Below are 230,686 nucleotides of genomic sequence, written 5' to 3' on the forward strand. Positions count from 1 at the left end.
CCTCTACGCGATTTGCCGTTGCCATCCATATCCTGACCAACATCACGCTGTGTCGTGGCCAGACGGTGCGTTCCGAAGATATCGCGCGCAGCGTCAACACCAACCCGACGGTGGTGCGGCGGATCCTCGGCGCGCTGGCGGAGGCCGGGCTGACCTATTCGCAGATGGGGCAAGGCGGCGGGGCGCTGCTGGCGCGGCCGGCAGAAGCGATCTCGCTGCTGGACGTGTATCGCGCGGTGGAGGATCAACCCTATTTCATGCTGCACCGCGCCCGGCCTAACGATGCGTGTTATATCGGCCACGCGATTACTCCGGTGCTGGAGCAAGAGTTTGCGCGCGTTGGTCACGCGCTGGAGGCCAGCCTGGCGCAAACCAGCATCGCCGAAATGGCCGGGCAGGTCGAGCGGCAAGCCGGCTATCCTTTTGTCCCTTGTTCAGCGCAATATCAAGCGGATACGCAATAAAAACCCACGCCAATTCCGTCTTCCCGCAGAGCATTTTTTGCATTGCGTTAATGTAATTGTGTAAGTTACATTAGCTCGCATCAAGTGTGATGTGGCTCACGTTTTAGACTGCCTCCCCACGATAATCGATCGATTGGCCGGAAACCTTTTCTTCCGGCGCAGATTCGCTGTGCTTATAAACCAGGAGAGAACGATGTTAGAAATGCTTGAAAGCTTGGCCACCGTGGTGGTCCTGGTGCCGGTAATGGTGGCCGTCTTGCTCGGCGCGATTTACGGCTTGGGTGAAGTGTTTAACGTCTTTTCCGCTATCGGCCGCAAAAATAACGGCTGAATTTGAACGTCAGGGGACGCAACGCCCCCTGACGCAGGACTACAATACCGTCGCCAGGAAGTTGCGCGTCCTCTCATGTCCCGGCGCATCCAGAACCTGCTGCACGCTGCCCGTTTCAACCACCTTTCCCTGATCCATAAAGACAATCTGGTCGGCCACTTCGCGGGCGAAGCCGATTTCGTGCGTGACCACCACCATGGTCATGCCCGAATGCGCCAAGTCTTTCATCACCTGCAGCACTTCGCCAACCAATTCAGGATCGAGGGCGGAGGTCGGTTCATCAAACAGTAACACCTGCGGGTTCATCGCCAGCGCGCGGGCGATGGCGACGCGCTGTTGCTGGCCGCCGGACAGTTCTCGCGGCCAGGCGTTGATGCGATGTTCCAGCCCGACGCGGGCCAGCAGCTGCTTCGCCCGTTCCTGCACCTCGGCTTTTTTTTCCTTTTTCACCCGCAGCGGCGCGTCGCTGACGTTTTGCAACACGGTGCGGTGCGCAAACAAGTTGAACTGCTGAAATACCATGCCGATGCTTTTACGCTGTTCGGCCACCTCGGCTTCTTTCAGCTCGTACAGATGCCGACCTTTTTGACGATAGCCGATCAGCTGTTCGCCAACGCGAATGGTGCCGCCGTCCAGCTTTTCCAGGTGGTTGATGCAGCGCAACAGGGTGGATTTGCCGGAGCCGGAAGGGCCGAGGATCACCGTCACCGAGCCTGCCGGGATGGTCAGGCTGATGTTTTTCAACACGTCGGTGCCGGAAAAGGATTTCCGCACCCGGTTGATGTGGATGGATGCGCTCATTGTTCACCTCCCTGAGGGGCTTTGCGGTTGAGGAAGAACCCGCCGCGGCGCGTTGCCTGCGTGCCGCGGCCAAAATAGCGCTCCACGTAGTATTGGCCAATCGACAGAATCGAAGTCATGGCCAGATACCACAGGGTGGCGACCAGCAGCAGCGGGATGACCTCGTAGGTGCGTTGGTAAATGATCTGCGCCGAATACAGCACGTCCTGCAGGGCAATCACCGACACCACCGCGGTGGTTTTCAACTGCCCGATCACCTCATTGCCCGCCGGCGGCAGGATGGTGCGCATCGCCTGCGGCAATACCACGCGCCACAGGATTTGCCCACGACGGTATCCCAGCGCTTTGGCGGCTTCCAGCTGGCCGCTGCCGACGCTTTGGATGCCTGCGCGCACGATCTCCGCCGCATAGGCCGACTGATGCATCACCAGCGCGATCACCGCCGCGCTGAAGGTGCTGATAAGGGTATTGGTCGGCGCGCTGGCGACTTCTCCAAGAAACGGGATCCACAGGCTGATGCGCGGATAAAGCGCGGCGATGTTGTACCAAAGGAACAGCTGCACCAGCATCGGCACCGCACGGAAGAACCAGGTGTAGAACCAGCTTACCGCAACCAATACCGGATTGGCCGACAGGCGCATCAGCGCCAGCAGCACGCCACCGGCGAAGCCGAACACCACCGAAATCACCGTCAGCTTAAGCGTCATGAGCACGCCGTTGAGGATGGAAGCCTCGGTCAGGTTTTCCGCCACCACCGCCCATTCAAAGCGCGGGTTGTGCAGCATGGAATTGATGATAACGCCGACGATCAACAGCACAACCAGGGCGCTGAGCCAGCGCCCGTAATGCCGATGGCCGACGATGCTCAGTTCCGCGTCGTCGACAGGGTGTTGCCCACTCATTTGGCGATCTCTTCATTGATGCCGGCGGTTTTCACTGCACCAAAACCGATATCCCAGCCGTCGAGGATTTTCTGGTAACTACCGTCGGCGATCAGAGAATTCAGCGCCGCCTGCACCGGTTTCACCAGTTCGGAGCCTTTCGGCAGGGCGATGGCCACCGTGGTGCCGTCAATGTTGATATCACCGGCCAGCGTCAGCGGTTTAACGTGGGTGGCCTGGTAGCGCAACCCTTCATACGGGCCGAAAAACATCGGTACGCGGCCGCTGATCACCGCTTGCACTCCGGCCGGGCGGTCCGGGAAGATCGGCATGGTGATGGCCGGCTTGCCGGCGGCGACGCATTGATCGCTGGCCTGCTGCAGGCGGGTGATCTGCGAGGTGCCTGCGCCGGCGCCGACGGTCTGGCCGCACAGCTGCGCCAGCTCGGTGTAAGGGCCTAGCGCGGCATCTTTGCGGGCGATCAAGGCCAGCTTGGAAGCGTTGTAATAGCCGACGAAGTCCACCTGTTGGAAGCGCTTTTTGTTGGCGTCAATGTTGGCCAGCGCGACGTCATAACGGCCGGACTTCAGGCCGGGGATGATGTTGTCGAAGCCGCCGGTGTCCTTCCAGTGGATCGCCACGCCCAGGCGATCGGCAATCGCGCTCATCACGTCGATTTCACGCCCGGCCAGCGTTTTATTGTCCGCCTGGTAAAAGGTGGTCGGCGGGGTGTTCGGGTTGGTGCCGGCAACGATATAGCCGGCCTTTTTGATCGCTTCAGGCAGGCTGTCGTGCAGCGCGGGATCGGCGGCAGCTTTCACCGCAGCCTTGAAGGGAACATCGCCTTCAGCGGCATGACCGGCTGCCAACGGCGCCAGCGTGGAGGAAGCCAACAGCAGGGACAGTACGGTGCGTTTGAATGTGGTTTTCATCATGATTTCCCTGCGGAATTAAGCCGATTTTACGTTAGCGAAGTTGATTGCCGGTTCCGGCAGACCCAGGTTTTCACGCAGGGTTGCATGCTGATACTCTTCACGGAACAGGCCACGGCGACGCAGCTCCGGGATCACCAGCTCGACGAACAGTTCCAGCTGGTTGGGCAATACCGCCGGCATGATGTTGAAGCCGTCTGCGCCTTGCTGTTCCAGCCACAGCTGGAAGTCGTCGGCGATCTCTTCGGCGGTGCCTACCACCACGCGGTGGCCGCGTGAACCGGCCGCGACGGCCGCCAGCTCACGCAGCGTCAGGTTTTCCCGCGCGGCCAGATCGGTCAGCAGTTTCACGCGGCTTTGGCCGCCTTCGGTGGCGCCCACGTTCGGCACCGGGCCGTCCAGCGGATAATCGCTCAAATCGAAACCAAAGCGCGCCGACAGCTGCTCAATGCCGTTATCGATATCCACCAGTTGATTCAGCTGATACCAGGTTTCCTGCGCTTCTTCTTTGGTACGCCCGACAATCGGCATCACACCTGGCAGGATCAGCAGGTGGTTCGGGTTGCGGCCGGCGTCGGCCACGTATTTTTTCTGACTGCGGTAGAAAGCTTGTCCTTCTTCCAGGCTGGCGGCGGCGGTGAACACCACTTCGGCGGTTTCCGCCGCCAGCTGCTGGCCGGCCGGGGAAGAGCCGGCCTCAATGATCACCGGCCGTCCTTGCGGCGAGCGGGAAATGTTCAGCGGGCCCTGCACCGAGAAATGCTTGCCCTTATGGTTGGCGGCGTGGATTTTCTCGTCGATGGCGTACACGCCATTTTGCTTGTCGCGCACGATGGCGTCTTTTTCCCAGCCGTCCCACAGTTTGTAGCTGGCCTCGAGGAATTCCCGCGCCACTTCATAGCGTTCGGCGTGCGACGGCAGATCTTCACGGCTGAAGTTGCGCGCCGCATCGCTGGAGAAAGAGGTCACCACGTTCCAGGCGGCGCGGCCGTGGCTGATATGGTCGATGGAGGCCATGGCGCGTGCCAGGTGGAAGGGTTGATCGAACGTGGTGGAGGCGGTCGCCGCCAGCCCGATATGGCGGGTGTTGACCGCCAGCGCCGCGAGCAGCGTCAGCGGCTCCAGGCGTGACATCGTCGAGGGCAGGCGGTGCACGCTGGTTGCCAACGCGTCGCCGACGAAGAACATATCGAAGGTGCCTTCTTCGGCTTTTTTTGCGATCCAGGTGAACCAGTCGATATCGGTCGGTGAACCGCTGGCGCCTTCTGCGCGCCATCCCCCGATGTGGTGCCCCAGCGCCTGAACGAACAGGCCGAGACGGAGTTGGCGCGATGGTGTTGAAGGTGAAGTACTCATAATTATTCCTGTTTTATTATTAATTTAACAATGCAATCAGTCGCGGCAGCGCGCCAGGGGACATAAGGGCGCAGTCGCGGATAACGCTCTCGCCTTCGAGGCCCGGAAGCAGCTGCAGAATGGCGCGCAGCTTGGCGTCGAGGTCTGTCGGCCGGGCGGCGGTTTGCTTTCTTGTGACTATGTCACTTATTTGCCTCCCGTCCTGCAGCGTCAGGGTCAGGCGATGGAAGCGCATCTCCGGATCGAGCGCGTCCGGCGGGGCTGCGGGATCGGCATGACGCTCAACTTTTGCCGCCAGGGCGGCGATAGCCGCATCGACAGGCTGCTCGCCGTAATGCGTCAGCGGGACCTCGCCGTGGTATAGCGCATCGGCGATGACGTATTCGAGGCTAAAGCGCGCTTCCACACCGGTGGCCGGTTGGCGAATAAAGGGCGCAGTATCTGCGCCGGGCGGAAAACTGACCTCAACCTGTGCGATCTCCGCAAGGGCGTCGCCTTGTGCCAGCAGCCGCGCGCGCAGGGCGAGCGCCGCCTCGGCCGCGCTGTGAGTGCCACCGCAAGTCGGGTACCGCTTGAACTCCAGCCCCGGCTGCAGGATGCGCCAGGGCGTGCCCCAGCCGGCGGTCAGGCATTCCGGTTTTTGCCGGCCGCCGCCGTGGGAAGTCAGCAGGCTGTCCAGCACGCCCTCCGGTTGGCCGATGAAACCGGCCTGAGCCAGCAGGGCGGCGTTGACCGCGTTGCGTGCCGCCAACCCGGCATGCAGCGGTTTGGCCGCCGAACCGAACTGGCTGCGCAGGCCCGCTGCCTGCGTGGCCGCCAGGCCCAGAGCAATCTGCGTCTGCCGCTGGTCAAGCTGCAGATAACGCGCCACGGCGGCGCAGGCGGCGACCGCGCCCAGGGTGGCGGTGCTGTGAAAACCCAGCGCGTAATGTTGCGTGCCAGCGGCCAATCCCAGCCGGCCAGCGGCCTCTACGCCGATGACATAGGCGGTTAACAGCTCAGTGACATTGTCACTCTCACCGTTCAGCGCCAGCAGGGCTGAGAGCACTACGGTGCTCGGATGGCCACGCAGCGCAGGATGGTAATCATCGAAGTCCAACGCGTGGCTGACATAGCCATAGCGCAGTGCGCGGTTCTCGCTGCCGTTCGGCGGAAACGTCTTACCGATCGCTGCCAGACCGGCATCGCTCAACGCCCCGCGGGCAATCGGCAGCGCGCAGGCGAAGTAATCTTTCACGCCGCGGCGAGCGGCTGACAGGGCGTTTTCATCCGGCTGGCTGTTCAATATCAGATGGGCGAATTGGGCGGTTATCGGTAATGACAAGGCGTTAACACCTGAATTTATATACGGTTATGCACGAGTGCGGGGTGAAAGGTATTGTGTGGCGATTTTCGTTGTCCCGAAAGAACGAACGGCGCTTCCATATCTCTGAATGGAATATAACGACGGCACTGCGCCGCCGTCAGAGCTGCTGGCAGGCGCGGCAGGCTGCGCCTTAGCTATTTTTGTGCAAAGCAAAGCTGAATTTGCTCTAGCACGATAGAGGACTCAGGCCGAGAAAAGGCGAACGCTCATGATGTCGATAAATGCCCTGAGACGCGGTGTAAGATGTTTGCTTGAAGGCCAGAGAATTTTGAGACTGCCACTGTGTCGGCAGTGGTCGCCAAGCACCGGTTGGAGCCGCCGACGCTCCAGCGCCTCTCGCACCGCGAAATCGGGCAAGCAGGCGATGCCCAGGCCCTGTTCCGCCAGGTAAATCAGCGTGTCGACGGTGTTGCATACCGTGCGCTTGCCCAGGCCTTCGTCGAGCAGTTTATCTCCGCCCGCCACCGGCCAGGTCTCGACTTTGCCGGTGGTGGGGAATCTGTATAACAGGCAGGCGTGATCGCGCAGTTCTGCCGGTTGGCGGGGTATTCCCGCTCGGCGCAGATACTCTGGCGCCGCCACCAGCTGTAGGTGAAACGTGCCCAGTTGGCGGCTCATTAAGCGAGAATCCTCGGTATCGCCCACGCGGATCACCGCATCGAACCCTTCTTCGATCACCGCGACTCGACGGTCGGAAAAATCGGTTTCCAGCTCAATCTCCGGGTAACGCCGGACAAATTCCGCCAGCACCGGATTCAGCAGGCCGCCCACCAGCGGCAAACTGACACGCAGCTTGCCGCGCGGCGCGCTGTGCGTATCGCTGATTTCCCGTTCCGCCGCCGCCAATTCCCCGAGAATGCGCTGGCAGCGGTGCAGAAACAGCCGGCCTTCTGCGGTCAGCGTCATGCTGCGCGTGCTGCGGTGGAACAGACGCGCGCCCAGCCGATTTTCCAGGCGGGCGACGCTTTTCCCCACTGCGGAAGCGGAAATGCCGAGCACGCGCCCGGCCTCTACGAAACTCAGCGTCTCCGCGACCTGCACAAAGACGTTCACCCCAGACAGATTATCCATTGCTTGCCCCATTGCGGACTTGAGTGTCCGCTATGAAAGGAAATCTAGCCTGTTTTTTCGTTAATCGCCACGCTCTATGCTCGGTGGCGACAGCATGGGCTGACTACCTGGGGTAATAAAGATGAATGAATACGGATCCTCTGCCAACGCGATTGACGGCGCGATTGAGCAAGCCTTGCGCGAAAAACGATTGGTTGGCGCGGTCGTTTTGGTGGCGCAGGGCGGTGAGATCGTTTATCGCCGCGCGGCGGGCATGGCAGATCGCGAAGCGGGCAAGCCGATGGCGCTCAATACGCTGTTTCGTCTGGCTTCGGTATCCAAACCGATCGTGTCCACGGCGGCGCTGGCATTGATGGCGCAAGGCGCCATGCGGTTAGACGATCCGATCACCCGTTGGCTGCCGAATTTTCGCCCGCGGCTGGCGGATGGCACCGCTCCGTTGATGACGCTACGGCATCTCATGACCCACACCGCCGGACTAAGCTACCGCTTTTTCCAGCCGGAAGGGGGATTCTATGCCCAGCTGGGCGTCTCCGACGGCATGGATGAAGCGTCTGTCAGCCTGCAGGAGAACGTGCGGCGTATTGCCTGCGCCCCTTTGCTGGCTGCGCCCGGCGCGGCGTGGCGCTATTCCATCGCCACCGATGTCCTGGGCGCGGCGATCGAACAGGCGAGCGGCCTGCCGCTGGCGCAGGCAGTAAAAAAATGGGTGACCGGGCCGCTGGCGATGACGGATACCGATTTCCTTGCGGTGGACGCCGCGCGCCTGGCGGCCGCTTACGCCGACCATCCCGGCGAGCCGCGCCGTTTGCGCCAACCGGATCGTTTACCGTTCATCGATGGCAGCGCCGGTTTTCATCTGTCGCCGGCGCGAGCGTTGGATCCGTTGGCTTACGCCTCAGGCGGCGCCGGCATGGTCGGCTCGGCGGAGGATTTCCTGCGCCTGCTGGAAGCGTTGCGCCAGGGGGGCGGGCAGGTGCTGCCGGCCGAATGGGTGACGGCGCTGACCACCAACCAAATCGGCGATTTGCCGATGCCGTTTTGGCCGGGGCGTGGTTTCGGCCTCGGCATTACCGTACTGAAAGACCCCATCGCCGCGCAAACGCCGGAGTCCGTTGGCAGCTGGCGAATGGGCGGCACCTATGGCCACTCGTGGTTCGTCGATCCCGCCCGGCAACTGAGCGTGGTGGCGTTTACCAACACGGCGCTGGAGGGCATGTCCGGCGCCTTTGTCGGCGAGATTTGTCAGGCGGTCTATGCCGCGACGGGAGCGATGCAATGCGCCTGATGCCACCGATTTTCTTCATCGCGCTGGGGCTGTTCGGCGTCTACTGCATCGAGTTCGGCGTGGTGGGCATTTTGCCGCAGATCATCGCACGGTATGGCATCTCCACGGCGCAGGCCGGCTGGCTGGTTGGGATTTTCGCCCTGACCATCGCGCTGCTCGGGCCGCTGTTGGTGCTGCTGGCGTCGCGTTTCAATCGCAAACGCATGTTGTTGATCGCGTTGGCCGTGTTTGCGGCGGCCAGCGCGCTGGCCGCTCAGGCGGACAGCTTTGCCATGCTGATGCTGCTGCGCATTGTGCCGGCGTTGTTTCATCCGATCTATTTTTCACTGGCCATGGTGGCGGCCGCGGCGCTTTATCCGCCGCATCTGGCCACCAAAGCAACCGCTTATGCGTTTATCGGCACCAGCATGGGCATGGTGTTGGGGATACCATTGACGCAATGGATCGCCGGGCAGTTCAGCTATGAGGCGTCGTTCCGATTTTGCGCGCTGGTAAACCTTCTGGCGGCGTTGGGATTGCTGTGGCGCTTGCCTGATGCGGCCGTGCAGCGCCTCAGCTATGGCAAACAGCTGGCAATCCTGCGCAGCGGCACGCTGTGGTTGAATATCATTACCTGCGTGCTGATCTTTGCCGCGATGTTCGCCGTCTACGCTTATGCGGCCGAGTATCTCAGCCGTGAAGCCGGCATTGGCGCCGCCGCCATCGGCTTTCTTCTGGTGGTGTTCGGTGTGGGCGGCGTCGCGGGCAACCTGTTGGCCGGCAAGGGGTTGAGCCGCCATCGTGCAGTGACGGTGCTGCTGCACCCGCTAGCCTTGATAGTGGCTTATGCGCTGCTGTATCGCTACGGCAGCGCGAATATCGGTTCGATGACGGTGCTTTGTCTGTATTGGGGAGCGGTGCACACCAGCGGTTTGATCGTGACGCAGGTCTGGTTGACATCCGAAGCGCCGCAGGCGCCAGCGTTCGCCACCGGGCTGTATATCGCCTTTATCAATCTGGGGGTGGCGGTGGGGGCGCTGACGGGCGGCTGGTTTATCGCCGCGTGGGGGCTACAGGGCAGCCTGCTGTGTGGGGCCATGTTTGCCGCACTGGCGGCGATCGCGATTGCCGCCAGGCTGCGGTTGCAACGGCAGGCTACCGCTGCGTTGCGTCAATCATCGCCATCACCTGCCGGAACATCGCGCTTTCCGCATCGGCCAGTTCGTTGACCAGCGTAAAGTGATTGCAGTGGCGATCGGCCAGCAATTGAACGTCGAGGCCGCGCGCCAGGCAGGCGTCATAATAGGCCTGCGTCTGGTTTTTGAACCCTTGCGTTTCGCGTTGGCCGACGTCGAGCAGGATCTGCGGCGCATGGTCTTTCTCCGGCAGCAGAAACAGCGGGCTGAGGGTTTGCGCCTGTTCGGGCGTCAGATGCAGCCAGTCGTTGATGTAGATATCGCACAGCGGGCGCAAATCGTAGAGGCCGCTCAGCGCCAGCGCGCCTTTGATCGCGTCGGGCGGCAGGCGATAGCGTTGTTGCCAGCCGTCGGCGATCAGCATGCCGCACAGGTGGCCGCCGGCCGAACTGCCGCTGACGAAAATGCGCGCCGGATCGATGCCGAAAGGCGCCCCGTGATGATAAAGCCAGGCGACGGCGCTGCGCACCTCGTGCACGATCTCCGCCAGCGTCGCTTCTGGCGCCAGCGTGTATTCCAGCGTGGCGACGGCCACGCCGCGCTGGGCAAACGCGGCGGCCATCGAACAGGCTTCCTCTTTGCGCTGTGAATGCCAGTAGCCGCCATGAATAAAGATCAGCAGCGGGGCGGGCTGCGTGCAGGCCGGGAACAGATCGAGGCGCTCGGCGGCGCTCATGCCGTAACGCAGATCGTAAATGCCGGGCGTCTGTGCCTTGGCGCGCTGGGCCAGCGCGGCGTATTCCGCCATGCAGGCGTCAAAATCCTCCACCGACGCGCGGGCGTTGTATTGCACCGCTCTGGCGGCGGTATCGTCGAACATCAGGTCGATTTTCATAACTTCTCCTTGTTGGTGACGCTCGATTATCCACCTAATGCTTTTTTAATGTTTGATGCGGAATGCGCCGCCGACGGGCGTTCTTTTTTGCTTCTTTTTGCGGTATATTGCTGTTTTATGCGTTCTACTGCGGAAATGACCCCATGCACAAAGCGGCACGACAGCGCCATTTACTGGATTTGCTCAGCGAACGCGGGCAGGCGGCGGTGGCGGAATTGGCCACCGCCATCGGTGTTTCGGTCGATACCGTGCGCCGCGACTTGGCCGATCTCGAGCGGCAAGGGTTGGCGCAGAAACATCACGGCGGCGCGATAGCGCTCGAACCCTCCGGCATGCCGCGCCAGGCGCGCGCTGCGCTGTTGCCGCAGGTCAAGCAGCGGCTTGGCCGCGCGGTGGCCGCGCAGATCCCGCCCGGCAGCACCCTGATGCTGGATGCGGGCAGTACGCTGTTGGCGGTGGCGCAGGCGTTGCGCGGCCCGGCGACGGTGATCACCGCTTCGCTGGATATCGCGCAGTGCCTGAGCGACAGGCCGGAGATCAACCTGATCTTGCTCGGCGGCCAGTGGGATGCGCGCCAGCGGCTGTTCGCCGGCAGCGCCACGCTGGCGTTGCTGGCGCGCTACCGTGCGGATATCGCCTTGCTGGGCGCCTGCGCGGTGCATCCTCAGCTGGGACTGAGCGCCGGCGAAGAGGCCGATGCAGAGGTCAAACGCGCCATGCTGGCTAACAGCGGCGAGCGCTGGCTGGTGGCCGACCATATGAAACTGGACCGCTGCGAACCGCATCTCATTGCGGATCTGGCGCAGATCCAACGCCTGTTTACCGATCGCCCGTGGGACAACCTGGACGAACAATCATTGATTGAACTTTGTGTCGTCGCCGACGACCGCTAGAGGAGAACACTGATGAACGATACCGCTCGACCGTTGCAGGTGGCGCTGATTGGCTATGGCTTTGTCGGCAAGGCGTTTCACGCGCCGCTGATTAACGCGGTGCCGGGGTTGGAACTGAGCGTGGTGGCTTCGCGCGATGCCGCCAAGGTACATGCCGATCTGCCGCACGCGCAGGTGCTCGCCGATCCGCTGGAGGCCATCCGCCGGCCGGAGGTGGATTTGGTGGTGATCGCATCGCCGAACGACACCCATGCGCCGCTGGCGCTGGCCGCACTGGAGGCGGGCAAGCACGTGGTGGTGGATAAGCCGTTTACGCTGGATTTGGCGCAGGCGCGCGCGCTGATTGCCGCGGCGGAGAAGCACGGCCGCCTGCTGTCGGTGTTCCAGAACCGTCGCTGGGACAGCGATTTCCTGGGGGTGAAACAGGTGATCGAGCAGGGGCTGATCGGTAAGGTGACGCACTTTGAGTCCCATATCGACCGCTATCGCCCTGAAGTACGGGTGCGCTGGCGTGAACAAAACCTCCCAGGCAGCGGGCTGTGGTTCGATCTGGGGCCGCACATGGTCGATCAGGCGCTGCAGCTGTTCGGTTTGCCGCACAGCGTGCAGGCCAACATCGCTACGTTGCGCCCCAACGCGCAGATTAACGACTGGGCCCACGTGGTGCTGAACTATCCGACGCACCGCGTGATCCTGCACGGCAGCATGCTGGTGGCGGGCGGCGTCTCACGCTTTACCGTGCACGGCGAGAAAGGCAGCGTGGTCAAAGCGCGCGCCGACGGGCAGGAGAGCCAGCTGCTGGCCGGCGTGACGCCGGGTTCGGCGGAGTGGGGCAAAGACGACGACGCGATGAGCCTGTTTATCGGCACGGAGCCGATGCGCACGCTGCCGACGCCGGATGGCGATCAGCGCCAGTATTACTTCCAGGTGCGCGATGCGTTGCGCGGCGCAGGCGCCAACCCGGTTACCGCAGCGCAGGCGTTGGCGGTGATGGCGGTGCTGGAAGCGGCCACCCTGGCGGCGGAAACCGGTGTGACTCAGCCGTTGCCGCTCTCCGAGGCGGAAATCGCCGCCTGGTAACGGCTCGCGTCAGATAAGGCGTCAGGCGCATGGATACAGTGCATGCCATGCGTCTTCCGCCATGCTAACCCCTGACATAGGCTTACCCGCAGTCTATGTCAGGAGTGTTCATCATGTTATCCCACCCTTCGCCGCAAGGCGTCCGCGGCATACTGGCCGCTCTTTCTCTGAGCATGCTGCTGTCATCGCTTGGCATCAGCATTGCCAACGTCGGGCTGCCGGCGCTCGCCACTGCGTTCCATGCCTCGTTCCAGGCGGTGCAGTGGGTGTTGCTCTGCTATTTGCTGGCCGTCACCACTTGCATTATCGGCATCGGCCGTTTGGGGGATAGCCTCAATCGTCGCCGCCTGCTGCTGGCGGGCATTGCGCTGTTTACCGCCGCTTCGCTGGCTTGCGCGCTGGCTCCGCAACTGTGGCTGTTGCTGGCGGCGCGCCTGGCGCAGGGGCTGGGGGGCGCAGTCATGATGTCGATCGCCATGGCGCTGGCGGGCGAGGTTCTGGGGAAGGAAAAAATCGGCCGCGCGATGGGGCTGCTCGGCACTATGTCAGCCGTGGGCACCGCGCTGGGGCCGTCGTTGGGCGGCGCGCTGATCGCCGGTTTCGGCTGGCGGGCGATGTTCCTGATCAACCTGCCGCTGGGGCTGCTGGCGCTGTGGCTTGCCTGGCGATACTTACCGAATGGGCCGCGCGCGGCAACGCGCGCGGAACCGTTCGATCGCGCCGGCACGTTGCTGCTGGGCGGCGCATTGCTCTGCTATTCGCTGGCGATGACCCTCGGGCGCGGCGACTTCGGCGCGCTTAACCTGGCGTTGATGTTGGGGGCGCTGTTGGCGGGGGCACTGTTTATCCGCGTGGAACGCCGCGCCGCATCGCCGCTGCTTGCGCCGTCGATGTTCCGCCATCCGGCCCTGACGGCGGGGCTGGCGTCCAGTGCGCTGGTGATGACGGTGATGACCGCCACGCTGGTGGTCGGGCCGTTCTATCTGTCGCGGGCGCTGGGCTTAAGCGCCGCGCAGGTCGGGCTGGTGATGTCGGCGGGACCGGCGGTGGCGATCCTGACCGGCATACCGGCCGGCTATCTGGTGGATCGCTTCGGATCGCAGCGCATCGCCCAGTTTGGGCTGACGGCGGTGGCCGCAGGCGCGGCGTTGCTGTCACTGTTTAACCGTTGGGGCGTGCTCGGCTATATCGCCCCCATCGCGCTGTTGACCGCCGGCTATGCGCTGTTTCAGGTGGCCAACAACACCATGCTGATGAAGGATCTGTTTCCTGAACGGCGCGGGCTGATCGCCGGCATGGTGAACCTGTCGCGCAATCTGGGGGCGATCACCGGCGCGTCGGCGATGGGGGCGCTGTTTTATCTGGCTTCGCAGCAGGTTGCGGGCACTGCGGCCGCCGCGACTTACGGCATGCGGGTGAGCTACGGCGTGGCGGCGCTGTTGGCATTGGCGGCGTTGCTCATCGCCTTCGGCGGTCGCCGCCTGATGCTGCGTTACGGCGCGCGCTGAACCGCGTAGCGTTCTTGCACGAAACCGTTGTCCGATGAAGTGACGGCAAGCAGGCGCAGGCGCTGCTCCTGGCCATCGGCGCCGAATAAGGGGATACCGCCGCCCAACAGCAGCGGCACGCGCGTAATCGTCAGTTCGTCGATCAAGCCGGCCTGCAGGAAGCGCTGCACGGTCTGGCCGCCGTCGATATACAGGTGACGGCAGCCTTGCTCGGCCAACTGCGCCACGATGGCCGCCGGTTCGCCATTCATCCAGCGAACGTGGCCCGTTGCGTGCGGCGCGGGCGGCTGCGTCGACAGCACCACCACCGGCAGTGCGCCATAGGGCCACTCGGGAAAGGCGCGGACTTTATCATAGGTATGGCGGTCCATCACCAGCGCGTCGATGTCGGCGACAAACGCTTCAAAACTCAACCCATTGAGCAGCGAAACCGCATATTCGGGCCGCAGCAGCCAGTCGATGTCGCCGTCCGGGCCGGCAATGAATCCGTCTACGCTGGTGGCGATGTAAACCGAGCATTTCATCAGGCGAGATCTCCCCGATAAACCACATGCACCTTGTTGCCGTCGGGATCGCGCAGGTAAGCGCCGAAATAGCCTTTGCCGTAGTGCGCGCGCTCGCCGGGCTCGCCTTCACTGCTGCCGCCCGCCAGCAGACCGGCGGCGTAGGCGCGTTTAACCGCCAGCTCGTCGGCGGCGAGAAAGGCCAGCATGCTGCCGTTGCCGGCGCTGGCGGGCTGTCTGTCGAAGGGTTGGTAGGCGTAAAAACGCGGCAGCGTTTGGCCTGGCATCACCCAGCAGCGGGCGGCGGGGCCGCCGTCCGGCGTCACTTCCCGCCGTTGTAAGCCCAATGGCAACAGAATGGCGTCGTAGAACGCGGCGGCGGCATCCAGATCGCTGACGCCGACGGTAATATGGCTGAACATGGCGCGTTTCCTTCCCCAAGAGAGAATAATGAACGCCTAAAACAGTAGCAGCGATATCGCAGGATGGACAGACCGCCGTGGAGGATTCGGATTAGGGACGCGCGCAGGGGGGCAAAGCGCGCTTCACGGTTTATGGGGCGGGCCGCCTCAATTGCTCTCGACGCGCGGATTGGCGTGGGTCGGCTGGCTGGGATAATCCACCTGATGCTTGTGCAGATAATCGCGGATCAGCTGACGCACCACCTGAGAAGGGGTGACGTCCTGCTGCAGGCACAGCTCTTCCAGAGCTTTCTTCTTGTCCGGGTCAATCAGCACCGTTAGCCGCGCCGTTTTCTTTTCCATCAGGATCCTCCAGAGAATGATGACTGAATGATAATACCATGTGGACGAAGCGGCCAGCCAGACCGCGTCGCCGCTCGTTCTTAGCGGAAATGCAGCCGTTCTATTTTGCGTGACAGGTAGCCGAGTTCGCAGTTGAACAGCTCGCCGCTGCCGGCGGCCAGCGTGCGCAGCGTGCTGAGCGGCAACGTCACCTGCGCCGGCGTGGCGTAAATGATCACGTTGCCGCTGGGGGCGACGCAAAATAATACGGTGCCGAATATCCGGTGCAGGCTGTGGTACAGCAGGCTGTTTTCATCGGGCAGATCGTGGTAATTGAGCACCAGCCAGCCCCCGTCGTTCAGCCGCGCGGCGCAGTTTTCCAGGAATGTCTGGGTGCCTTGCTGCGGATCCATGGCGAACGCCGAATAGAGATCGGAGAAAATCAGATCGTAACGCGTCTCGGCGGGCGGGCGCACAAAGTCCATGGCGTCGGCGGTACGCAGGCTGATGGTGTCGGTGGCCGGCAGCGTAAAATAGCGGCGTGCGACGGCGATCACCGCGGCGCGCAGTTCAACCACGTCCAGACGCATGGCCGGATCGAGCGCGTGCAGCGCACGCAGCAAGCTGCCGCCGCCTAATCCCAGGATCAACGCCGAGGTCGGCGGCTGCCAGGCCACCGCCATCAGCATCGCTTTGATGTAGTTGTGGATCGGTTGCGCGGGGTTGCTGAGGCTCATCTTGCTTTGCTCGCAGATGCCGTCAAACCGCAGCGTGCGGTAGTCCTTGTGATCAGAAACGATGATTTCGCCCCAGGCGTCGGTTTCGCGAGCGATCACCTGGCCGCGCGGGGAGAAATCGAGGGTTCTGAGTAAGCTGTCAACCAGAGACATGGTATTCGCAGGTTTCCTTTGGCAAGCGGCCTATTTACGGGCGCACATGAAATCGGCGGTGCAAATGCGCCGGCCATCGATGCTGGCGCGGCCGGTGAAGCGGGCGATCGCGCCCCGCCGGCGTACAAAGGCGACCTCCATCAACACCTGGTCGCCGGGACGGGCGGCGCGATAAAACCGCGCCCGCTGAATGGAAGCGAAGTAGTAATGTTCCCCTTCATTCAACGCCCCGAGATAATAATGCGCCAGCAGCCCGGTGCTTTGCGCCAGCGCTTCCACCAACAGCACGCCGGGAAAACCGGCGAAGTGCGCATGGCCGTTCCAGAACGTCGGCTCATTGGCGGTGATGTTCTTGATGGCGCTCAGCCGGCCTTCGGCAATGCAGGTGCCGGCGGGCAGCACGCGATCGACCAACAGGCAGGGATAACGATGAGGCAGGATCGCCTGAATATCGTTGAATTGCAGGGGGTGACCGTTTAATGGCATGGAAGTGCGTGATCCTGTCTGCGGCGAATCCGGTGCGTGGCCGGCGTTCGGTCCATAATGAGTGTAATGACATTATAATAAAATTATCATCAGATGTGCCAGATGAAAGACATGACGGCGGTGACGGTTGGGGAACAGCGAAGGAGGGGAAGACACCCGATCCTGACGATCGGGCGTGGTGGCGCGTTTAGTGCTTGGAGCGGGTCACCTTGTCCAAATAACCCATCACGAAGGCGGAGAGCACGAAGGTGAGGTGGATGATCACATACCACATCAGCTTGTTGTCGGGCACGTTCTTGGCGTCCATAAACACCCGCAGCAGGTGAATGGAGGAGATGGCGACGATAGATGCGGCGACCTTGTTTTTCAGCGAGGTGGCGTCCATTTTTCCCAGCCAGCTGAGTTTCTCTTTCCCTTCGGTGATATCCAATTGCGAGACGAAGTTTTCATAGCCGGAGAACATCACCATCACCAACAGGCCGCCGACCAGCGCCATGTCGATCAGCGACAGCAAGGTCAACACCAGATCGGCTTCGGTAACGGCAAAAATATTTGGCAGGACGTGGAGAATTTCCTGAAAAAACTTGATCGACAGGGCGACCAGAGTGAGCGAAAGGCCGAAATAAACCGGCGCGAGCAGCCAGCGGGAGGCGTACATCGCGTTTTCTAGCAAGCGTTCCATCATAAAATTGTTTTAAATGCGTAGCAAAAAGGGCGCTCAGTATAGCGCAAGAGGCCTGGGTGAAATCAACCGCTTGCGCCAGCAGAGTGCGCTATCAGGCCACTACGCGCGCCGTTTTGCGCCCGCTGCGGATCCACAGCGCCACGGCCCCCGCCGCCGTCGCCAGCGCCACGACGCCCGGCCAGCCCGCGCTTGCCAGAATGCGGCTGCCGAGGGCGGCGCCGGTCGCCATACCGATGAACACGCCGGTGAACAAGAGGGCGTTCAATCGGCTGCGGGCTGCCGGGTCGAGACCGTAAACGATGGTTTGGTGCGCGATCAGCGTAGCCTGGATGCCCAGGTCGAATCCGACGGCGCTCAGCGCAATCAGCGCCAGTTGCGCCGGGAGCGGCAACAGCGGCAGCAGAAACATCAAGGCGAAGGAGGCCAGAACCAGTCCCGCGCCGATACGGGTCACGACGTCAGGGCCGTGCCGATCGGCCAGACTGCCCGCCAACGGCGCCGCCAGCGCACCCGCCGCCCCCGCCAGGCCAAACGCGCCGGCGGCCGCGCTGCCGATCTGGTAGCGCTCCGCCAGCATCAACGCCAGCGTTGACCAGAAAGCGCTGAAGCCCAATGACAGAAAGCCTTGCGCCAGCGTTGCGCGCCGTAGCGCGGGATACTCGGCCCACAGATGTCCCAGCGAGCGCAGCAGCGCGGGGTAACTCAGCGCGTTATGAGGGCGAAGACGCGGCAACATGCGCCAGATCGCCAGCGTGATCGACAAAACGCCCAGCGCCGCGAGTGCGTAGACGCTGCGCCAGCCGGCGTACTCGGCGATCGCGCCGCTGAACACCCGCGACAGCAAAATGCCGGCCAATAGCCCGGTCATCACTGCGCCGACGGTTTTGCCGCGGCTGGCCTCCGGCGCCAGCGTGGCGGCGGCGGGGATAATGTCCTGCGCGACGGTGGCGGTCAGGCCTATCGCCAGGCTGCTGAGCAACAACAGCGGGAACGAGGCAGCAAAAGCACAGAGTAACAGCGTCAGCGTCAGCAGCGCGCCTTTTACCAGAATGATCCGCCGGCGATCGTACCGGTCGCCGAGCGGCGCCAACAGTAAAATGCCCAGCGCATAGCCCAACTGGGTCAGCGTCGGCACCATGCCGGCATCGGCGACGCCGGCGTGGAAATCGGCGCCCATCATGCCAAGCATGGGCTGGCTGTAATAGATTGACGCGACGCTGAGGCCGGCGCCGGCGGCCAGCAGAAATACGACGTTGGCGGACGGTGCGCCGTGGGTGGTGGCGGTGTTCATGGCAAAAATTCCTGCAAAGTGAATGTGCGGTCATTTTTACCGCTTGCTTCATGCCGCTGTAGCCCCCTCGCAGGTAAAACTGTTATACACTCAACGTATGAATAAAATTAACTTACCTAACGGCGACCGCATAACTTTGCTGCATACGCTGGTGCGCATCGTCGAAAGCGGCAGCCTGTCGGCGGCGGCGCAGCAGCTGGGCACTTCGCAGCCGACGATCAGCCGGCGTCTGCAGGCATTGGAACAGCTGCTGGGCGCCAAACTGATCCAGCGGACCACCCACGCCCTCAAACTGACCGACGACGGCGAGCGCTGTTACCGCCAGGCGCGGGGGCTGATTGAACAATGGCAAAGCCTGGAAGAAGGGCTTGGCGGCGCGCGCGACGAACCGGTCGGCGTGTTGCGCGTGCGGGCGCCGCACGCATTCGGCCAGGATCAGCTGATCGGTCCGTTGGGCGAGTATTTGCGGCGCTACCCGCAAACTTACGTTGAGTGGACGCTGAACGATCATTCTCCGGACTTTATTCCCGAAGGCGTGGATTGCGCCATTCACGTCGGTGCGGTGACCGATCCGTCGGTCGTGGCGGTGTTGCTGGCGGAGGTGCCGCGCAGCACGGTGGCGTCACCGGCGCTGTTGGCTGAACGACCGGCGATCGTCGATCTCGACGATTTGGCCTCATTGCCGTGGCTGGCGGTAAACAGTTTTTATCGTAATGAGGTCGTCTTGACCCACGCGACCAGCGGTGAACAGCGGCGTTTCGACATCGCGCCGAGGTTGAGCACCGACAGCCTTTATGCGGCGCGCAAGGCGGCGCTGGAAGGGCTGGGCGTCGCGATCGTGTCGTCTTGGGTGGTGAAAGAAGAATTGGCGCAAGGCGCTCTGCAGACGCTGTTACCCCTGTGGCGAGCCGAGCCACTGCCCGGCATCAGGGTGACGGAGGCGAGATCGTCGCCGAAGGTGCTCAGCAGCTCTTGCGCCATCCAGCCGGCGCGCAGCAGCCAGTTGCATTGTGAACAGTAGTGAATCGTAACGGCGGGTGCGTTTTTCATCGTTGATCGACCGGTTAGTGGTGACGGCTTGCAATCAGCCTGCTGGCTCGCAAGCGATGGTGGCTGTGTATCGCCAAATAGTCAAGCGCCTGCTGCGGCCAGAGCGACAAGGGGAGCCGAGAGTGCATCACGGCCGCTTGCTTCCGGCAAACCATTCAACCCCGCGCAGCATGCCCGCCCAATAAAACCGGGGTAAAAACCAGGCTTTCAGCCACCAGGCCATACGGCTGGGCTGGGTTGCGTCGAGCAGTGGAAACGTGGGCAGCAATTTACCGTCATAGCCAAACTCCGCCAGCACAACTTTGCCTTTCTCGACCGTCAATGGACAGGAACCATAACCATCATAATGGGCTGTGAGAGGCGTGCCATGAATACGTGCCGCGACGTTTTCCGCCACCACCACCACCTGCTTTCGTGCTGCCGCCAGGGTTTTGGCGTTTGGCGTTGAGCAACAGTCGCCTACCGCAAAAATATCCGGCCAATGCTTATGTTGCAGCGTCAATTTATCCACATCGCACCAGCCGGTGCCATCCGCGAGTCCGCTTTGCGAAATAAACGCCGGGGCTGATTGAGGCGGCACCACGTGAAGCATATCGAAGGGCAGGGTTAACTCGCGTTTTTCCTCTTCATTTTTCTCCACGGCAAATATCGCTTGCCGATTTTCGCCATCTATACGGATTAAATTATGATTGAAGTTGACCTGTGCACGGTATTTTTCCAAATAGCCACTCAGCGGGGGGACAAATTGCGGAATGCCGAAAACCGCCGTGCCCGCAAGGCAGAAATTGACGTTAATATTATTCAGAACGCCTTGCCGCCGCCAATGGTCGCATGAAAGATATAAGGCTTTTTGCGGCGCGCCGGCGCATTTTATGGGAAGCGTGGGTTGGGAAAATATCGCCTTGCCGCCTTGCATCTCCCGGACCAGTTGCCAGGTGTATTCTGCAAGATCAAAACGATAATTAGAGGTGACGCCGTTAAATCCTAACGTCTCTTCAAGGCCTTCTATTTTATCCCAACGTAAAACAAGGCCGCAGGCAACAATAAGGAAATCATAGCTTACGCGTTTCCCCTGACGGGTCTCGATATATTTTTCATTGGGATCAACCCTGACAACGCTGTCCTGGAGCCATGAGACGCCAGAAGGAATAACATCGCGCATGGCGCGCTGCGTTTTATTGATATCAAAGAGCCCGCCGCCCACCAGGGTCCATGCCGGCTGGTAATAATGACAGTCATTGGGTTCAACGACAGTTATATCCGCATCTTTAACTCGCTTCCTTATGCTTGCGATGACGCCGATGCCAGATGAACCACCGCCAATAACAACAACTTTCTTCAGGGTGTTTATTTTTTCTGGTTTCATGCAGGTCTCCTTTCATAAGAAAGTAGGGGGTTGCGGCTCAGATTTAAAGATAATTTATAGAACTTATGGTTATATTAAAAATCGCATATTCGATTTGGCTATATGTAATAGCTAAATGTAATAAGTTATTTGACAATCAACGCAAACTGATCGTTAATAAATGCCATAAATATCGAAAGGGAATTAATGCATTGGATTTTTTCCATTTTACTTTTTATACCCTGACGCTGTTGGTGATAACCGGGGGAATAGTCGGATTTCTCCTGGCTCTGACCGGGGGAGGCGGATCCATCGTCTGCGTTCCCTTGTTGCTGTATATGGTGAAAATCCCGGATACGCACTTGGTTATAGGCACCAGTGCCATGTCCGTTGCCATTAGCGCGCTGATCAATCTTTTTGTTCATGCCGCCAAAGGAAACGTCCGGTGGCGGACCGGCGTTACCGTTTCTCTGGTGGCGGTGGTGGGAACGCTGGCTGGCTCTCAGGTGGGAAAAATGACGGACGGGCACCATTTAACCCTGCCTTTCTCTCTGCTGATGCTGGTTGTCGCCGGATTGACGCTGAAAAAAAATCATCGGGCAGGCAACGGATTACCGTCCTCCCATCCGACATTTCATCCCGCCATCGTGTGGCCCAGCGTGCTGGCGCTGGGCGCGGTGGCCGGTTTTTTGGGCATCGGCGGCGGATTTTTGGTGGTGCCGGCGCTGCTCTGGTTCTTCCGCTTTTCGCTGGTTGAAGCGGTGGCGACCTCACTGGTCGTGGTTTCCGCCATGGGATTATCGACAAGCGCAAGCTATGCCATGTCCGGCAAGGTGTCGCTGGTCATTACCTGCTGGCTCATCGTCGGCGGTGTTCTGGGGGGCGTCGTGGGGGTGGCACTCACCGAGCGCCTGAAAAAACGCGAGGACATTATCCGTGTGCTCTATGCCGGCATGTTGTTGGTGCTGGCCCTTTATATGCTTTTTAAAAGCCTATAAAACAAAAGGAAAAAATATGCACATCCGTACTTACCATCATCAGCTCTCCTTTTCGGGGGCGCCCGCAGCGAATGATTTCGCCATCCTGCATCAACAAGGCTATCGGTTTATCGTCAACAATCGGCCAGATGAAGAGCCGGGCGAGTACCTTAACCATCAACAAGAAAAAGCGTTGGCTGAGCAATGGGGAATGGGCTACGTCTATCTGCCTTACACATTCGACACGCTGACCTGGGAGACCGTTTATACCTTCCATTACCTGTTGCGGCGGGGTGAGAAGAGCCTGGCGCATTGCAGGAGCGGAGCGCGTTCTGCCTGCCTTTCCCTGCTGTATGCGCTGCGTGAAGGCCAGATAGACGAAGCGCAATTTCGCAGCCAGTGCGCAGAGTATGGCGCCGATGCCGATAAGGCGCTGGGCTGGTATGGCCGGCATCAGGCCGTTCAGCCTCACGCGCAAGTGCACGCGTTTTATGAGCCGGAAAGCGGCAGCCTGCAGTATGTCGTCGCCGATCCCGCAGCGCGTCGCTGCGCCATCATCGACCCGGTGCTGGATTTTGATCGCCGATCGGGCACGGTCTCGCATCAGCAGGCCCGCACCATTTTAAGCTTTATCCAGCAGCAAGGATGGGGAGTGGCCTGGGTGCTGGATACGCACCCGCATGCCGACCATTTTTCTGCCGCCACCTGGCTGGCGCAGAAAACCGGCGCTCTCACCGGCATAGGCGAAAAAATTACCGCCGTGCAGGGGCTGTGGCAAGACATCTATAATTTGAAAGAATTGCCTCCCGCCGAAACCCTGTGGGATGCGCTATTTGCGGATGGGGACGTCTTTTTTATCGGCAACCTGCGTGCTGAAGTCTTGCTGTCTCCTGGCCACACCCTGGCGTCCGTCACTTATCACATCGCCGATGCGGCGTTTATTCACGATACGTTTTTCATGCCGGACAGCGGCACCGCAAGGGCCGATTTCCCCGGCGGAAATGCGGAAGCCCTGTGGGATTCGTTGCAGCGGATCTTGAGCCTGCCAGCGGATACCCGCCTGTTTACCGGCCATGATTATCGCCCGGCGGGGCGTGAGGCCCGCTGGGAAAGCACCGTGCGAGAGCAGCGCGAGAACAACCCCTGGGTGGCCAACATGGATAAAGCCCAATTTATCGCGCAAAGAAAGCAGCGAGACGCCACGTTGCCGCATCCGGAATTGATGCTGATGGCGCTGCAGGTCAATATTCGCGGCGGCGTTCTGCCAGATTGCGAAGATGATGGGCGGCACTACCTCAAAATCCCAGTTAATCGCTTCAAGGGATAAATCAAGCCATGGAGGCGCGATCGTTCACGGCTGCCAACCTCGAGGCGATCGCGCCGTCTGTTAATGGTTTTTTATGAAATAAGCAGACTGATTCATATTTAATTATTTGTTTTTACACAAAACAGGTGGCACTTGCCCTCACCGAATACAGTCACTACATTAACAACTGTACTTCCCACTCTGCTAAGGAAAACACCATGAAAGCTGCCGTAGTGACGAAAAACCATACCGTAGACATTCAGGATAAAGTGCTGCGCCCGCTGAAGCACGGCGAAGCGGCGTTGAAAATGGAGTGTTGCGGGGTGTGCCACACCGATTTGCACGTGAAAAATGGCGATTTCGGTGAGGTGCCGGGCATTACGTTGGGGCATGAGGGCATCGGCGTGGTCTCCGCCGTCGGTGAGGGCGTCACCTCGTTAAAAGTGGGTGACCGCGCCAGCGTCGCCTGGTTTTACCAGGGGTGCGGCCATTGCGAATACTGCGTCAGCGGCAACGAGACCCTGTGCCGCTCGGTGAAAAACGCCGGCTATAGCGTTGACGGCGGCATGGCGGAAGAGTGCATCGTGGTGGCGGACTACGCGGTGAAAGTGCCGGATGGGCTCGATTCTTTCGCCGCCAGCAGCATCACCTGCGCCGGCGTCACCACCTACAAGGCGGTGAAGATTTCCGATATCAAACCGGGGCAGTGGATCGCCATCTACGGCTTGGGCGGGCTGGGCAACCTGGCGCTGCAGTATGCCAAGAACGTGTTTAACGCCAAAGTGATCGCCATCGACGTCAACGACGGTCAGCTGGAGTTCGCCAAACAGATCGGCGCCGATCTGACCATCAACTCCAAAACGCAAAACGCGGAGGAGATCATTCAGCAGCAAACCGGCGGCGCTCACGCGGCGGTGGTGACGGCGGTGGCGAAAGCCGCCTTCAACTCGGCGGTGAATGCGGTGCGCGCCGCCGGTAAAGTGGTGGCCGTGGGGCTGCCGCCGGAGAGCATGGATCTGAGCATTCCGCGCCTGGTGCTGGACGGCATTCAGGTGGTGGGTTCGCTGGTGGGCACGCGCGAAGATCTGAAGGAGGCGTTCCAGTTCGCCGCCGAAGGCAAGGTGACGCCGAAAGTGACCAAGCGGCCGCTGGGGGATATCAACGCCATCTTCGACGAGATGAAGGCGGGCACCATTCGCGGTCGCATGGTGATCGATCTCGGCATGGCGAAGTAGGCCACGCGAAAAAAAGAAGGCCACCTGCGGGTGGCCTTCTTGTCATTACGCCGGATTCAGAACAGGCCCAGCGGCTTGGCGTCGTAGCTGACCAGCAGGTTTTTCACCTGTTGATAGTGCGACAGCGCCGCCTTGTGGGTTTCGCGTCCGATGCCGGAGTTCTTGTAGCCGCCGAACGCGGCGTGCGCCGGGTACAGGTGGTAGCAGTTGGTCCACACGCGCCCGGCCTTGATCGCGCGGCCCATGCGGTAAGCGCGGTTGATGTCGCGGGTCCACAGCCCGGCGCCCAGCCCAAACTCGGTGTCGTTGGCCAGCGCCAGGGCTTCGGCCTCATCCTTGAAGGTGGTGACGCCAATCACCGGCCCGAAGATCTCCTCGCGGAAGAAACGCATGCTGTTGTTGCCGGTAATCAGCGTCGGCTGCAGGTAGAAACCGTTTTGCACTTCGTCGCCGCGCTGGGCGGGCTCGCCGCCCACAACGATTTTGCCTCCCTCGTTTTTAGCGATCTCGATATAGGACAGGATCTTGTCGTACTGCTGTTTTGACGCCTGGGCGCCGATCATGGTCTCGGTGTCGAAGGGATCGCCCTGGCGGATGGTAGCGATACGCGCCAGCACTTTCTCCATAAACTGCGGGTAGATGGATTCCTGGATCAGCGCGCGTGAAGGGCAGGTGCACACCTCCCCCTGGTTGAAGAAGCCCAGCACCAGCCCCTCAACCGCTTTGTCGATAAACTCCGGTTCCGCCTGCATGATGTCTTCAAAATAAATGTTCGGCGATTTTCCGCCCAGCTCGACGGTGCTGGGGATGATGTTCTCCGCCGCACAGGCGAGGATATGGCGGCCGACCGGCGTGGAGCCGGTGAAGGCGATTTTTTCAATGCGTTTGCTGCGCGCCAGCGCTTCGCCGGCCTCGGCGCCAAAACCTTGCACTACGTTGAGCACGCCCGGCGGCAGCAGATCGCCGATCTCTTCCATCAGCACGCTGATGCCGAGCGGCGTTTGTTCCGCCGGTTTCAGCACCACGCAGTTACCGCCCGCCAGCGCTGGCGCCAGTTTCCAGGCGGCCATCAGCAGCGGGAAGTTCCACGGAATGATCTGGCCGACCACGCCCAGCGGTTCATAGATATGGTAGGCCACGGTGTTCTGGTCGATCTCCGCCGCGGTGCCTTCCTGCGCGCGCAGGCAACCGGCGAAGTAACGGAAATGGTCGACCGCCAACGGCAGATCGGCATTCAGGGTTTCGCGGATCGGTTTGCCGTTGTCCCAGGTTTCGGTCAGCGCCAGCATCTCCAGCCGCGATTCGATGCGATCGGCGATCGCCAGCAGCACGTTGGAACGTTCCTGCACGCTGGTTTTACCCCAGGCGTCCGCCGCCGCATGCGCCGCGTCAAGCGCCAGCTCGATGTCTTTGGCGTCGGAACGCGGGAATTCGGCGATCGGCTGGCCGGTCACCGGCGAGGTGTTGGTGAAGTAGTTGCCGGATACCGGTTCGACGAATTTGCCGCCAATGTAGTTGCCATAGCGTTTGCGGAACGAAACCAGCGAGCCAGGCAAACCGGGGTGGACATATTTCATGTTAAGCACCTCTCTGCAGATGAAAAGCGGCGCTATTGGGCTGCGCCTGTGAATGCGGCATGTCGCCGCAGCAAAGAGAAGCACGGCGCGTGCCAGATTAGCGACAGAGGTAGCATCCGTAAAAAAAAGAACGAGTTATTAAAACCTTAAGCATTGAGAGGGCTGAGAACTTCGGGTGGCGCCGCCGTCGCCGATGATTTTTTGTGTCCCGTGTCGCAACGCCTGATACACATTTATGATACACATTTGCAACACTCGCGAACGGGGGAGAAACGCATGTTGTCTGACGACCGCTTGCCCGCAGAGGGCGCCAGCTTGCTGACCCAGCCGTTGGCGGAATCCTGGCAACGCAGCCAGGGTTATGGCTTGACGCGCACCGATCAACATATCCCGTTTATCAAAGCCGGATTGCTCGAAGAGCTGCGCAGCCGCAACGATTGGGTGCCGCAGCGGGTACAGCCGCTGATCGAGCAGCTGGGCGCGCAAATTACGCGCCAGCCCGCCATTGTGGTGATCGCCGACGCCGACGGGCTGGTGCTGGAAACCCGCGGCAATACCGACTTTCTGCATAAGGCGTCGCGCTTTGCGCTGGCGCCGGGCAACCAGTGGGGAGAAGCGGAGCGGGGCACCAACGCCATCGGCACCGCGCTGGCGCTGGGTGCGTTCTGCGAAGTGCGCGGCGACCAGCATTTTCTCAACCAAAATGCCGGATTGAACTGCACCGCCGCACCGATCTATCGGCCGGATGGCCGCATTGCCGGCATACTGGATCTCTCCGCACCCGCGCAGCGCCCGTACCGCGATGCACAGCGCCTGATCATGCAGGCGGTGCGGCATATCGAACACCGCTGGGTCAGAAGCGCGATCGCCGACCGCCACTGGACGCTGCGTCTGCACGCCGATGCCCGCTGCCTGGGCAGCGCGCAAGAGCTGCTGCTGGTGTTTCACGACGAAGTGCTGATCGCCGCCAATCGACTGGCGATGATGGAGTTCCAGCTCTCGTCGGCCTCATTCGGCTCCGTTGAGTTCACCCAGCTGTTTCCCGACCTGTTGCGACAGCCTTCCGGGGCACCGCGCCAGACGCTGGCCGGCAATCAACAGCACTATTATTCGTTGCTTGAGGCGCCGCAACGCCGCGTCAGCGCTCTGCGTTCTGCGCCGCCGGCGGAACGGCACGACGAGCAGCATCAGAAAGCGCTGCGCATTCTCAACGCCGGCCTTTCGCTGTGCGTGACCGGCGAAACCGGCTGCGGTAAAGAGCATTTCAGCCGCCGCCTGTTTCAAGAGAGCCGCTGGCGCAACGGCAATTTCGTGGCGATCAACTGCGCGGCGCTGCCTGAGCCGCTGATCGAATCCGAACTGTTTGGCTATGCGCCGGGGGCGTTTACCGGCGCCAATCCGAAAGGCTACATCGGCAAGATCCGCGAGGCGGACGGCGGCGTGCTGTTTCTCGATGAAATCGGCGACATGCCGGCGGGTCTGCAAACGCGCCTGCTGCGGGTATTACAGGAAAAAACGGTCACCCCGCTCGGCAGCCGCAGCGCTTATCCGGTCGAGTTCGCGCTGGTCTGCGCCACGCACCACGATCTGCATCGGCAGGTAGAGGCGGGGGCGTTTCGCGAGGATTTGCTGTACCGCATACAGGAATACAGCCTGCGCATTCCGCCGCTCAGAGAGCGGGCGCAGCTGGAGGCCTTCATTTTGCAGCTGTGGCGAGAGCTGGGCGGTGAGCGGCGCGACATTCGTCTGTTGCCGGAGGCGCTGGCGATGCTGGCGCGCTATCCGTGGCCCGGCAACGTGCGGCAACTGTTGAGCACGCTCAAGGTGCTGCTGGCGCTGGCGGACGATCATGCGGTGCTTACACTGGACGATCTTCCTCAGTCCATCGCGGTGCTGGCGCCGCGGCAAGAGAACGCCGATACCGATCTGGGGGCGCTGCAGGCGGCGATCGACAGGGCGGGCGGCAATCTCAGCCGGGCGGCGAAGGCGCTCGGCGTTTCACGCAGCACGCTGTACCGCAGGCTGGGGAGGCAGAAAACGGCGGCGGAATAAGGCGGCGCGATTGAGCGGCGATAAGGCCCCGCTGCGCGGGGCCTGTTGCTCTCTCAATCCCCCAGTCCCGGCGGGTTAATCTCGGAATGGGCAATCTTCTCGTCGCTCTCCGCCCAGCGATCCAGCACCTGCAGATAGCTGCCGTTGGCGATGGCGCTGTTGAGCGAAGCCTGCACCGCGTCCACCAGGCCGTTGCCTTTCTTCAGCGTGACGGCGATGTTGGCGGTCTTCGGCCAGCCGCCGGGCACGATGCCCACCAGCCGGGTTTTACCGGTCAGCCGCGCCTGATAAGCGCCGGAAACGTTGGGTCCGAAGGTGGCGTCGGCGCGGCCGGACTGAATAGCCAGCGTGGAGGCGGCCTTGTCGGTGACATACACCGGCTGCAGCGGCGCCAGCCCTTTGGCGCGGTTCTCTTTGTCCCAGGCCAACAGCACCGCTTCCTGATTGGTGCCGGAGTCGACGATGATCTTTTTACCGGCGATATCCGGCGCGGTTTTGATCTGGGTGATTTTACTGTCGGATTTGACGTAGAAACCCAGCGTATCCTGCCGATAGGTGGCGAAATCGAATTTGGTCTTGCGTTCGTTGGTCACGGTGATGTTGTAAACCGCGGCGTCATATTTGCCGGAGGCCACCCCCAGCGGCCAGTCTTCCCACGAGGTGGGCACCAGCTTGAGTTTCAACCCCAAACCGTCGGCCACCAGGCGCGCAATGTCCGCCTCGCTACCAATCACCGTTTTATTGTCGCGAGCGTACAGTCCGAACGGCGGGCCGCTGCCCAGCAGAGAAATGGCGACCGTCAGCGTGCCGGGTTCCACGAACCGGAAGCCGGCGGGGATTTTGGCCACGGCTTCGGCGCTCTTCACCGTGTGGATCGGCGTTTCGTTGGCGACGAGATCCACGCCTGGTGCGGCGGCGGCGGAAAAACTCAGCAGCGCCGCAATCACTATCATCTTTTTGCTATATATCATTATGTTAATTACCTTCATTATTATGGGTGTCACACGGTCGTTGCACTATCTCTAAAGGCGGCAGATCTGTGAACGAACAAAATCAACTAACCAATCTTGGAAAAATCATGAGGCGCCTCTGGCGGCGCTGAATCGATCGAGGATGAACCATGTCGTCGCGTTTTGCTACGTTGGGCCGCATACCGCGCGGCGTGTGGGTATTGGGTGGCGTGAGCCTGCTGATGGACGTTTCCTCGGAGATGATCCATAGCCTGTTGCCGCTGTTTATGGCGACGACGCTCGGTGCCAGCGTGATCGTCATCGGGTTGATCGAAGGGCTGGCGGAGGCGACGGCGTTGATCGTCAAGGTGTTCTCCGGCGTGCTCAGCGATTACCTCGGCAAACGCAAGGGGCTGGCGCTGCTGGGCTACGGGCTGGGCGCCATCAGCAAACCGTTTTTCGCCATCGCGTCGTCTTCCGGCATGGTGATGAGCGCGCGCCTGCTGGATCGCGTGGGCAAAGGCATCCGTGGGGCGCCGCGCGATGCCCTGGTGGCCGACGTGACGCCGCCGGAGATCCGCGGCGCGGCTTTCGGGCTGCGCCAGTCGCTGGATACCGTCGGCGCCTTTTTAGGGCCGCTGCTGGCCGTCGGCCTGATGCTGCTGTGGCACAACGATTTTCGCGCCATCTTCTGGGTGGCGGCGATCCCGGCGGCGCTGGCGATTGCGCTGCTGTTTTTCGGCCTGAAAGAGCCGGCCGCCGCGATAACCCACAAGCGCACCAACCCGATAACCCGCGCCAACCTGAGGCTGTTGGGGCGCAGCTATTGGTGGGTGGTGAGCATCGGCGCGATCTTTACGCTGGCGCGTTTCAGTGAAGCGTTCCTGGTGTTGAAGGCGCAGCAGGGCGGCACGCCGCTGGCGCTGATCCCGCTGGTGATGGTCGCCATGAATCTGGTCTACGCCTGCTCGGCCTATCCGTTCGGAAAACTGTCCGACCGCATGAGCCATGAAGGATTGCTGAAAGCCGGGCTGCTGGTGCTGATCGCCGCCGACCTGGTATTGGCGCTGAGCGATCATTGGGCGGGCGTGCTGTTTGGCGTGGCGCTGTGGGGCGTGCACATGGGCATGACGCAGGGACTGTTGGCGGCGATGGTGGCGCACACTGCGCCGGCGCACCTGCGCGGCACCGCGTTCGGCATGTTCAATCTGATCAGCGGCGCGGCATTGCTGCTGGCGAGTCTCGGGGCCGGAACCCTGTGGGAACTGTTCGGTTCCGCCTCCACCTTTTACGCCGGGGCGATCATCTGCGTGGTGACGCTTATCGGCATGAAGCTGGCACCGTTCGGCGAACGGCAGGGCGCTTAGCGGCCCTCGACAGATTGCGGCATCGCCTGCAGCAACTCGGGCACCTGCTGGGACTCCACCGCCTGGCTGAACAGAAAACCCTGGCCGATATGGAAACCGGCTTCGCACAGCGTTTGGCGCTGCTGCTCGGTTTCCACGCCTTCGGCGATGATATCGATCGACAGCTTTTGACCGAGAATGCCGATGCTTTCCACGATCGCCAGGATCGCCGGTTCGGTGTTCATGCGTTGAATAAAGTCGCAGTCCAGCTTAATGCAGTCCAGCGGGTAATCCATGATATGGCTGAATGAGGAGTGGCCGGTGCCAAAGTCGTCCAGCGCGATGCGGATACCCATCTCTTTGAGCATTTGCAGCGCGCGCAGTACGTATTTCGAACCGTGCTTGTTGAACGCGTGTTCGGTCACTTCCAGTTCGATCAGGTGATGGGGAATGCGGAACTTCAGCAGACGTTGCAGGAAGGTTTCGGCGTAGTTGTCGCGTAAAAACTCGATCGGCGACACATTCAGCGAAATAGGCCGCACCGCCACGCCGGCCGCGCGCCAGCGGGCGATATCGGCGAAGACTTTCAGCTGCATGGCTTCGCTGATCTTGGTTGCCAATTCGTAGTCGTTGAAGGCCTCGCTTACCGTCGCCGGCAGCTGTACGCCGTTTTGCGGGCAGTGCCAGCGCAGCAGCGCTTCAAAGCCGACGATGCTGCCGTCGATCAGGCAGACTTTCGGTTGGTAGCTGGGGCGGATGCAGTTGTCGCGCACGATCTGGCGCGCGTAGTTGAGCTGGCTGGCGCGGGCGCGGGCTTTGTCCATCATCTTGCGATCGAACATGTAGACGCCGCCGCGGCCGCCGTCTTTCAGTTCATACAACGCGGTATCGGCGCATTTCATCAGCTCCGAAGCGTCGCGAGCGTCTTTGGGATAGATGGCGCCGCCGATGCTCATGCCGCAATGCAGCGTCTTGCCGCCGTGGGTGATCGGCGTCTCCAACTGCAGCAGAAACTTGTTGGCGATGCGGAAAATATCCTGCTCGTTTTCGACATCGCTGATCACCACGGCGAACTCGTCGCCGCCGAGGCGGGAGACGAACGAATGCGCACTCATGCAGGCGCTGAGCCTTTTACCCAAGACCCGCAGCAGATGGTCGCCCGCCGCGTGGCCCAGCGTGTCGTTCACCAGCTTGAAGTGGTCAAGATCCAGCAGCATCAGCCCAAGCGACTTTTTGCCGTGCAGGGCGCGTTTCATCTCTTGCTTCAGCTTTTTCTTGAATAAGCGCCGGTTGGGCAGGCCGGTCAATTCGTCATATTCGCTGGCGAGCAACAGACGTTGTTCCATCACGCGTTGCGACGTCACGTCGCGCGAGACGCACAAGATCTCGGCCACGGCGCCGTGTTCATCGCTGACCGGTGTGAGAATGTTGTCCCAGTGCTGTTTTTTACCCTGCGGCGTCACGCTCAATCCGGTGAAGCGCGCATTTTTTCCGGCTCTGACGTTGCGCAGCGCCTTGCTGCCGCGGCGACGGATCTCGGGGGACAGCAGCCCCAGCCAGGGCATGCCAAACTCTTTTTGCGCCGGATCAAGACCGAGCGCCAGGCTGCCGGAGCGATTCATGTGGCGCAGCGTGCCGTCGTGATTGATCACTTTGATGCAGTCGACGCTGGCGTCCAGCATGTCTTGCTGGATAGAGAGCGCCTGAACGTTTTGCTGGCGTTGCAGCATTTGCGGATGGATGTCGGTGGCGGTGAGGTACCAGCTGGGCTCCTGCGCCATGCCGTCCTGACGGGCGTTAAACGCCAGCATAAACCACCGGTAGGCGCCGCTGCGCTCGCGCAGACGGGCTTCGCCGGCGAACGAGGAGAGGGCAACGATCGCCTGGCGCCATTGCGCGGCCAGGCGATCGCGATCGTCGGGATGCAGTGCATCGAGCCAGTCTGCGGCGGCATGCTCACCGGCGATGGCGCCGGTATAGTCGCGCCACTGCTTATTGAAATAACCGCCAAGGCGGTTGCCGAAGCAAATCAGACCCGGCAAGTCGTCTACGATTTCGCTATAGAGATCAATCGGATTTTTGTTATTACTCTGCTTGGGCAACAGGGTCATGCGGTATTTCCTCGGAAAATTACCCATATTCTTGCTCTATAGCAGAGCCTCTTTCAATATAGTCATTGCCAATGAAAATGGGAATAGCCAGCGGGCGCGGCTAAAAACCGGCCTGGTAGCATGAAATAGATTACGCAAGAACGCATTAGGAATACTCCTGTTATTTATAAGCCCCTCTTATATTGCATCGAAAAATAAGTGCTCCGACCACGATGCTTTACTGTCGGAAAAAGTAATCAATATTGATGTTTCAATGTGGCGAAATGTTTAGCTGCCATGCTGTTGTTGCGCTCGGCATTTTGCTTGCGCTATGCACCAATACTGAAGAAATCCTCGCTTATGGCGGTGATGCTCACCATTTCATGCACGTTTCAACAGGCGCCAAAGCACGGCTCCCGGGCGATTACGAGAAAAGTGATGATATAAATCAAGAAATGTTTTGTTTCATCTGTTGACACTTTGCTGACGTGTGAGATAGCCTCGCGAATGATAATCATTAGCAAAACTGGATGGTGTCGCAAATGCATTCACGTAATGATCCCCAGGTAGCGGTTCGGACGACAGGCAACGTTCATCACACGAGACCACGTCTGCTGTGGTCTCTGGCAACGAGACAATGTATCGAACGGCTGCTGTCATCAGGCCTCTTGGGCGGCATCTTCACTTAGCCTCAACCAGCAGATCCCAGTATTAAGCCATGGCCGGATCAAGGCGGCTATTATTTCCACGCATTTTTCGCGGATATATCGCGTTCTCACGGAGTTGCATACGTTCTCAATCATGGGTAAGGAGGCCTCAGGCGGTTAAAATTAAATTTACTCTCTGGGTGTAATGGAATTGGCAAAAAGAATGGGGCGCATCGGGTTATCGCTATTCTCAGGACTTTGATTAACCCCAAGAGACATTTCGGATGTCATATTAATACTAGCTTTTTTGTGGAGAAAGCTATGGGTAATACCATGAATGGAAACGAAACAGGTTGGGACAGTGTTAACGATCTTATTCACTACCATGAGCGCGGGAATGGTTTGACGATCAATAATAAACCGTCCTATGACATAAATGATGCGGGGTTGCAGATAGCGCGCAGCGATAAAACCTGGAATGGCGTTCACGTCACGGGCAAAGATGCGACGGTGACCTATTCCTTCCCGGATTGGGAATATAACGAACTGAACCTGGGCCACCGCTCCTCAGAACGCGATACGGGGCTAAGTGCGTTCACGCAACATCAACAAGAACAGGCGAAGTTATCTTTGCAATCCTGGGCCGATGTTGCCAACCTAAAGTTTGTCGAAGTGGCATCGGATCAACCTTCCAATATTACTTTTGGGAATTATGAGGGGAAAGGGCAAGCGTATGCCTTGAAACCATTCTCATATAATGGCAATGACTACAGAGGATACAATTCTGATGGGCAAAGTTGGTATAATATTAAGAACCATTCTGAAAACTTGCATCCTGAGCTGGGTAATTACGGCCGTTTAACCATTACCCACGAAGTTGGCCATACTCTCGGGTTAGATCATCCGGGAACGTATAATGCGGGGCAAGGAAGCCCAAATTATACCAAGGCAGTTTACGCCGAAGATACCCGGCAGTTTAGCGTAATGAGTTACTGGAATGAATCCATTACCGATGCGGATCATGGCCACTACTATGCCGCTGCACCGCTGGTTGATGATATCGCGGCCATCCAACATCTTTACGGTGCCAACATGACCACCCGAACCGGCGACACCGTTTACGGGTTTAATTCAAATACAGGCCGAGACTTCTATACACTCAAGGGCAGCCACGACAAGCTGGTGATGTCTGTCTGGGATGCAGGTGGTAATGATACCCTTGATTTCTCGGGGTATAGCCAAAATCAACGTATCAACCTGAACGAAGGCGCTTTCTCCGACGTCGGGGGATTAAAAGGGAATGTTTCCATCGCTGCCGGTGTCACCATCGAAAACGCGATAGGGGGCTCAGGTAATGACATCATCGTTGGGAATCACGCAGACAATACGCTCAAAGGCGGCGCCGGCAATGATGTTATTTACGGCGGGGCTGGTCAGGATCAATTATGGGGAGGAGACGGTAATGACATTTTTGTCTTCTCTGATCTTAATGACTCGCCTGTTCAGGCACCTGATACAATTTGGGACTTTGAGTCAGGCAAGGACAAGATCGATCTGTCCTTCTTCAACCAAGGCGATAAAGGCAGTGATTTCATTCAGTTCGTCGATCATTTCAGCGGGCAGGCCGGTGAGGCGCTATTGTCCTATGATATCCAGAACAATCTGAGTGAACTGGCCTTCAACATCCAGGGCGGTGCAAATCCAGACTTCCTGGTGCACATCGTTGGACAGGCTGACGTCGCTGTTGATTTTATCGTTTAAAATGGCAACGGTGGGCGATGATGCCCACCGTTTCACATGGGCCACCTATGTATAAATTTATTCTTGTCGGAATAATATTCTTGTTTTCAGGAGTCTCTATGGCAAGCAGCCTGGTTTTACCTTCCGCCGAAACGCTATCCGGGCAGTGGACGGTCAGTGATAAATCAAAATCTTGTGTTGTGCAGCTCAACACGGAGAGTGTGGAATCGGCTGGCGGCTATAGCCTGAAATTCTTGTCTGATTGCACGCCCGACGTATTGCCGCAAGAGCCTGCCGCATGGCGTCCCGCCCCCGATGGCATTGCGCTGTTGGACAAGGATGGGCTAACCGTACTTTTCTTCTCTCAGGAAGACGATCATTACCGTAGTCAAATCTGGGCTGAGACAGGGAAGATCTTGAAGAGAAATAACTAGCCAACAACGCCTTCTTATCCCTCGGCCTCGGCCGGCGCTTCTGAACGCGGTCATCACGTTTCACGTCGCTCCGCTCACGACTTTCTGAGATATCGTCCCCTTGGTTATTCGTTGCCTTGCTGCGTTTATATTGCGTCGGGTGGACACCGGCGCAATATCAGCCGGCAACGAACAGCCGCTGTTGCCAGTGCAACAGTTGTGTCAGCGTGATTGGCGCAGCGGCAGCAATGGTCGCGCGATTTTCCAACGCAATCTCCCGCGCGCGTTGCAACGGCTCGGCGCTGAGGCGTTGCAAGTTTTGTTGCAGCGCCTGTTGCGTTTGCTCCAGCTCACCAACGCTAACGTGCGTCAGCTCATGATGCATCTGCTGCAAGAATTCGTCGGTTAACTGCCGCAGCTGTTGCGCGGTGAACGTCGGGGATTGCAGCGCGAACAGCAGGCCTTCGGCATGGGTGCAGCGGTGGAAGGCACATTGCACCACGTAGCCCACGTTGCGTTCCACGCGCAGCCGCTGAAAATAGCGCGGCGCGTAAAGCCGGGCCAGCACGCGCAGCGCCCAGCGGCCTTCGGCTTCATCGCTTTGCAGCGGGTAAAATTTCAGCAAGGCGTGTTCGGCGCCGCTTTCCGTCAGCGTGACAGGAAGATGTAAACGCGGCGGCGTTTGCGGCTCAGCCGTTATGGCGTAGGGGAAGTCATACAGCAAATGTGACAACCGCCGTTTTAACTCGCCATCGCCGCCGACCAGGGTGGCATGCCAGTATGGCGCGGTTGCCGTAGAGACGTTCAACGCCGCCGGCAATTGGGCTAACAGGCGGCGAATGGCGATATCGTTTTGTTGTTTTAACTGCGCGTGGCGCAGGTTTCTCGCCGCCTCGTTGATGACGGCCGGCGACTGCGCCGCCAGGGCCCGGTTCACGACGTTCAGGCCGTGGCAGATCAGCCCGTGGCTGCCCGCCAGCTGCAGCAGCCACACACCCTGGTGGCGTTCGACGCTTAAATGTCCCTCCCGATGCGCCAACTCGGCCGCTTCGGGGCGCAATGCCGCCTGCAAACCACAGGCCTGTTCTTCGCTGAGTGCGCCAGGCGACGATGGGCGCAGCAACAGCACCGGCTGCGCCTCGCCGGAACGTAGATGCTGCAGCGGCGCCTGGCCGGCCGGCAAGGGCGGTATCGGCAGCGCCGCCGAAGCGGAGAAAAAGCGGAAAGGCTCCACTGTAGGCGTCAGCGCGGCGCCGACGAAGGGGCCAAGGGTCAGCGGCAGCCCTTGGATTTCGCGCGTTTCACCGCCCCCCTCGGGCAGCACGGCCAGGCGGTGGCGCGGCGCTGCCATCAGCATAGCGAGTTGCCGTGTCCAGTCGTCATGCTGTTCCGTCGGCGGCAGCCCCAATGCCCGGGCCCGCAGCTGATCGAGCGGCGCCAAACGGTGAAAATCGCGGTTCGCCAGTTGCCCGAAATGCGCAAGCTGGCCCGGTGTCAGCGCGTTCAGCGCCTGCAGCCATGCCAGCAAGGCGCTTTCGATATGGGCGGCCTCAGACGCCGAGCCGTGATTGACGGTGAAAATAAAACTCAGCAGGGCGCTGTTTTCGCCGCAGTAGGCATAATCCAGACGAACGGCGTCGCCCCACGCGTGCGCGCGCAGCCGTGCCAGCAGCCCGCCTGGGGCATCGTCCAGCAATAAACGCTCAAGCCGTCGCAGCCAGCCGCGTGAACGGCAGTGCGGCAGGGCAAACACCAGCCGCAGCTGCGGCGCGCCGGGAAGAGACAGCGTGTAATCTTGTCCGGCGGCCAGCGGCGGCAATGTCTCGGGCGGCGTGGCGCTGCCCGACGGCAGGCCGCCACCGTAGCGCTGTGCCAGCGCATGCAGCTGCTCGAGTGATTGCGGGCCTTGCAGCCACAGCGTCATGTTCGGTGCGCGGTAATAATGGTGGTGAAACTGCCGCAACGCCTGCTGCAATGCGGAAATATTGCTGCCGAAAGCGGCGCGGCTGCCGATATGAAAGCGATGCAACGCGTCAAATCCGCTGAACATCTGCCGCTGCGCCGCTTCGCAGCGGGTTTCACCGTCGGCGCGCAGCAGGCGGTATTCGGCGTCGATGACCTCGATCTCCTGGGCGATTGCCTCAGCCGCCAGCTGCGGGGCGGCGAGCATATCGCTCAGCCGAGCCAACCCCTCCGCCAGAGGGTCAGCGCCCACTTCAAAGAAAAACGCGGTTTGCGTGGCCTGGGTGGTGGCGTTTAGCCGGCCGCCGGCCGCCTGCGTCCAGCCCATCAGCCCATCTTGCGCGCTGAAGTTCGCGCTGCCGCGAAACAGCATATGCTCCAGCAGATGCGCCAGGCCGGGCCAGGCGGCAGGCGCCTGAAAGCTGCCCGCTTCGATGCGCACCAGCGCGGCGGCGCTCTCAGCGGCCGGGGTGCTTATCGCCCTGACGGCCAAACCGTTATCGAGCTGCCATGAGGCGGCGAGTGTCATCGTCAGCCCTTGAAGATCAGTCGGGAGTTGGTCTGGTTGCGAAAACGCAGCTGATCGATACCGATCTGCGAGCGATTCGCCGCTTCACGCGCCGCCAGAATGGTGCCGTGGTGCGGCGATTTGCCGCACACCGGGTCGGCGTTGTCGGCGTTGCCGGTCAGCATGAACGCCTGGCAGCGGCAGCCGCCGTAGTCTTGCTCTTTCTCCGAACAGGACCGGCAGGGCTCCGGCATCCAGTCATAGCCGCGATAGCGGTTAAAGCCGAAGGAGTGGTACCAGATATGCTGCAGATCGTGCTCCAGCACCGACGGAAACGTAATCGGTAACTGACGGGCGCTGTGGCAGGGTAACGCCATGCCTTCCGGCGTCACGCTCATGAAGATGGCCCCCCAACCGCCCATGCAGCCTTTAGGCCGCTCCTCGTAGTAATCCGGCGTGACGAACAGCAGGTTGGCCAGTTTGCCGTCGGCGGCCATGCGCTCGCGATAGCGTTTCACCACCGCTTCTGCCTCGGCGATCTGTCCGCGGGTCGGCAGCAGCCCTTCGCGGTTCAGGTGCGCCCAGCCGTAGAACTGGCAGGTCGCCAGCTCGACGTCGTCGGCATCCAGCTGGATCGCCAGTTCGATGATGCGGTCGATCTGGCCGATATTATGGCGATGCAACACGAAGTTGAGCACCATCGGGTAGCCGAGCGCCTTGACCGCCCTGGCCATCGCCAGCTTCTGCTGAAACGCCCTGGCGGAGCCCGCCAGCGCGGCGTTCAGCGTTTCGTCGCTGGCCTGAAAACTGATCTGAATATGATCCAGCCCGGCATCGGCGAAAGTCTGCAGCTTTTTCTCGGTCAGGCCGATGCCGGAGGTGATCAGGTTGGTGTAAAACCCGAGATCGCGCGCGGCGGCGATCAGCTCGGGCAGGTCTTTACGCACCAGCGGCTCGCCGCCGGAGAAGCCGAGCTGCACGCTGCCCATCGCCCGCGCCTGGCGGAACACCTCTATCCACTGCGCGGTGGTCAGCTCTTTTTCCTGCGCGGCAAAATCGAGCGGGTTGGAGCAGTACGGACACTGCAGCGGGCAGCGGTAGGTCAGCTCCGCCAGCAGCCAGAGCGGCGGATTCACCGCCGGCGCACGTGGTTCAGTCACGGAAGGTCACCCATTTTTGTTCGTAGGCGCGCTGGAAAAACTCCAGCACGTCGTCCGCCAAGCCGTCGGCGCCGGGGAAGCGGGCGTTCAGCTGCGCGATGATGCCGTTCAGCGTGGTGTGGCTGTCGACCAGCTGCAAGATGGCGGCGGCGCTGTCATTCAGTTTGGCCATGCCTTCCGGGTAGAGGATCACGTGGCTGTTTTGCACCGGCTCCCATTGCAGGCGGTAGCCGCGGCGGAAGACGGGGGTGTGTTCAGGGTTCAGCGTCATTACACCAGCCTCTGGTTGTGCCAGACCCGCGCGGCGGTCACGCTGTGATAAGGCGGGCGGTTCAGGGTGTAGGCCATGCTCATGGCGTCCAGCATGCTCCACAGAATGTCCAGCTTGAACTGCAGGATCTCCAGCATGCGCTGCTGCTTTTCAACGGTATCGCAATAGTCCAGCGCCAGCGCCAGGCCGTGTTCCACGTCGCGGTTGGCCTGGCCGAGGCGGCTGCGAAAATAGTCGTAACCGGCGGCGTCGATCCACGGGTAGTGCTGCGGCCAGCTGTCGAGGCGCGACTGATGGATCTGCGGCGCGAACAGTTCGGTCAGCGAGCTGCAGGCCGCTTCCTGCCAACAGGCGCGGCGCGCGAAGTTGACGTAGGCATCCACCGCGAAACGCACGCCGGGCAGCACCAGCTGCTCGGATAGCAGGGCGTCGCGCTGCAGCCCAACCGCCTCGCCGAGGCGCAGCCAGGCCTCGATGCCGCCTTCGCTGCCGCCGTAGCCGTCGTGATCCAGGATGCGCTGCACCCATTTACGGCGGGTTTCCGGCTGCGGGCAGTTGGCCATGATCGCCGCATCCTTGATCGGAATGCTGGTCTGATAGTAGAAACGGTTGGCCACCCAGCCCTGGATCTGCTCACGCGTCGCTTCGCCGTTGTGCATCGCGATGTGATACGGGTGATGGATATGATAATAAGCGCCTTTGGCGCGCAGCGCCGCTTCAAATGCCTGCGGCGTCAGGGGGCGTGGTTGCGTCATGGCGATTCCCTACAGTTCGATGTTCATGCCGTCCCAGCTCACTTCGATGCCGGCGGCGGTCAGGCTCTGCCGTTCCACGGAGTCTTCATTGAGGATCGGGTTGGTATTGTTAATGTGGATCAGGATCTTGCGTTTGGCGGGCAAGGCGCTGAGCAGGGCCGCCAGCCCGTGCTCTTCCGCCAGCGCCAGGTGCCCCATGTCCTTGCCGGTATTGCGCCCCACGCCGGCGTTGGCCAGCTCGTTGTCGCGCCACAGCGTGCCGTCGATCAGCAGGCAATCCGCCCGGCGCAGCCAGGGCATCAGCGCTTCGTCCGGTTCACCGAGGCCCGGCGCATACAGCAGGCCGACCCCGCGCGCGATATCTTCGATGAACAGCGCCACATTGTGGCCCGGCAGCGGGCGATCGCGGTACGGCGAATAGGGCGGCGCGTTGCTGAGCAGCGGAATGGCGGTGAAGCGCACGCTTGGACAGACCGCCGTGCGGAACGGTTCGCCGGGCGTTACCGGGTGATGAATCAACCCGCCGTTCCAGTGAGAGAGCATGGGAAACACCGGGAAACCGGTGCTGAGATCGTCATGCACTTCAGGGGTGCACCAGACGTGGTGCGGGCAGCCCTCACGCAAATTGAGCAAGCCCGCGCAGTGATCGATCTGGCTGTCGGTCAGCACGATCGCGCCGATGCCGGTGCCGCGCAGCACGTCGGGATTGTTCAATTCGGGCGAGGCCAGCAGCTGATGGCAAATGTCCGGGGAAACGTTGCACAGTACCCAGTTTTTACCGTCGTCGCTGACGGCGATGGAAGACTGCGTGCGGCGCGTGGCGGTGATGCTGTGGTCGCGAACGCCCCGGCAGTTGTCGCAGTTGCAATTCCACTGGGGAAAGCCGCCGCCCGCTGCCGAGCCGAGAACTTTTATCTGCATGTCTGAACCAGAAAAAGAAGGAAAGAAATGCCCGCGCGAAAGGCGGGCAGACAGGCGATTAACGGTTGGAAATGTACAGCGTCACTTCCAGCCCCAGACGCAGGTCAACAAACTCAGGTTTAGTCCAGGTAGTCATAGCGGTGCTCCTTTACATGCATCGTGATAGTTCGAGCCCAATGAGAAATTTTCGCATTAGGCCGGCCCAATGTTGGCGAAATGTGACGAAGATCGCAACCTTTAAAGCGTAACCGGGTTATTCACCCCAGGTGGCGGCGAGCGCGTTCAGCCAGTTGCGCCAGGTCAGCTTCTCCAGCAGCCGGTTATCGAACCCGGCCTGCGCCAGCGCTTGCGTCAGGCGCGGCAGGCCGGCGGCGTCCTCCAACGGTTGCGGTACGTTGACCCCGTCAAAATCAGAGCCAAATCCCACGCGATCTTCACCAAGTTTAGCGATCAAATACTCAACGTGTTTAACAATTTCTGTTAGGTCGGTCGTTGCACTGTCACGTTTGCCGTCAGCGCGCAGGAAGGCGGTGCCGAAATTGACGCCGACTATCCCGCCGCTCTGGGCGATGGCCTCCAGCTGCGCGTCGGTCAGGTTGCGCGGCTGCGGGCAGAGGGCGTGGACGTTGGAGTGGGTGGCGACCAGCGGTGCGCGGCTCAGCGCGGCGGTTTGCCAGAAGGTTTTCTCGTTCATGTGCGAGACGTCGATCATGATGCGGCGCTGGTTGCAGGCGCGGAGCAGCGCCTCGCCGGCCGGCGTCAGGCCGGGGCCGGTATCGGGGGAGCCGGGGAACGGCCCGCTGACGCCGGTGCCGAAGGCGTTCGGCAGATTCCAGAATGGCCCGATGCTGCGCACGCCCAGCCGGTAGAAGGCCTCCAACTGCGTCAGCTCCGCATCGATCATGCCGGCGCCTTCGATATGCAGCACCGCGGCAATTTGCCGGTTGAGGCGGCATTGTTCTATCTCGGCGGCGGTACGGCAGATGCGCAGCCGCCCCTGGGAAGCCTGTTCCAGCTGATAAAGGATAGCGATCTGCCGTTCGGCGATCGCCAGCGGATCGAAGGCGGCCTGCGCCTCCTCCGGCGTTTGATTACGCATCTGGGCGATATAGCTGACCGGGGGAATAAATACCGCGAACAGCCCGCCGCAGAATCCGCCGCGCTGCATGCGGGAGAAATCGAGGTGGCCCGGCGTGACGCGGGAATAAAAGGCGGCGACCGGATCGTCGTCATGCTGCAGCCACAGGTTGAGCAGCAGATCGTTATGGCCGTCGAACACCGGCCAGAGAGGGGGAAGCGTCATGGGCATTTCACTGAGTCAGGCATCGTGAATGCTATGTTCTCCCATCGCGCGAGGGGGAACAACCCTCAGGCTATGGGGGTTTTGCCGTCGGCTGGATCACTCGACATCAGCAGGGTAAAATTTAGTGACATTGTCACTATTGGCAAAGCGGTTCCTGCACGCGTTGGCGGCAGACCGTCAGCAGTAGCTGCCGCAGCCAGCGGTGATCCGCCTCGGCGTCCAGGCGCGGATGCCACATCTGCGAGACGGTGATGGGCGGCGTTCTTACCGGCAGCTCGAAGACGCGCAGCGGGCCATCGGCAGGTTGAGCCTGCAGGAAAGAGGCGGGCAGCAACGCCAACAGGTTCGAGGCTTGCGCCACCGCCAGCGCGGCCGGAAAGCTCGGCACCACGGCGGCGATATGGCGTGCCAGCCCCAGCTCCGCCAGCGCGGCGTCTACCGGCCCGAGGATGCGCCCGCTGCGCGAGGCCACCACGTGGCCGCAGGCGGCGTAGTCGGCGGCGCCGATCTCGCGCTGCTGCGCCAGCGGATGTGCGGTTCTCATCACACCGACGAAGCGATCGCGGAACAGCGCCTGCAGGCGGATTTCCGGGCCCATGTCACCCAGCACGCCGATCTCCAGATCGACCAGCCCTTCACGCAGGGGGCGGTCGCTTTTCTCCGGCTTGGGCGCAAAGCGCAACCGCGCCCGCGGCGCCTGTTCGGCAGCGGCGGCGATCAGCGCCGGGCCGAAGGCCTCGACGAAGCCGTCATTGGCGCGCAGCGTGAAGGTACGATCCAGCGCGGCGGGATCCAATGCTCCCTGCGCCGGGCGCAACACAGCGCGCGCTTCGAACGTCGCGTGCCGCGCCCGCTCGCACAGCGTTTCGGCATAGGGCGTCAGCACCATATGACGGCCGGCGCGCACCAGCAGGGGATCGCCGGTGGCCGCGCGCAGTCGGCTGAGGGTGCGGCTCATCGCCGAGGCGCTTAAACCGAGACGCCGCGCCGCGCCGGCAACGCTGCCCGCCGTCAGCAGCGCGTCGAGCGCGATCAGCAGGTTGAAATCCGGGTCGGTCATGCGTTTATCCTGTGGCGCTGGAAATAAGGGAAAGCGTTTGCTGCAGTATATCAGCGTAAGCGCTGCGCCACTTGTTCTCTGATGGCAATAAAAAAGCCGATAACAAACGTTATCGGCTTTATAGGCAGGGGGACGACGTTACGCTAGCAGCTGTCGCGCGGTTTTCTCGACCAGCGCCAGCAACAGCTTGATGTCTTCCAGCGTCACGATCGGGTTCAGCAGCGTCATTTTCAGGCAGGTCACGCCATCGAACTCGGTCACGCCGACGTTGGCGCGGCCCGATTCCAGCAAGGCGTCACCAATGCGCTGGTTGAACAGGGCGACCGCCGCGTCGCCTTTCGCCGCCAGCTGCGCCGGACGGTAACGGAACAGCACGCTGGCCAGCTGCGGCTGCATCACCAGTTCCAGTGATTCCTGGTCGGCGATGTAACGCGCCACCTGTTGCGCCAGCGTGACGCCGTGATCGATGATCTCGGCGTATTGCTTCTGCCCCAGCGCTTCCAGCCCCATCCACAGCTTCAACGCATCGAAGCGGCGGGTGGTCTGCAGCGATTTGGAGACCAGGTTCGGCACGCCTTGCGCCTCGTCGAACTCGGAGTTCAGGTAGGCCGCCTGATAGCGCATCAGCTCATAATGGCGCGCGTCTTTCAGCAGGAAGGCGCCGCAGCTGATGGTCTGGAAGAACTGCTTGTGGAAGTCCAGGGTGATAGAGTCCACCAACTCCAGGCCGTCCAGGTAGTCGCGGTACTGCTCGGAGAGCAGCAGCGCGCCGCCCCAGGCCGCATCCACGTGCACCCAGATTTTCTGCTCCGCCGCCAGCCGCGCGATATCGCGCAGCGGGTCGATCGCGCCGGCGTCGGTGGTGCCGGCGGTGGCGACGATCGCCATCACCTGCTCGCCGTTGGCCTTCGCCTGCGCCAGTTTTTCCGCCAGATCGTTCACGTCCATGCGGGCGAAGCGATCGGTTTTCACCTGGGTGACGGACTGATAGCCGAGGCCCATCAGCGCCATGTTCTTCTGCACCGAGAAGTGGGCGTTTTCAGAACAGAACACTTTCAGCTTGCGCAGATCGCCCACCAGACCGTCCTGCTGCACGGAGTGGCCCTGACGCGCGAAGAACGCATCGCGCGCCAGCATCAGCCCCATCAGGTTGCTCTGGGTGCCGCCGCTGGTGAACACCCCGGCGTCGCCGGGCTGGTAACCGACCTGGGCGCGCAGCCACTCGATCAATTTCATTTCGATCAGCGTGGCCGACGGGCTCTGATCCCAGGAGTCCATGCTTTGGTTGGTGGCGTTGATCAGCACTTCGGCGGCCTGGCTAATCACCAGGCTCGGGCAGTGCAGGTGCGCCACGCACTGCGGGTGGTGCACCGACAGGCTGTCTTTCAAAAAGTACTCGATGGCGCGCTCGATCGCCGCCTGGTTACCCAGGCCTTGCGGGGTGAAGTCGAGCTGGATGCGCTCGCGCAGTTCGGCAACGCTTTTGCCCTGATACATCTCGGGTTGTTGCAGCCACTGCACGACGGCTTCACTGCTCTGCGCGATCGCCTGGCGGTAAGCCTCGGCGCTGTGCGCCGAGGAAGCCAGAATCGGGTTTAACTTGGACATCGCGGTCATTCGCTCCACTCAGACTGGCTTGACGCCGGCGGCCAACAGCGCCTGCTCAAATTTATCCAGGAAAATACCCAGCTCATCATTGGTGATCAGCAGGGAAGGCAACAGACGCAGCACGCAGCCGTTACGCCCACCGCGCTCCAGGATCAGACCGGATTCGAAGCATTTTTTCTGCAGCAGCGCGGACAGCTCGCCATCGGCCGGGTAGCAGCCCATGTGATCCTGCGCTTCGTTCGGCTTGACAATCTCGATGCCGATCATCAGGCCCAGACCGCGGACGTGGCCGATCACCGGATAACGTTTCTGCAGCTCGGCCAGCTTGCCTTTCAGCCACTCGCCCTGAGCGGCCACTTTGTCGGCGACCTTATGCTCCTTCAGGTACTGCAGGGTGGTCAGGCCGGTGGCCATCGCCAGTTGGTTGCCGCGGAAGGTGCCGGTGTGGTGGCCCGGTTCCCAGGCGTCGAACTCTTTTTTGATGCCCAGCACCGCGAGCGGCAAGCCGCCGCCGACCGCTTTCGACATCACGATGATGTCCGGCTCGATGCCCGCGTGTTCGAAGGCGAACAGCTTGCCCGTACGGGCGAAACCGGCCTGAACTTCGTCGATAATGAGCAGAATGCCGTGTTCCTGGGTCACTTTGCGGATGCGCTGCAGCCACTCGGCCGGCGCCGGGTTAACCCCGCCTTCGCCTTGAACGGCTTCCAGGATCACCGCAGCCGGTTTACGCACGCCGCTTTCCACGTCGTTGATCAGGTTGTCGAAGTAGTAGGTCAGCGCCTTGACGCCGGCTTCACCGCCGATACCCAGTGGGCAGCGGTATTCATGCGGATAAGGCATGAACTGCACTTCCGGCATCATGCCGTTGATCGCCGCCTTCGGCGACAGGTTGCCGGTGACCGACAGCGCGCCGTGGGTCATGCCGTGGTAGCCGCCGGAGAAGCTGATCACGCCGGAACGGCCGGTGTGCTTTTTCGCCAGCTTCAGCGCGGCTTCCACCGCATCGGCGCCGGACGGGCCGCAGAACTGCAGGCAATACTCTTTGCCTTCGCCAGGCAACAGAGAGAGCAGGTAATCGGAGAAACGATCTTTCAACGGGGTCGTGAGATCGAGAGTATGTAACGGCAAGCCGCTGGTAATGACATTTTGGATGCTTTGCAGGACGTCGGGGTGATTATGTCCAAGAGCCAACGTTCCCGCCCCGGCCAGGCAATCAAGATATTGATTATTCTCAACATCAGTGATCCAAACGCCCTGGGCTTTCGCAATTGCCAACGGCAATTTGCGCGGATAACTCCTAACATTCGACTCAAATTCGGCTTGACGCGCCAAATAGGTTTCATTGTTTCCGTTTAATGAGTTTGCAACTAAAGTATCAATACGGACTTTATCCGTCATCATATCTCTCCTACAACCGAAGGTCTCAAGACGCAACGATTGAATTAATGAATTAGAAAAGTAACTGCCTTGTGAAAAGCGCGACCAATATATGGCTTTTTCGCCTGGGACTCAATAGCCGATTTTGTTTTGAATTGTTTAGTTTTTTCTTATGCTCATCAATATGTTGTTGATTTGTTGACCGTTGGTTTTGCCGGCAGAAAACAACATTTCTTTAACATTACGTAAAAATCCTTTTCTGCTTTCCTTTAGCTGCTTCTTTAATGCATTTATTATTAAGGTGAATTTCCGATTAATAACATAAATAGAAAATAGCGGCTTATTTTCATCTATTCACCACCTTAAGTCCTATAGCGGTTATATACACAAAATTTGTGATGAATATAAGCAATCGAGCGTTAAAAGCGCAGTGTCCAGAGTGGTGATTTCTTGCAGATTTTACGTAGCGCGATCAAAACAGCGGGATTTTTGTGCGGTGCCGGCATGTCTGCCGGCGCCGCGGTCATTAACGTTGCCGTAACCAGGCATGATAGCGCCGCAGAGTGCGGCGGGTGCGCCACCGATCGATGAGCAGCGACCACAGCGGGGAGTAACGCACGTTGCGCGTCCGATCGCGGCTCAGGGCGTGCATGCGGCGCTTGATCAGCGCCATGCGGGCGAGCAGCGTCAGCGTTTTGTCGCGCCATTTTACCGGCGCGGGCAGCGCATGAGGGGCTTCGCCGGTTTGCCAGCGGCGCGGCAGATCGGGAATTTCCGCCATGGCGGTGGCGATGCCGACCACCGCGACGCCGCTGTTCAGCACCCGTTGCGCCACCGTCGGGCGGGTGATGCCGCCGGTGGTCATCACCGGCATGCGGGCTACTGCGGCGAGATCGCGGGCAAAGGTCAGAAAATAGGCTTCACGCGCCAGGGTACTGTCGTCTGCCGTTTCGCCCTGCATCGCCGGGCTTTCATAGCTCCCGCCCGATAACTCCACCAGATCGACCGGCAGTTCGTTGAGCATCAGCAACACCTGCCGGGCTTCGTCCGGCGAAAAGCCGCCGCGCTGAAAATCGGCGGAATTGAGCTTTACCGCCACGCAAAAACCTGGCGAGACACGCTGGCGCACCGCGCTCACCACCTCCAGCAGCAGGCGGGCGCGATTCGCCAGCTCGCCCCCCCAACGATCGCTGCGCTGGTTGGACAACGGCGACAAGAACTGGGAGATGAGGTAGCCGCGCGCCGCATGGATCTGCACGCCGGTAAACCCGGCCCGTTCGGCGGCGTGCGCGCTGGCGGCAAAACGGGCGATCACCTCGGCAATCTGCGCTTCGCTCATGGCTTCCGGCCGCGCGAACGCTTTGCTGTACTTACCCATGGCCATCGGAATGGCGGAGGGCGCCCAGGCGTTGCCGCCCATGTCGGCCATTACCTGGCGGCCCGGGTGGCTGAGCTGCATCCAAACCTGCGCGCCTTCCTGGCGCGCGGCCTTGGCCCAGGTTTCGAACGAGGCGAGCGGCGTATCCTGTTCCAGCACCACGCCGCCGGGTCCGGTCATGGCGCGGCCGTCGATCATCACGTTGCCGGTGATGATAAGACCGGCGCCGCCGATACCCCAGTGGCGATACAAGCGCCATAGCGCGGAGCCGGGCAGTTGGCCTTCATCGGCCAAATTTTCTTCCAACGCGGCTTTGGCCAAACGGTTGGTCAGGCGGCTGCCGTTGGGCAGTGTCAGTGGAGTAAACATCGGGTTTGCGCTCCTGTCGCAGGGGGAATGGCGCTATACTAGGTTTAAAGTTAACTTTAAGGTCAATAGGGCATGAAGATCGGAGAATTGGCGGAACGGGCCGGCGTGGCCGCCTCGGCGATACGCTACTACGAGCAGCAGGGTCTGCTGCCCAAAGCGGTGCGCGGCGTCAACGGTTATCGGGTGTATAGCGAAAGCGCGCTGGAACGGCTGCATCTGATCCAAATTGGCCAGAATCTGGGCTTTTCGCTGCAGGCGATCCAACGCGTGCTGGCGCTGCAGGGCAGCGCTTATGAGGATGGGTTGATACAGGGCGTCGAGACCCGTCTGGCGGAAATCGAGCGGATGTTGGTCACGCTGAATGAGCAGCGAGAAGCATTGCTGGCGACCCGACTTACCTTGCTGGGATCCGGCGTGGCGGGGTTATGCCAGGTCAAAAATGAAAAGTTGGCCGGTGCGTGGCCGGCCTGCAAAGATTAGCGGCGTTTAAAGGCGGAGCGCCCGGCATATACCGCCGCGGTGCCCAATTGGTCCTCAATGCGCATCAGCTGATTGTATTTTTCGATGCGCTCGCCGCGGCACGGTGCGCCGGTTTTCACATGGCCGGCTCGCATCGCAACCGTCATATCGGCGATAAAGCTGTCGACGGTTTCGCCGCTGCGGTGCGAGATAAAGGCGCCCCAGCCGTTTGCCTGGCAAAGCTGCACGGCGGCGAAAGTTTCGCTCAGCGTGCCGATCTGGTTCAATTTGATCAGCGCCGCATTGGCCAACCGTTCATCAATCCCGCGCTGGATGTATTTCACGTTGGTGACGAACAGATCGTCACCGACCAGTTCCACCCGATCGCCCAGGGTGTCGCTGAGAATGCGCCAGCCGGCCCAATCGTCCTCGGCCAAACCGTCTTCAATCAGCACGATGGGAAAATCCTGCACCAGCCGCTGGTAATAGGCCGTCATCTGTTCGGCATCCAGTTCAGCGTTTTCGCTGCGCAGGCAGTATTTGCCGTTGGCATAGAATTCACTTGAGGCCGGGTCCATACAAATGGCGATATCGTCTCCCGGTTGATAACCGGCTTTCTCTATCGCCTGCACGATCAGCTCCAGCGGTTGCCGGTTCGAGGCAACCGCCGGCGCGAAACCGCCTTCGTCGCCGACGCCGACCGACAGGCCTTGTTCCAACAGGATTTGGCGCAGCGCCTGATAGACTTCACTGCCCCAGCGCACGGCCTCGCGCAGCGACGGCGCGCCCAGCGGGGCTATCATAAACTCCTGAAAGTCCGCCCCTTGCCAACGGGCGTGCACGCCGCCGTTGATGATATTCATGCAGGGCACCGGCAGCAGGTTGGCGCCGATGCCGCCCAGATAACGATACAGCGGCAGTTGCGACAATTGCGCCGCGAGGCGGGCGGCGGCCAGAGAAACGCCGAGCAGGGCGTTGGCCCCCAATCGGCTCTTGTTCTCGCTGCCGTCCAGCGCGATCAGCCGGCGGTCAATCTCCTCTTGTTGGCGCACATCCACCCCGCGCAGCGCCTCATTGATCGCCGTTTTGACGCTGTGCACCGCCTCCAGTACGCCTTTACCGCCGTAACGGTGCGGATCGCCGTCGCGGTGTTCCACCGCCTCGCGTGAACCGGTGCTGGCGCCGGAGGGAACCGAAGCCCGTGCCACGACGCCCGCCGCAGTCATTTCAACTTCGACGGTCGGGTTGCCGCGCGAATCCAGGATCTCTCTGGCAGTTACGCTTTCAATCTCATAGCTCATGGGTAGTCACCTCATTCTAGGGAGTAGGCACATGCTTTATCAGCACGTCGATCGACAAATGGTTAATGAACTCGAAGCCGAAGGAGGCAAAGACGCCGAACGGACGGTTCTGATGGCCGAGCAGCAACAGATCGACCCCTTCGCGGGCAATCAGGGCTTCGACGTCTTTGAAGCGATGGATGCTGACAATTGCGCGCACCTCCAGGGGGATTGAGCAGTATTCCACCAGACGGCTGAGCATGGCTTTGGCGGCGATCACCTCGCTGGACTGGCGATCTTTGGTCAGCGAATCGCTGAGGTAGTCCAGCTCGGCATAGTCGGCGCTGATGTGCGCCACGGTAATGCGCGTATTCATCTGCTGATTGAGGCGTTCGGCATGACGCAACAGCAGCCGGCCGTCGCGTTCATCCTGCACCAGCAGTAAAGCATGTTGGTAGAGCGGCATGACTTATCTCCCTGCGTTAGCGATCTGGCGGGTTAACCACGGTAAAACCTCTTTTTTCCGGCTCGTCATGCCGGGCAGCGACACCTGACGAATGTCGAGCACCCGGTTCGGCGAGAAATACAGGGTGGAGCGACGGCAGGTGATATCGGTGACCAATAGCGCGGCCATCGCCAGCCCGGCTTCCTGCTTCGCGTGTTCAAGCGCCTGTTGCAGCGCGGGCAACAGCGGATCGATGTCGCTCATGGCCCGCACTTCTATCTGCGACAGCAGCAGCGAGACGCTATGGATGCGATAATTCTTGGCGTCGCGCTGCAGCAACTGCGCGGCGGATTGCCCCGAAAGATCGGTTTTGGCGGCCAGCAGCCCGGCGGTGAAGGCGTCATAGTCAACGTGAGAAATTGCGCGCAACCGCGAGACCGCCAGCCGATCCTGTTCGGTGGTGGTCGGCGCGCTCAGCGCGACGGTATCGCTCAAAATCGCGCCCAGCAGCAGCGTGGCCTGGGCGGAAGAAAGCGGCATCGGCCTTTCCGCCGCCAGGATCTGCAGGATCACGGTGGCGCAACAGCCGACGGCGCGAACCCAGACATCGGGCGGGTTGCGGGTGATTAACGTGCCCAGCCGGTGATGGTCGATAACGCCGACCACATCGCTGTCGGGCAATGAGGCCGGCCCTTGTTCGACGTCGGTAAAATCGACCAGCCAGACTTTACGGTCACGGAGATCGCCTTTCAGCAGCGGAGGCGCTTGTACGCCGGCGGCGGCCAGTATGTAGCGGGTTTCCGGCGTCAGCTCGCCAAGGCGGAAAGCGACGGCCGGTTTGCCGAGGTGATTGAGCCAGTCCGCGACCACCAGCGCGCTGCAGATGCTGTCGCTGTCGGGATTCTTATGGCCGAAAACGTACAGCGGCATTTCCCGCACGGTGAGATCAGGCTGGGGCGGAAAAGGGGTAAAACGTGAGATTTCATTCATAGCGACTCCTGACATACCTGCCTAAAAAATAAAGCGAAGTTGTATATCAGGCGTCATCATCCGGTTCGAGCGAACGCGGCGGTTGGGAAAGGTGGAACACCATCACCTTGTGAACGACTGTAGCGCAGCGCGGTGGCAAACGCAACGCCCGGCAAAGCTGGCGAGAATACGCAATCGGATTGATACTGAGTGAGTCTATGATGGACAAGGATATTTGCCGCCAACCGACGAAAACGCTGAACGGACTCACGCCGGCTATGCCGGGGCCGTCGGTGACACATTGGGAGACAACATGCTCGAACCCTGCTTCCCCGAAAACGAAGCTGAACGCCTGTCGGTATTGAATTCGCTGAACGTGCTGGATTCAAACTCGGTGGAGAAACTGGATCGCATCACGCGGCTGGCGGCGAAATACTTCGGCGTGACCATCGCGCTGGTGTCATTGATCGACCGGGATCGCCAATGGTTTTTATCGCGTTACGGCCTGGATGCCCGGGAAACGCCGCGCAATATCTCGTTTTGCGGCCATGCTATCTTGCAACGCGAAGCGCTGGTGGTGCCCGATACCGCCAACGATCCGCGCTTTTTTGATAATCCGCTGGTGATTGGCGGACCGCGGATCGGTTTCTACGTTGGGCAACCGCTGCTGTCGCTCGACGGGTTGCCGCTCGGCACCCTGTGCATTATCGACAGCCAGCCGCAGCCGTTTTCCCCGGAACAACTGGCTGACCTGCACGATTTCGCCGCCGTGGTGGAGGAGTATTTGCAGAGCATTGAACGCCACGTCTATACCGAAAACCTGAAGTCCAATCTGCAACGCTCGGAAGCCCTGTTCGAACAGACCTTCGCCCAGGCGGCGGTAGGGATGGCGCTGGTATCGCTGCAGGGGTATTGGCTGCGGGTCAATCCGCGCATCTGCGAAATGTTGCGCTATTCCGAGCGCGAGCTGATGGATCGCACCTTTCAGGACATTACCTATCCGCTCGATCTCAACACCGATCTGGAAAAACTGCAGCAACTGCTGAGAAACGAGATCAGCACTTACTCGCTGGAGAAACGTTATTTCCGCGCCGACGGCTCGATCATCTGGGTGCAGCTGACGGTGGCGTTAAACCGGCTGCCTAACGGCAAGCCGGACCATTTCATCTCGGTTATCGTCGATATCAGCGAGCGCAAGGCGGCGGAGGCCGATCTGTTCGCTCTGCAACACGAGCTGGAACAACGCGTCGAAATCCGCACGCGGGAGCTGAACGTGGTCGTCAAGAAGCTCAACGAAGAGATTGAAACCCGGGTGCTCGCCGAATGTCAGCTCAGTGCGGAGAAGGAGCGTTTGCGCGCCATTACCGACAACATGCCGGCCTTAATCAGCCAGATCGACGGCAATGAACGCTACCTGTTCGCCAACAGCGCCTACAAAACCTGGTTCGGGCTGGAGGAGTCCAGTCTCAGAGAAATGACGGTGCGCGATTTCATGGGGGAAAGCGTTTATCGGATAGCAAAACCGATGATCGAACGGGCCCTCGCGGGCGAAATGGTGAGTTTCGAGAATGAGCTCCAGACCCAGAAGGGATTGCTGATGATCCACACCACGCTGGTGCCGTGTGAAGCGCAGGGGTTTTACATTCTGTCGATGGACATTACCGAGTTGAAGCGGCTGCAGCAGCGGCTGGAATATGACGCAACCCACGACATGCTGACCGGATTGACCAATCGCCGCGCGTTTCTGCGCCGGCTGTCGGGCACGCTGCAGGCCTGTTGCCATCAGCGGCAGATGGCGCTGTTGTTTATCGATCTCGACGGGTTCAAAACCCTTAACGACAGCTATGGTCATGACTTCGGCGACGCGATCCTGAAGACATTCGCCACATTGCTCAGCGCCTGCGCCGGCGAGCACCACAGCGTCTCGCGCCTGGCCGGTGACGAGTTCACGGTGATCCTGTGGCCGTTGACGGATCCGCGGCGCGAAGTCAGCGAGTTTTGCGAAAACGTGTTGGCGCAACTGGCCAAAATTACGCAGATCGGGCCGCAGAAGGTACGGCTTTCCGCCAGCATCGGCGCGGCCATTTCCCCACGCGGCGATGTGACGGAGGAGATGCTGCTGACCCGCGCCGACGGCGCGATGTATCAGGCGAAATCGGCCGGAAAGGGCACTTATGCCATCTGCGAGCTGTGAGCGTGCAACGGTGGCGGTCTCAGGGTAAGCTGTTTTTTCTTTTCCTGTGAGCAGAACTCCGGATTTATTGCATGGCGTCAAATCATCAACATACCGACTGGCTCGAACTGCGGCGCGATGACGAAACGGGTATTGAGAGCGTCAACGCCCACTTTCAGGGGCATGCCTACGATCCTCACGATCATGATGAAATGCTGGTGGGCGTCACGCAGCAGGGCTTGCAGCGTTTCAATTGCCACCGCTCGCTGCATACCAGCCGGCCGGGGCGCGCCATGCTGATCGAGCCGGGCGCGGTGCACGATGGCCATGCGCCGCAGGCCGAAGGGTTTACCTATGCGATGCTTTATCTGCCGCAGCGCTGGGTCTCCGACGCGATGCAGCGCCGCGGATTGGGGGACGCTTCAGTGCTGGAGGGCGCTTTCCACAGCACGTTGACCGACGATCCGATGCTGGCGACCGCGATACAGCAGGCTTTTTTTGCGTTGCATCAGAGGGAAGGCCGGCTGGCGCGCGATCAAAGCCTGGACCAACTGCTGACGCTTTTGGCGCGGCATATACGCGTCAGGCCAACGTCCCAAAGCGATGACGCTTTGATTGAGATGAATCGTTTACGGGACTACTTGCACGAGCACATGGCGGATAATCCCAGTCTGGAGGAGCTTGCGCTTCAGTGCGGCCTGGATCGTTTCCGTCTGACTCGCCAATTCACCCGCGCTTTCGGCCAGTCGCCGCATGCTTACCTGATCCGGCTGAGGCTGCGTGCCGCGCGACTGTTACTGGCGCAGGGGGAAGAGCCGGCGCAGGTCGCCATGCAGGTAGGCTTTGCCGACCAGAGTCATTTGGGCCGCTGGTTCCGGCGCGCCTACCGTTTATCGCCGGCGGCCTATCAACGCCAGTGCACAAACGTTCTATACCGCTGACTCGCTCATCGCCGATGATGTGCTTTTAACAGCACAACGGAGTAAAGCGAAACATGTTTGATACCAAGATAGCGTTTATCGTGCGTGACGATCTGCAAACCTGGCAGCGGCTGAACGTGGTGGCCTTTCTGGCGACGGGGATCGCCGCTGCGGCCCCGGAGATTATCGGCGAATGTTACGTGGATGCGGAAGGCAGGCGCTACGGCGGCATTTCCGGGCAGCCGATGCTGATTTTCGCCGCGGACCTGCCGGGCCTGCAAAATGCGCATCGTAAAGGGCTGGAACGGGAATTGACGCTGATCCCCTATGTGCACGCCATGTTCTCGACCGGGCACGATGAAGCCAACCGGCAGGTTTTTCTCGCTGAAAACGCGGACAACCTGGATTTGGTCGGCCTGGCGCTGCGCGGGCCGAAGAAAGCGGTGGATAAGGCGATAAAAGGGCTGACGCTCCACGCCTGAGAATACCGTTAGCGCGGTGCGTTTCCAATACGGCGCTTAGGCCTGGAACGTCTGCAGCCAGGCGGCGAATTTTCTCACGATCTCATCGTCCCGATCGCGCAACAGCAGGGAGTAAACGCCGGTTCGGATAGTCAACGCCGGGAAAGGCGACACCAGCCGACCGGACGACAGATGTTTGGCGCAGAACAGGTAAGGTACGACGGCCAGCCCCAGGCCGTCTTCGGCCGCCTGAATGGCGGCGAAGGTATGGTCGAGCGTGAGCGGCGGCGGTGAGGCGTCCAGCGCCGTCGGGTAGGTATTCAGCCAGCTGTGCCATAAATCTTCCCGGGCGCGAATGCGGATGGCGGTATGCCCGGCCAGCCTGGCGGGCGCACTGACCGGCATGGCGCGCAAATAGCTCTGGCTGCAGACCAGCAGGCTGTCTTCCTGCAGGAAAGGGATCGCCTTCAGCCCGGAGAAGTGCGCGGGATCGCGCCGGATCGCCACGTCAAACGGCGTATTGCGATCGACGGCGCCGGTGCTGGTGGTGATATCAACCGCGATCCCCGGATGTATCTCATTGAATGCCGCCAGCTTTGGCATCAGCCAGTGCATGGTAAACGTCGGCAGGCTGTGCACTACCAGCCGCTGCCGGCCGGCGCTCGCTTTCAGCGCGCTTTCCGCCGCAAACAATTCGCTTATCACCCGAGACGCGGTGCGCGAAAAATTCTCACCGGCCGGCGTCAGCCGCACGGACTTGTGTGCGCGATAAAACAGCGTGATCCCCAGCTGTGCTTCCAGGCTGCGAATATGGCGGCTGACCGCGCCGGTGGTGAGAAACAGCTCATCCGCAGCGGCGCTGAAGCTGCCAAGACGGGCGGCGGCTTCGAAAGCGGGCAGGTGCGGCAGGGAATAAAGTCGCTTCATAGGTTGAGTTTAGCTCAACCAAATGAGGGAGAAAAGATCGTTTGTCGGCCATTGATTTTGCTCATTATTATGGCGCATTCTCCCTTGTCTGTGAGTGTGTCATGCTGACGTTTTCCCCGCCTGTCGCCCGTGTTAGTCGAGTCATCCTCACCCATCGATGGACAGGGAGGCGGCGCTGAGATGCGAGCTTTCTTTCTGCTTTGCGTAAGCCGGGCCGGCCTCTGCCTGGGCACCATGATGTTCGCCGGCGCATTGCCGACCATCAGGAGCGAGTGGCAGCTCGACGCCGCCTCCGCCGGCACGGTGCAGACGGTGTTCAGCCTGACCAACGCCCTGGCGTTGCTGGTGGCCTCCTGGTGGTGTGATTCGTTGGGCGCCCGCCGGGTTTATCTGCTGTTCTCCTGGCTGGGCGCCGCTGCGTTGATGCTGTTCGCCGTATTTGCCCATTCTTATCTCGGCGCGTTGGTGTTGATGGCCTTCGTCGGTTTGACGCAGGGCGGGGCTTATACGCCGGCGCTGCTGTTGGCGATGGGGATGAACGGTCCGGCGCGGCGCGGTTATGCCATTGGCATGGTGCTGGCGGCCAGTTCGCTGGGGTATTTTCTGTCGGTTTTCATCGCCGGTTGGAGCGCCACGCGCTGGGGCGCCGGCGTGGCGTTTTCGCTGTGTGCCGCCGGTGCGTTACTGGGAGCGCTGGCGGGATCGTTGGCCCTGGTCGGTTATCGGGAACCGCAACCGCGCACGCTGGGGAGGAAGACGAAACGTGAAAGCTATGCTATCACCTACGCGACCCTGCTGTTGCTGATCGGGTATATCGCCCACAGCTGGGAGCTGCTCGGCAACTGGGCCTGGGCGCCCAGCCTGGTCAGCGAGGCGTTGAGCGGCTTCTCTCTGGATCCGCTCAGCGCCGGATTGATCGTCGCGGCGGTGATCCACCTGGCTGGCATGGTGGCTACATTGATTGTCGGCACCGTTTCGGACTATTTCAATCGCGCGTCGGTGCTGATGTTTATGGGCGCCGCCGGCGCGTTGGGTTCGCTGTTGATGGGATGGTCGGCGAACTGGGGGCCGGGCTGGACGCTGCTGGTCGTCAGCATCGGCAGTTTCTTCATCCTCGGCGACTCCGGCGTGCTGTCGGCTGCGATGGCGGACAACGTACCGCCGCAACAGCTGGGCAGCGTGATGGGCTGGCGATCGTTGCTGGGGTTCGGCATCGGTTCGTTCGCCCCGTTATCCTTTGGCGTGGTGATGGATACCACCCACAGTTGGGGCGCGTCTTACGCCGTGCTGGCCTGCGGCGGCGGGGTAGCCTGTCTGGCGGCCTGGCTGCTTTGGCGACAACATTTGAAATGAGGCACGGGCATCATTAATGAATGAGAAAACATCAGGTTACCGCTCAGCGAGATTTATTGATAATGGAATGTGAAAAGATGGATATCACCGCGATTGCCGCTCAGTTTGGGTTGGAGGCCACACAGCCGCCGCTCAGTCTTTATCCCTATGCGCCGGTTTATAAGATAGGGGAACATGTGCTGAAGCGCACCCGTCCGACGACGGATGAAGCCCATGCGCTGGCGGCGTATCTCGCCGAGTTGCGTTATCAGGGCGTAGATATCGTAGTGCCGACGGTGTGTCCGCAAGAGATGGAGGGAAGCATGTGGGTGGTTTATCCCTATATCTCGGGAGAGAAATATGCAGGCCGCGATGAACAGATCGTGGCGGCCGGCAGGCTGCTTGGTCGAATACACGCGCTGTCTCCGACAAACCATAACGCCGGGCTGACGACCTATGACGAGTACGAGCTGACTGAAGAAGACATCTTGGCGGATCTGGATGTGATCGCCGACCATGCGGCTGGGCAGGGGATTACTCTCGATATCACGGCGTTCAAAGCACGCATGCTGCAGATTGCCGAACGGCAGATGGCGCTGAAAGAACAGGCTCTTCCTTGTGTGGCGACGCCCTATGACTTTAAAGCCGATAACTTGGTGTATGTCGCGCCGGATAGGCCGGTGCTGATCGATCCCGATAACGCGCTGTTTTTACCGCGGGTATTTGACCTGGCGTTGGCGCTGCTGCTGTTCCACAATACCCTGGCTTCAGCCCCCGGCCGCGTCTTCAGCGTGTGGGAATGGCGACTGTTCTTGGCGGGTTACGGCGAGTCTGTCACGCTGACGGCCGATGAACTGCAGGGCTGGCATCAGGCAGTGGAACATCTGTTTCTCGACGAAGTGCTGTGGCTGATGGCGGACTTTGCCGATGGCTGGCGCGATCCCCGGCAGACGGCGCTGTTCGTCTCGCTGTTCAAGCTGCTGGATAATCTTTCCGGCTACGGATTAACACCGTAATGCGCTCAACGTTGCAGCGGTTTTTTGCGCCGTCGGCGAGGCTCTTATATATTTATTAGCATGCCTGAGGCAGGTTAGGCATGAAACGGCGGTCGATCGGGCCGCTGCAAGTACGACAGTTAATCCGTTCGCCAAGAGGCTGCGAGCCTGTGCTTTCGGTAGGGACAGCCGCCAATCGTTTCTACGGCGACCGAAGGCGGAGCAGCTACTCACCGGTCACGAGGACACTTACCATGCATAAGAGAACACTGGCGTCACTGCATTACGAAAACATGCCTTACGATGGGGTACACTTTCACATTTTGAAACGGGAGACGCCTGGCCATACGGCGTTGCTGAAGCTGGATGCGGGCAGCCGGCAACCGGCGCGTTTTCATCCGGGCTGGGTGAAACTGATGGTGCTGAGCGGTGAACTGAAGGTTGACGATCAGACGTTGCAACCCCATGAGATGTTGATCATTCCTGCCAATACCGCTTATACGGTACAGGCCATCACGGAAGTGATTTGTCTGGCGATTTCCGAGCTGGACGGCGCCGAGTTGGCCCGTTGATGAGATAACAACGTTGGATGGAGGAGAGCCTAGGCGCTCTCCCTATCCCTTCAGCAGTAAGCCGTCCCCCAGGCCGAGCTACCTGCTGATTGATGCGTACACCTCCTGATTATGCCACCGCGCTTTCCCTCTCCATCACTTTCGGCCGCGTCGCCCCCGCAACGAGCCGCCATCGCGCAGCGCATGCGCAACGTCATCGCCTCCGTTTTACGCAGAACGATGAAATTTTGGTGTAAATAGTGAGTTTCTTCGCATAAGGCCCCTGGTGTGGCTTGCGAGAACGTCACTATATGGAGGATCATGCGCTCCCTCTATCAAATAAAAGACATTCGCGTTATCAAAAGGGACAAACGATCATGGGATTCGAAGTCGACAACGCCGAAACGAAACGCATTGATCTCAGCAGCCACGAAAATTCCTCGTTCGAGGTGACGGGGCTGGTGAAACACTATCCGGCGGGCTTCGTCATTCCTTACCACTCGCATAAACGCTGTCATTTGCTCTATTCGCAACAGGGCGTTATGGCGGTCGAGGCGAGCAGCGGTCGCTGGATCGTGCCGCCCACCACCGCGGTTTGGTTGCGGCCGGGGGTAGAACATCAGATCGTCATGCAGAGCAACATCTGCGTTTACGGGATTTTGGTCGATGAAATCACCGCCGCGCGTTTGCCGCTGCGCGACGGCGTATTACAGGTTTCACCGCTGTTGCGAGAACTGATCGCCCAGTTGGCGACGCTGGCGCCTGAAGGGGCGGAGACCAAACGCAATGCGCTGCTCAGAGCGTTGTTCCTGGAGGAGCTGAGCCTGCAGCCGCAGCTGGCGCTGCATCTGCCTTGGCCGGTAGAGGCGAGAATGGCCGAAATTTGCCGGCAGTTGGTCATCACACCGGCCGACGAACGCGGTATTGAGGCCTGGGCCGATTCACTGTCGATCAGCGTAAAGACCTTTCAACGCCATTTCAGCCAACAAACCGGCATCACCTTCGGCCAGTGGAAACAACGCCTGCGGCTGTTGTCGTCCATTCCGCTGCTGCTGGCCGGCAACTCGATCATCCACGCCGCCTTCGAAAGCGGTTACGAGAGTCACAGCGCCTATTCGGTGGCGTTCAAAAAACTGTTTGGCGTTTCGCCTTCGCGCTTTACGCTATAGCCTTATGGCATAGCGCGCTTCTCCTATAGATTGAAGCAACCTAATGACGTATAAAGCAAAGCAGTCAACTTCCGAGGCCGCGTCCCGTGATAAAAATTGTCGTGTATCTGATTCTCGCCGTGACGATCGCCATTATTGCGGCAAGAGTCCTCTTTCGTTTGCCGGATATTTCCCAACGTTCACCGCAGGCGGCGTTGCCGGCGGATCCTGCCGCGCTATTGCCGGCGCGGGCCGCCGAACTGATGGCGGCGTATCCGGGCCTGAGCGGCGTGGTGCCGCTGGTCAGCGGCCACGATGCGTTCGCCAGCCGCCTGGCGCTGGCGCGAATGGCGGAAAGGTCGATCGACGCCCAGTATTACATCTGGCATAACGACACCTCCGGGCAGATCCTGCTGAAAACCCTGTATGACGCCGCCCAGCGCGGCGTGCGCGTGCGGCTGCTCTTGGACGATAACGGCGTCGCCATGGACGAGACCCTGGCGGCGCTGAACGCCCAGGAAAACGTCGAGATCCGTCTGTTCAACCCATCAACCGTGCGCACGCCGAAGTTGGCCGGCTACGCCTTTGACTTTATGCGCATGAACCGGCGCATGCATAACAAGTCTTATATCGTCGATGGCGCTGTGGCGATCATCGGTGGCCGCAACATCGGCGACGAGTATTTCCAGGTCGGCGACGAAAACTATTTCCTCGATCTCGACGTGTTGAGCGTCGGTAACGGGGTGGCGGAAACCGCCGAGGTCTTCGATCGCTACTGGAACAGCGCTTCGGTGTTTGGCGTTGAGCAAATTATCCGAGGCAAAGGCAATCTTTCTGCTTTCCTGACGCAGGCCACCGCGACCGAAAGCAGTGACCGGGCCCGCAAACTGGCGGTGCAGCTGGAAACCAGTGCGGTGCGCTTTCGCGATGGCGCCGTGCAACCGGAATTCACCCAGGTCGAGCTGGTGGCCGACGATCCGGCGAAGGGATTGGGCAAAGCGTCGCGCGATCGTTTGATGGTGACGCAGCTCAGCAAGATCATCGGCGGCGTCAACCAGCAGTTGGAGCTGGTCTCCGCCTATTTCGTGCCGGGCCGGGAAGGGGCGAGCTTTTTTGAATCGCTTGCCAAACAGGGGAAATCCATCCGTGTGCTGACCAACGCGATGAACACCACCGACGTGCTGGTGGTCCATGCCGGCTACGCCAAATACCGCCGTGAGCTGCTGCAGGCGGGCGTCGAGCTGTTCGAGCTGAAATTGCGCGCCGGCCAACCGACGGGGCGCAAGGAACTCAAACCGCTGGGGCTGTCCGGCGCGGCGCTGCACGCGAAAACCTTCGCCATCGACGATAAGCGGGTGTTTATCGGTTCGTTCAATTTCGATCCGCGCTCGGCGCACCTGAACTGCGAAATGGGCTTTTTGATCGACAGCCCGACGCTGGCGGCCGACACCCGCCAACTGTTTGATGGCCCGCTCGAGTATGCCGCCTACCGGCCGACATTGACGCCCAAGGGTAAAATGGTGTGGAACGAAGCCTTCGAAGACGGCCACACCGAGGTGCACCAGCAAGAACCCGGCGCCGGCTGGGTAAAACGCATCGTTCTCACCGTGGCCGGCTGGCTGCCGATCGAGTGGATGTTGTAAGGGCGGCGAATGCCGCCGACCCCCGTTAAGTCAACTGTTGCAAGGAAACCTATCCTGCGCTTATCGGTTGGCTTCAGCATCACCAGAGAGTTTAAAAGTAAACAACGCTGTTTCATTAACGCTGCCTGGTATCCAGCAGCTGCGTGCGATAGCGCTTTTGGTGTCGCGATAGAACTCCGGGGTGCCCGTTAGTACGATATTTCTGGCTTTACCCTTATCATCAACATCAAACGTCGCGCTCACTTCGCCTTCACGTTTTTCAGCCTTCGCAGAGGCGGAATAGTATGGCCGCTCATAAAAGACTTGGCCGTCGCATCCCAGATTAGGCGGTTGCTTTGCCGCTGGAACATTGCTGCCTGCACGCCAGGCATAGACGCAATCGTTCACCGCACTGGCTTTTTCACAGCCATCAGGTTGCAATGGCGCGCAGCCGGCAAGTGCCAGGCTCAGCGGGATGAGGGTGAATCGTGACATGGCGTTTCCTGCATGTTCTATCAATCAGATAACGCATATTTTCGCTTAGCGCAGGGTATTTAGAAAGAGAAGTTATGCGGCTTTCGCTAGGGTGTTAACCATTCTTTTCTTAAGCGATGCTCTACTCGAAAAGATGAAGGTAAATAGTTTGTCGGGGTGGGATTAATTCTTCGGTTAATTATATTTCTTATTTTACTTCGCTATTGGAATTATTGATGAAAGTGATTACTTTACAAGAAATTAAAATAGAAAAAATAACCGTTTTGATTATTCTTTCTTGTAATTACCTCGACAGAAACCAAAGGATCTTCCACCATGCGCATGATGAAAGCCGCCGCCTTTATCGACAGGGGGAGAATAGAACTCATTGAAAAACCGATTCCTTCTCCTGGCCCCAACGATGCTTTGCTCAAAATAACCACGACGACAATCTGCGGTACCGATATTCATATTCTTAAGGGCGAATATGCCGTGCCTCACGGATTGACCGTGGGTCATGAGCCGGTTGGGATTATAGAAAAGCTCGGGAGCAATGTTAAAGGCTTTAATGAAGGGCAGCGGGCGTTGGCCGGCGCCATTTGCCCCTCTTTTACATCCTATGCCTGCCAGGATGGATTTCCTGCCCAGGACGGAGCCTATTTGCCGGAATGCCGTTGCCACGGATATAAAGCCACGGCGGGTTGGCGCTTCGGCAATGTTATCGATGGTACCCAGGCTGAATATGTACTGGTGCCTGATGCTGAAGCCAATCTGGCGCTCATACCGGACGGTCTGACGGATGAACAGGTGCTGATGTGCCCGGATGTGATGTCTACCGGTTTTAAAGGCGCGGAAAATGCCAACATTAAAATTGGTGACACGGTGGCCATCTTCGCCCAGGGGCCGATCGGTTTATGCGCCACTGCGGGCGCTCGTCTGCAGGGCGCCAGCCTGATTATTGCCATCAGCAGCTCTCCCGAAAAGCTGATGATGGCGGGAAAGATGGGGGCAAACTTCTTGCTGAATTACAAGGAAACCGATGTGATTGATGAAATATTCAAGATTACGGCGGGGCGTGGTGTGGACGCCAGCATCGAGTGTTTGGGGACGCAAGCCACCTTCAATCAAGCGCTGCGGGTGTTAAAACCCGGCGGCACCTTATCCAGCCTTGGCGTTTATAGCGAAGACCTCCATCTGCCGGTGAGTGCACTTGCCTATGGGTTAGGCGATCATACTATTCGCACGGCATTGTGCCCGGGCGGAAAGGAGCGGATGCGCAGAATGATGAGCGTCATCCAGCATGGCGGCTTGGATCTCCGGCCGTTCGTGACGCATCGCTTTCGGCTGGAGAATATCGCAGAGGCCTACGCGTTGTTCGCGGAGAAACGCGATGGCGTGATTAAGTTGGCCATCACGCCATAAAGCCCATCGATACGGTTAGCGGCGGATTATTCCCCGTTATCCTTGAGACTGACCGTCGCCGTGCGGCCGGCGATCAGCTCGACGCCGTGGGGAACGCAGGAAGAGCTGGCCCGCATCGCCGGCTATTCGCTCAACGTTTCAAAGGGCTGGTTGGTAGCACCGCCATGGAATACCTCTCGCATTGGCGTATGCTGAAGGCGGCAGATCGCCTGCGGGCCGGTAAAGAAAACGTCGCGTCGATCGCCTACTCGTTGGGGTATGGCTCTGAAAGCGCGTTCAGCACCGCCTTCAAACGGATGATGGCGCAGTCGCCGTCGCAGTATCGGCGGCAAATGCCGGCCGGGGCGAGTGAACCGGCGTGAAAGGGGGCGCCGCGGCCGTAGCCGCCGCGCCTGAGGCTACTGGCTGATCGTCTGCTGCAGCGCCTGAACGGAAGAGGCGATGCCGGCATCGACCGACATGGTCAAGTCTTCCATCTCCAGCGACACCCAGTCGTTGTAACCCATCATGCGCACCACCGAGAAGAATTCCTTCCACCACTGCAGATCCCGGCCGCAGCCGACGGCGACATAGTTCCAGGCCCGGCCGGCCACCTCGTCTATCGGTTTGGTCTCCAGCAGCCCGTTGATCTCGACGACGCCGCGCTCCAGGCGCACGTCCTTGCCGTGTACATGGTGAATGGCGGGGCCGAGGGCGCGAGCCACCGCGATGGGATCCGCCCCCATCCAGATCAAGTGGCTGGGATCGAGGTTCAGGCCCACCATTGGGCCAACGGCCTCGCGCAGCCGGAACAGCGTTTCCGGGTTCCACACCAGCATGGCGCTGAAGTTTTCCAGCGCAAAGCGCTCGACGCCGCACGCTTTGGCTCGGGCGACCAGCGCCTGCCAATAGGGGATCGCCACCTCATTCCATTGATAGTCCAGACAGTTTTTCACCGTAGGCGGCCAACTGACGGTATAGGTGATCCAGTTGGGGATGGTGTCATGCGGGCTGGCCGGCGGCAGGCCGCTCATCATCACGATCTTCTTCACTCCCAGCAGGCCGGCCAGCTCCAGCGTATTGTCGGTTTGGCGCAGATGACGCTGCCCCAGCTCGCCCGGATCGAGCGGATTGCCGGAGACATTGAGCGCGGCGATCTCCATGCCGCGGCTAGCCAGCGCTTGCTGCAGCCGCCGGCGTTTGTCGGGGTTGACCAGCAGTTCCTCGGTATCCAGATGGGGCGCCGGGGACCAACCGCCGGTGGTCATCTCCACACCGCGCACCCCCAGCTCCAGCAGCCGATCCAGCATCGGCTCGAAGGGTAAATGGCTCAGGCTGTCGGTACAGAACGAAAGTTTCATGGTGCTTTCCTTATTGGTAATTAACCCAGGTGGCGCCGTTGTCGGCGGAACGAACACAGTTCTCAATCCAGCGCACGCCTTCCAATCCGGCATCGATATCCGGATAGATCAGCGCGGCCAGCGTCTGCCGATCGCCGCGCTGACTGGCGCTGATGGCGATGGCGAACTTGAGGTAAATATTGGCCCAGGATTCGGCCAGCCCTTCGGTATGCAATGCGCCGAGCCGTTCCTCGGCCAGCGCGCTGTCGTCCAGATAGGGCATGCCGTGGTGCAGCGTCTGGCTGGGCCGCCCCTGGATCTCATAGCGTAATTCGCCGGGTGTGGAATCACTCCATTGCAGGCTGGCGCGTGAGCCCACCACGCGGATGCTTTGGCTGTCCATCGCGCCCGCGTTGATGGCGGAGGCCCACATGCGCCCGACGGCGCCGTTTTCGTAGTGCATCAGCACCATGGCATTGTCTTCCAGCGGGGCGCGGGAAGGGATAAAGCTCTGGCGATCGCACAGCAGGGAGGCAATTTTCATGTCGGGCATGACCAGCTGTGAGATGTAGAAGGTGTGGGTGGAGATGTCGCCCAGCACAAAGGAGGGGCCGGCGATTTTCGGATCGACGCGCCACTTTTGCGCCTCGAGCGTGTCCGCGCTTTCATTGGCGTTGAAGCCATGGGTGTACTGCAATTCGACCATGCGTATTTCGCCGATGTCGCCGTTCGCGATCATGGCGCGCATCTGCATCAGCAGCGGATGCCCGGAGAAGCCGTAGGTCACCCCGACGATCAGGCCTTTCTCCGCCGCCAGCGCCTTGATTTCTCTTGCCTCTGCCGTGGTAAAGAACAGCGGTTTTTCGCAGATGACATGCAGGCCGGCATTCAGCGCGGCGCGCGTAATTTCATAGTGGGTGCCGTTAGGGGTGGCGATGGTCACCACCTCAACGCCATCTTCGCGGTTGGCCTCTTGTTTCAGCAACTGCTGATAGTCTTCATAGCAGCGTTCGGTGGGCACACCGAGATTGACGCCAAACTCACGTCCGCGCGCCGCGTCGATATCAAAAGCGCCGGCAACCAGCCGATAGGCGGTATTGTCGCGCAGTGCGCCGGAACGATGCTTGTAGCCCACCTGGCTGAGGCGGCCGCCGCCGATCATCGCCCAACGCAGCGGGCGAGAGATGCTTCTTTCACCATTTAACATGCTGACTCCTGATATTGTGGTTTTGCACTCGGGTGCAAAACGGGTTGAAAAGAGAGTGGCAACGGTTTATTTCTGGTTCATCTGTGCAAATTGCGGGTAGTTTTCTCGCGTCACGGTGGCATAAGGCACCCAGTTGTAAGACTCGGTTTTGGCGCGATCCAACATCGCTCGGGTCACTTGTACCGCGCCGATCGCCTGGGCTTTGGCATCCTGGAAAATGGTCACCGCCAGGTCGCCATTTTTGATAAATTGCAGGCCGTCGGGCGTGCCGTCGATACCGGCAACCAGTACGCCGTTCTTTTTGGCCTGCTTCAGCGCCATGATCGCGCCGATGGCCATCTCATCGTTGTTGGCGGCGATCGCATCGATCGGTACGCCGTTCAGCAACCAGCCGGAAACCACGTCGACCGCTTCATTGCGCTGCCATTTGGCGGTCTGTTTCTCTACCACGTTCAGGTCTTTGTGTTTGGCGATCACCGCCTCCACCGCGCGGGTGCGTTCGCGGGTTTCTTCGTTGGAGAGGGCGCCCATCAGGATCGCCACGTTGCCGCGGTAATTCATTTTTTTCGCCAGGGCCTCCATCTGCAGGCGGCCGCTGAGCGCCGAATCGGAGCCGACGTAGGCCGTCGCGCCGCTCAGCCGCACTTCGGGTTTGCGGTTGACGAAGATAAGGGGGATAGCGGCGCGTTTGGCGGCCGCTATCATCGGCTGGACGCCTTGCGTATCAACCGGGTTGAGGATAATGGCGTCCACGCCCTGATTAATCAGATCGTCTACCTGCTGCACCTGCAGGGCGACATCGCCTTTGGCATCGACGAACTGGCCTTGCAGTTGTTGCGTAGCCAGTTCTCGCGCCATTTGGCTGCGCAGGATGGAGACAAAGTTGAGATCGAAATTGGCCAGCGCCACGCCGACCTGATAGCTCTTGGCCTGAGCGGTCACGACAAACAGCGAGCAGGCTAACATCAACAGCAGTCTGGTTTTTTTCATTACGGTATCCTGTTGAGAAGAGAGGTGTTATGTAAAAACAGCGTTTTTGCAACCGGGTGCAAATCAGAAGAAAAAACGGCGATGAGTCTCTGAATGCCAGCGTGAATGTCGGCCATGGATAAAATTCGGTCAACAGGGGAAAGGTGAAAACAGCGCGGACGATCACAAACTCTTTACGCTTTGCACCCGGTTGCACAATAAATTGCAACCGGGTGCAAAAACGATACATAATTGCAGCTGATATGCCGGCAGGCGCTTAGGGGATTTGAGCGAGCAGGGTATAGTTTAACTTCACCGAAGCAGGGATCGACGCAACCATGAAAAAACACCACAAAGCCACCGCCAGCGACGTCGCCGAAAAGGCAGGCGTCTCTAAATGGACGGTATCGCGCGCCTTTACGCCCGGCGCGTCGATCTCGGACAGCGCGCGTGATAGCGTGTTGGCGGCGGCGGCTGAGCTGGGCTATCGGCCAAACTTGCTGGCGCGCAGCCTGTCGCAAAAACGCACGCACATCATTGGCGTGGCCATCGACGAGATGAAGAACCCGCATTCGATGATGATGCTCGATATGGTCACCAAACAGCTGCAAACTCGCGGTTATATGGCGCTGCTGCTGAACATCACTGCGGGGGAAAACTACCGGGCGGTGATGGCGATGGCCGATCAGCTGCAGGTCGACGGCATTCTGTTCCTGGCGACGGTGTTAACCAAAGAGTGGGCGGCGATTGCGCAAGATCTGCATCAGATCCCGCTGGTGCAGGTGTGCCGCAATACTGAAAGCGAACACATTGATGTGGTCAATATCGACGGCTACCGCGCCGGCGAAGAGATCGCTGCGCTGCTGCTAGAACAAGGGCATCGGCGCTTTGGTTACATGAAGGGGCCGGACACGCAAAGCAGCCATTTACTGCGCATGGAAGGCTACCGCGACAGGCTGATGGCCGCCGGCTTTCAACTGGATCGGGTGCTCACCGCCGGCCACTACGATCGCCAACGCGGTTTCCAGCTGATGAGCGAATACCTGCAGGCAACGCCGGAAAGCGAGCGGGTTGAGGCGCTGTTCTGCGAGAATGACGTGCTGGCGCTGGGGGCGCTCGAAGCGCTCAGGCAAACGGCGCCGTCGTCCGCGATGGCCGTGGTGGGCTTCGACGATATCGATGAGGCCGGCTCAGCCAATTGGGCGTTGACCAGCTATAGCCAACGCATCGACCGGCTGGTTGAAGAAGCCTTGAATCGCCTGATCGACAATCGCGCCACGGCAGACGGCGCCTGGCGGCACGGGGAATTGCGGGTTCGGCGGTCGCATTTGGGGGAAAAACTGGCGTGAGGCTTTTTTTTGGTGACGGCGTCACTTTTGAGGTTTGATGAGAACTAAAAGCCTTATGAGAAGGAGTCCTGGGAATAATCAGGTCTCACGAGTGTCATTCTGGTGCAGATTGACTGCCGGAGTTTGCCAGATTTCACGTAGCGCGATCAAAAAGGAGGGCATTTTGACCCATTTTGCAGAGTAGCTTAGCCAAGCCAAGTCCAATTGAAAGAATGCATGGTCAATAACAAAGTCGCTGATAATATGCTTAGAGCGTCTCGGATGAACGCTCAGCGGTGATTCGTACATTTTGACGAATACCTTAGCCACTAACTGAGAATTCAATCTTTGAGCAAAAGCGACCTTAAGACAGAAAAAATGAACTGGATCATCTCAAAATCTTAAGTGATTATTTATTAATCTTTACTTAAATAAAAGCTGTCACAGCTCATCATTTTAAACGTTGCTACTTGATTTTATTAACCTTCATGGCAATCTTAATTCATTGATGAATTGGAGGCCGCATGCGGGGTGCACTGAACCTGAGGGCGGTAGCGTATATCAACTCCAGTTATTCCTACTTTTTCTTATACGATAGTGATGACCATGCTAACAGATGCTGTTCGGCGCAAAGTAAGATTATTTTTTCAATAAATAGTCACCTAGTGAAATTATAGTGTGTGGCAGATGTGATTATCACACAAACTGATTTCCACCGCCGTCATAATAAGCTGGCTTATAAATCGATAAGCGTGACAGCTCGTCTTGCCCGCGTTTCCCGGCTGGAAATCATACGTTTTTGCAAACACAGATCGAGTCGTTAGACGTTATCCTTGCTATAATATGTTAGGATTTTGATTTATTTTATTAAATTCATACAGTAGTAGTATAACACACGGACTAAGTTTTCGTAATCTGGCATGACTGACACTAATTCAAGAGGACGAAATTGAACAAAAAACATTGTAAATAGAATTCAGCTATTTACTTTTTAATTTCTCTAGATTAAGTTAAGAACATGTTTTACCAAAGTGAGAGTTCGCAACATGAGGGTTTATTATTTTACCAAATCAGAGCATGGGTTAGAAAATATTAAATTATCCAGGTTAAAAATATCAACTTTCAATAATTTGAATGATCCATTTGAACTTTTAGGTGTGGAACTATCCGACAGAAATGTCAGAAAAGCCATTCAATTTGAAAAAGACCAATTCTCATCCTCTCATGGATTAATATGCTTTAGTGAAGATTGGCAAGATCCTGTTCAGTGGGCCCACTACGCGGAAAATCATAAGGGTATTTGTCTAGGGTTTGATATAGATAACAAACTATTAAAAAAGGTTTCTTATGTAAAATATCGTCTTAAGTACGAGTTAATTAATTCTAAGGACAAGGACAATAAATTACTAACAACAAAGTTTTATCATTGGAATTATGAAAAAGAGCATAGAATTATAATTCCAATAAAAAAACTTATGTCAGAAAATGGATTGTATTTTCAGTCATTTAGTAACGAAATTAAGTTAAAAGAAGTTATCATTGGATGTCAATCCAATCTAACCCAGTCGGATATTTTAAAAGAATTTAAAATTAAACCTGATAGTGTGCGAATTATTAACACACGACCTGCATTTAGACAATTTAAAATTGTATGGGACCGAAGTAAAAAGTCAACCAAATAAAACAAGCCGATTAATAATTGCAATAGAATTGCTTATTTTTGATAAAATCATTGCTTAACACTCAACATGAGCTACATAGATTAGCACTAGATTACTGGAATCCAAAATCATCCATGGAAAGAAGACAGGTCTTAGAAAAGCTGCACGATAAACAAAAAATCTAAACATCGGATACAGAAATTAGGATCATATTCTACTGAGTTAGAAGGTTACTTCTGACTCTGTCTCTAAATTTTCCTAGGACATATTGCATGTCGAAATCGGCTTCCTCCCATCCTCATACAGCTGCACCTACATGGAGTGGGTTTATTTATCAAGGGCATTTAGCGCTTTATCATTCCATAGAATGTGTGCTCAATAAAATGTCGTTTGAGTTGCAAATCGACAGCATTGATGATTTTGCGATAATTGAAAATGGAATTGCAGTTTCTACGCATCAGGTAAAAGCGCTAGCAGATGATAAAAGAGCTGCCTATAAGGAGGCTCTCGAAAAAGCTGCATCTACTTATATGTTGTGTGATAAGAATACCAAAAGATATTTTCATACATCTGCGCGCCTTGATGATGCTTCTGATTTTGTTGGCAGCAATGAGAATGTCGTTAAATTTTATACTTACGATGGACTGCCTTACTGCTATCTCCAAGATATTGAAGAAAAAACGAAATCAAAAATTGAGAGGTACTTGGTCTCCGAAGAGTTACCTTGTAGTGCTTTTTTAGTGAATTTGAAGTTCGAGGCTTTACAGAGTCATATTGCCGCTCAAGTAATATATATACACGCGTGCAATCAGGATGGGTTAATGAGCGCCGCAGAAGCCGCGTTTACTCAGACTTTAAAAAGTGAGAAGATTGTAGAGTTATTAAACCTCACCGCTACCCATGAAGACGACATTGTATACAAAATGTTCCAAGCCAGGATGGCCGTTTGTAAATCATTGTATGCGTATACCAATACAATGGAAAAAACAGCAGATAGAACTGTTATTCAAAAAGTTGCAAATGTTTACGATCAGATTAAAGAGTTGGGTGATACTCCATTTATATGGTTGTGGAAGTCGTTATGTTTTGGATCTTCCACAATGGTCGTGAGTGAGAACAGTGTTTATGATTATGTGGATGTGATCTACGATATAGATAAAGCACCACTGAGTGAGCAAAAGCCTCCTTACTACAGGTGTTCTGCCGGAGATTTTTATTTGCCAACAGCAATTTCGGCAGACAATGCTCGACGGGAGCATAGGTTTGCTGAAGATCTAATGGAGCAGCTGAAAAGCGATCCAGAACTGATAGATATCTTAGTTGAATATCAATGGCTAATCGCAGCTAGAGCAAATATTTTTTCACCAGCTGAGCGATTTTGTGCAGCTACCGGAGCTTCGCGGGATGCTGTAGAAGATGAGTTTTCATTGATGGGTAAGGATCGTAACAAAATAACTAAAGCCTTTGATGCAAAAATAATTTCAAAGGAAGAGGCGAGGGTGAAGTTGAATGATTAAAGATATTGTTCTACAGGCTGCCTTGAAACATGAGTTTACTTTGTTTAATACCAGTGACTATTCCAAAGCAGATGACGTCACCATAGAGTATTCGGCAGGAGAAAATTTAGCTGGCCTTGAAGGTGTTGATTATAAGTCTTTGAATTATTTTAGTCAGGATAGTGGAGATAGGAAGCGATTCCTCGCTGTGGTTGAGTGTGGAAATATACCATCACCGCAGGTGCTGAATAAATTAGTGTTACTGTATGCTCCTGAAGCATTCAAATCTGATCCTGCTTTCGATAAAAACACCGATCTGATTATTTTGCATAAATTAAGGCGTCGAGCTGATTTTAATGGAATTGAGAGCAAGGTGTTTGGTATTGAAGAAAATCCATATTATTTTAAAAAATATTTTCTTTATTACAGCGAAGAAGAGCTTAGGTTGTTAGAGGGACACAACTTCGAAAGCGTTTCAGCGATGGTTGTCGATGATAGTATGTTTGCAGAATATCGAGATCAACCGCTATCGCCTACATTATATAGTGTCGCGGCGAGAATTTTTATAAAGCTTCCATTTGTAAAGGTTCCTGTTAAGGAAAGCTCACTGAAGCCGATTGATATTTATGTAGAGGAAGCACTCGCCGAGAAAAAATTGACCGATCTTCATCTCAAAATCTTTAATGCTTCTGCATCTGGGATTGAAGCAGACAAACTAATCGAGACTCTGATTCATGAAGAAATGGAAAATATCCAGCCTTAAGATTGAAAATTTCAAGCCATTTGAAAATGCATCTATTGATTTTCGAGCTGCCTCCATGATTACCTTGGATGGCCCCAATGGTTTTGGAAAAACTAGCATATTTGATGCGTTGGAGCTTTTGTTTACTGGCGTTATACAAAGAATTATCAATACAAATGATGCAACAGTTGCGAAACGTTCGCGCAAAAAACAATTTGAAGAAAATATATACTGGAATAGAAATAAAGAAGGCGACATCGCTATTAGAGCTGAGCTCATAAATCAAGATTCAGGAGAGTCAATTTTCCTAGCTCGTGTTGCTACCATAGCGGACCTATCGAACCCGGATAATAATGCACCTGATAACTTCTCTATTTTTAAGCTTTATGAAATAAGCAGTATTGACTCCAATAAGTTTGGAGAGAGTCTTGATTCTAAAGCATTAGAGAGTATTCTAGGAGAGAACTTCTTAAAAAATTTCTCTTTATTGAACTATCTTGAGCAAGGGCAGAATAGATACCTGTACTCGACGGATGCCACTGAAAGAAAAAAAGGCATTGAGCATCTTATTAATACCGATAAATTGACGAGACAGATATCATATTGCTCCGTGTTAGAAAGTATTATTACGGAATCTTATACTGGGAAAGTGCATACTGACCTCCAAGCTGAGTTGAATGAAAAAATTAAACAGCTTAGTGGTCAGTTTCAAGATACCGAGAATACCTTTGACTTCAAGCGGTTAAGTACCGCGCTGCCGTCACCTGGTTGGGATGTTGAACAGCCTCTATCGGCTGTAAATGATACAGATATTGAAACTCTGATACGTGAATTACGGAATATATTTAGAATATATCAGAACTTTGATGAGGTTCTGACGAGAAAGGCTAATAGTAATATTGATGAGTTTTTAAAAAGAGAGGTCGATATAAAGTTGGCTCTTCAGTTGGGTTCTGAAGTAGCTGGATATGAAGGTCTGAAAGTAAAAGAGTCAACGCTAGTAGGGCTGGATCATGATATTTTGATATTCAGAAGACCAGCTTCAGAGATAAATAAAATAGACCTAAACGGTCTCAAGAATGCTGCTGATTTGGTTGGTGTAAATAGTCTCATTGAGGCTCGGGATCTAATTAAATCTGATAATGCAGCTAAGAACGCAAAGCTTGTAAATTTGCTAAATGCTCATGCAGAGTTGCTGCGGCAACACCAAGAATGTGAAGATTTGGAAATTTCCGGTTGTCCATTCTGTGGGTTCTCATGGGCGACTTACGCTGCGTTAGAGGAAGCCGCTGTAAATAATGCGGAAAGAATTCGATCTGAAATAGATGCTTCTGCCCAGAAGCTGGAGGAGACAGTAAGGTCAATACAGGACTTACTAAATTTACAGATAACAGCATTCACACAGCAGCGTGACCTAGTCGCAAAAGATTTCGATAGTGTGCTTTTTAAGGCTCTCACAGCAGCAGAATCTAAGTTCTCAATCATAAGTGAAGTGGCTTTGCAGTTGGAAAATTATGGCGTATCAAAAGATTTTAGTTTTACGGCTGATGATGCAGCTCTGCTGTTACGGTTTAATGAAGCAAAGGGGATTATTGCGACAGCTAAAAAACCAGAAAAGGATGTGCTCCCTTTAGACTGGTCATCTAGCTTAGAGATGGCTTTCTTGAACGCATCAGATATAACCTCACTTAGTGTTTCGGATTTTGAAAATAAAGAATCCTATCTCAGAGCCGCTCATTCTAAATTCAAAAGCGAAGAGTACAAGTCCAAAGTAGCGGAGCTTGATAAGCTCAGTTCTAGGATTGAAGCTGGCAAAAAAATAAAAGCAAAAATTGTTAAGCTTAGGAAGCAATTGGACGAAACTGCGAAGCAGTATGCGAAAAAGACTATTGGTGATATAGAGCTGTTATTCCATATATATAGTGGAAGACTCATACAGAATTATCAGCGTGGGTTAGGTTTGTTTATAGTGAGCGGTAAAGGAGATATACTCAAATTCAATACTGCGCTGAAGTCTGATCATGATGCAATCCTGTCTATGAGTAGTGGGCAAATCGCATCATTAGGTTTGGCATTTTTCCTAACATTGAATAGGGTATATGCGCTTAATCCATTTATACTGATTGATGATCCAGTACAGTCAATGGATGAGATTAACATTGCTTCGTTAAGTGATTTGTTACGGGTAGAGCTTTCAGATCGTCAGATTTTGTTGTCAAACCATGAGATGGAAGTGTCAACATATATGCGGTATAAATTCAAGCGCGCAGGATTGTCTCAAGCATCTGTTTCTATGTTGCCAAGAAATATAACAGAATAAATGTGTTTTAGGGGGGGCGCCTTACAATTAATTTTTTGAGGCGCACTTCTTAGTTGTTTGTTGTGCTTTGCCTAACCGAGCTAATATCAGCCAGTAGTAATATTTGGTCGAGTTTGAGCGAGTTTTTAACAAGTTGTGGGCGGCTCCGCTCCTATAATCGAACTCATTGTGAGCGATGTGTCCCTTGCATGATCCGCCTGGCAGCCTTTGCTGCTTGGACATCGACCCAATACGTGTTTCCCAGTCTACTCGGTAGTGAGTGGGCCTTACGACCCGATGGCAGTATCATTGGCGGTGCTAACGGCGAGAGAGAAGGGTATCGACAGGTTCCTGGGGACGTCACTTGCTTTTGCATCAGTCCCTGAACGATTGGATATTTAACATAATATACATTATGCGCACCTAAGTGCGGGTATGTAGATTATGCGTCCAGGCCTGATTCATGGGGTTTCTTCTGTGGCCAACCAGGCCAGCGCCAACTGCTCGTGCCGTTGAATAAATTAGTTTTTCAACCGGCCATAAGCCGCTGGGTTTTGCCGGCAGTCTTCTGCTGCCTGGTATTTGATTGCCGCGTATTGCTGAGCAACACCATGATGCTTGCGCAGATAATCTCTGAACGCCAAATGCCCGATCGCCTGTTCACTTCCCGCAATAAATGCATGCACGTGATGCGTGCGTTTGCCGTTTCCCTTGATGTCGTAACGCCTGCCGGCAATGCCGTTCTCGCCACGCGGCGTATATCCCATGTCACGCATCCTATCATTCAAGCTATCCAACGCCGGCAGACTTTCAACCTCCAGCAATATACCAATCGTTGGGATCGTGATGATGCGCGCTGACATTTTCCACTCCAATAATGATGACCGGGCATGGTTTCCAATGGCGCATACCTGCCGATATTGGCCAAAAATCCCCTGCTTTTTTGATCGCGCTACGTGAAATCTGATAAAACGTGGCGGCTACGATACTGCAGATTTCTCCCAAACGCGTCATATAAGCGGGCAGTATTTGCACGCTAAATGCGCATTGGCGCGCGTTTCATCACTTTCGGCGCCCACCACGGCGTTGGCTATACTGAATGGGAATATTCCTCCACGCTCCAGGAGCCTCTCCATGTTTGATCATGTGAAATTTGGCGTCAGCGACTTTGCCCTCAGCAAAGCGTTTTTCCTCAATGCGCTGGCGCCGCTGGGCGTAAAGATCGTTGCCGAAGGCGAGCCCGGCTATGGCGTCGAACTTTGTCCCGATGGGGGTAATGTGTCATTGTGCCTGTTTCAAACCGACGAAAAGCCGGCACACCTACACCTGGCATTTGTCGCAAGCAGCCGTGAGCAGGTCGATGCGTTCTACCACGCCGCGCTAAAAGCCGGCGGCAAAGACAATGGCGCGCCCGGTTTACGGCCCAATTACCATGCCCACTACTATGCGGCATTTGTGATCGCCCCGGATGGCCACAATATCGAGGCAGTTTGCCACAATCCGATGGACTAGTGATTTTTCCAGTTAAAACAGCATATTAATCACGAGGTAACGCATTGGATTTAACATAACACAATTGTGACATCGTCACTTAAAGTTACCCCGTCACGTCAATCCATTCTGCTCCGGTGATGCTGGCCAGCCGCTGCGGCGCAATTCTCACGCCTGAGTTATCGCTGCCGCCTGCCGGAAGCACTTCACTGTAGCTGCACAGGCTGCGATCGCAGTAAACTCTCACCGTTGCCGGAGCGGCAAAGGGGCAAACGCCGCCGGGCGGATAGCCGGTCAGCGCCTCCACCTCCTCCGCCGGCAGCATGCGTGCCTTTACGCCAAAAAATTGCTTGTACTTCTTGTTATCGATTCTGGCGGTTCCCGCCATCACCAACAACACCACGCCGTCGTTCACGCGAAACGAAAGCGTCTTGGCTATCTGCCCGCCCTCCACGCCAAAGGCTTCCGCCGCCAGCGCTACCGTCGCGGTGTTCTTTGCCAGCACCGTCACCGCCGTTTCCGGCGCGTGCTCGGCCAGAAATCGCTGAACGCGCTCTACACTCATGCCCTTCCTCCAGATGTGGCTAAGCCATTGATAATGCCGTAGTGACGGTTTCGGTTTTAACATCGCATGCTAAAAATGAGAATCAAAATTGTTCAAATCGGTGAATCTGAACAAAGCTTTAAGGGGCCAACGCCTTTTTTATCTATCATTTTTCATGGAGATAACCGTATGACCACGCAAACGACAGCAAGGCCTTCAGCGGCCGCGGTGGCCGTCTATGAATGGCTCAATCCGATACCCTACGGATTTTTTACCGCGGCGCTCATTTTCGACATCATCTATGCCTGCACGGCGAATATTCAATGGGTCAATGGTGCCAGTTGGCTGATCGCCATCGGCCTGATTTTTGCCATTATTCCCCGGCTGATTAACCTGGTGCAGGTGTGGTTCGGCAGCGGCCGGCTACAGGGCTCATCGGTCAAGCTCCATTTCTGGCTGAATCTGTTGGCCATCGTTCTTGCCATTATCAACGCTTTCGTGCATAGCCGGGATGCGTATGCCGTGGTGCCGCAAGGCCTGGTGCTGTCTGCGATCGTGGTCGCGCTGCTGAGCTTCGCCAACATTCTGCTGGCCGTGAGCGCCCGCGCAAAATAAGGAGGTTTTCATGAAGCTATCATCCATTGCGATTGCGCTTTCGGCCGTGTTGGCGCTGGTCGGCTGCGATAACAGCGCCGTCATTTCGCCGGAACAACAAATGGGGCCGGATCCGGCGTTGCCGGCGGCGCAAGACTTCCTGATGCCGCCGATGCAGGTGCCAAAGGGCGTGGGCTGGCAGCAAAACCAGATGCCCAAAGTCGCCGAAGGCTTGAAAATTGACAAGGTGGCAGACGGTTTGCTGCACCCGCGTCAGTTGCTTACCCTGCCCAACGGCGATGTTTTGGTGGTGGAGGCCAACGGGCCGGGCACCGAAGCGGTCAGCACGCCCAAGCAGCTGATCGCCGGATTGGTTAAGGGCAAGTCAGGTAAAGGGGGAAAAGGCGGTAACCGCATCACCCTGCTGCGCCCAACCGCCGACGGCAGTTGGGAAAAGCATGTCTTCCTCGAGGGGCTCGATTCTCCGTTCGGCGTTCAGCTGATTGGCAACACCCTGTATGTGGCCAACACCGGCAATATCATGCAGTACGCCTATCAGCCGGGCGAAACGCGCATCAGCGATCCGGGTAAAGAGCTGGCCGATCTGCCGGACACCATCAACCATCATTGGACCAAGGCCCTGCTGGCCAGCCCGGACGGTAAAAAGCTGTATGTCGGCGTCGGCTCCAACAGCAACATCACCGAAAACGGCCTGGCCGTAGAGTACCGGCGCGCCGCCGTGCTGGAAGTGGACACCGCCTCCGGCGCCAGCCGCATCTTCGCCAGCGGCCTGCGCAATCCGACCGGGCTGCAGTGGGAACCGCACAGCGGCAAGCTGTGGGCGATTGTCAACGAGCGTGACGAGATCGGCGCCGATCTGGTGCCGGACTACCTGACCTCGGTGCAGGACGGCGGCTTCTACGGCTGGCCTTACAGCTATTTCGGCCAGCACGTCGATCGTCGGGTACAGCCGGCGCGGCCGGATCTGGTGGCGAAAGCCATCAAGCCGGACTACGCCCTCAGCTCGCACGTCGCGCCGCTGGGGCTGCTGTTCTACACCGCGAGCGCTCTGCCGGCCGACTATCGCGGCGGCGCCTTTGTCAGCGAGCACGGCAGCTGGGATCGCTCGCCGCTGAACGGCTATCGGGTCAGCTACGTGGCGTTTGAGCAAGGCAAGCCGGTCGGTAAACTCAAAGCGGTGGTCACTGGCTTTGTCTCCGACGACGAGAAGGAACTCTATGGCGCACCGGTTGGATTAGCGGTCGATAGGGCTGGCGCCCTGCTGATTGCGGATGATGTGGGCAATACCGTTTGGCGCGTCAGCGCTAAATAACGTTAACGTGCAGGTTCCGAAGAACCTGCACGTGACATTGTCACTCAATGCTTTGCGCCAACCAGACCGTTCTTCCCCCGCAGGCGGGATCTTCCACCACATGATCAACCACGCGGAAGCCGTTCTCCTGCAGCAAGCGCGTATACTCCTCAGGCGCCAGGCTGGCGTGAAACAGCGGCTGGCCTTCGAAATTGCCGATCGCCACGCCGTCTGCAGGGCCGCTGGTGAACATCAGTGCGGCATTCGGCTTGGCGTGTCGTCGCGCGCCAAATGGAAGAAGCTGTCCCAGGCCAGCAGGCCGTCGAATCTTGTCGCCAGATTCAGCTGGCGCATATCCATCTGCCGCCACTCCTGCTGTGGAAAACGCTGCCGGCAGCGCGCGATCATCGCCTGCGCACCGTCGATGCCGGTGACTCGATACCCTTGTTCAATAAAATAGGCGGCGATCGGCGCGCCATTGCCGCAGCCGAGATCGAGCAGCCGTGCATTGGCCGGGGTAAGCTGTAAAAAGCGGTCGAGCCACGGCCGCTCAAACAGCGTGATGGGTCTGAGGCGTTCCCAGGCGGCGGCATATTCGTCATAAAGCGGAATAATCGTGCTCGCCAGTTCTTCCGTCATTAATATTTTCCCCGTTATGTTATTGGCGCAGTAAAAATAGCCTTTGGCCAAAATTAACGCGCTTATCCGATAATATATTCATCAACAGGCCGTTGACCAGAAATAAAAGGTTTTAACATTTCGACATAAACCAGTACAATTCCCTACCCTGTGTTAACCCTTTTTTAGGTTGATTGTGTCGTTAATTCAGCCCCATGCATCGCGAAATCGGGCCGCCGCCTGGTTAGGGATGTTTGCCATTCTGATGTTGTTCATTGCGCCGGTGATCTCGCGATCCCTGGAGCATGTACGCGCCGGAAGTGCTGGAACGACCGTCATGGCGGATTGCGGCATGGATATGCCGATACATCACGAGATGCACTCGCCGTCGCCTGAACCTGAAAAAGCCGCGCAGCCGCTGATGCAGCACGGAGGCGGCCACCACAACATGGCGATGATGATGGACGACAGCGCCTGCGGCTACTGCGTGCTGTTGTTGCATGCGCCGCTGCTGGACGTGAGCCACGCCCCGCTGTTCTGGTCCCTGCCGCTGGCTTCACGCCCGCCGCCGATCCACTATCTCGTTCCCCTGTTTGCCCACGTCGTTCACACCGAATTACAGCCGCGCGCGCCGCCCGTCTCTTTCCTCTGATTTAACAATAAGCCCATTGCCGTTCTCTGTATTGCCGTTGATCGCTTCAACCCGGCGGAATTAATTCGCCCAATGGTTAATCATCGAGACGACATTATTAGCCCGGTTATTTCCACGTTCAGGGAATTAACCCCCGTATTTACCGATGGTGATTTTCGCCAGGCCTCCCCACGCCTGAATAATCCCTCGGCCAAGAACGGAAAAAGTTAGCTTAAGGAAAGATGATGTTTAAACCCGTTTATAAAAAGAACGCCGCCACCCGCGCCATTACCACCGCCATGCCGCTGTTCCTGCTGGCCGGCCACGCGGCGCAGGCGCATCAGCACCCTACCGACACACAGGTTAATGATGGCGACGTGATCACCGTCACCGCACCACTCTACTCTCCGCTGACCATCGTGACGTCACCGAAAACTCCGCGCCAGCCGGTGCCCGCCAGTGACGGTTCGGACTATCTGAAAACCATTCCCGGCTTTTCTCAGATCCGCAACGGCGGCACCAACGGCGATCCGGTGTTCCGCGGCATGTTCGGTTCGCGGTTGAAGATCCTCACCGACGGTTCGGAAATGCTGGGCGCTTGCCCATCGCGAATGGACGCGCCCACCTCTTATATCTCGCCGGAAAGTTTCGATCTGCTGACCATCACCAAAGGGCCGCAGACGGTGCTGTGGGGGCCGGGATCGTCGGCGGGCACCGTGCGTTTCGAACGTGAACGCCCGCGCTTCGACAAGCCGGGCGTCAAAGGCAACGCCAGCGTGCTGACCGGTTCCAACGGCCGCTGGGACGAGAATATCGACGCCAGCCTCGGCGCCGAGCAAGGTTACTTGCGGGTGATGGCCAACAAATCCCGCGCCAACGATTATCAGGACGGCACCCATACGCGCGTGCCGTCGCGCTGGGACAAATGGAACGGCGATCTGGCGCTCGGCTGGACGCCGGACAACGATACGCTGCTGGAAGTGACCATGGGCCGCGGCAACGGCGAAGCGCGCTATGCCGGCCGCAGCATGGACGGTTCGCAGTTCAAGCGCGAAAGCCTGGGCATGCGGGTGGAAAAATCCAACATCGGCGAGGTGCTGGATAAGCTGGAAGCGCAGGTCTACTACAACTACGCCAACCACGTGATGGACAACGTCACCCTGCGCTCGCCGGGCAGCGGCGGCCATGGCGGCATGAGCATGGGCGGCCACGGCGGGCATATGATGTCCTCCGGCATGACGATGCAGCTCGATCGCCGTACCGTCGGCGGCCGCGTGATGGGCACCTGGCAGTGGCAGGACGTGAAGCTGGAAAGCGGCCTGGACACCCAAACCAACACCCATCGCAGCATGAGCCGCGGCAGTTGGGAAAAAGACGCCCAGTTCAACAGCTACGGCGCCTTCAGCGAACTGACCTGGTCCACCAGCGAACAGGATAAACTGATCGGCGGCGCGCGTCTCGATCGCATCCTGGTGGAAAACTTCCGCAACGGCGGCGATGCGGAGCGTTCCGACACCCTGCCGAGCGGCTTTATGCGCCTTGAGCACACGCTGGCCGAGCTGCCGCTGATGCTGTACGCCGGCGTCGGTTATACCGAGCGTTTCCCGGATTACTGGGAGCTGTTCTCGCCGAAGCTCGGCCCGAACGGCAGCAAGGATCCGTTCTCCAGCGTCAAGAGCGAGAAAACCACGCAGCTTGATATCGGCGCGCAGTACAACGGCAAGCGCTTCAACGGTTGGGTCTCCGCTTACCTGGGCCGCGTCGATGATTTCATCCTGTTCAAATACGATCCGCACAACGCGCGCCTCAGCCAGGCCGACAACGTCAACGCCAACATCATGGGCGGCGAAATGGGCATGGGCTACCAGCTGAGCGAACACTGGAAAACCGACGCCAGCCTGGCCTACTCCTGGGGTAAAAACACCCGCGACGGCCGCCCGCTGCCGCAGATCCCGCCGCTGGAAGCGCGCCTGGGGCTGACCTACGAGTACGGCGACTGGAGCGGCACCGGCCTGTGGCGTCTGGTCAGCAGCCAAAACCGCGTGGCGATCAACGAAGGCAACGTGGTGGGCAAAGACTTTGCCGAAAGCGCCGGCTTCGGCGTGCTCTCCGCCAACGCCGCCTACAAGGTGAATAAAAACGTCAAGCTGAGCGCCGGTCTGGATAACATCCTGAACAAGACCTACAGCGAGCACCTCAACCTGGCGGGCAACAGCGCCTTCGGCTATTCGGCCAACAGCGCGGTGAATGAACCGGGCCGCACCCTGTGGGCCAAGGTTAACGTCACCTTCTAAGCTATTCACCGGGCGATGGATAACCGTCGCCCGGTCAGGCGATATGCGATCCGGTTCTTAGGATATGAGTTTTAAGTTTTTCCCATTCGGTTAGGCGGCGATTACTATCATTCTCAGGTTAATCATTGCCCCGGAGGGAATATGCAAAAGATCACTCGTTTTCTGGCCCTGCTCGGCGAGCTGATGATCGAAAAAGCCGAAGACACCGCACCACAGGCTGCCCAGCCTGACGATCGTGACGACGCGTTGCCACCGCGCCTTGAGCGTGGCGTTCCGCTGGCCGACCGCTTCCTGTTCATGTAATTTCCCGCGCTGTTTCCGCTCACACTGAACGCACGATATGTTCGCGCAGCCACTGGTGAGCGGGATCCCGATGCAATCGTTCGTGCCACAGCATAGTCATTTCAAAACCCGGCACCGCCAACGGCGGCTTGAGTTGCTGCAATAAAGGGTGGTTGCGCGCCAGCCGCTCCGGCAACATCGCCACCAAATCGGACTGCGTCAGTACCGAGATAACGAAGAGAATTGAGCAGCGCGATGCGGCGGCCTAGGCCGATACCCCGGGCCAGCGTGAGCATCATGTCTGGCCCAGGAGAGTGAGTGCAACAAGAAAAGCAATAAACGTTTCGGCCGAAGGCATGGGGTTATCACCGGCGAGTCATAGGAGACGGTAATCATATTCCTCCCCGGACATTCGCAACAGCACTATCAGGCGCATCAGGGGCGTGTCGTTAATTCAGGGCAGCGAGAAATGCCCGATAGCCCTGCGCGCTGCTGTCCAGCTCGTGCTGCTGAACCTGCTCTGCCGCCCCGTCCGAAGCGGCTTCCTTGCCGTAAAAGGCAAAGAACGAAGCATAGTCGGCCCGCACGTAACCGGCGGTGACTTCAAACGGCCGGAAGATTTCCTCCAGCGAGTAGCGATAGCGCCCTTCACGCGCGTAATCTTCTGCGCGCACGCCCGCCGTGACCGCCAGCGCCAGTTTCTTGTTCTGCATCTTATAGCCGCTGCGGGAACCGTAGGCCCAGCCGTAGGTGAGCACGTCGTCCAGCCATTTTTTCAGCAGCGGCGGGCTGCTGAACCAGTAAATCGGGAACTGCAGCACGATGTTGTCATGCGCTTCAATCAACTGCTGTTCTTTGGCGACGTCGATCTGCCAGTCCGGATAGGCCTGATGCAGTTCGTGCACGGTATACAGCGCCGGATAGCGGCGCAGTTCCTCCAGCCAACGTTTATTGACCACCGAGTTCGCCATATCGGGATGGGTCACGACCACCAAGGTTTTCATACTGAGTTCTCCAGTCAGGTGTTTCGACGCATCTTAGGGTATGCTGACAGAATGTAAAATACGCACACTCACGACACATACTTACCTTGGAGAAAGTGTAAATGACCGCCGAATCCCGCTGCAGCCCAACTGGCATCAGCCTCGAAGACACCGGCTATGGCTATACGCTGTCGGTGATCAACGGCAAATACAAAATGATTATTCTTTACTGGCTGGCGCTGTATAAGCCGGTATTGCGGTTCAACGAACTGCAGCGCTGTATCGGCACCATTTCGTACAAGACGCTGAGTTCGACGCTGAAAGAGCTGGAAAAAGATCGGCTAGTGGTGAGAAAGGAGTATCCGCAGATCCCGCCCAAGGTGGAGTACAGCCTGTCCGAGCGCGGGCGTTCGCTGATCCCGGTGATCGACATGATGTGCCACTGGGGCGAACAGCACCGGCCGGAGCCGCCGGTGCCATAAGGGGTTAATTGTCCGCCGCCGCTGAGGTTGCCGGAGCGGGTTCATCGTGCTCGACCAACGCGTCTGCCGGCCGGCACTGGCGCAGCGTGCGCACGCTGCAGGCCACCAGCACGCCCAACAAGGCGGCGAACGCACCGAACGACAGCACGCTCATCAACGGGGTAAACATCCTGCCCAGAACGCCGAGCCCCAGCGCGCCGATCGAATCGCCGGTCACGTCCTGTGCGGTGCCGAGGCTGTTCACCCGCCCCAGCAGATGGTCCGGCGTGTTGCTCTGGATCAGCATGAACTGCAGAAGTGAGGCGATGGCATTGGCATAGCCGTAGCACACCAGCGCCAACAGCGCCGGCGCCAGATGGCTGAACAGCCCCAGCGATGCGATGGCGGTGAACGCGACGATAGCGGCGGCCAGGATCAGCACGCCAGGGCGAGAGAAACGCCCCACCCAACCGCTGGTCAGCGCGCCCAGCATCGCACCGAGCGGCACCGCAGAATACATCAGGCCAATTGAGGACGCGCCGACGTGGTAAGCGTCCTGCGCCAGCGCCGGGAACAGCACCCTGACGGCGCCGACGATGCTCATCAACATCCCCAGCAGCACTACCGAACCGACCACCTTATTGCGCCAGACAAACTGGAAGCCGCTGGCGAGCGCGCGCAGCGGGTGTTCCGGCTCCTGCTGCTGCGGCAGCAGCGTCGGCAAGCGCACCAGCGGCACCAGGGTGCCCAGCGTCCCGGCCGCCGCGACGGCGAAGGCGAGACCGACGCCGCCGAACACGATGATAATCCCGCCCAGCGCCGGCGCCAGGATCGCACCGATGCGCACCGTCACCATGCTCAAGGCCCCCGCCGCCGCCAGGTTTTCACGCCCGACCAGCAGCGGGATCACCGCCATCAGCGCCGTCATGCCCAGCGCGCCGAAAAACCCGTCCCAGGCCGCCAGCAGGTAGAGCGCCCACAGCGAAGGCGCCGGGGCGAAGGCGTTCAGACTCAGGGCGACAAAACCCAGCCCGCAGGTGCCGCGCGCGAACAGGATCAGCTTGCGGCGATCGTAGCGATCGGCGAGTACCCCGCCCAGCATCAGGCCGATAAACATGCCCACCCCGTCCAGCGCCACCGCCACGCCCACCTGCAACGTGGAGCCGGTCATCGCCTGGATCTGAATCGGCACCCCCACCGCCAGCATGCCGAGGGAAAACACCGACAGCATGCGGGCGCAGAAAATCGCGCGAAAATGCGCATTGCTTCTCAGCAAACTGAAATCAAGAAAAAAAGAAGATCTGGCCATAGTGTCCTGCATATCATGTTTTAGTACGGGCCGTGGCGCACGCCCCGGCCCGGTTGCGTTATACCAACCCGTATTGCCGCGTCAGCAGCGAATGCAATAGCGGCCCAAGCGTCTCCAGTGAGGCCGGCGACAGGATGTCTGCGTGCTCGCAGCCTTGGTGATGGCAGATCAGCCCATCCAGATACGGCGCCCACACGGCGTTGATGTCCATCTCTGGCGGCAGCGTCCGGTCGGCGACGAACAGCGTTGCCGTGCCGTGGAAACGCCGGCTGCGCGCTTGAGACAGAAGGCGCACCGCGTCGCGGTAGTTGGCGACAATGCTGTCAAACATCGCCGCCTTCTCCGCCATCAGCGCCGGATCGCCATGATCTTCCGCCATAAACTCGGCCTGCTCCTGCGCCACCTCCTTCTGCGCCTCTTCCTCGGTGGGGCCGGTCCAATCCTGGCCTTCCGGCGGATAGGTATCCAGCATGCCGAGGAACGCCACCTCCTCCCCCTGCTGCTGCAGACGCGCGGCCATCGAATGCGCCAGCGTGCCGCCGAGCGAATAGCCCAGCAGGTAGTAAGGCCCCTGCGGCTGCAGGCGGCGCAGAGTGGCGAGATGACGATCGACCATCTGCTCAATGTCCTCACAGGTGGCGATGACGCCGTCCGGTCTTGGCGACTGCAGACCGATGATCGGGTAACTCCCCTGCAGATAACGGCTCAGCCCCGAGTACTGCCAGGCGAAACCGGAAGCCGGATGCAGGCAGAACAGCGCCGGGCCTTGGCCGGCCCGCAGCTGCAGGCATTCGCCGACGCCGCGGCTTTCGGCCGAGTTGGCGGCCTGCGCGTCATCAAGCAGATGCGCCATCTTCTCCAGGCTACGGGCGAACATGATTTGCCCGACGCTCAATGGCCGAGGGACGCGCCGCCGCAATTCCGCCGCCAGACGCATCGCCAGCAGCGAGTGGCCGCCCAGTGCGAAGAAGTCGTCGTCGGCGTACACGTTTTCACGGCCCAGCAGTTCCCCGAACAGTGCCGCCAGCAGGCGCTCGCTGTCGCTGTGTGGCACGCGGCCGCTCTGCGGGTTCAGCTGCGGCCGCGGCAACGCCTTGCGATCCAATTTGCCGCTGGCGCTGAGCGGGAAGCTGTCGGTCATGACATAGCTGACCGGCATCATATGCGCCGGCAAACGCGCCTCCAGCGCCTGATGCAGTACGGCGGTATCCAGCGTCACGCCCGGTTGGGCGATCAGCCAGGCGACCAACTGCCGCATATCGGCGCCGCCCAGTCCCGTCGCGCCCTCGCCCAGTTCGATGGCGTGCACCGCCGCTTGCGCTACCCCCGGCTGCGCCAGCAGCGCCTGCTCGATTTCACCCAGCTCGATGCGCTGGCCGCGGATCTTCAGCTGATCGTCGCTGCGGCCCAAATACTCGACGCTGCCGTCCTCCAGCCAGCGGGCGATATCGCCGGTGCGATACATGCGCGCGCCGTTGCCGGCGGGATCGGCGACAAACCGCTGCGCCGTCAATCCCGGCCGATGCAGATAGCCGTCGGCCAGCTGAATGCCGCGCAGGTAGAGATCGCCGGCGCAGCCGACGGGCACCGGCCGCAGCATGGCGTCGAGAATGCTCAGTTGGGTGTTCCAGACCGGTTTGCCGATCGGCACGCCGACGCCGTTCACCGCCGCCAATGCCTCGCCGGACGCCGGTTGATAGGTAACATCGACCGCTGCCTCCGTCGGGCCATACAGGTTATGCAGCGGCGCGGCAACCAACGCCTGATAGCGGGAAGCCAGTTCACACGACAACGCCTCGCCGCTGCAGAACACGCGTTTCAGGCTGGCGGCGGCGCGCTGCGGCGCCCGTTCGTTCAGCGCCTCAACCCAGATAGCCAACATCGACGGAACGAAATGCAGCGTGGTCACGCCATAGTCGTCGATCAAGGTCGTCAGCGCCTGCGGATCGCGGTGCGCCTCCGGCGGCGCCATCACCAGACGCGCGCCGACCATCAGCGGCCAGAAGAACTCCCAAACGGAAACGTCGAAGCTGCACGGCGTTTTCTGCAGGACCACGTCCTGCGTATCAAGCGCATACTCATGCTGCATCCAGAACAGACGGTTGACGATCGCCCGGTGGTTCACCACCACGCCTTTCGGCCGCCCGGTCGAGCCGGAGGTATACAGCACGTAGGCGGGATAATCGCCGCTCCCCGCCGCTGGGCGCGGTGCCGGTTCGCGCCCGCTGTCATCCAGCGCATCGAACCGCAGCGTCGGCGCCAGCGCGGCGAAGCGGGCATCCAACGCGCTCTCGGTGATAATCAGCCGTGGTTTGGCGTCCTCCACCATGTAGGCCAGCCGCTCGTCCGGGTAACCGGTATCCAGCGGCAGCCAGGCGGCGCCGGTCTGCACAATCGCCGTCAGCGCCAGGCTGAGGCGTACCGAACGCGGCAACGCCACCGCGACGATATCGCCCGGCTGAATGCCGGCCGCCGTCAGCCGTTCGGCCAACAGCGCGGCCTGGCGCTGCATGTCACGGTAGCTGAGGCTGTGCCCGGCGTCCTGCAGCGCGATGCGTTCCGGCGTGCGCCGCGCTTGCTCGGCGATCGCCTGATGCAAGGTGGTGTCCGCCACCGCCTGCCCGGTGCGGTTGACCGCCGCGATCAGCGCCTCTTCCTGCGGCGTTTGCAATTGCCAGTGCGGCAGCGGCAGATCCGGCTGCGCTATCCATTGTTGCAGCAGCGCCATCAGCCGTGCGGCGAAGCGTTCAGGCTGCAGCACCGAATCGCGGTACTCCATCAGCAGACGCAGGCGCTCGCCCGGCAGCACCAGCAGCGTCAGCGGATAGTGGGTATAGCCTTTGTTACGGATGGCATCGCAGCGCAAGGAACCTGCGCCGCCAAGCAAGGCGTCGTTGTCCGGGTAGTTTTCCACCACCAACAGCGTGTCGAACAGCGTGCCCGCCCCGGCCAGATGCTGGATCTCCCCCAAACCCAAATCGTCGTGCTCCAGCAGTTCAATCTGCCGATGCTGCAGTTCGGTCAGTTGATCCGTCAACGAACGGTCATGCTGCAGACGAACCCGCACCGGCAGCGTGTTGCTGAACAGGCCAACGTGTTCCTCAATCCCTTCTATCTGGCCAAAGCGGCCGGAAACCGGCGAGCCGAACACCACATCCTGATGGCCGCAACAGCTGGCCAGCTGCAGCGCCCAGATGCCCTGCATCAGGGTATTGAGCGTCAACCCGCGTTCGCGGCACAGGGTCAGCAAGCGCCTTTCCTCGGCCGGCGGCAGCGTCATTTCCAACTCATGCACGCGATCGTTATGCGATTCACCGAACAACAACGTCGGGCGCACATCCTGCAGCGTCTCACGCCAGAGGCGGCGCGAGGCGTCGGCATCCCGCGCGGTCAGGCGGCGCACGATATCGGCGTAGTTCGAGCGCAGCGGCGGCAACGCCTGCTCGCCTTCACGCAGGGCCAGCATCAGATCGTTGAGCACCACCGGCGTCGACCAGCCGTCGACAATCAGATGGTGCGCGTTAAGGAACAGCGTGTAGCGTTCGCTATCGCCGTGTTTGATCCGCAGCGCATGCAGCATCGCGCCCGGCTGATTAAACAGATCGCGCCGCAACTCTTCCTGTTCCAGTTCATGCAGCGCCTGCGCTTCTTGCTCTTCGGACAGCGGCGGCAGCTTACGACTGTCCAGCGGCCAATGGCTTTCCTGCGGTATCAGCTGCAGCGGTTCCCCCTCGCGGTTGAACCGGGCGGCCAGCTGCGGATGGCGGCGGATCACCGCATTCAGCGCCTGCTGGAGTTGATGTTCGTCCAGCTCGCCGCAGAGGCTCAGGCGCGTCAGCGAGTTATAGCTGCCGCCCTGCTGCGCCGTCTGCGCATGGAACAGCAGGCCATGTTGCAACGGCAACAGCGGCAGCGCCGCGGCCAACGGCCCGCACTCTTGCTCCCAGGCGCGCACCGTCTCATCGTCAACGTTCGGCTGGGCGATCTCGGCCGCCACCAACGTTGCCGCCGCGCGTTCGGGATGACGCTCGGCAAACTCGCACAGTGAACGCACCGCTTGCTCGATGCCGCTGTGCAGCTGCGCAATGTCGCTCTCGCTGAAAATCGCCTCCAGCCAGCTCCAGTTGATCGCCAGGCAGGCGCCGTCGCGCCGCTCTTCGACAAAGATATTCACCTCCAGGCCATACGACAGCGCCTGCTGCGCATCCTGCGCCACGGCGAAGGCGTCGCGGAAGCGGGTTTGGCTGCGTTGCGGCGTCCAGTTCCCCTCATCCTGGCTGAAACGCCCGAGGTAGTTGAACAAGATTTCCGGCGCATTGCGCTGCGCCAGCGCCGCCAGTTCGTCACGCTGCGGATGCAGATAACGCAGCTGGCCATAACCGACGCCGCGATCGGCCACCGCTCGCGTCGCCCGTTTCACCGCACGCACGGCCTCATTGTGCTCAGCGTCGTGCAGTTCAATGTGCAGCGGATACTCCGCCGTCAGCCAGCCGACGGTGCGGGCCAGATCGATTCCGTCGTCCAGTTCGGCGCGGCCATGCGACTCCAGAGAGAAACGCAGCGAAGCGGCCTGGAAACGGCGGCGGCAGGCCTGAGCCAGCGCGCACAGCATGATCTCTTCAACCTGCGCGCGGTATCCCTGCGGCAATGTGCCGAGCAGCGCGGCGGTCAGCCGGCTGTCGAGCAGCGTGCGTTTTTCCGATACGTCGCCAGTGCGATCGCTAAGCGGATCCAGCGCGCGTCGCCCCAAACGCGGTGCGCCGTCCGCCAGCATCTGCCGCCAGAACGGCAGCTCGGCTTCCCGGCGTTCAGCGTCGGCTCGTAGGCGTGCAGACCACTCATAGAGCGAGGTTTCTTCCGGCGGCAAGGTGATCGGCTGCCCCTGCATGGCGCTGTCGGCCACCTGCCGCAGCTCGTCGAGCAGGATGCGCCAGGAAACGCCGTCGACTACCAGGTGATGGATCGCCAGCACCAGCCCCAGGCTCTGCCCGTCGCGCTGCAACAGGATGCCTTGCATCATGGTGCCGGCAGCCGGTTCGAGATGGTCAAGTGCGGCATCAAACGCCTGTTCCGCCGCTAACTCCAGCTCACCGGATACGTTATCAACCTGCATCAGCTCACCGGCGGCGGCGGTTTCAACCACCAACTGACCGTCGCGGATCCGCGCGCCCAGCGCCGGGTGCGCCGCACGCAACTGCTCCAATGCATAACGCAGCTGTTCCGGTTGCAGCTCGGCAGGCACGCGCAGAAAAACGCCGTGCGCGAAGCGACGATGCATATCGCCCGTCTCGGCAAACCAATGCAGGATCGGCAGCCCGTCGATCGGGCCTTGTTGCACGCTGCGCGCAGCCTGAGAGTCTACGGCCAGCGGCTGCATCGCCTGCGCCATGCGCGCGGGGGTGTGCAGCGCGAAGATCTCGCGCGGCCGCAGCAGATACCCTTTGCGCCGCAGGGCGGTGCCCAGCCCCATCGCCGAGATGCTGTCGCCGCCGAGCGCGAAGAAATCGTCGTCGGCGCCGATGCGATCCATCCCCAGCAGCTGCGCCATGGCGCCGCAAATCAGCCTTTCCTGCTCGGTGGCCGGCTCGCGAATGCTTTGCGCCAGCGTCTCCTGCGGTTTGGGCAGCGCCTGGCGGTCAATCTTGCCATTCACGTTAAGCGGCAGCTCCGGCATCACCACCAGGATCGCCGGCACCATATAATCCGGCAGACGTTGCGCCAACTGCCCCAGCAGCTCGCTTTGCAGCGAGGGTGAGGCACGGCGCGCGTCATCCTGCACCGAGCAGTAACCGATCAGGCGATAGGTGGCGCCGATCGGCTCGGCGATCGCTACCGCCCGCCCCACGTCCGGCAAGGCGGCCAGCGCGCTTTCCACCTCACCCAGCTCGACGCGGAAGCCGCGCACCTTGATTTGGTGATCGGTCCGGCCAATGAACACCAACTGGCCCTCAGCGCTCCAGCGCATCAGATCGCCGCTGCGGTACATCACCTCGCCTTCGGCGAACGGATTGGCGACAAAGCGCGCCGCCGTCAGATCCGGGCGCCGCAGGTAACCGCGCGCGATGCCTTTGCCGGAAATGTACAGCTCGCCCGCCGCGCCGATCGGCACCGGCTGCAGGCGGCCGTCGAGCAGCCAGACTTCGGTATTGGCGAGGGGACGGCCAATCACCGGCTGTTCGGCGGCCGTGACCGGCGCGCCGAGGGTATCGACGGTGTATTCGGACGGGCCGTAATAGTTGTGGATCTCCACCTCCGGATGCTGCTGCATCAGGTTCCACAGCGTCGGCGTCGCCGCCTCGCCGCCGATCATCACGAACGCCGGCAGCGGGAACTGCCCCTTCAGCAGGCCGCAATCCACCAGTTGCGAGAAGAATGACGGCGTGATGTCCAGCAGATCGATCGGCGTCTGTTGGGTTTGTTCGAGCAGCGCCCAGGGATCGCGGCGCAGCTCCTCATCGAAGATGACCAGTTCGCTGCCCATCATCATGCAGAACAGCGGTTCCCAGGAGGAGTCGAAAGAGAACGAAGCGGTATGGCCGGCGCGCAGGCGGCGCGCATGGCGAGCCTGGAATTTTTCGATCGCCGGGCCAAACAGCGAGGCCTGATGCGACAGGAACAGGTTCAGCAGCCCGCGGTGCGTGGACATCACGCCCTTGGGTTTGCCGGTCGAACCGGAGGTGTAAATCATATAGGCCAGATGCGCCTCGTTCAGCGGCGCACGCCGTTCGGCATCCGTTATCGGCGCAGCTTCGGCGGCCGCGCAGCGCGCCAGGCACGCTGCGTCGTCCAGGCACAATACCTGTGGCAGATCCGGCATATTGATCTGCGTCGCGCGGTGGGTCAGCAACATCGCCGGCCGCGCGTCGTCGCACATCAGCGCCAGGCGTTCACGCGGGTAATCCAGATCGAGCGGCATATAGGCCGCGCCGCTGGCCAACACGCCGAACAGCGCGACCAGCGTGTCCACCGAACGCGGAATGCCGATGGCGACCACGTCTTCCGCGCCGATGCCGCTTTCGATCAGCACTCGCCCCAGCTGCATCACCCGTTCGGAGAGCTGACGGTAGCTGAGGCGCACATCGCCGCAGGCCACCGCCAGCGCCTCGGGCTGCCGCTCAACCTGGCGCTGAAACGCATCCATGATTGACACCATGCCCGCCGGCGGCGTCAGATGCGCGCCGCGCCCCCAGGCCGCGAGCTTCTTTAACTCCCCTTCGCCGATCAACGCCAGTTGACCGTTCGGCTGGTGCGGCTGCCGCGCCAGTTGCTGCAGCCAATGGCCGATGCGCTCCGCGTGGTGATGCAAGGTGCGCGGCGAGTATTTGGCCGGGTTGGCCACCAACGACAGCGTCAGCACGCCGTTGCGAAAGCCGATCTCAAACTCGAGATCGTCGACCGGCCCCATCGCCAGCGTATGGGTAACGGCCGCCTGCCCGTCGAAAGACAAGGCGCTGTGGTAAACCTTGACGTTGATCACCGGGCCGTACAGTTCCTGATGGCCGCCGACCAGGCCGAGATCGCGTTTGATCTGCTCCGCTTCATAGCGTTGATGGCGGCGCGCCTGTTTGATTTGCGCCACGGTCGCCTGGCAGACATCCGCCAGCGACATCTCCGGCGTCACATTCAGCAGCAGCGGCAGCACGTTAACCACCGGGCCGACCGCCGCCAGCGCCTGGGAGCCCATACGGCGCATGAAAGGAAAACCGAGTGAAAAACGGGTTTCGCCGCTCATGCGCGCCAGATACATCGCCAGCGCCGCCGTGACGATATCGGCCGGTTGCAGCGACTGCAGCGCGCCATTGCGCAGCGCTTCGTCAAACAGCGATTCCGGCAGCACCAGCGCCTGTTTGAGCGGCCGGGCGCCCGGTTCAACCTCCCGACTCTCCGTCGATAACGACAGCGGCGACGGCAAATCGCACAGATGCTGTTGCCAGAATTCGGCCGCCCGCCGGCGCGCCGGCGACGTTTGCCATTGCTGATACTCTTCCACCACCTTGCCGAACGGGGTAAACGGCGATGCCGCCGGCGACAGCCCGTGACGCAGCGCGCGATAGATATCGGCGATCCGACGGGTGATGGCCTCGAAGCTGAAGCCGTCCAGGGTCAGATGATGAAAGCGCTGGTACCAGAACCAGCGATCGGCGCTGACGCGGATCACCGCATGGCGATAGAGCGGCCGTTCGCCGTCCGCCGGCAGATCCTGCGCCAGATCGTCGTTCATCAGCGCCAGCGCCGCCTGCTCGGCGTCCGGCCGCGCGCTGAAATCGAACCACTCCGGCGCCTGCACGCGTGCGGGATCGGCTATCAGCGGTAAACGCTGCACCGGCTGGCCGTCCTGCGCCTCAAAGAATCGCGCCTGAACCGTATCCGCTTCGGCCAGCCCCTGACGGATCGCGCGCTCCAGCGCAGAACGATCGATAGCGCCGTGCAGTTCGGTGTAGTGCGCCACGGCGAAGCTGTTGCGGCGCAGCGCGATTTGGTCGGCGATCCAGATCCCCGGCTGCGCAGCAACCAGCGGATAATCCCGATACTCGACCTGAGTATCCGGTAAAGAAAGCGTTTCTGACATGGTGTCTGTCCTTTCCCTCAAACGGAATATATCGATTGACTGCCAGGCGCTTAACGCGCCGCATCCGTCGCTTTCAGCGCCGCCGGCCGCATGTCCTGCCAGTGCGTTTCGATGTAGTCGATGCACTCGCCGCGCGACGCCGGCCCCATCAACACGCGCCACCCCTGCGGCGTATCGGCAAACTGCGGCCACAGCGAATACTGCTGCTGCGCGTTGACCAGCACGGAGAAACGGAGGCTTTCGTCATCGAACGGGTTTTGTTGTTCCTGAGTCATTTTCATTACCTGTCTGTCAAAATGTGGGATTACTACATTGCGGAAAGCAGCCGGCGCACGCCGTCCACCAGGCCGCCGCGCCAGCAGAGCGCGTCATGTCCGCCGGAATACACGCGGTAGTCGGCGCGGTGCCCGGCCGCCGTCAGCGCCTGGTGCATCTGGCGATTGACGAATTCGATGTCCGCCTCCCGATCGCCGGCCTGTTGGATCACGGTGAGCTTGGGTGCCGCCGCGTTGCGCTGCCGAACCTGGCGTATCAGCCAGCCTTCCTCCAGTTCGTGGCGTTTTTCGAACTGGGTCACAAATTGCACCGTAGGCCACCAGAAGGAGCCGGACTGGCTCAGCACGTGGCCAAAGCGCTCTGGCCAGTGCAAACCGGCGTATAACGCCGCCAGCCCGCCGTAGCTCTGGCCGGCGACCACGGTGCGCGCCCCAGTCTCGCTGAACGCTTCGCGGCGCTGCGCCTGCGGCAGCAGTTCGTTGATTACCGCCTGCCAGAAGACGGCGTTGCAGGGCAGCTCGTTTTCCCGGTATTCACCATCGATCGCATCGATCAGCAACCAGCACGCGGGCGGCAACTGCCCTTTTGCGGTTTCGTTCTCAATCACCGGCAGCAGCGCATGCCTTTCGATCCAGTTTTGGCCGTCGAGCAGCAGCACCAGCGGGCGGTTCGCTTTCACCGCCGCGTCGCCGCTGGCATACAGCCAAACGCGCCGCTGGTTACCCAGCCGTTCGCTGCGCCACTGAAATCGCTGTAGCCGCGCCTCATCCAGCGGCCGATCGGCGGCCTGCCAGGCGCTTTGATCGTCGGCATCCGGCCCTTGCGCCAGGGATACGGGCCGCGGGCGATGAGACGGCCCCAGCGAGAGCCGATTCAGCGGATCGGCGATCGCCAAGGGGAACAGCGATACCCACCAGGCACGCTGCTGGCGGTCGCGTAACGTTTCGTCGTCGCTGAAGACGGGGGGAAGATCTCGCTCGGTAATGGGGATCAGGCTGTAGCTGCCGCGCCAGCGGCGATCGATAACGGCCGAGCCGTACCAAACGTCGGTGCCGGGGAGCCGAGTCAGGCTGCTGGGGGACGTGCTGTGGTGATCGGTAATGCCGTTGATATCGGCGTAAACGCGGCATATCGGCGAGTGCCGTTCATCGCCGGCGGGGTCGCGCCATAGCCAGGTCATTTTGACGTGGCGTTCGTCGAGCGCTTCAACGATGGGCGTGCCCTGCGCGGCAACCTTCTGCCACCACGCGGATTGCCCTACCGCCTCTTCACGCAGCCATTGCGCCGCCAATCCCTCAAGGTCGTTTCCTGGCCTCTTTTCCGGCAAAAACTCCATAGCGCCCCTTACATAACATGAGTGATTTTTACAAAACCTGACAATCGTATTGATACTCATTATCATTTTCAATACTATTTGTCGGATTTTTACCGTCGTGCACATACGGCGTCTCCGCGTCGACGGGTGAATACCGCTCGCCGATATTTCGGGGTTTATCAGGGTGGCATAACACACAACGCAGGTATGCAGGAGAGATAATGAAGACTAAAAACAAAGGGATAGCTAACGGGAATGCGGAGGCGATGTCCGCCAGGCGTCTGTTGCTGGGATCGGCGCTGGCGTTATTGCCCTTGGCGCAACACGCGTCTGCGGCAGCGGACGAAACGATTTTGGTGACCGCCGACGCGCAAAACAGCGTGACCGCGCCGGTCAAAGGGATCGTCGCCAAAGAGAGCGCCGCCGGCACCAAGACCGCCGCCTCTCTGCGCAAGACGCCGCAGTCCATCTCGGTGGTCACGCGCGAGCAAATGAACGACCAGGAGCCGGCGTCGGTCGCCGACGCGCTGAACTACACCAGCGGGGTGATCACCACCTACCGCGGCAACTCCAACCGCAATGACGAAGTGATCAGCCGCGGCTTCCGCTATGCGCCCAAACTGCTCGACGGTCTGCACTTTGGCCTCTCGAGCCAAAACGGCGGCGCCAGGCAGATCGACCCCTGGCTGCTGGAGCGCGTGGAGATGGTGCACGGCCCGGCCGGCGTGCTGTACGGCCAGGTCAGCCCCGGCGGCGTGGTGGTGATGACCAGTAAACGCCCTACCGCCCAGAGCATTCACGAAGTCAAATTCAGCACCGGCAACCGCCATCTGGCGGAAACGGCGTTCGATTTCGGCGGCAAACTCAACGACGACAACACCCTGTTCTATCGCCTGAACGGTATCGCCAGAACCGAGCACGAGTTCGTCAAAGACAGCAAGCAGCAACGGGTGGCCATCGCGCCGGCCTTCACCTGGCTGCCGAACGAAGACACCAGCTTTACGCTGCTGACCAGCTACCAGAACGATCCGAAAGCCGGGTCGCGCAACTTCCTGCCGCGCGCCGGCACGCTGTTCCCGACCAGCGCGGGCTATGTGCCCTATGACTTCAACATCAGCGAACCCAGCTTCAACAAGTCGCGGCGCGAGCAGGCATCGATTGGCTACAGCCTCGAGCACAACTTCAGCGATGCGCTGTCGTTTACCCAGAACCTGCGCTTCACCCACCGTGATGAGGACTATAAATACCTGGTTTATAACGTAAACTCGAAGGTCAACGACCACACCGTCACCCGCATGGCGCAGCATGAAACGCAGATGACCAACGAGTTTGGCGTGGATAACCAGCTGAAGGGCCTGTTCGACACCGGCGAGGTGAAGCACACGGTGCTGGGCGGATTGGATTACCGCTACAGCCATATCGATTCGAAGATGTATCGCGATCGCGGCAACGATTACCCGATCGACTGGGCCAACCCGGTTCGCCCCAGCATCGATGGCAGCACGCTGGCGCTGGCTTCCAGCGATTTGAAGACGCTGAATCAGGTCGGGGTGTATCTGCAGGACCAGCTGGAGTGGAATCACTGGAACCTGCTGCTGTCCGGCCGTCAGGACTGGTCGCAGGTCAACACCCGCGATCGCACCGTCGGCGGCAAAGAGCAGACCTACAATGATGCCCAGTTCACCGGCCGTGCGGGCCTGCTCTACGCCTTCGACAACGGCATTTCGCCGTACGTCAGCTACAGCACCTCGTTCGATCCTAACCTGTACCCGAGCGCGCCGGGCGCCGACCCGCTCAAGCCGACCACCGGCAAACAAACCGAGGTGGGCGTGAAGTACCAGATCCCGGGCGGCAACACCCTGCTGACCCTTTCCTGGTTCGACATTACCCAGCGCAATGTGGCGTCTTACAACCGCCTCACCTCCGCCTACGAGCAGATCGGTGAGGTGAAATCCAAAGGGATTGAGGCGGAAGTGCACGCTCAGCCGACGCCGGAGATCAAGCTGATCGCCGCCTACACCTACACCGACGTGGTGACCAAAGACTCCAACTCGGCGGACGAAATCGGCCACAGCCCGGCGGGCATTCCGCGCCACGCGGCGTCCGCCTGGGGCAGCTACAGCTTCCTGAGCGGCGCGCTCAACGGCCTGACCGTCGGCAGCGGCGTGCGTTACATCGGCGATGCGCCGGCCGACGCCATCGGCCAGTACGACGTGCCGCACTACACGCTGTACGACGCCATGGTGAAGTATGACCTCGGTCAGGCTTCGTCGGCGCTGCGCGGCGCTGCGCTGCAGCTCAACGTGCAGAACCTGACGGACAAGAAATACGTTTCGTCGTGCAGCGGCGAGTACGCCTGCTTCTACGGCAGCGGCCGCAGCATTATCGCTTCGGTCAACTACCGCTGGTAACGACAAGGGGCGGCCATCGCCGCCCCTTTCTTCCGCCTTTCTCGCCGCCTTTACTCCTGCTTCAATTCCCGCAGGTGCTTGTACACCGTGGCGCGCCCCATCGACAGCACGTTGGCGATGTAATCCGCCGCGCTTTTGGCCTTGAACGCCCCCTGATGATAGAGATCGCTGACCAGACGCCGTTTCTGCTCGCGGCTCAGCGCGCCGAGCGCGGCATTTTCGCGCCGCAGCCAGTCATGCAGGAAGGTGTTGATCTTCTCCTGCCAGTCGTCTTTGAACAGCTGTTGCGGCTGCGGCTGCAATCGCGTGACCGATAAAAACATGTCCAGCGCATTGCGGGCGTCCTCGAACATCGCGGTGCTCAGGTTGATGCACAGCAGATAGCTGGGCTTGCCCTGCTCGTCGCGCGCGGCGATGCTCACCGAACGCATTTTTTTGCCGTCCCAGTTCAGCTTTTCATAGGGGCCGGTCACGCCGGCGCCGCCATCGAGCTCGAAGTCTTCCAGCCCGGCGTCATCGCCCGGTTTGCGCTTCGACAGGTTGTTCGCCAGATAGGCAATCTTGTTGGTGGCCAGATCGTGGATCACCACTTCCGCATTCGGGAAAAACAGCGCGGCGATGCCGTCGGCGACCGATCGCAAAAGGTCGAGTTGAGAAGAAGAGTTCGGCACGCTGGGGGTCTCCGTATAGCCCGGTTTGGTTTGCGGTTCAGCCGCTTAGCATACCGCAGTTGCCGCCGCTTGCCGAGCGGAGCGGCGGCAAGCGGCGTATCCTTCGCCGGTTATTCCGCTTCGGCGCCGCGCCGATAAAACACGTAGCTCTCGCGCGCCACGCTGTCGCGGACCCGATAGCGCCAGATCAGGCCGAGCGTGGTAAACCACAGCGGCATGCTGCACAACGCGATCAGCGTATCGCGATCGAACACCATCAGCACCAGCGTAAAGGCGAAAAAAGCCAGCGTCAGCCAGGCCATCGCTACCCCGCCCGGCATTTTGAAGTGGGAAGCGGCGTGCAGATCCGGCCGCTTCTGGCGATACACCAGGTAGGCGACCAAAATCATGCCCCAGCTGTAAACCACCAGGATCGCCGCCACGGTAGAGACGATGGTGAACAGCGTCATGACGTTCGGCACCAGTACCAGCAGCAAGGTGCCGGCCACCATGCAGAAGCAGGAAAACAGCAGGCTGCGGATCGGAATGGCCGTGGTGCGCGACAGAATGCGGAACTGACCGTGGGCATGCTTTTCCATCGACAGGCTGTACAGCATGCGGGTGCTGGAATACACCCCGCTGTTGGCCGAGGACATCGCCGAAGTCAGCACCACGAAGTTGATCACTGCGGCGGCGGCCGGCAGCCCCGCCCGATCGAACAGCATCACGAACGGGCTGCTGTCCGGCGAGATGTGGCTCCATGAGGTGACGGCGATAATGGTCAGCATCGAGCACACGTAGAAGACGATGATGCGGGCCGGGATCGCGTTGATCGCCTTCGGCAGCACCTTCTCGGGGTTTTTGGTCTCCGCCGACATCGTGCCCAGCAGCTCGATGCCGGTGCAGGAGAAAATGGCGATCTGGAAACCGGCGAAAAAGCCGAAGATGCCGTGCGGCATGAAAATGGCGGGATCGGTGACGTTATGCAGCGAAGCGGTCACGCCGTCCGGCGAGGTCCAGCCGCTGAACACCATCCAGGCGCCGGTAGCGATCAACGCGACGATCGCCACCACCTTGATCATCGCGAACCAGAATTCGGCCTCGCCGAACATCTTGACCGACAGCATGTTGAACAGACACAGAAACCCCAGCGTCAGCAGCGCCGGCAACCAGGGCGAGACGTCTGGCAGCCAATATTGCACGTAGCCGCCGCACACCACCACGTCGGCAATGCAGGTTACGACCCAGCTCAGCCAGTAGGACCAGCCGAGAAAAAAGCTGGCGCGCGGCCCCAGGTATTCGGAGACAAAATCGGCGAACGAGCGGTAATCGAGTCGCGTGAGCAGCAGCTCCCCCATCGCTCTCATCACCATGAACATGAAAAAACCGACGATGGCGTAAGTCAGTACGATGGAGGTGCCCGATAGCGCGAGGGTTTTCCCGGCGCCCATAAACAGCCCGGTGCCGATGGCGCCGCCGATCGAAATCAGTTGAATGTGGCGCGCACTCAGCCCGCGCTGCAAGGTTTGGGCACAGTGAGGCCCCTCGGCTGAACCTGGGTTCAGCCGATCGCAGTGGTTTTTTGTCATGGTGTTACCTGTCCGTCGTTAAGGCGATTAAGCAACCGATGCGCGGTTGCAGCAGGAATGAAACGCCCGCGGGCGCTCTAACCGGCAAAAAAATTGAGACCAAACGCTGCCCGCCCCGTTGTGACAGGGAGGTAATAATAATGGGTACCAAGAAAATGCTCTCGTGAGCCGTCGTATCGCCCACGTTTGGCGTACAAAGCCTGAGCGTGGTGGGTAAACACTACAATATCAAATGGTTATACTTTCCCTTGTGCAACAAAAAAACGACGCCGGAGCCGTTTTAACATTAATTTAACTCTGGCGAGGGGAAATGCCATTGTCAACATGGCAGTTAAATAAAATGAAACTTTTTGATCACATTCAAGCTTCTGAAAAATAGATAAAAAGGGTTTTTATGCGCTTTATATGCATAAATTATGCATGTGATCGCTCACCGCCGACAAAAAGTAATTAACTATTCATTTATCGCTCTGCAGGCGGCGAAAAACCGTCCGCTGGCCCGATGAGAGGGGGGCTAACAACCGGCATAATTAGTGGTAAATTTAGCGTCGCAAAGTGTTATGCGCTTGCTAATCCACGGTTAAACGAAATAAATACCTCTAATATATAAAGGTTGGTTATGGAAAAGCTATCCTACGCTTCAGACAGCAGCACCACCGCTTGGGCTACATATCTGCAACAAATCGATCGCGTCGCCCCTTACCTCGGCGACCTGTCACGCTGGGTTGATACGCTGCGTCACCCTAAGCGCGCTTTGATTGTCGATATCCCGCTGCAGATGGACGATGGCACCATCCGTCACTTCGAAGGTTTCCGCGTACAGCACAACCTGTCGCGCGGGCCGGGCAAAGGCGGCATCCGCTTCCACCCTGACGTCGATCTGAACGAAGTGATGGCCCTGTCCGCCTGGATGACCATCAAGTGTGCCGCGGTCAACCTGCCGTACGGCGGCGCCAAGGGCGGCATCCGCGTCGACCCGTTCAAACTGTCTGAAGGTGAACTGGAGCGACTGACCCGCCGCTACACCAGTGAAATCGGCTTCATCATCGGGCCACAGAAAGACATTCCTGCGCCGGACGTCGGCACCAACGCCAAAGTGATGGCCTGGATGATGGACACCTACTCCATGAACCACGGCACCACTATCACCGGCGTGGTCACCGGCAAACCCATCCACCTCGGCGGCTCCCTGGGCCGTGAGAAAGCGACCGGCCGCGGCGTGTTCGTCACCGGCAGCGAAGTGGCCAAGCGTCTGGGCGTGCAGATCGAAGGCGCCAAAGTGGCGGTACAAGGCTTCGGTAACGTGGGCAGCGAAGCGGCCCGTCTGTTCGTCGGCGTCGGCGCGCGCGTCGTCACCATCCAGGACCACTCCGCTACCCTGTTCAACGCCGACGGCATCGACCTGGCCGCGCTGACCGAATACCAGGCCAAGCACAAGCAGATCGCCGGTTTCCCTGGCGCCAGCGAGATCGAGAGCGAAGCGTTCTGGTCGGTCGACATGGACATCCTGATCCCTGCGGCGCTGGAAGGCCAGATCACCCGCCAGCGCGCCGAAATCCTCAGCGCCAAACTGGTGCTGGAAGGGGCTAACGGCCCAACCTTCCCAGAAGCGGACGACATTCTGCGTTCCCGCAACATCACCGTGGTTCCGGACGTTATCTGTAACGCCGGCGGCGTAACGGTCAGTTACTTCGAGTGGGTGCAGGACATGGCGAGCTACTTCTGGAGCGAGTCCGAGATCAACGAGCGCATGGACAAGATCATGACCGACGCGATGGTCCACGTCTGGAACAAGGCGGCCGAGAAAGAGTGCAGCCTGCGCACCGCCGCTTACATCGTGGCCTGTGAGCGCATCCTGACCGCACGTAAAGAGCGCGGCATCTACCCAGGTTGATACCGGCTTATTTGGCCTGCGAACGGGCCATTTTATCAGGGGGCGAAAGCCCCCTTTTTCGTTTTCACCTATTTTTGAAACAAGGCCACGATTTCTGGCGAATACAGGTCGGGATATTTTTCTGCCGCCCCGAGTATATTCTGACGAACCGTTTTACCTTTTACGCTTGGATCTGCTGCCACATACTCTGCCGGGAAGGCCAGCGCATCTTTATCAGCACCCGCAGCCAACAACGCCTTGACGCAGTCAGGATTATTGCTGGTCAGGCTTTCCAGCAGCGGTGTGCCAACAGGCCAGGCCTGTTGCTGGGCCGGTTGGGCATCGATAGAGGTTCCGGGTTTATGCAACAAGGCGATACGCTGCGCCGCTTGCGGGTCCGGCTGGCCGTCCTGGGAAGAATCCCTCGTGCAAACAAAGTGCAAAGGCGTTGATCCTACCTTGCTCACGCCATAAGGATCTGTACCGGCGGCTACCAGCAGTTTGATGACCTCCAGATTAGCCGCCCCTTCCCCCATTATCGGTGAGAATCCTTGCGGGGTAACCTGCTTGGCATCCGCACCAAATTGCAGCAACAATTTCACCAGCGCGGGTGCGGCTCCTTGGCTTTGGGCGGCGGCAATAAGCGGTGTATTAGTCCCCCCTTGCGCAATGACATTGGTATTGGCACCCGCTTTTAGCAAGCTCTGTAAAATGTGAAGGTCATCATCGGATAATTCAGACTTGTCCGTATTTCCCAACGCTGACAACAATACGGTTTCTCCATTGTCACTGATGGCTTGGTTCACATTCACCGACATATCAAGAAAACGATCGAGCAGCGCCGGCTGTTTGTAATAGGCGGCATACCATACCGTTTGAATAGTGGGGTGAGCGCCATTTTTTATCAGTTCATTAATGGTGTCCATATCGCTACTACTCTTAGAGTAAGCATACGTCATTACCGACTCATCCAGTTTTTGGGTGAGCTCCTCTTGTTCCCCAGCGTGTGCTGCAACCGAGCTTCCCAGCAGGCTCAGCGCCAGTGCGCAGGCTGTGGCACAGCGTTTTAAAATAGGCATTTTCTTGTTCCTTCAAAATAATAAAAAATTAAATAAGTGCTTTCCATTATTACGCAATGGTAATAATCACAGAATTCTTATGTGTTCGTATGAAGCGTGCTAGCAGATTTCCTTTCCATTTAGTGGGGAGCCGTTTTTCTATCATAGGAAACAAACGAAAATCAAATTCATTACTGATTAGATCGCCAAGATAATTATGGCCTTTATTCTTACCAAGAAAGTCAACTCAATTTTTACGCTTTTGTATCCTGTATTCCACAGCACTTTGCGGTTCGCATTCCAAGGGGGGCTGGGCTATACCTTAGGCATTCCCCCTCCTGCAGGAGTTGTGATCATGAGCAAGAAAAAGATCCTGATGCTGGTCGGCGACTACGCCGAAGATTACGAAACCATGGTGCCGTTTCAGGCATTGCAGATGATCGGCCATTGGGTGGACGCCGTGTGCCCCGGCAAAGCCGTCGGCGACTATATCCAGACCGCGATCCACGATTTTGACGGCGCGCAGACCTACAGCGAGAAACCCGGCCACCGTTTCACCCTGAACGCCGACTTCGCCGCCGCCAAAGAAGAGCACTACGATGCGCTCTTGATCCCCGGCGGTCGGGCGCCGGAATACCTGCGTCTGAACCCCGACGTGATCGCGCTGGTACAGGCGTTTGACGCCGCGAAAAAACCGATCGCCGCCGTTTGCCACGGCCCGCAGCTGCTGGCGGCGGCCGGAGTGTTGAAAGGCCGCACCTGCAGCGCCTACCCGGCCTGCGCGCCGGAGGTGCGGCTCGGCGGCGGTCATTATGCGGAGATCGGCATCGATCAGGCGCACGTCGACGGCAATCTGGTCACCGCCCCGGCCTGGCCGGCGCATCCGCAGTGGCTGGCGAAGTTCGCCGAGGTACTGCAGCAATAAACGCGCAACCTCGTACCGCTCTTGCGGCACGAGGTTATTGTCACTCGTCATGCGGGTATCAGCGACCGCACTATCGCCCCGCCCTAAATCGCTTGACCTTGCCAACGTTGGAAGCCGGATAACGCAGGATGAGCTGCTGCTACGCAGTAAATTCCACAGTCGACGTCGGTAGAAAAGGTCAAATGATGAAAGCTAAAACTCTCCTCTCGACGGCAGCGGCGGTAAGCATCGCTTTCGCCGTCGCCGGGTGCAACGACAGCGCACCGTCCGCCACCGCACCGCCGCCACCTGCCGTACCGGTGGCCGAGGTGCTGGTGCGTCCGGTCACCCCTTTTGTCGAATTCAGCGGTTCCCTGACCGCCGTCCAGCGCGTTGAGCTGCGGCCGCGGGTCGCCGGGTACATACAGGCCGTGAACGTCCCTGAAGGGCGCGTCATTGAAAAAGGCCATCCGCTATTTCGTATCGATCCGCGGCCCTTCCAGGCGGCGCTGGACGCTGCAGCGGCGCGACTGCAAGAGGCCGAAGCCACCGCTACGCTCGCCCAGGCCGACTTTGCGCGCGCCCGAACGCTGTTCAACCAAAAAGTCATCGCCCGCGAGCCTTTCGATGCCGCCACTGCCGCGATGAATGTGAGTAAGGCTCGGGTCAACGCGGCAAAGGCGGCGTTGACGGCGGCGCAATTGGACATGACGTTTACGCGCGTCACCGCGCCAATCGCCGGGCGCGTCGGGCGGACGCTCATCACCGAAGGCAACTATGTCGCCAGCGGCGTCACGGCGCTCACCACCATCGTTTCCGTCAACCCACTCCACGTCTACTTTGACGTCGATGAACGCACCTATTTGCAATCGCTGGCCGCCTGGCGCGATAAGACGGCAACGCATGAGATCAAGGTCATGACGGCGTTGATCGGCGACAAAACGTACTCACGTCCCGGCCGCGTCGACTTTATCGCCAATGCTGCCGAACGGACGACCGGCACGGTACGCCTGCGCGCGGTAATCGATAACCCCGATGGACGGCTGTCCCCGGGGCTGTTCGCCAAGATCAAGCTGGAAACCGGCGCACCACAGGCGAAGGTGTTGATTGCCGATCGGTCAATTGGCACCGATCAAAGCCGTCGTTATGTCCTGGTCGTCGATAAAAACAACAAGACCGAATACCGCCCGGTAGAACTTGGCCCGGTTGTTGATGGGATGCGCGTGATAGAGCGAGGGCTGCAACCGGGAGAACGCATCGTGGTGAAAGGGCTGGTGCGCCCCGGCATGGCGGTCACCCCCCGCCCTACGATGATTGACGGCACGCCGGCGACACAACCGAACACGATGGGAGATGCGACATGACATTTCCCCGCTTCTTCATCAAACGCCCGATCTTCGCCATTGTTCTTTCCATCTTGACGTTGATCGCCGGCATCGTGGCGCTGTTCCAATTGCCGCTGAGCGAATATCCGGCGGTCACGCCGCCCACCGTCCAAGTGACCGCCTTTTACCCCGGCGCCAACCCGAAAGTGATCGCGGAAACGGTGGCCACGCCGCTGGAGCAAGCCATCACCGGCGTTGAAGGCATGCTTTATATGTCTTCACAGGCGGCGACCGACGGCCGAATGACGTTGACCGTCACGTTTGCGCAAGGAACGAATGCCGACATGGCGCAGATCCAGGTGCAAAACCGGGTGGCGCGCGCGTTACCCCGGTTGCCTGCAGAGGTGCAGCATCAGGGCGTGGTGACGCAGAAAACCTCACCGGACATCCTGATGGTGGTGCATCTTCTGTCGCCCGACCAACGCTACGATCCGCTGTATATCTCGAATTACGCTTACCTGCAGGTTCGTGATGAGCTGTCCCGTATTCCGGGTGTCAGCGATGTCCAGGTTTGGGGAGCCGGCGAATACAGCATGCGGCTCTGGCTGGATCCGGATTTGATCGCCGCACGCGGGCTAACCGCCGGCGATGTGATCGCTGCGGTGCGCGAGCAAAACGTGCAGGTGGCGGCCGGTTCCGTCGGTCAGGCGCCCGACTCCAATGCCGCATTTCAGGTTACGGTCAATACCCTGGGGCGGCTGGCCGATGAGAAACAGTTTGGCGATATCATCATCCGCACCGGCAGCGACGGCCAGGTGACCCGCTTGCGCGACGTCGCCCGTATAGAAATGGGCGCCGATGCGTATGCGCTGCGCAGCCTGCTCGACGGCGAGCCGGCCGTCGCGCTGCAAATCATTCAGAGCCCGGGCGCCAACGCGCTGGACGTCGCTCGGGCGGTCAGAGCGACCGTCAAACGCCTGGAAAGCGACTTCCCTGCCGGGCTCAGCTCACGAATCGCCTATGATCCGACGGTTTTCGTGCAGGCATCGCTCGAATCGGTGGTGACGACCCTGCTGGAGGCGATCCTGCTGGTGGTGATCGTGGTGGTAGTGTTCCTGCGTAGCTGGCGAGCCTCGCTCATTCCGCTGCTCGCGGTGCCGGTCTCGCTGGTCGGCACGTTCGCCATCATGCATTTGATGGGCTTCTCGCTCAATACGCTGTCCCTGTTCGGTTTGGTGTTGTCTATCGGTATCGTCGTCGATGACGCTATTGTGGTGGTAGAGAATGTCGAACGGCACATCGAAAACGGTAAAACGCCGCAGCAAGCCGCACGGCTCGCCATGGATGAAGTCACCGGGCCGATCATCGCCATCACCTCAGTGCTGGCCGCTGTGTTCATTCCAACGGCGTTCCTGAGCGGTTTACAAGGGGAATTTTACCGTCAGTTCGCATTGACTATCGCCATTTCTACCCTGCTGTCGGCGCTCAATTCCCTGACGCTCAGCCCGGCGCTGGCCGGCTTGCTGCTGCGGCCGCATCCGGCGGAACATCGCGCTCCCGGCCGTATTCAGCGTATCGTGCAAGCCGCCGCCCGGCCTTTCCAACGCGCGCCGGACGCGTATGCCAATGCCGTGCGTAAAACGGTGCGCGTCAGCGGCGTGGCGCTGGCCATTTACGGCGGGCTGCTCGTTCTGACGTTTTTCGGCTTCCAGGCCGTACCGCCGGGCTTCGTGCCCATGCAGGATAAGTATTATCTCGTCGGCATCGCCCAATTGCCCAACTCGGCCTCGCTGGATCGCACCGATGCGGTCGTTAAACAGATGTCGAAGATCGCGCTGGCGGAACCCGGGGTGGAAAGCGTCGTGGCCTTTCCGGGACTGTCTATCAACGGCTTCGTCAATGTGCCGAACGCCGCCGTGATGTTCGTCATGCTCGATCCGTTTAAAGAACGCGCCACGCCCGATCTGGCCGCGTCAGCCATCGCTGGTCGGCTGCAGGCGAAGTTCGCCGACATTCCCGATGGTTTCCTCGGCGTATTTCCGCCACCGCCCGTCCCCGGTCTCGGCGCCACCGGCGGATTCAAGATGCAGGTGGAAGATCGCGGCGGCGCGGGGCTTGAGTCTCTGGTTGAGCACACGCGGCTCCTGATGGTGAAAGCCACCGAATCGGGACAGATCGCCGGTCTGATGACCAGCCTGGACATCAATGCGCCGCAACTTGATGTGGTTATCGACCGTACGCAGGCGAAAAGTCAGGGTGTCAGCCTGGCGGATGTGTTCGAGTCGCTTCAAATCTACCTCGGCTCGCTTTACATCAACGACTTCAACCGATTCGGCCGCACTTACAAGGTGACCGCCCAGGCCGATGCCAACCATCGCATGCAAGCGGAAGCCATCGGCCGACTGCAGGTGCGCAACGCGGCCGGTGACATGCTGCCGCTGTCTTCCTTTGTTACCGTGACGCCCGGCTCCGGCCCGGATCGCATCATCCGTTACAACGGCTACCCATCGGCCGATATCTCGGGCGGCGCGGCGATAGGTGTCAGTTCCGGTCAAGCGGTGGCCTTGATGGAGCAACTGGCAAAAGAGACGCTGCCGGAAGGCATGACCGTCGAATGGACCGATCTCACCTATCAGCAAAAGCTCGCGGGCAACGCGGCGCTGTTCATTTTCCCACTGTGCGTACTGCTCGCTTATCTCATTCTGGCCACGCAATACAACAGCTGGCTGCTGCCTTTGGCCGTACTGCTGATCGTGCCGATGTGTCTGTTGAGCGCCATGATTGGCGTCTGGCTGTTGGGGGGCGACAACAACGTTTTCGTGCAAATAGGCCTCATTGTGCTGGTCGGTTTGGCCGCCAAAAACGCCATCCTGATCGTCGAGTTTGCCCGCAGTCTGGAGGATGAAGGTGCAAACACGCTCGAGGCGGTGATTAAGGCTTGCCGACTGCGGCTAAGACCGATCGTGATGACTTCGATCGCGTTTATTGCCGGCGTCATTCCGTTGATCTTCGCCAGCGGTGCGGGTGCGGAAATGCGCCATGCCATGGGGGTTGCGGTATTCGCCGGCATGCTGGGCGTGACCTTGTTCGGCCTGTTCCTGACACCGGTGTTTTATGTGGTGATCCGCGGCCTGACGGCGCGATTCGAGCAATACCGTACCAAAGGCAAAGCCAGCGTAAGGAGCGAGTCTGATGAGAAATCTTCGTAGAACCTTTTTATTGCCGCTGAGTGCGATCGCCTTGTTAACCGGGTGTGCGGCGGTCGGTCCAGATTACTCGCCGCCCGCCCCCCGGCCTCTCTCCGGCTTCGGCCCGTCGCCGGCGGGACTCGGCGCCGGCGATGTCGAGATCGCATGGTGGCGCATCTTCGACGATCCGGCGCTCACCGAATTGATTCGGCGCGCGTTGGCGGCGAACCATGATGTCGGCATCGCCGTCACCCGGTTGGACGAAGCCAAGGCCCTGTTGCGTGAACAACGGCGGGATTTCCTGCCGCGCGGCGACGTCGCGTTGAGTTATGAGACGCGTCGACGGGGGGAGGCAGAAAAAATGGCCGCCCAGCCGCGCCAGGCGGAAACCTACCGCGGCGCGCTTGACGCCGCATGGGAAATCGACCTCTTTGGGCGCGTTCGGCGCTCGGTTGAACTCGCTCAGGCGCAGGCGGGAAGCCGTGAAGCACTGCTGCGGGGCGTTCAGGCGGGCGTCGCCGCCGAAGTGGCCGCCACCTGGTTCGAACTGCGCGGTGTTGAGGCCGAACTTAAGGTGGTCGCCGACATCAACCAAAGCCAGCGTGAAAGCCTGGCGCAGATTGAAAGACAAATGCGTGCCGGCGTCGCCAGCGAAGTTGACCGATTGCGCGCCGAGGCGCTCTTGCTCAGCGTCGAAGCGACGACGCCGGAACTGGAACGCCGCCGATCCGCCGCCGTCAACGTATTGGCGACGCTGCTTGGCGAAACGCCCCAAACATTCCGTCCTCCGGCCACCGAACGGGAGAGTCAGCTGCCTGCGCTGCGGGCTATCGCCGTGGGTACGCCCGGCGCCCTGCTTGCCCGGCGCGCCGACATTGCGGCGGCGGAGCGGGAGCTGGCCGCGGCCACCGCCCGGATTGGCGTTGAAACAGCGGATCTCTACCCGCACGTTGAGGCGCGAGGCTCGATCGGACTGGTCGCCGGCAATCTCGATGCGATAAATGGCGCCGGCGTGCTGTCCGGCTTCATCGCGCCAATCATTCGTTGGTCATTTCTTGATATCGGCCGCGTGCGCGCCCGGATCGCCGCCAGCGAGGCGCAGGCGCGACAGGCGTTATTGATTTATGACCAGACGGTGCTGCGTGCGCTGCGTGAAACGGATGATGCCTTCAAAGCCTACGTCGAAGCGGCCGACCTGCTTGCGCTGCGGTTGCTCGAAGCGGCGTCGAACCGCGAAGCGGCGAGGCTCTCCCGGCTGCGCTTTGCGGCGGGTCAGGGCATTTACCTGGAGGTTCTCGAAGCCGAACGGGCCGACTTCAGCAGTCGGCGGGCTGTGGCGCACGCACGCACCCGGCAACGGCTTGCCGTGGTGAGCATCTATAAAGCGCTCGGTGGTGGCTGGGAAGTGTGCGCAACGGCGATGAGCGACTGCCGCGGCGCAGGTAATTCGTCCATAGCGAAAAAAGTTGACGGTAAACCTTGACCTTCCCGCGATGGGAAGCTCTAGCCTTTTGATACCCGTTACTCTTTTAAGGGCTCGTAACATGAACGCATCCAATACCCACTTACCTCAGCCTTCGTCCGCGCGTCTGAGCCTGCCGGTTGCAGGCATGACGTGCGCCTCGTGCGTCGGGCGCGTCGAGCGTGCCTTGAGCGCGATTCAGGGCGTACAGGCGGCCACGGTCAATCTCGCGACCGAACGCGCCGACATCACGTTCAACGGACAGGCCGATCCGCAGGCCGCCGTTCGCGCTATTGAAGGCGCCGGCTATACGGTGCGAGAGGAAACCGTCGAACTGGCGATCGAAAACATGACCTGCGCCTCCTGTGTCGGCCGGGTGGAGAAAGCGTTGGCCCAGGTTGCCGGCGTGATCGAGGCCAATGTCAACCTGGCGACCGAACGCGCGCGGGTGCGCTATCTCGCCGGCACCGTATCCGCAGGCGATCTGGAAGCCGCCGTCACCCGTGCCGGCTATACGTCTCGTCGCTTGACGGCGGATAGCGCCAGCGCGGACGACCAGGCCGCCGAACAGCGCGAAAACGAGGCGCGCGCGTTGCGGCGCGCCCTGTTCGGCGCCGCCCTGTTTACCCTGCCGGTATTCCTGTTGGAAATGGGCTCGCACCTCATTCCCGCCATACATGAGTGGGTCATGCAGGTGTTGGGCGCGCAGACGAGCTGGTATATCCAGTTTGTCCTCACCACCTTGGTTTTATTTGGCCCCGGCCTGCGCTTCTTCCGCAAAGGCGTTCCGGCGCTGCTGCGCGGCGCTCCCGATATGAACTCGCTGGTTGCGGTCGGCACGGCGGCGGCTTACGGCTATTCGCTGGTCGCCACCTTCGCCCCCGAGGTGTTGCCGCAGGGCACCGCCAACGTCTATTTCGAGGCCGCCGCCGTCATCGTCACGCTGATCCTGCTCGGACGCGTGCTGGAGGCACGCGCCAAGGGGCGCACCTCGCAGGCCATCAAACGGCTCGTCGGCCTTCAACCCAAGGTCGCGCGCGTCCAGCGGCATGGCGGAACGGTCGAAATCCCTCTCGAGCAGGTGGTTACCGGCGATGTGGTGTTCGTCCGGCCGGGGGAGAAAATCGCGGTGGATGGCGAGGTCATCGAAGGCGCGTCTTATGTCGATGAAAGCATGATCACCGGTGAACCGGTGCCGGTCGAGAAAATCGTGGGGGCCGACGTGGTCGGCGGCACCATCAACAAAACCGGCGCGTTCAGTTTCCGGGCGACAAAAGTCGGCGCGAATACCGTCCTGGCGCAAATCATCCGACTGGTGGAAGAAGCGCAGGGTTCCAAGCTGCCGATTCAGGCGTTGGTCGATAAGGTCACCATGTGGTTCGTTCCTGCGGTGATGGCCGCTGCGGCGCTGACGTTCCTGGTCTGGCTGGTCCTCGGCCCCACCCCGGCGCTGACGTTCGCACTGGTCAATGCGGTCGCGGTGCTGATCATCGCCTGCCCTTGCGCCATGGGGCTTGCGACGCCAACCTCGATCATGGTCGGCACCGGGCGCGCCGCCGAACTGGGCGTATTGTTCCGCAAAGGTGAGGCTCTGCAGGCGCTGCGCGATGTCAGCGTTATCGCTCTCGATAAAACCGGTACGCTGACCAAAGGCCGCCCGGAGCTGACCGACCTCGAACCCGCAGAGGGCTTCGACTATGACGAGGTGTTGGCCCTGGTCGCCGCGGTCGAGACGCGATCCGAACACCCCATCGCCGAAGCGATCGTCGCGGCGGCAAAACAACGTGATCTCACGCTCGCCATCGTCGACAGTTTTGATGCCGTACCGGGTTTCGGCGTCTCGGCCAACCTCGGCGGCCGGGCGGTTTCCGTCGGCGCGGATCGCTTCATGACACAACTCGGGCTTGATGTGACAAGTTTTCGGTCCGTCGCCGAACGCCTCGGCGCCCAAGGGAAAAGCCCGCTTTATGCCGCCATCGACGGCCGTTTGGCTGCGGTGATCGCCGTTGCCGATCCGATTAAGGAAACATCGCCGGAAGCCATCGCGGCATTGCATGCGCTCGGGCTCAAGGTTGCGATGATCACCGGCGACAACGCCGCAACGGCGGCGGCGATCGCCCGGCAACTGGGGATTGATGAAATCGCGGCCGAAGTGCTCCCCGAGGGCAAGGTGGCGGCGTTGAAATCCTTCCGCAGTAGCGGCGCGAAAGTCGCCTTCGTCGGCGACGGCATCAACGATGCGCCTGCGCTGGCGGAAGCGGACGTTGGGTTGGCTATCGGCACAGGCACCGATGTGGCGATAGAAGCGGCCGACGTGGTGTTGATGTCGGGCGATCTGCGCGGCGTAGCGAACGCCATTGCGCTCAGCCAGGCGACGATCCGCAACATCCAGCAGAACCTGTTTTGGGCCTTCGCCTACAACGCCATACTGATCCCGGTGGCGGCGGGCCTGCTCTATCCGTTGAACGGCACGTTGCTTTCACCGATCTTCGCCGCCGCCGCGATGGCGCTTTCCAGCGTCTTCGTTCTTGGCAATGCGCTGCGGCTAAAACGTTTTCACGCGCCGATGGCCGTCGAGAGCCGCGCTGCAGCGGTGGCAGAAGCAGCGCACCCCACCGGGATATCGGCATCATCGTAACAGGAGGACAGGATGAATATCGGACAAGCCGCCAAATTATCCGGCGTTTCGGCGAAGATGATTCGCTATTACGAGCAAATAGGCCTGATCCCGAGAGCGGCTCGCTCCGATGCGGGATATCGCCACTACGGTATGCCTGAGGTGCATAGCCTGCGTTTTATCCGGCGTTCACGCGACCTGGGTTTTTCCGTTGAACAGATATCTGCATTGCTGCTGTTGTGGCATGACCGCGAACGCGCCAGCGCTGATGTTAAAGCCGTAGCGCTGTCGCATATCGCGGTGCTGAAAACCAAGATTGCTGAACTGCAGTCGATGGCGCAAACGCTGGAACGCCTTGCCGGCCATTGCCGCGGCAATGCGCGCCCCGACTGCCCTATTCTGGCCGATTTGGCGGAGCCGGAAACCGCCGCCATACCGCGCCAAACGCCGCGTTTCGGGTTGATACGCGAGCCGAAACCACGGCGGCTGCGTGAATCGCCGTAAAAAGAGTTTGCCCCTGCCATGCTGGCAAGCTTTACCGTTATCAAACACCGTAATCGACGAGGAGAGTAAAATGATTCGTTTTCATATTCCAACCATGACCTGCGGCGGCTGCGCCAAATCCGTCACCCGGACGCTGCTGAGCGTTGACCCGCAGGCTCGCATTCAAACCGAGCCGGCCAAACGGGAAGTGCTCATCGAGAGTCTGTTGCACAGCGATACCTTCATCGCCGCGCTGGACGAAGCCGGTTTTCCTCCGGCCGAGGCGGATTAAGCGCTGCATCAGGCTTAGCGCAATTGTTCGATCAGAAAATGGATGTCGTACAGCCAGCGTTTGGCGCGCGCGGAGCGCACCAGCATAGACACACACAGCGGCCGGGTGTGTTCTTTACAGGCGGAGGGAGAAAACCAGCGCCCGGTATTGCTCGGCGGCTGGAAATACAGCTCGTGGTTATAGTTGCCGCTGTCGACGCCGAAGGTGTCGAAGTAGCGGCGCATCAGCGTGTTGGAGTCGCTGAACGACAGATTGAGCACGGTATTAATCTCGGTTTCCGGGGTGATGGCCACGCCCTTCTGCAGCCGCCCTGATGCGTTGAAGGCGGCGATAAGCGCGATGACCTGTTGCTGAATGTCTTCTGCCATGACGACCTCGAGCCGATATGAAGAAAAAGTGAGTGCAATTATCTGTCTGACTCTGCCCGCCGCGGCGAGTTCGGGCCGCCGCGCGGGTTTTCCGTTTCTTTACACTTTCCATAAAAAACGCGCGCAGCCAAACGCCCGGCGCGCGCGGTCGAAGGTTAGCGGCTGAGTGTCGTCTTGTCGGCGATGACGCCATCCCCCTGCCGCTCGGCGGCAACCCCGCCGCCCAACACTTTATACAGGGTCGCCTGATTGTCGTACGCAGTCTGCTGTGCGGCGATCAGCGACTGCTGCGCCGTATACAGCGTGCGCTGTGCGTCCAGCACGGTCAGATAGCTGTCCACGCCCTGGCGGTAACGCAGTTCGGCCAGACGATAATATTGCTGCGCCGCCGCCACATAGCCGGTTTGCGCCGCCAGCTGCTCCCGCAGCGTGGCTTTGCGCGCCAGCGCGTCGGCGGTTTCCTGAAATGCCGTCTGCACCGCTTTCTCATAGGTGGCGACATACAGCTCTCTCTGCGCTTTGCTGTAGTTCAGTTGCGACGTGTTATAGCCGCCGCTGAAAATCGGCAGGCTGATGCTCGGGGCGAATGACCAAACGCCCGCGCCGTGGCTGAACAGCGACGAGAGTTCACCGCTGCCCACCCCGCCGCTGGCGGTCAGGCTGATCGACGGGAAGAACGCCGCCCGCGCCGAGCCGATATTGGCGTTGGCGGATTTCAGGTTATGCTCCGCCTGCAGCACGTCCGGCCGCGTCAGCAGCACCTGCGAAGAAACCCCGGCCGGCAGGTCGCGCATGATCCCGCTCAGCGCGTCGATGCCGCCGGGCAGCAGGTTTTCCGGCACGCTTTGCCCCACCGCTAAATCCAGCGCGTTTTTCGCCTGCGCGGCGCCGGTCGCATAGCTGGCGGCGTCCGATCGCGCCTGTTGATAAACGGTCTCCGCCGACGCCACGTCGACCAGCGACGAGATGCCGTGCTGCTGGTTTTTGCGCGTCACCTCCAGCGACCGTTTGGCGCTTTCCATCGTCTGCTGCGCCACCGCCAGATTGCTGCGCTCGGCCGCCACCGCCACCCAGTCGGTGACGATGTCGGCGATCAACGTCAGGCGGGTGCTTTTCGCCGCCTCCGAGTTCGCCAGATAGGTTTCGAACGCCGCCCGCGACAGGCTGGCGTTTTTGCCGAACAGATCCAGCTCAAAGGCGCTGACGCCGGCCTGCGCTTCGTAACTCTGGCTGATGGCGGTGGCATTGCCGTTGCCGGTCAGCGAACGCCCGCGACTGCCGTCGGCGGTGGCGTTGATCGTCGGCAACAGCGCTGCTCGCTGCTCACCGTACAGCGCGCGCGCCGAGGCGATATTGGCGATCGCCTCGCGCAGATCGCGGCTGCTGCTCAGCCCCATCGCCACCACCTGGCGCAGCCTGGCGTCCTGCACATAGTCGCGCCAGGCGACGTCCGGGTAGCTCAACGCCTGCTTGCCGGCGGCCTCGCCCTGCGGCAGGTTGGCGGGCACCGGCGCCGCCGGGCGCTGGTAGTGCGGATCCAGCGACAGACACCCGCTCAGCAGCAGCGGTAAAGTTAACATCATGACTCGTTGCAACACGTTATTCTCCTGCCTGCGACGGCGAGTTGGCGGGCCGCCTGGTAAACATACGGCGCACCAGCACATAAAACAGCGGGACGAAAAAGATCGCCAATGCGGTGGCGGTAAGGGTGCCGCCGATAATGCCGGTACCGATGGCGATGCGGCTGTTGGCGCCGGCGCCGCTGGATACCGCCAGCGGCAGCACCCCGGCGGTAAACGCCAGCGAGGTCATCAGGATCGGCCGCAGGCGCATGCGCGCCGCGTGAACCGCCGCGCCAATCAGCGTTTCACCGCGCTGGTGCATTTCCTCGGCGAACTCGACGATCAGAATGGCGTTTTTTGCCGACAAACCGACGATGGTCAGCAGCGCCACCTGGAAGTAGATATCGTTCTCCAGCCCGCGCAGCGTGATCGCAAGCAGCGAACCGACGATGCCCATCGGCACCACCAACATCACCGCAAACGGAATCGACCAGCTCTCATACAGCGCCGCCAGGCACAGGAACACCACGATGAGCGAAATGGCGTACAGCGACGATGCCTGGCCGCTGGTCAGCCGCTCCTGATAGGAGAGCCCGCTCCAGGAATAGCTGCTGCCGGCGGAGAACTTCGCCGCCAGTTTCTCCATCTCGCTCATCGCCGTGCCGGAACTGACGCCGGCGGCGCCCTGCCCGGTGATCTCGAACGACGACAGCCCGTTATAGCGCGACAGGTTTTCCGGGCCGTAGATCCAGTGTGAGGAAGCAAAGGCGGAGAATGGCGTCATGCTGCTGTCGCCCGCCGCGTTGGTGCCGCGCACAAACCATTTGTCGAGATCTTCCGGCTTGGCGCGATACGCTACGTCGCCCTGCATATAGACTTTTTTCACCCGGTTGCGATCGATAAAGTCGTTGACGTAGGTGCTGCCGAACGCGCTGCTGAGCGTGCTGTTGACGTCGCCGGCGCTCAGGCCGAGCGCCTGCAGTTTGCCGCTGTCGATCTCCACCTGCAGCTGCGGCGTGTCCGGCAAGGTGTTGGCGCGCACCGCCAACAGCGACGGATTGCCGGCGGCGGCGGCGACGATCTGATCGCGCATCGCCTGCAGCTCGGCGCGGGTGGTCGCCCCTTTGGCCTGCAGTTCGAAGGTGAAGCCGTCGGACTGGCCGAAGCCGTCGATCGCTGGCGGGCTCATGGAGAACACCTGGGCGTCGCGCAGCGAGGCGAAATGCGCCATGGCGCGCTTGGCGATGGCGTCGGCGGTGTTTTCACTGCCGCCGCGTTGGCTCCAGTCTTTGAGGCTGACGAACGCCATGCCGGCGTTTTGCCCGCTGCCGCTGAAACCGAAGCCGTTGATGGTGAAAATAGTGCTGACGTTGGCCTTTTCCTGCTCGAGGAAATAGGCGGTGACCGCCTCGCTCACCGCCGAGGTGCGGGCATTGGTGGCGCCGGCCGGCAAGGTGTACTGCACCATCACCGAACCCTGATCCTCATTGGGCAGGAAACCGGTCGGCAAACGCAGATACATCACGGCGGTGGCGATCAGCAGCAGGCCGTACAGCAGCAGATAGCGCGTCGGCCGGTGGATCACCCCGCCGACCTTGTCGGCGTACTTCTCCTGCAGCCGGTTATAACCGCGGTTGAATTTACCCAGCAGCCCTTTGTCGGTCTGTTCTTTATGCGTCGATTTCAGCAATGTGGCGCACAGCGCCGGCGCCAGCGTCAACGCCAGCACCACCGACAGCACCATCGAGGAGACGACGGTGATCGAGAACTGGCGGTAGATCACCCCGGTGGAACCACCGAAGAACGCCATCGGCAGAAACACCGCCGACAGCACCAGCGCGATGCCGACCAGCGCGCCGGTGATCTCGCGCATCGATTTCTCCGTCGCCTCGCGCGGCGGCAGCTTATCTTCACGCATCACGCGTTCGACGTTTTCCACCACCACGATGGCGTCGTCCACCAACAGCCCGATCGCCAATACCATGCCGAACAGCGTCAGGGTATTGATCGAGTAGCCGAACGCCGCCAGCACGCCGAAGGTGCCCAGCAACACCACCGGCACGGTGATGGTCGGGATCAGCGTGGTGCGCAGGTTTTGCAGGAACACGAACATCACCACCACTACCAGGACCACCGCTTCGAACAGCGTTTTCACCACCTCCTCGATCGAGATGTTGATGAAGTCGGTGCTGTCTTTCGGGTAGGCCACCTTATAACCCTGCGGCATCGCGCTTTGATATTCCGCCACCTTGGCCTTTACCAGCTTGGCGGTGCTCAGGGCGTTGGCGCCCGCCGCCAGCTTGACCGCGATCCCCGCCGCCGGGTGGCCGTTGAGGTGCGCGCTGGCGGAGTAGTCTTCGTTGCCCAGTTCAACCCGCGCCACGTCGCCCAGCCGCACCAGCGCACCGCTGCTGTCGCTTTTCAGGATGATATTGCGGAACTGTTCCGGCGTTTGCAGCCGGGACTGCGCCTTCACCGTGGCGGTCAGCTGCTGGTCGGCGACGGCCGGCAGATCGCCTACCTTGCCGGCGGACACCTGGGTGTTTTGCGCCTCGATCGCCGTCTGCACGTCGGAAGGCATTAGCGCATAGCTCGCCAGCCTGGTCGGATCCAGCCAGATGCGCATCGCGTATTCCGAGCCGAACACCTGCACGTCCCCCACGCCCTCGATGCGCGACAGCGGATCCTGCAGGTTGCTGACCAGATAGTCGGAAATGTCGGCCATCGTCGCCTTGTCGGTCTCGTCATACAGCCCGACGATCAGCAGAAAGCTGCTCTGGGATTTCTTGACCGTCACGCCTTGGGCGGTGACCGCGCTCGGCAAGCGGCTTTCCGCCTGCTGAACTTTGTTTTGCACCTGCACCTGCGCGATATCCGGATCGGTGCCCTGATCAAAGGTGACGTCGATGCTGACCGAGCCGCTGGAGCTGCTGGTTGAAGAGAAATACAGCAGGCCATCCAGCCCGGTGAGCTGCTGCTCTATCACCTGGGTGACGCTGTTTTCCAGCGTTTCCGCGTCCGCGCCCGGGTAGGTGGCGGAGATGGAAATCTGCGGCGGTGACACGTCCGGGTACTGCGAGATGGGCAACGAATTGATCGACATCAGGCCGCACAGCATGATGATGATGGCGATCACCCAGGCGAACACCGGGCGGCGGATAAAGAACTGCGCCATATCACTGCTCCCCGCGTTGGGCTTTGTCGAGCGAGACGGCGACCGGCTTCACCGCCGCGCCGATCGTCACCTTGCTGGTGCCTTCGACGATCAGGCGATCGCCCTCGTTCAACCCGCTGCCGATCAGCCAGTTGCTGCCCACCACCCGTTCGGCGGTGACGGTGCGCTGCGCCACTTTATTTTGCTCGTCCACCACCAACGCGGTGGCTTCGCCCTTGGCGTTGCGGGTGATGCCCTGCTGCGGCGCCAGAATGGCTTTGGGATCGACGCCGTTATCCACCGTGGCGTGGACATACATGCCGGGCAACAGTTCATGTTCGGGGTTGGGGAACACCGCGCGCAGCGTGACCGAACCGGTGGCCTCATCCACCGCCACCTCGGTCAGCTCCAGCTTGCCGGCGTGGGCATAAGACGTGCCGTCCTCCAGCTTGATGGCGACCGGCGTGACCGCGCCGCGCTGTAACGCCGCCTGCTGGCGTCGCAGCTTAAGCAGTTGGGCGCTGGACTGGGTCAGATCGACATAGATCGGATCCAACGCGCGGATGGTGGCCAACGCATCGGTCTGGCTGGCGGTGACCAGCGCGCCCGGCGTCACGGATGAGATGCCGATGCGCCCGGCGATGGGCGCACGAACCTGGGTATAGCCGAGATTGATGCGCGCCGTCTCCAGCGCCGCCTGATACTGCGCCACCGACGCCACGGCCTGCAGATACGCGGCTTTGGCGTCGTCTGCGTCCTGTTTGGAAACGCCGTTTTCTTTCACCAGCGCCGCATAGCGCTGCGATTTGAGCCGGGTGGATTGCACCGTGGCCTGGGCGTTTTTCAGCTGGGCGGCGGCCTGATCGTAGCTGGCCTGATAGCTGGCGGGATCAATTTGATACAATACCTGCCCGGCTTTCACCTCGGCCCCTTCGGTAAACAGCCGCTGCTTGATGATGCCGTCGACCTGCGGCCTCACGTCGGAGGTCATGGTGGCGTTGACCCGGCCGGTCAGCTCGCTGCTCAGGGTCACCGACTGGCCGCGCAGCGTGACCACGCCGACCTCCCGTTCACCGCCTGCGCCCGTCGGCGCGCCGGCGTTTTGCCCATCGCAGCCGGCCAGCAACAGCGACAGCCCCAGCGCTAAAAGCGTTTTCCTCTGCATTGCAATACGATCCTATTGAGAATGACTATTCTCAATATATCGAATGCCGCAATGCGCTTCTGAAAGGGTTGCGTAAGGATTGCGTAAAATCTTTTCGGGCTGGAAAACGCGCAGCGCGGTGGGTTTACCCTAATCTGCGCGCAAGCGTCAGCGCCAAAACCGTGGCGATGCTGATACCCGCCGCTCCCAGGAAAACGGCGGATGAACTGCCGGGAATGAACGCCATAAAGGATGACAAGAACTGGCCGGAGAAAATCGCCATCGATAAATAGGCCAGATTTCGCCCCCGGGTGCGGGGGGAGCTTTGTTCTACGGTCATATGATTAACCAACGGCACCGAGAAGCCGAACCCGCATCCCATCAGAATGCCGCCGGCAACAAATGCCGCAGTGCCGTGCGCAGAGGCGAAGAGCAGATGCGCTGCGGCATAACAGACAAACGCCGCGCCAAGCGCGCCGTTGTCTCTGAGTAAAGCCACCAACCTGGGCATCAGCGCGGCGGCAAAAACGGCGATAAGCGAGATAAACGACAGGAAGTATCCCGTTTGCGCCGCCCCGATATTCATGTGGTGGAAATGCTGCGGGATGACAATGATCCCGGTGAAGAAGCAGATCATGGAAAGCACAGCGGAAAAATAGACCGCGGTTAATCTGCCGGCGCCGGTGGAAATGGCATCACCGCGCTGAACGTTGTCTGATTCGCCCACATCGGACTGGGGTTTGGGCACAAACAGCAACTGCATCGCCAGCAACACCCAGGCGACAAGATACAACAGGAAGGGCCAGCGCCAGCCGAGCGTCGCCAACAGTCCGCCGATAAACAGAAAGATGACGCCGCCCAGCTCGATCGACATGCCTTGCGAAGCGATCATTTTCAAGCGCGCCTGCCCGCTGTAAAAAGCAGAAATCAGACCGGTGCCGGCTGACATCACGATCGCCGTGGCGCCGCCAAGCAGCAGGCGGTCGAGCATCACCGGCCAAAAGCCGCGAAGCAACAGCCCCCCCGCCCCAAGCAGGCCATACAACAACAGCCCCCAGCTGAGCGCCGCGTAAGCGCCCGCCTTGTCAATAAAACGTCCGGCAAAGGGGCCAAATATCACCACGCCCAACGACGGCACGGTGACCAGCCAACTGGCCGCGGAAGGCGTGCCCAACTGGCTCGCGATCTCCGTCAAACCGGGAACGATCACGCAACCGACCATGATCGTCAGACAGGCCACGGCCAAGAGCGTAAACGCCGCCATTTTTCTTAATTCATGCATAGAGTGCCTCACTGAAATATCCGATATATGGATATAACATCCACAATTCGGACGGTATTCTTGAGGCTTCTGCCCAACATGTCAACGCGCAAACTGTAAACCGAATGTCAATCCTACCCTGCCAACGTCGGCAACCCTCCAGTTATTACCTGCAATGGCTGGCAGGCGCTTTTTGGCAATCCATGCGCTTTGTCACTCAATGAGCGTTGACATCGCCCACATCCGGCAACAGAATAATAACCATTATTCGGATGAATGATCCATCATGCGGATAATTCAGAATCAATATCAACCACACCACATCTCGCTGCCGTCAAGTCGGCGACAACCTAAGTGAGGATCTCATGAGTAAAGAAATTTCACGTCGTAATATCATCAAGCGCATTCCGCTGTTGGCTGGCGGCGCCTTGCTTTCTCAATCCCTGCTGTCTTCCGCCATGGCGGCGCCATCATCCGCCCTACCGGCGGCGGCGCGGAAAGGCGCGTTTACTGATGCAGGCGCATCGCTCGATAAGTCATTGATTTCCTACTATCAGGTGCCGATGCAGAAACGCTTGAAGATCAATGAGAAAGGCATTCAGGGCAAGCCCTACGCCGAGTTCTTCGACAGCAATCTGGATGCGCCCGTAGAGATGATCCGCGCGCTGGAACAGGGGCCGTTGGCAAAAGAACACATCCTTCAACCCACGAAAGCGGGCCTGAAAACCCTATTGGAACGTTTTGACGAGTTTCCGGTATCGGGTTACGCCGTCGTTGAGGATGGCGGCCCCTGCGCCTATGCGCAAAGCCGCCATATTTTTCCGGGCGTGACCACGGAGATGTTCAAGTGGTGGTTCTGCTGGCACCCGATCGAGAGCGAACGCTATTATCTGTGGTTCCCGCATGCTCATATCCACAACTCGGTTGTCGATCCCAAGCGTCTGGCGGATACCCGTCTGTCCTACGCTGAGCGGCTGTACGGCAACCCGAACCACATTACCGAGTACATTGGCGATAACTATCTTGACGGCGTTATCCATTTTAATGCGCCGGAAAGCTTCGGCGTCGAGAGCGAGTTGCTCAAAAAGCATCGCTTTACCTTTAACGCCAGCGGCATCATCACGCCTTATGATGCGCAATCAACGCCGCTGGTGTTGATGATTCATCTGGGTCGCGACACGCCGCAAGGGATGGAAATGGTCAACCGTTACTGGATCGGCACGCATGAATCCTGGGATAGATTCGATAAGTTCCCGGACGGCGGAAAACGCTCCCGCGAATACATCACAAAAGCGGGGATGACGAAAGCGTCGCTGGAAGGCTTTGCTTATGAAATGGCCGTCCACGATATGACGGAGTTTTCTTCGCTCGGCCGTTTCCTGCCTGAAATTTATGCCCGGTTCGGCAACAGCTGACTGCCGCCTTCCCCTCGCCAACGCAGCGCCGGGGGCGAGGCATGCTTGCCCATGCGGCGTTTAGCGCCTGCCGGGCCAAACGCCCCGGCTTGTTATGCCAGCATCGCCTCGATTTCCGCTTTGCACTGCATCAGCGAACCGAGCAGATGGTCAAACTTTTCCTCGAAGCGCATGGCCGGAACCGCAATGGATATGGCGTAAAGCTCGTTGACGCCGATATTGAGATAAACGCCGACGCCACAGACGCCGCGAGCGTGCTCTTCGCGATCGATGGCGTAACGACGGATCCTGGTTTCCCGAATGTCCTCCAGTACGGATGAGACTGTCCTGAGGGTATTATCCGTTCTGACATCCGGCTGGCCGCCAAGCAGATCCGCAATCTTTTCGTCAGGCAGCTCGGCCAGAATGGCTTTGCCATGCGCCGTGCAGTGACACGGAAAGGCGGTGCCAACGGCTGATACGACGCGAAGTTCCTGATCGGAAACAAACTGGCCTACCGATACCGCGTGGCTGCCGCGGTAAACGCACAAATCGACGGTTTCACGCGTTCGGCGGCCAAGCGTTTCCATCGCCGGTTTTGCAAGGGTGATCACATCCGTATGCGCGGAAGCCGCCAGGCGGGCGAGCGCCGGCCCTAATTGAACGCCGCCGCTGCCCATGATGAGCAGCTGTTGCGATTCAAGCGAGGTGACCAAACGGTGTACGGTGGTGCGCGGCAGCCCCGTTTCCCGGGACAATTGAGAGATGGTCATGCCCTTCGGTTGAGTTTCCAGCGCCCGCAGCAGGGTGGCGGCCCGGGCAATCACCTGTGAGCCGCTATTATCCGCGTCATTACTCATCGTGATGTTCCACATTAAATGGGGTCAGGGACGAAAGAATATCACAGGTTGTCCACATATTGGATAGGTGGACAAGATCCATGGAAAATCCCCCGCCTACCTGCCTCATCACAAATACCAGGATTTTTTAGAGCAACACAGTGAGATAAAAGCAATAGCTCCCCCCATGATATTCAGGATGGCAGTCTGCCCATGTTTCATCATCGCGCAGGCGCCTACGCCAACAGCCTCGCGTACCTACGGCTTTTTACGGCTTCGCCAATCTGAACACCGTTTTGGTGTGCCAATAGTAGTCGATCGCCGCCGCGATATTCGGCATCCAACCGTCCGGTTCATAGGGCACGAAGCCGGAGAAACCCAGCCTGCGGGCAGAGACCTGGAACCCCGCGCCGGAGAAAATGCGCGCATAGTCGTCCAGCGAGCGATCCTGCACCACGGTATGCGTCTGTTCAGCGACCCTTGCGCGCCATTGCGGCCACAGCGGGTTGTCGGTGTGGCAACCGGTCACCGCATAGTAAACGCCGCCTGGTTTCAGCGCCCGCAGCATATCGGCGGCATGCTGCGCGATATCTTCGATCAGGTAGATGACTTCATGGCTGAAGGCGATATCGAAATGGTCATCCCAGCCTGTCAGCCGCGTGTCGGTTTGATAACCGATCGGCAGGTTTCCTTTCAGGCGATTGGCGTGTTCGACGGACTGGCGGGCGATATCGACGCCGAGCCCTTCACGAAATGGCCGGATTTGGTGCAACAGACGCAGAAAACCGCCCTGATTGCAGCCGAAGTCCAGCACCCTGACGCCGGACAGTTCGTGTTCCGGCACCAGAGTTAGCAGATGCCGCCAGATAGGCGCATGGCCTTCGGCCATGGCCTGCTCTGCGTGCGGATCGCGATACCAGGTGGGAATGCTCAAGGATAAGTCGTTCATGATGGCCTCCTTATGTTTCCACTCAGCCAACCACAGCCTATGGCGACAAACAACCGTGCGCGCATTTTTTGAACATTCACTGCTCTGGTTTGCCATGCACCGGCAGCTGGCTGGTCACGCAGTGAATACCGCCGCCGCCGGCCGCGATGGCGTCGATCTCCAACTGCACCACCTTGCGCTGCGGATAGAGCGCCGTCAGCAGCTCAAACGCCGCTTTATCCGCCTGCGGATCGCCAAACTCAGGGGCGATCACCGCGCCGTTGATCACGAAATAGTTGATGTAGCCCGCCGCAAAATCGGGATTGTGGCGGCTGAAACGACTGTCGCGCGGCGCCAGCGGCGGCGAAAGCGTATGCACCTGCAGCTTGCGGCCGTCGGCGTCGGTCGCTGCCTTGAGGATCGCCAGATGCGCCTGGGTAACCGCATGATCATAAGAGGCCGGATCGGTGTCCAGGTTGGCCACCACCACGCCCGGCCGCACGAAACGGGCATAAAAATCGACGTGCGCATCGGTGATGTCCCGGCCTTTAATGCCCGGCAGCCAGATAATTTTGCGCAGGCCGAGCATCGCCTTCAGCTCCTGCTCCACCCGATCGCGGTTCCAGCCTGGATTACGGTTTGCATTCACCCAACTGCTCTCGGTCATGATGCCGGTGCCGCGCCCATCCACCTCAATGCCGCCGCCTTCCCCCACCAGCGCGCTGCGGCGCGGCTGAGCGACGCCGTATTTTTTGGCGGCGAACGCCGCCAGACGCGCATCCTTGGCATGCCGCTGCTTATCGCCCCAGCCGTTGAAGTTGAAATCCACCGCGCCCAGCGCACCGGCGTCGTTGATGACGAAATTGGCGCCAATGTCACGCATCCAGATGTCATCCAGCTCGGTGACGACATAGCTGACGTTCTGACTGCCGCAGGTGGCCTCCGCCAGCTGCCGTTCGTGCGCGCGGCAAAATACCGTCAGCGGTTGAAACTCGGCGATGGCGCGGGCGATGCGCCCCTGCGCTGCCTGCACGTCCGCCGTGAACCCGCCCCAGATGGCCTTCTGGGCGCCGAAGGCGAGAAACGCCCGCAGCTGAGGTTCCCCTTCGTCGGGCATCCGCCAGGCCGGATTAAGCGCAGCTTCTGCGTGACCGCGTAATGGAAAGCCCAACGATGCCGTCAAGCCGACGCCGGCCACCGCCGAAAGCTGCTTGATGAAGGTGCGACGCGATGACATAAACGACCTCTTTTAATTAATTTAAATTCAAATGGTTAACCGAATTTTTCACTCTCCGGCACTTGAATCCCATGCTAGTCTTCCCCTGCCACCGCGACAAACGATATATTTAGTGGATATCTGATTAGACAGGCTTATCGATAATGTTAAAACACTGGCCCCCTTTGAGCGCACTGCGCGGTTTCGAAGCGGCGGCGCGCCTGGGCAGTTTTCATCAGGCCGCCGAAGAATTGCACCTGACCCAGTCGGCCATCAGCCAACAGATCCGCAGCCTCGAGGCGTTTTTGGAACAGCCGCTGTTCTTCCGCACCGGCCGCAGCGTAACGCTGACCGACGCCGGCCACGATCTGTTCAGCACCGCACAGGTGATGCTGCAACAGTTGGCCGTCGGCATTCGCCGTTTGGATCAGTACCGCAAACCCAACCAGCTGATCGTCAACACCACCCCGGCCTTTGCCCGCCACTGGCTCGCGCCGCGGCTGGGCGAGTTCAATCAGCGGCATCCGCAGATCGATCTGTGGCTGTTCACCAGCTTTGAACCGCCGGATATGGCGACGGACAGCATCGATCTGGCGATCCGCGACGATCTCAGCGCGCAGGCGGACTGCACCTTTAACGTTCTCTGTACCGACCGGCTCTATCCCGCCTGCCACCCCAGCCTGCTGGCGTTGGCGCCGGAGCAGCGCGTGACCTTGCACGGCGAACGCGAGATGGACTGGAGCCACTGGACGGTGGCGGGCGGCGCGCACGTCGGCCAACGCGACAGCGGGCTGAACTTCTCCGATCCTGGTCTGCTGCTGGACGCCGCCTGCAACGGCCTCGGCATCGCGTTGGTCAGCCAACTGCTGGCGCAACACGCGCGCGAAGTCGGGCTGCTGCAACCGTTAACCGAGCAACGCGTGCGCGGCGCCAACTGGGCGTGGCTGCTGCACCGCGACAGCGAACACAATCCGCTCGCCCGTCACTTCTGCCAATGGCTGCAGTCGGCGCTGCCCGCCGGCGCATAACGCGTCACGTCACGATTTGCTACTCTGGTCAGGCGGCCTCGCCTGACCGCTGCTACTTTCAATAAAGCGCCGCAACAACCCGAAGAAAACGCGCTAACCTGCTGTTTCAAAATAATTAGTTGAATTCACCTGATAACTGAACATCGCTAAAAGGATCTTCTATGTCTGCCGGTTTATTGAAAACGATAGCTCTGAGCGTGGCCCTTGCCTGCACCGTTCCCGCCGCCTTTGCCGCCGATCTGACCGCCGGCGCGGTCGCCGCCCCGGATCAGTATGGCGCCAAGGTCGCCGCGCACATTCTGCAGGCCGGCGGCAACGCGGTCGACGCGGCGGTCGCCACCGCCTTTACCCTCGCGGTGACCTACCCTGAAGCCGGCAATATCGGCGGCGGCGGCTTTATGACGCTGTATGTCGACGGCAAGCCCTATTTTCTCGACTACCGCGAAGTGGCGCCCAAGGCCGCCAGCAAGACCATGTATCTGAACGAGAAAGGAGAAGTGATCGAAAATCTCAGCCTGGTGGGCAGCCGCGCCGCCGGCGTGCCGGGCACCGTGCTGGGGTTGTGGGAAGCGCACAAGCGATTCGGCAAGCTGCCGTGGGCCAAACTGCTGACGCCGGCGATCGGCTACGCCCGGCAAGGTTTCACCGTAGCGGATCAGCAGTATCAGTACCGTGAAGACGCCAACAAGCTGTTCGCCGGTAAAACCAACTTCGGCGACTATTTCGGCGCCATGAAGCCCGGCACGGTGTTCAAACAGCCGGAGCTGGCCGCCACCCTTGAGCGCATCGCCAAATCGGGCGCCGACGATTTTTATCACGGCGAGACCGCCCGCCTGCTGGTGGCGCAAATGCAGCGCGACAACGGGCTGATCGGCGCGGCGGATCTGGCCGACTATCGGGTGAAATGGCGTGAACCGATGCGCATCAGCTGGCGCGGCAACACCGTGTATACCGCCCCGCTGCCCAGCTCCGGCGGCATTGCGTTGGCGCAGCTGCTGGGGATCAAAGAAGATCGCGCGGCCGACTTCAAGGGCGTGCCGCTCAACTCGGCGCGCTATATCCACCTGTTGGCGGAGATCGAAAAACGCGTGTTCGCCGATCGCGCCGACTACCTCGGCGATCCGGATTTCACTAAAGTGCCGGAAGCGCAGTTGATCGCCCCTGATTACCTGCAAAAACGCGCCGCCGAGATCAATCCGCAGGCGATCTCACCGACCGAACGGGTGCGGCCGGGGCTGGAAAGCCACCAAACCACCCATTTCTCGATCGTCGATGCCGCCGGCAACGCCGTCAGCAACACCTATACGCTCAACTGGGACTTCGGCAGCGGCGTGGTGGTCAAAGGCGCCGGCTTCCTGCTCAACGACGAGATGGATGACTTCAGCGCCAAACCGGGCGTCGCCAATGCCTTTGGCGTGGTGGGCAGCGACGCCAACGCCATTGAGCCGGGCAAACGCATGCTCTCCTCGATGAGCCCGACCATCATCACGCGCGACGGCGACGTCACCCTGGTGATCGGCACCCCGGGCGGTTCGCGCATCTTCACCTCGATCTTCCAGGTGATCAACAACCTCTACGATTACCATCTGCCGCTGGCGCAGGCGGTGGCCGCCCAGCGCGTACACCATCAGCTGTTGCCGAAGGACACCGTATACTATGACAGCTTTGCGCCGCTGACCGGCAAACCGGCGGACGAGCTGAAGGCCATGGGCTACACCCTCGAAGACCAGGGCTGGAACATGGGGGATATTCAGGTCATCCGCATCGATGGCCGCACGCCGGAAACCGCGTCCGATCCGCGCGGCCGCGGCGTGGGCCTGGTGGTGAAAAAGTAACGCCCCGGCGGCCCGCCTCAGGTTAGACGGGCCGCTACTTCCCCGCATTGACTGCCGCTGCGCCCTTTCTTACTCATCTATACTGAAGCGACAGGCTCGCGTTTGACGACGGCGGCGTCTGCCTTCCTTCTTAGACGATAACGACAATATTAATTTTAAATCAATCACCTGCATTTATCGTAAGCGGTGTCGGAGGCAATCAATAATGGCGAAAAGACGAGCAGTACCCGGTGTCCATCCCTACGATGGGCCCGCCGGCGGTTGGGGCGCGCTGAAAGCGACGGCCATCGCCGTGCGCACACAGATGGATACCCTGGAAGCGCCGGTGACGCTGATGCGTACCAACCAGCCCGACGGGTTTGACTGCCCGGGATGTGCGTGGCCGGATAAAGAGCATCGCTCCACCTTTCAGTTTTGCGAAAACGGCGCCAAAGCGGTGACCTGGGAAGCGACCAGCAAGCGCGTGACGCCCGAATTCCTGGCGCAAAATACCGTGACCTCACTGCTGCAAAAAACCGATTATCAGTTGGAAGACTATGGCCGCCTGACCACGCCCCTGTTTTATGACGCCGGGACGGACACCCTGCGCCCGCTGGCCTGGGACGAGGCGTTCCAACGCATCGCCGCCGTCTTGCAGACGCTGCCGCCGGAACAGGTGGAATTTTATACCTCCGGCCGGGCGTCCAATGAGGCGGCCTACCTGTTCCAGCTGTTTGCGCGTGAATTTGGCAGCAATAACTTTCCCGACTGCTCCAACATGTGCCATGAGCCGACCAGCGTTGGCCTGCCGCAATCGATCGGCATCGGTAAAGGCACCGTCTCGCTGGACGACTTTGACAGCGCGGAGCTGGTTATTTCCATCGGGCACAACCCGGGCACCAACCACCCGCGCATGATGGGCACGCTGCATGAGCTGGCGCGCAAAAAAGTGCCGATCATTGTGTTTAACCCGCTGCGCGAGCGGGCGCTCGAACGTTTCACCGATCCGCAAAACGTCATCGAAATGGCGACCTACAGTTCGACCCCGATCGCTTCAACCTACTATCAGGTCAAAGCCGGCGGCGATGCTGCGGCGCTCAAAGGCATCGCCAAAGCGTTGCTGCAGTTGGATGATGAGCATGGCAATGCGCTGGATCACGCCTTTATTGCCGAGCACACTGAAGGGTTTACGGCTTTCGACGCCGATCTGCGGACCACCCGTTGGGAAGCCATTGAGGCGGAAAGCGGTCTGACGCGTCAGGATCTGGAACAGGTCGCCGCCGCTTACGCGAAATCCAACGCCACCATCGTGACCTACGGCATGGGCATTACGCAGCACAATAAAGGGACGGCCAACGTGCGCCTGATCGCTGACCTGCTGCTGCTGCGCGGCAACATTGGCAAACCGGGCGCCGGCATTTGCCCGCTGCGCGGCCACTCTAACGTGCAGGGCAACCGCACCGTCGGCATCACCGAAAAACCCTCGGCCGAATTTTTGGCGAAGCTGGAAACGGTGTTTGGCTTCACGCCGCCCAAAGCCCACGGTCACGATGCCGTGAAATGCATGCAGGCGATGATCGACGGCGCTTCGAAAGCGTTGATCTGCCTGGGCGGCAACTTCGCCGTGGCGCTGCCGGATCCCGAGCAGAGCTTCCCGGCGATGAAAGCACTGGAGTTAAGCGTACATATCGGCACCAAACTCAATCGCAGCCATCTGTTGGTGGCGAAAGAAACCCTCATTCTGCCCTGCCTGGGCCGTACCGAGCTGGATCTGCAGGCCGGCGGACGGCAATCGGTGACGGTTGAGGATTCGATGTCGATGGTGCATGCCTCGTCCGGCAAATTAAAACCGGCGTCGGAGCTGTTGCGTTCGGAACCCGCCATTGTGGCCGGCATGGCCAAAACGGTGATGCCCGCCAGCAAGGTGCCCTGGGATGAGTTGGTCGAGGATTACGACGTGATCCGCGAACTGATCGAAAAAACCATCCCCGGCTTCGACGATTACAACGCGCGCATTCGTCAACCTGGCGGTTTTCGCATGCCATTGCCGCCGACAGAACGCCTGTGGCCGACGGCGACGGGCAAAGCGATGTTTTCGGTGTTCAGCGGGTTGCACGAAGACCAGATTGCGGCGGAACAAGATACGCTGCGGCTGATCACCCTGCGCAGCCACGATCAGTACAACACCACCATCTATGCCCTGGATGACCGCTATCGCGGGGTTTTCGGCCGGCGCGACGTGCTGTTTATGAATGACAGCGATCTGCAACGTTTGGGGCTGGAGCATGGCGACGTGGTCGACCTGGAAACGGCGCTGCCCGGCAGCACCCAGCGCCTGGAAGGCATCACGGTGATCGCCTACAACATCTCGGCCGGATCGGTCGGCGCCTACTACCCGGAAGCCAACGTGCTGGTGCCGTTGCATTACATCGATGAGGAGAGCGGTACGCCTTCGTACAAATCGGTGCCAATCCGCGTGAAGCTGAGATCCAAAGAGGTGCGCGCGGTCGATATCGCCTGACGGAAGCGGTTTGAGCCTTTCTCCACATGGAGAAAGGCTTCTCCCCTTTATACCTGCGCCACCAACACATTGACGTTGGCGGGGAAAACCAGCCCTTCGAGCGCATTACCGCTGTCGGATGTCACCAGATAATCGACCTCGGGCCATTTGGCCACCAGCGTCATCGCATGCCCGCGCAGCTTGTTTTCGTCGGCCAGCACGATGCATTTGCGGCTCTGCGCAATCATTTTTCGCGCGATGGCCGCCTCATTGACGTTTTGATCCATCACCCCGGTCTGCACATTAACCGCGCCGGCGCCGATAATGGCGTAATCGGCGAAAAACGCTTCGATATTATTCAACGCGATCGCGCCCAGGCACGCCATTTTGGAGTCGATGAACTGCCCGCCGATCAGCACCACGTCGGTGGAGTCATTTTCCAGACAGACGTTGGCGATCAGCGGCGAGTTGGTGATGACCGTCAACTGATCCACCGTCGCCAACTGCCGAGCGAACTCCAGCGTGGTGGTGCCGAAATCCACGAACACCGTATCGCCCGGTTGGATCAGCGTCACCGCTTTCTCCGCGATGGCGCGCTTCTCAGCCTCGGCGATTTTGGCCCGCTCATTGAATTCATGCTCGAACTTGAACTGGCTGCTGACCGCGCCACCGTGGATCTTCTTGATCAGCCGATAATCTTCCAGCTTGTTAAGATCGCGCCGAATGGTTTCCTGCGAAACCTGGAATTTATCCGCCAGCTCATTCACGTAAACCCGGCCATTGGCCTGGATCAGCGCCAGTATTTCATTGCGCCTTTCCACGGAATTAGAGATATCCATTCACATTACACTCGCTGCCTTAAGTAAGAGTGACTGCTTCCGCCGAGACTCGCGGCGTTAACTGACGGAATACTACGGGTTTCAGGGCGTTAGACGCAAGCCGTAGCCGCCGTTCATCCGGCGGGTTCGATGCTGATGTGCAGCGCGTCACGCTCGCCGCCGGGCGGCAAGGCGATGTTGCGCAGCAGGATCCGCCGTTCCGGCAGGCAGCGATGCGTTTTACGGTACAGCACTTTCTCCCCCAGCCGCACCACGATCGAACCGGACACCGGCTGTTCCACGCGCATATTGATCGTGACCGTGGCGGGTTTGCCGATCAGCGCCACGTTGGCAGGCGCGGTCAGGCGGATCCGCTCGTCATGCCGCACCGGGAGGATTTGCCGCGCCGGCGGCAGCGTGCGCTGCAGCGAACGGGCAACGGCTTCGCCGACGCGCAGCCCTTCCTGATAACACTGGTCGCCCATGTCCGCCGGGTGCAGCATGTTGCCGACGGCGAAATAGGCGGCGTCGGAACAGCGGCCGAACTGATCGGTCAGCGGGCAGCCGCTCTCCGGCCGCTGCGCCAGGTGGCTCTGGCGGATCAGCGTATACTCCCCGGTGAAGCGGCCGGTGAAGATCAGGCTGTCGCAGGCGATGCGCCGTTTCTCTCCCTGGCGGTTCTCCACCTCGATGGATTCGACCCGATCGCGGCCGGCAATGTCGGTCACCCGCGAATAATAGTGAATCGGCACCCCCATCAGGCGCGCATAGAGCGCGCTCAGCCGCCAGGCGACGGGCCTGCCGCCGCTTTCAATCATGGCGACGGCGCGCACGCCGGCGTTGCGCAGCGTCCACAGCGCGGAGAAACTGACCAGCTCGGTGCCGACCACCACCGGCGCCTTGCCCGGCTGCAGCCCGCGCAAATAGACGAACTGCTGCAGCGCGCCGGCGGTCAGCACGCACTGCGGCCGCAGGCCGCTCACCAGGCGTGGATGACGCGGCGTCTCGCGCACGCCGGTCGCCAGGATCACCCGCTGCGCTTTCAAGGTGCTGACGCCACGGCGGTCCGTGATGGTCAGCTCACCGTCTGGTTTGATGGCGAGCACCGTCACGCCGGTGCGGATCTCTACCTGCCCGGCGCGCGCCAGTATCTTATCAACATAGGTGGACCCCAGCATCGGCCGGTAAAAAGTCTGCAGCCCGAAGGTGGGATGTCGGCAGTGCCTGGGCACGCCGCCCGCCTGCTGTTCCCGCTCCAGGATCACCACATCCTCGATGCCCGCCTGCCGCAGCGCGGTCGCCGCCGCGATCCCCGCCGGCCCGGCGCCGACAATCGCCACCTGATACTCAGTTTTCATCAATGCTCCCTACGGCCAGCGTTTGGCCAAAACGATCGCCCACCATTTCCGCCACCCGGCTGCTGCAATAGAAACCGTTGCAGCGCCCCATCATCACGCGCGTGCGGCGCCGCAGCCCGCCGATGCATTCCGGCGGCACGGCGGAATCGAACGCCGCCTCTATCTCCCGCTGGGTCACCAGCTCACAATGGCAAACGATGCCGCCGTTGTCCGGGCGCGCATAATCGCGCAGCGCATAGTCGGCAAGCATCGGCATCTGCGGCCAATGCACGGTCTGCGGCGTTGTCGGCGTGAAGCACGGCGTAAAGTGGTCGCGATAAAGCTGCTCCACGTATTGCGCGATGCCGAGCGCCGCCGTCAGGCCGGTGGAGCGAATGCCCGCCACGCAGATCCACTGCCGATCGGGATAGTGCTGAATGCGGTAGTGTTTCTGTTCGGTCGCCGGACGTAATCCGGCATAGCTGGCGGTCACGCTGTAATTCGCCAGCGTGGGCAGCAGCCGGGTGCCCTGTTCGATCAGCTCGCGCATTTTGGTTTCGTCCACCGTCGCCGTCTCGCGGTCCTGCTGTTCTTCGGCGGTCGGCCCGAGCAGCAAATTGCCAAAGATGGTTTTCGACAGCAGCACCCCTTTGGTGATCGCCGTCGGCACCGGCAAGATGATGGCGTTGACCTGACCGGCGGCGGCCTTGTCGAACACCAGGAACTGCCCTTTGCGCGGGCGGATTTCAAACTCGGGCTGATGGCAGAAACTTTCTACCCGGTCGCCCTGATTGCCGGCGCAGTTGATGACGATTTTGCCGTGAAACTCGCCCCGGTTGCTGGTTAGCCGCCAGCCGGTCGGCAAGCGTTCGGCGCCGGTCACCTCGGTATTGAAGCGATAGTCGCCGCCGTGTTTGACGCCCTGCGTCAGGTACGCCAGCGGCGTGCTCCAGGGATCGATCACGCTCTCTCCCGGTACCTCTACCGCCGCCAACGCGCCGGGCGCCAGTTGCGGCTCACGGCGATACAGTTCGGTGGCGTCGATCTGCGCCACGTCCAGCACGCCGTTGTCATGCGCCTGCTGCACGATCGCGGGCAGCGCCGCCAGCTGCTGCTCGTCCCACGCCACCACCAACGCGCCGGTAGGCAACAGCGGCAAATTCATCCGTTCACGGATGGCGATAAACTCCCGGTAGCCGGCCTGCATGCAATGCAGTTCCAGGCTGCCGCTCGGCGCATCGAAGCCGGTATGCAGCAGCGCGCTGTTGGCTTTGCTGGCGCCGGACAGGATATCGCCCCCCTTTTCCAACAGCAGCGTACGGGCGCCCATCAGGCAGAATTTGCGGAATACCGCACACCCGACCACACCGCCGCCAATCACGACAATGTCCCAATCCGTTTGTTCTTCCATCATGCTGATGTCCCGTTTTGATGTGATAACCACAATAAAACCACACAATAACCGCATTTGAAATGGCAAAAACAACATAACTCCCAAAAAAAGGCCGCAGAAGGCGGTGATAAGCAAAAAGTATGAGGTCGATCACGCGGGGTTATTTTATCTTGTGATTTATGTTGCTTTAATGTGTGAAATTGAAGATAGATTATTAAAACAGTCACACAACCAACACCAGGCACAATAAAAAAACAAAACCTATAAGAGAGCGAAGCAATGATGAATCAACGTTATGCCGCGATTGATCAGGGAACCACCGGCACCCGGGTCGTGGTGTTCGGCGAAGACGGCAGGCACCATTCGCCGGCCAGCATGCCGCACAAGCAGATCACCCCCAATCCGGGCTGGGTGGAACACGACGCCCTGGAGATTTTGGCGAATATCCGCCGCTGTCTCAGCCAGTGCGACATGGTGGATGCCATCGGTTTAGGGCATCAGGGCGAAAGCCTGCTGGCCTGGGACGCCGACAGCGGCCTGCCGCTGTACAACGCCATCGTTTGGCAAGATCAGCGCACCGAGCCGGAGATCCAGCGCCTGAAACGCGAAGGCGTCGAGCCGCTGGTGATGGCGAAAACCGGCCTGCCGCTCGATACCTACTTCTCCGCCAGCAAGATGGGCTGGCTGATGAACAACGCGCCGGGGGCCAGGCAGCTGGCGCAACGCGGCCGCCTGCGGCTCGGCACCATGGACGCTTTCTTCCTGTTCCACCTGTGCGGCCGGCACCTCACCGACTATAACTCGGCCTCGCGCACCTCGTTGTTCAACATTCATACCCTGCAGTGGGACGAGGAGCTGTGCCGTTTGTTCGGCGTGCCGATCGACAGCCTGCCCGAGGTCAGAGACAACATCGGCCACTTCGGCGACGTCGCGCTCAACGGCAAGCCGGTGCCGCTGACGGCCTGCATCGTCGACCAGTTTGCCGGCACATACGGCCACGGCTGCCATCAACCGGGGCAGATGAAGATCACCTTCGGTACCGGCGCCTTTTTACAGGCGATCACCGGGCCGCGCCCGATCGATGCCGGCAAGTCCGGCCTGTTGCCCACGCTGTGCTGGAAGCTGCCCGGCAGCGAGCCGGTGTATGGCCTGGACGGCGGCGTTTATAACGCCGCCTCCGCCATTAACTGGGCGAGAAAGATCGGCCTGTTCAACGATTTCGATGAATTCGGCGACTTCCCCTCTCAGCCGGCCATCGCGCGCGGCCTGGCCTTTGTGCCCGCGCTCTCTGGGCTGGCCTGCCCGTACTGGGATCGCTCCGCCGCCGGGATGTGGGCCGGCCTGTCGCTGGAAACCGAACGCAAGGATCTGCTGCAGTCGATCCTCGAAGGCATCGCCATGCGTTCCGCCGAGGTGATCAACGCCATGGATAAACTGAAACCGATCGGCGACAGCATTTCGGTGGACGGCGGTCTGTCCGCCAACCGTTACTTCACGCAGTTTCTCGCCAACCTGATCCAAAAGCGCATCGTCTCTCCCGCCAATAAGGAGATCACCGCCCAGGGCGTTGCGCTGCTGGCGCGTAAAGGATTGGGGATGGAACATCCGCTCAAGGTACTCAGCCGCTATGAAGTGACGGAACCCGCCGAGGTCGATATGAGGGTCTGGTTTACCCGCTATCAGGAAATCATCGCGCGCTCGCGCGGCTTACGTTCACCGCAGGAGGAACACCATGGCTGAGTTCGGTAATGTCATCATCTATATCATCATGGCCGGCACCCTGATCGGCGCGTTGGCGTCGATCGTCAAGCCGGAAGGCGAGCTGGGGCGTGAGTTCGTCAACGGCATTCATGCCATCGGCCCGGTGTTTCTCGCCCAGGCGGGCATCATGGCCGCGATCCCGATCATCTCTTACCTGATCATGTACAGCATCGGCCCCTTCTTCTCGGCGCTCGGCTCAGACGCCTCGATCGCGGCGCTGGCGGTGATCGCCGTGGACATGGGCGGCTACCAGTTGGCCGACGCCATCGCCGCCAACCGCGATATGTGGATCGTCGCCATGCTGGTGGGTTACACCTCCGGCGCCAGCATCGTCTACCTGATCCCGGTCGGGCTTATCATGCTGAACCGTGACGACCATAAGTATCTGGCGTTAGGGGCCATGGCGGGTTTGATCAGCATTCCGTTTGCGGTGCTGATCGCCCTGGTGACCATCACCTTCAACAACCTGCCGGTCAGGGAGATCATCTCCACCACCTCGCCCGCCGCGCACTATCTGCAGCTGGACTTGCTGCAGGCGCTGCGGCTGCTGTCGCCGCTGTTCGCCCTGTGCTTCCTGTTGGCGCTGGGGCTGAAGCTGCGGCCGGCGGCGATGGTGAAAGGGTTCCTGATCTTCGGCAAAGCGGCGGATGCCTTTATCAAGCTGGTATTGGCGTTATGCATCATCGAGCATTTCACCGGCGTGTTTAAAAAGGTATTCGGCGGCTGGGTGTTCGATCCGTTATTTGCCGACAGAGACGAATTATTCCGCGCTATCGAGATCGCCGGTTATATCGGCATTATGTTGGCGGGCACATTCCCCATTTGTTATTTATTCCAGCGCTATTGCCGCAAGCCGATGCATTTCATCGGTAAAAAGCTCGGTTTATCGGATACCGGCGCGCTGGGCTTTATTATGGTATTGGCCAATATCATCGCCGTTTATCACCTGTTCAAAGGCATGCGGGCGCGCGATAAGGTGCTGTGCGTGGCCTTCGGCATCTGCGCGCAGGCCACGTTGGGCGATCACCTGGCGTTTACCGCCAACTTCCAACCTTCGCTGGTGTTGCCGATCATGATGGGCAAATTCCTCGGCGGCATGATCGCCGTGCTGATCGCCATAAAAATTTCGGTGCCGGAGGCTGAATTGCTGGAAAAAGAACAGACGCAAAGGCAATCGACGGCCATCGCCGCCGCCGCTCGCTGAATTTATCCCTAAGCCATAAAAATAAACGGGGCGCCGCCTCACGGGGAAACTGCGCCCTTTTTTCGTCCCTGACAACAATTATTGAGAGAACAAACGCTAATGAGAAAAATATTTTTAGCCTGCCCCTACAGCCACGCCGACGCCAACGTCGTGCAGCAACGCTTTATCGCCTGCAACGACGTCGCCGCCGCTATCGTGCGCGCCGGCAGCGCCGTTTTTAGCCAGGTCAGCATGTCGCATCCGATCAATCTCTGTCTGCAAGATCTCGACAAAACCGCCATCGGCACGCTGTGGGCGCCGATCGACGCGCTGTTCATGGCGGCGATGGATGAATTGATCGTGCTCGACTTGCCGGGTTGGCAAGAGAGCGGCGGCATCAAGCGCGAGATGGACGCTTTCGCGGCGCGCGGCTGCCGCGTCAGCCTGTGGTCCGAGGTCGCAGGCGAGTTCAACTGAGGCGTGCGCCCCGCCGCTTCGCGCGACGGGGCCCCGGCCTATTTGCCGTTGGCCAATTCACCGTACACCACCTGGCCGCGGAAACCGCGCCGCACCTGCTGGAACAGCTCGCGGAACGCCGGGTAATCCTGCGCCTGGCACAGCGCTTCCTTGCCGCGAATGGCGTTCACCTGCAGGCGGTGATTGACGGTCACCTGCTGCCCATCGCGCCGCCACGCCACGCGATAGTCGCCCGCCGCATTGCGGAATTGCCGATCTTTCGGAATGGCGATGATCGGCACGTTGGCCGGCAGCTGCAGACGGTAGGTTTCATCGTAGCGCTGCGCGGTGCAGTAGAACGGCGTTTCGTTGCCCGGCGCCGCCGTGGTGGTATACAGCGTGCGGAACGATTTGCCGCCGGGCGGGTTGGGCAACGTCATGCCGCCCACCACGCCGAAATCGACGTAGTCGTCCGCCTTGAAGCGGAAGCGGTAACCGAACTGCTTTTTGAGATCCAGCGGATCGCTGTTCATCGCCACCTCGCCGCTGCCGTCGATGCCGGAGGCGGACATGATCGTCGCTTCGGCCTGCGCCCGGTTCTGGCGGTTGATCTGCGAGAAGTAGCCCCGCAGGTCAATCTCTTCCACTTCGCTCAGCCGGCGCTCGGTTTCCCCCTGCAGGTTGCCCGCCTTGTCGAACACGAAATCGACGCTCAACGCGCTCTTGAGCGGCTGCTCATCGCTGCCCGGCGTGCGCGCCAGTTTGGCGTCGCGCGTCAGCAGCACCGGCGCCCCCAGGTCGCCCTCCGGCAGTTGCCCGAAACGCGCCCAGGGATTGGTGGAATCGAGGTACAGTTTGAATTCCGGCACGTAGGTGATGGCGTGATTGAAGCGGCCAAGCAGCGGCACGTCAGGCAGTATCGGGCCTTCGTCCATGCCGATCAGCACCGGCGAGCTTTCGATGCCCTTGGCGGCGAGCAGCGCCTCCAGGATCACCACGTGATCCTTACAGTCGCCGTAATGGTTATCGAGAATGCTCTGCGCCGAATTCGGCTCCAGCCCGCCGTTGCCCAGGTACACCGCCACGTAGCGAATGTTTTGCGCCACCCAGCGATAGAGGGCCTCCGCCTGCTCGCGCCGATCGCTGATGCCGGCGGTAATGTTGTCCGCCAGCGCCTGAATGCCCGGCGTCACCTTTGCCGCCGCGCCGGCCTTCAGCTGGTAGGCCTTGGCCAACTGCGGCCAATCGCGGTAGGTGCTGGCCATGATGGTCGGGCTGAAGGTCCAGCTGTCCGCCGCCCAGTTTTGCGCCTTCATCGGCGCGCTGCGCGAATAATGCCAGCGCCAGTGCGCCTGTCCGCCGCGGATCAGAGGCTGGTCACCGCCCGCCACGCCGCGGGTGAAAATATGCATCGGCAGCTTGGCCGGCGCCTGCAGGGTCACTTCGGCGTCGTCGAACTGATCGAAAACGCTGAACGTCTCCCACAGGCCGAAATAGTCGGGGAAATACGGGGTGTTTTGCGTGCGGCGCAGCTCATACACCACGCGCGATCCCGGCGCCAGGTTGGAGAACACGATGACGCGCACTTTGCGGTCGGCGTACAGCGGCGCCGTGGCGCTGGAGTAGCTCTCCTGGGTGTAGATGCGGTCGGGCGCCACGTCGTGGCGCTGGCCGTCGGCGGTCAGCGTATAGGCGGCGACCACCTCCAGCGTTTCCATTTTCTCGCTGTAGCTCAGGCGGATCTGGCTGAATTTCTCGATCGCCGCCTTGGTCTTCAGCAGCACTTCGTAGCTTTCCGTCTTCACGTTGGTGGCGTTGGCGTTAACGCGATAATCCGCGCGATAGCGCACGAAGCTGAAATCGTTGTTGGCCGTGTCGTTCTGGCCCTGATCCGCCGCGGCGGGCGGTGCAGCGGCCAACACGGTGGCCGGGTGCGTCGCCGTCAAACCGGCGAGTAACAGTATGGAAGGAATAGCGATTTTCATCTTCGGTCCTTGAAGGGCGTTAAGCAGCGACACCGGGCCATACGTCCGTCCCGGCGTCAAAACAGGCGGGCACACTAATATAATTGAGAATCATTTTCAATAAACGAATCGTCAACGCCGTGCTAGCCCTGCTCGATCAACATGACGGCGGTGGTCTCCGGATCCAGCGCTTCGAAAATATGCTCGCGATCGGCCGAGTAGCTGATGTAATCGCCGGCGCTCAGCTCCAGCGGTTGATCCGCCGGGCCAAGGCGCGCCCGTCCACTGCTGATGATCACATGCTCGACGGTGCCCGGCGGATGCGGCCGCGAGCATTTCGTTTCACCGGGTTGCACCCGCAGCCGGTAAATGTCGCGTTGCGCCCCCGGTGGGCAGGTCGCCAACAACGTGGCAGCGTAGTTGCCCTGCTCCGACAGCGCCGGCGTTCCCTCATGGGCGCGGATCACTTGCACCGGCCTGCTCGGCTGCGAAATCAGCCGGCTGACCGGCACATCCAGCGCCATCGCCAGCGCCCACAGCGTTTCCAGGCTGGGGTTGCCGCTGCCGGCTTCGAGCTGCGACAGCGTGGACTTGGCGATACCCGCGCGCTTCGCCAGTTCGGTAACGGACAGGTTCAATCGCTCCCGCTCACGGCGGATTGCCGCCGACAAGAGGCCAATCGGCGTGATGTTCTGCATTAGGCTCTCGTTCATTGTTCGTTATACCATTCATTTGTTCGACTTGACGAACAGCGTCAGCCATGTTCATCATAATGTTCGATTGTTCATTTTAATGATTAAGCGACTTCACCACAAGCACGGTCAGGCCGCGAGGGAAACGACATGAAAACGAAAACGCGCGGCGCAGTGCAAATGATCCTCGCCATGACGATCTCCGGCACCGTCGGTTGGCCGGTACTCGTTTTAGGGCAGCCGCCCGCCACGGTGGTGTTTTGGCGCTGCGCGTTTGGCGCGCTGGCGATGCTGGCCACCTGCGCCGCGCTTGGGCAACTGAAATCAGGCGCCATCAGCCGGCGGCAGCTGGCTTTCGCCGTCCTGGGGGGCCTCGCGCTGGTGCTCAACTGGACGCTATTGTTTGCCGCCTATAAGCATGCCTCGATCGCTGTCGCCACCGTGACTTACCATGTTCAACCGTTTATGTTGGTGGCGCTGGGAGCGTTGCTGTTCGGCGAAAAACTGACGGCTAATCGGCTGGGCTGGCTTCTGCTGGCGTTCGCCGGGATGGTGTTGATCGTCACCGGCCGGCAAAGCGGTGGCGGCGGTGGCGACTATCTGCTGGGCGTGGCGCTGGCGCTGGGGGCGGCCCTGATGTACGCCCTGGCGGCGGCGATCGTCAAACAGCTGGCCGCGCTGCCGCCGCAGCTGATCGTGTTGATTCAGTTGACCGTCGGCGCGCTGGCGCTGGCGCCGTTCGCCGGTCTGCCCCACCTTCCTGCCGATTCGTTCGACTGGCTGCTGTTGGCGACCCTCGGCCTGGTGCATACCGGGTTGATGTCCACGTTGCTCTATGGCGCGATCCAGAAAATCCCCACCGCTCTGGTCGGCGCGCTGTCGTTTATCTACCCGGCAGTGGCGATCGTGGTGGACTGGGCGGCGTTCGGGCACCGTCTCAGCCTGTTGCAGCTGCTGGGCACGCTGGCCATTCTCGGCGCGGCGGCGGGCATGAACTTCGGCTGGCGATGGCCGCCCGCCGCGCACCGGGCCGGTAAAATCGGTTAATCCCGCCCGACGGGCAAGCTATGCACAATAAGGCATTCGCCTTGTGTCCGGCGCGGTGCTATTTATTTAAACCGTGTAGGGTAGAAGGAGTGTTCTATGTGGCATCACCGCCTGCAACGGCGCATCCGTTTCAGCTACTGGAACGAACTGTGCGTCATAAAAAAATAAGGGAAGGCGCAAGCCTTCCCTTTTGTCATTCACCGTTCAGCTCAGAAGCGATCGGTTTTCACCACCTCGTCGAACGGCAGCTTGCCGATGCGCGGGTAAGGTTGCCCCGCCGCCTTGCCGATAGCGACCATCAGCGCGATCTGATAATGCGCCGGCTTATTGATAATCTCGCCCACCGCGTCGAAATCAAAACCGTCCATCGGGCAAGAGTCGTAGCCCTGCGCCTTGGCCGCCAGCATCAGCGTCTGGGCGAAGATGCCGCTGCTGCGCATCACTTCGTCGCGCTGCACCTGCGGCTTGCCGCGATAGTACTGATCGACGGCCGGGATCATGAACTGCTGCACCGGCTCCGCGGCCTCGGCCCAGACGTTTTTTACCTGTGACTCCCAGCTCGACAGATCGCCGCACAGCACGACCAGCATCGACGCGTCGGTCACCTGCGCCTGCCCCCACGCCGCCTCGCGAATTTTCTCGCGCTGCGCGCGATCTTCGATCAGCAGCGGGCGCCAGTGCTGCAGGTTAAACGCGCTGGGCGCGCCCTGCAGCGCGATAGTCAGCAACGCTTTTTTCTCTTCGAGCGTCATCACGTGCTGCGCATCGAACTGCTTGGTGGCGCGGCGCTGGCGGATTGCGTCTAACGTATTCATTTTACTGCCTCTGTCCATGTGAAAAGCTCTATTGTCGCCAACGCGGCGTGGCTGTCCAGCCCCCGGCGGCTATTTCTGCGCGGTTTCGGCGCGCAAGCGGCCGACCTGCGCCGCCAGGTCCGGCCACGGCGCCTGACCGGCGTAATGCTGCCGCAGGTAGTTGAGCAGGATGGCGATCTGCGCGTCATTCAGGTTATGGCGAAAGCCCGGCATATAGCCCAGCTCGGCGTTCGCCGGCCGCTGTATGCCGTCCAGCACCACGCGAATGGCGTTGTCCGGCGCCTCGGCGAACAGGTTGGTATTCAGCGCCAGAGACGGGCGCACCCCCGCCATCTGCGCGCCTTTTTCCTGCGCATGGCACGCCATGCAGGCACCGGAAAACAGCCGCGCCCCTTGCGAACTCAGGGGCTCGACCTGGCGCTCCGCCTGAGCGTTCAAAGTTGCCGCCGCGGCCTGCGCCGCCGCTTCCGGATGATAGCTGCGCAGATAGACGGCGATCGCCTGCAGGTCGGCCTGCGGCAAGCGCGACAGCCCTTCTTCGATCACCGGCGCCATCGGGCCGGCGGCGACGCCGTGGTTGGCCGAGTAGCCGGTGCGCATGAAATCGACCAGATCCTGCTGTGACCAGGCGAGCGGCGCGGGCGAGCGGCCGGTCAACGCCGGCGCCGTCCAGCCTTCCGCCACGCCGCCGGCCAGGTGCTCGCCGCCGGTTTTCTCGCCGAACAGCACGTTGCGCGGCGAGTGGCAGGCGCTGCAGTGCCCCAACCCTTCAACCAGGTACGCGCCGCGGTTCCAGTCGGCGCTTTGGGCTGACTGTTCCGGCAACGCGCCCGGCGTCAGGAACAGCAGGTTCCAGGCGAAGATGCCCTGGCGAATGTTGAACGGAAAGTGCAGATCGGTGGCCGGCGGCCGGTACTTGACCGGCGGCTGCGACATCAGATAGGCATACAGCGCCTGCAGATCGTCGTCGCGGGTGCGGGTAAAGGCGGTATAGGGAAACGCCGGATAGAGATAGCGGCCCTGGCGATCGACGCCGTGGCGCATGGCGCGTTCGAACGCCGCGTAGCTCCAGCTGCCGATGCCGGTTTCCACATCCGGCGTGATGTTGGTGGTGTAAATGGTGCCGAAGGGGATCTCCATCGCCAGCCCGCCGGTGTTGCGCTCGCCGCCCGCACGGGTGTGGCACACGGCGCAGTCGCCGAGATCGGCCAACGTTTTGCCGCGCGCGATCTGCGCCTCGCTGAAACTGTGGGGCGCATCGGCGGCGAGCGGCGCAATCTCCGGCTGCCAACTGGCGACCACGCCGGCGACCACCACGGCGATCACCGTGACGCCACCCCACCCGACGATTTTTTTCATCTTACTCATCTTTGCTGTCCTTGTTCGTTACGGGGGGTTAATGGCCGGCCTGAGCGCGCAGCGCGGCGAGCACCCGCGCCGGTGTGAACGGCACCTCGCGCAGGCGCACGCCGAGGGCGTCAAACAGCGCGTTGCCGATCGCCGCCGCACTCGGCACCGAGGCGGACTCTCCTGCACCCATCGGCGCTTCGTCCGGGCGGTCGATCAGCTGGATATCGACCTGCGGCAATTCGTCAAAGCGCAGGATCGGATAGCCGCCCCAGTCCAATGACGTCACGCCCGACGCGTTGAAGGTCACAAACTCTTTCAGCACCCGGCTGGCGGACTGGATAATGTTGCCGTGCACCTGATGGCGCACCCCGGCCGGATTGATCATCCGGCCGCAATCATGCGCCACGAAGATTTTATCGAGCGTGATCTGCCCGGAAAGGCGATTGACGCTGAGATCGCACACCCAGGCCGCCCAGGCGGCGCCGAAGCCGGGAAATTTGCTGTGGAAATAGCGCGCATAGGCGAAGCCGCGGCCGCTCACCACTTCGGCGCCGGCGGCGCGTGACCGGTGCGCCGGGCCGTCTTGCCAGTTCGCCTGGCGCTTCAGGGCCTCAATCAAGGCCACTGCGCGCGGATCGTTCAGGTAACGCAGGCGAAACGCGATCGGATCCTCGCCGGCACGCCAGGCCAGCTCGTCGATCCAGGACTCATGGGCGAACACGTTGGGCAGCGCCGAAACGCCGCGCATCCACGAGGCCCGCACGATCGGCGCGGCGTCCTGGCAAATCACCCGCATGTGCGGATACTCGTATTGCGGAATGGCGGTGCGATCGCCCATCTGTTGCACGTCAGCCCGGTTGGCCACCTTGCCGGTCAACACCAGCGGCAAGGTCACCGCATTGTTGGAGGGATAGCTGGTTTTCAACTCGTAGGCCGCCACTCGGTTTTGCGCGTCGAGGCCGCCGCGCACCCGGATCAACTGACCGGTGCCCTTCGGCTCCCAGCCGGATTCCTGTTCGCGCATCAGCTGCACCCGCACCGGGCGGCCGGTCGCCCGCGCCAACAGCGCCGCGTCCGCCGAGACGTCGTCGGCGCAGTTGCGGCCATAGCAGCCGGAGGCCTCCATGCGGGTGATATGCACCTGCTCAGGCGGCAATTCCAGCAGCGTGGCGATATCTTTGCGCAGATCGTGCGGGTTTTGCGTGCCGGACCACACCTGCGCCCGCCCGTCTTTAACCTCCGCCACTGCGCAGGACGGGCCGATCGAGGCGTGCTGATGGTAAGGCCAGACATAGTCCGCCCGCACTTCGGTATGCAGCAATGCCAGCGCGTCGTCCGTGCCCGCATCGTCGCGCAGCACGCGGTCGGTTTTCGGGTTGGCTTCCAGCGCGGCGGGCAGCGCCTCCGGCGACAGGTCCGGCAGGCCGGCCCAGGGTTTCCATTCGGTTTTCAGCCGGCGCATGGCGGCGATCGCCTGCTCTTCGCGCTCGGCCACAATGCCGATGAAATCGTTGATCACCACCAGTTTCACGATGCCCGGCAGATGCGCGATCGAACTTTCATCCACCGACAACAGGCCGCCGCCCAGCGGCGCGCTGCTGTCGGCGCCTGCGTAAGGCGGGCGCACCACCCGGCCATGCAGCATGCCGGGCAAACGCAGATCGTGCACGTAGGTCAGCGCGCCGCTCACTTTGGCCGGAATATCGACCCGGGCGACGGCGCGGCCGACATAGCGGTTCTGCTGTTCACCGTTCAGCGGCACGTTTTTATCCAGCGCCACGTGCAGATTCTGCCCGCTCGCCAGCTGCGCATAGCTCAAGGCGCGCCCCGGGTTCTTGGTCACAAACACCTGCCCCGCCGCCGCCGTCAGCTGGTCGGCCGGCAGTTCGAAGGCTTTGGCCGCCAGCGCCGTCAGCATATGCCGCACCTGCGCCGCCGCCTGGCGCAGCGGCACCGACGTCACCTGAAGGGTGGCGCTGGCGATAGTTGGCCCCTGATCCGGCGTGCGTTGCGTATCGCCGAGGATCATCGTGACGTGCTCGAACGGCACGCAAATTTCGTCGGCGACGATCTGCGCCAGCGCGGTGCGAATGCCGGTGCCGAGATCGACGTGGCCGTTGAAGGCCGTCACCCGGCCGTCGGCGGTGAGGCTGATAAAACTGTCTACCCTGTCCAGCGGCAGATCGGCGGGCGTTGAGGCAGGTTCGGCGGCGAAGGCGTTAAACGGCGCGGGCAGCAGGCTGCTGACCATCACCACACCGCCGGCCTGCAGCAGCTGGCGGCGGGTCAGTTCGAGGCGGCTCATGCTTGCCTCCGTGCAGCCAGCAGCGCGCGGGCGCGTTCGGCGGCGCGCAAGATCTCAAGATGGGTGCCGCAGCGGCACAGGTTGTAGGCCAGCTCTTTCTTGATCGCCTGTTCGTCCGCCTCGGGTTCACGTTCGAACAGCGCGACCAGCGTCATGATCATGCCGTTGACGCAGTAGCCGCATTGCGCCGCCTGCTCATCGATAAATCCTTGCTGCACCGGGTGCGGCGTTTCCGGCGTGCCCAGGCCTTCCAGCGTGGTGACGGACTTGCTTCCTACCGCGGCCAGCGGCATTGAGCAGGAGCGAGCGGCGACGCCGTCGATAAGAACGGTGCAGGCGCCGCACTCCCCCAGGCCGCAGCCGTATTTGGGGCCATTCAAGTGCAGATCGTTGCGTAACACGTACAACAGCGGGGTCTCGGGCGAGATATCGCCGAGTGGAACCACCCGGCCATTAACATTGATTTCCATGGTGAAACTATCCCTTAAACAAACGGATTTAATCCGTAACATCACTGCGTCGAATAATTGAGCAGCATGCTAATAATTATCATCAAAAAACTTGATAATGTTAAGGGAATGTAGCCGCCATGGCTTTAACGAAAAGTGGGTATTTTCTATAAATTTCCGATAGATAAGCCCGGTTTTATGATTGCATCCCGTGATTATTGGCGTTCGTCAACGCGGCCTCGGCACCGTCGACCAACAGCCGCACGCTGGCTTCGAACAGCGCGTCTGCGCCCTTATCCTGCAAAGTTTCCCAGCCTTCGCACAGCAGCGGGTAACGCTGGCGATCGGCGTCATTCAGCGTATCGTCCGGCTGCATTTGCTGCTCTTCCAGCACCCAGCCTACGACGAAGCGCCCGACGGCGAACAGCAAATTCACCGCGCGTTCAGGCGTCAAGCCCGCCCGGCACAGCAGCGCCACCTTGGCCTCGATAATGGCGAATTGCGGCTCCTGCGGCCGGGTGCCGGCATGCAGACGCGCGCCGTCGCGGTAAGCCAGCAGAGCCCGACGGAAATTGCTCGCATTGGTGACGACCCAATCCTGCCAGGCCATATCGGCGGGCAGCTCTTCACGGTGATCCAACATGATGGTTTCCGCCATCGCTTTCAACAGCTCGGCTTTGTTCTTGAAATGCCAATAGAGCGTGGGAGATTGCACGCCGAGATGTTGCGCCAGGCGACGGGTGCTCAGAGCATCGATGCCGATTTCATTCAGCAGCGCCAGCGCTCCGCGCAGGACGGTTTCACGCGTTAAACGTATCGCAGTATTTTTTTCGCTCATCTCTCTATCACTGATAGGGTAACTATGGAATACTCAATACTCTATCACTGTTAGAGTCACAATCTTGAAAAAACCTATGCTGGTTATTTTGTTGACGGTGTTGCTGGATGCGGTGGGCATCGGTCTGATCATGCCGATCCTGCCGGCGCTGTTGCGCTCGCTGGGTGGTCTTGACGCCGGCAGCGTGCATTACGGCGCCCTGCTGGCGGCCTATGCGTTGATGCAATTCCTGTTTTCACCGATCCTCGGCGCGTTGAGCGATCGTTTCGGCCGGCGGCCGGTGCTGTTAATTTCACTCGCCGGCGCCGCGGCCGACTACCTGCTGATGGCGTTCGCGCCGACGCTGGCCTGGCTCTATCTGGGCCGGTTGCTGGCGGGCATCACCGGCGCCAACATGGCGGTCGCCACCGCTTACGTTACCGATATTACTCCTGCCGGCCAGCGCGCGCGGCGTTTCGGCCTGGTGGGCGCGGTGTTCGGCGTCGGCTTTATCGTCGGCCCGCTGCTCGGCGGTTCGCTGGGCGAGTGGCATCTGCATGCGCCCTTCCTGGCGGCGGCGGCGATGAATGCCCTCAACCTGGCGATGGCGTTTTTCCTGCTGCCGGAATCGCGTAAACCCCGCGCCCGCGCCGCCGAGAAAATCCGCCTCAATCCCTTTTCGTCATTGCGACGGCTGCACGGCAAACCGGGCCTGCTGCCGCTGGCTGGCATTTACCTGATCATGGCGCTGGTTTCACAGGCGCCGGCCACGCTGTGGATTTTATACGGCCAGGATCGTTTCGGCTGGAGCATGATGGTGGCGGGCCTGTCGCTGGCCGGTTACGGCGCCTGCCACGCGCTGTCGCAGGCCTTCGCCATCGGCCCGCTGGTCGCGCGGCTCGGCGAACGCAAGGCGCTGCTGATCGGCCTGACCGCCGACGCGCTGGGCCTGGTGCTGTTATCGATCGCCACGCGCGGCTGGGCGCCCTTTGCGCTGCTGCCGTTCTTCGCCGCGGGCGGTATGGCGCTGCCCGCGCTGCAGGCGTTAATGGCGCAAAAGGTGGACGACGACCATCAGGGCGAGCTGCAAGGGACGCTGGCCAGCATGGGCAGCCTGATCGGCGTTGCGGGGCCGCTGGTGGCGACGGCGCTGTATGCCGCCACGCGCGATGTCTGGCCCGGCCTGGTCTGGGCGTTGGCCGCCGCCCTCTATCTGCTGGTGCCGCCGTTGCTGGCGCGTTCGCGCGAGCGTGACGCGGCATAGCGTAGAGATCCCCTTCTCCCGCTTAAGCTCATTTATGGCTAAGCAAGGCATTATTCAGCATAAGCGGGCGCTTTACACGCCACTGCGCCGCTCATTATCATCGCCCTTATCCCGCCGCAGGAAAATTTGAATGCCGTTTCATGACGTTACGCCCAGCGCGTATCGCTATTGTTCACTTCGCCTATCGGAAAATCAGGATGAGAAAACTCACAACGCCGCTGATCGCCGCCCTGCTGCTGGGCCTGTTTAGCCTGCCGGCCGGCGCGCAGGAGAAACCGCAGCAAATCACCATCGGTTACCAGAAAGCCAACATTTTTGCGCTGCTGAAATACCGCGGTACGCTGGAAAAAGCCCTTGAGCCAGCCGCAGGGCGTCAAGGTTCGCTGGATAGAATTCCCCGCCGGCCCGCAGATGTTGGAGGGGTTGAACGTCGGCAGCATCGATCTGGCGGCGACCGGCGACGCGCCGCCGGCCTTCGCGCAAGCCGCCAAGGCCGATCTGGTTTATTTGGCGCATTCGCCGCCCAGCCCGAAAACCGAAGCCATCGTGGTGCCGCAGGATTCGCCGATCCGCTCCGTGGCCGATCTGAAAGGCAAACGCGTGGCGTTGAACAAAGGGTCTGACGTCAATTACCTGCTGGTGAGCGCGCTGGAACAGGCCGGCTTGAGCTACAAGGACATCACGCCGGTCTATCTGCCGCCGAGCGATGCCCGCGCCGCCTTCCAGCGCGGCAGCGTCGACGCCTGGGTGATTTGGGATCCCTACTACGCCGAGGTGGAAACCCGCGCCAACGCCCGCCTGCTGAAAGACGCGGAGGGCCTGGTGCCGCACTACACCTTCTATCTCGCCAGCCGCCGCTTTGCCGAAACCTACCCGGACAGCGCCAAACAGGTGATTCAACAGCTCGGCGCGCTGAGCGACTGGGCCAACGAGCATCCACAGGAAGCGGCGGCGATCCTCGCTCAGAGCACCGGTCTGGATCAGGCCATTTGGGCCAGAGCCATCGCCCGCATGCCGTTCGGCAGCCAGCGCATGTCGCCGGAGGTGTTCAGACAGCAACAGCAGTTGGCGGATAAATTCACCGCCATCGGGCTGCTGCCGGTTAAGGTGGATGTCAACGCCGCCCGCTGGTCCGAAGATAAGCCCGAGGCGCCATAGCCTTTGCCGCGCTTTGGCTTTAGAAAGCAGAAACCGGCATTTTGCCGCCGGCATCCGCTGGCCTATGCTAACCCTGTGTGATGAAACGCGTTTTCATGGCATGTCTTCCGGAACGTTTTGCTTTAATTTGTTCGTCGTGAACCCTGGGCCGCCCCTGACTGGTGCGGCTTTTCTTTTTGTTCGGCAGTGTCGGCGGCGGCGAATTTTGCTATGGTAACCCGCAGATAAATGTCCCATTTTCAGCCGCCGGATCGACCCATGTTCACCCATAAAGCAATCGCCGAGCTCAACGCCCTGGAGCTAATGGTTTATAACTACGTCAGCAAACACAAAAATCAAGTGATGTACATGACCATCCGCGAGCTGGCCGAGGCCGCCGGCGTATCCACCACTACCGTGCTGCGATTTTGCAAAAAAATGGGTTGCGACGGTTATTCAGAATTTCGCATCCGTTTCAAACTGTATCTGGAGCAAAGCGATGCGCCGCCGGTCGATTCCGGCATCGGCGAAATTCTCAGTTTTTTTAAAAGCGTCAGCAACGACGAATTTAATCAGTTACTCGATGAAGCGGCGCACCATATCGCCGCCGCCGAGCGGATTATTTTCGTCGGCATCAGCACCTCTGGCGCCTTGGGGAAATATGGCGCGCGTTTCTTTTCCAACGTCGGTAAATTCAGCACCCATATCGACGATCCTTATTATCCCGTCAACAGCGATATGTATAAAAACGCGGTGGCGATCATGTTATCAGTCTCCGGCGAGACCGAAGAGATCCTGCGGCTGGCGAGCCAGTTCAGTCTGCACCACTGCAAGATCATCAGCATCACCAACAACGAAACCTCTTCGCTGGCGCGGCTGGCGGACTTTAATCTCTCCTACCATGTGCCGCAGCATTTGATCGGCGGCCATCACAATATCACCACGCAGATCCCCGTGCTTTACATTATTGAAACCATCGGCAAACGGCTTGGGCATATTAATTCGGCAAAATAAAACAGGCTGTTTTTTTATTGTGACAAGTCACTTTGTACGGCGATTTGTTATATCGTGACATTTCTTTTGGTCTTGTTACTCTATTAGCAATGCGGACGTTATTATCCTTCATTAAATAAGATGAGACATTGACGATGAAACAGTTGCCGAAAGATTTTCTGTGGGGAGGCGCGGTCGCCGCGCACCAGGTTGAAGGCGGTTGGGATCGGGGCGGCAAAGGCCCAAGCATCGCCGACGTGCTGTCCGGCGGTTCGCACGGCGTCGATCGCGTGATGACCGACGGCGTGCTCGACAGCTACCGTTACCCCAACCATGAAGCGGTGGACTTCTACGGCCGCTACAAACAGGACGTGGCGCTGTTCGCCGAGATGGGTTTCAAATGCTTCCGCACCTCGATCGCCTGGACGCGCATCTTCCCGAACGGCGACGAAGCAACGCCAAACGAGGCCGGCCTGCAGTTTTACGACGATCTGTTCGACGAGTTGCTGAAATACGGCATCCAGCCGGTGATCACCCTGTCGCACTTCGAAATGCCTTACCATTTGGTGAAAACCTACGGCGGCTGGAAAAACCGCCGGGTGGTGGAATTTTTCGTGCGCTTTAGCGAAGTGGTGATGCGCCGCTACCGCGAGAAGGTGAAGTACTGGATGACCTTCAACGAGATCAACAACCAGAGCAACTACCGCTACCCGCTGTTCGGCTACTGCTGTTCCGGCGTGGACTACACCCAGGAAGACAACCCGGAACAGGCGCTGTACCAGGTATTGCACCACCAGTTCGTCGCCAGCGCGCAGGTGGTCAAACTCGGCCATCAGATCAACCCGGAGTTCAAGATCGGTTGCATGCTGGCCTGCGTGCCGTTCTACCCTTATTCCTGCAAGCCGGACGACGTGATGTACGCCGTGGAGGCGATGCACCAGCGCTATCTGTACACCGACGTGCAGATGCGCGGCTACTACCCAAGCTATCTGCTGCGCGACTGGGAACGCAAAGGGCTGAAGATCGAGATGCAGCCGCAGGACGCGCAGATCCTGCGCGAGGGCTGCACCGACTACATCGGCTTCAGCTATTACATGAGCAACGCGCTGCAGGCCAACGCGGTGGAAGGCAGCGACGGCATGTTCGGCTTCCCGGGCAACGTGCCGAACCCGCACGTCAAGGCTTCCGACTGGGGCTGGCAGATCGATCCGGTCGGGCTGCGCTACTCGCTGAACGTATTGTATGAACGTTACCAGAAACCGCTGTTTATCGTGGAGAACGGCTTCGGCGCCTTCGACAAGGTGGAAGCGGACGGCCAGATCAACGATGACTATCGCATCGACTATCTGCGCGCCCATATCGAAGAGATGAAAAAAGCGGTGATTGAAGACGGCGTAGACCTGATCGGCTATACGCCGTGGGGCTGCATTGACTGCGTGTCGTTCACCACCGGCGAGTACAGCAAGCGCTACGGCTTTATCTACGTCGATAAACACGACGACGGCACCGGCACGCTCGAACGTTCGCGCAAGAAAAGCTTCGACTGGTATCGCCGGGTGATCGCCAGCAACGGCGAACAGCTTTAACCGCACGGCAAACCAATCAGGGGCGATGTTCGCCCCTTTTTACTTTATATTGCGCCTTACTCAGCCGTCTGCCCGGCGGCGAGGTACTTCGCCATTTCCGCTGGCGGCACCATGCCGCCGCCGGTCGCCCACACCAGATGCGTCGCCTGCGCCAGGCTTTCCGCGCTCACCCCTTGCCCGCTAAGCTGTTGCGCATTGGCCTCCATGCGCCACGGCCCGGCCATGCCCGCCAGGGCGGAGGGTTCCAGCTGGATATGCTCGTGCCTGTCCAACAACCCGAGCAATGCGAACATCTCTTCGTCGCTCAGCGTGTAAAATGCGCTCAGCAGGCGCTCCATTGCCCGGCCGACAAAACCGGAGGCGCGCCCCACCGCCAGCCCGTCCGCCGCCGTGCGGTTGTCGATGCCGAGATCTTGCACCGCAATGCCGTCATGCAACCCGCTGTAGACACCGAGCAGCATGCAGGGGGAATGGGTCGGTTCGGCGAAAATGCAGTGAACGTGATCGCCGAACGCCAGCTTGAGGCCAAAGGCCACACCGCCCGGCCCGCCGCCGACGCCGCACGGCAGATACACGAACAGCGGATGCTGCGCGTCCACCACAATACCCTGTTCGGCAAACTGCCGCTTCAGGCGGCCACCCGCCACCGCGTAGCCGAGGAACAGGGTTTGCGAGTTTTCATCGTCGATAAAGAAGCAATTCGGATCGTTCGCCGCCTGTTGGCGCCCTTGCTCGACCGCCACGCCGTAATCTTCGGCGTATTCCACCACCGTCACGCCATTGTCACGCAGCTTCTGTTTTTTCCACTCTCGCGCATCCGCCGACATGTGCACGCTGACATCAAATCCCAGGCGGGCGCTGATGATGCCGATGGATAATCCCAGATTGCCGGTTGATCCGACGGCGATGCGGTACTGACGGAAGAACTGACGAAACGCATCGGAACACAGTCGGGCGTAGTCGTCACCGATCTGGAGCAGCCCCGCCTCCAGCGCCAGTTTCTCCGCGTGCGTCAGCACCTCATAGATGCCGCCGCGCGCTTTGATTGAACCGGAAATCGGCAGATGGCTGTCCTTTTTCAATAGCAGACGCCCGCCCAACGCCTGCCCATAGCGCCGATCCAACGCCTGCTGCATGGCGGGGATCGCCACCAGCTCGGATTCGATGATCCCCTTTGTCGGTTGGGTTTCCGGGAAGGCCGCCGCGAGATAAGGCGCGAAACGCGCCAGGCGCTGCTCGGCTTCGGCCACGTCGGCGGCGGTCAGCCCGACATGGGGCAAGCCGGCGGCCAGCGTGGTCGCACGCGGATTGAACCAGGTGATCGGCTCGAGAGCGACCATTTGCTGCAGCAGCGGATGCTGCGCAACCCACGCTTGAATCTGTGATTTTTGCATAAGAGTCCCTGACTGATTTGGCGTTGCCGTCACCATGCCGTGAACGCCGGCGGCTGACAAATGATAAATTCTGAGTTTGAGGTGCACTAGATTGATGCAAACGCGGCGTTAGCCTGCCGTCACGCCAAACAGCAGGCCGACGCCGGAAGAAACCGCCATCGCCAGTGCGCTCCAGATGAGGATGCGCGCCACGCCCGGCAAGATCGGCGCCCCGCCGGTTTTCGCGGCGATGCCGCCGAGAACGCCGAGGGAAATCAGCGCCGACGCCACCAGCGCCGGCCGCGTCCAGGTGACCGGTGCCCACAGCGCCACCAGCAGCGGCAGCAGCGCGCCGAGGGAGAAACTGAGGGCCGACGCCAGCGCGGCCTGCAGCGGCCGGGCGCGGGTGACGGAGGAAATGCCCAGCTCGTCGCGCGCGTGCGCCTCCAACGCATCATGCGCCATCAGTTTTTCCGCCACCTGCCGGGCCAGCGCCGGATCCAGCCCGCGATGCACGTAGATTGACGTCAGTTCGCGAAACTCCCCCGGATAGTCTTCGAGCAGCTCCGCCTGCTCTTCCGCCAGCGCGGCCTTTTCGGTATCCGCCTGCGACGAGACCGACACATACTCGCCGGTGGCCATCGACATCGCACCGGCCACCCACCCGGCAACGCCGGCGATCATCAGCGCGGAATGCGCGGCGCTGGCCGCCGCCACGCCCAGCAACAGGCTGGCCGTCGAAACGATGCCGTCGTTGGCGCCGAGCACCGCCGCCCGCAGCCAGCCGATGCGTTCAATACTGTGCCGCTCTCGATGCATCCTTTCTCTCCTTCGTTCTCTTTCCGCTAGCCCCGCGCCGCCGCTTCCAGCCCGGCGATGTCGATTTTGCCCATCAGCAGCATCGCTTCCGTGACCCGCCGCACACGAGCGGCGTCGGGATCGTTCATCAACTCCGTCAGGCGCCGCGGCACAATTTGCCAGCACAGCCCCCAGCGATCGCGCAGCCAGCCGCACTGCTCCGCCTCGCCGCCCTCGCTCAAGGCATCCCACAGCCGGTCGACTTCCGCCTGATCGTCACATTCCACCATCACGGAGAAACTGTGGTTGAACGGATCCAGCGGCCCGGCTTCGATCGCCGCGTAGCGCTGGTCCCCCAGCGTGAAAGAAGCCAGTTTCACGCTGCCGGCCGGGCCGCTCGGCGTATCCGCCGGCAGGTCGGAAAACCAGTTCACGGACGAACCGGGGATCAGCGCGACATAGCAATTCAGCGCCGCTTCCATGTCCTTTTCAAACCACAGATGTTGCGTAATTCTGGCCATTTGCGCCTCCTTTACGCATCGAGGATCGGCGCGAACCCGCCAAAGATCATGCGTTTGCCGTCAAACGGCATCTCACCCAGCGCCTTCATGCGCGGATCGTGCATCATTTTCTCGTTGGCGGCGTCGCGCACCGCTTTGGAGGGGTACTCTATCCAGCTGAACACCACCACTTCACCTTCTTGCGCCTTCACCGCGCCGCGAAAGTCGGTGAGCTTGCCGTCGGGCACGTCATCGCCCCAACACTCCACGATGCGCGTGGCGCCAAACTCTTTGAACAGCGGCGCCGCTGCGGCCGCCAACCGGTGATAAGCCTCCTTGTTGGCGGCCGGTACCGCCACCACAAAACCGTCTACATATTTCATCCTGGTATCCTCTTGTCTGATTAAGGACAGTCGGTTCAGCGCGGGCGACGTTGCCTGCGCCCCCCTACCAGTTTAGACGGCGGGCGCGCAACCCGGATCGGAAGTTCAGCGCTCAGGATCGTTCGGTGGGTCAGAGTCCGGTGTGGCGACCCGGTTACGGCCGGCGTTTTTCGCTTTGTATACCGCCAGATCCGCCAGTTTGAGCAGGTCGGCCAGGCTTTGGCCGGAACCGCCCGGGCAGGTCACCATGCCGATGCTGACGGTGATCTGCAGCGGATGGCCGGCCGGCATGGTGATCGATTCCGCCTCAATGCGTTGCCGCAGCCGTTCGGCCAGCTGCAACCCCTGCTGCGGCCGGCCGAGCGTCGAGACGATAGCGAACTCTTCGCCGCCCATGCGGCCGAACAGATCATCGCCGCGCAAATCGGCGGCGATCGCGCGGGTAAAGGCCATCAGCGCCTGATCGCCGCCGGCGTGGCCGAAACGATCATTGATCGATTTGAAGTAATCAATATCAAGCATCATGACGCATACCAACTCGCCCTTTTGGTCAATCATCCGCTCGCCGCGCTGCATAAACGCATTGCGCGTCAGCACGTGGGTCAGCGCATCGTGGTTCGCCACATGCTCCAGCGTGCGCAGCAGCGCGCTGCGCGCATAGTTCATGCTGGCCACGGCGATGGGCCCCAGCGCCAGCAGCGCGATGCCCAAACGCATCGATACCGCGTTTTGCAACACCTTCATGTCGAGCGTCGTGCTAAGCAACCCGAAATCGATAGCCAGATGGCACCACAGCACATAGATCAGCACCGCAATCATAGTGCAGAACAGTGAGAAGGACATCGCCAGCCACAGCAGCACCGGCATGGGAAAGATCACCGCCCCGGGGCCGCCGATCAGCACGCTGCACACCGCCGCCAGCAACAGCAGCGCCAACACCGTGAGTTTTCGCCCCGCCCGCGGCCATTGGCTGCGCTGGGTGAACATGGCGCCGGCCGCCGCAAGGCGACGTCGCCAATCGGCGGGAAACGCCAGAATAAACGGCATCAGCGTGACGTAGTTGGTGAACTCGGATGAGAACCACAGCGCCAGCGAGGTCAAATAGGGCCTGCCGAACAGCCACTGCGAGGCCGCCGCGCCCACCAAACCGGTCGCGGCGGCGGCGGCCAGACAGATGCCGAACAGGTACATGCTGGAGGCGCCACGCTGCAGCATACGCGCCGGCGGCGACAGCCGCATGAACAGCAGATACCCCACCACCACGCCGGTCAGATTGGCGGCGTTCAGCAGCAGCGCCTTTTGCAGCGAACTGCCGGTCAGCAGGTCCGCCGCCAGATAGCCCAGCACCGCTATGCCCCATCCGGCGCGCGTGGCCCACTGCGGGCGGCGCACCAGAACCGCCAGCAGTACGGCGTTTACCGGCCAGAATATCGCCAAAAATCCGACGGGGCGGCTCACGATGCCCAACAGGCAAACCGCGAACACCAACAGAAAGACGGTGAGTGCGGGCCAAATTTTCCGGGCATCGGACAACGAGGTGGTTTGCATCTTGGATCCAGAGACTTCTGCTGCGTAAGGTGACAATCTGTTCGTGTCACAACCGTCGACGATGAGGAGAAGATAAGCGGCCGACTCGCCTATTATTGCCAGTTTTGCCGGCCCGGACATCTGTTTATTCATCTAGGAAAAATATATTTGTGTATCAATATATTGACGACACCCGCATGCCTGGCGCAGAAACGGCTAAATCGGACGCTTCACTTTGAACATTTCACGCCTCAGTCGGCCTGTTACCGGTAAAAACCGCCGTCTTTTTCCTCAAAAGCAAAATAAGATTTTGCTATGTGGGGTTGTTTTTTCATCCCACGTCAAAACGCCTTGCGATACATCACAAAACCGGGGCGCTCCGCCACCTTGTCGTACAGCCGCATGGCGATCTGGTTGGTTTCGTAGGTATTCCAATAGACGCGCGGCAATCCCAACTGCTGCGCGCGCTCGTAAACCGCCGCGATCAGCGCCATAGGCCGCATACCAGATGTGCGCGCCGTCGTGTTTGACAAAGCCCTGCCTGGAACCGGGCGGCAACGGCGGCTCGCCCTGCGCGGCAAAGCGGGTCAAATCGTCGTCGGTTTGCATCTTTCTCCCCTCATTCGCCGAGGTTGAGCATCAATACGGCATCCAGGGAGTATAGTTCGCAGCGGCAAGCGGTGCCGTTCGCTTTCCCGGCATATACTTAAAGGAGGAATCGCAATGGAGGACGGTGAGATGAAGAAGATAATTCTCGTGTTTTTGACGTTGATGCTGAGCGGTTGTATCGGCGGAGGCGGCGGCCCATCGAATGCGCCTTCGGCATCGCCAAATGAACCTTACACCTGCACCAAATCCAGCGCCAACAGCGACTGCTCGCAATCGGTGGAACCATCGATGTACTAGCCGCGCTCGGCGGGCCGTCGCTTAACGGCCCGCCGCCTCAAACCGGCACTAGGAGGAGTGCTCCTCTTCATTGGCCTGATATCGCGTCGCCTGCTGCTTCATAAACACCACTTCCTGCGGGCTGGACAGGCTCACTTCCTGCGCGCGCAGCAGCTTGAGGATATTGAACAGCAGTTCACTCTTGGTGGCGCCGACCATGCGCGGGCTCGGCACATAGCCGGTCACGCTCAGGATAATGCCGTCCGGTCCCAGTTGGCTGAAGCGCACGTAAGGCGCCGGCGTGTCCAGAATGGTTTCGTACTCGTTATAGGCGCTGAGCAAGATATTGCGCACCTGCTCCGGATCGATCGAGGTCGGGAACGTCAACGCGATGGTCACCACGCCTTGCGCGTTGCCCATGGTGGCGTTGCGCACGTTCTGCGAGATCAGCTGCGAGTTCGGTACGATCATGGTGGAGCGGTCGCTGAGCTGAATTTCGGTAGCGCGCACGTTGATGCGCCGCACGTCGCCTTCCACGCCGCCGATGCCGATCATATCCCCGACCTTCACCGGGCGTTCGGTCAGCAGGATCAGACCGGAAATAAAGTTCTTCACAATCTCCTGCAAACCGAAACCGATACCGACCGACAGGGCGCTGACGATCCACGCCAGGTTGCTCCACTGGATGCCCAGCGCCGCCAGGGTGATCAGAATCACCAGCACATAGCCGATATTACTGAACAGCGTCACCAGCGAGGCGCGGATGCCGACGTCCGAAATGGTCTTCGGCAACAGCTCAGAGCCAAGCCAGCGCCGTACCGCACGCAGGATGTAGATGCCGATCGCCAGGCAGATCACGGCGTTGAGCAGGTTGCCGGGCACGATGTTGAAACGCTGCAGCCCTTCGCCGGTCAGGATGGAGACGATTTTCTCCATCAGTGAGCCCGGCGTGGTGCTGCCAAACGAGCCGTTGAACAACGCGACGATCATCAACAGCAACAGTGAACATTTGGCCAGCGCGGTGGTAATGATCGACATCTGCTCCAGATGGCGATCCTTGAAGCTGAGCGTTTTCTTCAGCATCTTGCCGCTGACGGTCTGCGGCGAAAACAGCGCGGCGCACAGGTCGGTGGCGAACAGCACCATGAAGTAGAACGCCATCAGCACCAGCACCACCCAGATCAGCTGGTAGGTCAGGAAACGGGCGAAGGCGATGTAGCCGATAAGCAGGGAAAGCAGGATCACCACCGAACACACCAGGGTGACGATGTGCACCAGCCCGCCGACCAGCGTGCGTTTTTCCAGGTGCGCGCCCTGCTGCTCCAGACGGCGACGAATGCGCTGGCCGCGCAGCGGCGCCGCCAGCAGCACCATGCCGATCAGCCCCGCCACCAGGCCATTGCCGAAGATGGTGGTGGCCAATGAGGCGCTGACGACGTTGTTGATCAGCTCCACGGTGCCGAACGCCAGCGCCAGACCGGCCAGCAGCGGCGAGAAGTAACGCAGCCCGGCGGCCACTTCATTGTCCAGCGAAGCCAGACGCCACGACGGACGATTCAGCGACAGCGCCGCACGCCCCAACCCGGCGATCAGCGCGCAGAAAATCCCCAGACGGTTAAAGCCTTCGGCGAAGTCTTCCAGCATCACCGGCAGCGGCTGCACGCGGACAAAGACGTAATACAGCAGATTCAGCGCGATCGAGGTGGTGATCACCGTCACCGCCACGGTGACGATCGCCATGAAGCTGCGGCGCAGGCGCCCGTCCGGCAGGAAGCGAATGCTGACCCAGGCGAGGAAACGCTCGGAGAAATAACGCCCCCAGGACCAGACGATCACCGCCAGCGCCAGCAGCGCCAGCGAACCGTAACGCCATTCGTCCTGCCAACTGGCGTCCCAGGCCGCTTTCATCTCGGCATTGAACTGGTCCAGCCGCTGCACGTCATCCGCTGACGGCTGCACCACCGGCGTCCAGAATTTGACGCCCAAAATGCTGCCGGTGTTCAGCGCCAGCTGGGTTTTGAACGCCACCCGGCGCAGATCGCTGATCTGCTGGCCCAGGTCGAAGGCGCTGGTCTTGATGGCCTGCGCGCGTTTTACCGCATCGTCCAGCTGCTTCTTGCTGTTGTTCAGCGCATTGCGTTGCTGGGCGACGGCCGGGGTTTCCGGCAGCGCGCCGGCCGCCGGGGCCGGCCCCAGCACGTCCAGCTGCGCCTGCAGTTTTTCCTGCACCGGCTGCAGATCGGCGGACAATTTATCCATGCTGGCGACCAGATCGTCCGTCGCCAACCGCAGCTTGCTGAGCTGGGTGTCGGTCGTCGCTTTGGAAACCAGCTGCTTCATGCTGTCCAACTGCTTTTGCGCGGCTTTCAGCTGCGTAGCGGGATCGGGCGCGCTTTCGGCGGCGGGATCATCCTGGGGGGCGGCGACGGCGGCGAACGGCGTCAGTTGCATACCCAACAGCAATAATAACAACAGCAGGAACGGGCGAGGCTTTAACATAAATTCAGTGCTCAGCATCATTATCTGATAGACAGACGAACAGGCGGCGGATGAACCGTCGCTTAACCATAAACGCTAATTATAATAGCTGCTTAATGTCGGCCGAAATACAGTAATTATTCCCATTGTGTGCCACGCGCCCGCGCTCGCCTTAGCTTGCTGATAATTCAGGCGCTTTTACACTGGCGATACGGCATGAAGCGCTCTATAATCCAGCCACCGATTAACCTGCAACCAATAAAAGGAGACTTACTATGCTGACGTGTGAATTGGTTTTTCACTCACACTTCTTTGGTAATCGTCGCCGCTCAAGCATTACCGGTATCGCGCTGCGATAACCCAGCTTGAGCGAAGCTTACTAAATCCAGGATCTTCCCTCCGGCTTACCGGGTTGTCGTCAGCAATGTTTGACGATAGGCATTGTCATGCCTGTAACTCTTGAGTAAGCAATGAGCACATTACTGTCTGCACAATCTGTCGGTTACGACAACGCGTTCGGCGTCCTGCTGAGCGAGATTTCCTTCAGCCTGAAAAAAGGCGACCGCATCGGTTTGATCGGCGATAACGGCTGCGGCAAAAGCACCCTGCTGCAAATTCTCAGCGGCGACCTGCCTGCGCACACCGGATCGGTGACATTGTCACATCAATGTCTGATGGCGCGCATTGAGCAGCATCTGCCGCCGGAGCTGCACGCCAGTACCCTGCTGGATGCGGTTCTGGCGCGGCTCCCTGCAGGCCAACACCTCAGCGAACGCTGGCGCTGCGAAGCGCTACTGGCCGAGCTGGGGTTTGAACCAGAGAGCTGGACGTTGACCGCCGGCGCCCTCAGCGGCGGCCAGCATACGCGGCTGCTGTTGGCGCGCGCGCTGATCCGCCAACCCGATCTGCTGCTGCTCGACGAACCCAGCAACCACCTGGACCTGCCCACGCTGCTGTGGCTGGAACAGTTCTTGCGTAACTGGACCGGCAGCTTCGTGCTGGTGTCGCACGATCGCTACCTGCTCGACCAGGTAACCAACTGCACCTGGATCCTGCGCGACAAAACGCTGCAGTTCTTCCGTTTGCCCTGCTCTGCGGCACGCGGCGCGCTGGCGGAACAGGACGCCGCGGACGAACAGCGGCGCCACGCCGAGCAAAAGGAAATCGACCGGGTGGAAAAAAGCGCCAAGCGCCTGGCGACCTGGGGCAAGGTCTACGACAACGAAGATCTGGCGCGCAAGGCCAAGCAAATGGAGAAGCGCGTCGATCGGTTGAAGGAAGAACAGACCACCCTGACCGCCGGCAGCCCGTGGCGGCTGCGGCTGCAGGGAGAAGCGCTGGACGCCGATCGCCTGCTGGCGCTGCCGCACTGGGCGGTGCGCCCGGCGCCGGATGCGCCGGTGCTGTTCAGCCTGGAACATCTGCGCGTGAAAAGCGGCGATCGCATCGCCATCGTCGGGCGCAACGGCTGCGGAAAATCGTCGCTGTTGCGCCTGCTGTGGCGCGAGTATCAGCAACAAACGCAGCGCCCGGCGCTGTTCCATCCGCGCGTGCGCATCGGCTATTACGATCAGAGCCTGCAACAGCTGCGCGATGAAGACACGTTGAGCGAAGCGCTGGCGCAGTTTGCGCCTCTGACCGAGGAACAGCGGAAAATGGCGCTGATCGGCGCCGGGTTCCCTTACCTGCGCCACCATCAGCAGATCCGTTCGCTGAGCGGCGGCGAGCGTTCACGGTTGCTGTTTGTCGGCCTGACGCTGGCCAACCATTCGTTGCTGCTGCTGGACGAGCCCACCAACCACCTGGATATGGCGGGCAAAGAGGAGCTGGCGGAAACGCTGCGTCAGTTCCCCGGCGCCGTCATGCTGGTCACCCACGATCGGATGCTGATCGAACAGAGCTGCAACCGCTTTTGGCTGATAGACCAACAAAAACTGGAGGAGTGGCACGATCTGGCGCCGGTGTACCAGCGTCTGGCGGGTGAAACGCTGGCGCTGCCGACGGCGCACGAGGCCAACGCAGACGCCCCGACGCCAGACCCGCAGTTGGAAGGCGAAGAGGCGTTGCTGACCGCCCTGTTTGCCCTCGAAAGCAAACTGGAGGCCGACCTGGCGCGTAAACCGAAGCATCAAAAACCGGCGCTTCAGGCGCGTTGGCGCCGCGAGATTGCCGACCTCACCGCCCGGTTGCATCTGGGCTAATCCCACAGGCCGCCGCCCGGCGGCCTGTCAGGCTGTTGACAAAGAGGGGAAAAAGCGTGGTTTTTCCCCTCTTTGTGGTGATCGGCCGAAAATCAATAAATTGATTTTCCTTGTTTTTTATTCGGTGATCTCTGCCAACCCGGCAAGGGTATAAAGGCCGCCCGGCGGCCTGTTTTTTCCTCTTTGCAAAAACCGCGTGCCGCCGCCGGCTTGAGGCGCGACACGCGGCGCTTTTGTTATCCGCAGCGCTGAGCGACACATTACTTTCATCATTCTCTGGCAGGCTACTGCCATTCTTTTTTTCGTTATCAGGCACTCCATGACATCACTCTCTCCACGGGACATCGAGGCGCGCTACCGCTTCGCGCGTGAGATCGCCCGCGCCGCCGCCGATCTCGCCTTCAGCTTTTATCAACGCCGGCAAAGCCTGGCCGTCGAGTTTAAACAGGGGCTGCAGGACGTGGTCAGCGAGGCCGACCGCCGAGTCGAGGCGCTGATCCGCCGTATGATCAACCGTCGGTTTCCCCAGGACGGGTTTCTCGGCGAAGAGAGCGGCAGCAGCGGCGATAATGCTGCCTGTATTTGGGTGGTCGATCCGATTGACGGCACCGCCTGCTTCCTGAACGGGCTGCATACCTGGTGTATCGCGATAGGCGTGGTGATCGACGGTGAGCCAACGATCGGCGTGGTCTACGATCCCAACCACCGCGAGATGTTCCGCGCCTGCCGCGGCCAAGGCGCCTTCCTCAACGGGGAACCGATCGGCGTGCATGCCGGGCGCAGCGTCGCGGATGGCGTGATGGGCGTTGGGATCTCACCACGCGCTTCGGCGGCGGAATTCAGCGGCTTTCTCTGTCGCCTGCTGCAGGCGGGCGGCATGTTTGTGCGCAATGGTTCCGGCGCGCTGATGACCGCCCAGGTGGCCGCCGGGCGCCTGCTAGGCTATTACGAACCGCATATGAACGCCTGGGACAGCCTGCCAGGGCTGGTGCTGACGCGCGAAGCCGGCGGCGTGGCGAATGACTTTATGCACCACAACGGGCTGCGACGCGGCAACCCGCTGCTGCTGGCCAACGCGGCGCTCTATCCGCAATTGGCCGAGCTGATTCAAACGCCGGGCTTGATCGGCTCGACGTGCCCTATCGCGCGTGAGATGGCCGGATAAAGCGCGCGCAGCCGCCGCTCGACCCGATCGACCGCATCGTGCGCGGCGGCGATGGTTACCGCCGGCGACACCCGGCAGTGGAAGTTGACGATGCCGCCGCCGGCGGTTCTGCGCGCCCGGATGTTGTGCACGTCTTGTACCTTATCCCCCTGCTCCAGCGCCGACTGCAAAATCAGCCGGATATCGGCCAGCTCGGCGGCGGAAACATCCTCGCTGGCCAGCCAGTGCGGCGTCTGCGGTTCCAGATGGGTCTCTATCTCGGTGTCCTCGCCGATCGCCTGACGCAGGATCCCTTCTATCTCCGTGGCGATATCATGCGCCTGCGCCACGCTGGCGTTGGCCGGCACCGCCAAATCCATGCCGATCGCCATGCGCGTCGGCAACTGCTGCAAGGTGACGTTCTGCACCTGCGCGCCGTGATTGGCGGCGATCGCCCGAATGCGCGTCGCCATGTCTTCGTCGCTGCGGGTCTGCGGCACCGCGATGACGGTAAACTCCGCCTTGGCATACTGCTCCCGCAGTCGTTCGACGATTTCTCGCTTGAGCGCATCGATGCGTTCCAGCGGCAAGGTGCGGCACACCGCCACCGTGATCTCGACAAACAGTACGGCGCCGGCGTTGCGAATGCGCACGCTGTCGCAGGCCAGCACCGCCGGGAGGCTGTCCAGCGTGGCGCGAATCGCCTCGGTGGCTCCGGCCGGCGCGGCATCCATCAGCGAGTCGAAGGAGCGTTTACCCAGTTTGATTGCCGCGACAAAGATAAAACCGGCGACGATCAGCGCGGCGATGGCGTCCGCACGGCCAAATCCCAGCAGCACAAACACCATGCCCAGCAGCACCACGCCGGACGAAAGCATGTCGGAGAAGAAATGCAGCGCATCCGCTTCCAGCGCCGCGCTGTCAGTCGCTTTAGCGACGCGGTTGAGCGCCCGCACGCGGAAAAAATCGACGCAGATGGAAATCAGCAGCACGGCGATCACCACCGGCGCCGCGACGATCTCATGCGGCTGCCCAAACAGGCTGCTGCCCGCCTCGTAGACGATCCAACCGGCGGCGCCGAGCAACAGCAACACCTCGAACAGCGCCGCCAGGTTTTCCACCTTGCCGTGGCCGAAGTGGTGATCGTCATCGGCGGGTTTATCGCTGATGCGCACCGCCAGCCAGGTGATGCTGGTGGCGATAAAATCGGTGAAAGAGTGGATCCCTTCGGATATCAGGCCAATACTGCCGGTAAAAATGCCGGCGACGAATTTGCCCGTGGCCAGCAACCCGCTGGTGATCATCGAGTTTCTGGCCACGGCCTGTTTTTCATTTTGCATGATGCTGCTCACATTCGGACGGTGATTTATTTTTTTACTTTAGAGGATAATTGCCAGACAAAGGCGATCAGCAGCATACTGCCAGAGAAAGTCAGCATGAGGCTAGTAAGAAAATTGGATTTTCCGGTGGAATAAAAATAAATCTCATTCACCCCCACCGAAATCATTAAAATGGCGTAGAGCAATCCCAGAATAAGAATCGTCATTATTATCAACTCCCGTATCAGGCCGCGCGTTCAGCGCGCCGCTAAATCCTCCCCATAATAAATAGCGGTTACGGGGAGGATGCATCTAGGCGGATCTTTAGCGTTCATCAATCATCCCATTTGGTGCTCATATAGGCCGCCAACAGGCCCAACGAGCTGATCATTGCCAGGAATCCCATAAAAATAGTCATGTTTCCCATTATTTTGTCCTCAGGTTAAATGTTATCGATAAAATCCCCTTGCGTTAAATATCGGGGTTGGTCGGCGTCCATGGTTTTTAACGTCCTCCTCAGGTTTGTCACATTTCCGCCCTTTACGGGCGGAGCGGTTTAAATACCCAAAACGTGCTGGGCGATTTTGAAATAAATAATCAGGCCGGTGCCATCGATAAAGGTGGCGATAAACGGCGCCGACACCACGGCAGGATCGATGCCGAGACGTTTCAGCAGCATCGGGATGATCGACGAAACAATGGCGCTCCACACGGTGATCGCCACCAGCGACAGGCTGACCACCAGCGTCACCTCCATGCCGACGCCCATGATCCAGGCGCGCACCCAGGCCGCCAGACCGATGGTGACGGCGATCAGCAGCGAGGTCGTGACCTCCTTGCGGATCACCGCGCCCAGGTTGCGCAGGCTGACCTCGCCCAGCGCCATGGCGCGCACCAGCGTCGAGGTGATCTGGGTGCCGCTGTTGCCGCCGGTGCCGATCAGCAACGGGATGAAGAACGCCAGCGCAATCGCCGCTTCAAGCTGATCTTCAAACGCTTTCAGTACGTTGCCGGTGTAGGCTTCGGCCACGAACAACATCAGCAGCCACACCGAGCGTTTGCGCCACAGCGCCCACGGGCTGGTCTCCAGATAAGGCTTGTCCAGCGGCAGGCTCGCGCCTTGGCGTTGTGCATCCTCGGTGTTTTCATCCTCGACCAGCCGGGCGATCTCACGCTCGCCCAGTACGCCGACCAGCGTGTTATTGGCCACCACCGGCACCACGTCCAAACCGCCTTTGCCCAGCAGATGCGCCACGTCGTTACGGTCATCGTCGGGTGAAACCTGGAAATAGCTGTAATCCATCATTACGCCGACGGCTTTATCCTGTTCTTCGCACTGCAACAGTTTTTTCACCGACAGTGTGCCGCGCAGATGATAATCGTCCGCGGTAATAAATACCCGGCTGGGAATTTCGTCCGTTTTGAGCTGCGAAAGTAAATATTCCCGGGCATGATTGACCGTCATCGTTGCGGGAACGGTAATAAAATCGGCGTTCATATAACCGGCGACCGAAGTCTCGTCGAGAGTTTCAGTCGCGTTCAGCGCCGGAGAAGAATAGTGTTGATGTGACTTGATCATTTTGTCAGTCCCTATTTCTGTTGTGAACTTCAACAGCGAATCGCATAGGGGCGTAACCACAGAGGGAGTGCAGACTGCCTATCTCCGCGTCCAGGTTTTAGCACTATACAACGTATCCGAGTTGTTGCTCGGAAGTTACTTTGGGCTGAACCTTAATCCGATAAAGCCTGTCTTAACCTTGGGCATCTCTCGATGTCGTCAGATCAGTAACCTGTGTTTGTATAGGAGCCTCGCCAAACGAGATACTGCATATAAACTACCGGCGCAGTATAGGCGTTGTTTTATCCGGCGGAAAGAAAAGATTGCCCGTCGTTTATGGAGTATTTAGGATAATGTTAATTAAACGGCCATTTATAAAAACGGCTGATATAAATCAGCCGTTTTTTATTTTTCAGTGTTCGAGAATGTAGACGTTTTTATCGTATAAGGCGCCCTGACGAGTAAAGTCGATCCCCTTCACGTAAGGTTTGATGAGCGTGGCGTTGGCTTCGTAGTACACCGGCGCGACCGGCGTATCGACGGCCAGCACCGCCTCGGCCTGCTGGAAATACTGCTGCACCTGCTGCGGTGTCGGCGCCGCCGTCGCCTGATGCAGAATGCGATCGTACTCCGGATTGCGGTATTTGGGGCTGTTCTCGCTGCTGTCGGAACGGAACACGTTCAGGAAAGTAGACGGATCGTTGTAATCCGCCAGCCAGCGGGTAAAGGCCACGCCGTACTGCCCGCGGTTGATATTGTCCAGCGTGACTTTGCGCTCCTGGCTTTGCAAAGTGGCCTCTGCGCCGAGGTTCTTTTTCCACATGGCGGCGGCGGCGATGACGATCTTCTTGATGGTGGCGTCGTTGCTGTACAGCACGGTAAAGCGCAGCGGATGCTCGGCGTTGAAACCGGCCTGCGCCAGCAGTTGCTTCGCCTGGGCGTGGCGTTGTTCCGGCGTCAAACCGGCCGCGGCGCCGGGCTGCAGGCTATAGCCGCCCGCCCCGGTTGGGGTAAAGGTCCAGGCCGGCTGCTGGCCGTATCCCAACACTTTGCCGGCGATAATCTCTTTGTCCAGCGCCAGGTTCAGCGCCTGGCGCACCCGCACGTCGTTAAACGGCGCCTGGCGGTTGTTGAAGGCGAAATAGCTGGTGGAGAGCAGCGGATAGGTTACCAGCTGTTGCTCGCCGAGCGTTTTTTTCAGCTGCTGATACAGCTCCGGCGGCGTGGTATACCCCAATTCAACCTCACCGGCGCGAAAACGCGCCACTTCAGGGAAGCCCTGGATCGGCAAGAAGGTGACCTTGTTGAGCACGGTATTGGCGTTATCCCAATACTGCGGGTTACGTTCCACCACCACCTTTTCGTTCACCACCCACTGGCTGAGGCGGAACGCCCCGTTGCCGACAAAGTGCGCCGGCTGCGTCCAGTTTTTGCCGTACTGCTCCACCACCTTGCGGTTAACCGGCAAAACCGGGAAATGCACCAGTTGCTTGAGCAGATAGGAATTAGGCTCCGACAGCGTCACCTGCAGAGTGTGCGCATCCAGCGCCTTGACGCCCAGCTCGCTCGGCGGTTTGCTGCCGGCGTTGATCGCCGCCGCATTCAGCACGTAGGCCGAAGCCAGATAGCTGCCGTACGGCGAGGCGGTTTTCGGATCGGTGAGGCGCCGCCAACTGTATACAAAATCGTCGGCGGTCACCGGATCGCCGTTCGACCATTTGGCCTGCGGCCGCAGATGGAAAGTCCAGACGTTGCCCTGATGCTCCCACGTCTGCGCCAGTGCCGGGATCACTTCACCGTCTTTTCCGACGCGCAGCAAGCCTTCGAACAGATCGTTGAAGATGTAGAACTCCACATTGCTTTCGGCCAGGTTTGGATCCAGCGTCGCCGGCTCATACCCGTTGGCGCGCACCAGTTCTTGCACCGCCGCCAGTTTAACGCCTGCCGGCACCTCGGCGGCATGGGCAGCCGTAGCGTTAAAAGCCAGGAGGATTAAACCAGCCAGTTTCTTGCCATTAAATGAATATTTCACTTCGATATCCATGATTAGTGTTTTATCGCGTTTAATATGCAATGAGGCAGTGGAATAAATTAAATCATTAATCGCTATGAGTCATAACCAAAAGCGGTGTTGAATTTCTTTCATTATCAAAGAAGTACTGGCGACAGAACGATGAAAAACACGAGGATAAACGCGGAGACCGGCATTGCCGTCAGGAACGCCGTGAACCGGCGGTGACATAAATTCAGGCAATCAATACAGATTATTCCAGCCGAAGCTTAACTTATCCTTAGGACAATTCATTTTGTGAGCGATCGTCAAAAATAATTTAATACGAATCGTTTTCACTATCATTATTGATGTTCTTGGCTAAAATCGGCCTGCTTGCGCTCGCCAGGCGATATTCGTTTTCTTCATTCGAACGCTAAAAAGGATAACTGCATGAAGCTGCGTATTTCATCTCTCGGCCCCGTCGCCCTGCTCGCCTCCTCGATGATGCTGGCCTTTGGCGCTCAGGCGGCCTCTGCCGACCAGGGCATCGTTATTTATAACGCCCAGCATGAAAATCTGGTGAAATCCTGGGTCGACGGATTTACCAAAGACACCGGCATCAAGGTGACGCTGCGCAACGGCGGCGACAGCGAACTGGGCAACCAACTGGTACAGGAAGGCAGCGCTTCACCTGCCGACGTGTTTCTGACGGAAAACTCCCCGGCGATGGTGTTGGTGGATAACGCCAAGCTGTTCGCCCCGCTGGACGCCGCCACGCTGGCGCAGGTGGAACCACAATATCGCCCAAGCCACGGCCGCTGGATCGGCATCGCCGCCCGCTCTACCGTGTTTGTTTATAACCCGGCCAAACTGAGCGACGCGCAGCTGCCGAAATCACTGCTGGATCTGGCCAAGCCGGAATGGAAAGGCCGCTGGGCCGCTTCGCCGTCGGGCGCCGATTTCCAGGCGATCGTCAGCGCGCTGCTGGAGCTGAAAGGCGAGAAAGCCACGCTGGACTGGCTGAAAGCGATGAAAACCAACTTTACCGCCTATAAAGGCAACAGCACGGTGATGAAAGCGGTCAATGCCGGCCAGATCGACAGCGGCGTGATCTATCACTACTACCCGTTCGTGGACGGCGCTAAAACCGGCGAGAACAGCAACAACATCAAGCTGTATTACTTCAAACATCAGGATCCGGGCGCCTTCGTCAGCATCTCCGGCGGCGGCGTGCTGGCTTCCAGCAAGCATCAGCAGCAGGCGCAGGCGTTCATCAAGTGGATCACCGGCAAACAGGGCCAGGAGATCCTGCGCACCAACAACGCCTTCGAATACGCCGTCGGCGTCGGCGCGGCCTCCAACCCGAAACTGGTGCCGCTGAAAGATCTGGACGCGCCGAAGGTAGACGCCGCGCAGTTGAACAGTAAGAAAGTTGTCGAACTGATGACCGAGGCCGGCCTGCTGTAAGGCCCGCCGGCAAACCGAGAGTTTTTGATCGTTATGTCAAACCTGAGTACCCACGCCGCGCAGACCGCGCGGCGTTATTCTGTTGTCCCCCATCACCCGCGGCCAGGGGCGATCGTGGTGGTCAGCGCCGTGTTGCTGTCGCTGCTGGCGCTGTTGCCGCTGGGGTTCGTTATCGGCGTGGCGGTTGAAACCGGCTGGCAAACGGTCAAAGCACTGGTTTTCCGCCCACGCGTGGCGGAACTGCTGTTGAATACTTTGTTGCTGGTGGTGCTGACGCTGCCGATTTGCGCCGTGCTGGGCGTGGCCCTGGCCTGGTTGACCGAACGCACCACGCTGCCGGGCCGCCGTCTCTGGGCGGTATTGGCGACCGCGCCGCTGGCGGTGCCGGCCTTCGTGCAAAGCTATGCCTGGATCAGCCTGGTGCCGTCGATGCACGGCCTGGGCGCAGGCGTTTTCATCTCGGTGCTCGCTTACTTCCCGTTTATCTACCTGCCTGCCGCCGCCGTGCTGCGTCGCTTGGATCCCGGTATCGAGGACGTCGCCACCTCACTCGGCTCCCGGCCGCCGGCGGTGTTTTTCCGCGTGGTATTGCCGCAGCTGAAACTGGCGGTCTGGGGCGGCTCGCTGCTGATCGCGTTGCACCTGCTGGCGGAGTATGGCCTGTACGCCATGATCCGTTTCGATACCTTCACCACCGCGATCTTCGATCAGTTCCAGTCGACCTTCAACGGCCCGGCGGCCAACATGCTGGCCGGCGTGTTGGTGCTGTGCTGCCTGGGGCTGCTGTTGCTTGAGGCGATAAGCCGTGGCCGCGCGCGCTATGCCCGCGTCGGTTCCGGCAGCGCCCGCAGCCAAACGCCGCGCCGCCTTTCGCCGCCGCTCGCCGCGCTGGCGCTGCTGCTGCCGATCGCGCTGACTGCGCTGGCGTTGGGCGTGCCTTTCATCACCCTGGCCCGCTGGCTGTGGCTGGGTGGATTCGAGGTGTGGCGCAACGCCGATCTGTGGCCCGCGCTGTGGCAAACGCTGTCGCTGTCCGCCTCTGGCGCGCTGCTGATCACGCTGTGCGCCATTCCGATGGCCTGGCTGTCGGTGCGCTATCCGGCCCGGCTGTATCGGGTGCTGGAAGGCTGCAACTACGTGACCAGTTCGCTGCCCGGCATCGTGGTGGCGCTGGCGCTGGTGACCATCACCATTCACAGCTTCCGGCCGATTTACCAGACCGAAATCACCCTGCTGCTGGCGTATCTGCTGATGTTTATGCCGCGGGCGCTGATCAATCTGCGCGCCGGCATCGCGCAGGCGCCGGTGGAGTTGGAAAACGTGGCGCGCAGCCTGGGCAAATCGCCGGCGCAGGCGTTGTGGAGCACCACGCTGCGGCTGGCGGCGCCGGGCGCCGCTGCGGGCGCGGCGCTGGTATTCCTGGCGATCGCCAATGAACTGACCGCCACGCTGCTGCTGGCGCCGAACGGCACCCGCACGCTGGCCACCGGCTTCTGGGCGCTGACCAGCGAGATCGACTACGTCGCCGCCGCGCCTTATGCGCTGATTATGGTGGCGCTGTCGCTGCCGCTCACCTGGCTTCTTTATTCTCAATCTAAACGCACGGCGGGACTATGAGCACGCTCGAACTGCACGGTATCGGAAAATCTTACAACGCCATCAGAGTGCTGGAACACATTGACCTGCAGGTTACCGCCGGCAGCCGCACGGCGATCGTCGGCCCTTCCGGCTCCGGCAAAACCACTCTGCTGCGCATCATCGCCGGCTTTGAAATCCCCGACGGCGGCCAGATCCTGCTGCAGGGGCAAGCCATGGGCAACGGCGGCGGCTGGGTGCCTGCGCATCTGCGCGGCATCGGCTTCGTTCCGCAGGATGGCGCGCTGTTCCCGCACTTTACCGTCGCCGGCAACATCGGTTTTGGCCTCAAGGGCAGCAAACGCGAGAAACAGCATCGCATCGAGGCGTTAATGGAGATGGTGGCGCTGGATCGCCGTCTGGCGGCCCTGTGGCCGCATGAACTGTCCGGCGGGCAGCAGCAGCGGGTCGCGCTGGCGCGCGCTCTGTCGCAGCAACCCCGGCTGATGCTGCTGGACGAGCCGTTCTCGGCGCTGGATACCGGCCTGCGCGCCGCCACCCGAAAAGCGGTGGCCGAACTGCTGACGGAGGCCAAAGTAGCGTCGATCCTGGTCACCCACGATCAGAGCGAGGCGCTGTCGTTCGCCGATCAGGTGGCGGTGATGCGCAATGGCCGGCTGGCGCAGGTGGGCGCGCCGCAGGATCTTTATCTGCGCCCGGTCGATGAACCGACCGCCAGCTTCCTTGGCGAAACGCTGGTGTTGACCGCCGAACTGGCGCACGGCTGGGCCGACTGCGCACTGGGGCGCATCGCCGTCGACGATCGCCAACGCAGCGGCCCGGCGCGCATCATGCTGCGCCCGGAGCAGATTCAAATCGGCTTGTCAGATCCGGCGCAGCGCGGCCAGGCGGTGATCACCGGCATTGATTTCGCCGGCTTCGTCTCTACGCTCAACCTGCGGATGGTCGCCGGCGGCGCGCAAATCGAGATCAAAACCGTCAGCCGCGAAGGCCTGCAGCCCGGTTCTCAGGTCACTCTCAACGTGATGGGCCAGGCGCATATTTTCGCCGGCTGACTCACTTAAGGCCGGGCTGCTCCCCGGCCTTCTCAGCGGCAAATCTTGTCGCGGCGCGGCTTTTTCGGCGCCAGCAGATAATCCACCACGCTTTCGTCAACGCAGCTGTCGATGCCGTTCAGCGCCAGCGTATGCCCGTCGCGTTCGCGGGTGATCAGCGGGCTTTTAAAGGCGGCGGCCATCACTTGCGCGTTGCGGTACGGGGTGGTCGGATCGTAGCGCTGGGCGACGAACAGCAGCGGCGGCAGCGCGGCGGACGCCGCCGGGGTGTGCGGCCGATCTTTGCCGCGGTACGGCCACAGATCGCACATTTCCAGCGGGTATTCGTGCAGCGGCAGATAGTGGGCATACAAAGCGGCGGTATTGATCTCCTGCCGCTGCCGGCGCAACTGCTGCGGATCGGCCGTCGGGTTGGCGACGTCGGCGCAGGTGATGACGTTCAGGGCGTCATCGGCATCCGGTGAATAGCTTTCGTCGATCAGATCGGAAACCTGCTGCCCGGCGATGCCGGCATCGAGCTGGCGCAGCACGGTGGCCAGCTCATGCCAGCGCTCCGGCCACAATAACAGCGAACGCGTGACCGTCAGCACGTCGTCGGCGGAGATTTCATAGCCTGCCGCAGTGACGAACGGCTGCTCGTGCAGCTTGCGCAGCAAGGCGTGATAGCGCTGCAGCGCCTGATTGGCGCCGCCGCCCAGCTGACAGCTGTCGGTTTTACCGCAGTAGGCGGCGAAGCGCAGGAAGCTTTGCTGGAAACCCCGTTCCTGGTTTAGCCGCTGGGTGAAATCGTCCTCAGCCAGATCCACCACCCCGTCCAGCACCAGCGCGCGCGTTTTCTTCGGAAAACGCTCGGCATACAGCGCCGCCACCTTGGTGCCGTAAGAGTACGCCACCGCCGTCAGCCCTGGCTCGCCCAGCGCGTGGCGGATCGCGTTCAGATCGTTGACCGCTTCGTCGGTGCCGATATGTTGCAGCACGTCCGCGCCGGTCTGTTTGATGCAGGCGGCAATCAGGGCGCGCGTCTGGTTCTCCGCGCCGGCCACGTCGTTGTCGTCCGGTTCAGGGAGTTCGTCACCTTCAGCCAGCTGGCAGGAGATTTTCGGCGTCGATTGGCCGACGCCGCGCGGATCGTAACCGATGATGTCGTAGGATTTACGCAGCCTGGCGACGTGGGCGTCGTTGCCTAAATAGGGGTTGATGCCCGGCAGGCCCGGCCCGCCGCTGATCGTCACCACGCTGCCCTTTTTCGGCCCGGTGGCGGGCAGCAGGGTCAGCGCCAGGCGCACGGTCTGTTCGCCCGCCTGCGCCGCATGAGCGGGCGGCGTGGCGTACGCCAGCGGCACCTCGAGATAGCCGCAGCGCAGCCCCGGCGGCGGCGCCTCATCGAACCAGCGCTGAAAGCCGCTGTTGAGACAAGATTGCCAACGAATGCCGTTTCCGGCCGCCGCCCCGTGGAGCGCAGGCTTAGCCTGAGCGGGCAACGCGGCGGCAGTCGCGGCGAGCAGCGCCAGAATACGCAGTACTGACATGGGGAGTCCTTTCAACTCAACGAATCGGTCAAAGGGTAACGGTACCCGGTTAAACCGCTAGCCAATAGAACACAAAAAGCCGCGCGGGTGAAGCCGTCACCGCGCGCCCGGCAAGACTTTTCTCTGCTCGGATTGCTCTTATAACACACAGAATGCTGCAAAAAACGTCGTTTGCCTGCTAGGCTTAGGGTTCATTATCCCACAAGGAACAGGAGAGCAGCATGTTTGGAAAAGCGGAAGACAAAGCCAATGAAGCCGCAGGCGCGGTAGAAGAAGCGTTCGGCAAAGCCGTTGATTCGCCGGAGCATCAGGTGCGCGGCGCGGCGCGCAAATACGCCTCCCAGGCCAGCTATGCCGCCCGAGACGCCGCGGACAGCGTAAGAACGCAGGTGGAAGCCAACCCGCTGGCCGGCGTGGCCGTTGCGGCGGCGGTCGGCATCGTTTTCGGCTTCCTGCTGGGACGCAAATAAGCGGCGAACGCGCCGCTCGACAACAGGCCCGTTACGGGCCTTTTTTTCGCCTGCGTGCAAACTTTCATCTATCACAGCCATCGCTTAAAAAAACCAACGCCTTCAACTACGATTAGTTTGTGACCAGAGCGAGGCTCTGCGATCCGACGGATAACCCTATGAGGATTATCACCATTATCCATGCTGTTTAAGCCGCTCTCCTTCACGCGGCTAAGAAAGGTTGATTATGGCTCGCACCACCCCTATCGAACGTTACCGCAATATCGGCATCTCCGCGCATATCGATGCCGGCAAGACCACCACCACCGAGCGGATTCTGTTTTACACCGGGGTCAGCCACAAGCTGGGTGAAGTGCATGACGGCGCGGCGACCATGGACTGGATGGCGCAGGAACAGGAGCGCGGCATCACCATCACCTCGGCGGCCACCACCTGCTTCTGGAACGGCATGCAGCATAACTATCCGCAGCACCGCATCAATATCATCGATACCCCCGGGCACGTCGATTTCACCATTGAAGTGGAACGTTCGATGCGCGTGTTGGACGGCGCCGTGATGGTCTATGACTCGGTGGGCGGCGTGCAGCCGCAGTCGGAAACCGTCTGGCGCCAGGCCAACAAGTACAAGGTGCCGCGGCTGGCGTTCGTCAACAAGATGGACCGCATCGGCGCGGATTTTTTCCGCGTGCGCAAAATGATGATCGAGCGCCTGAAAGCCAACCCGGTGCCGATCGTTATCCCTATCGGCGCCGAAGATCACTTCAGCGGCGTGGTGGATCTGGTGCGGATGAAGGCCATTCTGTGGGACGAAGCCTCGCAGGGCATGAACTTCAGCTTCGAAGAGATCCCGGCAGAGCTGCGCGATTCGGCGCAGGAGTGGCGTGAAAACATGATTGAGGCCGCCGCCGAAGCCTCGGAAGAACTGATGGAGAAATACCTCAACCAGATGCCGCTGAGCGAAGAGGAGATCGTCCACGGGCTGCGGGTGCGCACCGTCGCCGGTGAAATCCAACCGATGCTGTGCGGATCGGCGTTCCGCAACAAAGGGGTGCAGCGCATGCTGGACGCGGTGATCGAGCTGATGCCCTCGCCGCTCGATGTGCCGCCGATGGAGGGCCACGGCGAACACGATGAAATCATCACTCGCAAAGCCGACGACAACGAAAAATTCTCGGCGCTGGCGTTTAAGCTGATGACCGACCCGTTCGTCGGCCAACTCACCTTCGTGCGCGTCTATTCCGGGGTACTGGCCAAAGGCAGCAGCGTTTACAACCCGATCAAAGGCAAAAAGGAGCGCATCGGCCGGATCGTGCAAATGCACGCCAACGATCGTAAGGACATCGACGAGCTGCACGCCGGCGACATCGCCGCCTGCGTTGGCCTGAAGGACGTCACCACCGGCGATACGCTGTGCGATCCCGGCGCCATCATCACGCTGGAGCGCATGACCTTCCCCGAGCCGGTGATCGCCCAGGCGATCGAGCCGAAAACCAAGGGCGACCAGGAGAAAATGGGCATCGCGCTGCAGCGCCTCTCTTCGGAAGATCCGTCGTTCCGGGTGCGCACCGATGAAGAATCCGGCCAGACCATTATCTACGGCATGGGCGAGCTGCACCTGGAGATTATCGTCGATCGCATGCGCCGTGAGTTCGGGGTGGAGACCACCACCGGCAAGCCGCAGGTGTCGTACCGCGAAACCATCCGCAAGCGGGTGGCCGACGTGGAAGGCAAGTTCGTGCGCCAGTCCGGCGGTAAAGGGCAATACGGCCATGTGGTGCTGACCGTCGAGCCGAACGAACCCGGCAAAGGCTTCGAGTTCTTCGATGAGATCAAGGGCGGCGTCATTCCGGGCGAGTTTATCCCGGCGGTGAAAAAAGGCGTGCTCGAGGCGCTGAACAACGGCGTGCTGGCCGGTTATCAGGTAGTGGACGTCAAGGTGCACCTGACCTTCGGTTCTTACCATGACGTCGACTCGTCGGAACAGGCGTTTCGCATGGCGGCGATCTTCGGCTTCAAGGAAGCTTGCCGTCTGGCGGATCCGGTGATCCTGGAGCCCATCATGTCGGTAGAGGTGGAAACGCCGGAGGATTACGCCGGCAACGTGATGGGCGATCTCTCCTCACGCCGCGGTCTGGTGCAGGGCATGGAAGAGATCCCGGGCGGCGGCGGCAAGGAAATTCGCGCCAAGGTGCCGCTGTCCGAGATGTTCGGCTACTCGACCACCCTGCGTTCGATGTCGCAGGGCCGCGCCACCTACACCATGGAATTCAGCCACTACGCCGAAGCGCCGCGCAACGTGGCCGAAGAGATCATTCACCACAGCAAGCGTTAACCCTCGCGCCCGCCGCTGCGGCGGGCGTCACCCCTGCTTTTCCTCCAGCGCCACCACCACCGGCTGCGGCTTGATGCGCATGGCGTACACCACGCCGGCGATCAAACAGACGATGCCCGCCAGCGTCAGCAACGGCGGCCAGGCCTGGCGCAGCAGAAAGGTATACGCCAGCCCCGCCAGAATTTCGAATACGATGAGCGGCCCCACCAACACCGTCGGCAGCCGCTGGCTGGCTTCGTTCCAGCACAGCGCCCCCAGCCAGGAGCAGAACACGCCGATGATCAGCATCAGCGGAATAAACACCTCGGGGCGTGGGCCGAACGGCAAGGCGAACGCCGGCTCGCTCAGCGCCAGCTGACCGCAGACCGCCAGATAGCCCAGCAGCGCCAGCGGCAGCGTCACCAGCCCCTGCGCCGTGGCCCAGGTGGCCGGCCGCTGCGTCGGATTCTCCCGCAGCCAGCGTGAATTGCGCAGCGGGAACCAGGTCCAGCACGCCACCGCCAACACGGCCAGCCCAAGACCGCTCAGATAGCGCCAGCCGTCGATCGATACCGCATTGCCGCGCAGCTCGGCGACGTTCACGCATGCCAATCCACAGACGATCAGCAGCAGCGCCGGCGCCAGCTTGCCCCAGGCCAGGCGCCCGTCGTGCCGGCCGTAAAACAGGTTGGCGCAGATGGCGATCACCACCGGCAAGGTGCCGATGATCATGGTCGACACCGGTGCGCCGGTGCGCTGAATGGCGCTGGCCAAACACAGGTAGTACAGCAGATTGCCGATGGCCGTCAGCTTGAGCGCCTCCAGCCAATCCTGGCGCCGCAGCTTGCGCAGGCGGCGGCGATCGAACCAGGCCAGCGGCAAGGTGATCAGCCCAAAGGCCAGATAGCGCCCGGTGGACTGCAGCGCGGCGGGATAGTCCGGTACCAGCAGCGGGCCGACGAAAATCAGTCCCCACATCAGCCCGGCGGCCAGGGCAAACACAACGCCAATGAACATAACGACTCCGATAAACGGCCGGCGCGGCCAACCCGCCCGACAAGACAGCGGCAGAGTAGCGAAAACGCGGGGAGGAATTATTGTAGCAGGTTGCTGTTTTAGCCCAATTTAACCTGTTTCTGGAAACGCACCGGCGTGACGCCGTAACGGTTAGCGAACGCGCGCGTCAGGTGCGCCTGATCGGTCAACCCCGCCGCCGCCGCCACCTGTGCGGCGGGCATGCCGCGCTCCAGCATGCGTTTAGCCTGCGACAGCCGGATCGCCATCAGCATCTGCTGCGGCGAGACGTGATATTCAGCCTTGAACCTGCGCTGGAAATGGTACGGGCTGAGCGAGACCAGATCGGCCAGTTGGTGGAGGGTTACGGCCTCGGCGTAATTATCGTGCAGGTAGCTTTTCACCACCTCGAAACGGTGCGCCGCCTCGGCTTTCTCTCGCTGCCCGGTGCGGATATGCGGGTGCAGCAACTCGACGGCCTCCAGCAGCAGGCCGTCGAGCGTAAGCGGATCCTCGGTTTGCCACAGCATGGCGAGAATGGCGGACAGGCGCTGTGCCGCCCGCGGATCGTGGCGTACCGCCTCGGTAAACCACTGGCTCCGATCGCCGGACAGCTGCTCCAGCGCCTCGGGCGCCAGATAGAGCATGCGATAACACCAGCCGCCCGGCGTTTCGGCTTCGCCGGTATGCAGCTCGTCAGGATTCATCAGCACCAGCGCGCCCGGCGCCGCCAGGTGCTGCGCCCCGCGATAGCGAAAACGCTCCGCCCCGGTGTCCACGGTGCCGATGGCGAAGGCGTCGTGGGTATGCGGCTCGAAGGCATAGCGCTCAATGTGCGCCTGATAGAGTTCGACGCCGGGCAGATGCGACAAATGCCGGAACTGCGCGCAATCCTTCTCGAACGGAAACTGTTGTGGAACCCCTTGCACCCGACCTCCTCATCCGTGCTGACAATCTGCTCAGCATAGCCAAAACATCGCCGATTGAGTAGCCGCCCTGGTCCTTTCGTGCCCCTCGCCTGGACGATCGCCGCCATTCGGCGTAGGGTTAAGGTCCCTGTCCCTTTCAGACGGGCCGCATCGCGAAGCTCATCGGCCCCTGACACTCCGCAAACAAGAGGCAACAATGTATCCGGATACTCAACTGTATATCGATGGACAATGGCGCAACGCGCTGGCCGGGAAAACCCTGCCGGTCTCCAACCCCGCTACCGACGAGATCATCGGTCAGGTGGCGCACGCCGCCACAGAGGATCTCGATCTGGCGCTGGCCGCCACCGAACGCGGATTTAACCTCTGGCGCAACACCGCCGCACACCAGCGCGCCAACCTGATGCGCAAAGCCGCTGCGCTGCTGCGCGAACGCGCCGACGCCATCGCCGCCATCATGACGCAGGAACAGGGCAAGCCGGTGGCGCAGGCCAAGATTGAAATTCTCAACGCCGCCGATGTTATCGACTGGTTCGCCGGCGAAGCCACCCGCACCTACGGGCAGATCATTCCGTCCCGCGCTCGCGACGTGCAGCAGCAAACCCTGAAACTGCCGGTCGGCCCGGTGGCCGCCTTCACACCGTGGAACTTCCCGATTAACCAGATCGTGCGCAAGCTGTCCGCCGCGCTAGCGGCGGGCTGTTCCATCATCGTCAAAGGCCCGGAAGAAACGCCGGCCTCACCGGCAGAACTGATCAAAGCCTTCGCCGACGCCGGCATTCCTGCCGGGGTGATCGCGCTGGTGTACGGCACCCCGGCGGAAATCTCGGAATACCTGATCCCGCATCCGACCATTCGCAAGATCTCCTTCACCGGCTCCACCCGCGTGGGCAAACATCTGGCGGCGCTGGCTGGCCAGCATATGAAAAAGGCCACCATGGAGCTGGGCGGCCACGCGCCGGTGCTGATCTTTGACGACGCCGATCTCGACGCGGCGGCCAAAGAGCTGGCGCAGTCGAAGTTCCGCAACGCCGGCCAGGTCTGTATCGCCCCGACCCGCTTCCTGATCCAGCAAGGCGTTTACGAGGCCTTCGTGGAGAAATTCACCGCCGCGGTGCGTGAGCTCAAGCTCGGCAACGGGCTGGAAGACGGCGTGACGATGGGCCCGATGGTGCTGGGCCGCAGCGTCGACAATATCGAGGCGCTGGTGCAGGACGCTATCGCCCACGGAGCGAAGGCCAGCACCGGCGGCAAACGCGTGGCGGGCAAAGGCAACTTCTTCGAGCCGACGGTGCTGCGCGACGTGCCGCTGAGCGCGCGCGCCATGTCGGAAGAGCCGTTTGGCCCGGTCGCCCTGCTGCGCCCGTTCGCCACCTACGACGAGGCGATCGCCGAAGCCAACCGCCTGCCGTACGGGCTGGCCGCCTACGCCTACAGCCGCAACATCGCCACCGTCAATGCGCTGGGGCGCGACGTGGAGAGCGGCATGCTGAGCATCAACCACATCGGTTTTGGCCTGCCGGAAACGCCATTTGGCGGCGTGAAAGACTCCGGTCACGGCACCGAAGGCGGCAGCGAAGCGATCGAATCCTACCTGGAAACCCGCTTCGTCACCGTCGCCGGCCGTTAATCACGTGTCTGATGAATAGCCAAACGCCCCGCAATGCGGGGCTTTTTTTTACTCGCCGGCCAGCTCGAACAGCCGGCGCGCCGCCGGGGTCAGCCCCAGCATGTGTATGCAGGCATGCACCATGCCCGGCAACCGTTCACAGCGTACCGACACGCCCGCCTCGCGCAGCCGCTGCGCATACTCCTCGGCCTCATCGCGCAGCGGATCATATTCGCAGCTCAGAATGGTGGCCGGCGGTAACCCGCGCAGCGTGGCGGCGTGCAGCGGTTCGCCGTAGGGTTCGCGCCGCTGAGCCAGATACTGCTGCCAACAAAATACCATCGCGTCGCGCGTCAGAAAGTGCCCCTCGGCAAACTCGCGATAGCTCCTCGTCGCCATTTCGCGGCTGAGCGCCGGGTACAGCAGCAGCTGGCGCTCGATATGCGGGCCGCCGCGATCCCGCGCCAGCAGCGCGACCGCCGCCGCCAGATTGCCCCCGGCGCTGTCGCCCCCCACCGCCAGACGGTCAGCGTCAATCCCTAACTGCGGCGCCTGTTGCGCAGCCCAACAGAGCGCCTGATAGACATCTTCCAGCGGCTGCGGAAACGGATACTCTGGCGCCAGACGATAGTCGACCGACAGGATCACCCGGCCGGTGGCGTTAGCCAGCGCCTGGCAGGGCTGGTCATACAGCGACAGCGAACCGAGGCACCAGCCGCCGCCGTGGGCGAACAGCATCGCCGGTTGTGCAACAGCGCGCCTTTCCCCCGCCGGTAGATAGGCGCGCAGCGCAATCCGGTGCCCATCGGTGGCGACCACCGTATAGTCCCTGACGCCGCCGCTCGGTGCCGCTTCGCCCTGCAGCAAGCGCAAACCGGTTTCCGTGGCCGCGCGCATTTCCGCCAGCGACACGGGTGGCGGCACATCGGCCGATGCCGTCAAAAAGGCGGCGATGCGTTCATCAAGCGGCATGCTGTTCTCCCGCCAGGAACGGCGTAATCAGTGCGATAAACGCCTCATGACACTCCTCGGTGATGAAATGGCCGCAGCCGGCGACCGTTTCGCCCCGCAGATCGAGCGCATTGCCCTGCAGCGTCGTCAGCGGCGCGTCGCCGGTGGCGTGTTCCGCCCCCACGGTCAGCACCGGCATCGTCAATGGCGTGGCGGCGCGCACTCGGTTCTGGCGAACGGTCTCCGGGATCGCCCGGTAATAGTCGAATCCGGCGCGCAGGCCGCCCGGCGCCGAATAGGCGGTGATATAGACCTCAGCCGCCACCCGGTCGCGCCGATAGGACCAGCGGTTGAAGATATAGCCAAGATACTCCCGCTCGCGCCCCTGGGTCAGGGTCTCCGGCAAATCCGCCAACTGGTTGAACATGAAATGCCACAGGAAGATGTTCTCCTCCGGCGCGACGAAGATCGGCGGCGGCGGCGCCAGACCGGGGATCACCGCCTCCGTCAGCACCAGGCGTTCCACCGCCTGCGGGAAATCGCTCGCCATGGCGTAACCGACCCACATGCCGATGTCGTGGCCGACCAGTTGGTAACGTTCGTGGCCCAGTTGCGCCATCATCGCGTGCAACGCCGCACCGATGCTGCCGGTGTCGTAACCGCCGACGGGCTTGTCAGAGTCGCCGATGCCCGGCGGATCGACGGCGATCGCCTGAAAACCGGCCGCCGCCAGGGCGCGCATCACATGGCGCCAGGTGTACCAGGTTTGCGGCCAGCCGGGGATCAGCAACACCGGCCGCCCTTCACCGGCTATCACGCAGTGGATACGTTGGCCATTGACCTGGGTATAGACGTGTTCCGCCCCGAGATCCTGCAACAGGATCTCGTTCTCTTGTTGTTTCATGGGGTGACTCCCTGTGATGGACTGGCTCAGCGAATGCCGAGCAAGGCATTGATCTGCTGTGGGTTAACCGGTGCGCCGGCGAAATCGTCGAACACTTTGTCGGTGACACGGATAATGCGATCGCGAATGAAGGCCGCGCCCTCGCGCGCGCCGTCCTGCGGATTTTTCAGGCAGCATTCCCACTCCAGCGTCGCCCAGCCCTGATAGCCATACTGCGTCAAACGGGAAAAAATGCCGTTGAAATCGACCTGGCCGTCGCCCAGCGAGCGGAAGCGGCCGGCGCGATCGATCCATGACTGATAACCGCCGTAAATGCCCTGGCGCCCGGTCGGGTTGAACTCGGCGTCCTTAACGTGGAACATGCCGATAACCTCTTTATAAATATCGATAAACTCCAGATAGTTGAGCTGCTGCAGCACCATATGGCTCGGATCGAACAGCACCCGGCAACGCGGGTGGTGGCCGACGCGCTCAAGAAACATCTCGTAGGTCACGCCGTCATGCAGATCTTCACTCGGGTGAATTTCGTAGCACAGGTTGATGCCCTGCTCGTCGCAGGCGTTGAGCACCGGCAGCCAGCGTTTGGCCAGCTCGTTGAACGCGGCGTCGATCAATCCTTCCGGGCGCTGCGGGAACGGGAACAGATAGGGCCAGGCCAGTGAACCGGAAAAGGTGCCCAGCTCGCTGAGCCCGAGCCGCGCCGAGGCTTTTACCGCCAGCTGCATTTGCTGCCGCGCCCACTCGCCGCGCGCCTGCGGATTACCGTGCAGCGCCGGCGGCGCGAAGCTGTCGCACAGCGCATCGTAAGCCGGGTGCACCGCCATCAGTTGACCGAAAATATGGCTGGTCAGTTCGCTGACAACCAACCCATGCTCCGCCAACATGCCGGTCAGATCGTCGCAGTAGGTTTGGCTTTGCGCAGCGGTGGCCACGTCGAATAAACGCCGATCCCAGGCCGGGATCTGCAACGCGCTAAAACCGGTCTGCGCCGCCCACTCGGCAATGGCGGGCAGGCTGTTGAACGGCGCTGTTTCATCGCTGAACTGCGCGAGATGCAGGCTTGGACCTTTGAGGGTTTTCATCGTAAACTCCTATTGGTTGTCGATTGACAAACAATAGGAGCAAAGCGCGGCGACCGCAAGCGAAATTTATAAAGGCATTGGTATTCCCACCGATTTAAGCGATCCTATGTCGCTGAATGGCAGGTAAATTGGAGCAGCGAATGGCAGGCAGACCGCGAGAGTTCGATCGCGAACAGGCGCTCTTGAAGGCGCGAAACTTATTCTGGCGGCAAGGTTACGAAGGCACCTCGATGTCGGATCTGGTGGCGGAATTGGGCATTGCTTCCGCGCGCATCTACAAGGCGTTCGGCTCCAAAGAGCAGCTGTTCCGCGAGGCGATCGCCAGTTACGAAGCCGAGGAAGGCGGCTTCGCCGATCGCGCCTTCGCACAGGAAAGCGGCATTCGCCCGGCGATCCAACGTATGCTGGAAGATGCCGTGCGCCTCTACAGTCGGCCGGATCTGCCGCAGGGCTGCATGGTGGTCTCCGCCGCCGCCAGCGTCAGTGCGGAAAACGATGGGCTCAAAACCTGGCTGGCAGAGCATCGGTTGCAGCGTACGCAGCAGATCGTCGAACGGCTGCGGCAGGCGGTGCAAACCGGCGAATTGCCCGCCGACACCGACGCTGACAGCCTGGGGGACTACTTCGCCGTCTTCCTGCACGGGCTGTCGATTCAGGCGCGTGACGGCGTCACTGAAACGCGACTATTGGATGCGGTAAAGGTGGCGCTGACGGTACTGGGCGACGCTTAATCCTCCGGCAGATCGACAATCACCAGCGTGCCTTCGCTGCCCGGCAACACGCGGTGCGGTACGCCGGCCGCGGCCTGATACAGCTGCCCGGCCCGCACTACCATCGTTTCCCCCGCCACCTGCAGCCGCAGGTGGCCGCTGATCACCAGCAACCCTTCACTGTAATCATGCACTTCATCCGCAATGCTGCGCGCATCCATACGCAGCACTTTGATATTGGCCGCACCGACGCGGCCCAGCACGGCGGAACGCCAGGCCTCGGGCAGTTCGGCTGCCTGCCGGTTTAAATCGAACAGCATCGTCATCCCCAGCTGCATGAAAAAACGCACTCTAGCCTGATTCTGTGCCACAGGGAAAGACGCTTTGGTTGCAGGTTATGACCGTTGGTTCTGAGGCGAGATGCGCCGGATGAACGCTTAAGACAGCAGCGCCGCGGCCTCCCGATCGGCGATAATCAACAGGTCCGGATGCAACATCAAAATGCTGGCGGGCACTGCGGCGTCGACAGAGCCGGTGACAATGCGCCGCAAAATGTCCGCTTTGTGCGAACCGTTGACGATCAGCACCAGCTTTTTGGCGGCCATCACGCTCGCAGGCCCCAGGGTGACGTAATGATCGGGCAGCCATTCAGTGCGGCCGCCCACCTCTTTGAGCAAAATGTCCGCCATATCCGGCCTGGCGGAAACCGGCACCCGACAAGTGCGGTCTTCGAAGGCAGTGGTGCCCGGCAGATTGCCGCAGAAATGCCCGTCCGCTCCGACGCCCATCACGATTGCATCCAGCCCGCCATCCTCGGCGATACGCCGATCGTGCTGGAGGTAGTTGTCCGAATTCAAGACGTGCAGTTGCCGCTCGGGGATCGCCGCCGGGCCGAAGAACATATGGTACAGATTCTCCATGGTGACGCCATAGCCCGATCGGCCGGCGTAAGGAATTTCATCGAAATTATAGTAATGCACGTTGGCGAATTCCGCGTGGCCCTTGACGCGCGGAGCCAACAACTCATACATCCGTTTAGGCGTCGAGCCGGCGGTGATGGCCAGATTGACGCGCTGCGGGCGCAGCATGTAACTCAACAACAGGCTGGCGGCCAGCTCACTCATTTCCTGGTAGTCATTAGCGACGACAAGTTTCATTCCCTTCTCCTTTTGCAAAAAAAAACCTAACCGCCCATCCGGCCATGTTCGATGCCGGGAGAGAAGTTAGGTTTTGCCTGATCGCGTCAGTAACAATCCGTTTCTTGTCAGGTTATGGCGGCCAGGAATGAAATGCAATCTGCACGGTGTGATAGGCGCCGCAGTTGTGACATTTCTTTTCTTGCCGGCTATCAAGCCGCGCAAATCGCCGCGCCAGGCTGGGCGGTTCGAAGGTTCCGCGCCGCCATGGCCAAACGGCGCTTAATCCCCTCGGCTTTCCGCCGCCTCACGGCGCAGCCACTGCCGCAGATTTTCGCCTTCCTGCGACAGTTCACTGTCCAGCCGAGCGCACAGGTAATAATCGCGGCCGTCGTCGATCGGCAGATCGAACATTTTGATCAACTCACCGCTCTCAAGGTAGTGGGCGATTAACGGTTCACGCATCAACGCGCACCCTAACCCCGCCTGCACCGCCGCCAACGTCAACAATCCATCCTCGAACATCGGGCCGATACTGCGCAGCGGGCGCTTGACGCCGGCCTGCTGAAACCATTGCATCCAGGTATTGCGCTCCTCGTCGTGCAGCAGCGGCAGCGTCGCCAGCTGATCCGGCGTATCGAGCAGACCGTGCAGTTTACTGAATGCCCGGCTGCACACCGGCACCATTTTTCCGGACATCAGCTTCTCGCTGCGATAGCCGGTCCACTGCCCGATCCCGAAGCGGATCGACAGATCGGCGGCGTCGCTCAGGTAATTGCGGTGGTTGGCGTAGACCACATTGATGTCGATATCCGGGTTTTCGCGCAGAAAGCCGCGCAGCCGCGGAATGAACCAGCCCATGCCGAACAGCGGGATCAGACTGATGGTCACCTGCCGCGACGCGGATTGTTCACGCACGTGTTCGGTCGCCTGCCGCAGCACGTTGAACGCCGAGCGAATCGAGCGGTAGTACTCCCGCCCCTCGCTGCGCAGCACCAGGTTGCGCCCCTGCCGTTCAGTCAACGGCATCTGCAAAAATGCCTCCAGCGTTTTGAGTTGATGACTGACCGCCGAAGGCGAAATCATCAGTTCGTTAGCCGCCGCGCTGATGCCACCCAGGCGCGCGATGGCTTCGAACGCCCGCACGGCGCGCAGAGGCGGATCGTTTGGCAACATCGGCAATGGCTCATCGTACTGTTCTGTTTTTTTCATATATTGACTGTTCTTGGGAAATCGACACTGAAGGAATGGATTCAATATACATAAAAATCAATGCATTAAAATCACTCGTTTTTTGTATAAGAAAGTATTTTTCCGTATTTTACAATTTTTTTAAATTCTCTACTGTGAGCCTCTGACTCATTATCTCCGGACTCTCCTTATGGATACGCTGGTACAGCAAACCGTCAACGGTTTGATGCTCGGCAGCATTTATGCGCTGATCGCGCTCGGCTACACCATGGTGTACGGCATCCTGCGCATCATCAACTTCGCGCACGGCGACGTGCTGATGGTCGGGGCGCTGAGCGCGCTGTCGGCGATAAGCGTGTTGCAACACCACTTTCCCGCGTTATCGCCCTACGCCACGCTGCTGCTGGCGGCCCTGTTCGCCATGGCGGTCTGCGCCATCACCTCGATGGCGATCGAGCGTCTGGCCTATCGCCGGTTGCGTAATGCACCGCGCCTGGCCCCGCTGATCAGCGGCATCGGCGTCTCGCTGCTGTTGCAAACCCTGGCGATGCTGATCTGGTCACGCAATCCCCTGATGTTTCCGCAGCTGTTGCCGATGACGCCCATCGCCCTGACCGCAGGCAGCGCCGAGCATGCGCCGGCGGTGATCACCGGCACGGCGATCGTCACGCTGGCGGTGGCCGTAGCGGTGATGGCCGGCCTCTGGCTGCTGGTCGAACACAGCCGTTTCGGCCGCGCCATGCGCGCCACGGCGGAAAACCCGCAGGTCGCCGGCCTGATGGGCATCAGTCCTGACCGCATCATCGTTCTGACCTTCGCGCTCGGCGGCGCGCTGGCGGCGGTGGCCGGCATCATGATGGCCAGCAACTACGGCAATGCCGGTTTCTCGATGGGCTTTCTGCCCGGCATCAAGGCGTTTACCGCCGCCGTGCTCGGCGGCATCGGCAACCTGCGCGGCGCGATGCTTGGCGGTTTGCTGCTGGGGCTGTTCGAATCGCTGGGCACCGGCTATCTCGGCGAGCTGACCGGCGGCGTGTTCGGCAGCAACTACCAGGACGTGTTCGCGTTTCTGGTGCTGATCGCCGTGCTGGTTTTCCGCCCCTCCGGGCTGTTGGGCGAACGCATCGCCACACGCGCATAAGGACATCACCATGACCGTTTTGACTCCCCCCGCTCCTCTGGCCAGGCCGCGTCGCGCCGGGTTGGGGCTGACGTTGTTCATTCTCGCCCTGCTGCTGGCGCCCTGGGTGGCGGGCGCCGCCGGCGGCAACTATTGGGTGCGCGTTGTCGACTTCGCCTTGCTGTACCTGATGCTGGCGCTCGGACTGAACATCGTGGTGGGCATGACCGGATTGCTGGACATGGGCTTTATCGCTTTTTACGCCGTTGGCGCCTATCTGGCCGCGCTGCTGTCGTCACCGCATCTGACGCAGCAGTTCCCGCTGCTGCTGCAGTGGTTCCCCGACGGACTGCATCTGTCGATGCTGTGGCTGCTCCCGCTGGCGGCGCTGCTGGCGGCGGCGTGCGGCATCCTGCTCGGCGCGCCGACGCTGCGGCTGCGCGGCGATTATCTGGCGATCGTCACGCTGGGCTTCGGCGAGATCGTGCGCATTCTGATGCGCAACCTGGATCGCCCGGTCAACCTCACCAACGGCCCCAAAGGCATTTCCGGCGTCGATCCGGTCAGCCTGTTCGGCCTGAAGTTTTCCGGCATGCATGAGTGGTTCGGCGTGCGTTTTTCCGGCCTGTACCTGTATTACTACCTGTTCGCCGCGCTGCTTCTGGCAATCCTGTTTATCAGCCTGCGGCTGCAGAATTCGCGCGTTGGCCGCGCATGGACGGCAATCCGCGAAGACGAGGACGCCGCGCGGGCGATGGGCATCAACACCCGCAACTTCAAGCTGCTGGCCTTCGCCATCGGCGCCACCTTCGGCGGCGTGGCCGGCGCGCTGTTCGCCGCGTTTCAAGGCTTCGTGTCGCCGGAATCCTTCACCCTGCAGGAATCGATCGCCGTACTGGCGATGGTGGTGCTCGGCGGCATGGGGCACATCCCCGGCGTGATCCTGGGCGCGCTGCTGCTGGCCGCCCTGCCGGAGCTGCTGCGCAGCAGCATGGGGCCGCTGCAGCAGGCGCTGTTCGGCCAGGTGCTGATCGACCCGGAAATTATCCGCCAACTGTTCTACGGCCTGGCGCTGATCCTGGTGATGCTGTATCGCCCGGCGGGCCTATGGCCGGCTCGCCATGCCGGGAGGAATGCCGCATGACGCCGCTGCTCGCTTTAAATCACGTCAGCAAACGTTTCGGCGGCCTGACGGCGGTGGATGACGTCAGCATGAGCATCCGCCAGGGGGAAATCTACGGCCTGATCGGGCCGAACGGCGCCGGCAAAACCACCTGCTTCAACCTGATCACCGGCCTGTATCGCGCCGACGAGGGCGAGTTCAGCCTGTTGGGCCAGCGCTATAAACCACAGGCGATCGACAAAGTGGTGCAGGCCGGCATCGCCCGCACCTTCCAGAACCTGCGGTTGTTCAACGAAATGAGCGTGCTGGAAAACGTGATGGTCGGCTGCCATGTGCGCACCCGCAACGGCCTGTGGGCGGCGATCGCTCGCCACGGGCGCGCTAAAGAGGAGGAACAGGCGGTGCGCGATAAATCTCATGCGCTGCTGGAGTACGTCGGCATCAGCCAATTCGCCCATTACCGCGCCGGCGATCTCGCCTATGGCCACCAACGCCGTCTGGAGATTGCCCGCGCGCTGGCGACCGAGCCCCGGCTGCTGGCGCTGGACGAACCGGCGGCCGGCATGAACGCCGGAGAAAAAGTGGCGTTGCGCGAGCTGCTGCTGCGCATCCGCGACAGCGGCAAAACGCTGCTGCTGATCGAACACGACGTCAAACTGGTGATGGGCCTGTGCGATCGGCTGACGGTGCTGGATTACGGCAAAGCGATCGCCGAAGGCGAGCCGGCGCAGGTGCGGCGCGAACCTGCGGTCATTCAGGCCTATCTGGGAGGCGGCGCGCATGTCTGAAGCCCTGCTGAGCGTTAAAAGACTCAAAGTGTCTTATGGCGGCATTCATGCGGTCAAAGGCATAGATTTTATGGTCAACGCCGGCGAACAGGTGACGCTGATCGGCGCCAATGGCGCGGGCAAGAGCTCCAGCCTGCGAGCGCTGACCGGCCTGCAGCCGTTCGAAGGTGACATCCTGTTCGACGGTTGCTCGATTCGCGGCGTGCCGCCGCACCGGTTGCTGCAACGGGGGCTGGTGATGGTGCCGGAGGGACGCGGCATTTTCACCCGTTTGACGGTGCGGGAGAACCTGCAGCTCGGCGCCTATGCGCGGCGCGACAAATCGGCGGTGCGGCAAGATTTCGAACGGGTGTGCGCCACCTTCCCGCGGCTGAGCGAGCGCCTGCACCAACCGGCCGGGCTACTTTCGGGCGGTGAACAGCAGATGGTGGCGATGGGCCGCGCGCTGCTCAGCCGCCCGCGGTTGCTGATATTGGACGAACCCTCGATGGGGCTGGCGCCGATTGTGGTGGAAGCCATTTTCACGGTCATCAAGCAGTTAGCCCGTGACGGCGTCACGCTACTATTGGTCGAGCAGAACGCCCGCCTGGCGCTGGAGTCCACCGATCGCGCCTACGTGTTGGACAGCGGCAGCCTGAGCCACAGCGGCCGTTCCGCCGACATGCTGGACGATGAAAAAATCAAACAGATCTATTTGGGTGAATAACCGTTGTTTCTTTTAACCGCACCAGGAGTATGACATGCAACAGAACATTCGCATCAAACCGTTGGCGCTGGCTGCCATGACAATGATTCTTAGCCTCCCGGCGCTGGCGGCCGACACCGTGCTGATCGGCCTGGCCGGGCCGCTGACCGGCCCTTCCGCGCGCATCGGCAAAGATCTCGAAAACGGCGCGCAACTGGCGATCGCCGACGCTAACGCGCAGAAACCGACGCTGAACGGCAAACCGGTCACCTTCAAACTGGTGTCCGAGGACGACCAGTCCGATCCGCGCACCGCCGTGGCCGTGGCGCAGCGTTTGGTCGACGAAGGCGTCGCTGGCGTGGTCGGCCACTGGAACACCGGCACCAGCATCCCGGCGGCGCGCATCTATCACGACGCCGGCATCGCCCAGGTGGCGCCGGTCGCCACCGGTCACGGCTATACGCAACAAGGTTTTGACACCAGCTTTCGCGTGATGGGCCACGACGACGACGGCGGCAACTACGCCGGGCAATATGCGGTGAAAACGCTGAAAGCCAAGCGCATCGCAGTGATCGACGATCGCACCGCTTTCGGCCAGGGGCTGGCGGACGAATTCATCAAATCGCTGCAGGCCCAGGGCGTGCAGCCGGTCGCCCGCGAGTATGTGGATGACAAGACCGTCGATTTCAGCGCCGTGCTGACCACCGTGCGCAGCAAAAACGCCGATCTGATCTTCTTCGGCGGCGTAGATTCCCAGGCGGCGCCGCTGGCGCGCAAACTGAAACAGTTGGGCATGAACGCGCAGCTGATGGGCGCCGGCGGCTTTGTCAGCCAAACCTTCCTGACGCTGGCGCAGCAGGAAGGTGAAGGCGTCGTTGCGTTGGAGCCGGGGCTGCCGCTGGAACAGATGCCGGGCGGCAAGGCGTTTGAGCAAGCCTACCGCGATCGTTACCACACCCACATCGAACTGCATGCGCCCTTCGCCTACGACGCCACCCGAGTGCTGATCGCCGCCATCGAACAGGCCGGCTCGGCCAACCCGGCCGATTATCTGCCGAAACTGCGCGCCATACATTACCAGGGCGTGACCGGCGCCATCGCCTTCGATGCGCAGGGCAACCTGCAACAGCCGAGCTTCACCCTGTATCGGGTGGTTGACGGCAAATGGCAGCCGCAAACCGTGTTGGGCGGCGCCAAACCACAATAAATCAAGAGGAGCAAGGCGATGAGCTGTGCAAACAACGAGTTGGGCATTTTGGCCCGCAGAAAAATCGAGGCGGAGATCATCAAACCGATCTACCAGATCCTGGTGCGTGAAATCGGCAAGGCGCGCGCCCAGGCGGTGATCGGCGAGGCCATCGAGAATGCCGCCATCGCGGCGGGCAAACAGTTCGCCGCTCAGGAACCGAACGGCGCGGATCTGCGCAGCTTCGCCGCCTTGCAGTACCTGTGGGAAAAAGACGATGCGCTGCGCGTCGAGGTGATCAATCAGGACGAACAGCACTTCGACTATAACGTCACCCGCTGCCGCTACGCCGAGATGTATCACGAGATGGGGCTTGGGGAGATCGGCCACCTGCTCTCCTGCGCTCGCGACAGCCAGTTTATCGTCGGCTATGCGCCTGACGTTGAACTGCAGCGCAGCCAGACCATCATGTCCGGCGCCCCCTGCTGCGATTTCCGTTACACCGCCAAAACGCCGGGAGAAAAGCAATGACGTATCGGGTCAACGGCGAGCGCCTGTGGCAAAGCCTGCAGACGATGGCGCAGTTCGGCGCCATCGCTGACAACGGCGTCACCCGCCTGGCGCTCAGCGAAGAGGATCGTCAGGCGCGCGACCAGCTGCGCCGGTGGGCGCTGGAGGCCGGTTGCAGCGTGCGCGTCGATCGAATGGGCAACATGTTCCTGCGCCGTGAAGGCACGCGGCCCGAGCTGGCGCCGGTCGTCACCGGTTCTCACGGCGACTCGCAGCCCCGCGGCGGCCGTTTCGACGGCATCTACGGCGTGCTGGCCGGATTGGAGGTTATTCGCAGCCTCAACGATCGGCAGATCGTCACCGAACGCGCGATTGAAGTGATCAACTGGACCAACGAAGAAGGCGCACGCTTCGCGCCGGCGATGATCGCCTCCGGCGTGTTCGCCGGGGTATTCGACCTGGAATACGGCCTGACGCGCCGCGACGAGCACGGCGTCAGCCTCGGCGACGCGCTGGAACGCATCGGCTACGCCGGCGAGCACCCGGTGGGCGGCATGCCGATCCATGCCGCCTTCGAGTTGCACATCGAACAGGGGCCGATTCTGGAAGCGGAGCATCTCGACATCGGCGTGGTGACCGCCGCACAAGGGCAGCGCTGGTATGAACTGGAGGTCGTCGGCTTCAGCGCCCATGCCGGCACCACGCCGATGGACCGCCGCCGCGACGCCCTGCTGGGCTTTGCGGCGCTGGTTACGGCGGTCAATCGCATCGGCTGGGATTTCGCGCCCGACGCGCGCGCCACGGTGGGCATGGCGCAAATTACCCCCAACTCACGCAATGTGGTGCCGGGACGCGTCTTTTTCAGCGTCGAATTCCGCCATCCAGAGGAGTCAATTCTGGAGCAGATGGAGCAGCGCCTGCTGGCGGCGGTGAACGCCGTCAACGACGGCAGCCTGACCGCGCGCGCCGAGCGCATCTTCCAGTATCCCCCGGTCGCTTTCGATCGGGGCTGCATCGACAGCGTACGTCATGCCGCGCAAGCGTTGGGCTATCGCCATCGCGACATGATTTCCGGCGCCGGCCACGATGCCTGTTACCTTAACCGCATCGCTCCGACCGCCATGATTTTCATTCCCTGCGTGGACGGCATCAGCCACAACGAGCGGGAAGATATCACCCCTGCCTGGGCCGCGGCCGGCGCCGACGTATTGCTGAACGCCCTGCTGGCGCACGCCGGCGCCTGATCCTTGCCCCGGTTTCTCGCCGGGGCAAAAAAATATTCAACAAAACGGTTGAATATTAGCCCGCCTGTTCTATATTCAACCATATGGTTGAATTATCTTCCTCACAGCTGGACGCCATTTTTCATGCGCTGGCCGACCCGACCCGCCGCTCGATGTTACGCGCGCTGGCCGGCGGTGAGCGCAGCATCGGCGAACTGGCCGCGCCGCTGCAGATGTCGTTCGCCGGCGCCTCCAAGCACGTGAAAGCACTGGAACATGCGGGCCTGGTGCAACGCACCGTGCAAGGAAGAAACCATATCTGCCGGCTCGAACCCGAGCCTATGGCGCAGGCCATGCACTGGCTGCAAACCTATGAACATTTCTGGACTGAACGGCTGGATGCGCTCGAACAGGCGCTGCTGCAGCCCGAACAGCTTCCTCCCAAGGAGTGAACCATGAATGATTACGGCATGATTATCGAACCCGGCACGCTGCGCATCCAGCGGCTGCTGCCCGGCCCCATCGAGCGGGTGTGGGCTTACCTGACCGAATCCGACAAGCGCGCCACCTGGCTGGCGGCCGGCGCCATGAAGTTGGAAAACGGCGCGCCGCTGGAGCTGGAGTTTCGCAACTCCGATCTGGCGGGCGAGCACGAGCCACCGCCGGCCAAGTACAAACAGCACGGCGGCTGCGTCAGCAACCGCGGCCACATCACCTGCCTGTTCCCGCCGCGCCTGCTGAGCTTTACCTGGGCCGAACAAGATCAGGGCCGCCCTTCCGAGGTGACCTTCGAGCTGACGGAACAGGGAAACGCGGTGCTGCTGACGGTCACCCACCGGCGCCTGGCCAACCGCGACGAGATGCTCAGCGTCGCCGGCGGCTGGCACACCCATCTGGATATCCTGCTGGATCGTCTGCACGATCGGGCGCCGCAGCCGTTCTGGAGCACCCATGCCCGGCTGGAAGAAGAGTACCGCGCCCGCCTGTAATTACGACTCGTCCCTGCGCCTGAACGCCAGATAACCGGCGATCAGCGTAAAACTGCCGACCAGCAACACCAGCAGGATAAAACCGTGGTGATTGCTGGCCAGCGGTATCCCTCCGACGTTCATGCCGAAGAAACCGGCGACGATGTTGATCGGCAACGCCAGCACGGTGATCACCGTCAGGGTGTAGAGCGTGCGGTTATTCTGCTCCATCAGCTTGGCGCCCAGTTCTTCCTGCAGCAGCCGGATGCGTTCGGTCAGGCTGGCGAGATCGTTCAACACCACGGTGAACTCTTCGGTAAACTGCCGCAGATCCTGCACCACCTCGCGGCTCAGCCAGGCCGGCGGCCGGTTCAACAGGCGAAACAGCGCGGCCGGTTCCGGCGCCAACAGGCGCTGAAAGCGCAATAGCATGCGGCGCATGCGCCCCAGCTCGGCGCGGTTGCGTTTGACGCGGCGGGTCAGCAGGCGATCCTCGATGGTATCGACATACTGGTTAGCCTGCCGCACCACCTGTTCCAACACGTCCTCCTGCTCTTCCAGCAGGTGCGCCAGCAGCTCGGTAGACGACGCCAGCTCCAGCGCCGTCAGGCGGCCAAGCAGCCGTTCAATCAATCGCACCGGTTTGTGACGCACGGTGACCACCAGCCTACGGCAGCAATAGAGCCACAGCGTCGCCGTTTCCGGGTTGCTGTCCTCAGGGTGGAAAATCACGTCGTTGAGCACCGCGAACAGATCGTCGCCCTGGCGCTCGATGCGCGTGGTGTGGGAACCGTGCCGAATTTCGTGGAAGAAAAAATCGGAAATGGCGAAATGGTTTTTCAGCCACTTCTCCGCCGCCGCGTGGTTGAGATTGAGGTGCAGCCAGACAAAGCCGTCGCCGGACGGCAAAGCCTGGTAGGCCTGACAGACCTGCTGCGAGTTCAGGCGCGCCGGCGGCTCACCGGAACGAAACACATGGCCGTAGATCAGCCCGGTCACTTCATCATCGAAATCAAGCTTGTGCATCTTTTCCGCTAACCGTTGCACCATAACGCCTTATCCTGCCTGTTGCCGTTAACCCAAGATCGTCTCCGCTGTTATAACAATCTTTATTTATCGGCGTTAATGATTTTCGCCGTTCCCGATGATTAATATTTTCGTCATAAAAAAGCCACATTCATTCAGAATACTTTTCAGGCGACAGCTACCGCATTCAATCCTCTCAGGAAGGTCATTATGAGCGATAACAGCGCCGTTCAAACGGGTGTGCCGGCCGCATCCAGCCTGCCCAAGCTGCATCAAAAGAACAGTCGACTCACTGTTCTTTTTTTTGTGTTTTTATTAATTCTGGGGATCGCGTTCGCCGGGGTGAACTTATTTAACGACGTCAGCGACACCGGCGCCGTCTATACCAGTTACATTCCGTTTTTATTATTGGGGCTGGCGCTGCTGATCGCGCTGGGCTTTGAATTCGTCAACGGCTTCCACGACACCGCCAATGCGGTCGCGACGGTGATTTACACCCACTCGCTGTCGCCGATGGTCGCCGTGGTGTGGTCCGGTTTCTTCAACTTTCTCGGCGTGTTGCTCTCCAGCGGCGTGGTGGCCTTCGGCATCATTTCGCTGCTGCCGGTCGAGCTGATCCTGCAGGCCGGCACCGGCAACGGCTTCGCCATGGTGTACGCCCTGCTGTTCTCCGCCATCATCTGGAACCTCGGCACCTGGTGGCTCGGGCTGCCCGCCTCGTCGTCGCATACGCTGATCGGCTCGATTATCGGCGTTGGCGTGGCCAATGCCCTGATCCACGGCCGCACCGGCACCAGCGGCGTGGACTGGGGCCAGGCGATCAAGGTGGGCTATGCGCTGCTGCTGTCGCCGGTGATCGGCTTCGTGTTCGCCGGCCTGCTGCTGCTGGCGCTGAAGCTGTTTGTCAAGAACCGCCAGCTGTACAGCGCGCCTAAAGACAATAGCCCGCCGCCGCTGTGGATCCGCGGATTGCTGATCCTCACCTGCACCGGCGTTTCCTTTGCCCACGGCTCTAACGACGGCCAGAAAGGCATGGGCCTTATCATGCTGATCCTGGTGGGCACCATGCCGATCGCCTACGCCCTGAACCGTTCGATGCCGCCGGAGCAGATCCCCCGGGTGGCGGCGCTGGCGGAGGTGACCAAAAGCCAGCTGCTGCGCCAGTTCCCGGCCGGCGGCCAAACGCCGCCGCGCGAGGTGCTGACCGGCTATGTGCGCACCAGCGATCTGACGCCGGAGGTGGTGCCGGCGCTGGCGCAACTGACCGGCGCGATCGGCGATCAAATTCGCCAGTACGGCTCGGTCGACAAGATCCCGGCACAGGCGGTGTCGAACACCCGCAACGACATGTACCTGGCGTCCGAGACCATCAAGCACCTGAAGGCAGAGCATCAGTTGCAGATCAATCCCGACACGCAGCGCAACCTCGACGCGCTGAAGGGCGAACTCGACAACGCCACCCGCTTCATTCCCTTCTGGGTGAAAGTGGTGGTGGCGATTGCACTGGGGCTCGGCACCATGGTCGGCTGGCGCCGCATCGTGGTGACGGTGGGCGAAAAGATCGGCAAATCGCACCTGACCTACGCCCAGGGCGCCAGCGCCGAACTGGTGGCGATGACTACCATCGGCGCGGCCGACGCCTTCGGCTTGCCGGTTTCGACCACTCACGTACTTTCATCCGGCATCGCCGGCACCATGGCAGCCAACCGCTCCGGCCTGCAGATGGCCACCCTGCGCAATCTGCTGATGGCCTGGGTGCTGACGCTGCCGGCCTCAGTGCTGCTGTCGGCGGTGCTGTACTGGATCTTCAACCATTTCTAACACCGGGCTGATACGGAGAAAATCTGATGACCATGCATGAATTCAACCGCGAAGACGGATTCAACCAGCGCCTGCTGCAAGAATTTTACGACAGCTACGACGAAGAGCTGGAAATGGAGCTGGACGACCTGCGCTTCAACGCGGCAGAAGTCGACAGCGACGCGAAGAAAGCCTGGCGCAAGCAATACTTCCGCGAACTGCTGCGCCTGCAGGGCGAACTGGTAAAGCTGCAGGACTGGGTGATGCGTACCGGCCATCGGCTGGTGATCCTCTTCGAAGGCCGCGACGCCGCCGGCAAGGGCGGCGTGATCAAACGCATTACCCAGCGCCTCAACCCGCGCACCTGCCGCGTGGCGGCGCTGCCGGCGCCGAACGACCGCGAACGCACCCAGTGGTATTTTCAGCGCTATATCGCGCATCTGCCCGCCGCCGGCGAAATGGTGCTGTTCGACCGCAGCTGGTATAACCGCGCCGGCGTGGAGCGCGTGATGGGCTTTTGCAACGACGAAGAGTACGAGGAGTTTTTCCGCAGCGTGCCGGAATTCGAAAAAATGCTGACGCGCAGCGGCATCCAAATCGTCAAATACTGGTTTTCGATCACCGATGAGGAGCAGGAGCTGCGTTTCCTCAGCCGCATTCACGATCCGCTCAAGCAGTGGAAGCTCAGCCCGATGGATCTGGAAAGCCGCCGCCGCTGGGAGGACTACACCGAGGCCAAAGAAATCATGTTAGCGCGCACTAACATTGCCGAGGCGCCCTGGTGGGTAGTTCAGGGCGTCGACAAGAAAAAGGCCCGCTTGAACTGCATCACTCACCTGCTGCAGCAGGTGCCTTATGAGGAAGCCGAAGGTAACGTCATCACGCTGCCGCAGCGCAAACGCAGCCCGGAGTACCACCGTAACCCGGTGCCGGACAACATGGTGGTGCCGGAAATCTACTGACCGTAGCGCAGAGAGGCGGTTGCCGCAGCTCTGCGCAAATACAACGCTTTGATTTCTCTCACGCTAAGGGGCCAGACCCCATGTTAAAGTGGTTGCTTTCCATTTTGACAGGAGTTTTCCATGCGCCAACGCATCATTGTCTGCCCGCTAATTGAAAACGATAACGCCTTCCTGCTGTGCAAAATGGCGGCGCACAAGGGCGTGTTTCCCGGCCAGTGGGCGCTGTCCGGCGGCGGCGTCGAGCCGGGTGAACAAATAGAACAGGCGCTGCGGCGCGAAGTGCGCGAAGAGTTGGGCGCCGCGCTGATCCTCGACAACATCACGCCCTGGACTTTCCGCGATGACGTGCGCATCAAAACTTACGCCGACGGCAGCCGGGAGCAAATCTACATGATTTACCTGATTTTCGACTGCCATGCCGCCAACCGCGACGTGACGATCAACGACGAGTTCGATGACTACGCCTGGGTGCCGCGCGAGCGCCTCGCGGACTACGATTTGAACGAGGCCACCCGCTTCACCCTGCGGCAAAAGGGATTGTTGTAACAGTTTGAGCGATTATCGCCCTATTTCCTTCACATTTGCCCGGCAGACTCTTTTGATATTTTTTAATCACTTAGGGTCACTATTGCCGCCGTTATGCTTTTATCTCACGCTTTTCTCCGTCTGCCTGTCCGGCGCTTCGGCGCCGCCCTGCTGTTCAGCCTGCTGTTCGTTTTGGCGCCCGTGCATGCCGCCACGCCGCCGCTGGTGCTGAATGCCAAATCGGTGCTGGTCGTCAATCAACGCACCGGAAAGACCCTTTATCAGAAGCAGCCGAACCGCGTGCTGCCGATCGCCTCGCTCACCAAACTGATGACCGCCATGGTCGCCCTGGACAGCAAACGCCCGATGGGCAGCAAGCTCAAAGTCACCGCCGCCGATCGCGATCTGCTGAAAAAAACCCATTCGCGCCTGACCATCGGCTCGGTGCTCAGCCGCCGCGACATGCTGCACATCGCCCTGATGTCTTCGGAGAACCGCGCCGCCGCCGCGCTGAGCCGCAGTTATCCCGGCGGGCGCAAGGCCTTCGTGGCGAAAATGAATCAGAAAGCGCGCGCCATCGGCATGAAACGCGCCCGCTTCTACGATCCGACCGGGCTGACGCCGCGCAATGTGGCGACCGCTAACGATCTGCTGAAGATGGTCAATCACGCCTATCGCTATCAGTCGATTCGCCGCTTCAGCACCGACAAGCAGCAGATCGTGCGCCCCGGCCGCGGCCAGTTGGTCTACCGCAGCTCCAACGGCCTGATCAACAACCCCGCCTGGAAGATCCAGCTGCAGAAAACCGGCTTTACCGACGAGGCCGGTCACTGCCTGGTGATGCGCACCACCATCAAAGGGCAGCCGGTGGTGATGATCCTGCTCGGCGCGCAGCCGCGCTACGGCCACTACCGTGACGCCATTCGTCTGAAGGCCTGGCTCGAGGGGTAACATCGCGGCGCTTTACCGTTCTGCGCATATCCAAATCCGTTTTGGATCAATGGAATATCCTATCGCCAATCAGTATTAAGCCGTGCGCCGCCCGCATGGTATTTGTCAGGCATATCTGATGAGGAAAGGAGCGGGAAAAATGGCTTATGCCTTGAGCATATTGGAAAAAAGTCCGATCGCCGACGGGGAAAGCGCCGCGCAGGCGCTGGCGCGCACGCTGCAGCTGGCGCAACGGGCGGAACGCTGGGGGTATCGGCGTTTCTGGCTGGCCGAGCACCACAATACGCCGCAGCTCGCCTGCCCGTCGCCGGAAGTGCTGATCGGTTATCTGCTCGGCCAAACGTCGCGCATTCGCATCGGCTCCGGCGGCGTGATGCTGCAGCACTACAGCGCCTACAAGGTGGCCGAAAACTTCAACCTGCTGGCGGCGCTGGCGCCAGGGCGCGTCGATCTCGGGGTGGGCAAAGCGCCCGGCGGGCTGCCGCTCGCAACCCAGGCGCTGCAGGCCGCCCACGATCGGCAAAACAAACCGGCCTTCCCGCAGCAGCTGTCGCAGCTGACCGCTTACCTGAACGACGACGCCGAACCGGGCCTGAGCGCCACGCCGCTGCCGCCGCAGGGCGCGCAGCGTTTTCTGCTCGGTGCCAGTAAAGAAAGCGCGACGCTGGCGGCTGAATCCGGCTGGGCCTTCGTGTTCGCCGCGCATCTGAACGGCAATCCGCAAGACATTAGAGAAGCGCTGGAGCACTACACCACACACAGCGGCGGCCGCAAGGGGCTGCTGGCGGTGGCGGCGATCGTGGCGCAGAGCCCGGAGCAGGCGGCGGCGCTGGCGGCGGAGATTCAGCAATACCGCGTGCACGTCGCCGGTGAGCAGAGCGTGACCGTCGGCAGCCTGGCGCAGGCCGAGAGTTTCGTGCAACAGGCCGGCGCCACCGACTACCGCATCGAGCCGCGAGAAAGTCATGTTCTGCTCGGCACCGCGCAGCAGGTGCATCAGCAACTGGCGCAGCTGCAGCTGCAGTACGGCGTGGACGAGTTCATCATCGACACGCCGATCGCCGAACCGACCGCCCGGTTAGCCTCGCTACAGCGGCTGGCGGAGGAAAACCTGACGCCGGCTTAGTTGATCGCCGCCTCGGCCCGCATGGCTTCGGACAGATCCTGCGCCAGCGGCGCCAGCTGTGCCGGCACCACGTTGGCCAGGCTAATGCGGAGCGCCGGGCCGCCCCTCAGGCGGAAAGGTTCACCGCCCTGCACCAACCACCCCCGCTGCGCCATCAGCTGCGCGGCGGCGCTTTCCGACCTCACCGGCAACCACAGATGCAACCCTTCACCTACCGCCAGCGCCGTGTGATTCAATGCATTGAGCCGCTGCACCAGTTCATCCCTTCTGGCCTGATATGCCTGTTGCGCCCGCGGCAGTTGCCCTTCCTGCAAGGCCTGTCTCCACAGCCTGGCGGCGATCTGTTGCAAGATATGGCTGACCCAGCGTTCGCTGATGTACTGATCGGCGCGCATCGCCTGCAGCAACGTCGGGTTGCCGCAGGCCAGCGCGATGCGCAGATCCGGGCTGAGAAACTTGCTCAGCGACAACACGTACAGGCCGCGATCGCCGTCGAACGGCAGATGCAGCGGCTGCTGCGACAGCGGCCCCCAGAAGTCGTCGACGATCGCCAGACACTGCGGGTTGTCGCGCAGAAAACGCCGCCACTGTTGCGCGCGCTGCGCAGAGAGCGAAGCGCCGGTCGGATTGTGAGCGCGCGGCGTCAGGATCACCGCGCCGGCGGCCCCGCTTTCCGGCAACCGACAGCCCTGTTCATCTACCGCCAGCGGCAGCGGCCGTAGACGCAGATGGCGCAACAGCGTCAATAGCGGCGGCCAGCAGGGATCTTCCACCCACACCGCCGCCCCCGGCTGCACATGGCAGCGCAGCGCCTTTTCCATCGCGTCCAGCGCGCCGGAGAACACCGCCGGTTCCCCCAGCGTGACGCCCTGGCGGCTGAGCCACTCGCGTCCCAGACCGGTCAATACCGGCAGATCGCCACTGATGTCATAACCATTTTGCTGCGGGAACACCTCCGCCGCGCCAAGCGCCAATGCCGGCAACAATGCGGCATCCAGATTGCCGCTGGCCAGATCGCACATTCCCGCCGGCACCTGACGCGGCGTATAGGCCGCACTCACCGCCGCCAGCGGCGGCTCCAGCACCACCGTTCCCGCCCGCCCGCGCGTCGCCACCAGGCCGGCATCGCGCAATCGGGCATAAGCGCTGGCGACGGTATTCGGATTGACCTCCAGCTCCGCCGCCAGTTGGCGTACCGGCGGCAACAGCTCGCCCGGCCGCAGCGCGCCGTCTTTGATGCGTGCGGCGATCTGCTCGGCAATCTGGACAGCGCCGCCGCCTTTTGCATACAATAAACCCATACATAAATCCTTTTGTACTAGTTCAAACAAGATTAGCAGCTTCCGCGGCCAAAAGTAAGGGGTTCCATGGATAAACATTACGTGCTCGACATTCAGTATGCAGGAAAAGCCTTTGCCCGCCTGGAGATGTTCACCCCCTGGGCAGCCGGTCAGCTGGAGCAGGCGTGCGCGCTGTTCCCGGCCGCGCAGGGTTATCAGGTGCAGCTCAGCCAGGTCAGCGAACGCCGCATCGTCTACCAGAGCGGCGCGCAGGGCATCACGGTGCTGGGCGAGTCGCTGGCGCTGACGCCGTTCACCCACGCTCACGAGGTTAAACAATGAAAAAAGCCGTCGCCATTCGACACGTCAATTTTGAAAACCTGGGTATTCTCGGTTCCCTGCTCTCGCTGCGCGGCTATCAGATCGACTATTACGATGCCGGTCGCGATGATATTCGTGCTATCAATAATGAAGAGACCGATCTGTTGGTGGTGCTCGGCGGGCCGATCAGCGCCGCCCGGCACTTTTCCGGTGAGCAGCGCTATGATTTTCTCGACCATGAATTGGCGCTGGTCAAACAGCGCCTGGCGCAGCGGCGGCCGACCCTCGGGGTGTGTCTCGGCGCTCAGGTGATCGCCCAGGCGCTGGGCGCCGACGTGATTTCGCTCGGCGTCAAAGAGATCGGCTTCGCTCCGCTGACCACGCTCGCGGCACAAGACGACTCGGTGCTGGCGCCGCTGGCCGATACGCCGGTGCTGCATTGGCACGGCGATATGTTCATGATCCCGGACGGCGCCCGCTGCCTGGCCAGCACGGCGATTTGCCCGCATCAGGCTTTCGACTATCAGGGGTTCGCGCTCGGTCTGCAGTTCCATCTGGAGGCGGATCACCGCGATATCGAACGCTGGTTGATTGGCCATGCCTGCGAGCTGGAGCTGGCCGGCGTCGCGCCCCAGAGCCTTCGAGAACAGGCGGCGCGCCACGGCGCACAGCTGGAACAGCGCGCGCGGCAGGTGTTCGCCCGCTGGCTGGATAATAACGAACCAAGGATGTAACTCATGCAACAGGCTTCACCCTTGCGATCACCGCCCATCGACGTGATCAGCATTCAATCTCAGGTGGTTTACGGCAGCGTCGGCAACGGCATCGCCTACCGCGCCCTGCTGAAAAAGGGGCTGGAAGCGCTGCAGGTGCCCAGCGTGCTGTTCGGCTGCCCGCCCTATTACGGCAAGCCGCATGGCGGCGTCATCTCCGGCGAGTGGTTCGGCGGCTTTCTCGACGATCTGATCGCCCGCGGCGTGATGAAACGCACCCGGGCGGTGATCGTCGGTTACCTCGGCGACGTGATGCAGTGCCATATTCTGGCCAACTGGCTGCAGCGGGTGCGCGCCCTCAATCCGCAGATAAGGATCTATATCGATCCGGTGATGGGCGATTACGGCGAAGGGATCTACGTGGATGAGCGCATCGTCAATTGCTATCGTTCACCGTTCCTGCGGCTGGCCAACGGCCTGACGCCGAACGGCTTCGAACTGGAGCAGCTGTGCGACCGCTCTCTGAGCAGCCGGGAGCAGACGCAACGCGCCGCGCAGGCGCTGTTGAACGACACCACCGAATGGGTGCTGGTCACCAGCGCGCCGGGCGTGGCACAGCACGAAGACGAAGTGGGTTTAATGTTGGTCACCCGGCAGGAAGCGCAGTGCTTTACCCATCCGAAGGTCAAATCGGCGGTCAAAGGCACCGGCGATCTGTTCACCGCACTGCTGGTGAGCCATCTGCTGCAGGGCGCCGCGCTCGACGCGGCCGTGGTTGCCGCCGGCGGCGAAGTGTGCGACGTGCTGGCCGAAGCGGCGCATTTCGGTTGGGAAGAGATCGGCAGCCTGCGGGCGTTAAAACCGTAAGACCTGTGGAGAGTCAGGGGCAGCATGCCCGCCCCTGATAAATATCAGCGTTTTTTCTTTTTGTTGAAATCCAGCTCGAAGGCGAACACCGCGCTCTGAATTTTGCGCTCCATCGCCAGCCCCAGCTTGAGGAAACGGCACGACAGGCGCGAGAAGTGCACCACCTGGTCGTTATCGTCGGTTTCCTGATCCTCGTTGACCACCACCAGCTCCATATTGACCTTGAAGCTGCCGTAGCTGCCCAGATCCAACACCGCTTTCTTGAACTGCAGACCCGGCTGGAAGAAATCCGGCAGTGGACCATCGAAGCGCAAACCGACGCCGCCGGCGGAGAGATCGTGGATACGCAGCTCATAAGGCGCGCCGTCCGGGTATTCGCCGGTACAGAAGAATTGGCGCCAGTGCGGCGTGGTGATGCGGAACTGGCGGCGGCGCTGGATGTAGACCAACTCCTGCGGCAGCCGGGTCGAGCAGGCCTGGACGCCCTGATGTTCGGTCAGCTCCGCCTGGCCGACGGAAAACTCGATTTTGGCGTCGTGGCTTTCAATCACGATGGTGCAGGCGCCGTCGATGGCGTTTTCCGCTTCCTCACCGCTAAACACGATATTGTCCGGCCCGACGCTCAATAACAGACTTTGAAACCGGTGCTGCTGATTTTCTACGCGCAGCGGCGTGCGTTGTTTGCAAATTTCACGCAGAATCGCCAGAACTTCAAAACGCTCCCGTTTGATAAACAGTCCGTTATCGCTGTGCTCCACACGTCTCTCCTGACTTTTTTTTCTAATGACGTCTTATGTATTCCTTATGGTTATCATCTCTGGGAATATTCCTAAAGTCAAATTTGCCAGCGTTGCCAGGCCTGCGGCAGCAGGCGCGCGAAACGTTTCGCCCATGCCTGTTGCCCGCGTTCGTCGGCGATCAGATCCTGGCGAATTTCGATGCCGACGTAAGGCAACCCGCGCCGTTCCGCGTGCACCGGCAACGTGTAGTCGGTGGCGTCGGTCATTGCATAGGGCTCGTTGATCCCCACCTGCAAATCCCCCTCTTCGCGCAGCAGCTCGGCCAGCAGCCGGGCAAATTCCGGGTAGCGATTAAACAGCAACCCCACCTGCCAGGGGCGCGATTCCCCTTTGAACACCGGTGTGAAACTGTGCATGGCGATCACCGCCGTCGGCAGTTCGCGCAGCTGACGTTGCCCCAGATGCTCGTCGATGGCGTGGTGATACGGCAAAAATACCTCGCGCTCACGCGCCAGCGCGTGTTCGGCGTCGATGCCGATATTGCCGGGTATCGGCGTTAGTTCAGACAAATGCGGGATCGAGCTGGCGATGCCGGGCGCTCGGTTGCAGTCGATCACCAACCGTGAGTAACGCTGATGAATCAGCGTGGCGTCCAGTTGGCGGCTCAGATGGCGCGATACGCTCAGCGCACCGATATCCCAGCCGATGTGGCGCTCGATCTCCCCCGGCGGTAAGCCGAGATCGCCAAGAGATTGCGGTATCACCTTACCGGCGTGATCGCATAGCAGCAAAAATGGCGCTTTGCCGCGCGGGGTTTCAACGGCGGCGGCGGGCGGTTCATCGGCGGACAATAACGGCGGGATAAACGAATGAGGCATGAAAGGCTCCGGCGGTGGAAAGCAAAACGTTTATCGTAGCGCTATCCCGTCGCCGGCCCCAAGGTCGTGCTTAGATCAAAAAGGCATGAGTCAGACTGTAGTCATGCCGTCTCGGCCGGCTGCGGCTGGTGCACCGCGATGTAACGCTGATACCGCGACGGCTTGAGCCGCGTGGTATCCACCAACACCAGCCCGTCGATACAGTTGTTGAACGCCGGATCGGTGCCGAAATCGATAAACTGTACCCCGCCCGGTTCGCACAGTTCGGTGTACTGCTTGTACAGCGTTGGGATCGAGCAGCCGATATTGCTGAGCAGGCTCTTCAGCCGCACCAGATCTTCCTGATAGTTGTCCCCGGCAAACTGCGCCAGCACCTGCGGCAGCGACGCCGGATAAGGCCGCCGCGACTGCGCGAACGCGTGATCCGGCGAGAAATAGAGCCGATAGAAGGCGATCAGCAAATCACGTGCTGCCAGCGGCATGCCGCCGGAGATCGACACCGGGCCGAACAGATAGCGGTACTGCGGGTATTTCGACAGATAGGCGCCGATGCCCAGCCACAAATAGTCCAGCCCGCGCTTGCCCCAATAGGCCGGCTGAATGAAGCTGCGCCCCAGCTCGATGCCCTGCGCCAGGATCGGTTCCATATCGCGGTCATAATGGAACAGGCTGTTGCTGTAGATGCTTTCCAGCCCTTTGCGCGCAATTTGTTCGGCGGTAGGGATAAAGCGATAGGCGCCGACGATCTCCAGCTCCTCCTCATCCCACAGCACCAGGTGGTAGTAATCGTCGTCGTAGCTGTCCAGATCGCGGCGGCGGCCGGATCCTTCCCCCACCGCGCGGAAGGCGATCTCGCGCAGGCGCCCCAGCTCGCGCAGAATTGGCGTACGCGCTTCGTCATGACGACGATAGAGATAGATGGTTTTACCGTCCGGCGTTACCCCCAACCGTTCGCAGTTCGCCAGCGCCTTTTTCAGCTCCAGACGATCTTCCGGCAGCGCGATCGGCGATTCGCTGGCGAACAGCCCCGGCTTGCCCTGGCCCAGACGATAGACGTGGCGGCGAAAACGCTCCGCCAGATCCTTGGCGCTGGTGTGGCCGTCGTGCCAGTTGGCGAACGGCACGCGGCCGCCGACGCGGATCTTGATGCGCCCGCCCCGCTGCTGGAACATTTCGCGCACCAGCAGCAAGGTCGACAGCGGCCGGTAGACCAGAGAGGTAAAGTAGAACAGGTTGCTGTTGCGTGCGCTGATGTGGATCGGCACGATCGGCGCGCGCGCTTTGGCGGCCAGGCGCAGAAAACCGGTATGCCAGTGGCCGTCGCGGATGCCTTTCGGGCTCATGCGCGACACTTCGCCAGCCGGGAACAGGATCAGCGCCCCCTGGTTGTCCAGTTGCTGCTGCATGCCTTCAATCTGTTTGCGGCTGGTTTTATAAGCGACGTTATCCACCGGCACGAACAGGCTGCGCAGCGGTTCAATGTAGGTCAGCAGCTGGTTGGCCACCACTTTCACGTCCGGGCGCACCGCGGCAACGGCGCGCAGCAATACCAAGCCGTCGAGCGAGCCGATCGGGTGATTGGCCACGAGCACCACCGGCCCCTGGCTCGGGATGTTTTCCAGATCGCCGTCCACCAATTCGCAGCTGAGGTTAAAGTAGTCCACCACCTGCTCGATCAGATCGAGCCCTTTCAGATGGGGATAATCGGCGGCGAACTGTTTGAATTCTTTTTCGAAGAGAAGGGTTCTTAGCAGGCTGCGCTGCCAGGCGGGGGTATTACGGTGTGGAAATGCATCTTGCAACAGAGAATCCAGGCTGAACATCGCGTTATCTCCTGACGTAGTCGCTGCAAACTTAAGCCAGAGCCGTGACTCTGACATGTCAGTTACATGACAATAAAGTGAATCCATCGACTATCAGGTATAGCAAAGTAATGGCGAATTGGGAGTGAAAGACGCATTTTCGCCCCCACTTGCCTTCACATCGGCGCCAGCAACGCTTCGATGCGGCGGTTTACCGCGTCGCGCAGGCGCAGCAGCGGCCCGGCCTGGTGCGGATAACGCTTGAAGGTGATGCGCATGCCCAGCTCACTTTCTATAAGCGCTTCCACCGTCGCCCGATCGGTCAAACTCTCCAGCAGCTGCAGCGCGCGCATGTCCTGCAGACCCTGGTGCAGCACCCGCAGGCGCAGCGACTCCACCGGCTGCAGATCCTCACCGGGATAGACCACGAACGGATCGCCGGAGGGAAACGCATGGCCGCTGTCGGTCACCGCGTACGGATTGATGCGTTCACGCGAATGGGCGCTGTTATAGAAGTTGAATCCCCAGTGCAGAAAGCCGGCGATGCGGTACAGATACAGCTGCACGCCCAATATGCGGTTGCGCGCCGAAGGCTGAGCGAAGAAGCGATTGGCGACCTCAGTCTTCTGCACGCAGCAGTAATAGGCCCACAGGCCGGGGACCTGGTGTTCGATAAAAGGTTCGAGGTGGTCGGTCGCAACGACCGGGGTTTCCACCAGGTCTTGCTGATAAAACGCGAAATCCGACAGCGCATCGAAGGTGCGGAATCCATCCAGCAGCGGGCGCAGCGCGGCGCTGGCGCGCCGGTAGGCCGCCAGGTTGTCCAACGTCGGCTCATCGGAAACATGGAACCATACCTGCCGTTCCAGCCCCCGTTCGCGGAACCAGGCGGTCAACGCCGGCAGCAGCGCCTGTAGGAAACGCTGATACGCTTCGCCCTGCGCATCGGTGTGCCAGCCGAACGGCGTTCGCGTCTCGCCCTGCTCCTCCACCACTATCTTCGGCGCATGCGCCGCGCCCCATTGGGTAAACAGCGGCGCGATTTCGAAGTGCTCGATGCCCTCTTCCTGCGCCAACGCCACCCACTGCGCCAAACGGCTGAAATCGAAGCCATACCCGTGCGCCGAATGTGTCACCCTCACCAACTGTACCGTGGTCCGTTCGCCGCCGACGGCGGTATCCAGCGGCGGCGTGAACAGCGGCGTCAGCAGCATATTGACGCCGGCCTGCACCGCGCAGCGCACAAAGTTGCGTACCGCGCGCCAGTACGCCGGGCTGAACACCGCCAAACGGTAGTAATCCGCCAGGCAGTCGGTGTGCAGCCATTCGGTGTGCAACAGCGTTTGCGGCGGCAACGCCGCGGGCACCAGATGCAGCGTCAGTGTGGCCTCGGCCAGCGCCTCGCCGCTCTGGGCATCCAGCAGCCGCAGGGTCAACGGAAAGTCGCCGGCCAGTTGCGCGTCGGCCGGCGGCGTCAGGGTCAACCACAGGCTGCCATAATAGCGGCAGGCGGCAAAAAAACGCCGTTGCGGCAGCGGTATCAGCGGATCGGGAAATAAGCCCGGCTCGGTGGTCAGGTAATTCTCATCGGTCTCGCGATAACAGGGAAAACCGCTCGGCACCGATTGCACCTGGCGCACGCTGATATACTCCGCCAGCGGCCCGTCGAGTTGATAACACAGCTCATGGCGAGTCTCGTTGCCCGGAGTTTGCAAACAGTACACCGCCTGCCAGGACAGCACCTCGTTATTTAACCCGCTCAGCCGATTTTCCACGGCAATGGGCGGCATATTTTGGCGATGAAATACTTTTTCCAGGCAATGCGTAAATACCAGAGACAGGCGCATGATATTTCGCCCTCTTTATTTTTGATGAATAAACGTTGTGAGATTCAGGCTAGCGTCTTTTATCGCCACAAACAATAGCCGGCAATAAAAAACGTTCAAGCGCCCTCCTCGGACAGCCCCAGCAAGATTTTTTTGTTTATTTGCATCACAAAAATGAAAGAAGCTGAAGCTTGCACAATAAAAATATTTTTAATCCCCATTATGGTGCAAGGGTTATCAGTTATTCCTATGCCTGCGAAGGCCGCTAAATGCCGCGCCACCGGGGATAAACTCCGCCAAAAGGTTAATGAAATGTGAACGAAAGTGCCTTTCACTTGGCCGTGAAAGCCTTTCGATTTTAACAACAACGAAACATTGTCGCCCCATTTTTGGGCGTTTGGGGGTGTATTGACACATTGAAAGTTAAGGGATAGAAAGAATTTACGTTGCGAAAAACGCTATTCGTCGCTCACCGAGGGGAAAGCAATGTCACCGATAAAAAATACCGGCCGCCTGCTGGCGCATTCTATTCTTGCCAGCGCATTATTATTACCTACGCTGCTCCATGCCGCAGATAAAATAACTTTACGCTATGCCGTTTGGGACAGAAACCAATTACCCGCCGAACAGGAGATTGCCAAGCGTTTTGAACAGGCTAATCCGGACATAAGAATAGAAATAGAATTAACTCCCTCGGCGCAATATTTCGTTAAATTAGATTCCGCCGCTGCCGGCGGCGTAGCGCCAGATATATTCTGGATCAATATGCCTTATTTTGTGCAGTACGCCAAAAACGGCATTATGGAGCCGTTGGCGCCCTATATTAAGGACAGCGGCCTTAAACTGGACGACGTGGTCGCCAGCTCGGTGAAAGCCTATCAGTACGACGGCCAACAGATGGCCATCCCGCGCGACGTCGATTCCATCGCCGTGTGGTACAACAAAAAACTGTTCGATCAGGCCGGCGTCAGCTATCCCACCAGCGACTGGAGCTGGGACGATCTGAAGAGCAAGGCCGCCGCGCTGAAAAACGGGCTGAAAGGCACCGCCTTCCCGCTGGTGATGGATCTCAGCATCGACGGTCAGGACAGTTACATGAACCTGCTGTTCCAAAACGGCAATCACATCGTGCCGAAAGATGGCCAGCCCACCGACATCGCCAACGACAAATCCCTCTGGGTCTATCAGCAGCTGCAGGGCATGATGAAAGACGGCCTGATGCCAAGCGCCCAGCAGATGAGCGAAGTCAAAACCGAGAACATCTTCCAGTCCAACCGCGCCGCGATGGTCTATGCCGGTTCCTGGCTGGCGGCGCCGTTCGCCAATAACCCGCTGATCAACGACCACATCGGCGTGGTGATGATGCCCAAAATTGAACGCCAGTCCGGCGTGGCCCACAGTTTGGCCTTCGCCATGTCGGCGAAAAGCGCCCACAAGCAGGCCGCCTGGAAATATATCGCCTTCATGAGCAGCGAGGCCTCACAGGCGGAGCTGGCCAAGGTGGTGATCCCGGCCAACAAGACGGCAGCCAAAGTCTGGGCGCAGCAGATTCAGAAAGTCGACGTCTCGCCTTACATCCAGACCCTGGAAGTGACCCAGGCTTACCCCACCGCCGGCACCAATACGCCGAAGTGGCAAAACATGTGGATCGCCAGCCTGAAGAAGATCTTTATGGGCGCGGACGCCAAACAGGAAATGGACAAATCGGTCAAGAAGATCGCGCGCGTCATGGAGCAGTAATCGCCCCGCCGCGGCGCGCTGCCCCGAGCGCGCGCCGCGGTGGACCCACGCTGAACGTCATAGGTGAGGAATGGCAACATGTCGCTGGCAGAAACGGCTACGGTCACCCTGAAACCATCCCGGCGCACCGCCCGCCCCGCGCTCAATCGGCTCGAACGCGCCGAACGCTTCTGGGGCTGGGTGATGATCCTGCCGCTGCTGTTGGGGGTGACGGTGTTTTACCTGATCCCCTTTTTGCAGAACATTTTCTACAGCTTTACCGATCTGAACCAATTCATGCGCTGGAGCAGCATCAGCGTCGATAACTATCTCAACCTGTTTGAAGACGACGACTTCTACACTGCCGCCGCCAACACCCTGTTTTACGTGGTGGTCTGCGTGCCGATCAGCCTGAGCCTGTCGCTGCTGCTGGCGATTGGCCTCAACCAGAACATCCGCGGCAAAGGCCTGCTGCGCACCCTGCTGTTCCTGCCGGCGGTCACCATGCCAGCGGCGGTGGCCATGGTGTGGCAATGGCTGTTCAACAAGGATTTCGGCCTGATCAATCAGGCGTTGGGCCTGCTGCACATTGCGCCGGTCGCCTGGTTGTCCGATCCGGACGTGGTGCGCATCAGCGTGTCCATCATCATCATCTGGTCGTCGCTGGCGCTGAAAATCATCATTTTGCTGGCCGGGCTGCAGAGCATTCCGCGCCAGCTGTACGAAGCGGCGGACATCGACGGCATCGGCACCCTGCGGCGCTTCTTCTGCATCACGCTGCCGATGATGGTGCCGACGCTGTTCTTCGTGTCGGTGATGAGCTTTATCGAGATCCTGCAAATCTTTGACGTGGTGTTCCTGATGTTCGACCGCGCACTGGTGGAGAACGACGTGATGACCGTCACCAACCTGTTCTACAAGTACGCGTTTTACCTGCAGGAAAAAGGTTACGCCTCCGCCATCACCGTGGTGCTGTTCGCCGTCACGTTGGTGATCACCCTGATTCAAATGGCGATCGGCAAGCGCCTGAAAGTCAGCTGAGGAGCTGCACATGAACGCAAGCAAGAAAACGCTGGTGTACCTGTTTATGGGGCTGGCGGCGCTGGCCTCGGTGGTGCCTTTTATCTGGATGCTGGTGACCTCGCTGAAAACCCAGGCCGAGAGCATTCAGATCCCGCTGACGCTGCTGCCGGCGCATCCCAGCCTGCAGGCCTACAGCCGGGTGATGCACGAAATCCCGTTCGCCGGTTTTTATCTCAACTCGCTGCTGGCGACCTTCTTCACCGTCACCCTGCAGATGGCGATCGCCACCCTGGCCGCCTATGGCTTCTCGCGCCTGCATTTTCGCGGCCGCGACGCGGTGTTTCTGGTGTGCGTGTCGATCCTGATGGTGCCCGGACAGGCGTTTCTGATCCCGCAATTCCTGGTGGTGCAGAAGCTGGGGCTGGTCAACAGCATCACCGGGCTGGTGCTGCCGGGCATTTTCAGCGTTTACGCCACCTTTCTGCTGCGCCAGTTCTTCCTGGCGGTGCCGAAGGAGATGGAGGAAGCGGCGTTGATCGACGGTTACAGCTACTTCGCCATCTTCTGGCGCATCATGCTGCCGCTGATCCGGCCCGGCATTATCGCCTGCGTCATCATCAACGGCCTGTGGAGCTGGAACAACCTGATGTGGCCGCTGATCGTCAATACCACCACCGAGAAGCTGACGCTGCCGGTTGGCCTGGCCTCGCTCTCCAGCCGCGCCGGGGTGGAATACCCGTTGCTGATGGCCGGGGCGCTGATGGCGGTGATCCCGATGCTGATGCTGTTCATTATTTTCCAACGCTATTTCATCCAGGGCATCGCCAGCGCCGGGGTGAAAGGCTAACGCGCAGACAAGGTAAACGACATGGCCGGAATTCAGTTAAATAGCGTTAAAAAAGTGTACCCCAACGGTTTCCACGCGCTGCACGGCGTCGATCTGGACATTGAGGATGGGGAATTTATGGTGTTCGTCGGCCCGTCCGGCTGCGCCAAATCCACCCTGCTGCGGATGATCGCCGGGCTGGAGAGCGTCAGCGAGGGGCAGATCCTGATCCACGATCGCTGCGTCAACGACAGCATGCCGAAGGATCGCGGCGTCGCCATGGTGTTCCAGAACTATGCGCTGTACCCGCACATGACGGTGTACAAGAACATGGCGTTCGGCCTGATCGGCAAAGAGAGCAAGGCCGAGATCGACCGCCGGGTGCGCGACGCGGCGGAAAAGCTGGAGATCACCAATCTGCTGCAGCGCAAGCCGGGCCAGCTCTCCGGCGGCCAGTGCCAGCGGGTGGCGGTCGGCCGCGCCATCGTGCGCAAACCCAAGGTGTTCCTGTTCGATGAGCCGCTGTCCAACCTCGACGCCAAGCTGCGGGTGTCGATGCGCGTGCAACTGATCGAACTGCACAACCAGCTGAAGCAGGAAGGCGCCGCCGCCACCATGGTGTACGTCACCCACGATCAGGTCGAGGCGATGACCATGGGCGATCGCATTTGCGTGATGAACCGCGGCGCCATCATGCAGGTGGATAAACCGATCAACCTGTACCACCACCCCGCCAACCGTTTCGTCGCCGAGTTTATCGGCAGCCCGTCGATGAATTTGCACGATCTGGCGATCGTGCGCGACGGCCAAACGGTGCGGCTGCGTATCGGCCTGCAGCACCAGCTCGATCTGCCGCCTGCGCTGCAACGGCAATTGGCGGACTACCCGCATGCGCGGGTGTGTCTCGGCATCCGGCCGGAGTCCTTGCGGCTGTGCGCGCCCGGCAGCGCCAACTGTTTCCCGGCGCAGATCGTCACTATCGAGCGCATGGGCAACGAAGAGCTGCTGCACTGCGAACTGGCCGATCTGCGCTTCGTGCTGCGCATGGCGTCGCTGCCGGATTGGGAGCCGCGCCTCGGCGAAAACATTCATCTGGCATTCGATCTGACGCGCGCGCATTTGTTCGACGAGCTCAGCGGCCAAAACCTCAAATAACAACAGCGGAGTATCCAGCAATGTCGTCAACACAACCCAACAGCTTTGCCCATCGCCCGGTGCGGGTGCTGGTGGTCGGCGCCGGGGCGCGCGGTGAAATCTACTCGCGCTATGCGCTGGCGCATCCCGATTTGATGCAGGTGGTGGCGGTAGCGGAACCGCGCGACGCCTACCGCGAGCCGTTCGTGGCGCAGCATGCCATCGCGCCGGAAAACGTCTTCACCGACTGGCGTCAGGCCGCCGGCGCCGGCAAGCTGGCCGACGCGGTGCTGATCTGCACCCAGGATCAGATGCACCTCGAACCGGCGCTGGCCTTCGCCCGCCTGGGCTACGCCATGTTGCTGGAAAAACCGCTGTCGCCGGACGCCGACGAGTGCCGCGCCATCGTCGCCGAGGTGACGCGCCAAAAGCTGATCTTCTCGGTCGGCCACGTGCTGCGTTACACCCGCTATACCCAAAAGCTCAAGCAGCTGCTGCGCGACGGCGCGATCGGCGACATCATCAGCCTGCAACATTTGGAACCGGTCGGCTACTGGCATCAGGCGCACTCCTTCGTGCGCGGCAATTGGCGCAACGATCGGCAGGCCGCCTTTATGCTGCTGCAGAAATCCTGCCACGACATCGACTGGATCCGCTACGTGATGGAGCAGCCCTGCGAACAGGTCAGCTCCTTCGGCAACCTGCGCCACTTCCGCCAGGAAAACCAACCGGCCGGCGCGGCGGACAACTGCCTGGATTGCGCGGTAGAGGCAAACTGCCCCTATTCCGCCAAACGCATCTATCTGGGCGACAATCACAAGGCCACGCCCGGTTTTCTGCGCGTGCTGACGCCAGAACCCGACCAGACGACGCTGCGGGCGGCGCTGCGAGACGGGCCTTACGGCCGCTGCGTCTACCGCTGCGACAATAACGTGGTCGACCATCAGGTGGTCAACATGCAGTTCGCCGGCGGCCGCACCGCGTCGTTCACCATGACGGCCTTTACCCGCCACGAAGATCGGCACACCCGCATCTTTGGCAGCCGCGGCTGCCTGGAGGGCGACGGCCGCCATATTCGCATCACCTCGTTCCTCGACGACGGTGAAACGCATTACGACACCGACGCCGGCCAGGATCTGCACGCCATGGCCGGCCACGGCGGCGGCGACTACTACCTGATGCAGCACTTTATCGCGGCTATTCGCGCCAACGATCCGAGCCAGGTGCTGGCCGGCCCGGCGGAAGCGCTGGAGAGCCATCTGATGGTGTTCGCCGCCGAACGCGCGCGCCGCGAGGCGGCGGTGATCGCCCTAAGCGGAGCCTAAAGCATGGCGATGAGAGAGATGCGTTACGGCTTCGACATCGGCGGCACCAAAATTGAAATGGCCGCTTACGATCGCCGGTTCAATCAGGTGCTGCTCCAACGGGTGCGCACCCCAACCGGCGATTACGGCGAGTTCGTGGCCTGCATCGCCGGGCTGGCCGAGCAGGCGGATCGCAAACTGCACACGCGCGGCAGCATCGGCATCGGTTTACCGGGGATCACCGATCCCGTCAGCCGCCGCCAGTTAGCGGTCAACGTGCCCTGCCTGACCGGCCATTGCCTGGCGGATGACCTGACGCAGGCGCTGGCGCGACCTATCGCCATCGAGAACGACTGCCGCTGCTTCGCGCTGTCGGAAGCCAGCACGCCGCAAACCGCGCACCTGCCGCTGGTGTTCGGCGCCATCATCGGCACCGGAGCCGGCGGCGGCCTGGTGGTGAACCGGCAACTGCACAAGGGGCGCAGCGGCGTGGCGGGCGAATGGGGTCATATGCCGATATCGGCCCAGCTGGCGCAGCGTTACGATCTGCCGCTGTTCAGCTGCAACTGCGGGCTGACCGGCTGCTTTGAACGCTACGTCTCCGGCAGCGGGCTGCTGGCGCTGAGCCGCCATTTCTCCCATCCGGCCGCCGACGTGCCGGCGCTGGTCGCCTGCTATCGTGCCGGTGATGCGCTCGCACAACAGCTGATGACCATGTACGTCGACATCCTGGCCAGCGCGCTGGCCGGCTTACAGCTGCTGCTGGACGTCGATGCCTTCGTGCTGGGCGGCGGGCTGTCCAACGTCGGCGAGCTGTATCGGCTGTTGCCGCCGGCGATGCGGCGCTGGCTGCTGCCGGGCGTGGAACCGGCGGCGGTGTTCCCGCCGGTGCACGGTGACAGCAGCGGCGTGCGCGGCGCAGCGCTTTTAAGCGCGCCGGCATAAAAAAAACAGTGAAAGCCCGGCGGTTGTCGAGCGATCGCTGCGGCTTTCGGCATCGATGGACTGAATGAATAAGCGCTGGGAATTGGCGACTGAAAAATAACGAATTTGCCGTTTTCACTTTGCGTTAACACCGCTTTCGGTTGCCGCTCAACCGAAAGCAAAATCAAATATAACCAACTGATAGATATAGATATTTTAAAATTAATCGATTGCATTTCAGTGTTTCGTTTGCTGTAATTCGCCACGAACAACTGAAAGCGCTCCGGTCGGTATCGCTGCGGCTTATTAAGCCGCGGTCGGGCACGGCTACAGGTAAATCAGGAGTCTGCATTAATGATCAATACCGCAAAACGCCGGGAATTAATTATCGACCAGCTGTGCCGCGAGGGCACGGTGCGCGTGGAGCAGCTTAGCCAGCAGTTTTCGGTGTCCAGCGTCACCATCCGCAGCGATCTGCGCCAGCTGGAAAAACACGGCTGCGCGGTGCGCGCCTACGGCGGCGCCATGTTGAATAAACAGTTCGCCTTCGACCGCCCGCTGCAGGACAAGGGCCGCATCAATCGCGACGTAAAACACGCCATCGCCTGCGCGGCGGCGGCGCTGATTGAAGACGGCGACGCCATCATCCTCGACTCCGGCTCCACCACCAGCCAAATGGCGCCGCAGCTGGCGGGGAAAAAGGATCTGGTGGTGATGACCAACGCGCTCAACATCGCTTTCGAACTGGCCAACAACGAGCAGATCGACCTGATGGTGGTCGGCGGCAGCGTGCGCCGCAAAGCCTGGTCGCTGTACGGCCCCGCCGCCGAACAACAGCTGCGCCAGTATCGGTTCGACAAGCTTTTTCTCGGCGTCGACGGCTTCGATCTCGCGAGCGGCATCACCACGCCGGATCCGGGCGAAGCGCAGCTGAACCGGGTGATGTGCGAGGTGGCGCGCGAAGTCATCGCCATCGCCGACGCCAGCAAATTCGGCCGCACCAGCTTTTGCATGATCCGCGACATCGGCCAGATCCACCGCCTGGTCACCGACAGCCGCATTCCTGAACACTATCTGCAGGCGCTGCACCATTTAGGGATCGACGTGATTATCGCCGACCGTTAACCGAGGCTTTTTAAGGAGCTGTCATCATGAACGCGTATTTCTCTTACGAGACGAATTGGCTGAAGCAGCGCAACGCCTGGCATACCGCCGCAGAAATTTGGCAACAGCCGGATTTGTGGGCGACGCTGCATCGCCAACTGCAGGATCAACAGGCGCAATGGCAGCCGTTCCTGGCGCCGCTGCTGGCCAATCCGCGCCTGCAAATCGTGCTGTGCGGCGCCGGCAGTTCGGCATTTGCCGGCCGCGCCCTGGCCCCCTGGCTGCGCGAACGCACCGGCCGCGACGTGGTGGCTTACGGCACCACCGATATTGTCGCCAACCCGCTGCAGTATCTCGACCCTGACCGGCCGACGCTGCTGGTCTCCTTCGCCCGTTCGGGCAACAGCCCGGAAAGCGTGGCGACGGTGGAGCTGGCCGATCAATTGCTGCCGGAAAGCTATCATCTGATGCTGGTGTGCAACCCGGACAGCCGGCTGGCGCAGTACGCGCATCAGCGTGGCAACGTCTGCTCGCTGGTAATGCCGCAGGGCGCCAACGATCAGAGCTTCGCCATGACCTCCAGCTTCAGCTGCATGATGCTGAGCGCCGCGCTGCTGCTCGGCCCAACGTCGCTTGAGGCCGCCCAGGCGCCGTTGAACGCCATGGTGCAGCGCTGCCGCACACTGCGCGAAACGCTGCAGCCGCAGGTGAAGGCGCTGGCCGCCAGCGGTTTCCGCCGTTATATCACCCTCGGCGGCAGCTGCTTTACCGGCCTCGCCGAAGAGGCTTCGCTCAAGATGCTGGAGCTGACCGCCGGCCGCATCGTTACGCGCTACGACTCGCCGCTCGGCCTGCGCCACGGCCCGAAATTTATGGTCGACGGCCAGACATTGGTGGTGCTGATGTTCTCCCACCACGACTACGCCCGTCAGTATGACCGCGACCTGTGGAACGAGCTGCAGCGCGATGGGCAGGCGATGCAGCTGGTCGGGTTGACCGGCGAACGCCAACCTCTCGCCGATGCCCTGCTGCATATGCACGATGCCGCTGACGATATCTGGCTGCTGTTCCCGTATCTGCTGTTCAGCCAGATGCTGGCCTTCGAGAGTTCGCTGGCGCTGGGGCTGACCCCGGACAACCCTTGCCCGACCGGCGAGGTTAACCGGGTGGTGAAAGGCGTGACGATTTACCGTTTTCCTTCCCTCGAGCTGTAAGGAGATCCCATGTATCTGATAGCCAACCGAGACATGCTGCTCAAGGCGCAGCGCCAGGGTTACGCCGTGCCGGCGTTTAACGTCCACAATCTGGAAACCGTGCAGGTAGTGGCGGAGACCGCCGCCGAGCTGCGCTCGCCGGTGATCATGGCCGGCACGCCCGGCACCTTCAGCTATGCCGGCACCGACTACCTGATCGGCATCTGCCAATCGGCCGCGCACCGCTACGATCTGCCGCTGGCGCTGCATCTCGATCATCACGAAGAACTGGACGACATCGAGCACAAGGTAAAAAGCGGCATTCGCTCGGTAATGATCGACGCTTCCCACTTGCCGTTTGAACAGAACATCGCCAAGGTGGCCGCCGCGGTCGCCCTGTGTCACCGCTACGGCGCCAGCGTGGAGGCGGAGCTGGGTCGCCTGGGCGGGCAGGAAGACGATTTGATCGTCGATACGGCGGACAGCTTCTATACCGATCCGGCCGCCGCGCGCGAGTTTGTCGCCGCCACCGGCATCGACTCACTGGCGGTGGCGATCGGTTCCGCCCACGGCCTGTACCACGGCGAACCGAAGCTGGACTTCGAACGCCTGGCGCTGATCCGCGAACAGGTGGACGTGCCGTTGGTGCTGCATGGCGCCTCCGGCATTCCGGAAGCAATGGTCAAGCGCGCGATCTCGCTCGGCGTTTGCAAGGTCAACGTCGCCACCGAACTGAAAATCGCCTTCGCCGATGCGGTAAAAAGCTACTTTTCGCAGCACCCGGACGCCAACGATCCGCGCAAATACATCGTCCCCGGCAAGCTGGCGATGAAAGAAGTGGTGGCGGAAAAGATCCGCATCTGCGGCAGCAGCGGCATGCTGTAATCCCGCTCTCGCCCCCGTTGCTGCGGCCGCGCAACGAGGGCGAAAACGGCTGCCATTGCCCGACTTTCCTGAGAGAACGATCACAGCCTGTTATCCCGCCCGCGCCTGAAATCATTAACCGGTCTTCACTATGATCCAAATCATGGTTTTACTCATCCTACCTCCCTATTATCAAATTCATTGAATGCGGGCAGTAGGATTTTTGCCCATTCGTTTTTATTTCGCCAGACGAAATAGCTTATTTTATGAAAACAAGCGCGCTTGTTTTTTAATTGGCAGTGTTTTTACTCTGAAAGGAACAGCGTATGAACCATTACTTAGCCGTATTAAGCGCATTGGTCATTCTGCCCTTCGCTCTGCAAGCAAAACCGCTTTCCGGCAGCCAGGTCGCCTCTGGCGTCGTGCGCTTCACCGGCGCAATTACCACACCGGCCTGCACCGTCAAACATCAGGATGAAAAACTTATCTCCAGCTGCTTCGGTAAAGTGACGGAATATCAGAACGGGTATATATCCTCTTCGTTAAAAGAGATGCCAAAAGAATTAGTTTCTGCCGTCAGCAGTGAGTTGGTGAATAACGATCCCCATTTAAAGCGCGTGACTATCAGCTATAAGTAAGCACAAAGCGTTACTGCCTGCTTAAATAATAAACAAGACGCAACTTGTCTTGATGACTTATAAATTTATTTTATAAATTTATCGCACAATAACTCCCCGCCTTACCGTAAGCCGGCTATTCGGGCAACCCTGCGGTTGCCCATCAGCATGTCCGAAATCCGCCATCGCTCCCTCCCATTTCATGCGATAATCGCCACACTAAACTGAGGAGTGAGCCAGATGCAGACTTTTTTGATTGATCGTACCGCCACGCCGGTGGGAGAACTGGTGCTGATTGCCGATGAACAGGGGCGCCTGCGGGCGATCGACTGGACCGATCACGAAGCGCGCCTGATGAAGCTGCTGAACACCCACTACCGCGCCGATCGGTTTACCCTGCGCGAACAGCGCGATCCCAGCGGGCTGACCGACGCCATGCAGCGCTATTTCGCCGGGGAACTGAGCATTATCGATCGGTTGCCGGTGATGACCGCCGGCACCGAGTTCCAGCGCACCGTCTGGCAACAGCTGCGCCAAATCCCCTGTGGCGAGATCCTGACCTACGGCCAGCTGGCGCAACGCATCGGCCGTCCGACCGCCTCGCGCGCCGTCGGCATGGCCAACGGTTCAAATCCGATCAGCATCGTGGTGCCCTGCCATCGAGTGATCGGTTCGCAGGGCGCGCTGACCGGCTATGCCGGCGGCGTACAGCGCAAGCAGTGGCTGCTGCAGCATGAAGGCTACCTGCCGAAAAGTTTGCTGTAGCCGCTGCGATCGGCTTATCCAGCGCCATTGTTTGGCGCTGCTTAATAAAGCACAGTGCCCAACGCCGCGCTCGTGCCCGCAGGGCACTATTAATAACTTGTGTGAATAAAACGCATAAGTCACAAATAATACTCATAACTTCAGTCCGATACAGAATAATCGGCGGCATGTGTGCGCAAAATTCGCACACAATACCCCTATTCATGCTAATGCCACCCTTATCAGCTGCAGCAAAAGATGTTAAAATTGACTCATATCAATTATTGAATGAGCGTAATCTATGATCCCGGAAAAACGCGTGATTCGTCGTATCCAGTCTGGTGGTTGTGCGATCCATTGCCAGGACTGCAGCATCAGCCAGCTGTGCATTCCTTTCACCCTCAATGTTCACGAGCTGGACCAGCTCGACAACATTATCGAGAGGAAAAAGCCCATCCAGAAAGGCCAGACCTTGTTCAAGGCCGGCGACGAGCTGAAATCGCTGTACGCGATCCGTTCCGGGACCATCAAAAGCTACACCATCACCGAGCAAGGTGATGAGCAGATCACCGGCTTCCACCTGGCGGGCGACCTGGTAGGCTTCGACGCCATCGGCGGCCTGAAGCATCCGAGCTTCGCTCAGGCGCTGGAAACCTCGATGGTGTGCGAGATCCCGTTCGAGACCCTCGACGATCTGTCCGGCAAAATGCCGAACCTGCGTCAGCAAATCATGCGGTTGATGAGCGGCGAGATCAAAGGCGACCAGGACATGATCCTGCTGCTGTCGAAGAAAAACGCCGAAGAGCGCCTGGCGGCGTTCGTTTACAACCTGTCGCGCCGCTTTGCGGAGCGCGGCTTCTCGCCGCGTGAGTTCCGGTTGACCATGACCCGCGGCGACATCGGCAACTACCTCGGCCTGACGGTGGAAACCATCAGCCGTCTGCTGGGCCGCTTCCAGAAAAGCGAAATTCTCAGCGTGAAAGGCAAATACATCACCATCGAAAACGCCGACGCGCTGTCGGTGCTGGCCGGTACGCCGCGCATCAACGTGACCGTCAACGCCTGATCCCCCCGCCGGATCAACATTTCACCGAAATTGTTGATCCGGCACGCTTCCGTTGTTGTTCTGTTTTTCAATGTTGGGTTACTCTGTAAATTAACAGACTGTTGATTTCAGCTGTAAGGAGGCCCTATGGCGAAGTATCAGAATCTTCTGGTGGCTATTGACCCCAATCAGGACGATCAGCCGGCATTGCGCCGCGCCGTGTACCTGGTAAAACGGAACGGCGGGCGCATCAAGGCCTTCCTGCCCATCTATGACTTCTCTTACGAAATGACGACCCTGCTCTCCCCGGATGAAAGAACGGCGATGCGGCAAGGTGTGATCAGCCAACGCGCCGCCTGGATCAACGAGCAGTGCCGCTTTTATCTCAACGACGGCGTGCCGATCGAAATCAAAGTGGTCTGGCATAACCGCCCCTTCGAAGCCATCATTCAGGAAGTGCTTTCCGGTCAACATGACCTGCTGCTGAAAATGGCGCACCAGCACGACCGGTTGGAGTCGGTGATCTTTACCCCCACCGACTGGCACCTGCTGCGCAAATGCCCTTGCCCGGTGTGGATGGTGAAAGACCAGCCCTGGCCGGAAGGCGGCAAGGCGCTGGTGGCGGTCAATCTGGCCAGCGAAGAACCCTATCACGACCCGCTCAATATCAAACTGGTGCAAGAAACCGTCGAACTGGCGCAAAACGTCAACCAGACCGAGGTTCATCTGGTCGGCGCCTATCCCGTTACCCCGATCAACATAGCCATCGAATTGCCCGACTTCGACCCGAGCGTCTACAACGACGCCATTCGCGGCCAGCATCTGATCGCCATGAAGGCGCTGCGGCAGAAATTCTGCATTAAGGAAGAGTTCACCCACGTGGAAAAAGGCCTGCCGGAAGAAGTGATCCCCGATCTGGCCGAACATCTGCAGGCCGGCGTGGTGGTGCTGGGCACCCTGGGCCGCACAGGCATTTCAGCCGCCTTTATCGGCAACACCGCGGAACATGTGATCGATCATCTGAAATGCGACCTGCTGGTGATTAAACCGGAAAACTTCAACTGCCCGATCGAGGCGGATGAAGATGACGAGCATGACGACGAAGATTAACCTTCGTGCATAAAAAACGGGCCGCTAAGCGGCCCGTTTTTTTGGTTGCCCAATTCTACTTCTGCAGCGCCCGCAGAATCGCTTCCACGCTGTCTTTGGCGTCGCCGAACAGCATCTGGGTGTTCTCCTTGAAGAACAGCGGGTTCTGCACGCCGGCGTAGCCGGTGTTCATCGAGCGTTTGAACGCGATCACGTTTTGCGCTTTCCACACTTCCAATACCGGCATGCCGGCGATCGGGCTGCGCGGATCTTCCAGCGCCGCCGGGTTCACCGTATCGTTGGCGCCGATCACCAGCACGGTGTCGGTATCCGGGAAATCGTCGTTGATTTCATCCATCTCCAGCACCACGTCGTACGGCACCTTCGCTTCCGCCAGCAGCACGTTCATGTGGCCCGGCAAGCGCCCCGCGACCGGGTGAATGCCGAAACGCACCTTCACGCCGCGCGCCCGCAGTTTTTCGGTGATTTCCGCCACCGGATACTGCGCCTGCGCCACCGCCATGCCGTAGCCCGGGGTGATGATCACCGAGGTGGAGTTCTTCAGCTGCTCGGCCACTTCTTCCGCCGTGGTTTCACGGTATTCGCCCATCTCTTCGGCGTCACCGGTGGATGAACCGTCACTGCCGAAACCGCCGGCGATCACGCTGATAAACGAACGGTTCATCGCCTTGCACATGATGTAAGACAGTATCGCCCCCGAAGACCCCACCAGCGCGCCGGTGACGATCAGCAGATCGTTGCTCAGCATGAAGCCCGCAGCCGCCGCCGCCCATCCCGAGTAGGAGTTGAGCATTGACACCACCACCGGCATGTCGGCGCCGCCGATCGAGGCGACCAGATGCCAGCCGAACGCCAGCGCGATCGCCGTCATCAGCAGCAGCGCTATCACCTGCCAGCCCACGCTGTCGGTGCGCACGAACGCCACCAGCAACAGGAACGAGATCACCAGCGCCGCCAGGTTCAGCTTGTGGCGATTCGGCAGCATCAGCGGTTTGGAAGAAATGATGCCGCGCAGCTTGCCGAAGGCGACGATCGACCCGGTGAAGGTCACCGCACCGATAAAGACGCCGAGGAACACTTCGGTCAGATGGATATTCGCCATCACCGGCTCCATCGGCGCGCCGTGATCCAGGTAGCTGTTGAAGCCGACCAGCACCGCCGCCAGGCCAACGAAACTGTGCAACACCGCCACCAGCTCCGGCATTTCGGTCATCTCGACCTTCTTGGCCAGATAGACGCCGATCGAGCCGCCGATGATCATGGCGATGATGATCCAGCCGACGTTGCCGGAATCCGGCCCCAAGATGGTGGCGATCAGCGCGATCGCCATGCCGGCGACGCCGAACAGGTTGCCCTGCTTCGACGTTTCATGCCGCGACAGGCCCGCCAGGCTGAAAATAAACAAAATAGCGGCAACAATGTATGCAGCTGTAACCAATCCTCCAGACATTTGTTACCCCTTAGTTCTTGCGGAACATCTTCAGCATGCGCTGAGTGACGGTGAATCCACCAAAAATGTTGATGCTGGCGATCAGCACGGCGATAAAGGAGAGGAAACTCACCCAGCCGCCATGACCGATCTGCAGCAACGCGCCGACCACGATAATCCCTGAGATCGCGTTGGTGACCGACATCAACGGGGTATGCAGCGCATGGCTGACGTTCCAGACCACGTAGTAACCGACCACGCAGGCCAGCGCGAACACGGTAAAGTGCGACAGGAACTCTTTCGGCGCCGCGTCCGCCAGCCAGCCGAACAGCAGGATCGCCAGAGCCATCAGGCCATACTTCAGCCACGGCGAGGTCGGTTTGGCTTCGGGTTTGGCGGCCGGTGCGGCGGCGGGCGCCGCTTTCGGCTGGGCGGAGACCTGGATCGGCGGCGCCGGCCAGGTGATTTCACCGCTGCGCACCACGGTAACGCCGCGGATCACCGTATCGTCGAAATCGATGTCAATCTCGCCGTTTTTCTCTTTCGACAGCAGCTTCAACAGGTTGACCAGGTTGGTGCCGTACAGCTGCGAAGATTGGGTCGGCAAGCGGCTCGGCAGATCGGTATAGCCGATGATTTTCACGCCGTTGTCGGTCACGGTAATGGTGTCGGCCACGGTCAGTTCGCAGTTGCCGCCGGTTTGCGCCGCCAAATCGACGATCACGCTGCCCGGCTTCATCGACGCCACCATCTCTTTGGTGATCAGCTTCGGCGCCGGTTTACCCGGGATTAGCGCGGTGGTGACGATGATGTCAACCTCCGCCGCCTGCGCGGCGAACAGCGCCATCTCGGCCTTGATAAAGGCTTCGGACATCACTTTGGCGTAGCCGTCGCCGCTGCCCGCTTCCTCTTCAAAATCCAGCTCGAGGAACTCCGCCCCCATGCTCTGCACCTGCTCTTTCACTTCCGGGCGGGTGTCGAAGGCGCGCACGATGGCGCCGAGGCTGCCCGCGGCGCCGATCGCCGCCAGGCCGGCCACGCCGGCGCCGATGATCATCACCTTGGCCGGAGGCACTTTGCCGGCGGCGGTGATCTGGCCGGTGAAGAAACGGCCGAACTCATGCGCCGCTTCGACGATCGCGCGGTAGCCGGCGATGTTGGCCATCGAGCTCAGCGCGTCCATCGACTGGGCGCGCGAGATGCGCGGCACCGAGTCCATCGCCAGCGCGGTGACGTTGCGCGCCGCCAGCTTGGCCATCAATTCGGGGTTTTGCGCCGGCCAGATAAAGCTGACCAGCGTGCTGCCTTCACGCATCAAGGCGATCTCGTCGTCTTGCGGCGCGTTGACTTTCAGGATCAGATCCGACTGCCACACTTCGCTTTCGTCGACCAGCGCCGCGCCGGCGGCTTCATAGGCGACGTCCTCAAAACTGGCCAGTTTGCCCGCCCCGCGTTCAATCGCGACGGTAAAACCCAGCTTCAGCAGTTGTTCCACCGTTTTCGGCGTGGCTGCGACCCGGGCTTCATTGGCCAACCGCTCTCTTGGTACACCAATACGCATAATGTTCCCTTCTCACCTGTCTTGGATGATGTTTATTATTTTCCTGCCCATAGCACGGCGCCGCCGGCGAGCGTTGCGTTAACTTGCCCGCACTGATTTCAGGCGCCAACTATAACCTACTGAAAATAAGGTCGATGATCCATAATTGCTTACGCATTCATCCCTGTTTTTACATAAAAACGCCGCGCGCGATATGACAAATCGCAATTTACAGTGAAAAAATCCATACAGAACAGCACATTCTGCGTGACAAGAGGTTTACGCCCGGCGTAACGATTTATGGCCGCGCGCGGCGTAAAAGCATAAAAGTTATCATTTTGTGAATAATTAACATTAATGACACCAAAGCCGTTATTATGGAAACTTATGACGGCGGCGCCATCCGTGCGACCCGCGTCGCCATCGGCGATTTGTCGCACGGGATAACATAAAATGCTGAGACAGTTTTCAGAATTACATGTAATAATCGACGGCTGAATTACACTTAAACAGTTCAGTACGTTATAAACGTTAATGCGCTAGGCGAAAGGATTTTTTATGAAGCTGAAGACCACGATCATCGCGTCAGCCTTGTTATCACTCACCGCGCTGTCTGCTCATGCGGCGCAAGAGTTAACTCCTGAGAAAGCAGCGGCGCTGAAGCCGTTTGATCGCATCACGATTACCGGCCGCTTCAATGCCATCAATGAAGCCGTCGACGCCGTATCCCGCCGTGCAGACAAACTGGGTGCCGATTCCTTCTATATCCAGGACAGCAACAACAGCAACAACGGCGGCAACTGGCGCGTCACCGCAGACCTTTATCATAAAGATGCGCCAGAAGTGAGCAAAACACCAAAATACCGCGTATTTAACGGCGTGAACGAACTGCCTAAAGAGGAAGCCTACCTGCTGGAGCCTTACGATACCGTGAGCGTCAGCGGCTTCTACCGCAGCCAGCCGGACATCAACGACGCCATCTCCAAAGAAGCGAAGAAAAAAGGCGCTGCATCCTTCTTCATCGTGCGCCAGGTTGACGCCAACTCCGGCGGCAACCAGTTCGTCACCGCCTACATCTATAAGGCCGATGCGCCGAAACGCCGCGTGCAGAGCCCGGACGCCATTCCGGCCGATTCTGACGCCGGGCGCGCCGCCCTGGCCGCCGGCGGCGCCGCAGCCGCGAAAGTCGAAATTCCTGGCGTCGCGTCTTCCGGTTCGCCAAGCCGCGAAGTGGGCCGTTTCTTCGAAACCCAGTCCTCTACCGGCCAACGCTATACCGTCACGCTGCCTAACGGCACCAAGATCCAGGAAGTGAACAACGTGACCGCCGCGCAGATGGTGCCGTTCGATTCCGTCACCTTCACCGGCCACTTCAACAGCATGACCGATGTCTCCACCGAAGTGGCGAAACGCGCGGCCGAGAAAGGCGCCAAGTATTATCACGTCACCCGCCAGTGGCAGAACAAGAGCGGCGGCAACCTGACCGTCAGCGCCGATCTGTTCAAATAAAACCCGTTTTTAGGTTTACCATCGGGCAGCCCTTGAGCTGCCCGTTTTTATTGCCGCTTTTTCCATCGCGCGTTGAATAGTTTTTTGTAAATTCCGCATATTCAATCATTGCATCTCTAATCATCCCTCCGTAGAATTTGCGCCAATTTTTAGGGCTATTGTCTATTCGCGCAGTGGTTGTTAATACATTGTTGCCGCCAAGCAGTTCCCTTCCAGTTGTTTATTCTGCGTTCAGGATCCGTCATTGGAAAAAAAACTCGGTCTTACCGCGCTAACCGCTTTGGTGCTCAGCTCGATGCTGGGCGCCGGCGTGTTCAGTCTGCCGCAAAACATGGCGCAGGTCGCCAGCCCCGCCGCGCTGCTGCTGGGTTGGGGGATCACCGGCGTCGGCATTCTGTTTTTGGCATTCGCCATGCTGTTGCTTACGCGTTTGCGTCCGGATCTGGACGGCGGCATCTTCACCTACGCCAAAGAAGGATTCGGCGAACTGGTAGGCTTCTGCTCCGCCTGGGGTTACTGGCTGTGCGCCGTGATCGCCAACGTCTCGTATCTGGTGATCGTGTTCGCGGCGCTGAGCATTTTTACCGATCGCGGCGGCAACGTTATCCTCGGTGACGGCAATACCTGGCAGGCGCTGATCGCCGAATCCGCCCTGCTGTGGATCGTGCACGCGCTGGTGCTGCGCGGCGTGCAAACCGCCGCCAGCATCAATCTGGCGGCCACCCTCGCCAAACTGTTGCCGCTGGGGATGTTCGCCGTTCTGGCGGCGATTGCCTTTAAAATGGACGTGTTCACACTGGATTTCAACGGCATCGCCCTCGGTAAACCGGTGTGGGAACAGGTCAAGGACACCATGCTGATCACCCTGTGGGTGTTTATCGGCGTGGAGGGCGCGGTGGTGGTTTCCGCCCGCGCCCGCAATAAGAAAGACGTGGGCCGCGCCACTATGCTGGCGGTGCTGTCGGCGCTGGCGGTGTATCTGATGGTCACGCTGCTGTCGCTGGGCGTGGTGCCGCGCAGCGAACTGGCCGAGATGCGCAATCCGTCAATGGCGGTGCTGATGGTAGAACTGATCGGCCCGTGGGGAGACGTGCTCATCGCCGCCGGCCTGATCGTTTCCGTGTGCGGCGCCTACCTGAGCTGGACCATCATGGCGGCGGAAGTGCCACTGCTGGCCGCGCAGCACGGCGCGTTTCCGCGCGTGTTCGGCAAGCAGAACCGCCATCACGCCCCGTCCTCTTCGCTGTGGCTGACCAACATCGCGGTGCAACTGGCGCTGGTGCTGATCTGGCTGACCGGCAGCAACTACAACTCGCTGTTGACCATCGCGTCAGAGATGATCCTGGTGCCTTACTTCCTGGTCGGCGCGTTTCTGTTCAAGGTGGCTTACCGCCGCCGCGACAAACGCCTGATCTTCGCCGCCACCGGCGCCTGCGTCTATGGCCTGTGGCTGCTGTATGCTTCCGGGCTGATGCACTTGCTGATGTCGGTGCTGCTGTATGCGCCAGGGCTGTTGGTGTTCATGTATGCCCGCCGCGGCCATCGAGATATCAATCTGCTCAATCGCCTGGAAAAAAGCAGCATCTTCTTGCTGCTGGTGGCCACGCTGCCTGCCGGCTGGTTTATGTTGCACTAAAATCGCCTGCCCATGCGGCTGCCCGTCAGCCGCATTTCATTTGCTCGTCCTTCCTCTTACCCCGCTCCCCGTGATTAATCCGTCAGTGGCTTCGCTTGCGATCTCAAATGCAATTAATTATCATTATCAGTTGTGATTGACGGTATGGCTCGAGCGCCCCCTGCCGAGAGGCGTCAGGAGGCGGGTTTAGACAGGCTGAAAATGGAAGGCATTTCATGGCTGAAAAACTGCTGCACGCATTACCCTTGTTTGCCGCTTGGGAAGCACGGATCGCCGAGGGCAACACGGCATTCAATCAGCAGCGCGATCGCCTGGCGATGGCGCGCTATCAACAGGCGCTGGAGGGGGCTCAGGCGATCATCGCCGAGAAGCCCTGGCTGAATGCGGAATATACCGCCAGATTTGAAGCGCTGAATATTTTCGAGTCTGCCCTTGCCGCGCTGATCGTCACGTTCAACAACATTACCCATCTGCGCCTGCGGCAGAAGCCTCTTCGCGGCGTCGAGCTGCATGTTCATCAGGCCCGAGTCGCTATCGAGCAACTGTTGGACGATACGTCGCTGTGCGAACAGATGCAGCAGATCGCCGAACGGCACCTGCTGCGTTTCAGGATTGAAACCCTGCACTTGCTGCGCGAACACCGGCTGCCGGAAACCAGCGTCTGCGCGCCGGCGGCCAACGCTTCCGCTACCTTGCATTAAAAGTGACACACCAATCTGAGGGTCATCTGTAATGAATGAATTGAATGACGAGATGAAGAAGATGCTGGCTAAACAGCTGCCTGTGCAGGCGACCAGCAGCCCGAACGGCGTTCCCGATATCGGCCCCAAGCGTTCTTTGCGCCTCTATGATGACCGTACGCTGATTTACAACGAAAATACCGGTGGCCAAACGCTGAAAAACATCAAGGCCGGCTCGAAAATGGCCGTGGTGATCATCGATCGCGAGGCGCTGGACGGTTACCGCTTCGTTGGCACGCCCGAACTGTTTCTGGCGGGCAAGCCGTTTGACGATGCGTTGACGTTTGCGGAAAAAAATGGGATGAAGCCGCCGAAGTACGCGGTGTTAATTCATATAGACAGTATTTATACCCTGCGCTCCGGCCCGAACGCCGGGACCCAGCTCTAGACGCTGGCCGTCATGCGGCGTGAGACATCACGTTCATGGTTAGGCCATCGCGGTAAGTCAATTGCCTAACCATGAGCGGGCGGCCGGGTCGGTACACCCGGTCAGCTTTTAGGGGGAATGGTGATGGTCATGCGCTCACCCACCAGGGCGATCGCAATGCCTTTCTCGCACTCTTTTTGAATGGCCGCCAGCTGTTGCGCTTCCAGCGCATAGGGCAACTGAATATCAAACACCGTCAGGCCCTGCTGCTGCGCCAGGTCAATCAGGCGCACGATATTGGTTTCATCGCTGACCTGTGTCGACACCACTTGCAGCGCCAGCTCTTTCAACTGCTCTTTGCGCGTTTGTGACGTGGTCACGCGCGATTTCAACACCATGCCGAAGATCGGCATCACACCATAAATAGCATCAACAAAGCGCCAGTGCTTCCTGCACGATGCGGACAGAAAATCCATATAGTCGAAACAGATTTTCTCACTGCGCGCGATGGATGCAAGGTGATTGCTGTTCATCCCCTCATTCCTCTCATGGCCAGTGTTAACCCGTGGTCTTTCAAGCCGCCGCCGGGCGGCAACCTGAAACGCATTGGGGATCTTACATCCAGAAATGGATAATCATGCGAAGCTTTAACGACTTTCCGCCGTATGATGGCATAATTCCCCTATTGTTTGCCAGTCTGTCCAGGAGCTTTAATCAATGGAACACCCCAACTCTGCCCCGGTGCTGATTACCGGCGGCGCGCGGCGCATCGGGCTGGCGCTCGCCAGAGCGTTTCTCCAGCGCGGCGTTCCCGTCATCATCGCCTATCGCAGCGAATATCCGGCGATGACCGAGTTGAAAGCCTTGGGCGCCAGTTGTATTCAAGGCGATTTTTCCACGCACGAAGGTATCTACCGTTTCGCCGACCAGGTGCGGCAGGTGGCGCCCAAATTGCGCGCGGTGATCCACAACGCCAGCGCCTGGCAGGCCGAGTCGGCGGAAGTGCCGCCGGAGCAAGTGATGGCGGCGATGCTGCAAATTCACGTCTATACGCCCTATTTGCTCAACCAACTGCTCGAGTCTTGCCTGACCGGCCAGGGCCAGGCAGGCGCTGACATTATCCATCTGACCGACTACGTGGTGGAAAAAGGCAGCGACAAACATATCGCCTACGCCGCCAGCAAGGCCGCGTTGGACAATATGACCCGATCGTTCGCCCGCAAGCTGGCGCCGGAGGTGAAGGTCAACGCCATCGCGCCGGCGCTGATCATCTTCAATCCGGGCGACGATGAAGCCTACCGCCAACAAGCGCTGGCGAAATCGCTGATGAAGGTCGCGCCGGGCGAGAGCGAAGTGGTCAATCTGGTGAACTACCTGCTGGAGAGCCGTTACGTGACCGGCCGCACCCACGGCGTCGACGGCGGGCGGCCGCTGCGCTGAGGCAAAGATCCGCATGGCGCATCGCTGTAGGCCGCGCTATGCTGAAATCCGCTTTTCTTATTAAAACACGGGCATATGCATAAAATTGTTTTTGTGGAAGACGATCCTGAAGTCGGCAAGCTGATCGCCGCCTATCTGGGCAAACACGACATCGAGGTGCTGATCGAACCGCGCGGCGACAGCGCGCAGGCGCGCATTGAGCGCGAGCAACCCGATTTGGTGCTGCTGGACATCATGCTGCCCGGCAAAGACGGCATGACGCTGTGCCGCGATCTGCGCCCTACCTTCCCCGGCCCGATCGTGCTGCTCACCTCGCTCGACAGCGACATGAACCATATTCTGTCGCTGGAGATGGGCGCCAACGACTATATCCTGAAAACCACGCCGCCGGCGGTGTTGCTGGCCCGCCTGCGTTTGCACCTGCGCCAACACAGCCAGCAGCCGAAAGAAGAGTCGGTTCAGCCGCTCACCCAGCACAACGCGCTGCATTTCGGGCTGTTGTGCATCGATCCGGTCAACCGGCAGGTCACGCTGGGCGAAGAAACGATCACCCTGTCCACCTCGGATTTCGATTTGTTGTGGGAATTGGCGACCCACG

General features: G+C 60.3%; 199 protein-coding genes, 6 pseudogenes and 2 riboswitches (2 of these 207 only partly in view). Of the genes and pseudogenes, 105 read left to right on the forward strand and 100 right to left on the reverse strand.

Features of this window, described 5'->3' with window-relative positions; all coding sequences use genetic code 11:
• A protein-coding gene (locus WFM45_RS07830; protein WP_004940698.1) for an Rrf2 family transcriptional regulator crosses the window boundary here: on the forward strand, positions 1–464 show its 3' portion. The gene continues 7 nt to the left of window position 1, outside the view; 464 of the gene's 471 nt are visible here — the last part of the coding sequence; its start codon lies beyond the left edge, outside the window; its stop codon occupies positions 462–464.
• 193 nt (positions 465–657) lie between these two features.
• Positions 658–795, forward strand: coding sequence for an AcrZ family multidrug efflux pump-associated protein (locus WFM45_RS07835; RefSeq protein WP_004940695.1), 138 nt, complete (start codon positions 658–660; stop codon positions 793–795).
• 39 nt (positions 796–834) lie between these two features.
• Here WFM45_RS07835 and WFM45_RS07840 read toward each other — a convergent pair whose 3' ends face one another.
• The 6 genes from WFM45_RS07840 to WFM45_RS07865 all read right to left on the reverse strand — a co-directional run bounded on the left by WFM45_RS07840 (position 835) and on the right by WFM45_RS07865 (position 7,202).
• Positions 835–1,596 carry an amino acid ABC transporter ATP-binding protein gene (locus WFM45_RS07840; protein WP_004940693.1) on the reverse strand — a complete coding sequence of 254 codons (762 nt, stop codon included), beginning with the start codon at positions 1,594–1,596 and terminating at the stop codon, positions 835–837.
• Complete coding sequence (locus tag WFM45_RS07845; RefSeq protein ID WP_021504568.1) at positions 1,593–2,498, reverse strand: amino acid ABC transporter permease; 906 nt, start codon at positions 2,496–2,498, stop codon at positions 1,593–1,595. The genes WFM45_RS07840 and WFM45_RS07845 overlap by 4 nt, the downstream gene beginning before the upstream one ends.
• Entirely contained in the window at positions 2,495–3,409 is a 915-nt protein-coding gene (locus tag WFM45_RS07850) for an ABC transporter substrate-binding protein (RefSeq protein WP_082997654.1), read from the reverse strand. The genes WFM45_RS07845 and WFM45_RS07850 overlap by 4 nt, the downstream gene beginning before the upstream one ends.
• 18 nt (positions 3,410–3,427) lie before the next feature.
• Positions 3,428–4,765, reverse strand: a complete 1,338-nt coding sequence (locus WFM45_RS07855) for an LLM class flavin-dependent oxidoreductase (RefSeq protein ID WP_336955007.1) — start codon at positions 4,763–4,765, stop codon at positions 3,428–3,430.
• 19 nt (positions 4,766–4,784) lie between these two features.
• Positions 4,785–6,089, reverse strand: coding sequence for an MmgE/PrpD family protein (locus tag WFM45_RS07860; protein WP_060559644.1), 1,305 nt, complete (start codon positions 6,087–6,089; stop codon positions 4,785–4,787).
• A 225-nt stretch (positions 6,090–6,314) separates the two neighbouring features.
• Complete coding sequence (locus tag WFM45_RS07865) at positions 6,315–7,202, reverse strand: LysR family transcriptional regulator (protein WP_260953852.1); 888 nt, start codon at positions 7,200–7,202, stop codon at positions 6,315–6,317.
• Between the two features lie 121 nt (positions 7,203–7,323).
• On the opposite strand from WFM45_RS07865, the gene WFM45_RS07870 reads away from it, so the two are divergent.
• Together WFM45_RS07870 and WFM45_RS07875 are read left to right on the forward strand one after the other, a co-directional pair.
• Positions 7,324–8,490, forward strand: coding sequence for a serine hydrolase domain-containing protein (locus WFM45_RS07870; RefSeq protein WP_336955013.1), 1,167 nt, complete (start codon positions 7,324–7,326; stop codon positions 8,488–8,490).
• Complete coding sequence (locus WFM45_RS07875; RefSeq protein WP_085336916.1) at positions 8,481–9,698, forward strand: MFS transporter; 1,218 nt, start codon at positions 8,481–8,483, stop codon at positions 9,696–9,698. The genes WFM45_RS07870 and WFM45_RS07875 overlap by 10 nt, the downstream gene beginning before the upstream one ends.
• On the opposite strand, the gene WFM45_RS07880 is transcribed toward WFM45_RS07875, so the two are convergent.
• Positions 9,625–10,500, reverse strand: a complete 876-nt coding sequence (locus tag WFM45_RS07880) for an alpha/beta hydrolase (RefSeq protein ID WP_033633080.1) — start codon at positions 10,498–10,500, stop codon at positions 9,625–9,627. The genes WFM45_RS07875 and WFM45_RS07880 overlap by 74 nt on opposite strands.
• 143 nt (positions 10,501–10,643) lie before the next feature.
• Between WFM45_RS07880 and WFM45_RS07885 the strand changes: the two genes are divergently transcribed.
• From WFM45_RS07885 to WFM45_RS07895, 3 genes are all read left to right on the forward strand, one after another.
• Positions 10,644–11,393 carry a DeoR/GlpR family DNA-binding transcription regulator gene (locus WFM45_RS07885; protein ID WP_336955017.1) on the forward strand — a complete coding sequence of 250 codons (750 nt, stop codon included), beginning with the start codon at positions 10,644–10,646 and terminating at the stop codon, positions 11,391–11,393.
• Positions 11,394–11,405: 12 nt separating this feature from the next.
• Positions 11,406–12,473, forward strand: coding sequence for an oxidoreductase (locus tag WFM45_RS07890; protein ID WP_336955019.1), 1,068 nt, complete (start codon positions 11,406–11,408; stop codon positions 12,471–12,473).
• A 113-nt stretch (positions 12,474–12,586) separates the two neighbouring features.
• Complete coding sequence (locus WFM45_RS07895) at positions 12,587–13,981, forward strand: MFS transporter (protein WP_336955021.1); 1,395 nt, start codon at positions 12,587–12,589, stop codon at positions 13,979–13,981.
• On the opposite strand, the gene WFM45_RS07900 is transcribed toward WFM45_RS07895, so the two are convergent.
• From WFM45_RS07900 to WFM45_RS07930, 7 genes are all read right to left on the reverse strand, one after another.
• Complete coding sequence (locus WFM45_RS07900) at positions 13,966–14,505, reverse strand: dihydrofolate reductase family protein (RefSeq protein ID WP_336955022.1); 540 nt, start codon at positions 14,503–14,505, stop codon at positions 13,966–13,968. The genes WFM45_RS07895 and WFM45_RS07900 overlap by 16 nt on opposite strands.
• Positions 14,505–14,906, reverse strand: a complete 402-nt coding sequence (locus WFM45_RS07905) for a VOC family protein (RefSeq protein ID WP_015377846.1) — start codon at positions 14,904–14,906, stop codon at positions 14,505–14,507. Before WFM45_RS07905 ends, WFM45_RS07900 begins: the two co-directional genes overlap by 1 nt.
• Before the next feature lie 147 nt (positions 14,907–15,053).
• Entirely contained in the window at positions 15,054–15,248 is a 195-nt protein-coding gene (locus WFM45_RS07910) for a ribbon-helix-helix protein, CopG family (protein ID WP_004928567.1), read from the reverse strand.
• An 80-nt stretch (positions 15,249–15,328) separates the two neighbouring features.
• A complete protein-coding gene (locus WFM45_RS07915) occupies positions 15,329–16,117 on the reverse strand; it encodes a spermidine synthase (RefSeq protein WP_004928565.1) in 789 nt (262 codons plus the stop codon).
• Between the two features lie 30 nt (positions 16,118–16,147).
• Positions 16,148–16,603, reverse strand: a complete 456-nt coding sequence (gene fabZ, locus WFM45_RS07920; RefSeq protein ID WP_004928563.1) for a 3-hydroxyacyl-ACP dehydratase FabZ — start codon at positions 16,601–16,603, stop codon at positions 16,148–16,150.
• Between the two features lie 187 nt (positions 16,604–16,790).
• Positions 16,791–17,285, reverse strand: coding sequence for a TIGR00645 family protein (locus WFM45_RS07925; protein ID WP_004928561.1), 495 nt, complete (start codon positions 17,283–17,285; stop codon positions 16,791–16,793).
• Between the two features lie 94 nt (positions 17,286–17,379).
• The gene (locus WFM45_RS07930) at positions 17,380–18,579 is read right to left on the reverse strand and encodes an MFS transporter (protein ID WP_060559651.1); all 1,200 of its coding nucleotides are present in this window, start codon (positions 18,577–18,579) and stop codon (positions 17,380–17,382) included.
• A 97-nt stretch (positions 18,580–18,676) separates the two neighbouring features.
• On the opposite strand from WFM45_RS07930, the pseudogene WFM45_RS07935 reads away from it, so the two are divergent.
• Positions 18,677–19,501: pseudogene (locus tag WFM45_RS07935) on the forward strand (LysR family transcriptional regulator); the annotation flags it as partial.
• A gap of 44 nt (positions 19,502–19,545) precedes the next feature.
• Here the strand turns inward: WFM45_RS07935 and WFM45_RS24655 are convergent.
• Positions 19,546–19,629, reverse strand: a pseudogene (locus WFM45_RS24655) (Rdx family protein); the annotation flags it as partial.
• Between the two features lie 127 nt (positions 19,630–19,756).
• The gene (locus WFM45_RS07940; protein WP_085336912.1) at positions 19,757–20,995 is read right to left on the reverse strand and encodes an NAD(P)/FAD-dependent oxidoreductase; all 1,239 of its coding nucleotides are present in this window, start codon (positions 20,993–20,995) and stop codon (positions 19,757–19,759) included.
• Positions 20,996–21,060: 65 nt separating this feature from the next.
• Between WFM45_RS07940 and WFM45_RS07945 the strand changes: the two genes are divergently transcribed.
• From WFM45_RS07945 to adhP, 3 genes are all read left to right on the forward strand, one after another.
• Positions 21,061–21,972, forward strand: a complete 912-nt coding sequence (locus WFM45_RS07945) for a sulfite exporter TauE/SafE family protein (protein WP_238545856.1) — start codon at positions 21,061–21,063, stop codon at positions 21,970–21,972.
• Positions 21,973–21,988: 16 nt separating this feature from the next.
• Entirely contained in the window at positions 21,989–23,278 is a 1,290-nt protein-coding gene (blh, locus tag WFM45_RS07950) for a bifunctional sulfur transferase/dioxygenase Blh (RefSeq protein ID WP_033633070.1), read from the forward strand.
• Between the two features lie 197 nt (positions 23,279–23,475).
• Positions 23,476–24,492 (forward strand): alcohol dehydrogenase AdhP, encoded by a 1,017-nt coding sequence (gene adhP, locus WFM45_RS07955; protein WP_336955035.1) that lies wholly within the window; start codon positions 23,476–23,478, stop codon positions 24,490–24,492.
• Positions 24,493–24,548: 56 nt separating this feature from the next.
• Here adhP and exaC read toward each other — a convergent pair whose 3' ends face one another.
• Positions 24,549–26,069, reverse strand: a complete 1,521-nt coding sequence (gene exaC, locus WFM45_RS07960; protein ID WP_048323427.1) for an acetaldehyde dehydrogenase ExaC — start codon at positions 26,067–26,069, stop codon at positions 24,549–24,551.
• A 276-nt stretch (positions 26,070–26,345) separates the two neighbouring features.
• Between exaC and WFM45_RS07965 the strand changes: the two genes are divergently transcribed.
• Positions 26,346–28,121 (forward strand): sigma-54-dependent Fis family transcriptional regulator, encoded by a 1,776-nt coding sequence (locus WFM45_RS07965; RefSeq protein ID WP_049277785.1) that lies wholly within the window; start codon positions 26,346–26,348, stop codon positions 28,119–28,121.
• A gap of 53 nt (positions 28,122–28,174) precedes the next feature.
• Here WFM45_RS07965 and WFM45_RS07970 read toward each other — a convergent pair whose 3' ends face one another.
• Complete coding sequence (locus WFM45_RS07970; RefSeq protein WP_021504584.1) at positions 28,175–29,092, reverse strand: ABC transporter substrate-binding protein; 918 nt, start codon at positions 29,090–29,092, stop codon at positions 28,175–28,177.
• Positions 29,093–29,241: 149 nt separating this feature from the next.
• Between WFM45_RS07970 and WFM45_RS07975 the strand changes: the two genes are divergently transcribed.
• Positions 29,242–30,438 carry an MFS transporter gene (locus tag WFM45_RS07975; protein ID WP_099982545.1) on the forward strand — a complete coding sequence of 399 codons (1,197 nt, stop codon included), beginning with the start codon at positions 29,242–29,244 and terminating at the stop codon, positions 30,436–30,438.
• On the opposite strand, the gene WFM45_RS07980 is transcribed toward WFM45_RS07975, so the two are convergent.
• Positions 30,435–32,528, reverse strand: coding sequence for a putative bifunctional diguanylate cyclase/phosphodiesterase (locus tag WFM45_RS07980; RefSeq protein WP_048323433.1), 2,094 nt, complete (start codon positions 32,526–32,528; stop codon positions 30,435–30,437). The two genes, WFM45_RS07975 and WFM45_RS07980, sit on opposite strands and share 4 nt — an antisense overlap.
• A gap of 947 nt (positions 32,529–33,475) precedes the next feature.
• On the opposite strand from WFM45_RS07980, the gene WFM45_RS07985 reads away from it, so the two are divergent.
• Together WFM45_RS07985 and WFM45_RS07990 are read left to right on the forward strand one after the other, a co-directional pair.
• Complete coding sequence (locus tag WFM45_RS07985; RefSeq protein ID WP_336955040.1) at positions 33,476–34,915, forward strand: serralysin family metalloprotease; 1,440 nt, start codon at positions 33,476–33,478, stop codon at positions 34,913–34,915.
• A gap of 98 nt (positions 34,916–35,013) precedes the next feature.
• On the forward strand, positions 35,014–35,328 hold the full coding sequence (locus tag WFM45_RS07990; RefSeq protein WP_099982542.1) for an AprI/Inh family metalloprotease inhibitor: 315 nt from the start codon (positions 35,014–35,016) through the stop codon (positions 35,326–35,328).
• Positions 35,329–35,485: 157 nt separating this feature from the next.
• Here the strand turns inward: WFM45_RS07990 and pqqF are convergent, their stop codons facing one another.
• From pqqF to WFM45_RS08045, 11 genes are all read right to left on the reverse strand, one after another.
• Positions 35,486–37,798 (reverse strand): pyrroloquinoline quinone biosynthesis protein PqqF, encoded by a 2,313-nt coding sequence (gene pqqF / locus WFM45_RS07995; protein WP_336955044.1) that lies wholly within the window; start codon positions 37,796–37,798, stop codon positions 35,486–35,488.
• 2 nt (positions 37,799–37,800) lie between these two features.
• Complete coding sequence (gene pqqE, locus WFM45_RS08000) at positions 37,801–38,937, reverse strand: pyrroloquinoline quinone biosynthesis protein PqqE (protein ID WP_336955046.1); 1,137 nt, start codon at positions 38,935–38,937, stop codon at positions 37,801–37,803.
• Complete coding sequence (gene pqqD / locus WFM45_RS08005) at positions 38,930–39,208, reverse strand: pyrroloquinoline quinone biosynthesis peptide chaperone PqqD (RefSeq protein ID WP_103085264.1); 279 nt, start codon at positions 39,206–39,208, stop codon at positions 38,930–38,932. The genes pqqE and pqqD overlap by 8 nt, the downstream gene beginning before the upstream one ends.
• Positions 39,208–39,963: a pyrroloquinoline-quinone synthase PqqC gene (pqqC, locus tag WFM45_RS08010; protein ID WP_033634068.1), complete on the reverse strand. Its 756-nt coding sequence runs from the start codon at positions 39,961–39,963 to the stop codon at positions 39,208–39,210. Before pqqC ends, pqqD begins: the two co-directional genes overlap by 1 nt.
• A gap of 9 nt (positions 39,964–39,972) precedes the next feature.
• On the reverse strand, positions 39,973–40,884 hold the full coding sequence (gene pqqB / locus WFM45_RS08015; protein ID WP_336955051.1) for a pyrroloquinoline quinone biosynthesis protein PqqB: 912 nt from the start codon (positions 40,882–40,884) through the stop codon (positions 39,973–39,975).
• A 58-nt stretch (positions 40,885–40,942) separates the two neighbouring features.
• Positions 40,943–41,020 (reverse strand): pyrroloquinoline quinone precursor peptide PqqA, encoded by a 78-nt coding sequence (gene pqqA, locus WFM45_RS08020; RefSeq protein WP_004937827.1) that lies wholly within the window; start codon positions 41,018–41,020, stop codon positions 40,943–40,945.
• Positions 41,021–41,137: 117 nt separating this feature from the next.
• Positions 41,138–42,187 carry a dipeptidase gene (locus WFM45_RS08025; RefSeq protein WP_085336902.1) on the reverse strand — a complete coding sequence of 350 codons (1,050 nt, stop codon included), beginning with the start codon at positions 42,185–42,187 and terminating at the stop codon, positions 41,138–41,140.
• 136 nt (positions 42,188–42,323) lie between these two features.
• Positions 42,324–43,247, reverse strand: coding sequence for a LysR family transcriptional regulator (locus WFM45_RS08030; RefSeq protein ID WP_048323446.1), 924 nt, complete (start codon positions 43,245–43,247; stop codon positions 42,324–42,326).
• Positions 43,248–43,385: 138 nt separating this feature from the next.
• Positions 43,386–44,855 carry a pyridoxal phosphate-dependent decarboxylase family protein gene (locus WFM45_RS08035; RefSeq protein WP_048325001.1) on the reverse strand — a complete coding sequence of 490 codons (1,470 nt, stop codon included), beginning with the start codon at positions 44,853–44,855 and terminating at the stop codon, positions 43,386–43,388.
• Between the two features lie 18 nt (positions 44,856–44,873).
• Positions 44,874–46,256 (reverse strand): diaminobutyrate--2-oxoglutarate transaminase, encoded by a 1,383-nt coding sequence (locus WFM45_RS08040; RefSeq protein ID WP_004937838.1) that lies wholly within the window; start codon positions 46,254–46,256, stop codon positions 44,874–44,876.
• 505 nt (positions 46,257–46,761) lie between these two features.
• Positions 46,762–47,982 (reverse strand): NADH:flavin oxidoreductase/NADH oxidase family protein, encoded by a 1,221-nt coding sequence (locus WFM45_RS08045; RefSeq protein WP_336955055.1) that lies wholly within the window; start codon positions 47,980–47,982, stop codon positions 46,762–46,764.
• Positions 47,983–48,054: 72 nt separating this feature from the next.
• On the opposite strand from WFM45_RS08045, the gene WFM45_RS08050 reads away from it, so the two are divergent.
• Positions 48,055–48,462, forward strand: a complete 408-nt coding sequence (locus tag WFM45_RS08050) for a MerR family transcriptional regulator (protein ID WP_031299644.1) — start codon at positions 48,055–48,057, stop codon at positions 48,460–48,462.
• Here WFM45_RS08050 and eno read toward each other — a convergent pair.
• The 3 genes from eno to WFM45_RS08065 are packed head-to-tail and all read right to left on the reverse strand — an operon-like array spanning position 48,459 to position 51,156.
• Positions 48,459–49,742: a phosphopyruvate hydratase gene (eno, locus tag WFM45_RS08055; RefSeq protein ID WP_336955056.1), complete on the reverse strand. Its 1,284-nt coding sequence runs from the start codon at positions 49,740–49,742 to the stop codon at positions 48,459–48,461. The two genes, WFM45_RS08050 and eno, sit on opposite strands and share 4 nt — an antisense overlap.
• A gap of 16 nt (positions 49,743–49,758) precedes the next feature.
• Complete coding sequence (locus WFM45_RS08060) at positions 49,759–50,187, reverse strand: universal stress protein (RefSeq protein ID WP_336955057.1); 429 nt, start codon at positions 50,185–50,187, stop codon at positions 49,759–49,761.
• Between the two features lie 3 nt (positions 50,188–50,190).
• Entirely contained in the window at positions 50,191–51,156 is a 966-nt protein-coding gene (locus tag WFM45_RS08065; protein WP_251683958.1) for a DHHA2 domain-containing protein, read from the reverse strand.
• 40 nt (positions 51,157–51,196) lie between these two features.
• Positions 51,197–51,272: riboswitch (Fluoride riboswitch) on the reverse strand.
• 176 nt (positions 51,273–51,448) lie between these two features.
• On the opposite strand from WFM45_RS08065, the gene WFM45_RS08070 reads away from it, so the two are divergent.
• The 3 genes from WFM45_RS08070 to WFM45_RS08080 all read left to right on the forward strand — a co-directional run bounded on the left by WFM45_RS08070 (position 51,449) and on the right by WFM45_RS08080 (position 54,710).
• Entirely contained in the window at positions 51,449–53,329 is a 1,881-nt protein-coding gene (locus WFM45_RS08070) for a diguanylate cyclase domain-containing protein (RefSeq protein ID WP_336955058.1), read from the forward strand.
• Positions 53,330–53,400: 71 nt separating this feature from the next.
• A complete protein-coding gene (locus tag WFM45_RS08075; protein WP_015377873.1) occupies positions 53,401–54,249 on the forward strand; it encodes an AraC family transcriptional regulator in 849 nt (282 codons plus the stop codon).
• 53 nt (positions 54,250–54,302) lie between these two features.
• Positions 54,303–54,710 carry a DUF2000 domain-containing protein gene (locus WFM45_RS08080; RefSeq protein WP_049241007.1) on the forward strand — a complete coding sequence of 136 codons (408 nt, stop codon included), beginning with the start codon at positions 54,303–54,305 and terminating at the stop codon, positions 54,708–54,710.
• Between the two features lie 36 nt (positions 54,711–54,746).
• Here the strand turns inward: WFM45_RS08080 and WFM45_RS08085 are convergent, their stop codons facing one another.
• Positions 54,747–55,616 (reverse strand): LysR substrate-binding domain-containing protein, encoded by an 870-nt coding sequence (locus WFM45_RS08085; protein ID WP_033633038.1) that lies wholly within the window; start codon positions 55,614–55,616, stop codon positions 54,747–54,749.
• A 180-nt stretch (positions 55,617–55,796) separates the two neighbouring features.
• On the opposite strand from WFM45_RS08085, the gene WFM45_RS08090 reads away from it, so the two are divergent.
• From WFM45_RS08090 to WFM45_RS08110, 5 genes are all read left to right on the forward strand, one after another.
• Positions 55,797–56,969 carry an MFS transporter gene (locus WFM45_RS08090; RefSeq protein WP_239504273.1) on the forward strand — a complete coding sequence of 391 codons (1,173 nt, stop codon included), beginning with the start codon at positions 55,797–55,799 and terminating at the stop codon, positions 56,967–56,969.
• Between the two features lie 77 nt (positions 56,970–57,046).
• Positions 57,047–57,964: a phosphotransferase gene (locus WFM45_RS08095; protein ID WP_180295548.1), complete on the forward strand. Its 918-nt coding sequence runs from the start codon at positions 57,047–57,049 to the stop codon at positions 57,962–57,964.
• 233 nt (positions 57,965–58,197) lie between these two features.
• A complete protein-coding gene (locus WFM45_RS08100; protein ID WP_015377878.1) occupies positions 58,198–58,515 on the forward strand; it encodes a cupin domain-containing protein in 318 nt (105 codons plus the stop codon).
• Between the two features lie 356 nt (positions 58,516–58,871).
• Complete coding sequence (locus WFM45_RS08105) at positions 58,872–59,663, forward strand: AraC family transcriptional regulator (RefSeq protein WP_004937878.1); 792 nt, start codon at positions 58,872–58,874, stop codon at positions 59,661–59,663.
• Positions 59,664–59,749: 86 nt separating this feature from the next.
• Positions 59,750–61,285 carry a phospholipase D family protein gene (locus WFM45_RS08110; protein ID WP_336955067.1) on the forward strand — a complete coding sequence of 512 codons (1,536 nt, stop codon included), beginning with the start codon at positions 59,750–59,752 and terminating at the stop codon, positions 61,283–61,285.
• A gap of 60 nt (positions 61,286–61,345) precedes the next feature.
• Here the strand turns inward: WFM45_RS08110 and WFM45_RS08115 are convergent, their stop codons facing one another.
• Positions 61,346–61,759, reverse strand: coding sequence for an energy transducer TonB (locus WFM45_RS08115; RefSeq protein WP_060559667.1), 414 nt, complete (start codon positions 61,757–61,759; stop codon positions 61,346–61,348).
• A gap of 315 nt (positions 61,760–62,074) precedes the next feature.
• Here WFM45_RS08115 and WFM45_RS08120 point away from each other — a divergent pair, with 315 nt between their 5' ends.
• Complete coding sequence (locus tag WFM45_RS08120) at positions 62,075–63,160, forward strand: NAD(P)-dependent alcohol dehydrogenase (protein WP_336955070.1); 1,086 nt, start codon at positions 62,075–62,077, stop codon at positions 63,158–63,160.
• 86 nt (positions 63,161–63,246) lie between these two features.
• A complete protein-coding gene (locus WFM45_RS08125) occupies positions 63,247–63,522 on the forward strand; it encodes a helix-turn-helix domain-containing protein (RefSeq protein ID WP_336955072.1) in 276 nt (91 codons plus the stop codon).
• Between the two features lie 36 nt (positions 63,523–63,558).
• Here WFM45_RS08125 and WFM45_RS08130 read toward each other — a convergent pair whose 3' ends face one another.
• The 3 genes from WFM45_RS08130 to WFM45_RS08140 all read right to left on the reverse strand — a co-directional run bounded on the left by WFM45_RS08130 (position 63,559) and on the right by WFM45_RS08140 (position 66,676).
• Positions 63,559–64,500 carry a sugar phosphate isomerase/epimerase family protein gene (locus WFM45_RS08130; RefSeq protein WP_166729990.1) on the reverse strand — a complete coding sequence of 314 codons (942 nt, stop codon included), beginning with the start codon at positions 64,498–64,500 and terminating at the stop codon, positions 63,559–63,561.
• Between the two features lie 10 nt (positions 64,501–64,510).
• Positions 64,511–65,686 (reverse strand): Gfo/Idh/MocA family protein, encoded by a 1,176-nt coding sequence (locus WFM45_RS08135; RefSeq protein ID WP_082996796.1) that lies wholly within the window; start codon positions 65,684–65,686, stop codon positions 64,511–64,513.
• Positions 65,687–65,752: 66 nt separating this feature from the next.
• The gene (locus WFM45_RS08140; RefSeq protein ID WP_103085276.1) at positions 65,753–66,676 is read right to left on the reverse strand and encodes a substrate-binding domain-containing protein; all 924 of its coding nucleotides are present in this window, start codon (positions 66,674–66,676) and stop codon (positions 65,753–65,755) included.
• Positions 66,677–66,993: 317 nt separating this feature from the next.
• On the opposite strand from WFM45_RS08140, the gene WFM45_RS08145 reads away from it, so the two are divergent.
• The 5 genes from WFM45_RS08145 (at position 66,994) to WFM45_RS08165 (ending at position 74,202) form a co-directional block, all read left to right on the forward strand.
• On the forward strand, positions 66,994–68,004 hold the full coding sequence (locus WFM45_RS08145; RefSeq protein ID WP_336955075.1) for a LacI family DNA-binding transcriptional regulator: 1,011 nt from the start codon (positions 66,994–66,996) through the stop codon (positions 68,002–68,004).
• A gap of 1,025 nt (positions 68,005–69,029) precedes the next feature.
• Positions 69,030–69,665, forward strand: a complete 636-nt coding sequence (locus WFM45_RS08150) for a DUF2971 domain-containing protein (protein ID WP_336955077.1) — start codon at positions 69,030–69,032, stop codon at positions 69,663–69,665.
• Between the two features lie 251 nt (positions 69,666–69,916).
• Positions 69,917–71,161, forward strand: a complete 1,245-nt coding sequence (locus WFM45_RS08155; RefSeq protein WP_336955079.1) for an ABC-three component system protein — start codon at positions 69,917–69,919, stop codon at positions 71,159–71,161.
• The gene (locus tag WFM45_RS08160) at positions 71,154–71,903 is read left to right on the forward strand and encodes an ABC-three component system middle component 1 (protein ID WP_336955080.1); all 750 of its coding nucleotides are present in this window, start codon (positions 71,154–71,156) and stop codon (positions 71,901–71,903) included. The genes WFM45_RS08155 and WFM45_RS08160 overlap by 8 nt, the downstream gene beginning before the upstream one ends.
• Positions 71,875–74,202, forward strand: a complete 2,328-nt coding sequence (locus tag WFM45_RS08165) for an AAA family ATPase (protein ID WP_336955081.1) — start codon at positions 71,875–71,877, stop codon at positions 74,200–74,202. The genes WFM45_RS08160 and WFM45_RS08165 overlap by 29 nt, the downstream gene beginning before the upstream one ends.
• A 500-nt stretch (positions 74,203–74,702) precedes the next feature.
• Here WFM45_RS08165 and WFM45_RS08170 read toward each other — a convergent pair whose 3' ends face one another.
• Positions 74,703–75,044: a GrpB family protein gene (locus WFM45_RS08170; protein WP_166729994.1), complete on the reverse strand. Its 342-nt coding sequence runs from the start codon at positions 75,042–75,044 to the stop codon at positions 74,703–74,705.
• A 271-nt stretch (positions 75,045–75,315) separates the two neighbouring features.
• On the opposite strand from WFM45_RS08170, the gene WFM45_RS08175 reads away from it, so the two are divergent.
• The gene (locus tag WFM45_RS08175; protein ID WP_156866007.1) at positions 75,316–75,693 is read left to right on the forward strand and encodes a VOC family protein; all 378 of its coding nucleotides are present in this window, start codon (positions 75,316–75,318) and stop codon (positions 75,691–75,693) included.
• A gap of 85 nt (positions 75,694–75,778) precedes the next feature.
• Here the strand turns inward: WFM45_RS08175 and WFM45_RS08180 are convergent, their stop codons facing one another.
• Positions 75,779–76,237 carry a YbaK/EbsC family protein gene (locus tag WFM45_RS08180; RefSeq protein WP_016927702.1) on the reverse strand — a complete coding sequence of 153 codons (459 nt, stop codon included), beginning with the start codon at positions 76,235–76,237 and terminating at the stop codon, positions 75,779–75,781.
• 168 nt (positions 76,238–76,405) lie between these two features.
• On the opposite strand from WFM45_RS08180, the gene WFM45_RS08185 reads away from it, so the two are divergent.
• A complete protein-coding gene (locus tag WFM45_RS08185; RefSeq protein WP_021503704.1) occupies positions 76,406–76,831 on the forward strand; it encodes a DUF2231 domain-containing protein in 426 nt (141 codons plus the stop codon).
• A gap of 10 nt (positions 76,832–76,841) precedes the next feature.
• On the forward strand, positions 76,842–78,143 hold the full coding sequence (locus WFM45_RS08190) for a PQQ-dependent sugar dehydrogenase (protein ID WP_048323501.1): 1,302 nt from the start codon (positions 76,842–76,844) through the stop codon (positions 78,141–78,143).
• 40 nt (positions 78,144–78,183) lie between these two features.
• Here the strand turns inward: WFM45_RS08190 and WFM45_RS08195 are convergent.
• Positions 78,184–78,761 (reverse strand): annotated as a pseudogene (locus WFM45_RS08195) (class I SAM-dependent DNA methyltransferase).
• Between the two features lie 244 nt (positions 78,762–79,005).
• On the opposite strand from WFM45_RS08195, the gene WFM45_RS08200 reads away from it, so the two are divergent.
• The 3 genes from WFM45_RS08200 to WFM45_RS08210 all read left to right on the forward strand — a co-directional run bounded on the left by WFM45_RS08200 (position 79,006) and on the right by WFM45_RS08210 (position 81,968).
• A complete protein-coding gene (locus tag WFM45_RS08200) occupies positions 79,006–79,392 on the forward strand; it encodes a DUF2946 domain-containing protein (protein WP_232471597.1) in 387 nt (128 codons plus the stop codon).
• Positions 79,393–79,616: 224 nt separating this feature from the next.
• Positions 79,617–81,665, forward strand: a complete 2,049-nt coding sequence (locus WFM45_RS08205) for a TonB-dependent copper receptor (RefSeq protein ID WP_443005515.1) — start codon at positions 79,617–79,619, stop codon at positions 81,663–81,665.
• A 141-nt stretch (positions 81,666–81,806) separates the two neighbouring features.
• Positions 81,807–81,968: a hypothetical protein gene (locus tag WFM45_RS08210; protein WP_015377897.1), complete on the forward strand. Its 162-nt coding sequence runs from the start codon at positions 81,807–81,809 to the stop codon at positions 81,966–81,968.
• A gap of 19 nt (positions 81,969–81,987) precedes the next feature.
• Here WFM45_RS08210 and WFM45_RS08215 read toward each other — a convergent pair.
• The 3 genes and pseudogenes from WFM45_RS08215 to WFM45_RS08225 form a co-directional block, all read right to left on the reverse strand.
• Positions 81,988–82,188: pseudogene (locus WFM45_RS08215) on the reverse strand (LysR family transcriptional regulator); the annotation flags it as partial.
• A pseudogene (locus WFM45_RS08220) lies at positions 82,184–82,305 on the reverse strand (LysE family translocator); the annotation flags it as partial. The pseudogenes WFM45_RS08220 and WFM45_RS08215, both read right to left, overlap by 5 nt.
• Before the next feature lie 91 nt (positions 82,306–82,396).
• A complete protein-coding gene (locus WFM45_RS08225; RefSeq protein ID WP_033633026.1) occupies positions 82,397–82,951 on the reverse strand; it encodes an NAD(P)H-dependent oxidoreductase in 555 nt (184 codons plus the stop codon).
• A 101-nt stretch (positions 82,952–83,052) separates the two neighbouring features.
• On the opposite strand from WFM45_RS08225, the gene WFM45_RS08230 reads away from it, so the two are divergent.
• Complete coding sequence (locus WFM45_RS08230; RefSeq protein WP_004937947.1) at positions 83,053–83,412, forward strand: winged helix-turn-helix transcriptional regulator; 360 nt, start codon at positions 83,053–83,055, stop codon at positions 83,410–83,412.
• A 4-nt stretch (positions 83,413–83,416) separates the two neighbouring features.
• Here WFM45_RS08230 and entS read toward each other — a convergent pair whose 3' ends face one another.
• The 4 genes from entS to fes are packed head-to-tail and all read right to left on the reverse strand — an operon-like array spanning position 83,417 to position 94,881.
• Entirely contained in the window at positions 83,417–84,700 is a 1,284-nt protein-coding gene (gene entS / locus WFM45_RS08235; RefSeq protein ID WP_033633024.1) for an enterobactin transporter EntS, read from the reverse strand.
• A 58-nt stretch (positions 84,701–84,758) separates the two neighbouring features.
• On the reverse strand, positions 84,759–93,269 hold the full coding sequence (locus tag WFM45_RS08240) for an amino acid adenylation domain-containing protein (protein ID WP_336955089.1): 8,511 nt from the start codon (positions 93,267–93,269) through the stop codon (positions 84,759–84,761).
• A 50-nt stretch (positions 93,270–93,319) separates the two neighbouring features.
• On the reverse strand, positions 93,320–93,544 hold the full coding sequence (locus tag WFM45_RS08245; protein WP_033633649.1) for an MbtH family protein: 225 nt from the start codon (positions 93,542–93,544) through the stop codon (positions 93,320–93,322).
• A gap of 32 nt (positions 93,545–93,576) precedes the next feature.
• The gene (fes, locus tag WFM45_RS08250; RefSeq protein WP_336955092.1) at positions 93,577–94,881 is read right to left on the reverse strand and encodes an enterochelin esterase; all 1,305 of its coding nucleotides are present in this window, start codon (positions 94,879–94,881) and stop codon (positions 93,577–93,579) included.
• A gap of 200 nt (positions 94,882–95,081) precedes the next feature.
• On the opposite strand from fes, the gene WFM45_RS08255 reads away from it, so the two are divergent.
• Positions 95,082–97,271 (forward strand): TonB-dependent siderophore receptor, encoded by a 2,190-nt coding sequence (locus tag WFM45_RS08255; protein ID WP_336955094.1) that lies wholly within the window; start codon positions 95,082–95,084, stop codon positions 97,269–97,271.
• A gap of 50 nt (positions 97,272–97,321) precedes the next feature.
• Here WFM45_RS08255 and WFM45_RS08260 read toward each other — a convergent pair whose 3' ends face one another.
• Both WFM45_RS08260 and WFM45_RS08265 read right to left on the reverse strand, forming a co-directional pair.
• The gene (locus WFM45_RS08260; RefSeq protein WP_015377909.1) at positions 97,322–97,942 is read right to left on the reverse strand and encodes a helix-turn-helix transcriptional regulator; all 621 of its coding nucleotides are present in this window, start codon (positions 97,940–97,942) and stop codon (positions 97,322–97,324) included.
• A gap of 110 nt (positions 97,943–98,052) precedes the next feature.
• The gene (locus tag WFM45_RS08265; RefSeq protein WP_004937969.1) at positions 98,053–99,510 is read right to left on the reverse strand and encodes an amino acid permease; all 1,458 of its coding nucleotides are present in this window, start codon (positions 99,508–99,510) and stop codon (positions 98,053–98,055) included.
• Positions 99,511–100,129: 619 nt separating this feature from the next.
• Here WFM45_RS08265 and WFM45_RS08270 point away from each other — a divergent pair.
• Positions 100,130–101,404: a Glu/Leu/Phe/Val family dehydrogenase gene (locus tag WFM45_RS08270; RefSeq protein WP_004937972.1), complete on the forward strand. Its 1,275-nt coding sequence runs from the start codon at positions 100,130–100,132 to the stop codon at positions 101,402–101,404.
• A gap of 68 nt (positions 101,405–101,472) precedes the next feature.
• Here WFM45_RS08270 and WFM45_RS08275 read toward each other — a convergent pair whose 3' ends face one another.
• Positions 101,473–102,462, reverse strand: a complete 990-nt coding sequence (locus WFM45_RS08275) for an ankyrin repeat domain-containing protein (protein ID WP_213928994.1) — start codon at positions 102,460–102,462, stop codon at positions 101,473–101,475.
• 334 nt (positions 102,463–102,796) lie between these two features.
• Here WFM45_RS08275 and WFM45_RS08280 point away from each other — a divergent pair, with 334 nt between their 5' ends.
• The 7 genes from WFM45_RS08280 (at position 102,797) to WFM45_RS08310 (ending at position 112,712) form a co-directional block, all read left to right on the forward strand.
• Positions 102,797–103,366: a DJ-1/PfpI family protein gene (locus WFM45_RS08280; RefSeq protein ID WP_033633016.1), complete on the forward strand. Its 570-nt coding sequence runs from the start codon at positions 102,797–102,799 to the stop codon at positions 103,364–103,366.
• A 182-nt stretch (positions 103,367–103,548) separates the two neighbouring features.
• Positions 103,549–104,709 (forward strand): efflux RND transporter periplasmic adaptor subunit, encoded by a 1,161-nt coding sequence (locus tag WFM45_RS08285; protein ID WP_269814190.1) that lies wholly within the window; start codon positions 103,549–103,551, stop codon positions 104,707–104,709.
• A complete protein-coding gene (locus WFM45_RS08290; RefSeq protein ID WP_121976737.1) occupies positions 104,706–107,879 on the forward strand; it encodes an efflux RND transporter permease subunit in 3,174 nt (1,057 codons plus the stop codon). Before WFM45_RS08285 ends, WFM45_RS08290 begins: the two co-directional genes overlap by 4 nt.
• Entirely contained in the window at positions 107,863–109,341 is a 1,479-nt protein-coding gene (locus WFM45_RS08295) for an efflux transporter outer membrane subunit (RefSeq protein WP_336955108.1), read from the forward strand. Before WFM45_RS08290 ends, WFM45_RS08295 begins: the two co-directional genes overlap by 17 nt.
• Positions 109,342–109,402: 61 nt before the next feature.
• Positions 109,403–111,958 (forward strand): heavy metal translocating P-type ATPase, encoded by a 2,556-nt coding sequence (locus WFM45_RS08300; protein WP_049277844.1) that lies wholly within the window; start codon positions 109,403–109,405, stop codon positions 111,956–111,958.
• A 12-nt stretch (positions 111,959–111,970) separates the two neighbouring features.
• Positions 111,971–112,441 (forward strand): Cu(I)-responsive transcriptional regulator, encoded by a 471-nt coding sequence (gene cueR / locus WFM45_RS08305; RefSeq protein ID WP_033633013.1) that lies wholly within the window; start codon positions 111,971–111,973, stop codon positions 112,439–112,441.
• A 70-nt stretch (positions 112,442–112,511) separates the two neighbouring features.
• Positions 112,512–112,712, forward strand: a complete 201-nt coding sequence (locus tag WFM45_RS08310) for a heavy-metal-associated domain-containing protein (protein WP_048323538.1) — start codon at positions 112,512–112,514, stop codon at positions 112,710–112,712.
• A 14-nt stretch (positions 112,713–112,726) separates the two neighbouring features.
• Here the strand turns inward: WFM45_RS08310 and WFM45_RS08315 are convergent, their stop codons facing one another.
• The 5 genes from WFM45_RS08315 to WFM45_RS08335 form a co-directional block, all read right to left on the reverse strand.
• The gene (locus WFM45_RS08315) at positions 112,727–113,080 is read right to left on the reverse strand and encodes a DUF1493 family protein (RefSeq protein ID WP_004937980.1); all 354 of its coding nucleotides are present in this window, start codon (positions 113,078–113,080) and stop codon (positions 112,727–112,729) included.
• Positions 113,081–113,235: 155 nt separating this feature from the next.
• Positions 113,236–114,678, reverse strand: a complete 1,443-nt coding sequence (locus tag WFM45_RS08320) for an efflux transporter outer membrane subunit (protein WP_336955114.1) — start codon at positions 114,676–114,678, stop codon at positions 113,236–113,238.
• A gap of 1 nt (position 114,679) precedes the next feature.
• Positions 114,680–117,817, reverse strand: coding sequence for an efflux RND transporter permease subunit (locus WFM45_RS08325; protein WP_164123815.1), 3,138 nt, complete (start codon positions 117,815–117,817; stop codon positions 114,680–114,682).
• A gap of 1 nt (position 117,818) precedes the next feature.
• Positions 117,819–118,961 carry an efflux RND transporter periplasmic adaptor subunit gene (locus WFM45_RS08330; protein ID WP_336955116.1) on the reverse strand — a complete coding sequence of 381 codons (1,143 nt, stop codon included), beginning with the start codon at positions 118,959–118,961 and terminating at the stop codon, positions 117,819–117,821.
• Between the two features lie 124 nt (positions 118,962–119,085).
• Positions 119,086–120,222, reverse strand: coding sequence for an MFS transporter (locus WFM45_RS08335; protein WP_235363423.1), 1,137 nt, complete (start codon positions 120,220–120,222; stop codon positions 119,086–119,088).
• Between the two features lie 344 nt (positions 120,223–120,566).
• On the opposite strand from WFM45_RS08335, the gene WFM45_RS08340 reads away from it, so the two are divergent.
• Entirely contained in the window at positions 120,567–121,616 is a 1,050-nt protein-coding gene (locus WFM45_RS08340; protein ID WP_060559688.1) for a DAPG hydrolase family protein, read from the forward strand.
• 92 nt (positions 121,617–121,708) lie between these two features.
• Here the strand turns inward: WFM45_RS08340 and WFM45_RS08345 are convergent, their stop codons facing one another.
• The 3 genes from WFM45_RS08345 to WFM45_RS08355 all read right to left on the reverse strand — a co-directional run bounded on the left by WFM45_RS08345 (position 121,709) and on the right by WFM45_RS08355 (position 124,599).
• Positions 121,709–122,455: an IclR family transcriptional regulator gene (locus tag WFM45_RS08345; RefSeq protein ID WP_004938000.1), complete on the reverse strand. Its 747-nt coding sequence runs from the start codon at positions 122,453–122,455 to the stop codon at positions 121,709–121,711.
• Positions 122,456–122,702: 247 nt separating this feature from the next.
• A complete protein-coding gene (locus tag WFM45_RS08350; RefSeq protein WP_033633005.1) occupies positions 122,703–123,383 on the reverse strand; it encodes a class I SAM-dependent methyltransferase in 681 nt (226 codons plus the stop codon).
• A 76-nt stretch (positions 123,384–123,459) separates the two neighbouring features.
• Positions 123,460–124,599 (reverse strand): agmatine deiminase family protein, encoded by a 1,140-nt coding sequence (locus WFM45_RS08355; RefSeq protein ID WP_250602325.1) that lies wholly within the window; start codon positions 124,597–124,599, stop codon positions 123,460–123,462.
• Between the two features lie 143 nt (positions 124,600–124,742).
• On the opposite strand from WFM45_RS08355, the gene WFM45_RS08360 reads away from it, so the two are divergent.
• From WFM45_RS08360 to WFM45_RS08370, 3 genes are all read left to right on the forward strand, one after another.
• A complete protein-coding gene (locus tag WFM45_RS08360; RefSeq protein ID WP_336955124.1) occupies positions 124,743–125,606 on the forward strand; it encodes a LysR substrate-binding domain-containing protein in 864 nt (287 codons plus the stop codon).
• Between the two features lie 161 nt (positions 125,607–125,767).
• Positions 125,768–127,441, forward strand: a complete 1,674-nt coding sequence (ggt, locus tag WFM45_RS08365) for a gamma-glutamyltransferase (protein WP_336955126.1) — start codon at positions 125,768–125,770, stop codon at positions 127,439–127,441.
• 202 nt (positions 127,442–127,643) lie between these two features.
• Complete coding sequence (locus WFM45_RS08370; RefSeq protein WP_336955708.1) at positions 127,644–129,941, forward strand: FdhF/YdeP family oxidoreductase; 2,298 nt, start codon at positions 127,644–127,646, stop codon at positions 129,939–129,941.
• A 47-nt stretch (positions 129,942–129,988) separates the two neighbouring features.
• On the opposite strand, the gene WFM45_RS08375 is transcribed toward WFM45_RS08370, so the two are convergent.
• The 3 genes from WFM45_RS08375 to WFM45_RS08385 form a co-directional block, all read right to left on the reverse strand.
• Positions 129,989–130,759 carry a DeoR/GlpR family DNA-binding transcription regulator gene (locus WFM45_RS08375; protein WP_103686685.1) on the reverse strand — a complete coding sequence of 257 codons (771 nt, stop codon included), beginning with the start codon at positions 130,757–130,759 and terminating at the stop codon, positions 129,989–129,991.
• 113 nt (positions 130,760–130,872) lie between these two features.
• The gene (locus tag WFM45_RS08380; protein WP_336955130.1) at positions 130,873–132,096 is read right to left on the reverse strand and encodes an FAD-dependent oxidoreductase; all 1,224 of its coding nucleotides are present in this window, start codon (positions 132,094–132,096) and stop codon (positions 130,873–130,875) included.
• Positions 132,086–133,489, reverse strand: coding sequence for an NAD(P)/FAD-dependent oxidoreductase (locus tag WFM45_RS08385; protein ID WP_085336877.1), 1,404 nt, complete (start codon positions 133,487–133,489; stop codon positions 132,086–132,088). Before WFM45_RS08385 ends, WFM45_RS08380 begins: the two co-directional genes overlap by 11 nt.
• Before the next feature lie 258 nt (positions 133,490–133,747).
• On the opposite strand from WFM45_RS08385, the gene WFM45_RS08390 reads away from it, so the two are divergent.
• The 3 genes from WFM45_RS08390 (at position 133,748) to WFM45_RS08400 (ending at position 136,889) form a co-directional block, all read left to right on the forward strand.
• Complete coding sequence (locus WFM45_RS08390) at positions 133,748–135,208, forward strand: FGGY-family carbohydrate kinase (protein WP_336955135.1); 1,461 nt, start codon at positions 133,748–133,750, stop codon at positions 135,206–135,208.
• Positions 135,201–136,433, forward strand: coding sequence for an ethanolamine utilization protein EutH (eutH, locus tag WFM45_RS08395; protein ID WP_336955137.1), 1,233 nt, complete (start codon positions 135,201–135,203; stop codon positions 136,431–136,433). The genes WFM45_RS08390 and eutH overlap by 8 nt, the downstream gene beginning before the upstream one ends.
• 99 nt (positions 136,434–136,532) lie before the next feature.
• Positions 136,533–136,889 (forward strand): DUF1937 family protein, encoded by a 357-nt coding sequence (locus tag WFM45_RS08400; RefSeq protein WP_336955138.1) that lies wholly within the window; start codon positions 136,533–136,535, stop codon positions 136,887–136,889.
• Positions 136,890–136,927: 38 nt separating this feature from the next.
• Here the strand turns inward: WFM45_RS08400 and WFM45_RS08405 are convergent, their stop codons facing one another.
• On the reverse strand, positions 136,928–138,853 hold the full coding sequence (locus tag WFM45_RS08405) for a DUF3857 domain-containing protein (RefSeq protein ID WP_103085295.1): 1,926 nt from the start codon (positions 138,851–138,853) through the stop codon (positions 136,928–136,930).
• Between the two features lie 122 nt (positions 138,854–138,975).
• Positions 138,976–139,530, reverse strand: coding sequence for a helix-turn-helix domain-containing protein (locus WFM45_RS08410; protein WP_088381602.1), 555 nt, complete (start codon positions 139,528–139,530; stop codon positions 138,976–138,978).
• A gap of 144 nt (positions 139,531–139,674) precedes the next feature.
• Between WFM45_RS08410 and WFM45_RS08415 the strand changes: the two genes are divergently transcribed.
• The gene (locus tag WFM45_RS08415) at positions 139,675–140,571 is read left to right on the forward strand and encodes a DMT family transporter (protein ID WP_250602323.1); all 897 of its coding nucleotides are present in this window, start codon (positions 139,675–139,677) and stop codon (positions 140,569–140,571) included.
• Positions 140,572–140,780: 209 nt separating this feature from the next.
• Here WFM45_RS08415 and WFM45_RS08420 read toward each other — a convergent pair whose 3' ends face one another.
• The 5 genes from WFM45_RS08420 to tetR form a co-directional block, all read right to left on the reverse strand.
• Positions 140,781–141,386, reverse strand: a complete 606-nt coding sequence (locus tag WFM45_RS08420; protein WP_033632999.1) for a nitroreductase family protein — start codon at positions 141,384–141,386, stop codon at positions 140,781–140,783.
• 69 nt (positions 141,387–141,455) lie between these two features.
• Positions 141,456–142,754 carry a c-type cytochrome gene (locus WFM45_RS08425; protein WP_336955141.1) on the reverse strand — a complete coding sequence of 433 codons (1,299 nt, stop codon included), beginning with the start codon at positions 142,752–142,754 and terminating at the stop codon, positions 141,456–141,458.
• A gap of 28 nt (positions 142,755–142,782) precedes the next feature.
• Positions 142,783–145,041, reverse strand: a complete 2,259-nt coding sequence (locus WFM45_RS08430) for a xanthine dehydrogenase family protein molybdopterin-binding subunit (RefSeq protein ID WP_336955144.1) — start codon at positions 145,039–145,041, stop codon at positions 142,783–142,785.
• Positions 145,038–145,511 carry a (2Fe-2S)-binding protein gene (locus tag WFM45_RS08435; RefSeq protein ID WP_021503731.1) on the reverse strand — a complete coding sequence of 158 codons (474 nt, stop codon included), beginning with the start codon at positions 145,509–145,511 and terminating at the stop codon, positions 145,038–145,040. Before WFM45_RS08435 ends, WFM45_RS08430 begins: the two co-directional genes overlap by 4 nt.
• Before the next feature lie 175 nt (positions 145,512–145,686).
• A complete protein-coding gene (tetR, locus tag WFM45_RS08440; protein WP_033632994.1) occupies positions 145,687–146,328 on the reverse strand; it encodes a tetracycline resistance transcriptional repressor TetR in 642 nt (213 codons plus the stop codon).
• Between the two features lie 64 nt (positions 146,329–146,392).
• On the opposite strand from tetR, the gene tet(41) reads away from it, so the two are divergent.
• The 4 genes and pseudogenes from tet(41) (at position 146,393) to WFM45_RS08460 (ending at position 151,287) form a co-directional block, all read left to right on the forward strand.
• Positions 146,393–147,571 carry a tetracycline efflux MFS transporter Tet(41) gene (tet(41), locus tag WFM45_RS08445; protein ID WP_065424646.1) on the forward strand — a complete coding sequence of 393 codons (1,179 nt, stop codon included), beginning with the start codon at positions 146,393–146,395 and terminating at the stop codon, positions 147,569–147,571.
• 197 nt (positions 147,572–147,768) lie between these two features.
• A pseudogene (locus WFM45_RS08450) lies at positions 147,769–148,729 on the forward strand (sulfonate ABC transporter substrate-binding protein).
• Positions 148,730–148,987: 258 nt separating this feature from the next.
• Positions 148,988–149,722 carry a MurR/RpiR family transcriptional regulator gene (locus WFM45_RS08455; RefSeq protein WP_004938065.1) on the forward strand — a complete coding sequence of 245 codons (735 nt, stop codon included), beginning with the start codon at positions 148,988–148,990 and terminating at the stop codon, positions 149,720–149,722.
• Positions 149,723–149,850: 128 nt separating this feature from the next.
• On the forward strand, positions 149,851–151,287 hold the full coding sequence (locus WFM45_RS08460; RefSeq protein WP_284677625.1) for a 6-phospho-beta-glucosidase: 1,437 nt from the start codon (positions 149,851–149,853) through the stop codon (positions 151,285–151,287).
• A gap of 56 nt (positions 151,288–151,343) precedes the next feature.
• Here the strand turns inward: WFM45_RS08460 and WFM45_RS08465 are convergent, their stop codons facing one another.
• From WFM45_RS08465 to WFM45_RS08490, 6 genes are all read right to left on the reverse strand, one after another.
• Positions 151,344–152,681: a D-serine ammonia-lyase gene (locus tag WFM45_RS08465; protein ID WP_049279542.1), complete on the reverse strand. Its 1,338-nt coding sequence runs from the start codon at positions 152,679–152,681 to the stop codon at positions 151,344–151,346.
• 108 nt (positions 152,682–152,789) lie between these two features.
• Positions 152,790–153,479: a VIT1/CCC1 transporter family protein gene (locus WFM45_RS08470; RefSeq protein WP_033632990.1), complete on the reverse strand. Its 690-nt coding sequence runs from the start codon at positions 153,477–153,479 to the stop codon at positions 152,790–152,792.
• Positions 153,480–153,505: 26 nt separating this feature from the next.
• Positions 153,506–153,979: a VOC family protein gene (locus WFM45_RS08475; protein ID WP_015377932.1), complete on the reverse strand. Its 474-nt coding sequence runs from the start codon at positions 153,977–153,979 to the stop codon at positions 153,506–153,508.
• An 11-nt stretch (positions 153,980–153,990) separates the two neighbouring features.
• A complete protein-coding gene (locus WFM45_RS08480; protein WP_048323593.1) occupies positions 153,991–154,341 on the reverse strand; it encodes a DUF1428 domain-containing protein in 351 nt (116 codons plus the stop codon).
• 105 nt (positions 154,342–154,446) lie between these two features.
• Entirely contained in the window at positions 154,447–155,889 is a 1,443-nt protein-coding gene (locus tag WFM45_RS08485) for a GGDEF domain-containing protein (RefSeq protein WP_085336872.1), read from the reverse strand.
• A gap of 320 nt (positions 155,890–156,209) precedes the next feature.
• Positions 156,210–156,362, reverse strand: a complete 153-nt coding sequence (locus WFM45_RS08490) for a GNAT family N-acetyltransferase (RefSeq protein ID WP_241005069.1) — start codon at positions 156,360–156,362, stop codon at positions 156,210–156,212.
• A gap of 229 nt (positions 156,363–156,591) precedes the next feature.
• On the opposite strand from WFM45_RS08490, the gene WFM45_RS08495 reads away from it, so the two are divergent.
• Positions 156,592–156,774, forward strand: a complete 183-nt coding sequence (locus tag WFM45_RS08495; protein WP_004938091.1) for a hypothetical protein — start codon at positions 156,592–156,594, stop codon at positions 156,772–156,774.
• 48 nt (positions 156,775–156,822) lie between these two features.
• Here the strand turns inward: WFM45_RS08495 and WFM45_RS08500 are convergent, their stop codons facing one another.
• Entirely contained in the window at positions 156,823–159,252 is a 2,430-nt protein-coding gene (locus WFM45_RS08500) for a DUF3772 domain-containing protein (RefSeq protein ID WP_060560447.1), read from the reverse strand.
• A gap of 449 nt (positions 159,253–159,701) precedes the next feature.
• Between WFM45_RS08500 and WFM45_RS08505 the strand changes: the two genes are divergently transcribed.
• On the forward strand, positions 159,702–161,432 hold the full coding sequence (locus tag WFM45_RS08505; protein WP_250602320.1) for an ABC-F family ATP-binding cassette domain-containing protein: 1,731 nt from the start codon (positions 159,702–159,704) through the stop codon (positions 161,430–161,432).
• 319 nt (positions 161,433–161,751) lie between these two features.
• Entirely contained in the window at positions 161,752–162,597 is an 846-nt protein-coding gene (locus WFM45_RS08510; RefSeq protein ID WP_250602319.1) for an inositol monophosphatase family protein, read from the forward strand.
• Here the strand turns inward: WFM45_RS08510 and WFM45_RS08515 are convergent.
• The 5 genes from WFM45_RS08515 to WFM45_RS08535 all read right to left on the reverse strand — a co-directional run bounded on the left by WFM45_RS08515 (position 162,540) and on the right by WFM45_RS08535 (position 167,497).
• Complete coding sequence (locus WFM45_RS08515) at positions 162,540–163,916, reverse strand: cation diffusion facilitator family transporter (RefSeq protein WP_336955162.1); 1,377 nt, start codon at positions 163,914–163,916, stop codon at positions 162,540–162,542. The genes WFM45_RS08510 and WFM45_RS08515 overlap by 58 nt on opposite strands.
• Before the next feature lie 26 nt (positions 163,917–163,942).
• A complete protein-coding gene (locus WFM45_RS08520; RefSeq protein ID WP_004938106.1) occupies positions 163,943–164,122 on the reverse strand; it encodes a hypothetical protein in 180 nt (59 codons plus the stop codon).
• Between the two features lie 107 nt (positions 164,123–164,229).
• Entirely contained in the window at positions 164,230–164,322 is a 93-nt protein-coding gene (gene mgtS / locus WFM45_RS08525) for a protein MgtS (RefSeq protein ID WP_004938109.1), read from the reverse strand.
• Between the two features lie 129 nt (positions 164,323–164,451).
• Positions 164,452–165,474 (reverse strand): magnesium transporter, encoded by a 1,023-nt coding sequence (locus WFM45_RS08530; protein ID WP_004938111.1) that lies wholly within the window; start codon positions 165,472–165,474, stop codon positions 164,452–164,454.
• A gap of 75 nt (positions 165,475–165,549) precedes the next feature.
• Positions 165,550–165,723, reverse strand: a riboswitch (M-box (ykoK) riboswitch).
• A 142-nt stretch (positions 165,724–165,865) separates the two neighbouring features.
• Positions 165,866–167,497: an ABC transporter substrate-binding protein gene (locus WFM45_RS08535; protein ID WP_336955165.1), complete on the reverse strand. Its 1,632-nt coding sequence runs from the start codon at positions 167,495–167,497 to the stop codon at positions 165,866–165,868.
• A 399-nt stretch (positions 167,498–167,896) separates the two neighbouring features.
• Between WFM45_RS08535 and WFM45_RS08540 the strand changes: the two genes are divergently transcribed.
• The 3 genes from WFM45_RS08540 to WFM45_RS08550 are packed head-to-tail and all read left to right on the forward strand — an operon-like array spanning position 167,897 to position 171,564.
• Positions 167,897–168,913, forward strand: coding sequence for an iron ABC transporter substrate-binding protein (locus WFM45_RS08540; protein ID WP_004938115.1), 1,017 nt, complete (start codon positions 167,897–167,899; stop codon positions 168,911–168,913).
• 33 nt (positions 168,914–168,946) lie between these two features.
• Positions 168,947–170,530, forward strand: a complete 1,584-nt coding sequence (locus WFM45_RS08545) for an ABC transporter permease (protein ID WP_033632983.1) — start codon at positions 168,947–168,949, stop codon at positions 170,528–170,530.
• The gene (locus WFM45_RS08550; RefSeq protein WP_021503743.1) at positions 170,527–171,564 is read left to right on the forward strand and encodes an ABC transporter ATP-binding protein; all 1,038 of its coding nucleotides are present in this window, start codon (positions 170,527–170,529) and stop codon (positions 171,562–171,564) included. Before WFM45_RS08545 ends, WFM45_RS08550 begins: the two co-directional genes overlap by 4 nt.
• Positions 171,565–171,596: 32 nt before the next feature.
• On the opposite strand, the gene WFM45_RS08555 is transcribed toward WFM45_RS08550, so the two are convergent.
• Complete coding sequence (locus WFM45_RS08555) at positions 171,597–173,093, reverse strand: alpha/beta hydrolase (protein ID WP_336955168.1); 1,497 nt, start codon at positions 173,091–173,093, stop codon at positions 171,597–171,599.
• Between the two features lie 221 nt (positions 173,094–173,314).
• On the opposite strand from WFM45_RS08555, the gene WFM45_RS08560 reads away from it, so the two are divergent.
• Positions 173,315–173,563: a glycine zipper domain-containing protein gene (locus WFM45_RS08560; protein ID WP_004938127.1), complete on the forward strand. Its 249-nt coding sequence runs from the start codon at positions 173,315–173,317 to the stop codon at positions 173,561–173,563.
• Positions 173,564–173,789: 226 nt separating this feature from the next.
• Positions 173,790–175,895, forward strand: coding sequence for an elongation factor G (fusA, locus tag WFM45_RS08565; protein ID WP_103085303.1), 2,106 nt, complete (start codon positions 173,790–173,792; stop codon positions 175,893–175,895).
• 27 nt (positions 175,896–175,922) lie between these two features.
• Here fusA and WFM45_RS08570 read toward each other — a convergent pair whose 3' ends face one another.
• Positions 175,923–176,891, reverse strand: coding sequence for a DMT family transporter (locus WFM45_RS08570; RefSeq protein WP_033632979.1), 969 nt, complete (start codon positions 176,889–176,891; stop codon positions 175,923–175,925).
• Positions 176,892–176,989: 98 nt separating this feature from the next.
• Positions 176,990–177,817, reverse strand: coding sequence for an AraC family transcriptional regulator (locus WFM45_RS08575; RefSeq protein WP_099981910.1), 828 nt, complete (start codon positions 177,815–177,817; stop codon positions 176,990–176,992).
• Positions 177,818–178,013: 196 nt separating this feature from the next.
• Here WFM45_RS08575 and WFM45_RS08580 point away from each other — a divergent pair, with 196 nt between their 5' ends.
• Entirely contained in the window at positions 178,014–179,447 is a 1,434-nt protein-coding gene (locus WFM45_RS08580) for an NAD-dependent succinate-semialdehyde dehydrogenase (RefSeq protein ID WP_336955172.1), read from the forward strand.
• Between the two features lie 48 nt (positions 179,448–179,495).
• Here the strand turns inward: WFM45_RS08580 and WFM45_RS08585 are convergent, their stop codons facing one another.
• Genes WFM45_RS08585 through WFM45_RS08595 form a run of 3 tightly spaced genes read right to left on the reverse strand, consistent with a single transcriptional unit; the run spans position 179,496 to position 182,363 of the window.
• The gene (locus WFM45_RS08585) at positions 179,496–180,398 is read right to left on the reverse strand and encodes an alpha/beta hydrolase (protein WP_166445141.1); all 903 of its coding nucleotides are present in this window, start codon (positions 180,396–180,398) and stop codon (positions 179,496–179,498) included.
• On the reverse strand, positions 180,388–181,281 hold the full coding sequence (locus tag WFM45_RS08590; RefSeq protein ID WP_336955176.1) for an alpha/beta fold hydrolase: 894 nt from the start codon (positions 181,279–181,281) through the stop codon (positions 180,388–180,390). The genes WFM45_RS08585 and WFM45_RS08590 overlap by 11 nt, the downstream gene beginning before the upstream one ends.
• A gap of 26 nt (positions 181,282–181,307) precedes the next feature.
• A complete protein-coding gene (locus tag WFM45_RS08595) occupies positions 181,308–182,363 on the reverse strand; it encodes a sugar phosphate isomerase/epimerase family protein (protein ID WP_336955178.1) in 1,056 nt (351 codons plus the stop codon).
• Positions 182,364–182,503: 140 nt separating this feature from the next.
• Here WFM45_RS08595 and WFM45_RS08600 point away from each other — a divergent pair, with 140 nt between their 5' ends.
• A complete protein-coding gene (locus WFM45_RS08600; RefSeq protein ID WP_016927626.1) occupies positions 182,504–183,094 on the forward strand; it encodes a TetR/AcrR family transcriptional regulator in 591 nt (196 codons plus the stop codon).
• Here WFM45_RS08600 and WFM45_RS08605 read toward each other — a convergent pair.
• From WFM45_RS08605 to WFM45_RS08615, 3 genes are all read right to left on the reverse strand, one after another.
• Entirely contained in the window at positions 183,091–183,393 is a 303-nt protein-coding gene (locus WFM45_RS08605; RefSeq protein ID WP_033633644.1) for a cupin domain-containing protein, read from the reverse strand. The two genes, WFM45_RS08600 and WFM45_RS08605, sit on opposite strands and share 4 nt — an antisense overlap.
• A 117-nt stretch (positions 183,394–183,510) precedes the next feature.
• A complete protein-coding gene (locus WFM45_RS08610) occupies positions 183,511–184,230 on the reverse strand; it encodes a glucosamine-6-phosphate deaminase (RefSeq protein ID WP_033632972.1) in 720 nt (239 codons plus the stop codon).
• A 261-nt stretch (positions 184,231–184,491) separates the two neighbouring features.
• Positions 184,492–185,421, reverse strand: coding sequence for a LysR substrate-binding domain-containing protein (locus WFM45_RS08615; protein ID WP_033632971.1), 930 nt, complete (start codon positions 185,419–185,421; stop codon positions 184,492–184,494).
• 169 nt (positions 185,422–185,590) lie between these two features.
• On the opposite strand from WFM45_RS08615, the gene WFM45_RS08620 reads away from it, so the two are divergent.
• From WFM45_RS08620 to WFM45_RS08660, 9 genes are all read left to right on the forward strand, one after another.
• A complete protein-coding gene (locus tag WFM45_RS08620; protein ID WP_021503755.1) occupies positions 185,591–186,541 on the forward strand; it encodes a branched-chain amino acid ABC transporter permease in 951 nt (316 codons plus the stop codon).
• 10 nt (positions 186,542–186,551) lie between these two features.
• On the forward strand, positions 186,552–187,664 hold the full coding sequence (locus WFM45_RS08625) for an ABC transporter permease subunit (protein ID WP_033632970.1): 1,113 nt from the start codon (positions 186,552–186,554) through the stop codon (positions 187,662–187,664).
• Positions 187,661–188,431 carry an ABC transporter ATP-binding protein gene (locus tag WFM45_RS08630; RefSeq protein WP_048323648.1) on the forward strand — a complete coding sequence of 257 codons (771 nt, stop codon included), beginning with the start codon at positions 187,661–187,663 and terminating at the stop codon, positions 188,429–188,431. The genes WFM45_RS08625 and WFM45_RS08630 overlap by 4 nt, the downstream gene beginning before the upstream one ends.
• Positions 188,424–189,137, forward strand: coding sequence for an ABC transporter ATP-binding protein (locus WFM45_RS08635; protein ID WP_033632968.1), 714 nt, complete (start codon positions 188,424–188,426; stop codon positions 189,135–189,137). Before WFM45_RS08630 ends, WFM45_RS08635 begins: the two co-directional genes overlap by 8 nt.
• 76 nt (positions 189,138–189,213) lie before the next feature.
• Positions 189,214–190,323, forward strand: coding sequence for a branched-chain amino acid ABC transporter substrate-binding protein (locus WFM45_RS08640; protein ID WP_254901113.1), 1,110 nt, complete (start codon positions 189,214–189,216; stop codon positions 190,321–190,323).
• 18 nt (positions 190,324–190,341) lie between these two features.
• Positions 190,342–190,833, forward strand: coding sequence for an L-2-amino-thiazoline-4-carboxylic acid hydrolase (locus tag WFM45_RS08645; protein ID WP_044031168.1), 492 nt, complete (start codon positions 190,342–190,344; stop codon positions 190,831–190,833).
• Positions 190,830–192,056: a Zn-dependent hydrolase gene (locus tag WFM45_RS08650; RefSeq protein ID WP_250602316.1), complete on the forward strand. Its 1,227-nt coding sequence runs from the start codon at positions 190,830–190,832 to the stop codon at positions 192,054–192,056. The genes WFM45_RS08645 and WFM45_RS08650 overlap by 4 nt, the downstream gene beginning before the upstream one ends.
• 83 nt (positions 192,057–192,139) lie before the next feature.
• A complete protein-coding gene (locus WFM45_RS08655) occupies positions 192,140–192,487 on the forward strand; it encodes an ArsR/SmtB family transcription factor (RefSeq protein WP_004938187.1) in 348 nt (115 codons plus the stop codon).
• 3 nt (positions 192,488–192,490) lie between these two features.
• Positions 192,491–193,024 (forward strand): SRPBCC family protein, encoded by a 534-nt coding sequence (locus WFM45_RS08660; RefSeq protein ID WP_015377962.1) that lies wholly within the window; start codon positions 192,491–192,493, stop codon positions 193,022–193,024.
• Here the strand turns inward: WFM45_RS08660 and WFM45_RS08665 are convergent, their stop codons facing one another.
• Complete coding sequence (locus tag WFM45_RS08665) at positions 193,025–194,053, reverse strand: transporter (protein WP_336955185.1); 1,029 nt, start codon at positions 194,051–194,053, stop codon at positions 193,025–193,027. It lies immediately after the preceding gene.
• Between the two features lie 186 nt (positions 194,054–194,239).
• Here WFM45_RS08665 and WFM45_RS08670 point away from each other — a divergent pair, with 186 nt between their 5' ends.
• The 5 genes from WFM45_RS08670 to WFM45_RS08690 all read left to right on the forward strand — a co-directional run bounded on the left by WFM45_RS08670 (position 194,240) and on the right by WFM45_RS08690 (position 199,393).
• Positions 194,240–195,850 (forward strand): inorganic phosphate transporter, encoded by a 1,611-nt coding sequence (locus WFM45_RS08670; protein WP_336955187.1) that lies wholly within the window; start codon positions 194,240–194,242, stop codon positions 195,848–195,850.
• Positions 195,851–195,876: 26 nt separating this feature from the next.
• A complete protein-coding gene (gene ppk2 / locus WFM45_RS08675; RefSeq protein WP_103085312.1) occupies positions 195,877–196,791 on the forward strand; it encodes a polyphosphate kinase 2 in 915 nt (304 codons plus the stop codon).
• A 120-nt stretch (positions 196,792–196,911) separates the two neighbouring features.
• Positions 196,912–197,337: a nucleoside triphosphatase NudI gene (gene nudI / locus WFM45_RS08680; RefSeq protein WP_004938207.1), complete on the forward strand. Its 426-nt coding sequence runs from the start codon at positions 196,912–196,914 to the stop codon at positions 197,335–197,337.
• A gap of 93 nt (positions 197,338–197,430) precedes the next feature.
• Positions 197,431–198,267: a D-alanyl-D-alanine endopeptidase gene (pbpG, locus tag WFM45_RS08685; RefSeq protein ID WP_033632961.1), complete on the forward strand. Its 837-nt coding sequence runs from the start codon at positions 197,431–197,433 to the stop codon at positions 198,265–198,267.
• A gap of 139 nt (positions 198,268–198,406) precedes the next feature.
• Positions 198,407–199,393 (forward strand): MsnO8 family LLM class oxidoreductase, encoded by a 987-nt coding sequence (locus tag WFM45_RS08690; protein ID WP_336955192.1) that lies wholly within the window; start codon positions 198,407–198,409, stop codon positions 199,391–199,393.
• Here the strand turns inward: WFM45_RS08690 and WFM45_RS08695 are convergent.
• A complete protein-coding gene (locus WFM45_RS08695) occupies positions 199,390–200,694 on the reverse strand; it encodes an aminotransferase class I/II-fold pyridoxal phosphate-dependent enzyme (protein ID WP_085336857.1) in 1,305 nt (434 codons plus the stop codon). The genes WFM45_RS08690 and WFM45_RS08695 overlap by 4 nt on opposite strands.
• Positions 200,695–200,760: 66 nt before the next feature.
• Here WFM45_RS08695 and WFM45_RS08700 point away from each other — a divergent pair, with 66 nt between their 5' ends.
• Genes WFM45_RS08700 through WFM45_RS08710 form a run of 3 tightly spaced genes read left to right on the forward strand, consistent with a single transcriptional unit; the run spans position 200,761 to position 202,574 of the window.
• The gene (locus tag WFM45_RS08700; protein ID WP_213929014.1) at positions 200,761–201,015 is read left to right on the forward strand and encodes a hypothetical protein; all 255 of its coding nucleotides are present in this window, start codon (positions 200,761–200,763) and stop codon (positions 201,013–201,015) included.
• Positions 201,012–201,728: a glutamine amidotransferase gene (locus WFM45_RS08705; protein WP_033632958.1), complete on the forward strand. Its 717-nt coding sequence runs from the start codon at positions 201,012–201,014 to the stop codon at positions 201,726–201,728. Before WFM45_RS08700 ends, WFM45_RS08705 begins: the two co-directional genes overlap by 4 nt.
• Before the next feature lie 3 nt (positions 201,729–201,731).
• Positions 201,732–202,574, forward strand: coding sequence for a PfkB family carbohydrate kinase (locus WFM45_RS08710; RefSeq protein ID WP_336955196.1), 843 nt, complete (start codon positions 201,732–201,734; stop codon positions 202,572–202,574).
• 44 nt (positions 202,575–202,618) lie between these two features.
• On the opposite strand, the gene WFM45_RS08715 is transcribed toward WFM45_RS08710, so the two are convergent.
• The 4 genes from WFM45_RS08715 to WFM45_RS08730 all read right to left on the reverse strand — a co-directional run bounded on the left by WFM45_RS08715 (position 202,619) and on the right by WFM45_RS08730 (position 207,841).
• Positions 202,619–203,332, reverse strand: coding sequence for a flagellar brake protein (locus WFM45_RS08715; protein ID WP_085336855.1), 714 nt, complete (start codon positions 203,330–203,332; stop codon positions 202,619–202,621).
• A 77-nt stretch (positions 203,333–203,409) separates the two neighbouring features.
• Complete coding sequence (locus WFM45_RS08720; protein WP_250602315.1) at positions 203,410–204,192, reverse strand: N-formylglutamate amidohydrolase; 783 nt, start codon at positions 204,190–204,192, stop codon at positions 203,410–203,412.
• A 101-nt stretch (positions 204,193–204,293) separates the two neighbouring features.
• The gene (gene olsF, locus WFM45_RS08725; protein WP_015377973.1) at positions 204,294–206,015 is read right to left on the reverse strand and encodes an ornithine lipid synthase OlsF; all 1,722 of its coding nucleotides are present in this window, start codon (positions 206,013–206,015) and stop codon (positions 204,294–204,296) included.
• Between the two features lie 155 nt (positions 206,016–206,170).
• Positions 206,171–207,841 carry a DUF4091 domain-containing protein gene (locus WFM45_RS08730; protein WP_250602314.1) on the reverse strand — a complete coding sequence of 557 codons (1,671 nt, stop codon included), beginning with the start codon at positions 207,839–207,841 and terminating at the stop codon, positions 206,171–206,173.
• A gap of 465 nt (positions 207,842–208,306) precedes the next feature.
• Here WFM45_RS08730 and WFM45_RS08735 point away from each other — a divergent pair, with 465 nt between their 5' ends.
• The 13 genes from WFM45_RS08735 (at position 208,307) to uspE (ending at position 221,427) form a co-directional block, all read left to right on the forward strand.
• Positions 208,307–209,560 (forward strand): ABC transporter substrate-binding protein, encoded by a 1,254-nt coding sequence (locus WFM45_RS08735; protein ID WP_336955201.1) that lies wholly within the window; start codon positions 208,307–208,309, stop codon positions 209,558–209,560.
• 78 nt (positions 209,561–209,638) lie between these two features.
• Complete coding sequence (locus WFM45_RS08740; RefSeq protein WP_025302955.1) at positions 209,639–210,580, forward strand: carbohydrate ABC transporter permease; 942 nt, start codon at positions 209,639–209,641, stop codon at positions 210,578–210,580.
• A 10-nt stretch (positions 210,581–210,590) separates the two neighbouring features.
• Positions 210,591–211,409: a carbohydrate ABC transporter permease gene (locus WFM45_RS08745; protein WP_033632952.1), complete on the forward strand. Its 819-nt coding sequence runs from the start codon at positions 210,591–210,593 to the stop codon at positions 211,407–211,409.
• 21 nt (positions 211,410–211,430) lie between these two features.
• Positions 211,431–212,543, forward strand: a complete 1,113-nt coding sequence (locus WFM45_RS08750) for an ABC transporter ATP-binding protein (protein ID WP_004938255.1) — start codon at positions 211,431–211,433, stop codon at positions 212,541–212,543.
• Positions 212,544–212,563: 20 nt separating this feature from the next.
• Positions 212,564–213,847, forward strand: coding sequence for a Gfo/Idh/MocA family protein (locus tag WFM45_RS08755; protein WP_049277955.1), 1,284 nt, complete (start codon positions 212,564–212,566; stop codon positions 213,845–213,847).
• Positions 213,848–213,865: 18 nt separating this feature from the next.
• Positions 213,866–214,771 (forward strand): ROK family protein, encoded by a 906-nt coding sequence (locus WFM45_RS08760; protein WP_033632949.1) that lies wholly within the window; start codon positions 213,866–213,868, stop codon positions 214,769–214,771.
• Between the two features lie 333 nt (positions 214,772–215,104).
• Positions 215,105–215,875, forward strand: coding sequence for a transcriptional repressor AgaR (agaR, locus tag WFM45_RS08765; RefSeq protein WP_021503775.1), 771 nt, complete (start codon positions 215,105–215,107; stop codon positions 215,873–215,875).
• Positions 215,876–215,901: 26 nt separating this feature from the next.
• Positions 215,902–217,068, forward strand: coding sequence for an SIS domain-containing protein (locus tag WFM45_RS08770; protein WP_033632948.1), 1,167 nt, complete (start codon positions 215,902–215,904; stop codon positions 217,066–217,068).
• A gap of 9 nt (positions 217,069–217,077) precedes the next feature.
• Complete coding sequence (locus WFM45_RS08775; RefSeq protein ID WP_033632947.1) at positions 217,078–217,932, forward strand: tagatose bisphosphate family class II aldolase; 855 nt, start codon at positions 217,078–217,080, stop codon at positions 217,930–217,932.
• A 305-nt stretch (positions 217,933–218,237) separates the two neighbouring features.
• The gene (locus WFM45_RS08780; RefSeq protein WP_015377982.1) at positions 218,238–218,549 is read left to right on the forward strand and encodes a hypothetical protein; all 312 of its coding nucleotides are present in this window, start codon (positions 218,238–218,240) and stop codon (positions 218,547–218,549) included.
• Positions 218,550–218,768: 219 nt separating this feature from the next.
• Positions 218,769–219,293: a methylated-DNA--[protein]-cysteine S-methyltransferase gene (ogt, locus tag WFM45_RS08785; protein WP_004938274.1), complete on the forward strand. Its 525-nt coding sequence runs from the start codon at positions 218,769–218,771 to the stop codon at positions 219,291–219,293.
• A 280-nt stretch (positions 219,294–219,573) separates the two neighbouring features.
• Positions 219,574–220,338: an FNR family transcription factor gene (locus WFM45_RS08790; RefSeq protein ID WP_336955208.1), complete on the forward strand. Its 765-nt coding sequence runs from the start codon at positions 219,574–219,576 to the stop codon at positions 220,336–220,338.
• A gap of 126 nt (positions 220,339–220,464) precedes the next feature.
• Positions 220,465–221,427, forward strand: a complete 963-nt coding sequence (gene uspE / locus WFM45_RS08795; protein ID WP_004938281.1) for a universal stress protein UspE — start codon at positions 220,465–220,467, stop codon at positions 221,425–221,427.
• A 55-nt stretch (positions 221,428–221,482) separates the two neighbouring features.
• Here uspE and pntB read toward each other — a convergent pair whose 3' ends face one another.
• From pntB to WFM45_RS08810, 3 genes are all read right to left on the reverse strand, one after another.
• Complete coding sequence (gene pntB / locus WFM45_RS08800) at positions 221,483–222,877, reverse strand: Re/Si-specific NAD(P)(+) transhydrogenase subunit beta (protein ID WP_033632945.1); 1,395 nt, start codon at positions 222,875–222,877, stop codon at positions 221,483–221,485.
• 10 nt (positions 222,878–222,887) lie between these two features.
• Positions 222,888–224,417, reverse strand: a complete 1,530-nt coding sequence (pntA, locus tag WFM45_RS08805) for a Re/Si-specific NAD(P)(+) transhydrogenase subunit alpha (protein WP_004938288.1) — start codon at positions 224,415–224,417, stop codon at positions 222,888–222,890.
• Between the two features lie 149 nt (positions 224,418–224,566).
• Positions 224,567–224,836, reverse strand: a complete 270-nt coding sequence (locus WFM45_RS08810; protein WP_126181076.1) for a hypothetical protein — start codon at positions 224,834–224,836, stop codon at positions 224,567–224,569.
• Positions 224,837–224,954: 118 nt separating this feature from the next.
• Here WFM45_RS08810 and ydgH point away from each other — a divergent pair, with 118 nt between their 5' ends.
• From ydgH to WFM45_RS08830, 4 genes are all read left to right on the forward strand, one after another.
• Positions 224,955–225,905, forward strand: a complete 951-nt coding sequence (gene ydgH, locus WFM45_RS08815) for a DUF1471 family protein YdgH (protein ID WP_004938291.1) — start codon at positions 224,955–224,957, stop codon at positions 225,903–225,905.
• Between the two features lie 244 nt (positions 225,906–226,149).
• Positions 226,150–227,541 carry an amino acid permease gene (locus WFM45_RS08820; protein WP_033632944.1) on the forward strand — a complete coding sequence of 464 codons (1,392 nt, stop codon included), beginning with the start codon at positions 226,150–226,152 and terminating at the stop codon, positions 227,539–227,541.
• A 215-nt stretch (positions 227,542–227,756) separates the two neighbouring features.
• Positions 227,757–228,242 (forward strand): hypothetical protein, encoded by a 486-nt coding sequence (locus tag WFM45_RS08825; RefSeq protein WP_033632943.1) that lies wholly within the window; start codon positions 227,757–227,759, stop codon positions 228,240–228,242.
• A 31-nt stretch (positions 228,243–228,273) separates the two neighbouring features.
• Positions 228,274–228,669: a pyridoxamine 5'-phosphate oxidase family protein gene (locus WFM45_RS08830; protein WP_004938299.1), complete on the forward strand. Its 396-nt coding sequence runs from the start codon at positions 228,274–228,276 to the stop codon at positions 228,667–228,669.
• Positions 228,670–228,770: 101 nt separating this feature from the next.
• Here the strand turns inward: WFM45_RS08830 and WFM45_RS08835 are convergent, their stop codons facing one another.
• Positions 228,771–229,181, reverse strand: coding sequence for a hypothetical protein (locus WFM45_RS08835; RefSeq protein ID WP_033632942.1), 411 nt, complete (start codon positions 229,179–229,181; stop codon positions 228,771–228,773).
• A 184-nt stretch (positions 229,182–229,365) separates the two neighbouring features.
• Here WFM45_RS08835 and folM point away from each other — a divergent pair, with 184 nt between their 5' ends.
• On the forward strand, positions 229,366–230,088 hold the full coding sequence (gene folM, locus WFM45_RS08840; protein ID WP_016927586.1) for a dihydromonapterin reductase: 723 nt from the start codon (positions 229,366–229,368) through the stop codon (positions 230,086–230,088).
• A gap of 75 nt (positions 230,089–230,163) precedes the next feature.
• Positions 230,164–230,686 carry the 5' portion of a two-component system response regulator RstA gene (rstA, locus tag WFM45_RS08845; protein WP_004938307.1) on the forward strand. It continues 203 nt past the right edge of the window, so the window shows 523 of its 726 coding nt (coding positions 1–523); it begins with the start codon at positions 230,164–230,166; the stop codon falls past the right edge of the window.

It is taken from the genome of Serratia sp. KG1D (genome assembly GCF_037150675.1).
Classification (GTDB): domain Bacteria; phylum Pseudomonadota; class Gammaproteobacteria; order Enterobacterales; family Enterobacteriaceae; genus Serratia; species Serratia nematodiphila.

Coding starts and splice junctions, on each gene's coding strand:
- WFM45_RS08590 (WP_336955176.1), bottom strand. CDS start 181,281: ATGAAACAACAAGAGAACGAGATCCTGTTGCAGGATCTCGGGGCGGAA.
- WFM45_RS08065 (WP_251683958.1), bottom strand. CDS start 51,156: ATGAATGAAATCTCACGTTTTACCCCTTTTCCGCCCCAGCCTGATCTC.
- WFM45_RS08550 (WP_021503743.1), top strand. CDS start 170,527: ATGAGCACGCTCGAACTGCACGGTATCGGAAAATCTTACAACGCCATC.
- pqqB (WP_336955051.1), bottom strand. CDS start 40,884: ATGCAGATAAAAGTTCTCGGCTCGGCAGCGGGCGGCGGCTTTCCCCAG.
- WFM45_RS08690 (WP_336955192.1), top strand. CDS start 198,407: ATGGCTTATGCCTTGAGCATATTGGAAAAAAGTCCGATCGCCGACGGG.
- WFM45_RS08475 (WP_015377932.1), bottom strand. CDS start 153,979: ATGGCCAGAATTACGCAACATCTGTGGTTTGAAAAGGACATGGAAGCG.
- WFM45_RS08490 (WP_241005069.1), bottom strand. CDS start 156,362: ATGGCGCTGATCGCGGCGGTTTACGAGCGCGCGCAGCAGTTGGGATTG.
- WFM45_RS08455 (WP_004938065.1), top strand. CDS start 148,988: ATGTTCACCCATAAAGCAATCGCCGAGCTCAACGCCCTGGAGCTAATG.
- WFM45_RS08375 (WP_103686685.1), bottom strand. CDS start 130,759: ATGGATATCTCTAATTCCGTGGAAAGGCGCAATGAAATACTGGCGCTG.
- WFM45_RS08230 (WP_004937947.1), top strand. CDS start 83,053: ATGACCGCCGAATCCCGCTGCAGCCCAACTGGCATCAGCCTCGAAGAC.
- WFM45_RS08385 (WP_085336877.1), bottom strand. CDS start 133,489: ATGATGGAAGAACAAACGGATTGGGACATTGTCGTGATTGGCGGCGGT.
- WFM45_RS08170 (WP_166729994.1), bottom strand. CDS start 75,044: ATGTCAGCGCGCATCATCACGATCCCAACGATTGGTATATTGCTGGAG.
- WFM45_RS08775 (WP_033632947.1), top strand. CDS start 217,078: ATGTATCTGATAGCCAACCGAGACATGCTGCTCAAGGCGCAGCGCCAG.
- WFM45_RS08175 (WP_156866007.1), top strand. CDS start 75,316: ATGTTTGATCATGTGAAATTTGGCGTCAGCGACTTTGCCCTCAGCAAA.
- WFM45_RS08570 (WP_033632979.1), bottom strand. CDS start 176,891: ATGTTCATTGGCGTTGTGTTTGCCCTGGCCGCCGGGCTGATGTGGGGA.
- WFM45_RS08605 (WP_033633644.1), bottom strand. CDS start 183,393: ATGCTGTTCGATTTAAACCGGCAGGCAGCCGAACTGCCCGAGGCCTGG.
- uspE (WP_004938281.1), top strand. CDS start 220,465: ATGGCGAAGTATCAGAATCTTCTGGTGGCTATTGACCCCAATCAGGAC.
- WFM45_RS08340 (WP_060559688.1), top strand. CDS start 120,567: ATGAGTAAAGAAATTTCACGTCGTAATATCATCAAGCGCATTCCGCTG.
- WFM45_RS08745 (WP_033632952.1), top strand. CDS start 210,591: ATGAACGCAAGCAAGAAAACGCTGGTGTACCTGTTTATGGGGCTGGCG.
- WFM45_RS08790 (WP_336955208.1), top strand. CDS start 219,574: ATGATCCCGGAAAAACGCGTGATTCGTCGTATCCAGTCTGGTGGTTGT.
- WFM45_RS08520 (WP_004938106.1), bottom strand. CDS start 164,122: ATGACGATTCTTATTCTGGGATTGCTCTACGCCATTTTAATGATTTCG.
- WFM45_RS07970 (WP_021504584.1), bottom strand. CDS start 29,092: ATGATATATAGCAAAAAGATGATAGTGATTGCGGCGCTGCTGAGTTTT.
- WFM45_RS08120 (WP_336955070.1), top strand. CDS start 62,075: ATGCGCATGATGAAAGCCGCCGCCTTTATCGACAGGGGGAGAATAGAA.
- nudI (WP_004938207.1), top strand. CDS start 196,912: ATGCGCCAACGCATCATTGTCTGCCCGCTAATTGAAAACGATAACGCC.
- WFM45_RS08200 (WP_232471597.1), top strand. CDS start 79,006: ATGTTGTTCATTGCGCCGGTGATCTCGCGATCCCTGGAGCATGTACGC.
- WFM45_RS07855 (WP_336955007.1), bottom strand. CDS start 4,765: ATGAGTACTTCACCTTCAACACCATCGCGCCAACTCCGTCTCGGCCTG.
- WFM45_RS08610 (WP_033632972.1), bottom strand. CDS start 184,230: ATGAAACTTGTCGTCGCTAATGACTACCAGGAAATGAGTGAGCTGGCC.
- WFM45_RS08075 (WP_015377873.1), top strand. CDS start 53,401: ATGGCGTCAAATCATCAACATACCGACTGGCTCGAACTGCGGCGCGAT.
- WFM45_RS08750 (WP_004938255.1), top strand. CDS start 211,431: ATGGCCGGAATTCAGTTAAATAGCGTTAAAAAAGTGTACCCCAACGGT.
- WFM45_RS08315 (WP_004937980.1), bottom strand. CDS start 113,080: ATGGCAGAAGACATTCAGCAACAGGTCATCGCGCTTATCGCCGCCTTC.
- WFM45_RS08300 (WP_049277844.1), top strand. CDS start 109,403: ATGAACGCATCCAATACCCACTTACCTCAGCCTTCGTCCGCGCGTCTG.
- WFM45_RS08650 (WP_250602316.1), top strand. CDS start 190,830: ATGACGTATCGGGTCAACGGCGAGCGCCTGTGGCAAAGCCTGCAGACG.
- WFM45_RS08070 (WP_336955058.1), top strand. CDS start 51,449: ATGCTCGAACCCTGCTTCCCCGAAAACGAAGCTGAACGCCTGTCGGTA.
- fes (WP_336955092.1), bottom strand. CDS start 94,881: ATGGAGTTTTTGCCGGAAAAGAGGCCAGGAAACGACCTTGAGGGATTG.
- WFM45_RS08770 (WP_033632948.1), top strand. CDS start 215,902: ATGAACGCGTATTTCTCTTACGAGACGAATTGGCTGAAGCAGCGCAAC.
- WFM45_RS07875 (WP_085336916.1), top strand. CDS start 8,481: ATGCGCCTGATGCCACCGATTTTCTTCATCGCGCTGGGGCTGTTCGGC.
- WFM45_RS08380 (WP_336955130.1), bottom strand. CDS start 132,096: ATGAAAACTGAGTATCAGGTGGCGATTGTCGGCGCCGGGCCGGCGGGG.
- ggt (WP_336955126.1), top strand. CDS start 125,768: ATGTCTGCCGGTTTATTGAAAACGATAGCTCTGAGCGTGGCCCTTGCC.
- WFM45_RS08615 (WP_033632971.1), bottom strand. CDS start 185,421: ATGAAAAAAACAGAACAGTACGATGAGCCATTGCCGATGTTGCCAAAC.
- WFM45_RS08695 (WP_085336857.1), bottom strand. CDS start 200,694: ATGGGTTTATTGTATGCAAAAGGCGGCGGCGCTGTCCAGATTGCCGAG.
- WFM45_RS08050 (WP_031299644.1), top strand. CDS start 48,055: ATGAAGATCGGAGAATTGGCGGAACGGGCCGGCGTGGCCGCCTCGGCG.
- WFM45_RS07885 (WP_336955017.1), top strand. CDS start 10,644: ATGCACAAAGCGGCACGACAGCGCCATTTACTGGATTTGCTCAGCGAA.
- entS (WP_033633024.1), bottom strand. CDS start 84,700: ATGGCCAGATCTTCTTTTTTTCTTGATTTCAGTTTGCTGAGAAGCAAT.
- WFM45_RS08355 (WP_250602325.1), bottom strand. CDS start 124,599: ATGTCATCGCGTCGCACCTTCATCAAGCAGCTTTCGGCGGTGGCCGGC.
- olsF (WP_015377973.1), bottom strand. CDS start 206,015: ATGTTCAGCCTGGATTCTCTGTTGCAAGATGCATTTCCACACCGTAAT.
- WFM45_RS08665 (WP_336955185.1), bottom strand. CDS start 194,053: ATGGTGCAACGGTTAGCGGAAAAGATGCACAAGCTTGATTTCGATGAT.
- mgtS (WP_004938109.1), bottom strand. CDS start 164,322: ATGGGAAACATGACTATTTTTATGGGATTCCTGGCAATGATCAGCTCG.
- pntA (WP_004938288.1), bottom strand. CDS start 224,417: ATGCGTATTGGTGTACCAAGAGAGCGGTTGGCCAATGAAGCCCGGGTC.
- WFM45_RS08210 (WP_015377897.1), top strand. CDS start 81,807: ATGCAAAAGATCACTCGTTTTCTGGCCCTGCTCGGCGAGCTGATGATC.
- WFM45_RS08560 (WP_004938127.1), top strand. CDS start 173,315: ATGTTTGGAAAAGCGGAAGACAAAGCCAATGAAGCCGCAGGCGCGGTA.
- adhP (WP_336955035.1), top strand. CDS start 23,476: ATGAAAGCTGCCGTAGTGACGAAAAACCATACCGTAGACATTCAGGAT.
- WFM45_RS08465 (WP_049279542.1), bottom strand. CDS start 152,681: ATGCAAAAATCACAGATTCAAGCGTGGGTTGCGCAGCATCCGCTGCTG.
- WFM45_RS08730 (WP_250602314.1), bottom strand. CDS start 207,841: ATGCGCCTGTCTCTGGTATTTACGCATTGCCTGGAAAAAGTATTTCAT.
- WFM45_RS08085 (WP_033633038.1), bottom strand. CDS start 55,616: ATGAAGCGACTTTATTCCCTGCCGCACCTGCCCGCTTTCGAAGCCGCC.
- WFM45_RS08090 (WP_239504273.1), top strand. CDS start 55,797: ATGCGAGCTTTCTTTCTGCTTTGCGTAAGCCGGGCCGGCCTCTGCCTG.
- WFM45_RS08530 (WP_004938111.1), bottom strand. CDS start 165,474: ATGATCAAGTCACATCAACACTATTCTTCTCCGGCGCTGAACGCGACT.
- WFM45_RS08030 (WP_048323446.1), bottom strand. CDS start 43,247: ATGACCGACCCGGATTTCAACCTGCTGATCGCGCTCGACGCGCTGCTG.
- WFM45_RS08350 (WP_033633005.1), bottom strand. CDS start 123,383: ATGAACGACTTATCCTTGAGCATTCCCACCTGGTATCGCGATCCGCAC.
- WFM45_RS08180 (WP_016927702.1), bottom strand. CDS start 76,237: ATGAGTGTAGAGCGCGTTCAGCGATTTCTGGCCGAGCACGCGCCGGAA.
- WFM45_RS08295 (WP_336955108.1), top strand. CDS start 107,863: ATGAGAAATCTTCGTAGAACCTTTTTATTGCCGCTGAGTGCGATCGCC.
- WFM45_RS08410 (WP_088381602.1), bottom strand. CDS start 139,530: ATGCAGAACATCACGCCGATTGGCCTCTTGTCGGCGGCAATCCGCCGT.
- WFM45_RS08710 (WP_336955196.1), top strand. CDS start 201,732: ATGCAACAGGCTTCACCCTTGCGATCACCGCCCATCGACGTGATCAGC.
- WFM45_RS08640 (WP_254901113.1), top strand. CDS start 189,214: ATGACAATGATTCTTAGCCTCCCGGCGCTGGCGGCCGACACCGTGCTG.
- pntB (WP_033632945.1), bottom strand. CDS start 222,877: ATGTCTGGAGGATTGGTTACAGCTGCATACATTGTTGCCGCTATTTTG.
- WFM45_RS08165 (WP_336955081.1), top strand. CDS start 71,875: ATGAAGAAATGGAAAATATCCAGCCTTAAGATTGAAAATTTCAAGCCA.
- WFM45_RS08720 (WP_250602315.1), bottom strand. CDS start 204,192: ATGCCTCATTCGTTTATCCCGCCGTTATTGTCCGCCGATGAACCGCCC.
- pqqC (WP_033634068.1), bottom strand. CDS start 39,963: ATGACGCAACCACGCCCCCTGACGCCGCAGGCATTTGAAGCGGCGCTG.
- WFM45_RS07895 (WP_336955021.1), top strand. CDS start 12,587: ATGTTATCCCACCCTTCGCCGCAAGGCGTCCGCGGCATACTGGCCGCT.
- WFM45_RS07905 (WP_015377846.1), bottom strand. CDS start 14,906: ATGTTCAGCCATATTACCGTCGGCGTCAGCGATCTGGATGCCGCCGCC.
- WFM45_RS07845 (WP_021504568.1), bottom strand. CDS start 2,498: ATGAGTGGGCAACACCCTGTCGACGACGCGGAACTGAGCATCGTCGGC.
- WFM45_RS08705 (WP_033632958.1), top strand. CDS start 201,012: ATGAAAAAAGCCGTCGCCATTCGACACGTCAATTTTGAAAACCTGGGT.
- folM (WP_016927586.1), top strand. CDS start 229,366: ATGGAACACCCCAACTCTGCCCCGGTGCTGATTACCGGCGGCGCGCGG.
- WFM45_RS08285 (WP_269814190.1), top strand. CDS start 103,549: ATGATGAAAGCTAAAACTCTCCTCTCGACGGCAGCGGCGGTAAGCATC.
- WFM45_RS08420 (WP_033632999.1), bottom strand. CDS start 141,386: ATGAATACGTTAGACGCAATCCGCCAGCGCCGCGCCACCAAGCAGTTC.
- WFM45_RS07925 (WP_004928561.1), bottom strand. CDS start 17,285: ATGGAACGCTTGCTAGAAAACGCGATGTACGCCTCCCGCTGGCTGCTC.
- WFM45_RS07985 (WP_336955040.1), top strand. CDS start 33,476: ATGGGTAATACCATGAATGGAAACGAAACAGGTTGGGACAGTGTTAAC.
- WFM45_RS08425 (WP_336955141.1), bottom strand. CDS start 142,754: ATGAGTAAGATGAAAAAAATCGTCGGGTGGGGTGGCGTCACGGTGATC.
- ogt (WP_004938274.1), top strand. CDS start 218,769: ATGCAGACTTTTTTGATTGATCGTACCGCCACGCCGGTGGGAGAACTG.
- pbpG (WP_033632961.1), top strand. CDS start 197,431: ATGCTTTTATCTCACGCTTTTCTCCGTCTGCCTGTCCGGCGCTTCGGC.
- WFM45_RS08505 (WP_250602320.1), top strand. CDS start 159,702: ATGAGCACATTACTGTCTGCACAATCTGTCGGTTACGACAACGCGTTC.
- WFM45_RS08325 (WP_164123815.1), bottom strand. CDS start 117,817: ATGGCGCAGTTCTTTATCCGCCGCCCGGTGTTCGCCTGGGTGATCGCC.
- WFM45_RS07940 (WP_085336912.1), bottom strand. CDS start 20,995: ATGAAACCAGAAAAAATAAACACCCTGAAGAAAGTTGTTGTTATTGGC.
- pqqD (WP_103085264.1), bottom strand. CDS start 39,208: ATGACGCTGAACCCTGAACACACCCCCGTCTTCCGCCGCGGCTACCGC.
- ppk2 (WP_103085312.1), top strand. CDS start 195,877: ATGACCATGCATGAATTCAACCGCGAAGACGGATTCAACCAGCGCCTG.
- WFM45_RS08630 (WP_048323648.1), top strand. CDS start 187,661: ATGACGCCGCTGCTCGCTTTAAATCACGTCAGCAAACGTTTCGGCGGC.
- WFM45_RS08060 (WP_336955057.1), bottom strand. CDS start 50,187: ATGCCGCTCTACCAACATGCTTTACTGCTGGTGCAGGATGAACGCGAC.
- WFM45_RS08115 (WP_060559667.1), bottom strand. CDS start 61,759: ATGTCACGATTCACCCTCATCCCGCTGAGCCTGGCACTTGCCGGCTGC.
- WFM45_RS08600 (WP_016927626.1), top strand. CDS start 182,504: ATGGCAGGCAGACCGCGAGAGTTCGATCGCGAACAGGCGCTCTTGAAG.
- WFM45_RS08735 (WP_336955201.1), top strand. CDS start 208,307: ATGTCACCGATAAAAAATACCGGCCGCCTGCTGGCGCATTCTATTCTT.
- WFM45_RS08485 (WP_085336872.1), bottom strand. CDS start 155,889: ATGCAAACCACCTCGTTGTCCGATGCCCGGAAAATTTGGCCCGCACTC.
- WFM45_RS08190 (WP_048323501.1), top strand. CDS start 76,842: ATGAAGCTATCATCCATTGCGATTGCGCTTTCGGCCGTGTTGGCGCTG.
- WFM45_RS08310 (WP_048323538.1), top strand. CDS start 112,512: ATGATTCGTTTTCATATTCCAACCATGACCTGCGGCGGCTGCGCCAAA.
- WFM45_RS08100 (WP_015377878.1), top strand. CDS start 58,198: ATGCATAAGAGAACACTGGCGTCACTGCATTACGAAAACATGCCTTAC.
- tetR (WP_033632994.1), bottom strand. CDS start 146,328: ATGAGCGAAAAAAATACTGCGATACGTTTAACGCGTGAAACCGTCCTG.
- WFM45_RS07890 (WP_336955019.1), top strand. CDS start 11,406: ATGAACGATACCGCTCGACCGTTGCAGGTGGCGCTGATTGGCTATGGC.
- WFM45_RS08150 (WP_336955077.1), top strand. CDS start 69,030: ATGAGGGTTTATTATTTTACCAAATCAGAGCATGGGTTAGAAAATATT.
- WFM45_RS08185 (WP_021503704.1), top strand. CDS start 76,406: ATGACCACGCAAACGACAGCAAGGCCTTCAGCGGCCGCGGTGGCCGTC.
- WFM45_RS08095 (WP_180295548.1), top strand. CDS start 57,047: ATGGATATCACCGCGATTGCCGCTCAGTTTGGGTTGGAGGCCACACAG.
- WFM45_RS08265 (WP_004937969.1), bottom strand. CDS start 99,510: ATGACAAAAAACCACTGCGATCGGCTGAACCCAGGTTCAGCCGAGGGG.
- WFM45_RS08330 (WP_336955116.1), bottom strand. CDS start 118,961: ATGCAGAGGAAAACGCTTTTAGCGCTGGGGCTGTCGCTGTTGCTGGCC.
- WFM45_RS07840 (WP_004940693.1), bottom strand. CDS start 1,596: ATGAGCGCATCCATCCACATCAACCGGGTGCGGAAATCCTTTTCCGGC.
- WFM45_RS07870 (WP_336955013.1), top strand. CDS start 7,324: ATGAATGAATACGGATCCTCTGCCAACGCGATTGACGGCGCGATTGAG.
- WFM45_RS08515 (WP_336955162.1), bottom strand. CDS start 163,916: ATGCAAAATGAAAAACAGGCCGTGGCCAGAAACTCGATGATCACCAGC.
- agaR (WP_021503775.1), top strand. CDS start 215,105: ATGATCAATACCGCAAAACGCCGGGAATTAATTATCGACCAGCTGTGC.
- WFM45_RS08830 (WP_004938299.1), top strand. CDS start 228,274: ATGAATGAATTGAATGACGAGATGAAGAAGATGCTGGCTAAACAGCTG.
- WFM45_RS08135 (WP_082996796.1), bottom strand. CDS start 65,686: ATGTTAAATGGTGAAAGAAGCATCTCTCGCCCGCTGCGTTGGGCGATG.
- WFM45_RS08580 (WP_336955172.1), top strand. CDS start 178,014: ATGTATCCGGATACTCAACTGTATATCGATGGACAATGGCGCAACGCG.
- WFM45_RS08660 (WP_015377962.1), top strand. CDS start 192,491: ATGAATGATTACGGCATGATTATCGAACCCGGCACGCTGCGCATCCAG.
- exaC (WP_048323427.1), bottom strand. CDS start 26,069: ATGAAATATGTCCACCCCGGTTTGCCTGGCTCGCTGGTTTCGTTCCGC.
- fabZ (WP_004928563.1), bottom strand. CDS start 16,603: ATGCCATTAAACGGTCACCCCCTGCAATTCAACGATATTCAGGCGATC.
- WFM45_RS08825 (WP_033632943.1), top strand. CDS start 227,757: ATGGCTGAAAAACTGCTGCACGCATTACCCTTGTTTGCCGCTTGGGAA.
- WFM45_RS08035 (WP_048325001.1), bottom strand. CDS start 44,855: ATGTCCAAGTTAAACCCGATTCTGGCTTCCTCGGCGCACAGCGCCGAG.
- fusA (WP_103085303.1), top strand. CDS start 173,790: ATGGCTCGCACCACCCCTATCGAACGTTACCGCAATATCGGCATCTCC.
- WFM45_RS08480 (WP_048323593.1), bottom strand. CDS start 154,341: ATGAAATATGTAGACGGTTTTGTGGTGGCGGTACCGGCCGCCAACAAG.
- WFM45_RS08390 (WP_336955135.1), top strand. CDS start 133,748: ATGATGAATCAACGTTATGCCGCGATTGATCAGGGAACCACCGGCACC.
- WFM45_RS08540 (WP_004938115.1), top strand. CDS start 167,897: ATGAAGCTGCGTATTTCATCTCTCGGCCCCGTCGCCCTGCTCGCCTCC.
- WFM45_RS08130 (WP_166729990.1), bottom strand. CDS start 64,500: ATGAAACTTTCGTTCTGTACCGACAGCCTGAGCCATTTACCCTTCGAG.
- WFM45_RS08430 (WP_336955144.1), bottom strand. CDS start 145,041: ATGAGCCGCCTCGAACTGACCCGCCGCCAGCTGCTGCAGGCCGGCGGT.
- WFM45_RS08275 (WP_213928994.1), bottom strand. CDS start 102,462: ATGCCTATTTTAAAACGCTGTGCCACAGCCTGCGCACTGGCGCTGAGC.
- WFM45_RS08645 (WP_044031168.1), top strand. CDS start 190,342: ATGAGCTGTGCAAACAACGAGTTGGGCATTTTGGCCCGCAGAAAAATC.
- WFM45_RS08435 (WP_021503731.1), bottom strand. CDS start 145,511: ATGGAAATCAATGTTAATGGCCGGGTGGTTCCACTCGGCGATATCTCG.
- WFM45_RS07980 (WP_048323433.1), bottom strand. CDS start 32,528: ATGACCCTGTTGCCCAAGCAGAGTAATAACAAAAATCCGATTGATCTC.
- WFM45_RS08240 (WP_336955089.1), bottom strand. CDS start 93,269: ATGTCAGAAACGCTTTCTTTACCGGATACTCAGGTCGAGTATCGGGAT.
- WFM45_RS07990 (WP_099982542.1), top strand. CDS start 35,014: ATGGCAAGCAGCCTGGTTTTACCTTCCGCCGAAACGCTATCCGGGCAG.
- WFM45_RS08145 (WP_336955075.1), top strand. CDS start 66,994: ATGAAAAAACACCACAAAGCCACCGCCAGCGACGTCGCCGAAAAGGCA.
- WFM45_RS08400 (WP_336955138.1), top strand. CDS start 136,533: ATGAGAAAAATATTTTTAGCCTGCCCCTACAGCCACGCCGACGCCAAC.
- WFM45_RS08080 (WP_049241007.1), top strand. CDS start 54,303: ATGTTTGATACCAAGATAGCGTTTATCGTGCGTGACGATCTGCAAACC.
- WFM45_RS08405 (WP_103085295.1), bottom strand. CDS start 138,853: ATGAAAATCGCTATTCCTTCCATACTGTTACTCGCCGGTTTGACGGCG.
- WFM45_RS08205 (WP_443005515.1), top strand. CDS start 79,617: ATGTTTAAACCCGTTTATAAAAAGAACGCCGCCACCCGCGCCATTACC.
- WFM45_RS08495 (WP_004938091.1), top strand. CDS start 156,592: ATGGAGGACGGTGAGATGAAGAAGATAATTCTCGTGTTTTTGACGTTG.
- WFM45_RS08025 (WP_085336902.1), bottom strand. CDS start 42,187: ATGACGCTTCCCCCTCTCTGGCCGGTGTTCGACGGCCATAACGATCTG.
- WFM45_RS08670 (WP_336955187.1), top strand. CDS start 194,240: ATGAGCGATAACAGCGCCGTTCAAACGGGTGTGCCGGCCGCATCCAGC.
- pqqA (WP_004937827.1), bottom strand. CDS start 41,020: ATGACTACCTGGACTAAACCTGAGTTTGTTGACCTGCGTCTGGGGCTG.
- WFM45_RS08290 (WP_121976737.1), top strand. CDS start 104,706: ATGACATTTCCCCGCTTCTTCATCAAACGCCCGATCTTCGCCATTGTT.
- WFM45_RS08270 (WP_004937972.1), top strand. CDS start 100,130: ATGGAAAAGCTATCCTACGCTTCAGACAGCAGCACCACCGCTTGGGCT.
- eno (WP_336955056.1), bottom strand. CDS start 49,742: ATGAGCTATGAGATTGAAAGCGTAACTGCCAGAGAGATCCTGGATTCG.
- WFM45_RS08655 (WP_004938187.1), top strand. CDS start 192,140: ATGGTTGAATTATCTTCCTCACAGCTGGACGCCATTTTTCATGCGCTG.
- eutH (WP_336955137.1), top strand. CDS start 135,201: ATGGCTGAGTTCGGTAATGTCATCATCTATATCATCATGGCCGGCACC.
- WFM45_RS08760 (WP_033632949.1), top strand. CDS start 213,866: ATGCGTTACGGCTTCGACATCGGCGGCACCAAAATTGAAATGGCCGCT.
- WFM45_RS08255 (WP_336955094.1), top strand. CDS start 95,082: ATGAAGACTAAAAACAAAGGGATAGCTAACGGGAATGCGGAGGCGATG.
- WFM45_RS08780 (WP_015377982.1), top strand. CDS start 218,238: ATGAACCATTACTTAGCCGTATTAAGCGCATTGGTCATTCTGCCCTTC.
- WFM45_RS08585 (WP_166445141.1), bottom strand. CDS start 180,398: ATGCCGCTTGATGAACGCATCGCCGCCTTTTTGACGGCATCGGCCGAT.
- WFM45_RS08140 (WP_103085276.1), bottom strand. CDS start 66,676: ATGAAAAAAACCAGACTGCTGTTGATGTTAGCCTGCTCGCTGTTTGTC.
- WFM45_RS08700 (WP_213929014.1), top strand. CDS start 200,761: ATGGATAAACATTACGTGCTCGACATTCAGTATGCAGGAAAAGCCTTT.
- WFM45_RS08155 (WP_336955079.1), top strand. CDS start 69,917: ATGTCGAAATCGGCTTCCTCCCATCCTCATACAGCTGCACCTACATGG.
- WFM45_RS07865 (WP_260953852.1), bottom strand. CDS start 7,202: ATGGATAATCTGTCTGGGGTGAACGTCTTTGTGCAGGTCGCGGAGACG.
- WFM45_RS08160 (WP_336955080.1), top strand. CDS start 71,154: ATGATTAAAGATATTGTTCTACAGGCTGCCTTGAAACATGAGTTTACT.
- WFM45_RS08555 (WP_336955168.1), bottom strand. CDS start 173,093: ATGTCAGTACTGCGTATTCTGGCGCTGCTCGCCGCGACTGCCGCCGCG.
- WFM45_RS08335 (WP_235363423.1), bottom strand. CDS start 120,222: ATGCATGAATTAAGAAAAATGGCGGCGTTTACGCTCTTGGCCGTGGCC.
- WFM45_RS08105 (WP_004937878.1), top strand. CDS start 58,872: ATGGGATTCGAAGTCGACAACGCCGAAACGAAACGCATTGATCTCAGC.
- WFM45_RS08635 (WP_033632968.1), top strand. CDS start 188,424: ATGTCTGAAGCCCTGCTGAGCGTTAAAAGACTCAAAGTGTCTTATGGC.
- WFM45_RS07915 (WP_004928565.1), bottom strand. CDS start 16,117: ATGTCTCTGGTTGACAGCTTACTCAGAACCCTCGATTTCTCCCCGCGC.
- WFM45_RS08835 (WP_033632942.1), bottom strand. CDS start 229,181: ATGAACAGCAATCACCTTGCATCCATCGCGCGCAGTGAGAAAATCTGT.
- WFM45_RS08040 (WP_004937838.1), bottom strand. CDS start 46,256: ATGACGGATAAAGTCCGTATTGATACTTTAGTTGCAAACTCATTAAAC.
- WFM45_RS07850 (WP_082997654.1), bottom strand. CDS start 3,409: ATGAAAACCACATTCAAACGCACCGTACTGTCCCTGCTGTTGGCTTCC.
- WFM45_RS07880 (WP_033633080.1), bottom strand. CDS start 10,500: ATGAAAATCGACCTGATGTTCGACGATACCGCCGCCAGAGCGGTGCAA.
- WFM45_RS08360 (WP_336955124.1), top strand. CDS start 124,743: ATGTTAAAACACTGGCCCCCTTTGAGCGCACTGCGCGGTTTCGAAGCG.
- WFM45_RS07975 (WP_099982545.1), top strand. CDS start 29,242: ATGTCGTCGCGTTTTGCTACGTTGGGCCGCATACCGCGCGGCGTGTGG.
- pqqF (WP_336955044.1), bottom strand. CDS start 37,798: ATGACACTCGCCGCCTCATGGCAGCTCGATAACGGTTTGGCCGTCAGG.
- WFM45_RS08280 (WP_033633016.1), top strand. CDS start 102,797: ATGAGCAAGAAAAAGATCCTGATGCTGGTCGGCGACTACGCCGAAGAT.
- WFM45_RS07945 (WP_238545856.1), top strand. CDS start 21,061: ATGGTTATATTAAAAATCGCATATTCGATTTGGCTATATGTAATAGCT.
- ydgH (WP_004938291.1), top strand. CDS start 224,955: ATGAAGCTGAAGACCACGATCATCGCGTCAGCCTTGTTATCACTCACC.
- WFM45_RS08510 (WP_250602319.1), top strand. CDS start 161,752: ATGACATCACTCTCTCCACGGGACATCGAGGCGCGCTACCGCTTCGCG.
- blh (WP_033633070.1), top strand. CDS start 21,989: ATGCACATCCGTACTTACCATCATCAGCTCTCCTTTTCGGGGGCGCCC.
- WFM45_RS07910 (WP_004928567.1), bottom strand. CDS start 15,248: ATGGAAAAGAAAACGGCGCGGCTAACGGTGCTGATTGACCCGGACAAG.
- WFM45_RS07900 (WP_336955022.1), bottom strand. CDS start 14,505: ATGAAATGCTCGGTTTACATCGCCACCAGCGTAGACGGATTCATTGCC.
- WFM45_RS07835 (WP_004940695.1), top strand. CDS start 658: ATGTTAGAAATGCTTGAAAGCTTGGCCACCGTGGTGGTCCTGGTGCCG.
- WFM45_RS08545 (WP_033632983.1), top strand. CDS start 168,947: ATGTCAAACCTGAGTACCCACGCCGCGCAGACCGCGCGGCGTTATTCT.
- WFM45_RS08045 (WP_336955055.1), bottom strand. CDS start 47,982: ATGTTTACTCCACTGACACTGCCCAACGGCAGCCGCCTGACCAACCGT.
- WFM45_RS08345 (WP_004938000.1), bottom strand. CDS start 122,455: ATGAGTAATGACGCGGATAATAGCGGCTCACAGGTGATTGCCCGGGCC.
- WFM45_RS08755 (WP_049277955.1), top strand. CDS start 212,564: ATGTCGTCAACACAACCCAACAGCTTTGCCCATCGCCCGGTGCGGGTG.
- WFM45_RS08470 (WP_033632990.1), bottom strand. CDS start 153,479: ATGCATCGAGAGCGGCACAGTATTGAACGCATCGGCTGGCTGCGGGCG.
- WFM45_RS08225 (WP_033633026.1), bottom strand. CDS start 82,951: ATGAAAACCTTGGTGGTCGTGACCCATCCCGATATGGCGAACTCGGTG.
- WFM45_RS08245 (WP_033633649.1), bottom strand. CDS start 93,544: ATGACTCAGGAACAACAAAACCCGTTCGATGACGAAAGCCTCCGTTTC.
- WFM45_RS08625 (WP_033632970.1), top strand. CDS start 186,552: ATGACCGTTTTGACTCCCCCCGCTCCTCTGGCCAGGCCGCGTCGCGCC.
- WFM45_RS08415 (WP_250602323.1), top strand. CDS start 139,675: ATGAAAACGAAAACGCGCGGCGCAGTGCAAATGATCCTCGCCATGACG.
- WFM45_RS08500 (WP_060560447.1), bottom strand. CDS start 159,252: ATGTTAAAGCCTCGCCCGTTCCTGCTGTTGTTATTATTGCTGTTGGGT.
- WFM45_RS08595 (WP_336955178.1), bottom strand. CDS start 182,363: ATGAAAACCCTCAAAGGTCCAAGCCTGCATCTCGCGCAGTTCAGCGAT.
- WFM45_RS08535 (WP_336955165.1), bottom strand. CDS start 167,497: ATGGATATCGAAGTGAAATATTCATTTAATGGCAAGAAACTGGCTGGT.
- WFM45_RS08620 (WP_021503755.1), top strand. CDS start 185,591: ATGGATACGCTGGTACAGCAAACCGTCAACGGTTTGATGCTCGGCAGC.
- WFM45_RS07930 (WP_060559651.1), bottom strand. CDS start 18,579: ATGAACACCGCCACCACCCACGGCGCACCGTCCGCCAACGTCGTATTT.
- WFM45_RS07965 (WP_049277785.1), top strand. CDS start 26,346: ATGTTGTCTGACGACCGCTTGCCCGCAGAGGGCGCCAGCTTGCTGACC.
- WFM45_RS08740 (WP_025302955.1), top strand. CDS start 209,639: ATGTCGCTGGCAGAAACGGCTACGGTCACCCTGAAACCATCCCGGCGC.
- cueR (WP_033633013.1), top strand. CDS start 111,971: ATGAATATCGGACAAGCCGCCAAATTATCCGGCGTTTCGGCGAAGATG.